Annotated in this window: 216 protein-coding genes and 4 tRNA genes (2 of these 220 cut by a window edge); 80 read left to right on the top strand and 140 right to left on the bottom strand. The window is 69.5% G+C overall.

Annotated elements, in window-relative coordinates; genetic code table 11:
• Window positions 1-180 carry the 5' end (the start) of a sulfite exporter TauE/SafE family protein gene (locus BN1193_RS10570; RefSeq protein WP_040166279.1) on the bottom strand. Its footprint begins 621 nt before the window's first position, so the window shows 180 of its 801 coding nt (coding positions 1-180); it begins with the start codon at window positions 178-180; its stop codon lies beyond the left edge, outside the window.
• 54 nt (window positions 181-234) lie between these two features.
• On the opposite strand from BN1193_RS10570, the gene BN1193_RS10575 reads away from it, so the two are divergent.
• The 6 genes from BN1193_RS10575 (at window position 235) to BN1193_RS10600 (ending at window position 7,450) form a co-directional block, all read left to right on the top strand.
• The gene (locus BN1193_RS10575) at window positions 235-1,134 is read left to right on the top strand and encodes a GNAT family N-acetyltransferase (protein ID WP_052460647.1); all 900 of its coding nucleotides are present in this window, start codon (window positions 235-237) and stop codon (window positions 1,132-1,134) included.
• A gap of 126 nt (window positions 1,135-1,260) precedes the next feature.
• On the top strand, window positions 1,261-2,334 hold the full coding sequence (locus tag BN1193_RS10580; RefSeq protein WP_195907846.1) for a LacI family DNA-binding transcriptional regulator: 1,074 nt from the start codon (window positions 1,261-1,263) through the stop codon (window positions 2,332-2,334).
• 126 nt (window positions 2,335-2,460) lie between these two features.
• Window positions 2,461-3,732, top strand: a complete 1,272-nt coding sequence (locus BN1193_RS10585; protein ID WP_052460649.1) for an extracellular solute-binding protein — start codon at window positions 2,461-2,463, stop codon at window positions 3,730-3,732.
• Entirely contained in the window at window positions 3,733-4,668 is a 936-nt protein-coding gene (locus tag BN1193_RS10590; RefSeq protein ID WP_040166282.1) for a carbohydrate ABC transporter permease, read from the top strand.
• Window positions 4,665-5,558, top strand: coding sequence for a carbohydrate ABC transporter permease (locus BN1193_RS10595; RefSeq protein WP_052460650.1), 894 nt, complete (start codon window positions 4,665-4,667; stop codon window positions 5,556-5,558). Before BN1193_RS10590 ends, BN1193_RS10595 begins: the two co-directional genes overlap by 4 nt.
• A 5-nt stretch (window positions 5,559-5,563) precedes the next feature.
• Window positions 5,564-7,450, top strand: a complete 1,887-nt coding sequence (locus BN1193_RS10600; RefSeq protein WP_052460727.1) for a glycoside hydrolase family 3 protein — start codon at window positions 5,564-5,566, stop codon at window positions 7,448-7,450.
• Here BN1193_RS10600 and BN1193_RS10605 read toward each other — a convergent pair.
• Together BN1193_RS10605 and BN1193_RS10610 are read right to left on the bottom strand one after the other, a co-directional pair.
• The gene (locus BN1193_RS10605; RefSeq protein WP_230206485.1) at window positions 7,447-8,826 is read right to left on the bottom strand and encodes a glycoside-pentoside-hexuronide (GPH):cation symporter; all 1,380 of its coding nucleotides are present in this window, start codon (window positions 8,824-8,826) and stop codon (window positions 7,447-7,449) included. The two genes, BN1193_RS10600 and BN1193_RS10605, sit on opposite strands and share 4 nt — an antisense overlap.
• Window positions 8,823-11,240 (bottom strand): glycoside hydrolase family 2 protein, encoded by a 2,418-nt coding sequence (locus tag BN1193_RS10610; RefSeq protein ID WP_052460651.1) that lies wholly within the window; start codon window positions 11,238-11,240, stop codon window positions 8,823-8,825. The genes BN1193_RS10605 and BN1193_RS10610 overlap by 4 nt, the downstream gene beginning before the upstream one ends.
• Window positions 11,241-11,418: 178 nt before the next feature.
• Between BN1193_RS10610 and BN1193_RS10615 the strand changes: the two genes are divergently transcribed.
• Window positions 11,419-13,044, top strand: coding sequence for a serine hydrolase domain-containing protein (locus tag BN1193_RS10615; protein ID WP_052460652.1), 1,626 nt, complete (start codon window positions 11,419-11,421; stop codon window positions 13,042-13,044).
• Between the two features lie 133 nt (window positions 13,045-13,177).
• On the opposite strand, the gene BN1193_RS10620 is transcribed toward BN1193_RS10615, so the two are convergent.
• From BN1193_RS10620 to BN1193_RS10660, 9 genes are all read right to left on the bottom strand, one after another.
• Window positions 13,178-13,251, bottom strand: a tRNA-Met gene (locus BN1193_RS10620).
• Window positions 13,252-13,274: 23 nt separating this feature from the next.
• Window positions 13,275-13,346 (bottom strand) — tRNA-Thr (locus tag BN1193_RS10625).
• A 59-nt stretch (window positions 13,347-13,405) separates the two neighbouring features.
• Complete coding sequence (locus BN1193_RS10630) at window positions 13,406-14,257, bottom strand: M23 family metallopeptidase (protein ID WP_230206486.1); 852 nt, start codon at window positions 14,255-14,257, stop codon at window positions 13,406-13,408.
• 449 nt (window positions 14,258-14,706) lie between these two features.
• Window positions 14,707-15,498 carry an inositol monophosphatase family protein gene (locus BN1193_RS10635; RefSeq protein ID WP_040166289.1) on the bottom strand — a complete coding sequence of 264 codons (792 nt, stop codon included), beginning with the start codon at window positions 15,496-15,498 and terminating at the stop codon, window positions 14,707-14,709.
• Between the two features lie 50 nt (window positions 15,499-15,548).
• A complete protein-coding gene (locus BN1193_RS18150) occupies window positions 15,549-16,934 on the bottom strand; it encodes a hypothetical protein (RefSeq protein ID WP_052460653.1) in 1,386 nt (461 codons plus the stop codon).
• A gap of 221 nt (window positions 16,935-17,155) precedes the next feature.
• Window positions 17,156-17,240: transfer RNA gene (locus BN1193_RS10645), tRNA-Tyr, on the bottom strand.
• Between the two features lie 99 nt (window positions 17,241-17,339).
• Window positions 17,340-18,248, bottom strand: coding sequence for a PfkB family carbohydrate kinase (locus tag BN1193_RS10650; protein ID WP_040166291.1), 909 nt, complete (start codon window positions 18,246-18,248; stop codon window positions 17,340-17,342).
• Window positions 18,245-18,733 carry an FBP domain-containing protein gene (locus tag BN1193_RS10655; RefSeq protein WP_040166293.1) on the bottom strand — a complete coding sequence of 163 codons (489 nt, stop codon included), beginning with the start codon at window positions 18,731-18,733 and terminating at the stop codon, window positions 18,245-18,247. Before BN1193_RS10655 ends, BN1193_RS10650 begins: the two co-directional genes overlap by 4 nt.
• 51 nt (window positions 18,734-18,784) lie before the next feature.
• On the bottom strand, window positions 18,785-20,668 hold the full coding sequence (locus BN1193_RS10660) for a glycoside hydrolase family 13 protein (protein WP_040166294.1): 1,884 nt from the start codon (window positions 20,666-20,668) through the stop codon (window positions 18,785-18,787).
• A 127-nt stretch (window positions 20,669-20,795) separates the two neighbouring features.
• On the opposite strand from BN1193_RS10660, the gene BN1193_RS10665 reads away from it, so the two are divergent.
• Window positions 20,796-21,284, top strand: a complete 489-nt coding sequence (locus BN1193_RS10665) for a YajQ family cyclic di-GMP-binding protein (RefSeq protein ID WP_040166296.1) — start codon at window positions 20,796-20,798, stop codon at window positions 21,282-21,284.
• 108 nt (window positions 21,285-21,392) lie between these two features.
• Here BN1193_RS10665 and BN1193_RS10670 read toward each other — a convergent pair whose 3' ends face one another.
• Entirely contained in the window at window positions 21,393-21,812 is a 420-nt protein-coding gene (locus BN1193_RS10670) for an META domain-containing protein (protein ID WP_040166298.1), read from the bottom strand.
• Between the two features lie 169 nt (window positions 21,813-21,981).
• Between BN1193_RS10670 and BN1193_RS18155 the strand changes: the two genes are divergently transcribed.
• From BN1193_RS18155 to BN1193_RS10690, 4 genes are all read left to right on the top strand, one after another.
• Window positions 21,982-23,556, top strand: a complete 1,575-nt coding sequence (locus tag BN1193_RS18155; RefSeq protein WP_040166300.1) for a S1 family peptidase — start codon at window positions 21,982-21,984, stop codon at window positions 23,554-23,556.
• A gap of 265 nt (window positions 23,557-23,821) precedes the next feature.
• Window positions 23,822-25,708 carry a S1 family peptidase gene (locus BN1193_RS18160; protein ID WP_040166301.1) on the top strand — a complete coding sequence of 629 codons (1,887 nt, stop codon included), beginning with the start codon at window positions 23,822-23,824 and terminating at the stop codon, window positions 25,706-25,708.
• Window positions 25,709-26,026: 318 nt separating this feature from the next.
• Window positions 26,027-30,319: a DUF7507 domain-containing protein gene (locus BN1193_RS18435; RefSeq protein WP_040166303.1), complete on the top strand. Its 4,293-nt coding sequence runs from the start codon at window positions 26,027-26,029 to the stop codon at window positions 30,317-30,319.
• Window positions 30,316-30,984, top strand: a complete 669-nt coding sequence (locus tag BN1193_RS10690; RefSeq protein WP_052460654.1) for a class F sortase — start codon at window positions 30,316-30,318, stop codon at window positions 30,982-30,984. The genes BN1193_RS18435 and BN1193_RS10690 overlap by 4 nt, the downstream gene beginning before the upstream one ends.
• Before the next feature lie 9 nt (window positions 30,985-30,993).
• Here the strand turns inward: BN1193_RS10690 and BN1193_RS10695 are convergent, their stop codons facing one another.
• From BN1193_RS10695 to ubiE, 5 genes are all read right to left on the bottom strand, one after another.
• On the bottom strand, window positions 30,994-31,443 hold the full coding sequence (locus tag BN1193_RS10695; RefSeq protein WP_040166304.1) for a hypothetical protein: 450 nt from the start codon (window positions 31,441-31,443) through the stop codon (window positions 30,994-30,996).
• An 83-nt stretch (window positions 31,444-31,526) separates the two neighbouring features.
• Entirely contained in the window at window positions 31,527-32,549 is a 1,023-nt protein-coding gene (locus BN1193_RS10700) for an alpha/beta hydrolase (RefSeq protein ID WP_094770441.1), read from the bottom strand.
• 22 nt (window positions 32,550-32,571) lie between these two features.
• Entirely contained in the window at window positions 32,572-33,957 is a 1,386-nt protein-coding gene (locus BN1193_RS10705; RefSeq protein WP_040166306.1) for an FAD-dependent oxidoreductase, read from the bottom strand.
• 29 nt (window positions 33,958-33,986) lie between these two features.
• Window positions 33,987-35,048, bottom strand: coding sequence for a polyprenyl synthetase family protein (locus BN1193_RS10710; RefSeq protein WP_040166308.1), 1,062 nt, complete (start codon window positions 35,046-35,048; stop codon window positions 33,987-33,989).
• Window positions 35,049-35,057: 9 nt separating this feature from the next.
• Window positions 35,058-35,789, bottom strand: coding sequence for a bifunctional demethylmenaquinone methyltransferase/2-methoxy-6-polyprenyl-1,4-benzoquinol methylase UbiE (ubiE, locus tag BN1193_RS10715; RefSeq protein ID WP_040166310.1), 732 nt, complete (start codon window positions 35,787-35,789; stop codon window positions 35,058-35,060).
• Window positions 35,790-35,864: 75 nt separating this feature from the next.
• Here ubiE and BN1193_RS10720 point away from each other — a divergent pair, with 75 nt between their 5' ends.
• The gene (locus tag BN1193_RS10720) at window positions 35,865-36,719 is read left to right on the top strand and encodes a helix-turn-helix domain-containing protein (protein WP_040166311.1); all 855 of its coding nucleotides are present in this window, start codon (window positions 35,865-35,867) and stop codon (window positions 36,717-36,719) included.
• Between the two features lie 13 nt (window positions 36,720-36,732).
• Here the strand turns inward: BN1193_RS10720 and BN1193_RS10725 are convergent, their stop codons facing one another.
• From BN1193_RS10725 to BN1193_RS10740, 4 genes are all read right to left on the bottom strand, one after another.
• A complete protein-coding gene (locus tag BN1193_RS10725; RefSeq protein WP_040166313.1) occupies window positions 36,733-37,944 on the bottom strand; it encodes an MFS transporter in 1,212 nt (403 codons plus the stop codon).
• 86 nt (window positions 37,945-38,030) lie between these two features.
• Window positions 38,031-39,011 (bottom strand): UDP-glucose 4-epimerase GalE, encoded by a 981-nt coding sequence (galE, locus tag BN1193_RS10730; protein WP_040166314.1) that lies wholly within the window; start codon window positions 39,009-39,011, stop codon window positions 38,031-38,033.
• A gap of 34 nt (window positions 39,012-39,045) precedes the next feature.
• Window positions 39,046-39,570 carry a DUF402 domain-containing protein gene (locus BN1193_RS10735; protein ID WP_052460655.1) on the bottom strand — a complete coding sequence of 175 codons (525 nt, stop codon included), beginning with the start codon at window positions 39,568-39,570 and terminating at the stop codon, window positions 39,046-39,048.
• Window positions 39,570-40,112, bottom strand: coding sequence for a YgaC family protein (locus BN1193_RS10740; RefSeq protein ID WP_040166315.1), 543 nt, complete (start codon window positions 40,110-40,112; stop codon window positions 39,570-39,572). The genes BN1193_RS10735 and BN1193_RS10740 overlap by 1 nt, the downstream gene beginning before the upstream one ends.
• A 22-nt stretch (window positions 40,113-40,134) precedes the next feature.
• Between BN1193_RS10740 and BN1193_RS10745 the strand changes: the two genes are divergently transcribed.
• Both BN1193_RS10745 and BN1193_RS10750 read left to right on the top strand, forming a co-directional pair.
• Complete coding sequence (locus tag BN1193_RS10745; protein ID WP_040166317.1) at window positions 40,135-41,388, top strand: isochorismate synthase; 1,254 nt, start codon at window positions 40,135-40,137, stop codon at window positions 41,386-41,388.
• A gap of 555 nt (window positions 41,389-41,943) precedes the next feature.
• Window positions 41,944-43,335 carry an HNH endonuclease signature motif containing protein gene (locus BN1193_RS10750; RefSeq protein WP_195907847.1) on the top strand — a complete coding sequence of 464 codons (1,392 nt, stop codon included), beginning with the start codon at window positions 41,944-41,946 and terminating at the stop codon, window positions 43,333-43,335.
• 482 nt (window positions 43,336-43,817) lie between these two features.
• On the opposite strand, the gene BN1193_RS10755 is transcribed toward BN1193_RS10750, so the two are convergent.
• The 3 genes from BN1193_RS10755 to BN1193_RS10765 are packed head-to-tail and all read right to left on the bottom strand — an operon-like array spanning window position 43,818 to window position 46,724.
• Window positions 43,818-44,681, bottom strand: coding sequence for a polyphosphate kinase 2 family protein (locus tag BN1193_RS10755; RefSeq protein WP_040166320.1), 864 nt, complete (start codon window positions 44,679-44,681; stop codon window positions 43,818-43,820).
• A 36-nt stretch (window positions 44,682-44,717) separates the two neighbouring features.
• Window positions 44,718-46,310, bottom strand: a complete 1,593-nt coding sequence (menD, locus tag BN1193_RS10760) for a 2-succinyl-5-enolpyruvyl-6-hydroxy-3-cyclohexene-1-carboxylic-acid synthase (protein ID WP_040166321.1) — start codon at window positions 46,308-46,310, stop codon at window positions 44,718-44,720.
• Window positions 46,311-46,313: 3 nt separating this feature from the next.
• Window positions 46,314-46,724: a PLD nuclease N-terminal domain-containing protein gene (locus BN1193_RS10765; protein ID WP_040166322.1), complete on the bottom strand. Its 411-nt coding sequence runs from the start codon at window positions 46,722-46,724 to the stop codon at window positions 46,314-46,316.
• Window positions 46,725-46,801: 77 nt separating this feature from the next.
• On the opposite strand from BN1193_RS10765, the gene BN1193_RS10770 reads away from it, so the two are divergent.
• A complete protein-coding gene (locus tag BN1193_RS10770) occupies window positions 46,802-47,086 on the top strand; it encodes a DUF4229 domain-containing protein (protein ID WP_040166323.1) in 285 nt (94 codons plus the stop codon).
• Between the two features lie 4 nt (window positions 47,087-47,090).
• On the opposite strand, the gene BN1193_RS10775 is transcribed toward BN1193_RS10770, so the two are convergent.
• The 7 genes from BN1193_RS10775 to BN1193_RS10800 all read right to left on the bottom strand — a co-directional run bounded on the left by BN1193_RS10775 (window position 47,091) and on the right by BN1193_RS10800 (window position 52,608).
• Complete coding sequence (locus tag BN1193_RS10775; protein ID WP_094770443.1) at window positions 47,091-48,071, bottom strand: 1,4-dihydroxy-2-naphthoate polyprenyltransferase; 981 nt, start codon at window positions 48,069-48,071, stop codon at window positions 47,091-47,093.
• Window positions 48,072-48,120: 49 nt separating this feature from the next.
• Window positions 48,121-48,264 carry a hypothetical protein gene (locus BN1193_RS18045; protein WP_154670788.1) on the bottom strand — a complete coding sequence of 48 codons (144 nt, stop codon included), beginning with the start codon at window positions 48,262-48,264 and terminating at the stop codon, window positions 48,121-48,123.
• A gap of 77 nt (window positions 48,265-48,341) precedes the next feature.
• Window positions 48,342-49,472 carry an AMP-binding protein gene (locus BN1193_RS10780; RefSeq protein ID WP_040166326.1) on the bottom strand — a complete coding sequence of 377 codons (1,131 nt, stop codon included), beginning with the start codon at window positions 49,470-49,472 and terminating at the stop codon, window positions 48,342-48,344.
• On the bottom strand, window positions 49,472-50,386 hold the full coding sequence (locus BN1193_RS10785; protein WP_195907848.1) for a 1,4-dihydroxy-2-naphthoyl-CoA synthase: 915 nt from the start codon (window positions 50,384-50,386) through the stop codon (window positions 49,472-49,474). Before BN1193_RS10785 ends, BN1193_RS10780 begins: the two co-directional genes overlap by 1 nt.
• The gene (locus BN1193_RS10790; RefSeq protein ID WP_040166327.1) at window positions 50,383-51,189 is read right to left on the bottom strand and encodes an LLM class F420-dependent oxidoreductase; all 807 of its coding nucleotides are present in this window, start codon (window positions 51,187-51,189) and stop codon (window positions 50,383-50,385) included. The genes BN1193_RS10785 and BN1193_RS10790 overlap by 4 nt, the downstream gene beginning before the upstream one ends.
• Window positions 51,190-51,250: 61 nt before the next feature.
• A complete protein-coding gene (locus tag BN1193_RS10795; protein ID WP_052460657.1) occupies window positions 51,251-52,258 on the bottom strand; it encodes a permease prefix domain 1-containing protein in 1,008 nt (335 codons plus the stop codon).
• The gene (locus BN1193_RS10800; RefSeq protein ID WP_040166329.1) at window positions 52,258-52,608 is read right to left on the bottom strand and encodes a PadR family transcriptional regulator; all 351 of its coding nucleotides are present in this window, start codon (window positions 52,606-52,608) and stop codon (window positions 52,258-52,260) included. Before BN1193_RS10800 ends, BN1193_RS10795 begins: the two co-directional genes overlap by 1 nt.
• A gap of 90 nt (window positions 52,609-52,698) precedes the next feature.
• On the opposite strand from BN1193_RS10800, the gene BN1193_RS10805 reads away from it, so the two are divergent.
• Together BN1193_RS10805 and BN1193_RS10810 are read left to right on the top strand one after the other, a co-directional pair.
• Window positions 52,699-53,682, top strand: a complete 984-nt coding sequence (locus BN1193_RS10805) for an o-succinylbenzoate synthase (RefSeq protein ID WP_040166331.1) — start codon at window positions 52,699-52,701, stop codon at window positions 53,680-53,682.
• Between the two features lie 151 nt (window positions 53,683-53,833).
• The gene (locus BN1193_RS10810; RefSeq protein WP_040166332.1) at window positions 53,834-54,214 is read left to right on the top strand and encodes a hypothetical protein; all 381 of its coding nucleotides are present in this window, start codon (window positions 53,834-53,836) and stop codon (window positions 54,212-54,214) included.
• Between the two features lie 3 nt (window positions 54,215-54,217).
• Here BN1193_RS10810 and BN1193_RS10815 read toward each other — a convergent pair whose 3' ends face one another.
• On the bottom strand, window positions 54,218-54,853 hold the full coding sequence (locus BN1193_RS10815; RefSeq protein ID WP_040166334.1) for a TetR/AcrR family transcriptional regulator: 636 nt from the start codon (window positions 54,851-54,853) through the stop codon (window positions 54,218-54,220).
• A 119-nt stretch (window positions 54,854-54,972) separates the two neighbouring features.
• Between BN1193_RS10815 and BN1193_RS10820 the strand changes: the two genes are divergently transcribed.
• Together BN1193_RS10820 and BN1193_RS18440 are read left to right on the top strand one after the other, a co-directional pair.
• Window positions 54,973-57,693: an MMPL family transporter gene (locus tag BN1193_RS10820; protein WP_040166335.1), complete on the top strand. Its 2,721-nt coding sequence runs from the start codon at window positions 54,973-54,975 to the stop codon at window positions 57,691-57,693.
• Complete coding sequence (locus BN1193_RS18440) at window positions 57,690-59,918, top strand: YhgE/Pip domain-containing protein (protein ID WP_040166337.1); 2,229 nt, start codon at window positions 57,690-57,692, stop codon at window positions 59,916-59,918. Before BN1193_RS10820 ends, BN1193_RS18440 begins: the two co-directional genes overlap by 4 nt.
• Before the next feature lie 169 nt (window positions 59,919-60,087).
• Here the strand turns inward: BN1193_RS18440 and ccsB are convergent, their stop codons facing one another.
• From ccsB to BN1193_RS10855, 6 genes are all read right to left on the bottom strand, one after another.
• On the bottom strand, window positions 60,088-61,092 hold the full coding sequence (gene ccsB, locus BN1193_RS10830) for a c-type cytochrome biogenesis protein CcsB (RefSeq protein WP_040166338.1): 1,005 nt from the start codon (window positions 61,090-61,092) through the stop codon (window positions 60,088-60,090).
• A gap of 4 nt (window positions 61,093-61,096) precedes the next feature.
• Complete coding sequence (resB, locus tag BN1193_RS10835) at window positions 61,097-62,833, bottom strand: cytochrome c biogenesis protein ResB (protein ID WP_052460658.1); 1,737 nt, start codon at window positions 62,831-62,833, stop codon at window positions 61,097-61,099.
• Window positions 62,814-63,563 (bottom strand): cytochrome c biogenesis CcdA family protein, encoded by a 750-nt coding sequence (locus BN1193_RS10840; protein WP_040166340.1) that lies wholly within the window; start codon window positions 63,561-63,563, stop codon window positions 62,814-62,816. Before BN1193_RS10840 ends, resB begins: the two co-directional genes overlap by 20 nt.
• On the bottom strand, window positions 63,560-64,162 hold the full coding sequence (locus tag BN1193_RS10845; RefSeq protein WP_052460659.1) for a TlpA family protein disulfide reductase: 603 nt from the start codon (window positions 64,160-64,162) through the stop codon (window positions 63,560-63,562). Before BN1193_RS10845 ends, BN1193_RS10840 begins: the two co-directional genes overlap by 4 nt.
• Window positions 64,159-64,788 (bottom strand): histidine phosphatase family protein, encoded by a 630-nt coding sequence (locus BN1193_RS10850; protein ID WP_040166341.1) that lies wholly within the window; start codon window positions 64,786-64,788, stop codon window positions 64,159-64,161. Before BN1193_RS10850 ends, BN1193_RS10845 begins: the two co-directional genes overlap by 4 nt.
• Before the next feature lie 88 nt (window positions 64,789-64,876).
• Entirely contained in the window at window positions 64,877-65,536 is a 660-nt protein-coding gene (locus tag BN1193_RS10855) for a DedA family protein (protein WP_040166343.1), read from the bottom strand.
• Window positions 65,537-65,716: 180 nt separating this feature from the next.
• Between BN1193_RS10855 and BN1193_RS10860 the strand changes: the two genes are divergently transcribed.
• Window positions 65,717-65,902 carry a YegP family protein gene (locus tag BN1193_RS10860; protein WP_040166344.1) on the top strand — a complete coding sequence of 62 codons (186 nt, stop codon included), beginning with the start codon at window positions 65,717-65,719 and terminating at the stop codon, window positions 65,900-65,902.
• A gap of 51 nt (window positions 65,903-65,953) precedes the next feature.
• Here BN1193_RS10860 and BN1193_RS10865 read toward each other — a convergent pair whose 3' ends face one another.
• The 7 genes from BN1193_RS10865 to BN1193_RS10895 all read right to left on the bottom strand — a co-directional run bounded on the left by BN1193_RS10865 (window position 65,954) and on the right by BN1193_RS10895 (window position 69,921).
• Window positions 65,954-66,256, bottom strand: coding sequence for a Dabb family protein (locus tag BN1193_RS10865; protein WP_040166346.1), 303 nt, complete (start codon window positions 66,254-66,256; stop codon window positions 65,954-65,956).
• Entirely contained in the window at window positions 66,253-66,528 is a 276-nt protein-coding gene (locus tag BN1193_RS10870) for a glutaredoxin family protein (RefSeq protein ID WP_040166347.1), read from the bottom strand. The genes BN1193_RS10865 and BN1193_RS10870 overlap by 4 nt, the downstream gene beginning before the upstream one ends.
• A gap of 46 nt (window positions 66,529-66,574) precedes the next feature.
• Window positions 66,575-66,865, bottom strand: a complete 291-nt coding sequence (locus BN1193_RS10875; protein ID WP_040166348.1) for a rhodanese-like domain-containing protein — start codon at window positions 66,863-66,865, stop codon at window positions 66,575-66,577.
• Window positions 66,852-68,579, bottom strand: coding sequence for an FAD-dependent oxidoreductase (locus BN1193_RS10880; protein WP_268259558.1), 1,728 nt, complete (start codon window positions 68,577-68,579; stop codon window positions 66,852-66,854). Before BN1193_RS10880 ends, BN1193_RS10875 begins: the two co-directional genes overlap by 14 nt.
• Window positions 68,580-68,733: 154 nt before the next feature.
• A complete protein-coding gene (locus tag BN1193_RS10885; protein ID WP_003792170.1) occupies window positions 68,734-68,832 on the bottom strand; it encodes a 30S ribosomal protein bS22 in 99 nt (32 codons plus the stop codon).
• A gap of 132 nt (window positions 68,833-68,964) precedes the next feature.
• Window positions 68,965-69,156 carry a helix-turn-helix domain-containing protein gene (locus BN1193_RS10890; RefSeq protein WP_040166352.1) on the bottom strand — a complete coding sequence of 64 codons (192 nt, stop codon included), beginning with the start codon at window positions 69,154-69,156 and terminating at the stop codon, window positions 68,965-68,967.
• Window positions 69,157-69,516: 360 nt separating this feature from the next.
• A complete protein-coding gene (locus BN1193_RS10895) occupies window positions 69,517-69,921 on the bottom strand; it encodes an ArsR/SmtB family transcription factor (RefSeq protein ID WP_040166354.1) in 405 nt (134 codons plus the stop codon).
• Between the two features lie 92 nt (window positions 69,922-70,013).
• Here BN1193_RS10895 and BN1193_RS10900 point away from each other — a divergent pair, with 92 nt between their 5' ends.
• Together BN1193_RS10900 and BN1193_RS10905 are read left to right on the top strand one after the other, a co-directional pair.
• A complete protein-coding gene (locus tag BN1193_RS10900; RefSeq protein ID WP_052460661.1) occupies window positions 70,014-71,441 on the top strand; it encodes a TrkH family potassium uptake protein in 1,428 nt (475 codons plus the stop codon).
• Window positions 71,434-72,105 (top strand): potassium channel family protein, encoded by a 672-nt coding sequence (locus tag BN1193_RS10905; protein ID WP_040166356.1) that lies wholly within the window; start codon window positions 71,434-71,436, stop codon window positions 72,103-72,105. Before BN1193_RS10900 ends, BN1193_RS10905 begins: the two co-directional genes overlap by 8 nt.
• On the opposite strand, the gene BN1193_RS10910 is transcribed toward BN1193_RS10905, so the two are convergent.
• From BN1193_RS10910 to proC, 3 genes are read right to left on the bottom strand one after another with little or no spacing between them, the layout of a single operon-like run.
• Complete coding sequence (locus BN1193_RS10910) at window positions 72,106-72,621, bottom strand: GNAT family N-acetyltransferase (protein WP_040166357.1); 516 nt, start codon at window positions 72,619-72,621, stop codon at window positions 72,106-72,108.
• A 20-nt stretch (window positions 72,622-72,641) separates the two neighbouring features.
• Window positions 72,642-73,823 carry a dipeptidase gene (locus BN1193_RS10915; protein ID WP_040166359.1) on the bottom strand — a complete coding sequence of 394 codons (1,182 nt, stop codon included), beginning with the start codon at window positions 73,821-73,823 and terminating at the stop codon, window positions 72,642-72,644.
• Window positions 73,824-73,827: 4 nt separating this feature from the next.
• Window positions 73,828-74,664, bottom strand: a complete 837-nt coding sequence (gene proC / locus BN1193_RS10920; RefSeq protein WP_040166360.1) for a pyrroline-5-carboxylate reductase — start codon at window positions 74,662-74,664, stop codon at window positions 73,828-73,830.
• 134 nt (window positions 74,665-74,798) lie between these two features.
• Here proC and BN1193_RS10925 point away from each other — a divergent pair, with 134 nt between their 5' ends.
• Together BN1193_RS10925 and BN1193_RS10930 are read left to right on the top strand one after the other, a co-directional pair.
• Window positions 74,799-75,902, top strand: coding sequence for an alpha/beta fold hydrolase (locus BN1193_RS10925; protein ID WP_040166363.1), 1,104 nt, complete (start codon window positions 74,799-74,801; stop codon window positions 75,900-75,902).
• A 79-nt stretch (window positions 75,903-75,981) separates the two neighbouring features.
• Window positions 75,982-76,908, top strand: a complete 927-nt coding sequence (locus BN1193_RS10930) for a DUF808 family protein (RefSeq protein ID WP_040166366.1) — start codon at window positions 75,982-75,984, stop codon at window positions 76,906-76,908.
• Window positions 76,909-76,929: 21 nt separating this feature from the next.
• Here BN1193_RS10930 and BN1193_RS10935 read toward each other — a convergent pair whose 3' ends face one another.
• Entirely contained in the window at window positions 76,930-77,361 is a 432-nt protein-coding gene (locus BN1193_RS10935) for a nucleoside deaminase (RefSeq protein WP_040166880.1), read from the bottom strand.
• Window positions 77,362-77,417: 56 nt separating this feature from the next.
• Here BN1193_RS10935 and upp point away from each other — a divergent pair, with 56 nt between their 5' ends.
• Window positions 77,418-78,050 (top strand): uracil phosphoribosyltransferase, encoded by a 633-nt coding sequence (gene upp / locus BN1193_RS10940; protein WP_040166368.1) that lies wholly within the window; start codon window positions 77,418-77,420, stop codon window positions 78,048-78,050.
• Between the two features lie 22 nt (window positions 78,051-78,072).
• On the opposite strand, the gene BN1193_RS10945 is transcribed toward upp, so the two are convergent.
• The 8 genes from BN1193_RS10945 to BN1193_RS10980 form a co-directional block, all read right to left on the bottom strand.
• Complete coding sequence (locus BN1193_RS10945; RefSeq protein ID WP_052460662.1) at window positions 78,073-79,509, bottom strand: MFS transporter; 1,437 nt, start codon at window positions 79,507-79,509, stop codon at window positions 78,073-78,075.
• A gap of 142 nt (window positions 79,510-79,651) precedes the next feature.
• Complete coding sequence (locus BN1193_RS10950) at window positions 79,652-83,170, bottom strand: TM0106 family RecB-like putative nuclease (RefSeq protein ID WP_040166370.1); 3,519 nt, start codon at window positions 83,168-83,170, stop codon at window positions 79,652-79,654.
• A gap of 106 nt (window positions 83,171-83,276) precedes the next feature.
• Window positions 83,277-86,336: an AAA family ATPase gene (locus BN1193_RS10955; protein ID WP_040166373.1), complete on the bottom strand. Its 3,060-nt coding sequence runs from the start codon at window positions 86,334-86,336 to the stop codon at window positions 83,277-83,279.
• A complete protein-coding gene (locus BN1193_RS10960; RefSeq protein WP_040166375.1) occupies window positions 86,333-87,487 on the bottom strand; it encodes an exonuclease SbcCD subunit D in 1,155 nt (384 codons plus the stop codon). Before BN1193_RS10960 ends, BN1193_RS10955 begins: the two co-directional genes overlap by 4 nt.
• 113 nt (window positions 87,488-87,600) lie before the next feature.
• Window positions 87,601-88,023, bottom strand: a complete 423-nt coding sequence (locus BN1193_RS10965) for a VOC family protein (RefSeq protein ID WP_040166377.1) — start codon at window positions 88,021-88,023, stop codon at window positions 87,601-87,603.
• Window positions 88,024-88,099: 76 nt separating this feature from the next.
• Complete coding sequence (locus BN1193_RS10970) at window positions 88,100-88,312, bottom strand: hypothetical protein (protein ID WP_040166379.1); 213 nt, start codon at window positions 88,310-88,312, stop codon at window positions 88,100-88,102.
• A gap of 18 nt (window positions 88,313-88,330) precedes the next feature.
• Window positions 88,331-89,299, bottom strand: a complete 969-nt coding sequence (locus BN1193_RS10975) for a DNA-3-methyladenine glycosylase family protein (RefSeq protein WP_040166380.1) — start codon at window positions 89,297-89,299, stop codon at window positions 88,331-88,333.
• 79 nt (window positions 89,300-89,378) lie between these two features.
• A complete protein-coding gene (locus tag BN1193_RS10980; protein WP_040166383.1) occupies window positions 89,379-90,080 on the bottom strand; it encodes a winged helix-turn-helix domain-containing protein in 702 nt (233 codons plus the stop codon).
• A gap of 369 nt (window positions 90,081-90,449) precedes the next feature.
• On the opposite strand from BN1193_RS10980, the gene BN1193_RS10985 reads away from it, so the two are divergent.
• The gene (locus BN1193_RS10985; RefSeq protein ID WP_040166386.1) at window positions 90,450-90,908 is read left to right on the top strand and encodes a DIP1984 family protein; all 459 of its coding nucleotides are present in this window, start codon (window positions 90,450-90,452) and stop codon (window positions 90,906-90,908) included.
• A gap of 231 nt (window positions 90,909-91,139) precedes the next feature.
• On the top strand, window positions 91,140-91,457 hold the full coding sequence (locus tag BN1193_RS10990) for a GNAT family N-acetyltransferase (protein WP_040166387.1): 318 nt from the start codon (window positions 91,140-91,142) through the stop codon (window positions 91,455-91,457).
• Window positions 91,458-91,775: 318 nt separating this feature from the next.
• Here BN1193_RS10990 and BN1193_RS10995 read toward each other — a convergent pair whose 3' ends face one another.
• The 6 genes from BN1193_RS10995 to BN1193_RS11020 all read right to left on the bottom strand — a co-directional run bounded on the left by BN1193_RS10995 (window position 91,776) and on the right by BN1193_RS11020 (window position 97,647).
• A complete protein-coding gene (locus BN1193_RS10995; protein ID WP_052460663.1) occupies window positions 91,776-92,468 on the bottom strand; it encodes a phosphatase PAP2 family protein in 693 nt (230 codons plus the stop codon).
• Window positions 92,469-92,518: 50 nt separating this feature from the next.
• On the bottom strand, window positions 92,519-93,415 hold the full coding sequence (locus BN1193_RS11000; RefSeq protein WP_040166388.1) for an ATP-binding cassette domain-containing protein: 897 nt from the start codon (window positions 93,413-93,415) through the stop codon (window positions 92,519-92,521).
• Window positions 93,412-94,209, bottom strand: coding sequence for an ABC transporter ATP-binding protein (locus BN1193_RS11005; RefSeq protein ID WP_040166390.1), 798 nt, complete (start codon window positions 94,207-94,209; stop codon window positions 93,412-93,414). The genes BN1193_RS11000 and BN1193_RS11005 overlap by 4 nt, the downstream gene beginning before the upstream one ends.
• Window positions 94,206-95,054: an ABC transporter permease gene (locus BN1193_RS11010; RefSeq protein ID WP_040166392.1), complete on the bottom strand. Its 849-nt coding sequence runs from the start codon at window positions 95,052-95,054 to the stop codon at window positions 94,206-94,208. The genes BN1193_RS11005 and BN1193_RS11010 overlap by 4 nt, the downstream gene beginning before the upstream one ends.
• Window positions 95,051-96,013, bottom strand: coding sequence for an ABC transporter permease (locus BN1193_RS11015; protein WP_040166394.1), 963 nt, complete (start codon window positions 96,011-96,013; stop codon window positions 95,051-95,053). Before BN1193_RS11015 ends, BN1193_RS11010 begins: the two co-directional genes overlap by 4 nt.
• A 74-nt stretch (window positions 96,014-96,087) precedes the next feature.
• Window positions 96,088-97,647 carry an ABC transporter substrate-binding protein gene (locus tag BN1193_RS11020; RefSeq protein WP_040166395.1) on the bottom strand — a complete coding sequence of 520 codons (1,560 nt, stop codon included), beginning with the start codon at window positions 97,645-97,647 and terminating at the stop codon, window positions 96,088-96,090.
• A 277-nt stretch (window positions 97,648-97,924) separates the two neighbouring features.
• On the opposite strand from BN1193_RS11020, the gene BN1193_RS11025 reads away from it, so the two are divergent.
• Complete coding sequence (locus tag BN1193_RS11025; RefSeq protein ID WP_040166885.1) at window positions 97,925-98,293, top strand: PLD nuclease N-terminal domain-containing protein; 369 nt, start codon at window positions 97,925-97,927, stop codon at window positions 98,291-98,293.
• A 17-nt stretch (window positions 98,294-98,310) separates the two neighbouring features.
• Here BN1193_RS11025 and BN1193_RS11030 read toward each other — a convergent pair whose 3' ends face one another.
• Window positions 98,311-98,628, bottom strand: coding sequence for a protealysin inhibitor emfourin (locus BN1193_RS11030; RefSeq protein WP_040166886.1), 318 nt, complete (start codon window positions 98,626-98,628; stop codon window positions 98,311-98,313).
• Window positions 98,621-99,682 carry a M4 family metallopeptidase gene (locus BN1193_RS11035; protein ID WP_040166397.1) on the bottom strand — a complete coding sequence of 354 codons (1,062 nt, stop codon included), beginning with the start codon at window positions 99,680-99,682 and terminating at the stop codon, window positions 98,621-98,623. Before BN1193_RS11035 ends, BN1193_RS11030 begins: the two co-directional genes overlap by 8 nt.
• Before the next feature lie 106 nt (window positions 99,683-99,788).
• Between BN1193_RS11035 and BN1193_RS11040 the strand changes: the two genes are divergently transcribed.
• Window positions 99,789-100,187 carry a VOC family protein gene (locus BN1193_RS11040; RefSeq protein ID WP_040166399.1) on the top strand — a complete coding sequence of 133 codons (399 nt, stop codon included), beginning with the start codon at window positions 99,789-99,791 and terminating at the stop codon, window positions 100,185-100,187.
• Between the two features lie 7 nt (window positions 100,188-100,194).
• Here the strand turns inward: BN1193_RS11040 and BN1193_RS11045 are convergent, their stop codons facing one another.
• The 10 genes from BN1193_RS11045 to BN1193_RS11085 form a co-directional block, all read right to left on the bottom strand.
• Window positions 100,195-101,181, bottom strand: a complete 987-nt coding sequence (locus tag BN1193_RS11045) for a hypothetical protein (RefSeq protein ID WP_040166401.1) — start codon at window positions 101,179-101,181, stop codon at window positions 100,195-100,197.
• A gap of 9 nt (window positions 101,182-101,190) precedes the next feature.
• A complete protein-coding gene (locus BN1193_RS11050) occupies window positions 101,191-101,970 on the bottom strand; it encodes an alpha/beta fold hydrolase (protein WP_052460665.1) in 780 nt (259 codons plus the stop codon).
• Window positions 101,967-102,602 carry a signal peptidase I gene (locus BN1193_RS11055; RefSeq protein WP_052460666.1) on the bottom strand — a complete coding sequence of 212 codons (636 nt, stop codon included), beginning with the start codon at window positions 102,600-102,602 and terminating at the stop codon, window positions 101,967-101,969. Before BN1193_RS11055 ends, BN1193_RS11050 begins: the two co-directional genes overlap by 4 nt.
• A gap of 11 nt (window positions 102,603-102,613) precedes the next feature.
• Complete coding sequence (locus BN1193_RS11060; protein ID WP_040166402.1) at window positions 102,614-103,297, bottom strand: hypothetical protein; 684 nt, start codon at window positions 103,295-103,297, stop codon at window positions 102,614-102,616.
• A 1-nt stretch (window position 103,298) separates the two neighbouring features.
• Window positions 103,299-104,639 carry an RICIN domain-containing protein gene (locus BN1193_RS11065; RefSeq protein ID WP_040166405.1) on the bottom strand — a complete coding sequence of 447 codons (1,341 nt, stop codon included), beginning with the start codon at window positions 104,637-104,639 and terminating at the stop codon, window positions 103,299-103,301.
• Between the two features lies 1 nt (window position 104,640).
• Complete coding sequence (locus tag BN1193_RS17915) at window positions 104,641-105,225, bottom strand: SipW-dependent-type signal peptide-containing protein (protein ID WP_052460667.1); 585 nt, start codon at window positions 105,223-105,225, stop codon at window positions 104,641-104,643.
• Between the two features lie 65 nt (window positions 105,226-105,290).
• Window positions 105,291-105,887, bottom strand: a complete 597-nt coding sequence (locus BN1193_RS11070) for an alternate-type signal peptide domain-containing protein (protein ID WP_040166408.1) — start codon at window positions 105,885-105,887, stop codon at window positions 105,291-105,293.
• A 233-nt stretch (window positions 105,888-106,120) separates the two neighbouring features.
• Entirely contained in the window at window positions 106,121-106,804 is a 684-nt protein-coding gene (locus tag BN1193_RS11075) for an NAD(P)-binding domain-containing protein (protein ID WP_040166410.1), read from the bottom strand.
• An 11-nt stretch (window positions 106,805-106,815) separates the two neighbouring features.
• Window positions 106,816-107,742 carry an NADP-dependent oxidoreductase gene (locus BN1193_RS11080; RefSeq protein WP_052460668.1) on the bottom strand — a complete coding sequence of 309 codons (927 nt, stop codon included), beginning with the start codon at window positions 107,740-107,742 and terminating at the stop codon, window positions 106,816-106,818.
• Window positions 107,743-107,804: 62 nt separating this feature from the next.
• Window positions 107,805-108,284 carry a MarR family winged helix-turn-helix transcriptional regulator gene (locus BN1193_RS11085; protein ID WP_195907849.1) on the bottom strand — a complete coding sequence of 160 codons (480 nt, stop codon included), beginning with the start codon at window positions 108,282-108,284 and terminating at the stop codon, window positions 107,805-107,807.
• An 80-nt stretch (window positions 108,285-108,364) separates the two neighbouring features.
• Here BN1193_RS11085 and BN1193_RS11090 point away from each other — a divergent pair, with 80 nt between their 5' ends.
• Complete coding sequence (locus BN1193_RS11090) at window positions 108,365-109,120, top strand: SDR family oxidoreductase (RefSeq protein ID WP_040166412.1); 756 nt, start codon at window positions 108,365-108,367, stop codon at window positions 109,118-109,120.
• On the top strand, window positions 109,117-110,460 hold the full coding sequence (locus BN1193_RS11095; protein WP_052460670.1) for an FAD-binding oxidoreductase: 1,344 nt from the start codon (window positions 109,117-109,119) through the stop codon (window positions 110,458-110,460). The genes BN1193_RS11090 and BN1193_RS11095 overlap by 4 nt, the downstream gene beginning before the upstream one ends.
• A gap of 248 nt (window positions 110,461-110,708) precedes the next feature.
• Here the strand turns inward: BN1193_RS11095 and BN1193_RS11100 are convergent, their stop codons facing one another.
• Window positions 110,709-111,962 carry an MFS transporter gene (locus tag BN1193_RS11100; protein WP_052460671.1) on the bottom strand — a complete coding sequence of 418 codons (1,254 nt, stop codon included), beginning with the start codon at window positions 111,960-111,962 and terminating at the stop codon, window positions 110,709-110,711.
• A gap of 78 nt (window positions 111,963-112,040) precedes the next feature.
• Here BN1193_RS11100 and BN1193_RS11105 point away from each other — a divergent pair, with 78 nt between their 5' ends.
• From BN1193_RS11105 to BN1193_RS11115, 3 genes are read left to right on the top strand one after another with little or no spacing between them, the layout of a single operon-like run.
• Window positions 112,041-112,556 carry a MarR family winged helix-turn-helix transcriptional regulator gene (locus BN1193_RS11105; protein ID WP_040166414.1) on the top strand — a complete coding sequence of 172 codons (516 nt, stop codon included), beginning with the start codon at window positions 112,041-112,043 and terminating at the stop codon, window positions 112,554-112,556.
• Between the two features lie 49 nt (window positions 112,557-112,605).
• Complete coding sequence (locus tag BN1193_RS11110) at window positions 112,606-113,109, top strand: DUF2127 domain-containing protein (protein WP_040166417.1); 504 nt, start codon at window positions 112,606-112,608, stop codon at window positions 113,107-113,109.
• A gap of 39 nt (window positions 113,110-113,148) precedes the next feature.
• Window positions 113,149-114,153 carry a tocopherol cyclase family protein gene (locus BN1193_RS11115; RefSeq protein WP_040166420.1) on the top strand — a complete coding sequence of 335 codons (1,005 nt, stop codon included), beginning with the start codon at window positions 113,149-113,151 and terminating at the stop codon, window positions 114,151-114,153.
• A gap of 1 nt (window position 114,154) precedes the next feature.
• On the opposite strand, the gene BN1193_RS11120 is transcribed toward BN1193_RS11115, so the two are convergent.
• Entirely contained in the window at window positions 114,155-114,424 is a 270-nt protein-coding gene (locus tag BN1193_RS11120; protein WP_040166422.1) for a hypothetical protein, read from the bottom strand.
• Between the two features lie 136 nt (window positions 114,425-114,560).
• Between BN1193_RS11120 and BN1193_RS11125 the strand changes: the two genes are divergently transcribed.
• A complete protein-coding gene (locus tag BN1193_RS11125) occupies window positions 114,561-115,322 on the top strand; it encodes a hypothetical protein (protein ID WP_040166425.1) in 762 nt (253 codons plus the stop codon).
• A gap of 38 nt (window positions 115,323-115,360) precedes the next feature.
• Window positions 115,361-116,059, top strand: a complete 699-nt coding sequence (locus BN1193_RS11130; RefSeq protein WP_040166427.1) for a VOC family protein — start codon at window positions 115,361-115,363, stop codon at window positions 116,057-116,059.
• A 78-nt stretch (window positions 116,060-116,137) separates the two neighbouring features.
• On the opposite strand, the gene BN1193_RS11135 is transcribed toward BN1193_RS11130, so the two are convergent.
• From BN1193_RS11135 to BN1193_RS11160, 6 genes are all read right to left on the bottom strand, one after another.
• A complete protein-coding gene (locus BN1193_RS11135; protein WP_040166430.1) occupies window positions 116,138-116,710 on the bottom strand; it encodes a carboxymuconolactone decarboxylase family protein in 573 nt (190 codons plus the stop codon).
• A 105-nt stretch (window positions 116,711-116,815) separates the two neighbouring features.
• Window positions 116,816-117,415 (bottom strand): dihydrofolate reductase family protein, encoded by a 600-nt coding sequence (locus tag BN1193_RS11140; protein ID WP_040166432.1) that lies wholly within the window; start codon window positions 117,413-117,415, stop codon window positions 116,816-116,818.
• A 69-nt stretch (window positions 117,416-117,484) separates the two neighbouring features.
• Window positions 117,485-118,033 (bottom strand): putative immunity protein, encoded by a 549-nt coding sequence (locus BN1193_RS11145; RefSeq protein ID WP_040166434.1) that lies wholly within the window; start codon window positions 118,031-118,033, stop codon window positions 117,485-117,487.
• 4 nt (window positions 118,034-118,037) lie between these two features.
• Entirely contained in the window at window positions 118,038-118,766 is a 729-nt protein-coding gene (locus BN1193_RS11150; RefSeq protein WP_040166436.1) for a hypothetical protein, read from the bottom strand.
• Window positions 118,767-118,828: 62 nt separating this feature from the next.
• Window positions 118,829-119,638, bottom strand: a complete 810-nt coding sequence (locus BN1193_RS11155) for an ABC transporter permease (protein WP_040166438.1) — start codon at window positions 119,636-119,638, stop codon at window positions 118,829-118,831.
• Window positions 119,635-120,519 (bottom strand): ABC transporter ATP-binding protein, encoded by an 885-nt coding sequence (locus BN1193_RS11160; RefSeq protein ID WP_040166439.1) that lies wholly within the window; start codon window positions 120,517-120,519, stop codon window positions 119,635-119,637. Before BN1193_RS11160 ends, BN1193_RS11155 begins: the two co-directional genes overlap by 4 nt.
• Window positions 120,520-120,635: 116 nt before the next feature.
• Between BN1193_RS11160 and BN1193_RS11165 the strand changes: the two genes are divergently transcribed.
• A complete protein-coding gene (locus BN1193_RS11165; RefSeq protein ID WP_040166441.1) occupies window positions 120,636-121,652 on the top strand; it encodes a TetR/AcrR family transcriptional regulator in 1,017 nt (338 codons plus the stop codon).
• Between the two features lie 13 nt (window positions 121,653-121,665).
• Here BN1193_RS11165 and BN1193_RS11170 read toward each other — a convergent pair whose 3' ends face one another.
• The 5 genes from BN1193_RS11170 to BN1193_RS11190 form a co-directional block, all read right to left on the bottom strand.
• On the bottom strand, window positions 121,666-122,430 hold the full coding sequence (locus BN1193_RS11170; protein ID WP_040166443.1) for a hypothetical protein: 765 nt from the start codon (window positions 122,428-122,430) through the stop codon (window positions 121,666-121,668).
• Between the two features lie 83 nt (window positions 122,431-122,513).
• Entirely contained in the window at window positions 122,514-123,317 is an 804-nt protein-coding gene (locus tag BN1193_RS11175; protein ID WP_040166445.1) for an ABC transporter ATP-binding protein, read from the bottom strand.
• Window positions 123,307-124,143, bottom strand: a complete 837-nt coding sequence (locus BN1193_RS11180) for an ABC transporter permease (RefSeq protein ID WP_040166447.1) — start codon at window positions 124,141-124,143, stop codon at window positions 123,307-123,309. The genes BN1193_RS11175 and BN1193_RS11180 overlap by 11 nt, the downstream gene beginning before the upstream one ends.
• Complete coding sequence (locus tag BN1193_RS11185; protein ID WP_195907850.1) at window positions 124,140-124,979, bottom strand: ABC transporter permease; 840 nt, start codon at window positions 124,977-124,979, stop codon at window positions 124,140-124,142. The genes BN1193_RS11180 and BN1193_RS11185 overlap by 4 nt, the downstream gene beginning before the upstream one ends.
• Window positions 124,976-125,953: an ABC transporter substrate-binding protein gene (locus tag BN1193_RS11190; protein ID WP_040166450.1), complete on the bottom strand. Its 978-nt coding sequence runs from the start codon at window positions 125,951-125,953 to the stop codon at window positions 124,976-124,978. Before BN1193_RS11190 ends, BN1193_RS11185 begins: the two co-directional genes overlap by 4 nt.
• Before the next feature lie 272 nt (window positions 125,954-126,225).
• Here BN1193_RS11190 and BN1193_RS11195 point away from each other — a divergent pair, with 272 nt between their 5' ends.
• From BN1193_RS11195 to BN1193_RS11240, 10 genes are all read left to right on the top strand, one after another.
• On the top strand, window positions 126,226-127,176 hold the full coding sequence (locus tag BN1193_RS11195) for a LysR family transcriptional regulator (protein WP_052460672.1): 951 nt from the start codon (window positions 126,226-126,228) through the stop codon (window positions 127,174-127,176).
• Window positions 127,177-127,367: 191 nt separating this feature from the next.
• Entirely contained in the window at window positions 127,368-128,591 is a 1,224-nt protein-coding gene (locus BN1193_RS11200) for a sensor histidine kinase (RefSeq protein ID WP_052460673.1), read from the top strand.
• A gap of 31 nt (window positions 128,592-128,622) precedes the next feature.
• On the top strand, window positions 128,623-129,288 hold the full coding sequence (locus tag BN1193_RS11205) for a response regulator (protein WP_040166452.1): 666 nt from the start codon (window positions 128,623-128,625) through the stop codon (window positions 129,286-129,288).
• A gap of 75 nt (window positions 129,289-129,363) precedes the next feature.
• Window positions 129,364-130,746 carry an acyltransferase family protein gene (locus BN1193_RS11210; protein ID WP_052460674.1) on the top strand — a complete coding sequence of 461 codons (1,383 nt, stop codon included), beginning with the start codon at window positions 129,364-129,366 and terminating at the stop codon, window positions 130,744-130,746.
• A gap of 95 nt (window positions 130,747-130,841) precedes the next feature.
• Window positions 130,842-132,704, top strand: coding sequence for an ABC transporter substrate-binding protein (locus BN1193_RS11215; protein WP_094770448.1), 1,863 nt, complete (start codon window positions 130,842-130,844; stop codon window positions 132,702-132,704).
• A 50-nt stretch (window positions 132,705-132,754) separates the two neighbouring features.
• Window positions 132,755-133,699 (top strand): ABC transporter permease, encoded by a 945-nt coding sequence (locus BN1193_RS11220; RefSeq protein WP_040166454.1) that lies wholly within the window; start codon window positions 132,755-132,757, stop codon window positions 133,697-133,699.
• Window positions 133,696-134,640: an ABC transporter permease gene (locus BN1193_RS11225; RefSeq protein ID WP_094770449.1), complete on the top strand. Its 945-nt coding sequence runs from the start codon at window positions 133,696-133,698 to the stop codon at window positions 134,638-134,640. The genes BN1193_RS11220 and BN1193_RS11225 overlap by 4 nt, the downstream gene beginning before the upstream one ends.
• A 10-nt stretch (window positions 134,641-134,650) precedes the next feature.
• Window positions 134,651-136,846: an ABC transporter ATP-binding protein gene (locus BN1193_RS11230; protein WP_094770450.1), complete on the top strand. Its 2,196-nt coding sequence runs from the start codon at window positions 134,651-134,653 to the stop codon at window positions 136,844-136,846.
• 75 nt (window positions 136,847-136,921) lie between these two features.
• The gene (locus tag BN1193_RS11235; RefSeq protein ID WP_040166456.1) at window positions 136,922-137,341 is read left to right on the top strand and encodes a cupin domain-containing protein; all 420 of its coding nucleotides are present in this window, start codon (window positions 136,922-136,924) and stop codon (window positions 137,339-137,341) included.
• A gap of 147 nt (window positions 137,342-137,488) precedes the next feature.
• Window positions 137,489-137,983, top strand: a complete 495-nt coding sequence (locus BN1193_RS11240; protein ID WP_040166458.1) for a GNAT family N-acetyltransferase — start codon at window positions 137,489-137,491, stop codon at window positions 137,981-137,983.
• A gap of 15 nt (window positions 137,984-137,998) precedes the next feature.
• Here BN1193_RS11240 and BN1193_RS11245 read toward each other — a convergent pair whose 3' ends face one another.
• The 10 genes from BN1193_RS11245 to BN1193_RS11290 all read right to left on the bottom strand — a co-directional run bounded on the left by BN1193_RS11245 (window position 137,999) and on the right by BN1193_RS11290 (window position 146,311).
• On the bottom strand, window positions 137,999-138,514 hold the full coding sequence (locus BN1193_RS11245) for an NUDIX hydrolase (protein WP_052460675.1): 516 nt from the start codon (window positions 138,512-138,514) through the stop codon (window positions 137,999-138,001).
• A gap of 48 nt (window positions 138,515-138,562) precedes the next feature.
• Window positions 138,563-138,919, bottom strand: a complete 357-nt coding sequence (locus tag BN1193_RS11250; RefSeq protein ID WP_141396678.1) for a hypothetical protein — start codon at window positions 138,917-138,919, stop codon at window positions 138,563-138,565.
• A 69-nt stretch (window positions 138,920-138,988) separates the two neighbouring features.
• The gene (locus BN1193_RS11255; RefSeq protein WP_040166462.1) at window positions 138,989-139,465 is read right to left on the bottom strand and encodes a hypothetical protein; all 477 of its coding nucleotides are present in this window, start codon (window positions 139,463-139,465) and stop codon (window positions 138,989-138,991) included.
• Window positions 139,466-139,632: 167 nt separating this feature from the next.
• Complete coding sequence (locus BN1193_RS11260) at window positions 139,633-140,310, bottom strand: YczE/YyaS/YitT family protein (RefSeq protein WP_040166464.1); 678 nt, start codon at window positions 140,308-140,310, stop codon at window positions 139,633-139,635.
• Window positions 140,311-140,460: 150 nt separating this feature from the next.
• A complete protein-coding gene (locus BN1193_RS11265; protein ID WP_052460676.1) occupies window positions 140,461-141,630 on the bottom strand; it encodes an epoxide hydrolase family protein in 1,170 nt (389 codons plus the stop codon).
• 115 nt (window positions 141,631-141,745) lie between these two features.
• Window positions 141,746-142,681, bottom strand: coding sequence for a methyltransferase family protein (locus BN1193_RS11270; protein ID WP_052460677.1), 936 nt, complete (start codon window positions 142,679-142,681; stop codon window positions 141,746-141,748).
• Between the two features lie 65 nt (window positions 142,682-142,746).
• The gene (locus tag BN1193_RS11275) at window positions 142,747-143,760 is read right to left on the bottom strand and encodes a LacI family DNA-binding transcriptional regulator (RefSeq protein ID WP_040166465.1); all 1,014 of its coding nucleotides are present in this window, start codon (window positions 143,758-143,760) and stop codon (window positions 142,747-142,749) included.
• Entirely contained in the window at window positions 143,757-144,959 is a 1,203-nt protein-coding gene (locus BN1193_RS11280) for a Gfo/Idh/MocA family protein (RefSeq protein WP_040166466.1), read from the bottom strand. Before BN1193_RS11280 ends, BN1193_RS11275 begins: the two co-directional genes overlap by 4 nt.
• A 106-nt stretch (window positions 144,960-145,065) precedes the next feature.
• On the bottom strand, window positions 145,066-145,704 hold the full coding sequence (locus BN1193_RS11285; RefSeq protein ID WP_040166468.1) for an alpha/beta hydrolase family protein: 639 nt from the start codon (window positions 145,702-145,704) through the stop codon (window positions 145,066-145,068).
• On the bottom strand, window positions 145,694-146,311 hold the full coding sequence (locus BN1193_RS11290) for an alpha/beta hydrolase family protein (RefSeq protein ID WP_195907851.1): 618 nt from the start codon (window positions 146,309-146,311) through the stop codon (window positions 145,694-145,696). Before BN1193_RS11290 ends, BN1193_RS11285 begins: the two co-directional genes overlap by 11 nt.
• A gap of 240 nt (window positions 146,312-146,551) precedes the next feature.
• Between BN1193_RS11290 and BN1193_RS11295 the strand changes: the two genes are divergently transcribed.
• The 4 genes from BN1193_RS11295 (at window position 146,552) to BN1193_RS11310 (ending at window position 150,564) form a co-directional block, all read left to right on the top strand.
• Complete coding sequence (locus BN1193_RS11295; protein ID WP_040166470.1) at window positions 146,552-146,893, top strand: DUF5713 family protein; 342 nt, start codon at window positions 146,552-146,554, stop codon at window positions 146,891-146,893.
• Window positions 146,894-146,930: 37 nt separating this feature from the next.
• Window positions 146,931-147,563 (top strand): RNA polymerase sigma factor, encoded by a 633-nt coding sequence (locus BN1193_RS11300; protein WP_195907852.1) that lies wholly within the window; start codon window positions 146,931-146,933, stop codon window positions 147,561-147,563.
• Window positions 147,550-148,989, top strand: coding sequence for a hypothetical protein (locus BN1193_RS11305; RefSeq protein WP_040166471.1), 1,440 nt, complete (start codon window positions 147,550-147,552; stop codon window positions 148,987-148,989). The genes BN1193_RS11300 and BN1193_RS11305 overlap by 14 nt, the downstream gene beginning before the upstream one ends.
• Window positions 148,990-149,184: 195 nt before the next feature.
• Window positions 149,185-150,564: an MFS transporter gene (locus BN1193_RS11310; RefSeq protein WP_052460679.1), complete on the top strand. Its 1,380-nt coding sequence runs from the start codon at window positions 149,185-149,187 to the stop codon at window positions 150,562-150,564.
• Window positions 150,565-150,606: 42 nt separating this feature from the next.
• Here BN1193_RS11310 and BN1193_RS11315 read toward each other — a convergent pair whose 3' ends face one another.
• The 10 genes from BN1193_RS11315 to BN1193_RS11360 form a co-directional block, all read right to left on the bottom strand.
• Complete coding sequence (locus tag BN1193_RS11315; RefSeq protein ID WP_040166473.1) at window positions 150,607-151,341, bottom strand: ABC transporter permease; 735 nt, start codon at window positions 151,339-151,341, stop codon at window positions 150,607-150,609.
• Window positions 151,338-152,090 carry an ABC transporter ATP-binding protein gene (locus BN1193_RS11320; protein WP_052460731.1) on the bottom strand — a complete coding sequence of 251 codons (753 nt, stop codon included), beginning with the start codon at window positions 152,088-152,090 and terminating at the stop codon, window positions 151,338-151,340. Before BN1193_RS11320 ends, BN1193_RS11315 begins: the two co-directional genes overlap by 4 nt.
• Before the next feature lie 196 nt (window positions 152,091-152,286).
• Window positions 152,287-153,507, bottom strand: coding sequence for a Fic family protein (locus BN1193_RS11325; protein WP_040166474.1), 1,221 nt, complete (start codon window positions 153,505-153,507; stop codon window positions 152,287-152,289).
• A gap of 212 nt (window positions 153,508-153,719) precedes the next feature.
• On the bottom strand, window positions 153,720-154,697 hold the full coding sequence (locus tag BN1193_RS11330) for an alpha/beta hydrolase family protein (protein WP_040166475.1): 978 nt from the start codon (window positions 154,695-154,697) through the stop codon (window positions 153,720-153,722).
• A gap of 94 nt (window positions 154,698-154,791) precedes the next feature.
• On the bottom strand, window positions 154,792-155,319 hold the full coding sequence (locus BN1193_RS11335) for a hypothetical protein (protein WP_052460680.1): 528 nt from the start codon (window positions 155,317-155,319) through the stop codon (window positions 154,792-154,794).
• Between the two features lie 86 nt (window positions 155,320-155,405).
• On the bottom strand, window positions 155,406-156,356 hold the full coding sequence (locus BN1193_RS11340; protein ID WP_195907853.1) for a DMT family transporter: 951 nt from the start codon (window positions 156,354-156,356) through the stop codon (window positions 155,406-155,408).
• Between the two features lie 145 nt (window positions 156,357-156,501).
• Complete coding sequence (locus BN1193_RS11345) at window positions 156,502-157,107, bottom strand: response regulator transcription factor (RefSeq protein ID WP_040166476.1); 606 nt, start codon at window positions 157,105-157,107, stop codon at window positions 156,502-156,504.
• Entirely contained in the window at window positions 157,104-159,014 is a 1,911-nt protein-coding gene (locus tag BN1193_RS11350) for a sensor histidine kinase (RefSeq protein WP_195907854.1), read from the bottom strand. Before BN1193_RS11350 ends, BN1193_RS11345 begins: the two co-directional genes overlap by 4 nt.
• A 102-nt stretch (window positions 159,015-159,116) precedes the next feature.
• Window positions 159,117-160,340 carry an epoxide hydrolase family protein gene (locus BN1193_RS11355; protein WP_052460683.1) on the bottom strand — a complete coding sequence of 408 codons (1,224 nt, stop codon included), beginning with the start codon at window positions 160,338-160,340 and terminating at the stop codon, window positions 159,117-159,119.
• Between the two features lie 156 nt (window positions 160,341-160,496).
• Window positions 160,497-161,105, bottom strand: coding sequence for a DUF998 domain-containing protein (locus BN1193_RS11360; protein ID WP_040166478.1), 609 nt, complete (start codon window positions 161,103-161,105; stop codon window positions 160,497-160,499).
• A gap of 149 nt (window positions 161,106-161,254) precedes the next feature.
• On the opposite strand from BN1193_RS11360, the gene BN1193_RS11365 reads away from it, so the two are divergent.
• Window positions 161,255-161,917: a MerR family transcriptional regulator gene (locus tag BN1193_RS11365; protein ID WP_040166481.1), complete on the top strand. Its 663-nt coding sequence runs from the start codon at window positions 161,255-161,257 to the stop codon at window positions 161,915-161,917.
• A gap of 377 nt (window positions 161,918-162,294) precedes the next feature.
• Here BN1193_RS11365 and BN1193_RS11370 read toward each other — a convergent pair whose 3' ends face one another.
• A complete protein-coding gene (locus tag BN1193_RS11370) occupies window positions 162,295-162,789 on the bottom strand; it encodes an NUDIX domain-containing protein (RefSeq protein ID WP_052460684.1) in 495 nt (164 codons plus the stop codon).
• A 222-nt stretch (window positions 162,790-163,011) separates the two neighbouring features.
• Here BN1193_RS11370 and BN1193_RS18445 point away from each other — a divergent pair, with 222 nt between their 5' ends.
• From BN1193_RS18445 to BN1193_RS11385, 3 genes are all read left to right on the top strand, one after another.
• Window positions 163,012-163,419, top strand: a complete 408-nt coding sequence (locus BN1193_RS18445) for a transposase (RefSeq protein ID WP_096788223.1) — start codon at window positions 163,012-163,014, stop codon at window positions 163,417-163,419.
• 72 nt (window positions 163,420-163,491) lie between these two features.
• Window positions 163,492-164,151, top strand: coding sequence for a LysE family translocator (locus tag BN1193_RS11380; RefSeq protein ID WP_230206488.1), 660 nt, complete (start codon window positions 163,492-163,494; stop codon window positions 164,149-164,151).
• A 327-nt stretch (window positions 164,152-164,478) separates the two neighbouring features.
• Window positions 164,479-164,916, top strand: a complete 438-nt coding sequence (locus BN1193_RS11385; RefSeq protein WP_040166486.1) for a MarR family winged helix-turn-helix transcriptional regulator — start codon at window positions 164,479-164,481, stop codon at window positions 164,914-164,916.
• A gap of 4 nt (window positions 164,917-164,920) precedes the next feature.
• Here BN1193_RS11385 and BN1193_RS18050 read toward each other — a convergent pair whose 3' ends face one another.
• On the bottom strand, window positions 164,921-166,798 hold the full coding sequence (locus BN1193_RS18050; RefSeq protein WP_052460685.1) for a DUF2207 domain-containing protein: 1,878 nt from the start codon (window positions 166,796-166,798) through the stop codon (window positions 164,921-164,923).
• Window positions 166,799-166,808: 10 nt separating this feature from the next.
• Complete coding sequence (locus tag BN1193_RS11395) at window positions 166,809-168,794, bottom strand: DUF2207 family protein (protein WP_094770454.1); 1,986 nt, start codon at window positions 168,792-168,794, stop codon at window positions 166,809-166,811.
• Between the two features lie 96 nt (window positions 168,795-168,890).
• On the opposite strand from BN1193_RS11395, the gene BN1193_RS11400 reads away from it, so the two are divergent.
• Complete coding sequence (locus tag BN1193_RS11400; RefSeq protein WP_040166488.1) at window positions 168,891-170,267, top strand: CotH kinase family protein; 1,377 nt, start codon at window positions 168,891-168,893, stop codon at window positions 170,265-170,267.
• Window positions 170,268-170,412: 145 nt separating this feature from the next.
• Here BN1193_RS11400 and BN1193_RS11405 read toward each other — a convergent pair whose 3' ends face one another.
• Window positions 170,413-171,462: a LacI family DNA-binding transcriptional regulator gene (locus BN1193_RS11405; RefSeq protein ID WP_052460686.1), complete on the bottom strand. Its 1,050-nt coding sequence runs from the start codon at window positions 171,460-171,462 to the stop codon at window positions 170,413-170,415.
• Window positions 171,463-171,633: 171 nt separating this feature from the next.
• On the opposite strand from BN1193_RS11405, the gene BN1193_RS11410 reads away from it, so the two are divergent.
• From BN1193_RS11410 to BN1193_RS11425, 4 genes are read left to right on the top strand one after another with little or no spacing between them, the layout of a single operon-like run.
• Window positions 171,634-173,736 (top strand): beta-galactosidase, encoded by a 2,103-nt coding sequence (locus BN1193_RS11410; RefSeq protein WP_040166490.1) that lies wholly within the window; start codon window positions 171,634-171,636, stop codon window positions 173,734-173,736.
• 35 nt (window positions 173,737-173,771) lie between these two features.
• On the top strand, window positions 173,772-175,127 hold the full coding sequence (locus BN1193_RS11415; RefSeq protein ID WP_052460687.1) for an ABC transporter substrate-binding protein: 1,356 nt from the start codon (window positions 173,772-173,774) through the stop codon (window positions 175,125-175,127).
• 49 nt (window positions 175,128-175,176) lie between these two features.
• Window positions 175,177-176,094, top strand: a complete 918-nt coding sequence (locus tag BN1193_RS11420) for a carbohydrate ABC transporter permease (protein ID WP_040166491.1) — start codon at window positions 175,177-175,179, stop codon at window positions 176,092-176,094.
• Window positions 176,091-177,020 carry a carbohydrate ABC transporter permease gene (locus tag BN1193_RS11425; RefSeq protein WP_040166493.1) on the top strand — a complete coding sequence of 310 codons (930 nt, stop codon included), beginning with the start codon at window positions 176,091-176,093 and terminating at the stop codon, window positions 177,018-177,020. The genes BN1193_RS11420 and BN1193_RS11425 overlap by 4 nt, the downstream gene beginning before the upstream one ends.
• Before the next feature lie 55 nt (window positions 177,021-177,075).
• Here BN1193_RS11425 and BN1193_RS18330 read toward each other — a convergent pair whose 3' ends face one another.
• Window positions 177,076-179,871: a DUF2804 family protein gene (locus tag BN1193_RS18330; protein ID WP_230206489.1), complete on the bottom strand. Its 2,796-nt coding sequence runs from the start codon at window positions 179,869-179,871 to the stop codon at window positions 177,076-177,078.
• Between the two features lie 201 nt (window positions 179,872-180,072).
• On the opposite strand from BN1193_RS18330, the gene BN1193_RS11435 reads away from it, so the two are divergent.
• Together BN1193_RS11435 and BN1193_RS11440 are read left to right on the top strand one after the other, a co-directional pair.
• A complete protein-coding gene (locus BN1193_RS11435; RefSeq protein ID WP_040166935.1) occupies window positions 180,073-181,689 on the top strand; it encodes an SPFH domain-containing protein in 1,617 nt (538 codons plus the stop codon).
• Window positions 181,690-182,174: 485 nt separating this feature from the next.
• Window positions 182,175-183,563 carry an HNH endonuclease signature motif containing protein gene (locus BN1193_RS11440; RefSeq protein WP_052460688.1) on the top strand — a complete coding sequence of 463 codons (1,389 nt, stop codon included), beginning with the start codon at window positions 182,175-182,177 and terminating at the stop codon, window positions 183,561-183,563.
• A gap of 103 nt (window positions 183,564-183,666) precedes the next feature.
• On the opposite strand, the gene BN1193_RS11445 is transcribed toward BN1193_RS11440, so the two are convergent.
• Both BN1193_RS11445 and BN1193_RS11450 read right to left on the bottom strand, forming a co-directional pair.
• The gene (locus tag BN1193_RS11445) at window positions 183,667-184,836 is read right to left on the bottom strand and encodes a Cmx/CmrA family chloramphenicol efflux MFS transporter (protein WP_040166495.1); all 1,170 of its coding nucleotides are present in this window, start codon (window positions 184,834-184,836) and stop codon (window positions 183,667-183,669) included.
• A 205-nt stretch (window positions 184,837-185,041) separates the two neighbouring features.
• Entirely contained in the window at window positions 185,042-186,529 is a 1,488-nt protein-coding gene (locus tag BN1193_RS11450; RefSeq protein ID WP_040166497.1) for an L-serine ammonia-lyase, iron-sulfur-dependent, subunit alpha, read from the bottom strand.
• 93 nt (window positions 186,530-186,622) lie between these two features.
• Between BN1193_RS11450 and pgi the strand changes: the two genes are divergently transcribed.
• From pgi to BN1193_RS11465, 3 genes are read left to right on the top strand one after another with little or no spacing between them, the layout of a single operon-like run.
• Window positions 186,623-188,305 carry a glucose-6-phosphate isomerase gene (gene pgi / locus BN1193_RS11455; RefSeq protein ID WP_040166498.1) on the top strand — a complete coding sequence of 561 codons (1,683 nt, stop codon included), beginning with the start codon at window positions 186,623-186,625 and terminating at the stop codon, window positions 188,303-188,305.
• 56 nt (window positions 188,306-188,361) lie between these two features.
• On the top strand, window positions 188,362-188,769 hold the full coding sequence (locus BN1193_RS11460) for a DUF6234 family protein (protein WP_040166499.1): 408 nt from the start codon (window positions 188,362-188,364) through the stop codon (window positions 188,767-188,769).
• Between the two features lie 44 nt (window positions 188,770-188,813).
• Complete coding sequence (locus BN1193_RS11465; RefSeq protein WP_040166500.1) at window positions 188,814-189,446, top strand: LysE family transporter; 633 nt, start codon at window positions 188,814-188,816, stop codon at window positions 189,444-189,446.
• 95 nt (window positions 189,447-189,541) lie between these two features.
• On the opposite strand, the gene BN1193_RS11470 is transcribed toward BN1193_RS11465, so the two are convergent.
• A tRNA-Arg gene (locus BN1193_RS11470) sits at window positions 189,542-189,614 on the bottom strand.
• Window positions 189,615-189,759: 145 nt separating this feature from the next.
• The gene (locus BN1193_RS11475; protein WP_052460689.1) at window positions 189,760-190,317 is read right to left on the bottom strand and encodes a hypothetical protein; all 558 of its coding nucleotides are present in this window, start codon (window positions 190,315-190,317) and stop codon (window positions 189,760-189,762) included.
• Between the two features lie 95 nt (window positions 190,318-190,412).
• Here BN1193_RS11475 and BN1193_RS11480 point away from each other — a divergent pair, with 95 nt between their 5' ends.
• Window positions 190,413-191,252 (top strand): SDR family NAD(P)-dependent oxidoreductase, encoded by an 840-nt coding sequence (locus BN1193_RS11480; protein ID WP_040166502.1) that lies wholly within the window; start codon window positions 190,413-190,415, stop codon window positions 191,250-191,252.
• Window positions 191,253-191,390: 138 nt separating this feature from the next.
• Here BN1193_RS11480 and BN1193_RS11485 read toward each other — a convergent pair whose 3' ends face one another.
• The gene (locus BN1193_RS11485) at window positions 191,391-191,837 is read right to left on the bottom strand and encodes a YdeI/OmpD-associated family protein (protein WP_040166504.1); all 447 of its coding nucleotides are present in this window, start codon (window positions 191,835-191,837) and stop codon (window positions 191,391-191,393) included.
• Window positions 191,838-191,890: 53 nt separating this feature from the next.
• Here BN1193_RS11485 and BN1193_RS11490 point away from each other — a divergent pair, with 53 nt between their 5' ends.
• Window positions 191,891-192,958, top strand: a complete 1,068-nt coding sequence (locus BN1193_RS11490; protein ID WP_040166505.1) for a threonine aldolase family protein — start codon at window positions 191,891-191,893, stop codon at window positions 192,956-192,958.
• Window positions 192,959-192,965: 7 nt separating this feature from the next.
• On the opposite strand, the gene BN1193_RS11495 is transcribed toward BN1193_RS11490, so the two are convergent.
• Window positions 192,966-194,891, bottom strand: coding sequence for a M3 family metallopeptidase (locus BN1193_RS11495; protein WP_040166507.1), 1,926 nt, complete (start codon window positions 194,889-194,891; stop codon window positions 192,966-192,968).
• A 200-nt stretch (window positions 194,892-195,091) separates the two neighbouring features.
• Window positions 195,092-195,703, bottom strand: a complete 612-nt coding sequence (locus BN1193_RS11500; protein ID WP_040166508.1) for an NUDIX hydrolase family protein — start codon at window positions 195,701-195,703, stop codon at window positions 195,092-195,094.
• Between the two features lie 78 nt (window positions 195,704-195,781).
• On the opposite strand from BN1193_RS11500, the gene BN1193_RS11505 reads away from it, so the two are divergent.
• Window positions 195,782-196,417 carry an alpha/beta hydrolase gene (locus BN1193_RS11505; RefSeq protein ID WP_040166511.1) on the top strand — a complete coding sequence of 212 codons (636 nt, stop codon included), beginning with the start codon at window positions 195,782-195,784 and terminating at the stop codon, window positions 196,415-196,417.
• A gap of 293 nt (window positions 196,418-196,710) precedes the next feature.
• A complete protein-coding gene (locus tag BN1193_RS11510; protein ID WP_040166939.1) occupies window positions 196,711-198,324 on the top strand; it encodes an ABC-F family ATP-binding cassette domain-containing protein in 1,614 nt (537 codons plus the stop codon).
• A 151-nt stretch (window positions 198,325-198,475) separates the two neighbouring features.
• On the opposite strand, the gene BN1193_RS11515 is transcribed toward BN1193_RS11510, so the two are convergent.
• Window positions 198,476-198,697, bottom strand: coding sequence for a hypothetical protein (locus BN1193_RS11515; RefSeq protein WP_141396680.1), 222 nt, complete (start codon window positions 198,695-198,697; stop codon window positions 198,476-198,478).
• 128 nt (window positions 198,698-198,825) lie between these two features.
• On the opposite strand from BN1193_RS11515, the gene BN1193_RS11520 reads away from it, so the two are divergent.
• Entirely contained in the window at window positions 198,826-199,500 is a 675-nt protein-coding gene (locus tag BN1193_RS11520) for an SDR family oxidoreductase (protein WP_040166514.1), read from the top strand.
• Here the strand turns inward: BN1193_RS11520 and BN1193_RS11525 are convergent.
• From BN1193_RS11525 to BN1193_RS11540, 4 genes are all read right to left on the bottom strand, one after another.
• Window positions 199,486-200,187 carry a Pr6Pr family membrane protein gene (locus tag BN1193_RS11525; RefSeq protein ID WP_040166940.1) on the bottom strand — a complete coding sequence of 234 codons (702 nt, stop codon included), beginning with the start codon at window positions 200,185-200,187 and terminating at the stop codon, window positions 199,486-199,488. The genes BN1193_RS11520 and BN1193_RS11525 overlap by 15 nt on opposite strands.
• A gap of 92 nt (window positions 200,188-200,279) precedes the next feature.
• Window positions 200,280-202,187 carry a carbohydrate-binding domain-containing protein gene (locus BN1193_RS18450; protein ID WP_040166515.1) on the bottom strand — a complete coding sequence of 636 codons (1,908 nt, stop codon included), beginning with the start codon at window positions 202,185-202,187 and terminating at the stop codon, window positions 200,280-200,282.
• Between the two features lie 38 nt (window positions 202,188-202,225).
• Window positions 202,226-203,014 carry a polyphosphate polymerase domain-containing protein gene (locus BN1193_RS11535; protein ID WP_040166517.1) on the bottom strand — a complete coding sequence of 263 codons (789 nt, stop codon included), beginning with the start codon at window positions 203,012-203,014 and terminating at the stop codon, window positions 202,226-202,228.
• A 3-nt stretch (window positions 203,015-203,017) separates the two neighbouring features.
• Window positions 203,018-203,599 (bottom strand): DUF4956 domain-containing protein, encoded by a 582-nt coding sequence (locus tag BN1193_RS11540; protein ID WP_052460690.1) that lies wholly within the window; start codon window positions 203,597-203,599, stop codon window positions 203,018-203,020.
• Window positions 203,600-203,776: 177 nt separating this feature from the next.
• On the opposite strand from BN1193_RS11540, the gene BN1193_RS11545 reads away from it, so the two are divergent.
• The gene (locus BN1193_RS11545) at window positions 203,777-204,181 is read left to right on the top strand and encodes a YbjQ family protein (protein WP_040166519.1); all 405 of its coding nucleotides are present in this window, start codon (window positions 203,777-203,779) and stop codon (window positions 204,179-204,181) included.
• Between the two features lie 43 nt (window positions 204,182-204,224).
• Here the strand turns inward: BN1193_RS11545 and BN1193_RS11550 are convergent, their stop codons facing one another.
• Entirely contained in the window at window positions 204,225-204,527 is a 303-nt protein-coding gene (locus BN1193_RS11550; RefSeq protein WP_040166520.1) for a hypothetical protein, read from the bottom strand.
• A 233-nt stretch (window positions 204,528-204,760) separates the two neighbouring features.
• On the opposite strand from BN1193_RS11550, the gene BN1193_RS11555 reads away from it, so the two are divergent.
• From BN1193_RS11555 to BN1193_RS11575, 4 genes are all read left to right on the top strand, one after another.
• Window positions 204,761-209,278, top strand: coding sequence for an ATP-dependent helicase (locus tag BN1193_RS11555; RefSeq protein WP_040166523.1), 4,518 nt, complete (start codon window positions 204,761-204,763; stop codon window positions 209,276-209,278).
• A 188-nt stretch (window positions 209,279-209,466) separates the two neighbouring features.
• Entirely contained in the window at window positions 209,467-210,243 is a 777-nt protein-coding gene (locus tag BN1193_RS11565; protein WP_040166526.1) for a DNA-formamidopyrimidine glycosylase family protein, read from the top strand.
• Between the two features lie 295 nt (window positions 210,244-210,538).
• Window positions 210,539-210,946 carry a transferase gene (locus BN1193_RS11570; RefSeq protein ID WP_040166527.1) on the top strand — a complete coding sequence of 136 codons (408 nt, stop codon included), beginning with the start codon at window positions 210,539-210,541 and terminating at the stop codon, window positions 210,944-210,946.
• Between the two features lie 254 nt (window positions 210,947-211,200).
• Window positions 211,201-211,746 (top strand): LysR family substrate-binding domain-containing protein, encoded by a 546-nt coding sequence (locus BN1193_RS11575; RefSeq protein ID WP_230206555.1) that lies wholly within the window; start codon window positions 211,201-211,203, stop codon window positions 211,744-211,746.
• 60 nt (window positions 211,747-211,806) lie between these two features.
• Here BN1193_RS11575 and BN1193_RS11580 read toward each other — a convergent pair whose 3' ends face one another.
• On the bottom strand, window positions 211,807-212,286 hold the full coding sequence (locus tag BN1193_RS11580) for a hypothetical protein (protein ID WP_052460732.1): 480 nt from the start codon (window positions 212,284-212,286) through the stop codon (window positions 211,807-211,809).
• A 74-nt stretch (window positions 212,287-212,360) separates the two neighbouring features.
• On the opposite strand from BN1193_RS11580, the gene purU reads away from it, so the two are divergent.
• The gene (gene purU / locus BN1193_RS11585) at window positions 212,361-213,224 is read left to right on the top strand and encodes a formyltetrahydrofolate deformylase (protein WP_040166533.1); all 864 of its coding nucleotides are present in this window, start codon (window positions 212,361-212,363) and stop codon (window positions 213,222-213,224) included.
• A 57-nt stretch (window positions 213,225-213,281) separates the two neighbouring features.
• On the opposite strand, the gene BN1193_RS11590 is transcribed toward purU, so the two are convergent.
• Together BN1193_RS11590 and BN1193_RS11595 are read right to left on the bottom strand one after the other, a co-directional pair.
• Window positions 213,282-214,790, bottom strand: coding sequence for a S8 family peptidase (locus BN1193_RS11590; RefSeq protein WP_326845050.1), 1,509 nt, complete (start codon window positions 214,788-214,790; stop codon window positions 213,282-213,284).
• Between the two features lie 191 nt (window positions 214,791-214,981).
• Window positions 214,982-215,698, bottom strand: coding sequence for a dioxygenase family protein (locus tag BN1193_RS11595; RefSeq protein WP_326845051.1), 717 nt, complete (start codon window positions 215,696-215,698; stop codon window positions 214,982-214,984).
• 59 nt (window positions 215,699-215,757) lie between these two features.
• On the opposite strand from BN1193_RS11595, the gene BN1193_RS18055 reads away from it, so the two are divergent.
• Complete coding sequence (locus BN1193_RS18055; RefSeq protein ID WP_154670789.1) at window positions 215,758-216,111, top strand: hypothetical protein; 354 nt, start codon at window positions 215,758-215,760, stop codon at window positions 216,109-216,111.
• 197 nt (window positions 216,112-216,308) lie between these two features.
• Here BN1193_RS18055 and BN1193_RS11605 read toward each other — a convergent pair whose 3' ends face one another.
• The 4 genes from BN1193_RS11605 to BN1193_RS11620 form a co-directional block, all read right to left on the bottom strand.
• The gene (locus BN1193_RS11605; protein WP_052460691.1) at window positions 216,309-216,632 is read right to left on the bottom strand and encodes a hypothetical protein; all 324 of its coding nucleotides are present in this window, start codon (window positions 216,630-216,632) and stop codon (window positions 216,309-216,311) included.
• A gap of 59 nt (window positions 216,633-216,691) precedes the next feature.
• Window positions 216,692-217,519, bottom strand: coding sequence for an aldo/keto reductase (locus tag BN1193_RS11610; protein ID WP_040166537.1), 828 nt, complete (start codon window positions 217,517-217,519; stop codon window positions 216,692-216,694).
• 81 nt (window positions 217,520-217,600) lie between these two features.
• Entirely contained in the window at window positions 217,601-218,947 is a 1,347-nt protein-coding gene (gdhA, locus tag BN1193_RS11615; RefSeq protein ID WP_040166539.1) for an NADP-specific glutamate dehydrogenase, read from the bottom strand.
• Between the two features lie 313 nt (window positions 218,948-219,260).
• Complete coding sequence (locus BN1193_RS11620) at window positions 219,261-220,169, bottom strand: AraC family transcriptional regulator (protein WP_040166541.1); 909 nt, start codon at window positions 220,167-220,169, stop codon at window positions 219,261-219,263.
• Between the two features lie 188 nt (window positions 220,170-220,357).
• On the opposite strand from BN1193_RS11620, the gene BN1193_RS11625 reads away from it, so the two are divergent.
• The gene (locus BN1193_RS11625) at window positions 220,358-220,750 is read left to right on the top strand and encodes a DUF3054 domain-containing protein (RefSeq protein ID WP_195907856.1); all 393 of its coding nucleotides are present in this window, start codon (window positions 220,358-220,360) and stop codon (window positions 220,748-220,750) included.
• Window positions 220,751-220,814: 64 nt separating this feature from the next.
• The gene (locus tag BN1193_RS11630; RefSeq protein WP_407662112.1) at window positions 220,815-221,591 is read left to right on the top strand and encodes a GTP pyrophosphokinase; all 777 of its coding nucleotides are present in this window, start codon (window positions 220,815-220,817) and stop codon (window positions 221,589-221,591) included.
• Window positions 221,592-221,655: 64 nt separating this feature from the next.
• On the opposite strand, the gene BN1193_RS11635 is transcribed toward BN1193_RS11630, so the two are convergent.
• The 6 genes in view from BN1193_RS11635 to BN1193_RS11660 are tightly spaced (at most 55 nt apart) and all read right to left on the bottom strand, a layout consistent with a single transcriptional unit that may run on beyond the window.
• Window positions 221,656-222,270 carry an alkylhydroperoxidase domain protein gene (locus BN1193_RS11635; protein WP_052460692.1) on the bottom strand — a complete coding sequence of 205 codons (615 nt, stop codon included), beginning with the start codon at window positions 222,268-222,270 and terminating at the stop codon, window positions 221,656-221,658.
• Between the two features lie 55 nt (window positions 222,271-222,325).
• Window positions 222,326-222,979 (bottom strand): CMD domain protein, encoded by a 654-nt coding sequence (locus BN1193_RS11640; protein WP_094770460.1) that lies wholly within the window; start codon window positions 222,977-222,979, stop codon window positions 222,326-222,328.
• On the bottom strand, window positions 222,979-224,004 hold the full coding sequence (locus BN1193_RS11645) for a putative FMN-dependent luciferase-like monooxygenase (protein ID WP_040166542.1): 1,026 nt from the start codon (window positions 224,002-224,004) through the stop codon (window positions 222,979-222,981). Before BN1193_RS11645 ends, BN1193_RS11640 begins: the two co-directional genes overlap by 1 nt.
• A 43-nt stretch (window positions 224,005-224,047) precedes the next feature.
• Entirely contained in the window at window positions 224,048-225,694 is a 1,647-nt protein-coding gene (locus BN1193_RS11650) for a dipeptide ABC transporter ATP-binding protein (protein ID WP_040166544.1), read from the bottom strand.
• Entirely contained in the window at window positions 225,691-226,581 is an 891-nt protein-coding gene (locus tag BN1193_RS11655) for an ABC transporter permease (RefSeq protein ID WP_040166546.1), read from the bottom strand. Before BN1193_RS11655 ends, BN1193_RS11650 begins: the two co-directional genes overlap by 4 nt.
• On the bottom strand, window positions 226,578-227,101 hold the 3' portion of the coding sequence (locus BN1193_RS11660) for an ABC transporter permease (RefSeq protein WP_040166547.1). 451 nt of this gene lie beyond the right edge of the window; 524 of the gene's 975 nt are visible here — the last part of the coding sequence; its start codon lies beyond the right edge, outside the window — the gene reads right to left on this strand; it ends in the stop codon at window positions 226,578-226,580. Before BN1193_RS11660 ends, BN1193_RS11655 begins: the two co-directional genes overlap by 4 nt.

Raw genomic sequence — 227,101 nt, forward strand, 5'->3', positions numbered from 1 at the left:
GGCGAGCGAGGTCCCGGCGGCATAACGCTGGTTGAACGCGAGCAGCATCACCAGCAGCGGGACGATCACGGTGCCCCCGCCGACACCGAACAGCCCGGACAGCACGCCCGCGCCGAGGCCGATACCGATGTACGCGAGGATCGTCTTCGGCGATCGCGCCGGCAGCTGTTCGGGAGTCATCCCCCTGATCGTATCGACAGCGCCGGGCTCCCCCGACCTCGGTAGGTTGGGCCGATGAGCACACTGCAGCGTTCGAGCTTGCCGGACGACACCGCACGCGACGCCATCGCCGATCGACTCGTGGCGCTGAAGGCGAGGGCCGACCTCGGTCCGGATGATGAGGCGACGCGCGAGCGCTTCCGAACCCAGCTCGACCACCTCACCGCTGACCCGGGGGCCAGGTATCTCACCGCTCCCGGGCTCGGCGCCGTGCTGGCGAGAGTGGACACCGCACGCGGGGTGCTGAGCGTGATCGCACTCATCCCGGACGCGGCCGCCGACGCCACCGCCTGGCGCACGGCGCTGCGAGACGCCGGTGCCGCGGAGGGCTGCCGAGCGGTTGACCTGGAGGTCGTCGCCGGCGACGACCTCGCTCTCGCTCTGCAACGGCCGGAGGATGAGGTGCGCGCGACGAACATGCTGCGGACGCTGCCGGCACCGGCGACGGACGTCCGAGCGGTGACCCTCACGCCGATGGACGACGACGCTTACGAGCGCTGGCGTGCGGCGGATATCGATGCATACGCCGCGGAACTCGTCGCGGCCGGCGCGGTCTCCGCCGAGGAGGCCGTCGCCGAGGCGGAGAAGTCCCTGCAGACGTATCTCCCGGACGGGCGCGACACCCCGGGTGCGCACCTCTGGTCCGCGATCGAGCCCGAATCCGGCACCGTCGTCGGAATGGTCTGGGTCGACATCGACGCCGCCGCGGCGTTCGTCTACGCCGTGGAGGTGGACGAGTCCGAGCGGCGCCGCGGATACGGGCGCGCGATCATGGTGGCCGCTGCGGATGAGTCCCACCACCGCGGCGCGATGCAGATCGGGTTGAACGTCTTCGGCCCGAACGTCGGGGCCCGCGCGCTCTACGACTCCCTGGGCTACCGCGTCACCCGCCAGCTCATCGCGATCGCCTGCTGAGCCGCGCCCATCGCGGCGCCGACTGCCGGTACGCGAACGCAGCAGTAGACTCGCACCACCTCGCACAAGCGCAGGAACTGCGACGGAAGGGCGGCGATGCCAGGCAAACGCCCTACGGTGTACGACGTGGCGGACCGAGCCGGCGTGTCCATCGCCACGGTTTCGCATTCGTTCCGACGTCCAGATCGCATCCGCCCGGAGACTCGTGAGTCCGTGCTCCGCGCGGCTCGTGAACTCGGCTACGTGCCCAGCGGATCGGCGCGCTCCCTCGCCGGCGGGAGTACCGGCGCCCTCGGCTTGCACCTGTTCCACCTGCTGCTCCCCACCCTGGACGGCGTCGGCAAGACCTCGGATGCGGCGTTCCTCCAGTCGATCGTGGATGACGCCGACGCACCCCCGCAGTGGTTCCCGGAAGCCAATCTCGCTGACCACGACCCGCAGGTGTATCCGCTGTACGTGGATGAGATCCAGAGAGGGTTCGTCATCGAGTGCCGCGATCGCGACCGGCCCGTCGTCCTCAGCCACAGCAGCACGGATCAGTCCGAGGTGGCGAGCACCGCGGGGCGTGTGGACGGACTGGCTGTCTTTCCGGGACGGGCGAGCACGGATGACATCCTGCAGAGCATGGGTGGACGTCCCGTCGTCCTCTTCAGCAGCGCGCCCGATCCTCGCTGCGCGCAGGTGAACTCCGACAATCGCGGCGGGATGCGCGCCCTCGTCGAACACCTCGTGACCATCCATGGCGCCCGCTCGCTGGGGTGGGCCGGGGAGACCGGCGGGCAGCATGACTTCGCGGAGAGATTCGCGTCGTTCAGCGAGGCCGTGGCCTCCCTCCCGGACGTCGACATGCGAGTCCTCGACGACCACAGTCTCGACGTCGACGCGACACTCCCCGGCGTCCGCGAAGCAGTGCAAGCCGGCACCGTGCCGGACGCGATCGTCTGCGGAAGCGATCAGACGGCACTCGTGGTGATCCGAATCCTCCAGTCCCAGGGCCTGCGTGTGCCGGAGGACGTCAGGGTGACGGGGTTCGATGACGTGCTGGCAGCGCAGTTGTCCTCTCCCCCACTGACGACCGTCCGTCAGCAGTTCGAACTGATGGGGCGCGTCGCGGCACATCTGCTCACCATGGACGAACCCGCTTCCCTCACCGTGACCCTGGGCGTCTCGCTCGTCACGCGCGCCAGCTGCGGCTGCTGAACCCGATTCACTGAACGGGTCTTGCGCCGCGGGAGTGTCATCGCTACGTTATGCGCATAGAGTTATGCGCATAACACGTCTCGTCCCCCGAGGCCCGCGCGTAACAGTCGATCTCGAGGAGGAGTCGTGAGGCACAAAGCGCGCACACTCGCTGCCGGCGCAGCGATCATCGCAGCGGCGATCATGGTGACAGGATGCGGCCGCGCCGCGGACGGAGAAGAGCACGCCAGTTCTCCGGCCGCCACAGTCGGAGACGGGCCGGCCACGGGCACGGTCACGATGTGGACGATGGGATCTGAGGCGGATGCGCTGAAGCCGTTCATCGCGGAGTTCGAGAAGCTCAACCCCGATGTCACCGTGAAGGTGACGGCTGTCCCGTGGACGGCCGGGCACTCCAAGATCCAAACCGCGATCGCGGGCGGAGCGACGCCGGACATCTCGATGATCGGCTCGAGCTGGATGTCGGAGTTCGCACCGGCCCTGGCGACCGTTCCGGACATCTTCGATCCGGACGCCTTCTACCGGGGAAGCATCGACAGCACCACGGTCGATGACCGGTGGGCCGCGGTCCCCTGGTACGCGGATGTCCCGATGCTGTACTACCGCACCGATCTCGCCAAGATCGCCGGTTGGGACGCCCCGCCGAAGACGTGGGACGAGGCCCAAGAGCTCGCGAAGGCCTACCAGGACAAGGCGGGCGCCACGTGGGGCATGCGCCTGTACACCGGCCCCAGCTCCTTCCTCGGAAACCTCTGGATCCCTTTCACCGGCGGAGCGGAGTTGGAAGACGGCCACAACTGGACCTTCGAGGGCGACGCATGGCGCAGCTCCATGGAGTTCTACAAGAGCTGGTTCGACAAGGGGCTCGTCGACCCGGACTCCGACCCCGCTCCCGCGCAGATGCCGGCCGACTTCGTCTCGGGAAACACACCGATGTTCGTCGCAACGCCGGCGGGTCAGGGCGCGATCACTCAGATCGCGGGCAAGGAGTTCGACAGCAAGTACGCCCTCGCCCCGCTCCCCTACGGCAAGACGCAGGTCTCCGTCGTCGGCGGTTCCCACCTCGGTGTCTTCAAGAAGGCGGAGAACCCGACGGCGGCGTGGAAGCTGATCCAGTGGCTGGGGGAACCGGAGATCCAGGCGCGCTTCTTCGAGGCCACCGGCGACCTTCCCCCGGGTCCGGCAGCCTGGAAGCTTCCTGCCCTGGCTGACAACGACCGCATCACGGTCGTCGGTGAGGCGCTCAAGACGGCTGTCGCCGTACCCACGCCGCCGACGCTTGAGCAGGTGTTCGCAATCGGCGACAGCACGCTGGAGCAGATCCGCAAGGGCACGGCGACGATTCCAGATGCGCTGCGCCGCCTGCAGCAGCAGGCTGCGCAGATCGGGCTCGGCTAGATGACGATGGCTCGTCCCGGGCGCCGTGCCCTGTGGGGCACGGCGCCCGGAAGGGCACGTGGTGCACGGCGCCATCAGGCGCTCACCGCGTGGGTCTTCTGTCTCCCGTTCGCGCTCATCTTCGCCGCCTTCATGCTGTTCCCGATCGGCGGCTCGTTCGCGATGTCGTTCACCGACATCACCTCCCGTGATCTCCAAACCCCGTGGGCCGTCGGTTTCGTCGGGCTCGATCAGTACGCGTCCCTGTTGACGGACCCGCAGTTCCTGACGGCTCTGACGGTCACCGGGCTGTTCGTCGTGATCGGAATCCCCGTCACGATCGCCCTCGCCCTGGCACTGGCCGTCGGATTGAACACGGGCGGGGGGAAGATCGTCACGGTCCTGCGCGTGGGCTACTACGCGCCCGCGGTGACGAGCATCGTGGCCGTGTCCGTCGCATGGAATTACATCCTCCAGCCGGACGGGCTGCTGAACTCGGCGCTCGAACTTGTGGGTCTGCCCGCGGTGAACTGGCTCAACGACCCGGTCTGGGCCCTGCCCTCACTGATCATGCTGGCTGTCTGGCGCAACGTCGGCACGCTCATGGTGATCTTCCTCGCCGGCCTGCAGTGCATCCCGAAAGATCTGCTCGAAGCTGCCACCGTCGACGGTGCGGGCGCGTGGCGCCGGTTCCTGTCGATCACGCTCCCGATGCTGCGCCCGACCATCCTCCTGGGCGCCGTGCTCATCTCGGTCGGTTACCTGCAGTTCTTCGAGGAGGCGTTCGTGATGACCGGCGGCGGCCCTCTGGACCGGACCCTGTCGGTCGCGTTCTTCACCTACCAGCAGTTCGGCGTCGGGCAGTACGGACGAGCATCAGCCGCCAGCTACATCCTCTTCCTGCTCGTCGCTCTCCTCAGCCTGGTGCAGTTCCGGCTGCTGCGCACGAAGGAATGACATCGATGACCTCCTCCACGACGTTCGACCCCTCGCCCGCGCCCGAGTCCGAACCGGCCCGGCGACGCCGACGCGCGCGCCGCGGCCCTCGCCTCGTGATGCTCGTCCTCACGGTCGGACTTGCGGTGTGGCTGGTTCCGTTCGCCCAGATGGCGTTCGGGTCACTGAAGTCACAGCAGGAGATCCTGCAGCGACCGCCGACCTTCCTCCCGCACGACCCCACGACGGCGAACTACGTCACGTGGTTCGCCGACCTCGATTTCGGCCGCTTCTTCTGGAACAGCCTCATCGTGGCGGTCCTCACCGTCGTCGGCAACCTCGTGTTCTGTTCGATGGTGGGCTATGCGCTGGCGAAGATGTCGTTTCCCGGCAAGCGGCTGCTGTTCGCGTTGGTGATGTTGACGCTGATGGTGCCGGGCGTCGTGACCTTCGTTCCGCTGTTCGTTCAGACGGCAAAGCTGGGTCTGCTGGACACCTACGCCGCCCTCATCCTGCCGTTCCTCACCGGCCCGGTGGGCGTGTTCCTCATGCGTCAGTTCATCTCGGGCATCCCGGACGAGTTGCTGGAGGCCGCCCGCATCGACGGCGCCGGAGAGTTCCGACTGTTCGCGCGCGTGATTCTTCCGCTGTGCGGACCGGCACTCGCAACGCTCGCGATCCTGACGTTCCTGGCCTCCTGGAACAACTTCCTGTGGCCGCTGGTCGTCTCGCAGTCGGCCGACCTCTACACGCTGCCGATCGCGCTCTCGCTCTACTCGACGGGACAGCACTCCACCAACTACGGCCTCCTGCTCGCGGGCGCCGTCCTGGTGATCGCTCCGATCCTGCTGCTGTTCGCACTTCTCCAGCGCTGGTTCATCCAGGGCATCGCCACGACAGGACTGAAATGACGCGCATGCATGACCCCGCCGGGGCGCCGGACGCCGCTTCCGGGCCCCGATTCCAGGTCGCCGCCGACGGCACCTGGTTCCGGGACCTCAACGGCAACGGCGTCCTCGACCCCTACGAGGACCCCCGACTCGACGCCGAAGCGCGCACGGAAGATCTGTTGGCGCGGCTGTCGCTGACGGAGAAGGTCGGGCTGATGTTCCAGACGGTCATCGAGATGGGGCCGGACGGCGAGCTCCTGGAGGACTCCGGAGTGTTCGCGAAGTCCTCCACCCGACGCGTCGTGATCGACAAGCAGATCTCGGCGTTCAACATCCACGGGATCCCCAGCGCCCGAGCCGGCGCCCGGTGGAACAACAACCTCCAGTCGCTCGCGGAGCGGACGCCGCACGGGATTCCCGTCACGATCAGCACCGATCCGCGGCATTCGTTCACGGAGAACACCGGGGTCGCCTTCACGAGCGGTCCGTTCTCGCAGTGGCCGGACATGCTGGGCCTGGCTGCTCTGAATGACACCGAGCGGGTGCGCCGGTTCAGCGAGATCGTCCGTGCGGAGTACCGTGCCGTCGGCATCAGACTCGCCCTCCACCCACAGGTCGATCTGCCCACGGAACCGCGCTGGGGGCGGCAACTCCAGACGTTCGGCTTCGATACGACTCAGGTGGCCGCGTTCACCCGCGCCTATGTGCAGGGGCTGCAGGGCGATCAGCTGTCGACAACGAGCGTCGCCGCGACCACCAAGCACTTCCCCGGCGGAGGCCCCCAGCTCGACGGCGAGGACCCGCACTTCCCCTACGGCCGGGAGCAGGTCTACCCGGGCGGCCGCTTCGACGAGCACCTGCGGCCCTTCATCGATGCCATCGACGCAGGGACCGCCGCGATCATGCCCTACTACGGCATGCCCGTCGGCCTCATCCGCCACGGCGAGGAGGTCGAGGAGGTCGGGTTCGCCTACAACCGCCAGATCCTCACCGGACTCCTCCGCGAAGAACTGGGCTACGACGGCGTCATCCTGAGCGACTGGGAGCTCATCACCGACAACCACGTCGGTGACCGCGTCCTGCCCGCCCGCGCCTGGGGCGTCGAGCATCTCACGCCCGTCCAACGCATCGCGAAGCTCATCGATGCCGGCGTGGATCAGTTCGGCGGCGAGGAGTGCGTGGAGGTGCTTCACGAGGCCCTCGAGACGGGACTCGTGACCGAGGCCCGTCTCGACGCCTCCGTCCGACGCATCCTCCTGATGAAGTTCCAGCTCGGCCTTTTCGACGATCCGTTCGTGGATGAGGACGCCGCCGAGCGGACCCTCGGCAGTGGTGAGCATCGCGCCGCAGGCCGCCGCGCTCAAGCCCAGTCCGTGACGGTCCTGACCAACTCGGGCCAGACGCTGCCGCTGCGAGAAGGCACCCGGCTCTTCCTTGACGGTGTCGATCCTGCCGAGTTCGGCCCGGCGTGGACGATGGCCTCCCACCCCGCGGACGCCGACCTCGCGATCGTCCGCGTGCCGGCCCCCTGGGAGCCGCGCGACGATCTGCTGCTCGAACGCGGTTTCCACCAGGGATCGCTGGAATTCCGGCCGGGATTGGTCGTCCGCCTGGAACGGATCGCGCAGCACTGCCCGATGATCATCGTCGTCGACCTGGACCGACCAGGGATCCTCACCCCGTTCGTCGGAATGGCCGCGGCGATCGTCGTGTGCTTCGGGGTCTCCGACAATGCGCTCGTCGCCGCGCTGACCGGTGCGGAGGTCCCTCGCGGTCGGCTCCCGATCGACATCCCGCGCGACATGGAGTCGGTCCGCCGCTCCGCCCCCGACGCACCCGGCGTCGCACACCCGCTGTTCCACGCAGGCGAGGGCCTGCAGAACTTCGGGCGCGACGGAGATCGCGCTCGCTAACGGGGCGCGTTCGCAGAATCCCCCGTGGATGCCGCTGCACGCGCACGCAGCTCCTCACCGATCCGCACCAGACGCGCCTGATCGAGTCGGTAGCGGCGCAAGAACACGACCGCCGTGGCGACGAGGAAAGCGATCGGCACGAGGAACATCAGGACTCGCAGCCCGACGAGTGTGCCCGCGCTCTGCGCGCTCGCCTCGGCGTCGAGCCCGATCACATCCAGCCCGATCCCGGCGATCAACACCGCGATGGCCGAGCCGAGCTTGGCGACGAACGTCTGCAACGAGAAGATCACCGACTCGTCACGCCGCCCGGTCTTCCACTCTCCATAGTCGACCGTGTCCGCAAGGAAGACCGTGGTGAGAATGGACAGCAGCCCCGACCCCACGTACAGCACCGCGGCGCCGAGGGCCAGCAGCGCGGACTCGTGCAGCCCGGCTGATGCCAGTACGAAAAGGGTGACGTATCCTCCGGCCATCGCGCCGAGCCCGCTGATGAGGATGGAGCGCGTGGACATCCTGCGCCGAAGCGCGGGGTACGCAAGCATCGCGGCGACCTGTGCCGTCAGTCCGACGACGGCGAAGATCGTGAGCACGTCGGAATCGCCGATGTCGAACTGGAAGAAGTACACCGCGAGCTGGCCCGTCAGATACATCGCGATGCTGGAGATCACGATGGCGACGACGACGACGAGCGCCTGATCGTTGCGCCACAGTGCCGAAAGCATCTCCCGCATGGTCGGCGATTTCTCCGGGACGGAGTCGGTCCGCTCCGAGGCATCGCGAACCAGCCCCACCGTCACGAGCTGTGCCAGGACGAAGATCACAGCGGCTCCGATGGCGACCGCCATGAAGCCCTCCCTCGATCCATTGCCGATTCTGCTGACCAGCAGCATCGTCAGCGCAGCGGGAAGGAAACCACCGAGAGCGGCACCCACGCGCCCGACGACGACGAGCTTCTCGCGCGCCGATCCCGCCTGGGTGATCGCAGGAATCAGCGACCAGAAGGGGATGTCCATCATCGTGTAGGTCGCACCCCACAGCATGTAGAACACCGACACCCAGACCAGCAGCCCCACCCCCTCCACGGACGGGGGCACGGCGAACAGTGCGACGATCATCGCGGCGTTGGCCACGGTACCGACCAGGATCCAGGGGCGGAACCGCCCCCACCGGGTGCGCGTCTTCGCGACGAGCACCCCCATCACGGGGTCATCGACGGCGTCGAACACTCGGGCGACCATCATGATGATGCCCAGGAAGGTTCCGGAGACACCGAGGACGCTGTTGTAGTAGTAGAGGATGAACCCCGTCACCAGGGCGTACACCAGGTCCTTGCCGACCGCGCCGATTCCGAAGCCGACGCGGTTCGCCGTCACCGCCATGAGGGGGCGGGTTCCCGCGTGATGCTGAACTCGATCGTGACCGGTGCCGCGCCATCCGCCGAGACCGTGAGCGCAGCCTCGCCGGCTCGGCCGATCGTGCGAACGTAGGCGCCGGCGGCACCGCCGGCGAGCGCGAGGTGGGACGGGCCGACGAGGGAGGCGGCGCCCGCCACCTGGAACTGCACACTGCGCCGCGCATACCGCTGCAGGTTGCCGTGCTCGTCGACGAGTTGGACGCGGATGGTGGCGATGTCCCAGGTGTCCCCGTCCCGGAGCGTGGTGGTGTCGGTGCTGACACGGAGACTGACCCGTTCCGCAGGCGCTCGAACCACGCGTGCGACGACGGTCCCGTCGATGAGGCCGTCGAACCTCCACCGCGATGCACGACCACCCCACGATCCCAGATAGCGATCGAACAGCGCCATCCCCTGCTGGATCGTGAATTCGCCGGAGGCCAGAAGGCGCTCGAGTGCGACGGCGGACGGCTCGGGGAGGCTCTCGACTCCGAAACGGGCGACGTCCAGAAGCACCCGCTTCACCGTCTCCGCCACCGCCGGAGAGAGATCCTCGTGCCGGGCGATCCTGTCGCCGATCAGATCGTCGATGACGACGGGAGGGTGAGCGAGACCCGGGTAGTCCAGGGACGGGGTGAACACCTTCACGAGATCGTCGTCGCGGTACAGATGCACCTCGTCCGCATTGGTGAACACCGTCACATCGCGCGCCGATCCCGCCGGCCGGTCGCCGAACTCCATCGCTGAGGCCGGTTCGAGAACCACTCCGACCTGCTCAGGCGAGCCCTGGGACCGGTACAGCGCCGCGGCGATCTTCGGATTGCGGAACATGTCGAGCACCCCGTGGTGGCAGACCCGGTCCCCCGAGCCGAAATCACGCTGCGTGTTGTAGTCGAACATCGCCCATCCCAGCACACCGGCGATCCCGCGAGTGGCGACGGCATCGGAGACAACGCGCGCATGGCGCATCGCATGATCGATGCGGTGGCCCTCCGAGTCGAACGTCTTCGTCGGGAACACGTGACCGGTGTGCTCGGAGATCAGATAGGGACGGGTGGTGTCGGGGGTCACCGCTGCCGGCGGCTCACAGCCCGGATTCGTCCCGGTGTGGACGAAGTCGTTGTAGGCGTAGACGTCCTCCAGGAAGGAGGATTGCCTGGAGTTGCGCACGCCCGTCGTCGGACGCGTCGGGTCCAGCCGGCGAGCGGCGGCGTTCGTGGCGGCGTACAGCTCGTCGTCATCGGGGCTCTCATTGACCCGGACGCCCCACGCGATGATGCTCGGGTGATTGCGCCATTGCCGCACCATGTCTTCGGTGTTCTGGACGGCCTGTCTCTTCCAAGCCTCGCCCCCGAGGTACTGCCACCCGGGGATCTCGGTGATCACGAGGAGACCAAGCTCATCGCACCGGCTGATGAAGTCATGCGACTGCGGGTAGTGGCTGGTCCGAACGACCGTGCACCCGAGTTCGTTGCGCAGGATATCGGCGTCAAGCCGCTGCGCCCGCGCGGGCACGGCGTAGCCCAGGTACGGCCACGACTGATGCCGATTGAGCCCGACCAGCTCGACCCGTTCGCCGTTGATGCGCAGGCCGTCGGCACCGAACTCGATCGTGCGGAAGCCGACTCGCTCGCGGGCCTCATCGATGACCTCCTCGCTGCGAACGAGCGAGACCACCAGGTCGTAGAGGGCTGGGCTCGCCGGATGCCATCGCGTGACCTCCGGTGCGGTGAGGGCGAGGTCGGTCACCGCTCCGGCGACGGGCAGACGGACCTGTGCGAGGACGTCGCCTTCCGCATCGCGAAGGGTGGCGATCAGCTCGAGCTCCTCTCCGCCCGCTCCGGCGACCTCGACACGGGCCGCGAGGCGGCCGTCGCCATCTGCCGCGATCGCCACCTCCGACAGATGCTGCACCTCGGTGACCGCGACGTGCACACCGCGGTAGATCCCTCCGAACGTCATGTAGTCCACCGCCCCGCCGAACGGAGGCTGGTCAAGCGTCGAGCGCGAGTCCAGGCGCACCGCGATCGTGTTCTGGCTGCCGAAGGCGAGGTGAGCAGTGAGATCGATCGTGACGGCGGTGTAGCCGCACTTGTGCTGTCCGACCTCTGCACCGTTGACGAAGAAGGTGGCGTGGTGGGCCAACCCCTCGAACGTGATCCGTACCGATTTCCCCTGCCATTGCGCCGGGACGGAGAGCACCCGGACGTACCCCGTCAGGCACTCGTACGCGCGCTCGGAGAAGCTGTCCACCGGGAGCTCGCGGACCGTGTGCGGCAAGCGCACGTCCTCCAGGCCGGGGGTGCCGGCGCCCAGCACCGCCCGAGGATCAGAAAGGTCGGCGCTCCACTCCTCGGCGAACCGCCATCCATCGTTGAGCGGGTAGTGCATCATCGACCGCCTCGGCGAGTTCCGGGGCCTGCGTGGAGCTCGATCATCGTCCGGACCTTCATCGGCCTCTCCCTCATCGTGTGCGCCCAGTGTATGCGCATAAACCATCGCGCACGGCAACATCGCAGTGCGCGGAAATGGAGGGTTGTATGCGCATACATTGCGTCGCTACTATCCAGGCATGAGCCAGCTGCCTCGACCACATGACGGGAACCACGGGGTCGACCTCGCGGGTGTCGACCTTTTCCTCTCCACGATCGCGGACGCCGGAATCGAGCTCCACAGCTTCATGCTCGTGAAGGACGGAATCGTGGCCTCGGAAGGGTGGTGGTCACCGTACGACGCCGAGACACCGCATCTGCTGTACTCGCTCAGCAAGAGCTTCACCTCCGTCGCCGCCGGCATCGCGGAAGGCGAAGGGCTCCTGCAGATGACCGACCTCCTGAGCGAGCACCTGCCGGAGGCTGCCGATTACGGCGCGGCGACCATCGCTGACGCATTGCGCATGTCCGTGGGCCACCTGACCGACCCCGTCCTGGATCCCAGCGCCCCCGCACTCCCCCCGACCACCGAGACCTTCTCCGCGCTCCTGTCGTCATACGCACCGGAGCGCGCTCCCGGCGAGTACTTCACCTACGACCAGCTGGCGACGTTCGCGGTCGCCAAGATCGTCGAGAAGGTCAGCGGGGTGAGCCTGCTGGAGTACCTGAGGCCACGCCTGCTGGATCCTCTCGGGATCACGGAAGCGAAGTGGGCCGGCGAGGCCGGCAACCTCGGGTTCACCGGGCTCTACCTCACCACCGAGTCGATCGCCGCTTTCGGCCAGCTCCTCCTGCAAGGCGGCGCATGGGAGGGCGTGCAGCTCATCCCGGCCGGTTGGCTCAGGCATGCGACGACGGTGCGGATGCCGAACGACAGCGCCCACCGCTTCCCACCAGGGCAACCCGTCGAGCAGGACAGCGGGCTCGGCTACGGCTACCAATTCTGGATCGGCGACCACGGGTATCACGCCGGCGGTGCCTACAGCCAGCTCTGCATCGTGCTTCCCCACCACAATGCCGTGCTCGCGGTGACCGCATCGACGGTCTTCGGCCAGCCCGTGCTGGACGCCGTGTGGGACGTTCTGCTGCCGACGCTGGACGCAGGATCTCCCTCAGCCACGGAGCCTTCGGTCGCCCACCACTCGCCGCTCCAGCTCGCCATTCCCGCACCCGTCGCGGGGCTCACGTCCGTCGCTCGGATGGCCTCCCGCGCCGCCGCCGCAACCGTTGCCGCCGCCGTCGTCGCCGTGCACGGCGACGACGCCCCCGCGGGCTGGGCTGAACTGGTCCCGCAGGCGGAGCGACTCACAGAGACGGCGCTCGCCGCGTACGCTGCCGCCCGCACGAAGGCAGAGCCGCTCTCCCCCGCATCCACTCGCGACGTCTCGGAGGTGCTGTTCCATCGCGCACGCCCTGATGGCCCGCACCCCGCTGTGCGGTTCGGCGGCCTGGGCGGAACGGACCTCCCCGAGCTGGAGGCCGTGCGCCTGCAGGGAGACACGTTGGTGTGGGTTCTCGACGAGAACGAGGTCCTGGTACCCGCCGGCTCCGAACGATGGATCCGGACCGACCTCCCGGGCGAGCCCGCGCTTCCGATCGTCGTCCGCGGCGGCTGGGCCTCCGCCGGAACCGCGGAGTTCGAGGTACGCATGATCGAGGGACCGCATGTCGGGTACCTCGAACTCGACCCTGCTGCGGCGACGTTCACGTTCGTCTGGCGCGAACCGACCCTGGTCGGCCGGGGGCTCGAAGGCTACCGCGTCTAGCGTCGCGGACAACCGACCGCCCAGGGCGAACCGCCGATCGTGCGCTCGAGTTCCACGCCGTGCAGCACCTCGAGCACCGGCCGACCCACCGCCGCGAATGACAAAACCCCCGGGTGGAGCCGGGGGTTTTGAGTAGCAGGAGCGGGGCTTGAACCCGCGACCTCACGATTATGAGTCGTGCGCTCTCACCAACTGAGCTACCCTGCCACGAGACATCTCGCGATGTTTCGAGCCCCGAGTCAGGATTGAACTGACGACCCCTTCCTTACCATGGAAGTGCTCTGCCACTGAGCTATCGGGGCGCTGTCTCCGCGGAGGCAACTAGACGAGAATAGCATGCATTTCTCGCGCTTCTTGACCACTAACCGGCATGCTCCTTGAGCCACGGCATGGGGTCGATCGTCTGGCCGTTGACGATCAATTCGAAGTGCAGATGGGCACCGAAAGAGTGCCCTGTGTTGCCGGTCAGACCGATGGGATCACCCACTTTGACGGTGTCCCCCGTCTTCACCTTCAGGGAGCCGTACTGCATGTGCGCGTAGTGGCTCGTGATGAGCTGACCGTCGATCATGTGGTCGATGTAAACACCCACGCCGTAGCCGGAATCGCTCTCGGTCGCGAGCCGAACGACGCCGTCCGCGATCGCCTGGTTCGGAGCACCGTCGCCGGGGGTGAAGTCGATCCCCTCGTGCATCACACCGTCGCGCACGCCGTAGCCGTAGGACATCCCGGTTCCCACCGCGAAGGGCCACTGGATCGCAGCCGTCGGATCGTTGATGAAGACGGCGGTCGAGTATGCGATTCCGGTCTCCGCAGCCACCTGCGCGCCGGTCAGAACCTGGTAGTCCCCGGACCGCTCCACGTCCGTGTTCAGCGCTTGATCGGAGACGACGAACGCCGGGATCCCGGCATCCGTTGCCTCGGCAGGGACCGCTGAGGTCTCCCGGGACCCCTCCGCGACGACGAGCGGTGACCCGGGCAGCGCCATGCCCACCACGAGAGCGCAGGCGACGCCGATCACCCCGACCGAGAGCGAGGTGGTCGTGACGCGGCGGAAGTTGGACCGCGCGCGTCGGGGCTCGGTGCCGAGGTAGTCCGGCGCGGGCTCGTCCGCGAGCGCGACCTCCGGCTCGGCCGGTGGTACGGCGGCGACCCCGAACATCGCCGACGCGGCGGCGAACTCATCCGCCGCCGGGACGCTGACGTCTTCCACTGCGGGAGCTTGGGGCGCCCCCTCCGGGCCGGACGGAGCCTCCGCGCGCGACACTGCGGTGTCGATCGGGCGCGTCGCGAGGAGGGATGAGTCCGGCTCATTCGCGGGCGCGAGCGCGCCGTCGCCCACGGCGGCCGACGGCGCCCGGAGAGCACCCCGGGCGGCGCGGCGAGTGAGAGCGACCGGTGTCTCAGCCGGTGCCGTGACGGTCTCGGAACCACGTTCACGGAGGGAGCGACGGGTCACGGCCGGAGTGGCACCGGACGTCTCGGGCACGCGGGAAGCACCGTGGTGGGGGTGTTCAGACGACAATGCGGGGCCTCGGGTCATGCGCCGGGGGCAGATGGCGCATCGGATGGGGTGGGTCGCGTCCGTCGGTGGGGAGACGACGCAACGGGTAGAACACTACCGGCTCACGCCCGAGAGAATCGGGTGAGCACGACTTCTGTTCAAACCTGGTCGAGACGAGCCCGCAGGTCCTCCGTCACCCACGCGGCACTGGCCACGATGAGGGGCCGCTCGGCATCGGGTTCGAGGATCGCGACGTCCCCCCCGGCCTCGGTCACCAGCAGTGCCCCGGCGGCGTGGTCCCACGGCTTCAGACCGCGCTCGAAGTAGGCGTCCATCCGGCCTGCGGCCACATAGGCGAGGTCGATCGATGCGGCACCCATGCGGCGGATGCCGCGAGCCAGGGGCATCGCCGAGGCCAGCAGCGCGAGATCAGCGGTGTACGTGGCGCGGTCGTAACCGAACCCGGTGGCCAGGAGAGCCCCCGCCGGTTCCCGATCCGCGGTGACGTGAAGCCGCCGGTCTCCGAGCCACGCGCCACCCCCGGCGACGGCGTGGAACCGCTCGCGGGTCGCCGGCACGTCCACCACGCCGACCTGCGCCGTCCACTCCCCCGGACGCGGTTCCCCCGTGACCGCGGCGATGCTGACTCCGTACAGGGGAATACCCGCCGCGTAGTTGACGGTGCCGTCGATGGGGTCGACGATCCAGGTGATGCCGCTCGTTCCGGCGGTGTGACCGGTCTCCTCACCGAGGAAGCCGTCGTCCGGGCGGTGCCGCTCGATGCGCTCACGGATGAGCCCTTCGACCTCGCGGTCCGCCGCCGTCACGATGTCGGCGAGTGTCGACTTCGTCGCGGCGATGTCGACGCCCTCCGCGCGCCGCAATGCTGCGAGGCTCCCCGCATCGGCGGCCAGGTCAAGGGCGAACGCGTGCAGCGCGGCGAGATCCATGAAGCCACCCTATGGTGCCGGGTCGGCCGGACCCGGACATGGAGGCCGCGTCACTCCGGAGTGTCCTCATCACCGCCGACGTGCGGCTCGCCGGCAGCGGCCCCAGCAGGCGGCGGAGGGGTCGCGCCGGGCACGACCGGCGGCGGCACAGGTGCGGACGCGGGGGCGTTCGCCGGACGCTGAGGTTCTGCCGGCCGTGGGCCGACGGATGCGGGATTCTGCGGCGGGACCGGGAACTGCTGCGACCTCGGGCCACTCGGCGGCGAGGGTTGACCGTACGCCGGGTTCACCGGCGCGGCGGGGTATCCCGGCGCGCCGCCCGCCGGGTAGGCATACCCGGGCTGGGACGGAGCCTGACCCGCGTACCCAGGCTGCACGGCCGGCTGCGTCGGATAGCCGTACCCGGGTCCAGCGGGAGACTGACCCGCGTACCCCGGCTGGACCGGAGCCTGCGCCGGATAGACGTATCCGGGCTGAGCCGGAGGCTGACCGGGATATCCGGGCTGGGACGGAGCCTGACTCGGATATCCGGGCTGGGCGGGAGCCTGCGCCGGGTAGGAGTATCCCGGCTGACCTGGCGCCTGCCCCGCATAACCCGGAGCGCCCGGCGACGTGAATGCCGCGACGTCCGGGCGCACCGGCGCGGCCGCGACCTGCGCGTGCTGAGCCTGCTGTGGACGCGCCGCGACACCGGCCACGGTGGCACGTCCGGTGAAGTACGCCTGCGTGTCCGGCGTACCGTCCGGGAGAGCGGGCAGGGGCGTCCGGCCGTCAGCGTACGTCGGCCACGCCGAGGCGACCGCCGGTCGCGGCCGCTTCGGCGCGAAGAGCGCGTTGACCAAGGGCATCAGCGCCGAGCCGACGAAGCCGAGGATCGCGAGCGAGATGACGATGCGCCAGTAGATCTCGGGGTAGGTGAAGTTGCGCGGGAACAGCAGGTTGAAGACCAGGAGCGCACCGAGCACCACCACGAGCGCGGACGTCGCCCACGTCACGGCACGATTGAACGTGCTCGGCACGCGCTGTGCGGCCTTCCACATGATCCGCTGGTGCAGCAGGACGAGCTGGACCACCAGGACGATGCCGACGAACTCGAAGAACCGTGCGGCACCGGTGCCCCACTCGGCGTCGCCGGGGTCCGGAACCCAGATCTTGATGGCACCGGCGAGCAGGCACAGGACCCAGGCCGCCATGCTCGCGACGACCAACCACTGCGGCCGGTTCTCCGCGAGGCTCACCTCGAGCAGGCTGACACCGGCGAACGCCGTCAGCAGGAGGATGGTCAGGAACGCGCGCCCGATGATGTCGTTCTGATCACCGATCATCACCCAGATCACGCACACGATGGCGGACAGGACGATGGCCCCGATGGCGATCCAGATCGCGCCCCGCACCAGCCGGGTCTGATTGGAAGAGGTGGACTGCTTGTCGCTCATGACGCGCCTTCCTTCCGGAGCAGCCGGACACCGCCCCCCTGCGTCCATCGTGCCACTGACGGCCATCGCGACGCGGATTTCCTCCCCGGCAGCCAGAAAAACGACCCGGGGAGGAGCGGCTGTCCGGTGTCGACCGCCGGCACGTCACCGCTCGCGGGTCCACCGGAAACGGTAGCGGCCCGGATGCTGATGCTCAGCGGTCCGGGCCGTTCTCGATCTGTTGGTGGCGAGTGAGGGATTCGAACCCCCGAATGCAGTGCAGGCTGATTTACAGTCAGCTCCCTTTGGCCACTTGGGTAACTCGCCAGGTGCGCATCCGCCCGACTTGTACAGACAAGCAGAGGCGCGAGTAACGATATTACCGGTAACCGGGCCCGGCGTGAAATCGCCAGGTCGGTCGGTAATTCATGTTCCGATGTGATCGAGCTCGGGACCGTCCTTCGGCACGCGCAGGAGAGCTCCCGCGTGCCGACAGGTGGCGGCCGCGACGAGCATGGCGCGCTGCAGCGCATGAGACCACTCAACCTGGTCCGGATTCGGCGCGGCCAGGAGGGAGGCGGCGACGGACGCCAGGGTCGCGTCACCGGCGCCCATGGTGTCGATGATCGGCCCGGGCAGCACGGCGACCGGCTCGCGAACGTCGACACCGCCAGCGACGACCGTGGCGCCACCCGCTCCGGCCGTGGCGAGCACCGCGGGCACGCCGTCGGCGCGCAACCGCGCGGTCAGGTCCGCAAGTGGTATGCCGAACAGCAACGCGGCGTCATCGTCGCCGACCTTCACGAGAGCGGACCGGGAAGAGACCGCGGCGAACCCTCGAACGAACTCCGCGCGGTCGTTCATCATCCCGGCGCGCGGATTCGGGTCGAGCAGGACCGGCGGAGCGTCGGCGAGCGCCGCGAGAAGGTCGGCGGTCTGCTCCCGATCGTCGAGAGCGACGCAGCTGATCACGACCAACGGCGCCGCGGCGATGGCGGCGCGCTCGGAAGCGCCGTAGCGAATCCGCCGACCCTGCGCGGACGGGTTGAAGGTATAGCGCGGCTCCCCGCTCGGACCGCGTTCGCTGATCGCGCGTGCGGAGCCGAGCGATGCCGGAGTGGCGATCAACTCGACACCGGCGTCGGTCAAGACCGTGCGGATCCGGTCCCCCGCCTCGTCGTCACCCACCATGGCGATGAGCGTCGCCGGGACGCCGAGCACACGGAGTCCGACCGCGACGTTCAGCGCCGCTCCCCCGACGAACTCGCGCACGCCGTGCTCGTCTCGCATCTCGTCAATGAGCGCATCACCGATGACGACCACGCGTCCGGTCATGAGTCCGCCACCACGCGCCGGACGAACGCCTCGGCACGGGCGCGGGTGCCGTCGATGCGATGGTCGACGCTGCCGCGCACCTCCCCCGGTGCCAGCGGGTGCGCCAACCGCACGTTGTCGTGGCACGACAGATCCCGGCACATGTAGGCGCCGACGCTGTCACCGCGCGCACCGGCGGCCCCCGCGCGGCGGGCCGTCATCATGGTGACCTGATCACCCGGCTGCATGAGGTGACAGATGTCGCACAGTCCGGCGCGGGCCCGCGAGTTGCCGGACGCGGGACGCAGCACCACGCCGTACACACGGTCGTCGAACTCCACGAAGAGGAAGGGCCGATGGGCGTCATGCGGATGCTGGAAACCGGTGAAGTCGGTGTGGTCCCAGTCGTGCACGAGGAAGGCGGTCGGCACCTCGAAAAGCCGACGGTCGGTGTCGGTGGCGTTGACGAGCGACGCGCGAGCGTCGTCGGCGGTCAGGGGACGCATGGAACCTCCGGGACGGGATCGTCAGTCTATGACGACGCCCGTGCACACGCGTCACACGACATGAACGCCGGGGAGGCGCCAGGCGGCGAAGGTCGGCCCGTCGCACTCGAGGAGAACCCCGCCGTCGTGGCCGAAGGCGAGCAGCGCTTCGCCGGTCAGCGGCTCCGCATCCTCGACCCCGGACAGCGCGAGCGGGTCGAGCTCGATCGCCGCCGCGCCGCGCGCGGCGAGGACGAGCACCGTCTCGTCGGCGGACTCCCGGACGAACACGATCGCCTCCGCGCCGGCGTGCACGAACCGCAGGCCACCGGTCGCGAGCACGGCGTGGTCCCGACGCAGCGCGATGAGCTCGCGGTACAGGGCCATCCGCTCGGTGATCGCGGGGTCGGTGCGGCTGTCCCACGGGATCGGCGTTCGGCTGGACTCGCCGTCGGCACCGGTGAGACCGAACTCGTCGCCGGCGAACACGACCGGAAGACCCGGCAGCGTCATCGCGAGGCCCACGGCGACCGGGATCGTGCCGGGAGCGGCGTTCGTCGCGAACCGTGCGGTGTCGTGCGTGTCCAGCGGTTGCATGTTGCCAAGACGCACACGCCACGGGATCCCGGCGGTGAAGCGGGTGATGGCCGCGACGACCTCAGCGCCGTCATACCGCGGAATCCCTCCGATCGGCTGCGTGAAGAACCATGGTTCGGTCGACGTGGAACCGTCCGCTTCGAGGTAGGGGGTGCCGGTGGGCTCGCTCAGCCAGCCCCACACCGGACGGGTGAACGAGGGGTAGGTCATCGCACCATGCCAGGCGTCGCCCTGCAGATCGCTCTGCGCGTCGTTCGTCGACTCGCCGAGCAGGATCGTGTCGGGGTTGACCGCCGTCATCGTCTCCCGCAGGGTCTGCCGAACGTCCGCGTTCAGGTCGATCGCGCCGAGCCGCCCGGTCATGTTGGCGACGTCGATGCGCCATCCGTCGATGCCGAACGGGGCCTTCAGCCAGTGCGCGACCACCGAGTCCGCGCCCTCGATGAAGCGGCGGCGGAGCTCCGCGGAGGACCAGTCGAACTTCGGCAGGCTGCTGTAGCCGAGCCACGACTCATAGGCCGTGTTGTCCGCGTTCGTGAAGTAATAGAAGGAACTCTCCGGCGCATCCGGATGTCCGTACGCGGCTCGGAACCATTCGTGCCGGTCACCGGAGTGGTTGCTGGTGAGGTCGCCGATGATGCGCATCCCGCGCTCGTGGACCGCCGCGATCAGGCGCTGGTACGCCTCGTCCCCGCCGAGCAACGGGTCGACTGTGGCGAAGGATGACGCGTCGTAGCGGTGGTTCGACGCGGCCGGGAAGACGGGCGTGAGGTAGACCAGGTCGACACCGAGCCCCTGCAGGTGGTCGAGGTGCTCGATGATGCCGTCCAGATCGCCGCCGTAGAACTGCGCGACCCGTCCCGGCATGACCGGGTCGACCGGATCCGTCCATGCCGCCGGAATCGCCCAGTCCGGCGTCGGACGATCATCCGCACCGGTGGATCGCGCGAAGCGGTCCGGGAAGATCTGGTACATCACTGACGTGTGCAGCCAGGCGGGCGGAGCCGGGTGGGCGACGAGGGCGAAGTCCTCGGCGTCCAGGGTCTCCCCCGTGTGCAGGCCGGACTGATTCAGCCAGTGCACGGCGCCGTCCTCGTGCACGAAGACGAACCGGTACCCGTGCCGCGGGTTCGCGACACGGACCTCGGCCTCCCACCACTCCCAGCCGGGCGTCGAGCCGACGCGGGTCGCGTCCGTCCAGGCCGGCTCGTGGTCGGGGTTCGACCGGGTGCGGACAGCACGCAACGGCCCATAGGTCTCCGGCACGCGTACGCGGACCCGCACCTGGTCGCCGAGGGCCGGAGCGGAATCCGAGACGTACAGCGGGGAGCCGTCATGGTGGGGCAGGGGGTGCGTCACGGGTACCTCTCCCGGCGACGGCGCTGTGCCGAACGCCGTCGCCGCGCCACAGTCTAGGTGCAGCTCACAACACACGCGCCGCGCGCTTGCGCCCCTCACGCGGACACCTGCTGGATACACTGGGCGCATGGCTGACAGTTCGTTCGACATCGTTTCCAAGGTGGACCACCAGGAGGCCGATAACGCCCTCAACCAGGCACGCAAGGAAGTCGAGCAGCGCTACGACTTCAAGGGCACCGATGCGTCCATCGAGTGGTCCGGCGAGTCGATCCTGATCAAGGCGAACTCCGAGGAGCGTGCCAAGGCCGTCCTCGACGTGTTCCAGTCGAAGCTCATCAAGCGCGGCATCTCGCTGAAGAGCCTGGAGACCGGTGACCCGACGCCCTCCGGCAAGGAGGTGCGCATCGTGTCCACGCTCAAGGACGGCATCTCGCAGGAGAACGCCAAGAAGATCGGCAAGATCATCCGCGATGAGGGACCGAAGGGCGTCAAGAGTCAGATCCAGGGCGACGAGCTGCGCGTGCAGTCCAAGAGCCGCGACGATCTGCAGGAGGTCATTCGTCTGCTGAAGGCCGCCGACCTCGACGTCGACCTGCAGTTCGTCAACTACCGATAAGACGGCGAGCGGACAGCCGGCGTCGGCTCGTCGCTCCCGCTGAGGACGGGCCGGTCGGCGATGCTGCACCGCCGACCGGCCCGGTCACGTTCGCGCCCTCCGGATGAGTCAGCTGCGCGGCAGCTGACCGATCTTGCCACCGTCCTTGTCCAGCACGGTCAGCGTGTCGCCGTCGACCTGCACGGCGCGGGCCTTACGGAGCCAATCGTCCACGCCTTTGCACGCCTTCTGCGTGGAGGTGACCTGGGAGAGCTTCACACCGTCGCGATCGGTGTCGGCGGCGTACTTGCCGAGAAGGCTGTTGCACCCGTCACTGCCGCTGAACGAGCCGTCCGACGCGAACTCGAGGAACGGCTTGCCACCGTCTGCCGACCACTTCGTCGAGTCGAGGGCAGCGACCTGCGCGTCCGAGCTGCCGAGTCCGCCCGTCGGAGAGGATTCACCTCCGCCGGCCGTCGGCGTACCGCATGCGGTCAAGGCCAGTCCGGTCAGCAGGAGCGCTGCACCGGCGATCAGAATCTTCTTCATTGGAACTTCCTCATCAAACTATTTCGGCCTGATCCGGCCAAAGTTCACTGGTCATCTCGATCTTCTCCTATTTTGGGACAAGTGCCATATGTACGGGGCACCGCGAGGTGGGTTTGATCGCGGTTCTGAACCGGCGTCTGGTGTCCTCCAACGATGCAGAGAAGAGACGATGAACCGCAGCACAATTCGCGTCGGCGCGATCGGCGCCACCGCAGGAATCACCCTTGCCCTCGCCGGTGGCTTCGCCGCTCAGGCGAGCCAGACCGATGCCGCCCCCACTGATGGCGCGGCATACGACCAGGCCGCCCAGGCCGCTCTGACCAGCGACCCGAACCTCCGTGGTGTGGGTGTCGGCGCCGACGACACCGTCGTTCTCTACACCACGGTGCCCGCGTCTGAACTGACCGGTGCGGCAGCGGATCTCGCCGCGAAGGACAACGCCGTGGTCACGCAGCTGACGGCTGCGCCCGAGCTGTACTCGAAGAACGACGTCGTCGGCGGTGCCGGCTACATCATGAACGGCCCCTCGGGGACGTACGCGTGCTCCATCGGCTTCTCGGCATGGACGCCGACCGGCGACCCCGGCTTCCTCTCCGCCGGCCACTGCACCAGCGACGGGGCGAACACGACCAGCATTCTGTCCGACCCCGCGAAGGATCCGGCGAACGGCGGACCCGGCTGGGTGGAGACGGAATCCCTCGGTCAGCTGGAGTTCTCGCAGTTCGGTGGCCCCGGCAACACGCTCGGCGCCGACGGCGACAACAACTCGGTCGACATCTCCGCATGGAAGATCACCAACGCCGCCCTGACGGCCCGTCCGGCAGTGACCGACTGGACGACGGCGAGCACCGGCGATCTGTACGCCGGCTCGACCACGATCACCTCGGTCGGCAAGGCGAAGCTCGGCGACACCGCCGAGCGGTCCGGTCGTACCACCGGACACACGTCCGGAAAGGTCGTCGCCGTCGACCTGTGGCTGTCCTACGACAATGACGAGAACAACCCCGGCTCCGACAAGCGTTTCGTCAAGGGCTTCGCCACCACAGCGGTCAGCGACCACGGCGACTCCGGCGGCGCGTTCTGGGTCGGCCACACCGCCGTCGGCACCCTGACGGGTGGCGCAAGCGACGGAGTCAATGAGTACTCCTTCGCCGCCGACCTCGAGACGAGTCTGGCGACCACCGGCGGTTTCACGGTGATGCTGTTCATCGATGCTCCGGTCGTGACGACCGCGAAGGGTGCGGAGGTCGCTCCGGGCGGCGCCGTGAAGGGTCCCGGCCCCGCCGGTAAGACCCTCGTCGTGACCCCGGCTTCGGGCGACCAGATCACCACGAAGATCGACGACTCCGGCAACTGGAGCTTCAACGTTCCGGCCGACGCCGACCCCGACGCCGACGCCGACCGCGACGGCCACGCCGACGCCGACGCCGACCGCGACGGCCACGCCGACGCCGACGCCGACGCCGACGCCGACCGCCACGGCCACGCCGACGCCGACGCCGACCGCGACGGCCACGCCGACGCCCACCGCGACCGCGACGGCCACGCCGATCCCGACGACGCCGCCGACGACCGCGCCGACCGCAACGCCGACCAAGACCGCCGGCCCGGGCCTGCCCGTCACCGGTCAGGACGCCCCCATCGGCGTCGGTGTCGGTGCGCTGGCCGCGCTCGTCGGTGGAGCCGTCCTGCTCGCCGCCCGCCGCATCCGTGCGGCCAAGCGCTGAGCAACACACAGCACTGATCTGAACTGATCAGAACGGAGGGCCCGTGGCATACGCCACGGGCCCTCTCGGCGTCTCCACCAGGCCGCGACCCACGACGTCTTCGAAGTGCGTGAAAGGTTCCTCATCGAACGACCACCGAATTCGGAGCCCTCGATTTTCATGTGATGCATACATACGTCTATGGTTTCTCGAAGTGCCAAGCGCCCTGGGGGACGGCGATCGGTTCACACTGCGCAGTCTCTCGGTCGGTTGGTGTCCTCCCATCGATTCAGAGAAGAGACCATGAAACGCAGCACCATTCGCGTCGGCGCCATCGGCGCGACCGCAGGACTGACGCTCGCGCTCGCTGGTAGCCTCGTCCCGCTCGCGGCTCAGGCCGACGCGGCGGACCTTGCTCCCACTGAGGGTGAGGCGTACAACGCCACGGCCAAGGCCGTCATGACCGAGCAGGAAGACGTCACGGCAGTCGGTAAGGATGCCGACAACAACGTCGTTCTGTTCACGACGGTCGCCAAGAGCAAGCTCGAGGGCAAGGCCAAGGCGCTCGCCGCCAAGGACAACGTCGTCATCGTGCAGCTGAAGGCGGCTCCGGAGCTGTACTCCGCTGATGACGTGGTCGGCGGCGCCGGCTACATCATGCACGGCAGCGCCGGCACGTTCGCGTGCTCCATCGGTTTCTCGGCCTGGACGCCCTCCGGCGCCCCGGGCTTCCTCTCGGCGGGTCACTGCACCTCGGACGGCGCCAACACCACGAGCGTCCTCTCCAACCCCGCTGATGACCCCGCCGCCGGTGGTCCGGGCTGGGTCGATGGTGCTTCGCTCGGCAGCCTCGACTTCGCTCAGTTCGGTGGAGCGAACAACAGCGGTGGCGCGAACCAGGACAAGAACTCCATCGACATCTCGGCCTGGAAGCTGACGAACTCGGCTCTGACCGCGCGTCCGGCAGTGACCAACTGGACGACGGCCAGCACTGGCGACCTCTACGCGGGCTCGAGCAAGATCACGGCCGTGGGCAAGGCCAAGATCGGCGACACCCTGGAGCGCGCCGGCCGTACGACCGGTTACGACAAGGGCACCGTGCGGTTCGTCGACGTGTGGAACCGTTACATCGGTGACGACAACGCTCCCGACAAGGACCCCCGCTGGGTCTACGGCTTCGCGTCCACCAACCACAGCGACCACGGTGACTCCGGTGGCGCGATGTGGGTCGGCGAGACCGCCGTCGGCACCCTGACCGGTGGCGCGGAGGACACTGCGGGCAACGAGCTCACCTTCGGCGCCGACCTGCAGGCGGGCCTCTCCCACACGGGTGGTTACACGGTGATGCTGTTCATCGATGCTCCGGTCGTGACGACCGCGAAGGGTGCGGAGGTCGCTCCGGGCGGCGCCGTGAAGGGTACCGGCCCCGCCGGTAAGACCCTCGTCGTGACCCCGGCTTCGGGCGACCAGATCACCACGAAGATCGACGACTCCGGCAACTGGAGCTTCAACGTTCCGGCCGACGCCGCAGCAGCGGGCAAGACGTACGCCGGAACCACCTGGAGCTTCTCGGCTCTGGCCAAGGACGACGGCTACAACAAGTCCGCGTCCGTCGAGTCCAACGTCGTGATCACCGCGGCCACCCCGACGCCGACGCCGACCCCGACGCCGACCGCCACGCCGACCCCGACCCCGACGCCGACGCCGACCGCGACGGCCACGCCGACGCCGACGCCGACCGCGACGGCCACGCCGACGCCGACGCCGACGCCGCCGCCGACCCCCACGCCCACGCCGCCCCCGCCGCCGCCCGCGCCGCCCACCCCCGACCCCGACGCCGACGCCGACCGCGACGGCCACGCCGACGCCGACGCCGACCGCGACGGCCACGCCGACGCCGACGCCGACGCCGACGCCGACCGCCACGGCCACGCCGACCCCGACGCCGACCGCGACGGCCACGCCGACGCCCACCGCGACCGCGACGGCCACGCCGATCCCGACGACGCCGCCGACGACCGCGCCGACCGCAACGCCGACCAAGACCGCCGGCCCGGGCCTGCCCGTCACCGGTCAGGACGCCCCCATCGGCGTCGGTGTCGGTGCACTGGCCGCGCTCCTCGGTGGAGCCGTCCTGCTCGCCGCCCGCCGCATCCGTGCGGCCAAGCGCTGAGCAACACACAGCACTGATCTGAACTGATCAGAACGGAGGGCCCGTGGCATACGCCACGGGCCCTCTCGGCGTCCCTGCCGGCGATCACGGTCCGTAATGTGCCTCGGAGTCTCACGCATCTGATTCCGAGCCGGCACGCGCTGTGACCCACCCACTTACGGAGGGTCACAGCGGCAGAGTCGGAAAGCGTCGCGTCGAGCCCCACGCCCTCGGCCCAGAGAGCATCGTCGAAGAAACAAGCGCTTTGAAAAACGCCGCCGCGCGAGCGCGGCGTCCGCCCCCCTGACACCGACAGCACCCCACGGTTTTCCCCACACCCGAGGAGTTCGATCGACATGTCCTCCCGTCCCTCCCCCCGGTCGAGACTCGCCGCGGCCCTCCTGGGTCTGACCACCGTCTTCCTGGCGATCGCCGTCACGCCGGCGCCCACGGCTCACGCGGCGACCGGATCGACGCTGTCCACCGAGACGTTCCAGGGGCCCACCGCCCAGGACCCGAATTGGCTCGCCCTCGGCGACGCATGTCTGACCGCAGCAGTGCCGGGATCGGCGGCACCGAGCGGAGTGTCTGACCTCGGCGGATGCACGCACGTGGTGGATTCGCCCACCAACATGGGCTCCGGGAGCGACGGCTTCCTGCAGCTGACCGACAACTCCACTTACCGGTCGGGGGCAGCCGTCCTCAATCGCGCCTTCCCGAACACCGCGGGGTTGAGGGTGTCGTTCTACGCCTATCAGTACGCGGACCCGCCGACCGACACGGGTTCCAGCGCAGCCGACGGCATCAGCGTGTTCCTCACCGACGGGTCGTATTCACTCACCGAGCCGGGTGCATACGGTGGCGCCCTCGGTTACGCCAGCCTCGTCACCCCGGTCGCCCCGGGTGGGGTGTCGCCGGGTGTCGACAACGGCTACCTCGGGGTCGGTCTGGACGTCTTCGGCAACTATTCCGCCCAACCCAACGTCGGAGCCTCATGTCCGACGGCCAACGGCAACGTCAAACAGCCCAACAACGTCGCACTTCGCGGTCCCGGCAACGGCGTCGAAGGATACTGCCTCGTGAAGAACACGCCCTACGCCGCCCTCGTGAACGCCCCGGCGGTGGCGCCGGGCGGCGCCCAGGGCACACCGCAGCTCGTGACGGTCACGGTCTCGCCCACGACGCCGGACGATCCCTACCCCACGATCACGCTCGACATCAACGGCACCGTCCTGATCCAGGAGCAGCTGAGCACGGCTGCACCGGCAACACTCAAGATGGGTTTCGGGGCGGCCACCGGTGCAGGGCGACAGGTGCATCTGGTCCGCCTCGAGTCCGTGGAATCCGTCAATCCTCTGGGCGCGGTGAACCTGGTGAAGACCGTGAACCACCTCGACGTCGGCGGGACGGACCAGACCGTCTTCACGGAGGGCGACAGCGTCCCGTACAGCTTCCTGGTGACCAACAGCGGCGTCGAAGCCTTGCATGATCTGGTCGTCACAGACCCGAAGGTCCCCGACATCACCTGCCCGAAGACGACCCTGGAACCCGCCTCGTCGATGACGTGCTTCGGCACGTACGCGCAGGTCACAGCGGCGGACACCGCGGCCGGCGCGATCACCAACACCGCTGCGGTGAGCGGCACCTCCAGCGCGGGGGTCGCCGTGTCCGACGACTCCACGGCGGTCACACCGACGTACCAATCCGCCCTGCTGTCGGTCACGAAGGCCGTCACCGGCGATGACCCGGCCGCCGTACCACCGGATACGACCTTCACCGTCAACTACTCGTACCCGGCCGGCGAGTACGTCCCGGCGAGCGTGGACGCCGCCGGTACCCCCAACGGCTATCCGGCAGGCGAGGGGCAACTCACCGTCGCACCGAACGGCACCGCCACGACGACGGATCGTATCCCGACCGGTGCCGTCGTCACGCTGGCGGAAGCCGATCGCACGAACGTCGACGGGCACACGTGGGGAGACCCGGAGTTCTCCGAGAACCCGGTGACGGTCGGCGAGACCGGCTCGACCGATGTCACGCTCTCCAACCCGCTGAACGTGATCCCGGATCCGTCCATCGGCATCGAGAAGTCCGCCGACCCGTCCGGACCGGAGGACTTCGTCGCCGGTCAGACGATCACGTACTCATTCCGGGTGACGAACACCGGCAACGTGCCCCTGAGCGGAGTGCGCGTGGACGAGACCGCCTTCACGGGCTCCGGCACGATGTCCGCGATCGTCTGTCCGGAGGACGTCATTCCTCGCGGTGGGGAAACCGTCTGCACGGCGACGTACACGCTGACGCAGACGGACATCGATACCGGGGTGGTGCGCAACACCGCGACCGCGACCGGATCAGACCCCGGCGGCACGGATGTGACCTCACCGGAGTCCAGTGTTGAGATCCCCGCTGCCCCGGCCCCCGCCCTCACCCTCGCAAAGACCGCCGACCCCACCACCGTCACTACCGCCGGTGAAACCGTGACGTACTCGTTCCTGCTCACCAACACCGGCAACGTCACCCTCACCGACGTCGGCGTCACCGAAACCGACTTCACCGGAACCGGGGACCTGTCCGCCATCGACTGCCCGACCACCACTCTCGCCCCCACGGCCACCACGACCTGCACCGCCACCTACGTCCTCACCCAGGCGGACATCGACGCCGGTGACGTCCGCAACACCGCCACCGGTCACGGCACCCCACCCGGCGACGACCAAGAACCCATCGAATCCGCACCCGACGACTCCACCGTCAACACTCCCGCCGACCCCGCCCTCACCCTGGTCAAGAGCGCCGACCCCACCACCGTCACCACCGCCGGTGAGACCGTGACGTACTCGTTCCTGCTCACCAACACCGGCAACGTCACCCTCACCGACGTCGGCGTCACGGAAACCGGCTTCACCGGAACCGGGGACCTGTCCGCCATCGACTGCCCGGCCACCACCCTCGCCCCCACGGCCACCACGACCTGCACCGCCACCTACGCCCTCACCCAAGCCGACATCGACAACGGAACCCTCACCAACACCGCCACCGGACACGGCACCCCACCCGGCGACGACCAAGAACCCATCGAATCCGCACCCGACGACTCCACCGTCAACACCCCGGCCAACCCCGGCCTCACCATCGTCAAGACCGCCGACCCCACCACCGTCAGCACCGCCGGTGAGACCGTGACGTACTCGTTCCTGCTCACCAACACCGGCAACGTCACCCTCACCGACGTCGGCGTCACCGAAACCGACTTCACCGGAACCGGGGACCTCTCCGCCATCGACTGCCCCGACACCACCCTCGCCCCCGCAGCCACCACGACCTGCACCGCCACCTACGTCCTCACCCAAGCCGACATCGACACAGGCTCGCTGACGAACACCGCCACCGGTCACGGGACCCCGCCGGGCGACGACCAAGAACCCATCGAGTCCGCACCCGACGACTCCACCGTCAACACCCCGGCCAACCCCGGCCTCACCATCGTCAAGAGCGCCGACGTCGAAGCGGCGGACTTCGCAGCCGGACACATCGTCAGATACTCCTTCGTCGTCACCAACACCGGCAACACCACGCTCGATGACATCGCCGTCACTGAGACCGACTTCACCGGCACCGGTGACGTCTCCGCCATCGACTGCCCGACCACCACCCTCGCCCCCGCAGCCACCACCACCTGCACCGCCACCTACGTCCTCACCCAGGCGGACATCGATGCCGGTATCGTCCGCAACACCGCGATCGCGACCGGCACCGCGCCCGACGGCGAGGATGTCCCCTCGAGCGAATCAACCGCCGAAGTGCCGACGGACCCCGCTCCCGCACTCACGCTCACGAAGACCGCCGATCCTGCCACGGTCACCGCAGCGGGCGACGAGGTCACCTACACCTTCGTCGTCACGAACACCGGCAATGTCTCTCTCCACGGCGTGACCATCGACGACACGGACTTCACCGGAACGGGCATCCTCCCGCCCCCAGACTGCCCGGACGCGAGCATCCTGCCCGGCCAGACGCTCACCTGCACCACCGTCTACACGGTCACCCAGGCGGATATCGACGCAGGCGGCGTCACGAACACCGCGGTCGGATCGGGAACGGCACCGGGGGCGGAAGAACCGACGGAGTCCGCCCCCGATGACGCCGCCGTCACGGCGGACCCGGACCGGTCCGTCACCATCACGAAGACCGCGGACACGGCGGAGGTGTCCGCCGTGGGCCAGATCGTCACGTACATCTTCCGCGTGGAGAACACCGGTTCGGTCACCATCACCGATCTCGAGGTGAGCGATACGGACTTCACCGGGACCGGAGAGCTGTCCGCCATCGTCTGCCCGACCGCCACGCTCGCGCCCGGTGAACGGATCGAGTGCCACGCGACCTACACGGTCACGGCGGCGGATCTGGAATCGGGAGAACTGAGCAACACCGCGGTGGTCGGTGCGACGCCCGTCGATGACGAGACGCCGATCACCTCCCCGCCGTCGACGCTGGAGATTCTCGCTGCCGGAGACACCGCCGGGCCGCATGTGGACACCGGTGGCTCCGCCGTCCCCACGACACCGTGGTGGGCCGGACCCGCTGCCGCGCTGATGATCCTCTCCGCGCTGACGACCGTGCTTGTGATCCGGAGGGATCGATCGTGAGCGCAGCCACGGCGTCGACGCGCCGATGGAAGGCGCCCGCCCTCGTCGCCGCCGCTGTGCTCGCGGGTGCTGTGGTCGTGATCGTCGGCATGCTGCTGTCTCCCCGCACGGACGATCTCGTCCACGGCGTCGATCTGACCGGACGGACCGTGACTCTGGACGCGGGCAGCGACCTCACCCCCGCGATCGCGCGCGAGATGAACCCCACGGCGGACACCGGCGAGCGGTTCGTCGTGCCCTCCGTCGGGCTGGATGTCGCACTCGGCGAGCTCACGCTCGTGCACAACACGATCACGCCCCCGGGATTCACGTCCGCCTACGCGGTGCGCAATCTCGGCGTCTCCCCCGCCCACGCCGCCGAGGGGACCGTCTACATCGCGATGCACTCGCTGCGCGATGGTGCGATCGGCCCGGGAAACGCACTGATCAACGTCGACGAGCAACGCTCGAGCGTGGGCGCAGGAGCCGAGATCGACGTCGCCGGCGTCGTGTACACCGTGACCGAGGCCCGCACGATTCGAAAGTCCGACCTCGCCCACGACACCCGCGTCTGGGCGAACACCCCGGACCGACTCGTGGTGATCACCTGCTTGCAGCGCCCCGAGGGCGGGCCATCGACGCAGAATCTCGTCATCACGGCCGAGCGCCCCGCGAGCGGGCATTGACCGGCGCGGTCACGTGGCGTGCGTGAGAGTCTGCACGAGCGCGATCAGTCCGATCAGGAACGCCAGCCCGGCGGCCGCGAGGATCACCAGCCGCATCAGGGTGCCCCGCTCGCCACCGGAGCGGGGGTCGTACGCGAGCGCCAGGCAGAAGGCGGACACCGCGGCCAACCACGGCACCACCACCGCGGCCCAGGACGTGGCGACCCCGGGGTCGCGCTCCGGGAACAGCGTCACGAGCGCGGCCAGCACCCCCAGCACGACGGTCAGGATGCCGAGACGACGCATCCACGTGGCACGACCGTCTCCGTCCGCCGGCTGATCGATGCCGTGCGCTCCGGTGCCGTCCAGGACAGCGAGAGGGTCCAGCCGATCAGCCGCGCGCACCGCCGCCGTGGACCCGATGAGGACGACCACGATGAGCACCGCGGCCAGGATGAGAGCGACGGACCAGAAGAACATGTCCCTGTCATACGCCCTTCACGCCCTCGGCGGTAGGGGCGCGGCGCAACAGCCTCCGACGATCGACGCCCGGACGGCTCGGATCAGCGCGAGCGTGCCAGCGTGTCCGCGAACCGCCCCAGACGTGCGTAGGCGTCGTTGCGAGCCTCGTGGCGCGACAGGAAGACGTCGTGCAGAGCGCCGTCAATGCGGTCAAGTGTGACCGTCGGACCCAGGTGCAGGGCGGCCTTGGCGATGTCGTCCACGACCAGCACACTGTCCGCCCGCGTCAGTTCCTCGCTCCAGCGCGTCGGGATCACCGAGCGTTGGGAGAGGAGGACCTGGATCGGGACGGGGATGCCGAGTCCGGACTGGACGGTGGTCTGCCCCGCCGCCACCGCCTGCAGCCACCCGGCGCGGACCGGCATGGTCTGCTGGGGGCGCCATGCCAGATTGATCTCCGGCATCGGGTCCTCGGGATCGGCGACCTCGGCCTGCGCGCGCGTGTAATAGCCGAGATCGAGCTGCGGGCCGGGGTCCAGCGGGGCCAGCCGCGCCGACAGGTGCAGGATCGGGGCCACGGCCGCGCGGCCGATGGCGTGCAGCTGAAGCGTGAGCCAGGGGCTGTTCAGAACCACCGCGGAGGCGATACCCGGGTGCCGTGCAGCCCACAGGCTGAGCGTCAGTCCACCTGTGGAATGGCCGAACAGCACCAGTCGACGGTTCGGATGTCCGTCCGTCGCGCTCCACCCCATCGCGGACAACGCGTGCTTGATGTCCTCGTCGTAGATTGCGAGGTCCGAGACGTATCCCGGGCTCTGCCCATCGCGCAGACTGCGACCGTACTTGCGCAGATCGAGCGCGTGGAAACGTGCGCCGCGAGCTGTCCAGAACCGGGCGAGCCGCGTCTGGAAGAAGTAGTCGGACCAGCCGTGGACATACAGGACGTCCACGTCGTCCAGGGCCGCGTGATCCCGACCGAGCGCGGTACGCCACCACGAGCGCCCCTCGGGGAGCAACCGCACCAGCGTCGCGACGACCTCACCCTCCTCGTCGGGAGCCAACGGCAGCGTCAGCTGCTGGAACGGCGAGCCGAGGACGTCCTCGGTCCATTCGATCTCGGCCACCCTGTCCCCCGTCCGCGATGTTTCAGGCGGTGCGTTCGTCGCGGGAGATGTCGACCATGTCCTCGCGCGGAACGACCTTGACCCGTACGCGCCCCTCGGCCTCACCGAGTTCGAGCTCGTGCGCGTCCAGGCGGTGCCAGCCATCGAGGTCCGTCCAACGTACACCGCGCTCGGCCAGCAGCGCCGGGATGGATTCCTCGGCGGAGGCGGTCGGCTCCCACCAGGAGTCGCGGTCCGCGATGAGGTTCGTGATCGTCTCCATCGCGTCCGACTTCGTGTGGCCGATCAGCCCCACCGGACCGCGCTTGATCCACCCTGTCGCGTAGACGCCCGCCAGCTGCTCGTCGGATTCGGCGGACACGAGGGCCCGACCCCCGGCGTTCGGGATCACACCACGGCGCTCGTCGAAGGGGACGCCCTCCAGCGGCGAGCCGAAGTACCCGATCGCCCGGTACACCTGCTGCACCGGAATCTCGCGGCGCTCACCGGTCCCGACGACGCCACCGGCACCGTCGGACGCGGTGCGCTCGTAGACGAAGCCGGCCACGCGTCCCTGGTCATCCGTGCGGATCTCGACCGGGTTGGCGAAGAAGTGCAGGTGCAGCCGTCGCGGCGCCTCGCCGGGGGCGTTGTTCACGGTGGGGCGCTGACGCCACGACTGCAGGATGCGGTCCATCACCATGACCTGCTTGTTGCCCTTGACCGCGGCCTGCGCGGCCTCGTCGTAGTCGAAGTCCTCGTCGTAGACGACCATGTCCACGTTCGGCACCTCGCCGAGCTCGCGGAGTTCGAGCGGGGTGAACTTCACGGCGGTGGGACCGCGCCGGCCGAACACGTGCACGTCGGTCACGCTGCTGTCCCGCAGCGCGTCGTGGACGTTGTCCGGAATCTCGGTGACGTGCATGTCGACGGCGTGCTTGGCCAGAACGCGGGCGACATCGAGGGCCACGTTCCCGTTGCCGACGACGGCGACGGAGGACGCGTCCAGCGGCCACGACCGCGGAACGTCCGGGTGTCCGTCGTACCAGCTGACGAAGTCCGCGGCCCCGTACGAGCCCTCGGCGTCGATGCCGGGGATGTTCAGGTGCGCATCGCGCTGTCCGCCGGTGGCGAAGATGACGGCGTTGTAGTGCTCCTTCAGATCGTCCAGGGTGATGTCCACCCCGAAGTTGACGTTGCCGAAGATGCGGATGTCGCCTCGGTCCAGCACATCGCGCAGCGCGTTGATGATGCCCTTGATCCTGGGGTGGTCGGGGGCGACGCCGTATCGGACGAGCCCGTAGGGCGCCGGCAGGCTCTCGAACAGGTCGATCGAGACGTCGAAGTCGCGCTCCGCCTTGAGCAGGATGTCCGCCGCGTAGATGCCCGCGGGTCCGGCGCCGACGATGGCCAGGCGCAACTTGCTCATGATGAATCTCCTTGTATTCGAATTCGACGTCAGGCGGCGCGGTCGACGACGGCGTCCGCGAAGCGCAGCAGCGCCTCGTGCACGGCGCCGCGCGGCAGCACGTCCAGAGCCGCGACCGCTTCGGCGGACCATTGCCGCGCGAGGTCGCGCGTGCGGTCCGTGACCGCGTTCTCCCGGAGCTGGTCGATTTCGGCGTCGAGCGTGATCGGGTCCTCCCCGGCGGCGACGCGCTCCTGACCGGCACGGATGCGGGCGGCCAGGTCGCGGTCGGCGGGCTCGCTGGAACGCGCCAGCAGCAGGAAGGGCATGGTGGGCACTCCGGCGCGCAGGTCGGTCCCGGGGACCTTCCCGGTCTCCTGCGCGGACGGGGACAGATCGATGACGTCATCGAGCAGCTGGAACGCGACGCCGACCTTCTCGCCGTACTCGCGCACGGCCGCCTCGTACTCGTCGGGCGCTCCGGAGAAGATGATCCCGCAGGCCGCGGCCGCCGCGATCAGGGACCCGGTCTTGTCCGCGAGCACCTGGATGTAGAAGTCGATGGGATCGTCGCCCTCGCCGGGGCCGACGGTCTCGTTCATCTGACCGAGGACGAGGCGCTCGAAGGTGTCCGCCTGCAGCCTGATGGCACGCTCACCGGCGCCCGCCATCAGCTGGCTGGCACGGGCGAACAGCAGGTCCCCGGTGAGGATGGCGACGTTGTTGCCCCACACCGCGTGAGCGCTCGGCACACCGCGGCGGCGGTCCGCGCCGTCCATGACGTCATCGTGGTAGAGCGAGCCGAGGTGGGTCATCTCCAGCGCCTTGGCGGCGTCGATGACGTGCTCGTTGTCGCTGTCACCCAACTGCGCCACCAGGAGCGTGAGCATGGGGCGCATGCGCTTGCCACCGGCCTCGAGGAGGTAACGGCTGGCGGAATCGGCGACCGGCGAGGTGACCCGAAGGTCTTCGGCCAGGCCCGCCTCCACGCGCTCGAGGCCCGCTTCGACGGCCTTCAGGAGCTTCCGAGAACGCGGGCCCGCGAAAATGCGGTCGCTGGTACCGAGGCGGCTCGCAATGCGAGAGCCGGGCGCGGATGGGCTCGGAGTCACCGGTCCAGCCTACCGGTCCCCGACGAGCGGCTTGGTGGCCCGGTGCACCGCCACGATCCCGAATGACAGGTTGCGGTAGGCCACGTTCGTCCAACCCGCGTCGCGGATCCATCCGGACAGCGTCTTCTGATCCGGCCAGTCGGCGATGGACTCATTGAGGTACTCGTAGGCGTCCGCGTTCGAGGAGATGATCCGCGCCACGCGCGGGAGCACCTGGGCGTTGTAAAACCGGTAGAAACCGGCGAAGAACGGCGACGGCGGCTTCGAGAACTCGGTGATGACCAGGCGTCCACCCGGCTTGGTGACCCGCAGCATCTCGGCGATCGCACGCTTCGGGTCGTTCACGTTGCGCAGTCCGTAGGAGATCGTCACGGTGTCGAACTCGTCATCATCGAACGGCAGGTCGGTCGCGTCCGCGTGGACGAATTCGACATTGCGTTCTCCGGCGTGGCGGCGCCGCCCCTCGGCGATCATGCCCGGGGAGAAATCCCCCGCGACCACGTGTGCACCGCTGCGGGCGAGGCTCACCGAACTCGCCCCGGTCCCGGCGGCGAGGTCGAGGATGCGCTGACCCGGCTTCGGATCGATGGCGCGGTGCGTGGCCACGCGCCAGAGCTTCTCATTGCCCACCGTCATCAGAAGATTGGTGCGGTCGTACGCGGGTGCGACCTGATCGAACATGCCGCTCACGCGGGCGGGGTCCTTGTGCAGGTCGGCACGGTTGTGCTGGTCGGGGCTCACCAGGCGAGTCTACGCGGCCGCTTTCCGACGAGCGCCGTCGGGAATGGTGCACGTGGCCGGGGTGTTGGCGGTGGCATGAGTGAGACCGTCGTGGTGCCCGCCCTCCTGGATCAGTTCCTGGCCGAGTCGGAATGGCGAGTCACCGGTGCCGCCGACCGCGAGATCCCGTCGTCGGGACTGCGTCTCGGGCAGGAGGGCCACGGCACGTTCCTCTTCCTCCTTTCCGGATCGGCCCACGTGGCCGGAACACAGGACGGTCCGGACCGACTCGAGGCCGGCGATCTGCTGCTGGCCACCCCGCTGAGCACGGCGACGGTCGTGCCGCGTGGCGGACGCGCCCTGGCCGTCATCGGCGCGGTCGAGCCGGTTCGGACACCGACGGCTGCGGCCCCGTTGCCGGATACGCTCGTGCTGAGTCGGTTCGCGGCGCGGGAGCCGGCGATCGCTCAGCTCGCCGGTTCGCTGGGCAGCGGTCGCCGTCGTGGTCAGGGCCCCGCGGACAGCGTCGTGTGCGCGCGCATCGCGACGACGATCCTGTCCGTCGCGGTACGCCTGTGGGCGGTGGCCGGCTGTGCGCCGGCAGGCTGGCCGACGCGCACGTCCGATCCCTTCCTGCAGCGAGCGGTCGCCGCGATCCACCAGGACCTGTCGCATCCGTGGACGGTCTCCGAACTCGCCACCCTCAGCGCCATGAGTCGCACGGCCTTCGCCGAACGCTTCCGCCGGTGCTTCGGCACGACGCCCGCGGAATACGCCACCCGCGCACGGATGACGCAGGCCGAGCGCCTGCTCGCGGCCGGCCGAAGCGTCTCGGCCGTGGCCCGCAGCCTCGGCTATGACTCGGACGAAGGCTTCCGCCGCGCTTTCCGCCGCCACGCCGGGGTCGCTCCCTCCGCGTGGCGGTCGGACGCGCTCGTCGCCCTCGCCTGACCGAGACGGCGGATCAGGCGAGATCGGGGGTGCGCTGCCGGGCGCCGGCGAAGATCACACCGCCGATGATCGTCACGGCGCCGGCGGCCACCAGCAGCGATCCGGCGCCGAGGGAGTCCACGATCACACCCCCGACGGCCGCGCCGACGGTGATGGCCAGCTGAAAGCCCACCACGACCAGTCCCCCACCGGCCTCAAGCCGGTCCGGGAGACGATGCGCGGTCCAGGTGTTCACCACGACGAGCCAACCGCCGAAGGACGCACCCCAGGCGGTGACCGCGATCGCCGCGACCGGCAGCGCCGGCAGGATCCCGAGCACGATCAGTGCCGCACCGAGTCCCAGTGGGACGGCCAGCCGGAGCACGGGGAGGAACCGCTCGGCGATGGCGCCGATCACGAGGTTGCCGACGAACCCGCCGACTCCGAACGCCGTGAGCATGAGCGCCGTGCCGGGTCCCTCGATTCCCGGCACCCGTTCCAGTGCGACGCGGATGAAGGCGTAGGCGGCCATGTGTCCGAGGACGACGAGGACGTGCCCGGACAGCGCCAGGGCGACACCCGAGCGACGCAGCACGACGACCAAGCCGCGCAGTCCCTCCGAACGCTGCGGCCGCACACGCGGGAGGGCGATGGCGAGAAGGACGGCGACCGCTGCGGTGATCACCGCGGCGGCGACGAAGACCTCCCGCCAGGGCAGCAGACCGCTGGCCCAGATCCCCAGCGGAACACCGATCACGGTCGCCAGCGTGTTGCCGATGTTGACGATCATCATGCCGCGTGCGACGTCGCGGCCGGAGGTGATCCGGGCGACCACGGTCAGCGACAGGGCCCAGAACCCTCCGATCGCCGCTCCGATCAGCAAGCGCGACAGCAGCAGCACGGTGATCGAGGGCGCGAACGCCACGGCCAGATCGGACGCGGCCGCGAGCACGGCGAGCAGCACCATCACGCGGGCACGATCGGCGCGCGGCAGCAGTGTCCCGATCGTGGGGGCGACGAGCAGGCCCGCGAACGCCGTGACCGTCACCGTCTGCCCGGCTTGCCCCGGAGTGACCCCGAGTTCCGCGGCGATCGGGATCAGCAGTCCACCGGGGAGGAACTCGGCCGTGATCAGGATGAAGCTCGTGAACGCCATGGCGACGAGGGCGGCCAGTCCGCGAGCGCGGCTGAGGGTCTGCGTCGTATCCGACGCCGGGATGGTCTGGGGGGCGGTATCTGTGGTCACGATTCCAGGTTCGTCGACGGGCGAGGACCGCACCCCACCGGACGTCCGCCGCACCGGACCGATCGTCCGGCGCGGCGGGGCGGGCGTCAGGCGGCGGCGGCGCGGCGGGCGTCCCAGCCGGAGCGAACCATCTCGTCCACGGTGTACCGGTTGTCCCAGTCCAGGTCCTGTGCGGCGAGCTCACCCGTGGCGACGATCCGGTCCGGGTCGCCGGCGCGGCGCGGACCGATCGCCGGCGTGAAGTCGACGCCGGTGACGCGCGCCATGGCGTCCATGATCTCGCGGACGGAGAGTCCGTTGTTCGAGCCGAGGTTGTACGCGGGAGCGAGAGTCTCGCCGGCGGCGAGGCGGCGGGCGGCGACGACGTGCGCGGCGGCCAGGTCGGCGACGTGGACGTAGTCGCGGACGTTCGTGCCGTCCGGGGTGTCGTAGTCGTCCCCGTTGATCGTCGGGGTCTCGCCGGCGATCAGCTTCTCGAAGACGATCGGGAAGAGGTTGTGCGGGCTGACGTCGTACACGGACTCGTCACCGGAGCCGACCACGTTGAAGTACCGCAGCGACGTGTGGCGCAGCGGGTTCTCACTCGCGGCCGTCGCGACGCCCTGGTCGCGGATCAGCCATTCGCCGATGAGCTTGGACTCCCCATAGGGGGACGCCGGGGCTTTCGGGGTGTCCTCGGTGACGAGCGCCACGTCCGGCGTTCCGAACACGGCCGCCGACGAGGAGAAGACGATCTTGTCAACGCCGGCGTCCGCCATCGCCGCCAGCACGACGCGGGTGCCCTCGACGTTCTGCTCGTAGGTGTGCAGCGGGCGCTGCACCGAAACCCCCGCGTACTTGAAGCCGGCGACGTGGATCACGCCGTCCACGTCATGCTCGACGATCGTCCGCGCGACGAGGTCGCGATCGAGGATCGTCCCGTCCACGAACGGCACGCCGTCGGGAATGAACTCCCGTCGACCGCTGGAGAGGTCATCCAGCACGACCGGGGGCAGACCTGCCTCCTGGAGCGCGCGGACGACATGAGCACCGATGTATCCGGCCCCGCCGGTCACAAGCCACGTCATGGTCCCATCCTCTCCCATCGGGACGGGAAGGCCATCACTCGGCAGCGAGGACCTCAGTGAGGCGAGCGATCCAGTGCTCGCGCGTGGCCTCGTCGAAGGGCGGGTCGGCCGCGGCGACGGCGGCGAGGAGTTGGGCGGCTCGGTCCTCGATCGCGCGCATCAGTGCGGCGGGGTACGCCCAGCGGGCGGCGTGTTCGATCCATTCGTCCTCGTCATCGAGGAAGGTGCGGCCGCCGAACTCGCGGATCACGTCGAGGTCCATGTCCACCGCGGTGAGCTCCCCGTCGACGAAGCGGACGTCATGGGCGAGGTCGACGTACACCCGGACGTCGGCGCCGTCCGCGAACAGCGACACGATGTGATCCGCCGCGGTCGGGACCAGGATCGCGGTGTGTGCCCGGTTCCGAAACTCGGCACCGACTCTGCGGGCGAGGTTTCCCTCGGGTTGACCGAACCAGAGTCCGTGCTCATCGGATCCGAGGTAGCGCAGGTCGTGCTCCCAGTGCGGCGAGCCGTCCCATTTCCGCCAGCGCTGCCGGACCGGACTGCCCGACCTCATCACGGGGTACCGGGCAGGTCGCGCAGACGCCGCAGCCAGCGCTCGGCGGTGGGGCCGTCGAACGGCGCGGTGCGGGAGCGCACGGCTTCGAGAACCTCGACGACGTGCGCTTCAAGCGATTCCTGCACTGCGGCCGGATACCCGTACGACTCACGGTGCTCGTCCCACTCATCGCGGTCGTCGACCCAGACACCGCGGTCGTCGCGCGCGCGGATGATGTCGAGGTCCATGTCGATGCCGGTGATCTCATCGTCCGTGTCCCAGCCGATGTCCCAACCGATGTCGACGTAGATCTCGTAGGACGCCGATTCCCCGTTGAACATGGGGAGATGACGGCCATCGGACGGGATGAGGCGGACCACGTCGTCGGAGGGATAGGAGTCGTGCCCCGGCCACGTGCTGCGAGTGCCGGAGAACTGCCCGACCCAGTCGCCGTGCTCATCGGAACCGAGGTACACCGTGTCATGCTGCCAGTGCGGTGCGCCGTCCCACTTCCGCCAGGCGACGCGGACGGGTGTTCCGATGCCGGGGCGAGTCTGCATGCGGCGAGTCTAGGCTGGACGGGTGGCGAACGACCCCCTGCATCCGCGTCTCACGGTGACGACGACCCGCGTTCCGATTCCCGAGGACCTCTTGCACGTCACCCCGCCGGACGCGCCGGTGGCCTGGTTGCGGCGCGGCGACGGACTGGTCGGACTCGGTGCCCCGGTGCTGCGCCTGTCCGCGACGGGAGACGGACGCGCGGCGGAACTCGCCCGCGCTTGGCGTGATGTGGCGGCGCATGCCCGTGTCCGGGACGACGTGGGGTTGCCCGGTACCGGGCTGATCGCCTTCGGCGCGCTGGCGTTCGATGATCGGTCCGCTGCCGAGTCGGCCCTGGTCGTGCCGAGCGCTGTGCTCGGTCGCCGCGGTGCGGAAGCCTGGCTCACGGTCTTCGCGGTCGAGGGCGCCGAGCCGGTGGTTCCGGATCCGGTGGCGTACGGGCCGTACTGGTCCGCTTCCCTGGGCCCGGGTGACCTGGATCCGGCCGGGTATCAGGCCGCGGTCGCGGCCGGGTTGTCCACGATCGCCGCCGGCGAGGTCGGCAAGGTCGTGCTCGCGCGTGACCTCGTCGGCACGGCACCGGCGGACGCCGACCTGCGGCGTCTGGTCCGCGAGCTGAACACCGCATACCCGGACTGCTGGACCTACGCCGTCGACGGCATGATCGGCGCGAGCCCGGAGACCCTGGTGACGGTGTCCGGAGGAACCGTGACGGCGCGCGTGCTCGCCGGGACGATCGGCCGCGGTCCGGACGCGGACGCCGACAACGCCGCCGCCGCCGAGCTCGCCACGAGTGCGAAGGACCGCGATGAACACGGGTACGCCGTCCGGAGCCTGGTTTCGTCGCTGACCCCATTCGTGTCCGCCCTGGCCTACAGCGACGAGCCGTTCACCCTGAAACTGCCCAATGTCTGGCATCTCGCGACAGACGTCGAGGGTGTTCTGTCCATAGCGTCGTCGGCTCTCGATCTCGTCGGTGCGCTTCATCCCACGGCCGCCGTCGCCGGCACGCCCACCCGCACCGCGATGGACGTGATCGCCCGGATCGAACCGTTCGACCGGGGCCGGTACGCCGGACCGGTCGGCTGGATCGACTCGTCCGGGAACGGTGAGTGGGCGATCGGCCTGCGCTGCGTCCAGGTCGCACCCGCTGCCGACGGTGCCCATGCACTGACCGCCCACGCCGGCGCGGGGATCGTCGCCGGTTCCGACCCGGAGCGCGAGATGCTCGAGACCCGCGTGAAGTTCCGCCCCATCGTGGAAGCCCTCGCCTGACACTCGCCTTCCAGGGCCCCGTCCGCGTGTGCGGCTTGCTCCGACCCGGGGTTCACGGTTCCTCTGTCAGCGATTGACGACGACATGGGGGATGTGGTCACCTCGCGTTCCAGCATGCTCGGGTTTCTTGGCTTAAGACGACACGAGTCCTCCAGGTGGTGGCGTTCTTCTGTCGGCGCGCGGATCCGGGGGTGGTTGGGTCGGGTGCGCTCGTCCCTGCGGGTTCGCGTGTTGCCGCGCTTCGAGGGCTGGGGTGGCTGGGTTTCGGCTTAAGACTGCCCGGCGGATGGTTGCGTTCCGGACGCCGTCTCGCGATCCGCGTTCGGTGCCCCATCTGCCGTCGTGAGTTCCGTGTGGGCAGCCGTCGCCGAGTCAGGTGAGGCCGGTGTCGGGCGCCCTCCGCCTCGGTTGTCGGGCGAGCGTCAGCGAGACGAAAGACGGGGAGATGGGTGGCGGGGTCGGGGTGAGAGAAGCCTCATCTCCACAGGCCCAAATCCATCCACAGCCTGGGATATTCAACGTCCAATGTCGGTGCCCCGGCGTAAAATATGGGTTATGAACACCACGATGGAACGGACCAGGGAAACGATGGCTCACGCCGTCGCCGACCTCCGCTCCATCCTCACCTCCGGCACCCTCGGTGAGGCGTCTCGGGAGGACGTTCTCGGGTTCGCGATCAGCGTCGGAGACATGCTCCGGCAAGCCGAAGCCGCCGCGATCGAACTGACCAGTGTTATTGAGAAGCGCTCCGCCACGGCGGAGCGTTTCGACGTTTCCTCCGACTGCCGCTCCGCGAACGAAGTGATGCAACGCACCACCGGTGTCGCCCCCACCACCGTCAAGCGATGGAGCCGGTTGGTCGCGACCATCAAGCCCGCCCGGGTGTTGTCCTCGGGTGAGGAGAAGCCGGCCGAGTTCCCCGCCCTCCGTGAGGCACTGACCACTGGTGCCATCGGCGCGGACGGCCTGGAAGCCGCGACCCGTCCTCTGCGGGAGATCAAGGATCGCGTCGACGCGGCGGATCTCGCGGAGGTTGACGAGGTTCTCGCCGCGATGACCACGACCACCGGCGCGCCGGTCATGTGCGACACCCTCCGGGACGCTTCCCTCCGCCTCGCCACCGACCTGGACATCACCGGTGCCGAGGATGAAGAGGAGAAGGCTTTCCGGGGTCGGGCGCTCCGGCTCGGGGTCAAGCGCAACGGGCTCGTGCCGATCACCGGCCAACTCGTCCCGGATGTGGCGGGTGCGCTGTCGGTGTTGCTGGATTCGATCAACAACCCCCACGGCCAGCCCGCGGGCGTGAAGTTCCGGCCCTCGGACGAATCCGACGAGAACGCGGATGTGCGGACGATGGTGCAACGCAACCACGACGCTCTTGGCACGATCCTTGCCGCGGTGCCGAACGCACCGGACATGCCGCTCAACGGTGGCGGCGCACCGGTCCTCGTGATCCACGCGACCGAAGACACCCTCCGTGCCGGTGAAGGGTGGGCCACGATCCCCGGAGCCGATGGCACCGGGACGGATGTGCCGGTCCCGTTCGCCGCGGCGAAGCACGTCGGATGCTGTGGCACCATCCAGCACCTCACGTCCGCGACGAACGGGCGGATCGTGAAGCTCACCATCGACAAGCGGGTGTTCAACACCGACCAGCGGCGAGCGATCAGCGCCCGCGACCGGTCCTGCGTCATCCCGGGATGCCACACCCCCGCCCGGTGGTGCGAGATCCACCACGTGAAGGAATGGTCCAGGGGCGGTGAGACCGATGTCGATAACGGGGTGCTGATCTGCTGGCACCACCACCGATTCATCGACCGCATGGGCTGGGACATCCGGATGAACGACGGCGTCCCCGAAGTCCGACCACCCGACTGGATCGACCCCACACAATCCTGGCAACCCACCGGCCCCCGCGCCGCGGGCCGACCGAAGCGGGGTGCGTGATGCGGTGGGAGAACTCCGCCCACACCACACCCACCCCGCGCCTCCCGACGTTCCGCCTCGCCGGCGCTCACCCAACAACCGAGAGTCGGGCGGCGACCGACGGGGCGACGGTCATCTCGGGGACGCGGGCCGGCGACGCGAGCCGATCCATGACGGACGGTCTTAAGCCGAAAACCCAACCCCGCCGGAACCCGCAGCGCCGAACGCAAAGTACCCACGCCGCCCCGGGCGCACCTGTCGCAACCACCCCGAAATCCGCGCGCCGACGCGTGAACCCGGCCACCCCGACAACCCGTGTCGTCTTAAGCGAAAAGAACGCAACCACGCTGGAACGCGACACGAGAGCCTCCGCTACCCGCGGAATCACGTGTCGTCGAGAGGGCGCGCGCTCAAGAACCCAGACGGCGACAACACGGGAACGCGAGGCGACCCGCACCGCCCACTGCGAGAGGCACGGGCGCGAGCGATCGAACGAAACGGACTCAGCTCGCGGCGAGGCGGGCCATCTCCGCGTCGACGTCGTAGTCGGCTTTCGGCCAGCGCGGATTGATGTCCAGCAACGTCTGGAGCAGGATCTCCTGCACGGCGAGACGGGCGAACCACTTGCGATCGGCGGGAATCACGAACCACGGCGCGACTTCCGTCGAGGTCCGCTCGAACACGGTCTGGTACGCGTCCATGTACTGCGGCCAGAGCTTGCGCTCGTCGACGTCGCCGGGGTTGTACTTCCAGTGCTTGTCCGGACGCTCGAGCCGCTCCATGAGCCGCGACTTCTGCTCCTTCGGCGAGATGTGCAGCATCACCTTCACGATGCGCGTCCCCGACTCCGCCACCCGCGCCTCGAAGTCATTGATCGCGCCGTACCGCCGCTCGATCTCCTCCGCGGACGCCAACTCCCGGACCCGCCCGATCAGCACATCCTCATAGTGCGACCGATCGAACACCCCGATGAACCCCGGCGAGGGCAACCGCTGCTCAATGCGCCACAGGAAGTCGTGCCGCAGCTCCGCCGGCGTCGGCTTCTTGAACGCGGCCAGCGCCACGCCCTGCGGGTCGACGCCGCCGACGACGTGCCGCACGATGCCGCCCTTACCGGCCCCGTCCATCGCCTGCAGCACGAGCAGGACCGAGTCATTCGCGCCGCCGACGTGGCTCGATGCGAACAGCCGCTCCTGCAGATCGCTCAGCCGATCGAGACCCGCCGCGAGCTCTGCCTGCCCGCTCTCCTTGTCGCCCTCGTATCCGGGCGTCGAGCGCGGGTCGAGGTCCGCGAGGCGGAAGCCCTTCGAAACCTTCAGCGCTGCTGTCGCCGGTTGCGTCCACGTTCCGTCGAGCTTCTTGGCCATGTCCTCATCATGGCATCCGGCACAGCTCCGCTGGGGTCAGCGCGGCAACGGGACCTCGACGATCTGCCGCCCCGACGGCGGGTCCGCGACGGCCTCCCGCAATTCTTCGACCGTGGTCACGACCCGGTGTGCCCACCCGTACGCACGAGCGAGGTCCGCAAGCCGCACCCGGTGCGGCGTGTACTGGACGCGAGCGAAATCCACCGGATCCGCGACCTGAGCCACCTCGAGCGTGTCGAAGATCGTGCCGCCACCGTCGTTTCCGACGATCACCTGCAGCCGCGGCTCCGCCTCGTCCGCGGGCATGAGCAGCGACCCCACATCGTGCAGGAAGGACAGGTCTCCGAGCACCAGTCGCGTCACGCCCCGCCCCGCTCCGAGCGCGATGCCGGACGCCGTCGCGATGAGCCCGTCGATCCCGGCGAGACCCCGATTCGCGTGCACCGCGACAGCCTTCGGCGCCAGCACGTCGTCCGCTACACGCACGAGCCGGGACGATCCGAACACCACCCGATCATCCGCCGCCGTGGCGTCCCACACGGCCGACACCAGCGCTTCCCGATCCAACGCGGTCGGTGCCGGACGGGGATCGACCGGCGCGAGCCACCGCGCCAACCAGTCGCCGTCGGCGACGAACGCCCCATCGAGCACCGTGCGCGCGGAAACCGCCGTGCTGCGGTGATTGAGATCGATCGACTCACCGGGCCCGCGGACGGCGATCACGTCCACGTCCTCCCGTTGGAGCAGCCGCGTCCCCTCGCGCGTCAACGTCGGGTGGCCGTACACGACCACGCGCCGGACCGCTCCCCCGAGTTCCGGCGCTCGGAGCCGCGCCCGGTAGTCCGGGACCGCGTTGCGACCCCGCCGCGCCCCGCTGACGATCTCGGCCAGGAGGGGCCACCCGAACCGCTCCGCCGCCATGACCGCGTCCGGCCCGGCGTCGGCCCCGGCCAGGACGATCGTCGGAGCTCCATCCGCCCACGCCACGGGCTCCTCGGCGTCATCGACCTCGACGGGCAGACCGTGGCCGCCCGGATGGCCGTTGCCCCACCACCCGGGAAGAGCTCCGGCGAGCGGTTCTCGCAGCGGCAGGTTGACGTGCACCGGACCCGCCGGCACCGCCGACGCCGCCGAGAAGGCGCGCCGCGCGAGCGCCCGGAAACCAGAGGCGTCGGTGTCCGCATCATCGACCGCCACCGGGACCTGCGCGTCGACCTCGTCCCGCACGAACGCGGCGAACATCCCCGGCTGGGTGGTGGCCTGATTCGCCCCGACCCCGCGCAGTTCAGGGGGCCGATCGGCGGTCAGCAGCAGGAGGGGAATCCCGGAATGATGCGCTTCCAGGACGGCCGGTGCGAGGTTGGCGACGGCCGTGCCGCTGGTGACGATGACGGCCGCCGGACGACCGGTCGCACGACCGAGGCCCAGCGCCAGGAAGCCGGCCGAACGCTCATCGAGCCGGACGTGCACGCGGACCCGGGCATCACGTTCCAGAGCGACCGCGGTGAGCGCGAGCGCCTGGGAACGGGAACCGGGGCACACCACGAGATGCTCGACACCGAGCACCACCAGTTCATCCAGCAGCGCCGCGACGGCGTGCGTGGCGGGAGACGGAGCGGTCGCAGGCACGGGTCAGCCGACGATGCCGCGGCTGCCGTGCGTGTCGTCCTCGCCGTCCTGACCGTCTGTCTTGGGCGGCGTCGGAGGATCCGTCTCCTCGTCGAGTCGCGCCAGCTCCTCTTCCAGACGACGGATACGCGCGTCCTGATCCGCCTTCTGCGCGGCGGACATTCCCCCCACGGAGCCGAGGAAGTCAGGGTCATCGTCCGGAGCCCGGCGCACGGCGGTCGCGGCGACGGGCTTGGCCCGACCCAGCAGGAACCACAGCAGACCCCCGACAATCGGCAGAACCACGGTGATCGCGACCCACGCGCCCTTCGAGACCCCGCGGTGACGCGTGTCCGGCTGAACAGCACAGTCGACGATGCTGACGATCCAGAAGACGACCGCCAGCACGACGAGGATCAGGAGGAGGCGTGCCACGGCCCCAGTCTAGGCGCTCCCGCCTGAGCATGACCCGGTCGTCGACTCTTCTCAGGGGCCGCGCCTACACTGAAGCCGTGAAGAAGTTGCCCCCACTCCTCGTGTACACCGTGCTGCGGCTTCTGGCGTTCGTCGTCCCGTTCGCGATCATGATGATGTTCCCGATTCTGCGCGAGTTCTACTGGCTCGCGGCCATCTTCGCCGCCCTGATCGGTGTCAGTCTGTCGGTTCTGTTCCTGCGCCGTCCGCTCACCGAGGTGTCCGCCGGCATCGAGTCGCGCCGCACCCCGAATGCATCCACGCACACCGCGGACGAGGACATCGAGGACGCCGCGATCGACGCGGACGGCACCGTCCGCTGACCCGTCAACCCCAGAACGCCCAGAACAGGGCGCCCGCGTAGATCAACGACGCGACCGAGGTCAGGCTGAGCGCGATGATCAGCTCGCTCGGCTTGCGGTAGGTCCAGACGATCGCGATGGCCGGGCCCGCCGCGAGCAGCGAGAACATCGCCAGCCACGCGATCGGATAGAACAGCGCGAGGAACGCCGCGATCGCGAGGGCCAGAACGATCAGCACCGTGAACAGCACCTGTGTCGCTCGGCGCCCGATCACCACCGTCAGCGTGCGCTTGCCCGCGACGCGGTCCTGATCGATGTCGCGCAGGTTGTTGGCCAGCAGCACCGCGCAGGCGAAGAACCCGGCCGCGACAGCGCCCGCCCAGGCCTCCTGCGGCAGGTAGAGCGCCTGGACCCAGGTGGTGCCGAGAGTCGCGACCAGGCCGAAGAAGACGAAGACGAAGACCTCGCCGAGGCCCATGTAGCCGTACGGACGCTTGCCACCGGTGTAGAACCACGCCGCGACGATGCACACCAGGCCCACCAGCAGGAGCCACCACTGCTGGGTGCGGATGACGATCGCGAGGCCCACGAGCGCGGCCAGCAGGAAGAAGGTCAGGGAGACGATCAGCACGGTGCGCGGCTTCGCTCGTCCGGCACCCGTGAGACGGGCGGGTCCGACACGGAAGTCGTCCGTGCCGCGCACGCCGTCGCTGTAGTCGTTGGCGTAGTTGACGCCGATCTGGAGAAGAACGGCGACAGCGAGGCACGCCAGCGCGATGACCCAGTGGAAGAACCCGCTGCCGATCTTGTCCGGCCCGGCGCCGAGGACCGAGGCACCGGTCCCGATCACGACGGGCGCGATGGCGAGCGGCAGGGTGCGCAGTCGCGCCGCCGAGACCCAATCACCGAACCCGGCGGGCTGGACGGTGGAGGTGGGCTGGCGAGCCGGATTGCCGGAGATGCCCCGGCTGTCGTACCGGCTCTTGCGCTGCGTCTTGGTCACGATCCTCGATTCTACCGAGCGCGGCGATGCGCTCTTGATGAATCGGGAATCATCACTCCGCGGCGGCGCGGGCGGCGAGCTTCGCGGTGCGACGCTCCCGATAGCGGGCGTTCATCTTCGGCGCCTGGATCGACATCACAGTCGCGGTGATCAGGCCGGGGGTGAGCAGTGCGAGAAACAGCGGCAGGTTTTCCATGTCTCCACCCTGCCGTCGGGCTCCGTCGCCCGGATCACCCGCGCGGCGGAATCCGCTCCTCCCCCGCACGGGGGAACTCAGCTCACCGCCGCGGTGATCGCGCGACGGTCCGGCTTGCCGGAGGACAGGTAGGGGAAGTCGGCGAGCGGAACGATCCGCGCCGGACGCCCGGCCACGCCGACCGCGCTCTCCACCGCGCCTCGCGCCTCGGTCAGCAGCGCGGCGGCGGATGCCTCCCCCGCGGGAAGGACGACGACAGGCACCTGACCCCACCGGTCGTCCGGAACTCCGACGACGACCGCGCGCTCCAGCCCCGGGACGGACCGGACGACCCGCTCCACCCGGTCCAGCGAGACGTTCACCCCGCCGGAGATGATCACGTTGTCCAGCCGTCCGTCGATCCGCAGTTCGCCGGACGCGTCGATCGACCCGCCGTCGCCCGTGCGGTACCAGCGCACCCCGTCCGAATCCGTCGGGAAGACCTCCGCGGTGCGATTGGGGTCGCCGAGGTAGCCGTCCGCGAGCGTGGGACCGGCGATGCGGACCTCGCCGTCCACGATCTCCAGCCGCGTGCCGTCCAGCGGGCGACCGTCGTAAACGCAACCGCCCGAGGTCTCCGTCGATCCGTACGTGCGGATCAGGTTCCAGCCGAGGTCCGCGGCGCGCTCGCGCATCGGCATCGGCAGTGCCTGTCCCCCGACGAGAACGCCGGCGAACGAACGGACTGCGCCGACCACCGCCGGGTCATCGGCGGCGTCGAGCAGTGTCTGCACCTGCGCGGGAACGAGGGCCGTGTATCGCGGCACGGCCACTCCCCCGACGGAGGAGTTCATCAGTCCGGCCGCGGTGAGGAAGGTCATCGGCGTGAACTTCCCGGACAGGTAGGACGGTTCGTGGCCCTGCACGAGCGAGCGCACGAGGACCTGCAGACCCGCGACGTACGACGCCGGCAGGGCCAGCAGCCACGCGCCGCTGCCGATGCGGTCCGCCGTCGCCATCGCCGAGCAGGTCAGCGCCGACCGGGACAGCACGACGCTCTTCGGAACGCCGGTGGACCCGGACGTCGTCATCACGGCCACCGTGCCGGCGGGCAGCTCGGCGTCCTCCGCGATGGGCGCCCCCAGCGCCAGAACGGGACCGGACCCGTTGTACGCGGCCCGCAGCGCGGCGTGGATCGCGCGCGGATCGTCCTCGGCGGTGAAATGCATCAGAAGTGGTACGGGAACGGGGACCAGTCCGGATCCCGCTTCTCGAGGAAGCTGTCGCGACCTTCCACGGCCTCGTCCGTGCCGTAGGCCAGACGCGTCGCCTCCCCGGCGAACACCTGCTGCCCGACCATGCCGTCATCGACCGCGTTGAAGGCGAACTTCAGCATCCGGATCGCGGTCGGCGACTTGCCGAGGATCGTGCGCGCCATCGCGATGGCCTCGGTCTCGAGGTCCTCGTGCGCCACGACACGGTTCACCGCGCCCATCTCGTACGCCCGTTCGGCCGAGTACTCCTCGGCGAGGAAGAACACCTCGCGGGCGACCTTCTGCCCCACCTGGCGGGCCATGTACGCCGAGCCGTACCCGGCGTCGAACGAGCCCACATCGGCGTCCGTCTGCTTGAACCTGCCGTGCTCGCGGGACGCGATGGACAGGTCGCAGACGATGTGCAGCGAGTGACCGCCCCCGGCCGCCCACCCCGGGATGACCGCGATGACGACCTTCGGCATGAACCGGATGAGCCGCTGCACCTCGAGGATGTGCAGGCGTCCGGCCCGCGCCGAGTCGTGCACCTCGGTCTCATCCTCGGAGTACTTGTAGCCGTCCCGACCGCGGATGCGCTGGTCACCACCGGAGCAGAACGCCCAACCGCCGTCCTTCGCGCTCGGCCCGTTGCCGGTCAGCAGCACGACGCCGATCTTCGGATCCTGTCGCGCGATGTCCAGCGCCCGGTAGAGCTCGTCCACCGTGTGCGGACGGAAGGCGTTGCGCACCTGCGGACGATCGAAGGCGATGCGCGCGATCCCGCCGTCGTGCGAGACGTGCGCGGTGATGTCGGTGTAGTCCGCCGCCCCCGGGGCGAGAGTCCACTCGGCCGGATCGAAGACGTCCGAGACGTTCTCCAGGGCGCTCACGAAGCGGTACCTCCATTGCGGGAGTCGCGCCACGCCAGCCAGCGAACGACGGAGTCCCAATCGAATTCCGGACCGGAAAGGCCCAGGGTGAACAGCCTTACACCGGCGGCGTAGAGGGCATCGGCGTCGGCTTGGGTGCGCCGGGCGAGCTCGTTGGAGACGATCAGACCGGACACATCGGTACCGTCGGTCTCCGCCCAGCGCTCGATCACGCCGAGCTTGTGCGGGATCTCTTCGGCGCCGACGAAGCTGTGCCAGATGTCGGCGTGACGCGCGACGGTGCGCAGCGTCTTCTGCTCGCCCTTGCCTCCGATGAGCACCGGGATCTCGCGCGTCGGCGGCGGGTTCAGCTTCCCCCACCGGGCACGGATGCGGTCCAGGTCCGCGGCAAGACCGTTCAGGCGGCTGCCGGGTGTGCCGAACTCGTAGCCGTACTCGTCGTAGTCGCGCTCGAACCACCCCGCACCGGTGCCGAAGATGAAGCGGCCGACACCGTCGCGGGCGGAGATGTGATCGATCGTGCGGGCCATGTCCGCCTGCAGGTCCGCATTCCGGTAGGAGCTGCAGTTGACCAGCGCGCCGAGCTCGAGCCGCTCGGTCTGCTCCGCCCATGCCGCCAACAGTGTCCAGGACTCGTAGTGCGCACCGTCCGGATCGCCGTGCAACGGGAAGAAGTGGTCCCAGTTGAACAGGATGTCCGCCCCCAGGTCCTCGATGCGAGCCGCTGCACTGCGCAGCTCCGCATAGGACACCTGCTGCGGCTGCAGTTGTACGCCGATGCGCACGGGAGTCTCGGTCAGCATGGCACCAGCCTATTCCCGCACCGCGCGGACCTCACGACGTTTCGCCTCGCCGGCGCCGAGCTCACAGGCCGGGCGCGGTCGGGCGGGAGCGGCGGGTACCGCGGAGGTTGTGCAGGATGTCCAGGATCGTGATCGCGATGACGAGGAAGACGGCGACGGTCGAGAGGATCGGACCGACCTCGGGGCCGACGTCACCGTTTCGAGTGATGTACGCCCACAGCGCCGGATTCAGCAGGTGGCCGGTCACCAGCGCTGTGATCGTCCAGGCCGCGCCGAGAAGCGTCAGCACCGTGAGCACCACCGCGAGCGCGGGGGATGTTCCGCGCCGCCAGCGCACGAGGAGAACGATGGCCTGGGCGAGAAGGATCGCCAGCAGGGCGCCGATCCACCACGGCCACAGCACCGGGTCGACCACGGCGTAGCCGGTGCCGTCGAGCCAGACGAGGCCGATCACCTGGTCGACGATCAGGAAGTCCGACAGCACCGCGAGCCACACCAGTCCGGCCGTCAGTTCGCCCAGGCTCTCCTTGTGCGGGATGCCGGTCACCGGCAACTGGTCCGGCGTCCACCGCGGCGGCGCGACCGCGCCGCCGGAGCGCTCGACTGCGGCGAAGACGAATGTGCTCCAGAAGACCAGGTGCACGGCGATCGTGACCCCGATACCGACGGTCTGCCCGATCACGGGGCCGATCCGCGCACCGAGGTCGGGGTGCCCACCGCTCGCGGCGGTCTCGTTGACCGCGGCCAGACTCAGGCCCAGGGCGACCGCCAGGACGGCGATCGGCAGCACCACCGTCAGCAGCATGATGACCAGTCGCCGCCACGGCTGATAGAACCGCGGCCCGATGAGGTAGGAGGGCCGGTCGGCGTAGTCGGCGGCCAGCACGTCCGGATCGCCGAGCTCGGTCACCACGGCGAGCTCGGCGGCGTCCGCGGGCTCGCCCGCTGCCGCACGGGACCGGACGGCATCCTCGATCGAGCCACGCAGCTCGGTGGCGACGTCCTGACGTGCGCGTTCCGGAACGGAAGTCGTGACCGCGGCGATGTAGCGGTCGGTGAGGGTGTCCATCACTCCTCCTGGGGGTCGGCCGCGGGGGCGGCGAGATCTGTGAGGGCGCGATCGAGGTCGCGCCAGTCCTGCAGCAGGAGAGCGAGCAGGCGCTCTCCGTCCGTCGAGGTCCGATAGAACTTCCGGGGGCGGCTCTCGGCGGTGTCCCACTCGCTGCGCAGGAACCCCTGTTTCTCCAGGCGGCGCAGCAGCGGATACAGCGTGTTGGCGTCGGCGACGACACCGCGGTCGGCGAGCTGCTCGAGCAGCCCATAGCCGTAGCCGGGACGGCGCAGCACGATCAGACACGCGACCACCAGGGTCCCGCGTCGCAGTTCTTGACGGTGCAGCGCCACGATGTCATCGTCCACGCATCACACTATACTGTGTGACTAACACTATAGGAAGACGCGCGATATGAATCGCGCCGGACACCGGCCCACGCACGGCAGGATGGCGGTATGCACCTGCCTGAGCTGCCCGATGTCCTCGACACCCTGCGCGTGGTCGCCCTTCCGATGGCCGTCCGCTTCCGTGGCGTGGACACCCGCGAGGCCGCCCTGTTCGAGGGCCCGGAGGGGTGGACCGAATTCTCGCCGTTCGTCGAGTACGACGACGCCGAAGCATCGGCGTGGCTGGCCGGCGCCCTCGACTACGGCTGGCGCGCCACTCCGCCGACCGTGCGCGACCGGATCCACGTGAACGCCACCGTGCCGGCCGTCCCTGCGACGGACGTGCCCGGCGTGCTCGCCCGTTTCGACGGCTGCCGGACCGTGAAGGTCAAGGTCGCCGAACGCGGTCAGCGCCCGCAGGACGACATCGACCGCGTCCGCGCGGTGCGCGCCGAACTCGGCCCTGAGGCACGCATCCGAATCGATGCCAACGGCGGCTGGAACCTGGACGAGGCCGAGCGCGCCATCCACGCCATGAACGAGTTCGACCTCGAATACGCTGAGCAGCCCTGCGCGACGATCGACGAGCTCGCGGAGCTGCGCTACCGGATCAAGTACTCCGGGGTCCTCATCGCCGCCGACGAGAGCGTGCGCAAGGCGGAGGACCCGCTCGCCGTCGCCCGAGCCCGCGCAGCGGATGTCGTCATCGTCAAGGCACAGCCCCTCGGCGGCCTGCATCGCGCGCTCGCCGTGGTCGCCGAAGCGGGACTGCCCGCCGTCATCTCCAGCGCTCTGGACACCGCGGTCGGCATTGCGATGGGCACGATGCTCGCCGGCGCCCTGCCGAACCTGGACTTCGACTGCGGGCTCGGCACCGCTTCCCTGATCCGGGACGACGTCGCCGATGCGCATGTCCGCGGCGGGGTCCTCCCGGTCGGACGCATCTCCCCCGACCCGGCGGCACTGGATCGCCTGGCCGCGGACGCCGAGCGCACTCAGTGGTGGCGCGAGCGGATCACCCGCTGCCACACCCTGCTCTCCGAGCGCGTCTGACGCTGTCCGCCAGCCGCGTCGCGACGCGAGATCGGGTCGCATCACCGGGAGCCACGAGACACCGCGTCCGCCCATCGGGGCACGACGCGACCCGCGTGCCGGACTGCCGCCCCTGATGACGGGCGGTCCGGCCAGACGCTAGTTTGGCCCCATGAAGCGGCTGGGCTGGTCGATCGTGACCATGATGTGCGGGGTGGCCGCAGCGCTCATCGCGCTGCTCGTCGAGGCCCATCTCCTGCCGGAGTGGTTCTCGATTCTGCCGGTGCTGGCGATCCCGCTGGCCGTACTCCTGAGCGCCTTCATCGGGTTGATGACCGCGAGCGCCGTGATCATGAGCCCCCTGGTCGGAATCGTCGCCATCGTCGCGCCCGTCATCGACTGGTCGACGGCCCCGGACATCGACGAGCCCCACTTGATCGGCTTCGGCCCCGGCGTCGCCTTCGCCCTGCTCGGCCTCGTGGCGCTGATCGCCGAGCTCCGCAAGCGCCCGCAACCCGCGCCGCGCCCCGTCGTACCCCTGTTCGAGGACTGAACCTCAGGCGGTGTTGGCGGCGACCAGAGCGGACACCACCGCGACGGTGCGCTTCAGGATCAGAGCGGTCAGCGGCTCCTGGTCCAACCCCTCGATGACGCCCTCAACGGCGGTCCCCTCCCAGATGATCATGACGATGTCCGCGAGTTCCGCCGACGGAAGCGTGAGCTCCAACCCCGTCCCGCGGGCGACGTCCGCGACCAACCCCTCGACGCGCTCACCGAGGTCGCGCTGCCACTTGCGGTAGGCCGCCGCGGTCCGCTCATCGCGCATCGCTCGAGAGCGGAACTCACTCATCACGCGCACGCCGACCGCGTCTCCGACGACCGCTTCCAGGATGCGGTGGAGGACGACGTCGACCGGCATTCCGGCCAGGCCCTCGGCCTCCAACTCCCGGACGCGGTCACTGACCTCACCGAGCTTGTTCTCGCTGACCCACTGCACGAGCTGGAAGAACAGGTCGTCCTGCGAGTCGAAGTTCGAGTAGAAGGCGCCGCGCGTGAAGCCGGCGCGCTCGGTGATCATCTCGACGGACGCCGCCCCCACGCCGATCTCCGCGAACACGGCGGCCGCGGCCTCGAGCAGGCGCTGCCGCGTATTCGAGCGGTTGCGCGTCGTGCGCGCGATCTCATCCGACATCTGTCCTCCGCCGCCATTCTCACACTGGCCGTTCAGCCAACGCGCTCGGCCCGCCGTTACGATACACAAGTGTATTCGATACGAAACTGTATCGAACGTCGATTCTCGGGAGGCGACTCATGTCGACCCTGCTCTCCTCGCTGGGCCGCTGGGCATACCGGCATCCGTGGCGTGTCCTCATCGCGTGGCTGCTGGTGCTCGGCATCGCCGGGGGCGGGGCGATGTTCAACAAGGGCACCGACAACTCCTTCGCCATCCCCGGCACCGAATCGCAGGCCGGGCTCGAGCAGCTGCAGCGCACATTCCCACAGGTGAGCGGCACCAACGCGCAGTTCATCGTGATCGCTCCGGACGGGCAGAAGATCGCGACCCTGAAACCGGAGATCGAGCGCACCATCGCCGAGATGGCAGAACTCGACGGCGTCCTGGCGGTCACGGATCCGTTCTCCCAGACCGTCTCCGGGCTCGTCTCCGACGACGGCAGTGCGGCGATCGTGCAGCTGCAGTTCGACGGGCAGGCCACCGACGTCCCGGACGCCACGAAGAACGACCTCCGCGCCGCCACCGCCGCTCTGCAGACCGAGCTCCCCAAGGGCTCGACGGTCTCGCTCGGTGGGGACCTCTTCGCCGTTTCGCTGCCCGCGGTCACCCCGACCGAGTTGGTCGGCCTGATCATCGCTCTGCTCGTCCTGGTCGTCACCTTCCGGTCCTTCGTGGTCGCGGGACTTCCCCTGCTGACCGCCGTGATCGGCGTCGGCATCTCACTCGCGGCGATCTTCATCGCGACGCTGTTCGCGCCCATCTCCGCCACCACTCCCCTGCTCGCACTGATGCTGGGCCTCGCCGTCGGCATCGACTACTCGCTGTTCATCGTCAGCCGACATCAGGACCAGGTGCGATCCGGCACCGCTCCGGAGGAATCCGCCGCGCGCGCGACCGGCACCGCCGGGTCCGCCGTCGTCTTCGCCGGCGTCACCGTGCTGATCGCGCTGATCGGCCTGAGTTTCGCCGGCATCCCATTCCTCACCACGATGGGCGTCGCCGCATCTGCGGCCGTCGCGATCGCGGTGGCCGTCGCGGTCACGCTCACCCCGGCGATGCTCGGTTTCGTCAAGGGCCGCGTGCGCGGACGCCTGCCCCGCACCCACAAGCCGCGTCGGCACACGTTCTCCGCCCGCTGGGTGCGCCTGGTCACGCGCCATCCGATCGTGACCTCCGTCGCCGTGGTCGCCGTGCTCGGCGTCGCCGCGATCCCATCGGCGAGCCTCGCGCTGGCCCTGCCGAACGCGGGGGTGCTGCCGAAGCAGGACGAGGCCCGCCAGAGCTACGACCTCGTCGCCGACCACTTCGGACCGGGCTTCAACGGTCCGCTGATCGTCACCGGCACGATCGTGACCTCGACCGACCCGCTGACGCTGATGGACGACCTCGGCCACGAGATCGCCGGCCTCCCCGGTGTGGCGGCCGTCCCCCTGGCCACGCCGAATCAGACCGCCGACACCGGCATCGTGCAGGTGATCCCGACCACCGCACCGGATGACCCCCGCACCGCCGATCTCGTCCGCGAACTGCGCTCGCACCATGACCAGTGGCTGAAGAAGTACGGCATCGACGTGTCCGTCACCGGCTTCACCGCCGTCGCGATCGACATCTCCGACCGACTCGGTTCGGCGCTGCTGCCCTTCGGGATCTTCGTGGTCGGCCTGTCGTTCCTGCTGCTGATGATCGTCTTCCGCTCGATCTGGGTGCCGTTGAAGGCGACCCTGGGTTACCTCCTGTCCGTCCTCGCCGCCTTCGGAGCCGTCGCGGCGGTGTTCGAATGGGGGTGGTTGGCCGATCTCCTGCATGTCAGCCGCGTCGGTCCGGTGATCAGCTTCATGCCGATCGTGCTGATGGGTGTGCTGTTCGGCCTGGCCATGGATTATGAGGTGTTCCTCGTCTCGCGCATCCGCGAGACCTTCGTGCACGCCACCCGCCTGCGCACGCCGGACCGCGCCACCGCCCTCGCCGCCGTCCGCAGCGGTTTCTCCGGATCCGCCCGCGTCGTGACGGCCGCGGCACTGATCATGGTCGCCGTCTTCGTGGCCTTCGTTCCGGAGGGCGACTCCTCGATCAAGCCGATCGCCCTCGGTCTCGCCGTGGGTATCGCGGTGGACGCGTTCCTCGTCCGCATGACGCTGACCCCCGCGATCCTCGCCCTGCTCGGCGAGAAGGCCTGGTGGTTCCCGCGCTGGCTGGATCGCCTTCTCCCGCACTTCGACATCGAGGGTGAGGCCGTCATCCGGGAGAAGGAGCTCGAGCACTGGCCCGCCCCGGGATCCACGGCCGCCGTCGCCGCCGTCGGCCTGAGCGCGGGCGGGGACGCGGACGTCCTGTTCCGGGGCGTCGACCTTGAGCTGGCACCGGATGAGACGCTGCTGGTCACGGGCGAGCACGCCGACGCCCTGCTGCTGACACTCGCCGGACGCCTGGTTCCCCAGCAGGGCACCATCAAGGTGCTCGGCCGACTTCTCCCCGAGCGCGCGGGCTGGGTCCGCTCGAACGTCGGCGCGGCTCTGCTCTCCCCCGGCGGCGATCTCCGGCACGATCTGCGGTCGGCGTTCGGCGGACACGCTCGGCTCGTCGTCGTGACCGGGCTGGACCTGATCCCCGAGCACGAGCGGGAACAGGCCACCGCCGCCATCCGGGAGGCGACACGTCGCGCTGCGCGCGCCAGTCGCCCGCTGACCGTCGCGGTGTCCGCGACGCATCGTCCCGACCTCGTCCATGACGTCCTGCGCGAGTCCGCTCGCGACCGCGTCGTCACCGTCGATCTGACTCCCCGTGAGGTGAACGCATGACCACCCCGATCGAGCGCGCCGGAACCCGCAAGCGCGTCACCTGGCTCACCCTGGTGGGTGTGATCCTGCTGCCCGTGCTGATCGGCGGCATCCTCGTCGCCGCGCTCTGGAATCCGACGGACAACCTCGACGGCATCCGCGCCGCCGTGGTCAACGAGGACGTTCCGGTCACGGTGAACGGTCAGCTCGCCCCGCTCGGTCGTCAGCTGACCGCCGGACTCGTCGAAGGCTCGAAGGAGGTCGACAGCAACATCGACTGGGTGATCTCCAACGCGGACGATGCGGCCACCGGACTCGCCGACGGGACCTATCAGGCGACGATCACGATCCCGAAGAACTTCTCCGCCGCGGCCACCTCCACGGCCGGCACGGACCCGGAGAAGGCGCACATCTCCGTGACGACCGCGCCCGAGGCGCGCGTGTTCGACGCCGCGATCACGAACCAGATCGCGGCGATCGCCACCACGACCATGGGCCAGAAGCTCTCCTCGGTCTACCTGGAGAACGTGCTCCTCGGCTTCACGTCCCTGAACGAGAAGCTGGGTACGGCAGCCACCGGGGCGCATGAACTCGCCTCCGGCTCGGACACGTCGGCGGCCGGAGCGAAGGCTCTCGCCGACGGCGTCGGCCAGACGAACGAGGGCGCGCAGAATCTCGCCGCCGGCGCGGACAAGCTCGCCGCCGGTCTCGCGCAGCTCGCGCCCGGAGCGCAGGGGGTCGCGACCGGTGTCTCCTCGCTCGCCGACAGCACCACCGATCTCGCCGGGGGCGCACATCAGCTCGCCGACGGCCTCGGCCGGATGAACAGCCAGGTCGGTCAGGCCGGCGCCGGACTGCAACAGCTGATCGACGCGATCGACAGCGCCCTCGCGGAGTTCCAGCGCTCCGGCGCACTGCCGGAGGAGCTGCTGAACGCCGCGGCTGCCGCCGCGAGCGGGTCCGCTGACGTCGCCGGCGCGATCGGCGACGCCGCCGGGCGTGCGGGAACGGTGGCACAGTCCGCCGGAACCCTCGCCGCGGACTGCGCCTCCTCCGGCGCCAGCGCGGAGTACTGCCAGCGGGTCGCCGCCGTCGGCGGTGAGGTCGGTGGGATCGCGTCCGATCTCGGCGGCGTCGCATCCCATGCCGGCTCGGTCGCCACCGATGCTGGCACCGCCAAGGCGTACCTGGACCGCGTCGGACCGGAGCTCAGTGCGAAGATCGCCGCGGTCCTGACCCAGATCCGCGACGGGCTCACGCAGGCGAAGACGGGCATCGACCAGTTCACGACCGGTGTTGATCAGCTCAGCGGTGCGTCCACCCAACTCGCCGGCGGCCTCGACCGGCTCGCCGCCGGGACCTCCGATCTCGCCGGTGGCGCCACCCAGGTCAGCGACGGACTCGCGGCCTCCAGCGCCGGCGCGGGCGAGCTCTCGTCCGGAACCAGTCGACTCGCGGACGGCACGAGTGCCCTCACCGACGGTGCCGGCCGGCTCTCCGGCGGACTCAGCTCCCTCGCGAAGGGCACGACGTCGCTCGCGGACGGACTGACCCAGGCGGTGGCGCAGATTCCGACGTACACCGATGCCGAGGCCAAGAGCCTCGCCTCCGTCGTCTCCGATCCGGTCACGACGAAGGGCTCGGCGCTCACGGAGGCTTTCGGCGGGACGGCGATCCCCCTCCTGGCGATCGTCGCGCTGTGGTTCGGCGGACTCGCCACCTTCGTCGCGATCCGCGCCCGGACCCGGCGCACGCTCGCGTCGCGGGCACCGTCCGCGCTGCTCGCTCTGCGCACGCTCCTGCCCGGGGCGGTGATCGGGGTGATCCAGGGCGTTCTGGTCGCGATCGTGGTTCAGATCGCCGCGCGCTACGACCTCGGCACCTTCGTGTCGTTCACCGCGCTCGCCGCCCTCGTCGGGGTGACCTTCGCGGCCGTGCACCAGGCTCTGATCGCCGTCTTCGGCGGCACCGGACGCTGGATCGCCGCCGTCGTCGGCGTGCTGTTCTTCGCCACCGGCGTGATCTCCACCACTCCGACATTCCTCACCGCGGTCGCGGGCGTGCTGCCCACCGCCGGTCCGTTCCACGCGCTCAGTGCCGCGGTGACCTCGGCCGGAGGCCTCGGCGGAGCGATCGCGGTGATGCTGGTCTGGCTGATCCTGGCCCTGGGCGCAACGACGCTCGCGGTCGCGCGACGTCGCTCCACCTCCGCCCGGGCGCTGCGCCTGCGCACCTCCCCCGCCTGACCCTCGCTCCCACGTTCGGCACTTCCATCGCCGTGGACATGTCGAACGTGGGAGCGACAACGGGGTTGCTCCCGCGAATGACACTTCCCGCCCCACACAAGTGCCGGAAGTGAGAGCGAGTCCCCGAGCGCCGTGGCGCTCGGGGACTCGCTCGTCGCGGGGGCGTGACTCAGCTCAGGCCGGAGTAGGCGTGCAGGCCCTTGAAGAACATGTTGACGATGGTGAAGTTGAACAGCACCGCCACGAAGCCGATGATCGACAGCCAGGCCGAACGGGCTCCGCGCCAGCCGCGCGTGGCGCGTGCGTGGATGTACCCGGCGTAGAGGACCCAGATGACGAACGTCCAGACCTCCTTGGTGTCAAAGCCCCAGTAGCGGCCCCACGCGTCGTTGGCCCAGATGGACCCGGCGATGAGGGTGAAGGTCCACAGGATGAAGCCGATGATCGTGAATCGGTATGCCAGGCCCTCGAGCTTGTCCGCGCCCGGAATGGTGTCCAGGAACGAGTGCTTCACCTCGAGACCCGACGCGCGCTTGGAGTCCCGACGCATCTGCGCGAGCTGCAGCACGGACAGGCCGCAGGCGAGCGCGAAGAACGCGGTCGCGGTGGTGGCGACGAAGACGTGGATCACGAGCCACGGCGACTTCAGCGGGTCCGACAGCGGGGTGATCGCGACGTAGAAGCCGACCGCGGAGCCACCGAGGAGCAGCACGAGCATGCCGGAGATGAACGTGCCGAGGTAGCGCAGGTCGTGGCGGAACAGCACACCGAGGTAGACCGCGGCGATGAGCAGGGTCCCGGTCATCGCGAACTCGTACATGTTCGACCACGGCACGCGGCCGGCGGCGAAGCCGCGCATCACCGTGCCGCCGAGGTGGAACAGGAACGCCAACCACATCAGCGACGTGGCGATGCGCGCGTAGACGTTGCGCGGTGCCGGCGCGACATCCGCCGCGCGGGCGACGGGTGCCGAGGCGGCCGGTACGGTGATGTCGCCGGACGCGACGCCGGCGCCGACGAGCACGCGCTCGCGTACGACGGCGTCCTTGCGCTCCACGGCAAGCTGGGCGCGCTTGGAGATGTCCAGGGCGTAGACGATGAACGCGAGGGCGTAGATCGCGATCGCGGTCCAGATCGTCAGCCGGGACAGCTGTTCAAGATCGGCAATGGACATGGCGTCAGTCTACTTTCGAGTCAGCGGCGGAGAGAGTGCTCTGGTGCTTGTCGGCGAAGGCGGTCACGGCGGCGCCGAGCTGCGGGTCTTCCCCGCGCGCGAGACCGGCGTATTCGAGCACCACGCGACCGTCCTTCGGCGTCGCGCGAACCCACAGTCGCCGCCGTGGGATGAACAGCGCCAGCAGCAGGCCGCCGAGAGCGAGGATCGCGAAGCTCAGCACGAAGATCGCGGTCGGGTCGTGGCGCATCTGGATGGACACGTAGCGCGGGACGGACTTGCTGAAGTCCGTGCTCTGGTTCGCCAGGGGTGATGGCGTCTTGTTCGGATCCGCATTCTCGAACGTCACCGAACCGAGCCCGTTCGGCAGCTGTGCGGTCCCGCCCGGGGTCAGTTCGATCGCCTTCACCCCGGTGTCGCCGCCGTTGAGCTGCTTCATCGAGGAGGTGTCGAGGGTGTAGACGTTCTTCGGGGAACCGTCGTTGATGCCGAGGTCTCCCTCGTACACGTTGAACGTCAGGGTCGGCGCGATGAGGGCGGGATACACGGAGGTCAGCGCGCCGGTTTCCAGCTTCGCGGCGGTCGGGTAGAAGAAGCCGAGGAGTCCGAGCTGCTCGGGCATCCCGTCGGTGACCTTGACCACGCCCAGCGAGGTCATGGTCGCGTTGTTCTGGGGCAGGAAGGGCACCTTGCCGCTGAACACGACCTCGCCGGCGGCGTTTCGTACCGTGATCTGCGGCGCGTAGCCGTTGCCGAGGAGGTAGACGCGGTCTCCGCCGAGGCTCAACGGATGGTTCACGCGGATGGACTGCTCGGATTTCTGCCCGTCCGACGCGCGGATCGTCATGTTCGCGGCGAAGTCGCCGGCCTGGCCGGACGCCGGGCCGGTCGGATCGTACGGCTGGTACTTCACGTCGAACGAGTCCAGCGTCATCGCGTACGGCGAGAGCGCGGACTCGTTCACGAACTGCCCCTTGGTCATCTGCGTGTAGTCCACGAGCTGGTTGACGAACGTGGAGCCCTCGACGATGACGGTCTGGCCGGTGTAGGACAGTCCCCCACCGAGACCCACGGAGACGAGAACGCCGACGAGGGAGATGTGGAACAGCAGGTTGCCGGTCTCGCGGGCGTAGCCGCGCTCGGCCGACACGGAGAAGCTCCCGCGGCCGTCGTAGCGCTCGACGCGGTAACCGGCGCCGCGCAACTGCCCGGCCGCGACGTCCACCGCGTGCTCGGCCTGCGTGGCGGCGTCCCCGGGCACCTCGAACTCGTCGATCCGATGGTCCTCGAGGCGCGCGAGGCGCGCCGGGGTTCGCGGCGGCCGCGAGCGCAGGGCCTTCGCGTGGTGCTTGATCCGCGGGATGATGCATCCCACCAGCGAGATGAACAGCAGCAGGTAGATCGCCGAGAACCACACCGACGTGTAGACGTCGAACAGCTGGATGCCGTCCAGGACCGGGAACAGGTCCGGATTGTCCGTCTGCCACTGCACGACGCCGTTCGGATCGGCGGAGCGCTGCGGGAAGATCGAGCCCGGGATGGCGGCGATCGCGAGCACCAGCAGCAGCACGAGCGCGGTGCGCATGCTCGTCAGCAGCCGCCACGCCCAGCGCAACCAGCCGACGACGCCGAGGGCCGGGGAGGTGACGGCGTTCGGGTCCGCGTCGATGTGGTCGGCCGGCCGCAGCGGGTCGTTCGTCTCCCCGCGCGGCGGCCGAGGCTTAGAGGGGGAGGTTGACACTGGTCATCACCGATCCGAGTTTGGCCATGATCGCGCTCCAGATGCCGAGCACCATCAGCAGCCCGACCACGATGAGCAGGACGCCGCCGATGATGTTGACCGCGCGGATGTGCTTGCGGATGAAGGCGACGGACTTCGTCGCCCAGCCGAGCCCGAGCGCGAGCAGGAGGAAGGGCACGCCGAGGCCGAGGGAGTAGGCGAGCCCGAGGAGGGCACCGCGGACCGGGTCCCCGAGGTTCCAGGAGACCGCCGTGATGGCGGCGAGCGTCGGTCCGTTGCACGGCGCCCAGCCGATGCCGAGCGCGATGCCCAACAGCGGGGCGCCGATCAGACCGAGATTGCTGGAGACCGACACCCGAGCGGTGCGCTGCAGGAAGGAGAGTCGGCCGATGAAGACCAGGCCCATGATGATCACGACGACGCCGAGGATCCGCGTCATCACCCCGGAGTACTGCGCGAAGAATCCGCCGAAGAACGCACCCAGCACCGTGATCATGACGAACACCACGGTGAAGCCGAGGATGAACAGCGCCACCCCGAGCAGCATGCGGGAGCGCCGGGCCTTCGTGACATCCGCACCGGCGGGGCTGACCGCGCCACCGATGAAGCCGAGGTAGCCCGGCACGAGCGGCAGGACGCAGGGCGAGAGGAACGAGATCAGTCCGGCGGCCAGCGCGATCGGCAGCGCGACCCAGAGCGCTCCGCCCGCGACCAGATCGCCGGGGGTCACGACGCTTCGGCCAGCTCGCGCACGAGCGTGTTGAGGACCGACGTGCCGTCGATCGGGCCGAGGATGCGGGCGGCCACCCGACCCTCCTTGTCCAGCACCAGGGTCGTCGGCGTGGACTGCAACGGCGTCGCCTGGGCGAACGCGATCTTCGCGGCACCGTCCCCGGCGTCGATGAGCGACGGATACGTCACGTCGTACTGCTTCATGAACGACTTGGCGGTGTCCGCGGTATCGGAGGTGTTCACTCCGACGAACGTGACGCCGGCGCCCTTGTTCTCGGTGTAGACCTTCTCCAGGTCCTTCGCCTCGACCCGGCACGGGCCGCAGCCGGCGTACCAGAAGTTCACCACGACGACCTGCCCGCGCAGGTCCGCGCCCGAGACGGTGCGACCCTCTTCGTCGGTTCCGGCGAAGTCCACGGGTGCGCCGCGTTCTGCCGCCGGGAACTCCTTGACGGTCCCGTCGCCGGCGACGTAGCCGGAGTTCTGCCCGTTCCGGAACGCCTCTGACGCCTCGTCCGTGGAGGTGCATGCGGCGAGGCCGACGGCCAGGGCGGCGGCGGTCACCGCGACGAGCGCGCGGCGAGTCAGGCGGTTCATACGGCTCCTACATCCACGGCGGCCGAGGCGACGGCGGGCTCCGCGTAGCCCACCTCGGTCCAGACACCGTTCGATCGTTCGAACGACGTGACGGACGAGAGCGCGCACCGTCGCGTGCTCGGGTTGTGCGCAAGCGGTTCGCCCGCGACGGCGAGGTGGGCGATCCAGATGGGTGCCTGGTGCGAGACGATCACGACGTCGCCGGACTCGGTCTCGTCCCACGCCTCATCCATCGCCGCGCGCATCCGCGCCGCGATGGAGGCGAACGGCTCTCCCCAGCTCGGCACCGACGGTCGGACCAGATAACGCCAGTTCAGCGGATTGAGCACGGCGGTGCGCATCCGCTTGCCCTCGAAAGCGTTCGTCGGTTCGATCACGCGCTCATCGATCACGGGCGTGATCCCGAACAGCGCCGTGAACGGCTCGGACGACTCGCGCGTGCGCTGCAGGGGCGAGCACACCAGAGCGCCCAGGGGCCGGTTCATCGCCTGCACGTACGCGGCCGCCTCCTGCGCCATCCGCCGGCCGGCTTCGCTCAGTCCGAACCCCGGAAGCCGCCCGTACAGCACGTGACGGGGGTTGAAGACCTCGCCGTGACGGACGAGGTGGAGACGGGCTGCGGGCACTCCCCGATTCTACTGAGCAGGGGCTGGTGAGGGGCTGGGCGAACCCTGTATGCCGACGAGCTGTCGGAGGTGACCGCGACCTGCGATCTCAGTCGACGGCCGGGTCCGGAACCCCGCCGCGGTCGCGCAGTGCGGTCCGGATCCGGACGAAGACGAAGACGACCACCGCGAGCGCGGTCCCGCCGATCACGACGTACTGCAGGACGCCCGCGTACTCCTCGACGATCGGCCACGCTTCCCCCAACAGGAATCCGGCGCCGACGAAGAGCGAGTTCCAGATCAGCGACCCGGCCGCGGTGAGCAGGCCGAAGCGCCACAGCGGCATGCGCGCGAGCCCGGCCGGGATCGAGATGAGGCTGCGGAAGATCGGCAGCATCCGCCCGAAGAAGACGGCCTTGCCGCCGTGGCGATCGAACCAGGCCACGGTGCGGTCCACGTCAGCGGGCTTGAGCAGGGGCACGATCTCGAAGATCCGGCGCAACCGCCGCCGGCCGAGCAGCGCTCCGAGGCCGTACAGCAGGAACGCACCGACGACCGACCCCGCGGTCGTCCAGAACAGAGCCTCGACGAGCGTGAAGGAACCACGGCTGGCGGCGAGGCCGGCCATCGGGAGGATGACCTCACTCGGCAGGGGCGGGAAGAGGTTCTCCAGAGCGATCGCCACACCGGCGCCCCATGCGCCCACGGTGTCCATCAGATGGACCACCGCGTCGGCGAGCGAACTGAGCCAGGATCCGTCACTCGTCATGGTGCCGAGCGTAGGTGTCGGTCCTGGCAAAGTCCCGATCAGGGGGCTGTCGAGGCCGCTGGTCCGACCGCCGGCCGAGCAGTCCAGAACGGCGAGAATGCGGCCTTCCCCTCCGGCGCCGATGGGGCTAGCGTCACCTCAGCGCGGTTTCGCGCGTCCGAACCGACTCGGGAGATCGTGATGGCAGGAAAGTTCGAGCTGTACCAGGACAAGTCGAAGGATTGGCGGTTCCGCCTCAAAGCCGGAAACGGCGAAATCATCGCCACCGGGCAGGGGTACGCGTCCAAATCGGGCGCGCGGAGCGGCATCGACTCCGTCAAGCGCAATGCGGCGGACGCGGAGGTCGTCGAACTCGGCGAGGACTGAACGGCGTGTGGCCCCGGCGGAATCCGCCGGGGCCACACGTGATCGTTCGGGTCAGAGGGTGAAGTCGACCGCCACGCGCTCCGCGGTGACGCTGCCGATGAAGGCGCCCGCCGCGATGTGCGCGGGGTGGCTCTTGTAGCGCGCCAGGGCCTCGGCATCCGCGACGTCCGCCACCACGGCGACATCGAAGTTCTCACCGGGGAACACGCACTCGGCGCCGGCCGTGATCGAGATCAGCTCCGGGACCACTCCCTGCAGCGCGTTCAGTTCCCGCGCGATGCGCGCGGCGTCCGCGGCCCGCTCGGTGTCGTCGGCGGCGGTCAGCTTCCAGGCGACCACATGGCGAATCGTCATCGGGTGTTCTCCTCGTCGGCGGCGCGAAGTGCGCTCTGCAGGCGGTCTGCTGCGACGCGCCAGTGCGCGTGCATGGTCCCGTCGATCAGCACGACGGGGATCTTCTCCCACCAGGTCTCGTACATCGCCGGGTCCTCGAGGATGTTCTCCTCGACGATCTCGACGCGGTCGGCCACGTCCTCCGGCAGTTCGGCGAGCACGCGCTCGACGACGCCGCGGGCCACGTCGCAGAGGTGGCACTCCGGCTTGCCGATGATCGTGAGAGTCGTCACATCTCCATCCTAGGCATGCCCCACATGCCCGCGCTCCGCCTCGGCGTCAGTGTTCGACGGGTTTTCCCATCGCGATCCAAGCGCCCGTGCCGCCGTCGACGTTCGTGGCGTCATGGCCCTGCGCCTCGAGGTACTCCGCCACCCGGGCGGATCGTCCACCGGCCTGGCAGATCACGTCGAACGGCTCGGCGGGCAGTTCATCCATGCGCCCGGTGATCTCGCTCATCGGGATGTTGACCGCGCCGGGGACGTGCCCGGCGGCGAACTCGTCCACCTCGCGCACGTCGATCAGCGGCAGTCCGCGGCCTTCGAGTTCGGTGATGTCAATGCTCTTCATGCGTCAGGATGTCCTTTCCATGGGTGGCGAGCAGCGTCTGCATCCCGCCGGAGAGTGTTGCGGAGTCGAGCCCCGCGGCCGTCAGGATGCGGTGCGCCAGGTACGAGCGCAGCCCGGCCGCGCAGTGCGCCCGCACCGGACGCCCGTCCGCCGCCGCGATCACTTCATCGATCCGCTCGCGAAGCTCGGTGTGCGGCACGTGCAGCGCACCGGGCAGGTGCCCGGCGTCCCATTCGTCGCGACGCCGGACGTCGAGGATGAGCGCGTTCTCCTGCACGTCGGCGAGATCGCGCGCGTACCAGTGCTTCGTGACGCCGGTCAGCACGTTGTCCGCCACCATGCCGGCCATGTTCACCGGGTCCTTCGCGGACCCGTACGGCGGTGCGTAGGCGAGGTCCAGGTCGATCAGGTCGTCGGCGCGCAGTCCGCCGCGGATCGCGGTGGCGATCACGTCGATGCGCTTGTCCACGCCGGCGCGGCCGACCGCCTGCGCACCGTAGATCCGTCCGTCACCGGGCGAGAAGTGCAGCACCAGGTGGATCGGTTGCGCGCCCGGGAAGTAACCCGCATGGGAGTTCGCGTGCAGGTTGACGGTCTCGAACGGGATCCCGGCCGCCACGAGTTCTGCCTCATTCGCCCCCACGGCGGCGACGGTGAGATCGAAGACGCGGATCACCGAGCTCCCGAGCGCGGTCGGACGCGGCCGCGGGTTCGTCCCGAGCATCGCGTCGGCCAGAAGTCGGCCGTCCCGGTTCGCCGGACCCGCGAGTTCGACCGCACGATTCGCGCCCGTGATCGGATCCACGTGGGTGACGGCGTCCCCGACGGCCCAGACGTGCGGCAGGTTCGTGCGTCCGTGGTCGTCGACGACGATCCGTCCGTCGGCTTCCACCTCGAGGCCGGGCAGGCTCATCAGGAGGGTCGCCGGACGTCCGCCCACGGCGCTCACCACGAGTTCGGCGCGAACGTTCTCCCCCGTCGAGAGCAGGACGTCGACGCCGTCGTCATCGACGCGGTACTCCGACACCGTGGCGCCGGCGTGGATCCGCACGCCGTGCCCGGTGAGTTCCGCCGCGACGAGCGCGGCGTGTTCCGGGTCCAGTCGGGAGAGCACGTGCGCCCCGCGCTGGACGATGTGGACGTCGAGACCGCGCATCCGCAGCGCCTCGGCCGCCTCGACACCGATGTAACCGCCGCCGACCACGACCGCGGTCTTGCCGTTCGGGACCGCCGCCGCCAGGCGCGCGGCGTCACCGACGGTTCGCAGTGTGGTCACTCGATGCGCGTCCATGAGTGCGCGCGTGCCCTTGTCATCCCCCGCGACGGCACCGGCGGGCTCTTCGATCCCGGTGATGGTGCCGGGAGCGAGGACGAGCTCGTCGTACGCGAACTCGGTCGGCTCGGTGTCATCCGGGTCCACCCAGACGTGGATCACCTGACGCTCGGGGTCGATGCCCTGCACCAGGTGGTGCACGCGCACATCGAGGTTCAGCGCGGCCTTCAGCGACGCCGGGGTCTGCACCAGCAGCGACCGCTCCTGCACGATCTCGCCGGAGACGAAGTACGGCAGACCGCAGTTCGCGAAGGACGGATGCTCGCCCCGCTCGAACACGATGATCTCGGCGTTCTCGTCGAGGCGTCGCGCGCGTGCGGCGAAGCTCATGCCGCCGGCGACACCTCCGACGACGAGGATGCGGCGTGGGGTATCTGTCACCAGACGAGCCTATTGCCCGCGCGGGCTGAGACGGACCGGGGCCGAGACGAAACGCGGCGACGCACCCGCGGCACGCGCGCGACCTCCCGCCGGAAAACACGAAGCGCCCGTCCGGAGACAGGCGCTCGGTGTCAGGCCCGGAAGGCCCAGCCGCTCACTTCTTGTTGCGGCGCTGGTGGCGAGTCTTGCGAAGCAGCTTGCGGTGCTTCTTCTTCGCCATGCGCTTGCGGCGCTTCTTGATGACAGAACCCACGGGAACCTCACTAGATCGGGGCTGGACGTCCAGGACGGACATCCGGGAACGGGCAGATGAAAATGCCTCGCGACAGTCTACAGGACGCCGCGGACCGCGACGCTCACCCGTCGCTCAGACCGGGTGTGGAGTTCAGCCCACGTCAGAGATCGGACGCTGCAGCAGCTGCGTCACGGCCGATTCCGGCACCCGGTACGACCGACCGAAGCGGATGGCCGGCAGCTCACCGGCGTGCACCATCCGGTACACCGTCATCTTCGAGACCCGAGCGAGCTCGGCGACCTCGGCGACGGTGAGGAAACGCACATCCGCGTAATCCGACATGGACTGACCCCCTTTCATTGAACGACAGCCTATGGCCTTCCTGAGACAGGTGTAAATCCCTGGTGCGCCTGGGCGACGTGGGACCGGTGAGAAGGTTGTCATGTTCGGGACATGCGACGGAGGTCGTGACGTCCAGTTGATGCATAACCAGCGCACCGGGGGAATCCAGGCCGAGGGGTTCTCATTGGACACATCGACGGATTCCCCGGAGGAATCCCCTCGGGCGACACGGATCACTCTCCCCCTCGATCCGCACGAGCCCACCGGGATGGGGACCGTCAGGTGGTCGGGAAAACCACGGGTGCGGTGGTGGAGGCGAGGCGGTGTTCCGCCCCTCCGCCTCCGCACCGTCCCGATCGGTCAGCGAGCGCCGGGGCGCTTGCGGAAGGCTGCGGTCACGGCGTGCGTGACACTGGCCGCCGCGCGGCCGACGAAGTCCGCGGCGTGCACCGCCCCGTCCGGCAGCGCCGGCTGGTCTTCGTCCGGGGCGATGTCGACGAACGGCATCAGCCAGTCCTCGATGTCCTCCAGCGGTTGCACGTGCAGGCTGTAGAACCGGTGCTGCCCGTCCTCGCGGACCGACACGAGGTTCGCCTCGCGAAGGACCTTCAGGTGCTTGGACACCGTCGGCTGGCTCACGCCGAGGTCGGCCACGATGTGCGAGACGCTCGTTCCGCTGTAGCCGGGCATGGCGGAGCGATCCAGCAGGAGACGGAGGATCTCGCGTCTCGTGCCGTCCGCGATCACGTCGAAGATGTCGGCCATGGGTTTAGGTTAGTCGGGCGGATGGCGGAGTACCATGACGGACGGCCGAGATCGGGACGAGAGGGAGGGCCATGGCGCGCGCACGAGGGCGCATGACCATCCCGGTGCCCGTGAGCGGCGAGGGAAGCATCCGTCGTGCCTTCGCTCGTCTTCGAGACATCACGACGAAGTCGCCGGCTCGCTTCGCGATCGCGATCTTCACGACGCTCATCACGATCTTCACGATCCTGTTCCGGCTCCCCGCGGCCACCGCGTCGGGTCAGATGACCTCTCTCGCTGATGCGCTGTTCACCGCCGTGAGCACGATCTGCGTGACCGGACTGTCCACCGTGGACATGGACACGCACTGGTCCCCGCTGGGAACCGCGTTCATCTTCATCGGCGTTCAGATCGGCGCGCTCGGCGTGCTGACCCTCGCCTCGATCCTCGGCCTGGTGATCTCCAAGCGGCTGGGCCTGCGCGCCAAGCTCATCGCGGCGGGCGACTCCAACCCGCTGCGCGTGCACGGTGGCCCGGTCAATGAGAGCCAGACCGTGCGCCTGGGTGAAGTCGGCCAGCTCCTCGGTACCGTCGCGATCTCGACCGTGACGATCGAACTCTCCCTGGCGGTGGTGCTGTACCCGCTGCTGGTCATGGCCGGTGTCGACCCGCTCGCGGCCCTCTGGGAGGCGCCGTACTACGGCGCGATGGCGTTCACCAACACCGGCTTCACACCCAATGCCGGGGGCTTGTCGCCGTTCGCGGACGACTACGCCATCATGACCGTGCTGATGGCGGGCGTGTTCCTCGGATCCATCGGCTTCCCGGTGATCTTCACCCTCGCCCGGCACCGTTTCCACGCGCACCGCTGGTCGCTGCACACCAAGCTCACCCTGATCACGACCGTGGCCCTGTTCGTCGTGGGCGCGGGGGCGTTCCTGCTGCTGGAGTACGACAATCCGGCCACCCTCGGGTCGATGGACATCGGCGACAGCACGTTCCAGGCGTTCTTCATGTCCGCCATGACCCGCTCCGGCGGGTTCTCCGTCATCGACCCCGCGCAGATGCACGGCTCGTCACTGCTCGTGGCGTGCATGCTGATGTTCGTCGGCGGCGGCTCGGCGTCCACCGCCGGCGGCATCAAGGTGACGACGCTGGCCGTCCTGGCCCTCGCGGTGTGGTCCGAGGCCCGCGGGCGCTCCACGGTGGAGGCGTTCGGCCGCCGGATCCCGAGCGACGTGCAGCGCGTGGCCATGTCGGTCGTGGCGTGGGGGGCGACGATCGTGGCACTGTCCACGATCATCCTGCTGCAGATGACCAAGGCACCCCTGGAGGATGTGCTCTTCGACGTGATCTCCGGATTCGCCACCGTGGGCCTGTCCACCGGCGTCGCGCAGAGCCTTCCGGACGCCGGCGTGTACGTCCTCGCCGTGACGATGTTCATGGGGCGCGTTGGTACAGTGACTCTCGCGGCGGCGGTGGCCGCCTCGGCGAGCAAGCAGCTCTACTCTCTTCCCGTGGAAAGGCCCATCGTTGGTTGAACGGATCCGCAACGACGCTCCCGTCCTGGTGATCGGTCTCGGCCGGTTCGGTGCGGCGTGCGCCGGCGAACTCGACCGCCTCGACCGCGAGGTGCTGGCGATCGATGAGAACCTCGAGCTCGTGCAGAAGTGGTCCGAGCGCGTCACCCACACCGTGCAGACCGACGCGCGCAACCTCGACGCTCTCAAGCAGGTGGGTGCGCAGGACTTCCAGGTCGCCGTGGTCGCCGTCGGCTCGTCCATCGAGGCGTCCGTGCTCATCACCGCGAACCTCGTCGACCTCAAGGTTCCGCAGATCTGGGCGAAAGCGGTGTCGCAGTCGCACGGCAAGATCCTCGCCCGCGTCGGCGCGAACCACGTGATCTACCCGGAGGCGGAGGCCGGCGAGCGCGTCGCGCACCTCGTCTCCGGACGCATGCTCGATTTCATCCGCTTCGACGACGACTTCGTGCTGGCCAAGATGTACCCGCCCCGGTTCATCCGCGGCGTGCCCCTGACCGATTCCGGTGTCCGAACGAAGTACAAGGTCACCGTGGTGGGTGTGAAGAGCCCGGGCAAACCGTTCCGCTACGCGGAAGCGACCACCGTCGTGACCAACCACGACCTCATCATCGTCTCCGGAACCAACTCCGACATCGAGCGCTTCGCTGGACTCGACCGCTGATCAGAGCGTGATCCAGAAGCGCTCGATCGTGCCCGGTCCGTTCTCCGGCACACCCCCGGCGCGGCGGATCGTCGCCCGCGACCCCGCGTTGTCGGCGTCGCAGATCAGCAGCACGCGGTCCAGGCCCATGCCCCGCGCCTCGTCCAGGCACGCGGCGAGCGCCGCGGTCGCCACGCCCCGGCCGCGGGCGGACGGCCGCACGGCGTAACCGATGTGCCCGCCCTCGGCGAGCAGGAAGTCGTTCAGCTCGTGCCGCAGGTGCATGGACCCGAGCACGATGTCCGGCTCCGTGTCATCGACGATCCACCAGACGGTCGCCGGAACGAACCCGTCCTGGCCGACGGTGCGCTGCGCCTCCTCGCGCGCACGCCACCGCTCGAACGCGGCGTCGTCGGAGAGGTCGGCGTCCTCGTGGCCGAACAGCGAGAAGCCGTGCAGGGTGTCGCCGCCGAACTCGGCGATCGCGTCCAGCCAGGAGTCGCGGCGGGAACGGTCGGGCAGGACGAGACGGATCATCCATCGAGCCTAAGCGCGGGTCAGGGCCAGAGCGGCTCGGTGGCAGCGTCCTCCACGTCCCGCATCACGCGCAGGACGTTGCGTCCGGTGAGCTGCTCCAGGTCGGCTCCGGACCAGCCGCGCTCGGCCAGCGCGGCGAGCAGCCGCGGGTAACCGGACACGTCCTCAAGGCCCTCGGGCAGGACGGAGGTGCCGTCGTAGTCGCCACCGAGGCCCACGTGATCGATACCGGCGACCGCGCGGGCGTGCTCGACGTGGGCGACGACGTCGGCGACGGTCACGGCGGGTGCGGGATGAGCGCGGACCCAGCGGTCCAGCTCAGCCGATGCCACCGGCGTGACGACCGTATCCGCCGGGTTCTCCCCCGGACGCGGCGCGCGCGGCCAGGTCCATGACGGCAGGTCCAGGCGAGCGCGCTCGTCCGCCTCCGCACGCTCCCACGCGGCGCGGTCGGCGCTGAGGAAGGCCGGAACGAATGTCACCTGCAGCACACCGCCGTTCTCGGCCAGAAGGCGCAGAACTGCGTCGTCCACGTTGCGCGGATGATCGTTGACGGCACGCGCGGACGAGTGGCTGAAGATCACCGGCGCGGTGGTGGATTTCAGCGCGGCACGCTGCGTGGCCGCCGCGGTGTGCGAGAGATCCACGATCATGCCGATGCGGTTCATCTCCGCGACGACGGCGCGGCCCTCGTCGGTCAGCCCATCGGCCGTGCCGACGCCCGTCGCGGAATCCGCCCATGCGGTGTCGTCGTTGTGCGTCAGCGTCATGTAGCGCACGCCGAGGCGCGCGAAGGAACGGAGCACCCCGAGCGAGCGAGCGATGCTCTGTCCGCCCTCGATGCCGAGGAGTGAGGCGATGCGCCCCTGCGACCAGGCTCGCTCGATGTCCGCCGCGGTGCTCGCGCGCACGAGCACGTCCGGATACGCCTCGATCAGCCGCAACGCGGTGTCGATCTGCTCCGCCGTGGCGACCACGGCGGCATCCTCCGGGATCGAGGACGGCACGAACACGGACCAGAACTGCGCCCCCGCTCCACCCGTGCGAAGGCGCACCAGGTCGGTGTGGAACTCGCCCCGGACACGGTCGAGTCCCAACACGTCTCCCCCGGTGCGCTCGCGCAACGCCATGGGCAGGTCGTTGTGCCCGTCGATCACGGGCGTGCCCGCCAGCACGTCCCGGACGGTCGCGGACGCGGACATCGGGTCAGTTCCCGGCGGCGATCTCGTGCGCCCGGGCCAGGGCCGCGTCCGTGGCGCGGATGAAGAGCTCGTCCAGGTGCGCGTCCTGCAGGACGGCGACGGCGCGCTCGGTCGTGCCCTTGGGGCTCGTCACGCCGCGGCGCAGGTCGGCCGGGTCCTCCCCCGTGTGATCGAGCAGGGCCGTGGCGCCGATGAAGGTCTGTTCGGCCATGGCGCGCGCATCGGCCTCATCGAAGCCCTTCTGCCGGGCCGCAGCGGTGAGCGCTTCGATCAGCAGGAAGACGTACGCCGGTCCGGAACCGGAGATCGTGGACAGCGCGTCGATGCCGGGCTCGTCCGTCTCGATCACGGTTCCGACGCACTCGAACAGGCGACGGACCTCGGCCAGGTCATCGGCCGTGGTGTGATCGTTCCCGGCGATTCCGGTCACGCCCTTGCCGATCAGAGACGGGGTGTTCGGCATGGCGCGGACGATGCGGCGCTGTCCGCCGAGGGCGTCGGCCATCGTCGCGAGGGTGGTGCCCGCGGCGAGGCTCACGATGACGGCATCCGGATGCAGGACGTCCGCGATCTCACGGAGCAGGTCGGCGACCATCGCGGGCTTGACGCCGACGATCACGACATGGGCGTCGTGCGCGACCGTGCGGTTGCCGTCCGCGGACTCCGAGAGCGCGAGCGACCGGACGCCCTCCAACTCGCGCAGCGCCGCGGCCTTCTCGACGCTGCGGGTGGTGACGCCGATGCCGCGAACCCCGGCGGCGACGAGACCGTGCAGGATCGCACCTCCCATCGAACCGGCTCCGAGAATGGCAACGGACGGGAACGGCGATGTGGCGGTCATGTGGCCATCCTACGAGCGCTCCGGCACGTCGGAACCGCGCAGTCCCGGCCAGGTCCGGGCCGATCCGGGCAGAGATGCCTAGACTCGAAATCGGGACGCGCCGCAGCGTCTCCACGCGAGCGAGAAGGACAGGCATGACCCTCTTCGACGGAATCACGGCACGCCGGATCACCACGTCGCGCCTCACGGCCGGCGTGCTGGAGCGGGACGGCGACGATCGCGGCGTGGGCGATGACCGCACCATCGTGTTCGTCCACGGCAGCGTCGCGTCCGCCGAGTTCTGGCAGAAGACGATGCTCGCGCTCCCGAAGGATCTTCGCCTGATCGCCGTCGACCTCCGCGGTTTCGGTCGCTCGGACGCCCTTCCCGTCGATGCGACGCGGGGTGTCGCGGACTTCGCCGACGACCTGCACGCGGTCCTGGCGGCGCTCGAGATCTCGTCCGCGCACCTGGTCGGGTGGGCCCTCGGTGGCGGGGTCGTCATGCAGTACGCGCTGCAGCACCCCGTCCGCAGCCTCACGCTGGAATCCCCCGTGTCCCCGTACGGCTTCGGCGGGACCCGGCGCGACGGTTCCCTGCTGACGGCGGACGCCGCCCTCGCCGGCGCGGGTGCCGTCGATGCGGACTTCCTCGCCCGGCTGCGGGACGAGGACGAGTCCACGGACGCCGAGACCTCGCCGCGCTCGGTGTTCCGCACCGCCTACATCGCCCCCGGCTACATCTCGCGCAACGAGGACGTGTGGGTGGACGCCATGCTCACCACCGTCGTCGGAGACGACAACTACCCCGGAACCTCCGTGCCGAGCGAGAACTGGCCGGGGTTCGCCCCCGGCGCCACCGGCGTTCTCAACGCGATCGCCCCGACGAACTTCGATGTGTCCGGCCTCACCCAGCTCGCCGAGAAGCCGCCGATCCTCTGGGTGCACGGTGACCGCGACGTCATCATCTCGGACTCGTCGCTGTTCGAGACGAACCATCGCGGCGCGACGGGCGCGATCGCGAACTGGCCGGGTGCGGATCTCGCCCCCGCCCAACCGATGGTCACGCAGACCCGAGATGTGCTGGACGCGTATGCCGCCGGCGGCGGACACGTCGTCGAGCTGGCGTTGCCGGGCGTCGGCCACGCTCCGCATCTGGAGGAGCCGGAGGACTTCCGCGCCGCCCTGTTGCGGCGCATCGACTACGTTCCGCCGATGGGCCCGCCGACGGAGGTCATCGTGCTGAAGTCGGCGGACTGAGCGGCCGCCGTCGCCCGCATCCGCTCATCACGGATAGACTCCACGTCCGGACGCTTCGTCCGCGTCGGTGAGGAGAGCGATGTCCGTTGGTCTGCTGGCCGTCGTCGATGACATCCTCAGCGCAGCACTGAAGGCGGCCGCGAAGTCGGCCGGTGTCGTGATCGACGACGCGGCCGTGACCCCGCAGTACGTCCAGGGCATCACCCCGGCGCGGGAACTGCCCGTGGTCGGCAAGATCGCCCTCGGGTCGATCGTGAACAAGTTCGTGATCATCATCCCGATCGCGCTGCTGCTGACGGCGTTCGCCCCTCAGGTCCTGCCGTTCCTGCTCATCATCGGAGGCACCTACCTGTGCTTCGAGGGCGCGGAGAAGGTGCTGGAGTGGTTCGGCCTCGGCCACGGCGAACACCGCGATGAGAGCGATCGCAACGAGAACAAGCTCGTCTGGGGCGCGATCCGCACCGACCTCATCCTGTCCACGGAGATCATGCTGATCTCGCTGTCCAACCTGACCGAGGGCCTGGACATCTGGATGACACTGGCCGCACTCGCCGTGATCGCGCTCGTGATGACCGGGGTGGTCTACGGCGCGGTCGCGCTGCTGGTGAAGCTCGATGACATCGGGCTGCGCCTGGTGCGCAGCGAGGACAAGCGGGTCCGGCACGCCGGGGTGCGCGTCGTGCGCTCCATGCCGGCGGTGTTCCGCGTGATCTCCATCGTCGGCACGGTGGCCATGCTGTGGGTCGGTGGGCACCTGGTGCTGGCCAACCTCGGCGAGGTCGGTCTGCACGTCACCACTGATCTCCTGCACGGCGTGGAGCACCTGCTCGCTCCTCTCGGTGGCATCGTCGTGTGGATCGGCGACACGATCATCTCCGCCCTCGCCGGGCTCGTCGTCGGTCTCATCGTGGTCATCGTGGTCACCGGCATCGGGACGGTGTTCGGCAAGCGCCCCTCGTTCACCGAGGGCGGCGAGTCACCCGTCGGCGCACGGGACTCGCACTGAACCTCGCCGCGGTTCGCCGAATCAGCGGCGGTCGCGGAAGAAGTCCTGCAGCAGGGCGGTGGCCTCCGCCTCGCGCACGCCCCCGATGACCTCGGCGCGGTACGGCAGCCGACGGTCCCGCAGCACGTCGTAGAGGGAGCCGGCGGCCCCGGCCTTGCCGTCCCACGCGCCGAAGACGACCCGGGACACCCGGGACTGCAGGACCGCGCCCGCGCACATGACGCACGGCTCCATGGTGACCACGAGCGTGGTGCCCTCCAGGTTCCACTCGCCGGTGCGGGCCGCCGCCGCGCGGATCGCCATCACCTCGGCGTGCCCGGTCGGGTCCCCATCCCTCTCCCGGACGTTGCGCCCCTCCCCGAGCAGCGTGCCGTCCGGTGCCAGCAGCACCGCGCCGACGGGAACGTCGCCGTCCGCCGCCGCCTCGCCCGCGAGGTCCAGCGCCTGAGACATGGCGTCCGTGAAGTCCACGCCTCGAGCCTACGGCTCGACCGGATATTCTTGTTCTCATGCGCCTGCACGTTGCCGATCACCCGCTCATCACTCACAAGCTCACGGTGCTCCGCGACAAGCGCACCCCATCGCCGGTCTTCCGCCAGCTCACGAACGAGCTGATGACGCTGCTGGCGTATGAGGCCACCCGCAACGTCCGAGTCGAGAAGGTCCAGATCGAGACCCCCGTGACGACCACGATCGGGGTGCACATCGCCGAACCGCGGCCACTCATCGTGCCGATCCTGCGCGCGGGGCTGGGCATGCTGGAGGGGATGACCACGATGATCCCGACCGCGGAGGTGGGTTTTTTGGGCATGGCTCGCAACGAGGAGACCCTCGAGCCGCAGACCTACGCCGAGCGCCTGCCGGATGATCTCAGCAACCGGCAGTGCTTCGTCCTGGACCCGATGCTGGCCACCGGCGGTTCGCTCGGAGCGGCGATCGAGTTCCTCTTCGAACGCGGCGCGCAGGACGTCACCGCGGTGTGCATCCTCGGCGCCCCGGAGGGCGTCGCGGCGATCCAGAAGCAGGTCGAGGGTCGCGATGTCACCCTCGTGCTGGGCGCGCTGGATGAGCGCCTGAACGAGAAGAGCTACATCGTCCCCGGACTCGGCGACGCCGGCGACCGCCTCTACGGCACCGTCTGACCCCCGCGCGAGAGCACTGCGCTCAGATCACCGGGCGGGGACGGGCGCGCACCATATCCAGGATCGCGACCACGAGGGACAGCACCAGCAGTCCGGCCACGGCGAACATCCCGAGTCGGAATCCGTCGAAGGCGATCTGCTCGCCCGGGACGGTACCGGCCTCACGCACCGCGGTGGAGTAGAAGATCGACAGCGCCACAGCCGACCCGATCGCGCTGCCGATGCGCTGACCGAGCTGACCGACGGAGCCCGCGAGGCCGCCCTCGGTGACGGGGATGTCCGAGAGCATCAGCGTCTGGTTCGAGGACAGCACGAACCCACCACCGGCGCCACCGATGATCATCACCGCAGACATCGCCCAGGGCATCGCCTCGTGCGGCACCCAGACCGATGCGCCGATCATCAGCAGCACCGACACGAGCACGAGCGTGACACCGAGAACGATCAGGCGCCGACCCGCTCGTGCGACCAGCAGGCCACCCCACCAGGAGGTCCACGCGCTGACCAGCGCGAACGTGATCGTGGTCATGCCCGCCACCATCGCGGACAGCCCGAGGCCATCCTGGATCAGCAGCGTACCGAGCAGGAACATCGGGGGCGTCGCGGCGAAGTACAGCGTGGAGATCAGGACCCCGTTGCGGAAGGACAGCGTGCGCAGCAGACCGAGCGCGATCAGGGGGTGTCGTCCGGAGTGCGCGTACCGGGTCTCCCACCACACGAACACGAGGACACCGATCGCGAAGATCGCCAGCGTCCACCACCGGTTCGGATCGTCCGAGGGCGATCCGGTGGTGAACAGGAACGGCCACATCAGGGCGACCACCATGATCGCGAAGATCACGATCCCCACCGGATCCATGCTCAGTGGTCTGCGTGGCGCGTCCCGTTTCATGTTCGGCATGACGATGAGCGTCGCGATGATCGCTGCCACCCCGAGTGGCAGATTCACCAGGAACATCAGTCGCCAGCCCCACTCGTCGCCGCCGAGGCCGATGAGGGCCCCGCCCGCGGTCGGACCGAATGCCGTCGCGATGCCGATCGTGGCACCGAAGAGCCCGAACGCGCGGCCGCGCTCGGCACCCTGGAACAGCTCCTGGATGAGACCCGTGACCTGCGGCATCTGGATGCCGGCGCCGATGCCCTGGACGAGTCGCGCTGCGATCAGCACTCCGGGATCGCTCGCGAATCCGGCGATGAGGCTGGTCAGAGTGAAGATCGACAGGCCCACGATGAACAGCACCTTGCGCGAGCGCTGGTCGCCGAGGCGTCCGGCCGGCACCAGGGCGAGTCCGAAGGTCAGGATGTAACCGGAGATGACCAGTTGCAGCTGCGTGGAGTTCGCTCCCAGCGCGTGCTCGATCGACGGGAGCGCGACATTGACCTTCGTCATGTCCAGGATCGTGAGCGCGGCGATCGCGACACTGATCCAGTACGCCGGCCAACGATGCGCGCTCGTCATGGATCTCCGTTCCGGCAGGGCATGACCGTGCTCGTTGAGTTGTGGTGGGAATCGAGGACCCGCGCGGCGATGGCGCGGGTCACCTCCACCGTAACGCGACGCGCGGCCGGAACATTCCGACGTCGTCATGCGACGAGATCGCTCAGGCGGGAACGGCGCCCACCAGACGCGCGAAGGCACTCAAGCGGGCGACCCCCGGCGGCGTGTACGGCAGATCGTCCAGCAGACCCGGGCTGTGGATCACGTAGGCGGCCACCTGGGCCCGCGAGATCGCCACGTTCAGCCGGTTCGGCAGCAACAGGAACTCCAACCCGCGGGGGGCGTCGCGCCCCGATGATGCGGCGAGGGACATGATCGCCACCGCCGCCTCCTGGCCCTGGAACTTGTCCACCGTGCCGACGCGGACACCCTCCAGACCGGCCGCGGTCAGAGCGTCGGAGACGACCTGCTGCTGGGCGTTGTACGGCGTCACCACGATCACGTCCGCGACCGTGAGGGCGCGCGGCGGAGCTGACTCGTTCGGAACCCAGTCCCGACCGAGCAGGTCCGTGACCAGTCGAACGACCGCAACGGCCTCCGCCTCGCTGTGCGACGAGTCGCCGCGATGGTCGATCGCGATGGCGTGCACGCCGGGCTCGACACCCTCGATCCAGCGGTGCAGGGCCGGCTCGGCGGACGCGAGCCTGCCCTCGTAGGACAGCTCGCTGACCACCGCCGCCACCTCCGGCCGCATACGCCAGGAGCGCTCCAGGAAATAGCCGTTCTCGGCCGGGATCACATCGTGCTCACCCATCACCCAGCCGAGCGCGGACGTGTCCACCGGCTCGGGATGCGTGCCCTGGCTCACCTGCGGCAGCTGCTGCGGGTCGCCGAGCAGCAGCAGGTCACGCGCGGCGACGGCCGTCGCGATCGTGTTCGCCAGCGAGTACTGACCGGCCTCGTCGATGACGAGCAGATCCAGGGACGCCGGCGGGACGCGACGCGGGTTGCAGAAGTCCCAGGCCGTCCCGCCGAGCACGAAGCCCGATCCGGCGCCCTCGTGCTCCGCGCGGAAATCGGCGATCCGGTCGCGCGGCACCGGAGTGAAACGGTCATCCTCGGCGTCTCGATCGGCCGTGGCCTTGCCGACGCGGTCGATCTCCAGTCCCGCCTCCACCACACGTGTGAGCAGGTTCTCCACGACGGCGTGCGACTGCGCGACGACGCCGACGCGATAGCCGTGGTCACGGACCAACCGGGCGATGACGTGCGAACCGACGAACGTCTTGCCGGTTCCGGGCGGCCCCTGCACGGCCAGGTAGCTGCCGTCGAGGTCGCGCAGCGCGGCCACGATCGCGCCGACGTCGTCGCCGTCCACGACCGGAGGCAACGCGCCGGAACGCGTCCGGGGCGCACGACGCAGGAGGATGTCCGCGGCCGGTCCGGGCGGCAGAGCCGGCGCCGTGCGCAGCACGTCGTCCGCCCACAGGTCGATGCGTTCCTGGATGGCGCGCGTGGACGGCGGCGGACCGGGGACGACGGCGATCGGCGCCCGCTCCCACGGCACACCCTCCACGCCGCTCTCCATGACGAGCAGTCCGTCGTCCCGGACCTCGACGATGCGCGCCCGGTTGGGCACGTTGATCCACCGTGAGGACTTCAGCGCCGGGAAGGGCACGGGTCGCTCGTAGATGGTGAAGACCTCCGAGCCGGGACGCAGCGAACTGCCCGGAGCGAGCTCACCGCGCAGCATGAGCTCGCGATAGGGCGAGTGCGCGCGCTCGGGCACATGCCACGGTTCCGAGACGAACGAACGGGCGACGTCCACGGACAGCACGTCCCGGGCCTGTGACCAGGTGGACAGCGGCTCACGCAGGCGCAGATAGTGACCGGCCCAGAACGCTCGGTTCTCGCGTGGGTGATAGTCGATCGCGGCCGCCGCGAGTCGCAGGGCGGTCTCCTCGGGTGAGCGCTCGTCGGCGGCATCGCGCGGAAGGGCGGCCGCGTGACCGAGCAGCGCCGTGGCGCGCTCGGACGGTTCGTAGTTGTTCGTCTCCGCCTCGATCTGCGGCGCGGCTTCGATTCCGGCCTCGGCGGCCCGGGCGCGCAACCAGTCCCGCAGGCGCCGCGTGGACACGCAGTCGTAGCGGTTGTAATCGGCGAGGTCGTCCAGGATCGGCTGGGCCTGGTCGGCGTGCCCCAGCGAGAGCAGATCGCGGGCGGCGACGTACCGTTCGATGGACTCGTCGCCGCGCTGCACCTCGGCGGTGCGCACCTCGTCGCCCATGTACAGCGGTTCGAGCTTCTTGATCGAGTACGAGCGCGAGCCCACTCGGACGGCACGCTTGACGACCGGGTAGAGGTCCACGAACACGCCCTCGGCCAGCAGCCGATCGACGTCCGACTCCCCCACCCCGTGCCGCGCCGCCATCGCGGCCAGGTGGGTCGGCTCGTACGGCGCGTAGTGGTAGATGTGCATGTCCGGATGCTGGGATCGCAGCAGCTTCACCGTGGCCAGGAAGGTCTCGAGAGCCTGCTTCTCCGCCGCGAACGAGTGCGCCCACAGAGCCGTGTACGTCTCGGTCTCATCGACCCAGCCGAAGAGGTAGTCCAAACCCCAGTGCGCCCCGTCGGCCTCCGTGTAGAGCGGATCGCCCTCGAAGTCGAAGAACATGTCGCCGGCGTCCGGCGGCGGCAGGATCGCCAGCGCGGACGGCAGCACCACCTCGTACGACGGAACCGGATGCGCCTCGGCGTCGGCGTCCTCGGTCGGGCTCGGCACGCCCGCCGGGCTGATCAGCTGCAGCCGAGCCTGCACCCGCAGCGATGCGAACACGTCGGCGGCGATGTCGTCGGGACCGGTCGTCGATGCCGCGAGCGCGTCCACGGTGTCGATGCCGACCGCGCGCAGGCGCCGACGCTGCTGCGGTCGCATCCCGGCGACCAGCAGCAGGTCGCGGTGACGGACCACCTCGATCTCACAGGTCGCGCAGCGGCCGCACGCGATGACATCCAGCGCTCCGCGTTCGTCCGCCCACGCCAGCGGCGGCTCGTCGATGCCGGCCGCCACATCGCGATCGGCGATGAGCGCCCGGATCCGCTCGCGCCGCAGGCGGAACACGGGCATCACGTCCGCCACGGCGTGCCGGGAGACCTCCCCGGTACCGAGGATGAGCTCGACGAACGGTGCGACCGGGAACCCTTCGGCCTGCAGCCGGTCGACGTATGCCGCCAACTGCATGAGGGCCGTGACCCGCGCGGATCGGGCGAGCTTGGTGTCCTGCACCAGCCAGCCCTCGGGAGTCCGGACGATGAAGTCGGCGAACCCGAGGAACTCGTCCGAGCGGAACGCGCCCTGGTAGACGACCTGGGCGTCCGGCGAGCGCAGCGCCTCCCGGGTGAGTTCGAAGGCCCGCTCACGGTCCTCCGGAGAGCCATGGCTGACGTCCGGAATCTCGATGACCCCGCCCGGGTACCGCCGGTGGTAGTCCGCGAGCACGCGGTGCTCATGCTCGAGGCCGAGCACGATGGCCCGCCGCAGCATGGCGTCTTCGGGTTCGTCGACCTTCTCGGTCCGCCCGAGACGCGCGTCGATGTCACGCATCCACGCGAACTCGCATTCGGCGGCCTTCTTCAGGTCGGTGGCACTCCAGATGACCCGGCCGTCATCGCTGATCCGCATCGTTCCTCCTGTCTACGACGCTATCGGTCGGCACCGACATCCCCGCGCACCGGAGCGGGCCGCCCGCACGCGCAGGAGATTCGGCGACGGCGACGACCGCGCGTCGTCAGAGGGCGGGCGAACCCGCGCGCTGAGCGATCACGCTGGAACCGTCGCGGGCGACCTCGACCTCGAGCCGGGACAGGATGCGCTCCTGCATCGCGGCGACGTGACTGATCACACCGATCGTCCGCCCGCCCTGGCGCAGCTGCTCGAGCGTGGCCATCGCGATCTCCAGTGTCTGCGCGTCCAGCGTTCCGAATCCCTCGTCGATGAACAGCGTGTCCAGTTGCACGCCTCCGGCGCGGGCCGTCACGACTTCCGCCAGGCCGAGCGCGAGGGAGAGCGAGGCCAGGAACGTCTCCCCGCCGGACAGCGACGATGCTGGTCGCGTACGGCCGGTGTGGGCATCGAACACGTCGATCCCGAGGCCGGAGGCGGCCCCGTGCGCGGCCCGCTCGTCCGTGTGCTCAAGGCGGTAGCGCCGCTCGGACATCTCCTGCAACCGAACGTTGGCGGCGGCGACGATGTCCTCCAGCTCGGCGGCCAGGACGAACGTCTCCAACGACATCTTCATGGTGTTCGGCTCGCGCCCGGACACCGTGTCGGCCAGGCGCTCGAGCACGGCGTGCTCGGCGGCGGCGTCCCCGATCCCGGACAGGGCCGTCGCGGCGGAACGGACGAGGCGCTCCAACTCGGTGGCCGTCTGCTCCGCCTCGGCGACGGCGCGCTGAGCCGCCGCCCATCGGACGCGCGCGGCCTGCACCGCTTCTTCCAATGGCACCAGATCGACCGGGTCCTCCGGCAGCAGGTCCAGCTCGTACTGCAGCAGACGGGCCCGCAACCCGTGTCGGGCCTGATCGAACGCCGCCACGGCCTCGGACAGTCGCGCGCGCTCGGCGGTCGGAAGCAACGCGGCCCGCGCCGTCGTGGCGTCGGGGAACCGGGCCTGGACGAGCTGCGCGGCGAGCGCCTCCGTGGCTTCCGCGGACGATCGCCTCCGCGTCGCCAGCTCATCCCAGGCGAGCACCACGCTCTCCGCAGCGGCACGACGCCCGTTCGCGTCCGCCCGCCGCGCCGCGACCGTGGGCCAGGCCCCGCGGGCGGTCGCGATGGTCCGCTCCGCCTGTTCTGCCCGCTCGCGCAACGCGGCCGCCTCCTCACGAGCGGCGAGGGTCGTCGACTCGGCCGCACGACGCTCCTCGTCCCCGCGGGCCTGGGCGGCGAGCAGATCGATGCGCCGCGCGATGACGGACTCGTGCGCGGCCGCGGCGGACTCCGCTGCGGTCGCGGCCGTGCGAGCCGCGGCGACGCTCTCCTCCGCGTCGGCGACCGACAGCCCGTTCGCGGCGGCGAGGGCGACGGTCAGGGCTTCCTGAGCTTCCAGCGCCGTCGCGGTGGCCGCCCGGTCCGCCGCGATGGCGGCGTCCTTGCCCCGCTCGGCGGATTCGATGTCCTCCGCGGACACGGCGTGCTCCGCCGCCCGCGCCGAGTGCGGGTGCTCGCGCGACCCGCAGACGGTGCACGGCTCACCCTCGCGCAGCCGCTCGGCGAGTTCGCCCGCGAACCCGTCCAGCCGACCGATCACCAGCTCCGTGACCGTGCGGGATGCCGCTTCCAATGCTGCTGACGCCGCAGCCCGGGCCACCTGCGCGGACGCGGACGCGGTGCGCGCGGTCTCGGCCGCACGAGCGGCGACGAGGGTCGCCTGCGCGCGCTCGACCGCGGCGCGGCGCTCCGCGACACCCGCCGCCGGACCTGCGAGGCGCGCGAGTTCCTCATCGAGTGCGGCGAGGGCGTCCGGGATCCGTGCGAGCCGCGCGGTGATCTCCGCCACCGCCGTCTCGGTTGCCGCAACGCGCTCCGCCGCCCGGTCCCGGTCGAGGACCCACCCGGTCACGTCCTGCTCCAGCCGCGCGGCGGAATCGAGCGCGCCCACCTGCTCGGCGAGGTCGGGGACCAGGCCGCGCAACATGGACACCGGGGTATCCGCATCATCGTCCGTGGGCGCCGCCGGATCCTCGTCGGCGCGGACCTTCACCCACGCCGCGCTCGCCGTCGCCGCGCGCGGCGCGGCCTCGGCGACCCGCTCGGTGGCGGTCGTCGCCGCCTCCAGCCACGCGCGCAGCACCTCCGCCTGCTCGGCGGCGGAAAGCTTTGCACGATCGGCGTCGACGTCCGCCGCGCGCAGGTCGAGCGCCGCGAGTTCGGCGCGCGCCTGGTCACGACGGCGCTGGGCCGCGCTGCGTTCCCGCGCGGCCGCGAGCTCGTCCCCGGCGGCCCGATGGGCGTCCTCGGCCTGCGTGCTCTCCGCCTGGGCGGCCTCAACGCGGTACCGGCCGCGCGGCAGCGCACTCTCGAGCACCTCGAGTCGCGCGGCGGGTGTGACGGGCACCGCCATGGCCTCCGCATCCTCGACCTGCGTGCTCTCGGCGTGCGAAGAGCCGAGTTCGGCCCGCGTCACCAGGTCTTCGGCATCGCCGAGACGCTGATCCAGGAGCGCGGTGTCCGCCGCGAGGGCGTTCGCGGACGCCTTGCGACGTGTCTCCAGCTCCACCACGTAGTCATCGAAGCGTCGGGTCCCGAACAGCGTGCGCAGCAGGGCGAGGCGTTCGTCGTTGCGCGCCAGCAGGAACCGGGCGAAACGGTTCTGGGCGAGCAGGATCACCTGCAGGAACTGATCCTTGGTCAGTTGCAGGATCTCCGGCAGCAACTCGCCGTCGACGTCCTTCGCGCGTGCGCCGAGGCCCTCCCACGCCGAGCCGTCCCAGCGCAGCAGGGTGACCTCGTGCGCCTGCTTGGTCAGGCCGGTGCCGCTCTTCTTCGCCCGCAGGTACTCCGGCGCGCGCTCGACCCGGTACCGGCGCTCGCCCACCTCGAACTCCAGGGCGACGCGGCTCGGCTCATCAGGCTCGCTGTGATCGCTGCGCAGCCGCTTCTCGCCACCGGTGTAGCGCGGGATGGAACCGTACAGGGCGAAGCAGACCGCGTCCAGGATGCTGGATTTGCCGGCACCGGTGCGTCCGGCGATCAAGAACAGTCCGTCCGCGGCGAACGCATCGAAATCGATCGTCTGCGGTGCGCGGAACGGACCGAACCCCTCGATCTCGAGGCGGCGGAGCCTCACGCCAACGCCTCGACGCGGGCGCGCTCACCGAGCACGTCGCGCAGGACGAGCCGCTCCGCCTCACTCGCTCCCTCGCCCGCACGGACATGCTGCAGGAACGCCTCGATGCGTTCTTCGTCGGTCACGGCCGCGCGCAGCTTCTCGCCGTAGGTGCGCGCCGGAGACGGCGCCACCCCGACCGGCGTGTGCGAGACGGTGGCGCAGAACGGGAAGCGCTGCTGCAGTCGACGCATCACATCCCGCTGGGGCGTGCGGTCCGTGTACTCGACCGCGACCCAGGCGTCCGTCTCGCCTGCGTAGACGTCATCGGTGAGGATGGCATCCAGCTCGTCATGCAGGAGGACGAGTCGGCGCGGGACCGGCAGGTCCAGCCACCGCACCTCGGCCAGGCCGTCGGCGGACAGCTCGACCAGCCACGACCCGCGGGGCTTCGCGCGCTCGCCGAAGCTGTAGTGCAGGGGGGCGCCGGAGTACCGGATCGCGTCGGTGAGGCGCTGCCTGCCGTGGATGTGCCCGAGCGCGACGTAGTCGAGCCCGGCGAAGACGGACAGCGGAACGACGTCGAGCGTGCCCTGACGGACCTCGCGCTCGACCCCCGGCGTGGCCTCCACCCCGGCCGCGAAGCAGTGCGCGATCGCGACGGAGCGCACCCCGCGGCGCTGCACCGACGCGTTCACGAGCGAGAGCGCGTGCGTCATCGTCTGCGCTTGCGAGCGCATCTCGACGCCCTCCCACACCGTGCGCACGACCGACGGCTCCAGGTACGGGATGCCGTAGAAGTCGACGTCACCGTACTCATCCGCAACCGTGATCGGCGCGTCCAGAGCGAGAGGGTCGGTGATGACGTGGATGCCGGCGCGCAGCAGACCGGACTGGAACCCCAGGCGCGCCGCGGAATCGTGGTTTCCGCTCGTGACGATGACGGTGGCGCCGGTGTCCGCGAGAGAGCGCAGCGTGTCGGTGAGCACCGCGTAGGCACCGGCCGCCGGCGTGGACGAGTCGAAGACGTCGCCCGCGACGATGACCACGTCGACCTCCTGCTCGCGCACCTGAGCGACCAGGGCGTCGAGCACCTCGCGCAGCGCATCGAGCGTGGCGTGACCGTGGAAGGTCCGCCCGATGTGCCAGTCAGAGGTGTGCAGGATTCGCATGGTCCCACGCTACGAGGGGCCGCCGACATCGCCGGTGAGGCGAGCCGCGGAGCTCCGTCTTCCTGCACAACCGGGCTGGCGAACGTCGGGTGGCGGCGCGGTGATGCTCGGGGTCAGGCGGCCGGGGGCTCGGCGTTGACGCTGACCATCCAGTCGATGCCGTAGCGGTCGGTCAGCATGCCGAACTTGCCACCCCAGGGCGGAGTGTCCAGCGCCATCGTGATCTGGGCACCCTCAGCGAGCCCCTGCCACCAGCGCGTCAACCGGTCCTCGTCGTCACCGGAGAGCGAGACGGCGAATCCGCCGTGGTCGGCGTACTCCATGTGCGAGGGCGTATCCGAGGCCATGAGCGTGAACCCGTCCGGCGTCGTCAGCTGCGAGTGCATCACCTTCGCGCCGTCCTCCGGCGCGGTGCCCATGTCCGGGAACTGGTCGAAGGTCATCACGTCGAGCTGACCGCCGAAGACCGAGGAGTAGAACTCCATCGCCTCCCGAGCCTCGCTGCGGAAGTTCAGATAGGGGTTGAGAACGGACATGGCGGCTCCTCGATCCACGCGCCCCGATGACGCGACGATCACAGTGTCAGATCGACCGCGCTCCGCCGCAATACCCTCACAGCTCGATGCCGTGATCGTCATCGTGGATGCCCCGATTGCCGCCACGAGCGGACTCCACCGCGATGATCCAGCCGATCGAGACGATCACGGCGAGCGTCACGCCGAGCCAGACGTTCTCCAGGATCAGGCCGATGATCACGCCGAGGCCCAGCAGCACGATGCTGCCGAGCACCCACGTGAGCCGCCGCCGGCGACGAATCGGATCCATGACCACACGCTACCGGTGTCAGCGGGAACGATGGTCCTCCGGGTGCAGCCGCGCGGCGCGGCGTGGTTCGCGTGGTCCGGACGCGCGGATCAACCGAATCACTCGCTGACGCTGGCCGGCCCACGGACGCAGCAGGGCGAGCATCCCGGCGTCGTCGGTGCGACGTCCGGTGAGGGCGTAACCGACGGCATGGCTGAGGTGGTAGTCGCCCACGCTCACGGCGTCCGGGTCACCGAAGGTGCGCAGCCGCACTTCGGCGGAGGTCCAGGGCCCGATGCCGCGCTGCGCGAGAAGAAGGCGGTCCTGCTCCGCTCCGGTCGGTGCGGCGGCGATCGCGCGCAGGAGACGGTCGCCGCGCTGACTCACCTCGGCGATCACACGCGACTGCGCAGGCTCCACCCCGGCCCGGTGCCAGGCCCAGCTCGGGACGCTCCGCCAGAGGTCCATCGTGGGTGCCGCGCTCATCCGACGCGGGGTCGGACCGGGCGCGACGGTGCCGAAGCGCTGCACGAGGTAGCGCCATGCGCCGAACGCCTGCAGACCCGTGACCTTCTGCTCCAGGACGCAGCCGACGAGTTCGGCGGAGAGCTGGTCGCTCGCCCCGAGCCGCAGGCCGGGGTTGCGCCGGTGCCAGTCCCGGACGCGAGCGTCGGGTCCCGGGTCGAACGCCGACGGGTCATCATCGGCGCCGCAGAGCCGTGGCACGGCGGCGATGGCCCGTTGCGCTCCCGGACCCCACGCAGCGGCGACGATCTCGTCACCGCGGCGGCGCAGCGCGAGCGTCACGACTCCGTCCTCCGTCTGGAACGCGGACCAGATGACGCCTCCGACGCTGGCCAGCGTCGGGTCGGCCGGCCCGCGCCGACGGATCATCACGGTGCCCTCCAGGTCGAGCGGATGGCTCGGGCGGTACCGCGTCTCGAGGTCGGGGGCAGACCGGGAGCCACCGACGGACGCGCGACCGCGCGACGGCGAGGTGAGGGTCATGCCCCGAGCGTAAGTCGCACGGCGGACACGGACGAATCCGTCCGCGCGCGTCGGCCCATCGGTCGGCCGACGGTCAGGCTCAGAAGCGGTCCGGCGACGGCGTGCCCGTGCCGTACCGGATCACGACGTCGGCGTGCCGGTCGAAGCGGTAGCCGACACCGCGCACGGTGCGCACGATGTCCTCGTAGCGGCCGAGCTTGGCGCGCAGGCGACGGACGTGGACGTCGATGGTCCGCTCCCCCGGTGCCTCCTCGTCGGACTGCGCGCTCCACAGCGAGGACACGAGCTCGCCGCGGTCGATCGTGCGGCCCTCGCGCAGCACGAGGTACTGCAGCAGCTCGAACTCCTTGTAGGTGAAGTTCGCCGACTCCCCGTCGATCACGACGCGCTTGCGGGAGATGTCGACGATGACCCGCGTGACCACGTCCTCGTCCACCGGCTCGGGACGGGTGCGGGCGACGGCGCTCGGCTCGTGCAGCGCGAGGCGGACGACGTCGACATCGCGGCCGCCGGCGCCCTGCGGGGCCAGTGCGACGGTGGCGTAGGTCTCCGCCGTGGGGGCGAGCTCGGCGATGGTGCGGCGCAGCGCGTCCACGAGCGTGCCGAGGTTGACGCCGTCAGCGGCAGCCTTCGCCTCGTCGATTCCGACGTACAGGGCGAAACCGCGGGCGCTGGGTCCGGCGTTCGGCGTCGCGACCGGCGCGTGCTGCTCCGGTCGGGGCACGGCCTGGAGGTGCGTCGGGCGGGTGGTGGGAGCGGGAGCGAGAGCGAGGTTCGACATGATGATGTCCTTGAAAAGGGTGTCGCCGCGGAGGCGAAGATGATGTTGCGAAAGGAGCGGCCGGTCAGGCCCAGAGCGTCGGGGTCACAGCATCCGGGTGAGGACTGCGACCGCGAGACGCGGTTCCACGGCTATCGCGAGAGAATCGTCGCGACGCGCGAAAATGCGAATACGGCTGGATCAGCTGCACATTCGGCAACACGCACCAACGCGGCCGGCCATCATCATGCCGGCACTCCCGTTCGCCTCCCAGGCGGACAGAGAAAATGCGTTGGTGGTCATGCGCCGATTATGACGGCATGCGTCCGCGCGTGTCAAACCGAACGCGCGGCGTCCATGGCAGGCTGGCGGGGACGGACGGAGACCGGAATGAAGCTTGCCGAGGCACTGGCCCTGCGCGCCGACCTGCAGCGCCGCCTGGAGCAGTTGCGCGCTCGTATCGGAACCAACGCGCGGTACCAGGAGGGCGAGGAGCCCACCGAGAACGCCGAGGCCCTGCTCGGGGAGGCGGACGAGGTCCTGACCCGACTGGAAGGACTCATCGCGGCGATCAACCGGACGAACCTGTCGATCACGCTCGGCGAGCGGACGATGACCGACGCGCTCGCCCGCCGTGACGTGCTGCGCTGGCGGCACGCGCTGCTGACCTCCGCCGCCGACGCCGCAGCCGGACAGGGCGAGTTCCGACAGATGCGCTCCGAGCTGCGGCGCATCAGCGCCCTGCCGGTGCCGCGCCTGCGCGCGCAGGCCGACGAGGTCGCCCGCGAGCTGCGGGAGCTTGACGCTCGAATCCAGGAGGCCAACTGGACCAACGAACTGCGGGAGTGAAGCGGAGTCGGTACTCGAACACGGCGGGCGCACCCCGTGACCGGCGGGCAATCCGGTCTCCTGTCGGAGGAAGGGCACTCCACGATTCACATCGCAGCCCCGCATCCCGACATGTGACAGCGCACCGCGCATCGTCATCACCACGCGCCGAGTGTTCGAGGAGGGTGGGTCAGGGGAATCCGCGCGGGTCGGAAACGACCCCACCCCATTTCGTCGGCGTAGGCTGAGCCGATGGCAGATCTGGAGTTCGCTCGCGACGTTCCCGCGTCCCGTTGGACACTGCGCCGGGACGGGGAGCTGTTGAGCGTCCTGGACTACCGCGACGATGGCCGGACGGTCGCGATGACACGGGCCTACACGGTTCCGACGCATCGCGGACACGGCTTCGCCGCGCTCATCGTTGACCACGCCGTCAGCGAGCTCGAGCGCAGTGGCGACCGCACGGTCCAGCCGGTGTGCTGGTTCGTCGCGGACTGGTTCACCGCGCACCCGGACCGCGCCGTCCTCCTCGCGCAGGAGCGCCCACGGCCGAGCGCCGCCGCCGGCTGAATCGCGATGTCGCTCCGAGACGGGGCGACCAGGAGAAGAGGTGGCCGCCGAGCCCCCCGGCAGTGGCGACCACCTCACCATGCGCCGACGGAGCGGCCCCATGGGTGCAGCGTTTCCGCTGCGTGACTGCGGTCGCCCCCACGGCAACGGCAGTACGTCTTGTTCAGGTTGTCCGTCTCACGACGTCCCGCGCGCCCAAGGACCCGGAATACGGGCCTCAGCGGGGAGCGGTCAATCCATTATGCCTTGTCGGCCGCGACTGCGCACACTGCAAAGACCACGGACGTCATGAGTTCACTTTCGCCCGCTGACCGCGCATCAGGCGGGGCGATGAGCGTGGGCCGGCAGCGACGACTCGGACCGCGGCCACACCGCTCGGACCGCGAAGGCGAGCACCGGTATCAGAACCAGGGAGGCCGTCACGTCCGTGGGCTGATGCACGCCGAGGTACATGCGCGACCAGGCCGTCAGCAGCGCCAGGAACACCGCGACGGCGAGGGCGGTCACCACCGTGGCTCGCCGCGCGTGATGGTCCAGCAGCACGATGACGACGGCGAGGCCGAGGGCGGTTGCGAACGCCGTGTGCCCACTGGGATAGGAATAGGACTCCGGGTCGGGGACCAGACGATCCAGCAGCTGCGTGCTGTCCGGCCGCGGGCGCTGGACGATGTGCTTGACGATCTCGACCACCCCCCAGGGCACCCCGATCAGCACGATCGTGCGTACGCCATCCCACCAGGAACGCGCGACGAAGCTCATCACGGCGGCCGCGACCAGGGTCACGACGATCGCGCCATAGGGCCCGAATCCGAGATTGATCGTCAGGGCGATCGCATCACCGAGCGGCGTGTGACCGGCATCGAACGCCTGCAGCACGGTCAGCTCCGCGCCGCGAATGGCGTCAGAGCCGCGAATCCACAGCCCGAACAGGATGACCACGACGGAGGTCAGAATGGCCACGACGACCCAGATCACGGCGTGACGCAGCCGCCCGGACATCGGAATCGCCATTCCCGCAGACTGCCACGACGGGCACGGATGCCGCTACGGCGCGCCGCGCCTCAGACCAGGACGAGATGCCCCGGCGCGACCTCCACCATCGCCGATGCGTCCGTCGGCGGCAGATCCACCGGTGCGGCCACGCGCGTGCTCAGCTGCTCCAGGCGTCGGCGGGCGATCGCGGGATCCGGGACCAGCACGGCGTCCAGCAGCCGTCGAGTGTACGCGTGCTGCGGATCGCGGAAGAGGCTGTCCGTCGGTCCGATCTCGACCAGACGGCCGCGGTACAGAACGGCCGTGCGGGTCGCGATCTCGCGCACCACGGACAGGTCGTGCGAGATGAACAGGTAGGTCAGACCGCGCTCGTCCTGCAGCTCTCGGAGAAGGTCGACCACCTGCGCCTGGATCGACATGTCCAGCGCCGAAACCGGTTCATCGCAGACGATGAACTCCGGACGAACGGCGATGGCACGCGCGATGGCGATGCGCTGACGTTGGCCGCCGCTGAACGCGCGCGGCAGGTCATGCACCCGGTCGCCGGCGATGCCGACCCGCGCCAGCGCGTCCCGCGCAACGGCGTCCGGATCGGTGGCGTCCCTGAGGACGGTGACGGGCTCGGCCACCTGCTGCAACGCCGTGCGCACCGGGTTGAGCGAGGAGAACGGGTCCTGGTAGATCACCTGCATCCGGCGCTGGAACGGGCGCCGCTCTCGGGGACGGAGACCCGTGAGTTCCGTTCCGGCGTAGGTCACGCTCCCCGCACTCGGCGTTTCCAGCTGCAGGATGGCGCGGCCCAGGGTGGATTTGCCGGAGCCGGACTCCCCCACGACGCCGAGAGTCTCACCGGGCCGAACGTCGACGGTGACCTCGTCCAGGGCGCGCACGACGCGCTTGCCCCCGCGCTCGCGCACGGTGAACTCCTTCGTCAGCGCGTCCACGCGCACGAGCGGATCGGTCATGCGCGTCCTCCCTCGATCTCGGCCGCCGGAATCGCGGCGAGCAGCGTGCGCGTGTACTCCTGCTGCGGGTCGGCGAAGACGTCCGCCACCGCACCGGTCTCCACGACGCGCCCGTCCTTCATCACCGTGACGCGGTCACACAGGGCGGCGACGACGCCGAGGTCGTGCGTGACGATCACGACGGTGAGTCCGCGCTGGACCTGCAGGCGGTGCAGCAGGGCGAGGATCTGAGCCTGGATCGTGGCATCCAGAGCGGTGGTCGGCTCGTCCGCGACGAGGACCTCCGGCTCGGCCAGCAGAGCCATCGCGATCATGGCGCGCTGGCGCATGCCGCCGGAGAGCTGGTGCGGGTACTGCCGCATCACGCGTTCCGGATCCGGGATACCGACGTCCGTCAGAGCCGCGACTGCACGTGCCTGCGCCTCGCCACCCCGGACGTGCTGGAACCGGGCGATCACCTCGGTGAGGTGTCCGCCGATCCGGCGGAGCGGGTTGAACGAGGTGAGCGGGTCCTGGAACACCATCGCCAGCGGCAGGCGCTCCCGATCGAATCGCTCCGTGACGTCCGCGCCGTCGAAGATCACCTGGTGCCAGTCGCGCTTCGCACGGTCCGGCAGGATGCGCATCAGCGCGCGCAGCAGCATCGTCTTGCCGGAGCCGGACTCGCCGACGACGCCCATGACGGTGCCGCGCTCGACGGCGAGGTCCACGTCCCGCAGGATCGGGATCGGCTCACCCTTCGGCGGCACGATGTCGACATCGAGGCCCCGGACGGCCAGCATCGGCTCGCTCATCGCTCCCCCTCCCGCGTCACGACGGCGCGCAGGCCGTTGCCGACGACGTTCACGCAGAACACGGTCACCGCGATCAGCAGACCCGGCACGATCGCCAGCAGCGGCGCCTTCGCCAGCGAGCCCTGCGCGGTGTTCAGGAGCGATCCCCACGACGCCAGCGGCGCCTGGATGCCGAGGCCGAGGAAGCTCAGCGCGGACTCCGTCATCATCGCGCCGCTGACCGTCGCGGTCGCGACCACGATGATGGTCGGCACCACGGCCGGCAGCACGTGCCGCACGATGATCCGCACGCTGTTCTCACCGATGTACCCGGCGTAGCCGACGTAGGTCCGCTCGCGCGCGGACAGCGCCTCGGCGCGGACCAGCCGCGCGGTGGGCATCCAGCTCAGCACGCCGATGATCAGGATGATCGTGCCGAGACCGGGCTGCAGGAAGACACTCGCGACGATCACCAGGAGCATCCACGGCACCGCGGAGAGCAGGTCCACGAGGCGCATCAGCAGCTCGTCCACCCACCCGCCGAAGTAGCCCGCCGCAAGGCCCACCACGATACCGATGACGGTGGACGCGACCGCCGCGGTCAGGCCCACGAACAGCGAGATCCGGCCGCCGGCGAGGACGCGCGCGAGGTAGTCGCGGCCGAGGTCGTCGGTGCCGAGCGGGTGAGCCGCGGACGGCCCGGCCCAGCGCTGATCCATGTGCGAGGTGGAGCCGTCCAGCGGCAGCCAGAGCGCGAGCACGCACGCCAGCGCCACGACCGCCAGGACGACGAGCGCGACGACGGTGCCGCGGCGGTGCAGCAGGCGGGACAGCACCCCGTCACGGGCGCGAACGGTGGTGCTCATCGCGCCTCCCGGGTCAGTCGGATCCGCGGGTCCACCGCGACGTAGAGCAGGTCGGCGACGAGGTTGCCGAGCACGGTCAGGGTGGCCGCGATCAGCACCATCGCCAGTACGACGGGGTAGTCCAGCGCGGCGGAGGCCTGCAGGATGTACTGCCCGACCCCCGGCCAGCCGAAGATGCTCTCGGTGACGATCGCACCGGTCACCAGGGACGGGACCGCCAGGCCCAGCTGCGTGATCACCGGCAGCAGGATGTTCCGGCTGACGTGACGGGCGAGGATCTCGCCGCGCGAGGCGCCGAAGGCCCGCTGCACAAGGACGTAGTCGTCATCGAACTCACTGATGGTGGACGCGCGGACGTAGCGAGTGAGGTCCGGGAACAGCGCGACGACGAGGACCAGGAACGGCATCGCGAGGTGCGCGAGCAGATCGCCGACGTCCCCGTCCTTGCCGACCGAGTGCATGCCGAGGATCGGGAACAGCCGCGCCTGGTAGCCGAGCACGTAGATCACCAGCAGCGCGAACCAGAACGTCGGCGTGGCGATCGCGATCGAGCAGATGCCGTCCACGATCTTGTCCACGAGACCTCCGCGACGCGAACCCGCCCACAGCCCGAGCACGATCGCGAGGATGAAGGCGGTGAGGTACGCCGGCCCCATCAGGACCAGCGTGTTCGGAATGCGGGTGGCGAGGTCATCGGCGATGGAGTGCCGGCTGACCAGCGAGTAGCCGAAATCTCCCCGGACCGCGTTAGCCAACCACAGGCCGTACTGCACCCACGCCGGCTGATCCAGACCGAACCGCTGCCGCATCAGGTCCTTGGTCTCCTGCGACATCGACGGCGTGGTGACCGAGTCGACGACGTCGAAGGGGGCGAGGTGGATGAGCGCGAACACGATGATCGTGAGCACCAGCAGCATCGGCACCAGTTGCAGCAGTCGCCGCGTGACGAACGTCCCCACGGCCACCTCCTCTCGAGAAGTCTACGGATGCCCGAAGGGGGCGCCGATTCCTCGGCGCCCCCTTCGGTGCGGCCTCACTCGGCGGTGAGCTTCGCCCAGTTCTCGAACGTGTAGATCGGGACCAGGACGGCGTCCTTGATCCCGCCGATGCGGTTGTTGACCGCGACGATCTTCAGGTTGTCCGCGATCGGGTAGAAGACGGCGTCGTCGGCGATGGCGGCCTGGAGCTTGTCGTAGGTCGCCTTGCGTGCGGTCTCGTCCAGCTCCGCCACGCCCTCGTCGAACAGCTTGTCGACGGCGGGGTTGGAGTAGTCGAAGTAGTTCGCCGAGGCGCCCGTGCGGAACAGCGCGCTGTACGCGTCCGGGTCGTTGCCCATGATGTAGCCGCCGAGGAAGGCGTCGAACGGAGCGTCCTTGCCCTTCTCGATCTCGGTGTACAGCGCGTTCGGGTCGACGGCCTGCAGCTTGAGCGTGATCCCGGCCTTCGCGGCCTCCTCCTGCATCAGCGTCGCCTCGGTGGACTGCGCGGTGTCGTTGGACGCGTAGCCGACGGTGATGGTGGGCTTGGCGCCGGCGAGCAGTTCCTTGGCCTTGTCCACGTCGGTGTCGTACTTGTTGACGTCCTCGGTCGCGAACGGGTTGCTCGGCGGCAGGATCGTGTACGCCGGGGCGTAGTACTCGCTGCTCAGGAACGCACCGTCGGAGATCTGGGTGCGATCGAGAGCGTAGAACAGGGCCTGGCGGACCTTCACGTCGGTCAGCTTGGAGGCGATGAGGCCGAGGTAGGCGACGCGTCCCTCGGCGTACGGGTAGGTCGTGACGTCGGTGCCGTCGAACTCGGCGACCTGGGCGGAGGTGATGAAGCTCGCGTCGACCTCACCGGTCTGCAGCGCGGTCTTCACGGTGTCCGGATTGGCCACGATGCGCAGCGTGAGGTGAGGGATCTTCGGGGCGTCGCCGGCGTAGTTCGGGTTCGGTGAGAACGTCAGGTACTCGCCGCGCTTGTACTCGTCCAGCACGTACGGACCGGACCCGACCGCGGCCGGGTCCAGGGAGGTCTGCGAGAAATCGGTGACCTCACCGTAGACGTGCTTCGGGATGATGTAGGTCTCGGTGGCGATGTTGCTCAGGGCTGCCGCGCTGATCGAGGGCAGCGTGAACACGACGGTGGTCTCATCGGTCGCCGCGGCCGTGATCGGCTTGTCACCGACCCAGAGCAGGTCCGCGTTGCCGTTCTCCTTCTTCGCCTTCTCCGTGTACGTGAACACGACGTCATCCGCCGTCAGCGGCTTGCCATCGGACCACTTGAGGCCGGGCTTCAGCTTGACCGTCACAGACAGACCGTCCGCGGCGGGGGTGATGGATTCGGCGAGGTCGTTCACGACGGTGCCGTCGGCCTCGACTCGGGCCAGCGGCGAGTACAGGATGTTGGCGACCGTCAGCCCCCACCGATCGCTCACGTTGATGGGGTTCATCGACGTCGGGTCGGACGAGATCACGTAGGTGAACGCGCTGTCCCCGCCCTGGGCGGACGAGGTACCGGCATCGGTGCTCGCGCTGCCACTGCACGCACTGAGCGCGAGACCGGCGGCGGCGACCAGAGCGATGACGGGGGCGATACGGCGGGAACGCATGGGGGCTCCCTGGGGGGGTAGGGATGAATCGACCCTAGACCGGCCTCCGCGAGCGACGAAGTCGCGCGTCGTCATATGTCATCACCTGCGCGATCGCGCGCGGGGGCGGGTACCCTAGACCGGCCTCCGCGAGCGACGAATTCGCGAGTCGTCATATGTCATCACGTGCGCGATCGCGCGCGGGGGCGGGTCGTTCCGCGCTGGTTCGCGCCGGGCGAGGTCCGTCCGCTGACGCTCGGCGTCGTGCGCGGCGACCCCTCCGACTATGGTGAGCGGCATGCCGATGCTGCTGACCCTTCTGACCCTGGCGTTCCTCGCGGTGACACTGATCGACATCATCCGTCGCGACGACGCCGAGGTGAAGTACCTCCCGAAGCTCGTCTGGATCATCCTCGTGATCCTGATCCCGCTCGTCGGCGGCATCGTGTGGTGGGCGATCGGACGCGAGTACTCCCGGACGATGACGGTGCGCCTGCCGTACGCCGCACCGGCGTCGGCCCCGGCGGAGATTCCCGCCCGAGCCGCGGACGGCCGCAGCACGGAGGAGCAGATCGCGGACCTGGACCGCGAGATCGAGGAGTGGCGGCTGCGCGAGGAGATCGCCAAGCGCAAGCGCGAGCGCGGCGAGGCCTCGGACGCCGGCTGACGCGCGCGGCCGCCCCGTCACCGGCCGCGGGCGCCGTCCTCCTGCACGCGCTCGATGACGGTGCGGGCCGCGTCGCTCAGCTCGTCCTCGGCTGTGCGGACGGACCGCTCCCGATCGCCCTCGATGAGCACCAGGAGCCAGGTGAACCGGTCGACGCCGGCGGGCGCGGACGCCCTGTGAGCGGAATCGTCCGGCGCGGACGCGAAGCACGCGCTCAGCACCGGAGCCCACTGCGGCGCCTCCGCAGCGGGAACGGTGAGGCGCCAGCTGCGCGTCAGCCCCGCGATGCCGCCCGAGCGCGTCACGGTCAGAGTGAAGCGCTCCGCCTCAGACATCGAGGCCCACCCCGACCGCCCGCCACGCGGCACTGACCGCCACGGCTTCCTCCGAACCCGTCCCGTGCGCGGCGACCGCCGCGGTCACGGTCGCCGCGGCGAAGGCGGCGAAGTCCGCCGAGGCAGAGAGCCCGCCGGTGAGCGCGTCGTACCAGATCGATCCCGCGCGCTCCCAGGCCGGACCGCCCAGCGCCGTGGCGACCAGATAGAACGCGTGGTTCGGTATCCCGGAGTTCAGGTGCACGCCGCCGTTGTCCTCCGTCGTCGTGACGTAGTCGCGCATGCTCGCGGGCTGCGGGTCACGGCCGAGCTCCGGATCGTCGTACGCCGTTCCGGGCGCCTTCATCGACCGCAGGGCCACACCGTGGACCGCCGTCGTGAACAGTCCTGCGCCGATCAGCCAGGACGCCTGCGCGGCCGTCTGGCCGAGCGCGTGCTGCTCGGTGAGCGCGCCGAAGACGTCCGCGATCGACTCGTTCAGGGCGCCGGACTGACCCTGGTACACCAGCGCGGCGGTCCGTTCGATCACTCCGTGACTCATCTCGTGCCCGATCACGCTGAGCGAACCGGTGAACCCCTGGAAGACCTCACCGTCACCGTCGCCGAACACCACGCGCTCGCCGTTCCAGAACGCGTTGTCGTACGCGTGACCGTAGTGCACCGTCGCGTCCAGGGGCATCCCGGTGCCGTCGATGGAGTCCCGTCGGAACGCGTCCCAGTACAGGGCGTACGTCGCACCCAGTCCGTCGAAGGCCTGATTGACGGCGATGTCGGAAACGGGCGGGTCGTCCTCCCGCCGCACCGTCGTTCCCGGGAGCGTCTCGGTGCCGCGAGCGTCGGCCACCGTGCGCTCGGGTGCGGGAGTCGCCTCAGCCACCAGCCTGCCGCCGTCCACCGTGAACCGCAGCTCCGCCCGATGCGTGCGCGCCCGTGAATCCATCAGCAGCGTGCGGCGGGCGACCTCGGCCGCGGTCGGGAAACGCGGCTCGGCGGCGGCGATCCGCGTCAGAAGGTACGGCGGCACGATGGCGTGGCGAGCGGCGAGCGATTGCATGGGCCGAGCGTACGCCCGCGCGCGGACAGCCCGAAGGGGTCCGACCCGACTCGCGCCTCGATGTCCGTTCCCCGGCGTAGGTTCCGGCGAAAGCGAAGGAGACGACATGTCGATGAGACTCGAAGCCATCAACATCACCTGCCGGGATCACGTGCGCAGCGGTGCGCTGTGGGCCTCGATCCTCGGATTGGAGCCGGTGGACGTGGATCCGGACGACCCGGACGAATACCTGCTGTACCGCATTCCCGGTACCGACGTCGCTCTGGGGTTCCAGCCCCCGGATGACGGCGAGGTGGGTACCGATTTCGTCCCGCGCATCCACCTCGACGCCGCGGCCACGGTGGACAGCTCCCGCGACGACGAGGTGGCTGCGCTGCTGGCGAAGGGGCTGCGCGTGGTGGCGGATCGCCGCGAGCCGGACGGAACCGGGTGGGTCACCATGGCCGACGATGACGGCACCGAGGTATGCGTCTGCCGGCCGATCGAGGTGCGCACCGCGACCTGATCGGGACTCAGCGGCGGGGACGGGTGAACCGCACGAGACCACCGCGGTCGACGGATTCGACGAGCCCCGCTGCCGTGAGGTCGGCGCGAACGTGGTCGGGCAGAGCCGGCAGCGCCGCCGTGGCTCGTGCGCCGGCGAAGCCGAGAAACAGGGAGAGCTCCGGCCCGCCCGCATCGCGCACGACCACCCGCGCGTACTCACCACCGGCCTGCCAACGCAGCTCGTCCAGATCCCGGAACCGCGTGAAGCGGTCGATGCCGAGCCCACTCACGCGTATGGCGGCGGGCTCCAGTGTGAGGGTGACCGGCCCGGACCGGCGCCGCACCGTGAGGTGCAGCATCCCCAGAAGCGGTGCGGCGAGAACGATCGCGACCAGGACCACGGCGAATCGCGGTCCGGCCGCCGTCACGAGGCGGTCGAACGCGATCAGCACAGCCACGGCGACCAGCCCGAGGCCGACAGCGGATGCCACGATCACGATCACCAGCGTCCGCATGCGCAGCACGAGCGCGATGACCGTCACGCGTACGGTGGCTCGCGTGCGCTCCCAGGCCGGCGGCGTCGGGAGCGCCGCCTCGGCGGCCGCACGCGTGCCCACGCTCACGCGTCCGAGGGCGGCGAGCGCGATCCACGCTCCGGCGGGCATCATGGCGAGCAGCACCATCACCACCAGGGCTCCGAGGGGCGCGGGCAGGCTCGCGGCCGAATCCCAGCCACCGAACCGCGTGCCCAGCACTCCCCCCGCGACGAGGGTGACGGCGAGGACCACGTGCACCACGGTCCCGCGCCGCACCGGCCGGATGCGACCGAGAGCGGCGAGGGCCGACCGGCCGATCAGCAGCCCGCCGATGAGGACGAGGACGAACGGGAGGAAGTCCATCCCGCGCCCGCTCAGGAAGAACGGCGTCGCGATCAGCAGGCAGGCGGTGCCCCAGATCCACGGGCGCCCCCATCGCAGTGCCGTGGACGAGGGGCGCGTGCTGGTCCCTGTCATACCTTGACCCTAGGGGGCCATCCGCTTCAGCCAGTCCGCGAGGAGCATCGCGGTCTCCTCCGGCCGATCGAGGTGCACGTTGTGGCCCGCGCCGTCCAGCACGACCGAGGTGGCGCGCGGATAGTGCTCCAGCAGGCGGGCGAGGTCGCGGTAGCCGACGACGTCGTCCTGACGGCCGGTCAGGAACAGTGACGGCGCGGTGAACGGTTCAGACGACGCCTCCTCCGGCACGGCGTGCAGCACGTAGGACGCGGCGATACGGTCCATCGTCGCGGTGTCGGCGGCGCGGAGCCCCGGGAGCACGTGCTCCCGGAACTGCGCCAGATTGTCCGCCGTCTGCTCCACCGCGACGGCGGCGTAGGCGTCCGCGAGATCGGCGTTCGCGGCGAGCAGGTCCGCATCCTGGACCAGCACCGTCTTGGCCGGGACGTCCCGGCGAGCGTGCACCGGCTCGATGACCGGGGCGATCAGCCCCAGTCCGAGAACGCGGTCGCGCGCGTCGTGCGCGATCCGCCGGGCGATCATGCCGCCGAAGGAGTTGCCGAGCACGGCGAACGGGGCGTCGCCGAGGCGCGACGCGATCTCCGCGGTGACCGCCGCCACGACGTCCTCGGCGCTGTCGGCGTCCGCACCCGGGGTGGCGCCGTGACCGGGCAGGTCGAGGTAGATCCGCCGCCAGCCGCCGACCGCGTCGATCACCGGGTCCAGCGGGAGCAGCAGCCGGTGGTCGACGCCGAACCCGTGGAGCAGGACGATCGGGGTGCCGGAGCCGCGTTCGATGACGTTCATTTCTCCATCGTGCCGGATACCTCGGACCTCGCGGCTCGATTCCGCCGACGGTCCCGGGCCGCGGTGGCGAACATCCACACGGCATAGATGAGCAGTGCCCCGACCACCACCGGAACGACGACCGCTCGGACGTCCCCGGTGACGAGGCTCGAGACCCATCCGACGTAGGGGATCGCGTACCAGAGCACGCCGCGCACCTGCACGCCGCGCACGGGTTCCGGGTCCGCGGTCGGGTTCGCGTCACCCTGCGTGATGAACAGAGGCTCTCCGGCCGAGGACTGCAGCCGTTGCGTGACGCGGTGCGTGACGACGGCGGCCTCACCGCTGTGCAGCTGGTAGGTGATCACGTCACCGGGGACGATCTCCGCGACCGGGGTGGGGCGGATCACGACGAGGGTGCCCGCCGGATAGTGCGGTTCCATCGATGAGGTCATCACCGTCAGCGCGACGGACCCGGTCACCGCCGGGACGACGATCGCCGCCGCGCCGACGCCGAGGATCGCCAGCAGCACCGCCCACACGACGCCCGTCAGGATGGCGCGCACCGCGCCGCGGACGGAGCCGGCTTCACCGCCCGCCGCGCCCGCGCGATCGCCCCCCGGGTCCCGACCGCGCAGTTCCCGGCGAGTCATCGGCGCCTCCGTCACCGTCGGCTTTCCCGTCGGCGCGAGAGCAGGGCGGTGACGCCGCTGACGATCGCGACCCCGCCGGCCAATGCCCAACCGAGCGGGACCGTGCCGCCGGTGACCGGCAGCGGACCGGGCGTGCTGGGCCCCGCGTCACAACCCGACCCCGGATCGAGATCCCCGTCGAACGCGAACGCGCTCGTGCGGAAGCCCATCGAGCCGAGTTCTCCGTCCTTCCCGGACTTCCGCCCCAGGTCGGCGGACACGACGAGCGTCGCATCCACCCGCGCCGTCTCGCCCGGTGACAGCGTGATCGTCGGGGTCAGCACGGCGCAACCGTTCTCGGCCAACTGCGCGATCGACACCGGCGTACCCGCCATGCCGTCGACCGTGACGGACAGGGTGGTGGCGGTCGCCAGCGCGCGGTCGTCCGACCATCCGTCAGCGGCCTGGATCTGCACGGTGATCGGCATCCCGGTGTCCGCCCGCAACCACACGGTGTCCGTCGCCCGATCTCCGGGCTCGACGCGGCCGAGGTCGTCGAAGAGTGATCCGACGACGGACGACGCGAAGTGCACGCCGTCCGTGGACACGAGGAGACGATCGACCGCCTCGGCCGGGGCGGCGGCGGGCAGCATCGCGAGTCCGGCGAGGATCACCAGGGCGATGCCCGGCCGGCGCCACGACAGGGAAGCGGCCATGTCAGCCCAGCCCCGTGACGGTCACCGGCGATAGGAAGGTGTCCCGGTGGAACTCGAAGGAGTACGCCACCGACCCGCCGAAGAGGATGCGCCCGGAGGTCGTGCCGTCATCCAGCCCCAGTAGCGCGCCGAACGGCACCGGGACCGTGGTCGCGTTCGGGCCCGCGGTCGCGAGGACTTCCCAGTCGGCACCGGCCCTCAGCACCTGCGCCGTCACCCCGTCCGGCGAGGTCGGCGACGCGAACGTGAAGGAGCTGTCGCCATCCAGGGAGTAGGTCCAGAACACCTGCTGGCGGCGCAACTCGAGGGCGACCGCTCCTGTGGTGGTGCAGTCGGTCGCCACCTGAGCGGCGGTTCCCGTGGTCGTGTTCAACCGCAGGCAGAGACCGTTCAGGGCGGAGACCAGTTGGTACCGGTCCGGGCTCGCCGAGATCCGCTGGACGTACCACTGCTGCGCCTTGTCCGTGGAACTGGCGCTCGCCAGGACCTCGGTGTTCGATGCGTTCAGCGCGAGCCGCGCGGTCGGGGCGTGCTGCGGGGAGACGGTGACAAGAGTCTGGTCGCCGCCGGAGACAGGGACGAGCTGCCAGCGCTGGTTGGACGCACTCCCGCAGGCGTACGAGATGACGTTCGCGCCGACCCCGCCGGACTGGGTGACGTCCAGGCACGATGTGGGCGCGCCGCCGGAGCGCACCGTGAACCAGGCGGTCGTGGGCGTGTCGACGTATCCGGAGGCGAGGGGATAGATCGCGGCCGTGGCCTGGGTGTTGACGGCCTCGGCGGCGCTCACGCTCCATCCGCCCGCGCTGAGGGTCGCGGACAGCTTCGGCGTCGCGGACTGCGTGCCGGTTGCGGTCGCGATGGCCGGGCGATCCACGACGGCGGTGCGCACGCAGTAGACCACGCTGGCGCCCGCTGCGAGCGTGGCGCCGGAGGCGACCGTCGTCGACCCCCAGGAACCGGACACGGCCGAGGAGGGCACGGCCGTGGCCGCGGTGCACGCGGCCGTGGAGGCGACCGGCCAGACGCGGATCGGCAGTTTCGTCGCCCAGGCCTCCGGTGCCGCGATGGACACGTTCACGGTCCCGTCAACGGCGCCGGTGTTGTTGACCGTGAAGGACCCGGTGCTGGTCAACCGCGTGAGCGTGTTGATGTACGTCGTGGACAGCCCCGCGAAGCCGGACTGGGTGATCGTCACGGGCGATGTCGTGACGGTGCCGGTGGCGGTCGCCGTGGCGGTCCACACCGCCCAGGCGGCGCCGCCACCGAGCAGGACGGAGCCGATGAGCGCGCCGATCGTCATGGCGATCAGGGCGCGGCGGGACAGGGAGCGGATCGTCATCTCAACCGCCCACCTGGGTGCCGTCCAGGGTGAGAGTGAACGAGACCCCCTGACCGCTCTGCCCGACCGGCGTGGACGGCAGCAGCACCAGCTCCAGGCAATAGGTGCGCGTCGCTCCGGCCGCGATCGTCTCCAGCGGAGCGACGGCATAACCGGACAGCGCGCCCAGCGCGCCGCTCAGACCCGTCGTGCAGGCGCTGCCGGACGGGACCGGCGTGAGGCGCGCCCGCGTGTTCGCCGCGATCGCGGTCGCGGAGGTCACGATCGCGCGCGCGGAGACCTGCAGCGGCACATCGTCGGTGTTGGACACCGTGAAGGACTTCGCACGCGGGGTCGCCGGCGTGAGGTCCCAGGTACCGAGGCCCGCACTGGCGGCGCCGTTCACCTGCAGGTCCGCGCGTCCGGCGGTGATGGTGGCGCCGGGCACGGTCGCCCGATCGCTCAGGAGCGCGTAGGTGCCCCCGGCGGCGGAGAGCCCGAGGACCGTGCCACCGCCGAGCACCAGGGTCGTCAGCACCAGCGCGGACAGTCGCGAGCGCACGCGGGCGCGACGGCGCGGCCGACACCCCGTCGTGGATGCGTTCATCCGCACGGCTCCTTCTCGATGGTGACGCGCCGCCGCGGGCCGGGGCAGCCCGCGGCGGACGGGGCTCAGGGAGTGGTGCCGTCGACCTGGGTGACGGAGACGGCGAACTGGGAGAGGTTCACGGCGCCCAGCTTGGCGGCGTTGTCCGCGGGAGCGGAGGCGACATCGCCGAGCGGCCAGGTCAGGGTCACCGAGATCGTGACCGGGTAGGTCCCGGACGTGTTGCTCTTGTGCTGGATCGTCGCCGTGTCACCGGTCACACCGTCGATCGTGTAGGTCGCACCCTGGACCAGAAGCTCGGCCAGCTTGGCGTCGGCGGGGTTCGCGGCGGTGGCCGCGGTGACCGCGCCCGGCGTCACCTGAGCGCGGAACGCGAGGTTCTGCCCCTGGGCGGTCACCGTGTACGCGCCGGTGTAGATCAGCTGATCTCCGGGAACGATCCGCACCGCGTTGATGTCGGCGACGGCCGTCGCCGAACCGGAGGTGTGCTTGATCTGCCAGGCGGGCGCGGTCGTCTGCGACAGCGCGAGGTTTCCGGCGGTGATGACGCTGGCGGAGCCGACGTTCACCGTGTCATTCCAGAGGGCGAACGTGCCACCCGTTCCGAGCAGCAGCGCCACGGCGGCGCCGGCGGCGATGGCACCCTTGGTGACCTTCTTCATGAATTGTTCCTGTCTGTGCGAAGGCAGGCGGAAGGGCGCGACGACGCTCGTCGTCGAGTGGCCCCCCAGCCGGTTGCGGATCAGCCTCAGCACAATGAAAGAATTCTCATGAGGAGGCTCCGTGGAGCTTACACAGACTTCGCGTGCAACATGCAGGACCCGTGTCGGTAACAGACAGGTGTCGCCGAACAGGCGCTCCCGGCGAGCAGTTCCTCACCGGGAGCGCCGCGGACTCAGCTCAGCGAGCGCTCCGGACCGGCGTACCGGAGCATCTCGTCGGCGGTCAGACGGGAGCGACCGTGGGCGCCGTGCACGGTGTTGAATCGGCCGCCGATCTCCACATCCCCGGACGCCGAGATGTCGCCGACCAGCCACGGGGTCCATCCGGCCTGGTCGATGATCGGCGCGACCCGGTCGTAGGAGGCCTGCGAGTCGGCCACCATCGGCAGCACGGCGCGCGGTTCGGCGTCCGCGCTCTCGTTGATGAACGCGGTCGCGAGGCTCGAGAACGCCTTCACGTGGCCCGCTCCGGCCGGCAGCAGCGTGTGCACGAACTGTCCGGCCGAGCCCTCGGCGGGACGACGCATGACGATGCCGGTCGGCGTGACATCGAGCGGGTTGGAGATGTCGACGAGCACCTTGCCGACGAGCGCGTCGCCGAGCTCGCCGATGACCGCGCGCTGCGGCTGGTCCCACAGGGTCGCGAGCACGATGATATCGGACGCCGCGGCGGCCTCGGCCAGCGTCGCCGCGACGGCGACGGTGGCGTCCGCGGCCACGGTCGACACCGCGCGGGCGGCGGCCTCAGCCTTGGCGGCCTTGTGGTGGTAGAGCACGACGTCGATGCCGTGCGAGGCGAAGAGCTGGGCGATCGCGGTGCCCTGGCGTCCGGGTCCGATGATGGTGACAGTGGTCATGAGCGGCTCCTTCAGAGCGAGGTGAGGTACGGGTTGTCGGCGTTCTCGAGCACGAGCTTGCCGCGGCTGTGGCCGGCGTCCATGCGACGGTGCGCCTCGACGATCTCGGTGAAGGGCAGCACCTCCACCGGCAGCACGAGGGCGCCGGCATCAGCGGCGGCGACCAGCGCCGCCGCTCGCTCGGGCGACTGCCGCGACGAGATCAGGCGCAGTCCGTGGCTGGACATCGTCTCCGGGACGAGCGTGACGGCGATGCCTCCAGCGCGGGCGACCGCGGCGGCGATGTCACCGGCCTCGGTCGTGCCGGCGAGGTCCACGGAGGCGTCCACCGGGGCTCCACCGGTGGCCTCCTCGATGCGTTCGGCCAGGCCGGGTCCGTATGCGACGGGGCGCGCACCGAGCCGGCGCAGGTGATCGTGGTTCGCGGGCGATGCGGTGCCGATCACGGTGAGGCCGCGATCGACGGCGAGTTGGATGAGCGCGGTTCCGACACCTCCGGACGCACCGTGGATCAGCAGGATCGAACCGACCGGGAGATTCAGGTCGTCGAGCACCGTGAGCGCGGTCTGCCCCACACTGAGCAGTCCCCCCGCGGTGGCCCAATCGAGCGATTCCGGCTTGTGCACGAGGCGCTCGGCATCCACGACGATCAGATCAGCGCTGGCGCCCTGCACACCGGCGCCCATCACGGCGTCGCCGACGGCGAAGCGCGGGTCGCGAGAACGGATGACCGTGCCGGAGAACTCGCGGCCGAACACCAGCGGCGGACGACCGCCGAACCGGCCGGCGCGGATGCGCGCATCGACGGGGTTGGTTCCGGAGAAGCGGACGGCGACCTGCACCTGCCCGGGGGCCGGATCCGGAACCGGATGCTCTTCGATCTTGATCACCTCGGGGGGTCCGAACGAGCGCGCCACGGCGATACGAGCAGAGGTCATGTCAGTCCTTTCGACCGGTATCTGTAACTGCAGATATTTTGTTCAACGCGGCAGAAGAAACGCTATTCCCGATCCGCGGGAAGTTCCTGGCCCGGCTGCGACGTGACACCCTCGGCCGCAGCGAGTCGGCGCGCGAACGCCAGCACGACGGCCACCTCGTCCTCGCGCACGAGGGGCGCGAAGGACGCCTCGAGCTCCGCCAGGTGATGCGCCGTGGCGGCCGCGATCAGCTCCTCCCCCGCGGGCGTCAGGTAGACGTCCATCCGCCGCCCGTCACCGTCGACGGCTGTCCGTTCGATCAGCCCGCGCTCGGCCAACCGCGAGACCAGGTGCGTCGTGGAGCCGCTGGAGTACAGCAGACGCCGGGACAACTCGCCCGCCGGCATCCGCCCCTCACCCTCCGCAAGCGACAGGAGCGCCTCATACTGCGCGGTGGTGAGGTCGAACCGGCGCTTCAGCTCCGCGGTCAGGCGCAGCATCATGGCGCGCTGGCCGCGCAGCAGCCCGCGCCAGATCTCCATCCGGTCGTTCAGTTTTTCCATCTCACACCTCGGAATAGGAACCGTGTACCTGTAGTTACAGTAATTGATCCGCGATCGTCGCGGAAGAGAGAGAGCTTCACATGGAGCAGAGCACCGCATCCGAGGCCGCCGACCGCGCGAGCACTCGGCGCGTGGTGGTCATCGGCGGAACCGGACGCGTCGGCGAAGGCATCGTACGCGAGTGGCTGGCCGCCGGTGCCGAAGTGATCGTCCCGACCCGTTCGGCAGCCCGCGAAGCGGAGTTCCGCGACCTGCTCTCCGACGTCACCGGCCTCGACCGCCTGCACACCGTCGTCACCGACTATGCGGACTTCGCGTCCGCCGCGGCCACCGCCGCGCGCATCACGACCGACTTCGGAGACGTCACGGATGTCGTCGCCTCCGTGGGCGGCTGGTGGCAGGGTGCGCCACTGTGGGACACCGATCCCGAGGTCTGGCAGCGCTACTTCGTCGACCTCACCACCACCCACATCGCCAACGTGCGCGCCTGGCTCCCCCGCCTGCCCGAGTCCGGCAGCTACCAGCTGATCCTCGGCGGCAGCGCGAACACCGTCGTGCCCGGCGCCGGCGTGATCAACATGGAACAGGCCGCGCTCCTGATGATGAGTCGCACGCTCTCCGCCGAGGCCGGCGCGCAGCGTCGCCTGTTCACGCTCATCCTCGGTCCGGTGGCCACGCGCGGACGTCCGTGGGTCGACCCGACGTGGGTGTCCGGCAGCGACGTCGGCCGCGTCACCGTCGGCCACGCACTCAGCGACGCGCCTTCCGGTGAGGTCTCGGTGCGTTCGCACCAGGACGCCGATGACCGCCTCGCCCAGATCGGAGGAACCCGATGACCGGGCTCCCGGACAACCTGGCCGCGATCGCGGTCACCCCGGACCACCCCGACTACGCGCTGCGGCGCTCCAGCTACATGGCCGTCGGTTCGCCGACCGCCGTGCTGATGGCGCGTGATGACGCAGACGTCGCCGCGGCGCTCAGCCACGCCTCCCGCCTCCGGGCGGACGGGTCGACGGCACCGTTCTCGGTGCGCTCCGGCGGCCACGGCATCGCCGGCACGTCGACCAACTCCGGCGGCATCGTCCTGGACCTGTCCCGGATGAACCGGATCTCCCCCGCCGGATCGAATGTGCGCGTGCAGGCCGGCGCGACGTGGGGCGACGTCGCCGCGCACCTCGGTCCGCAGGACCAGACGATCACCAGCGGCAACTTCGGCGACACCGGCGTCGGCGGCCTCGCCACCGCGGGCGGCGTCGGCTACTTCGCCCGCTCGCAGGGCCTCACGCTGGACCGCGTCCGGGCCGCCACCCTGATCACCGCCGACGGCGTGATCCATCACGTGGATGCCGAGCACGAGCCCGACCTGTTCTGGGCACTCCGCGGCGGCGCGACGCAGGTCGGCGTCGTCACCGAAGTCGACCTGGAGCCGATGGACATGCACACGTCGGCGGGGGACGCGTCCATCATCTTCCAGCAGGTGCAGTTCCTCGTCCCGGACCTGTCGACCTTCACGCCCGCGTGGGCGGAGTGGATCGATTCCGCGCCCCGAGAGGCGGAGAGCTTCCTGATGCTCAATGCGGTGGGTGGCGGACGCTACGTCGTCCAGGCACGCAACGTCTGGGCCGGTGACGACGTGGAGGCGGCGACCCCCACGCTCGAGTCGGCATTGGAGCTCGCGCACGTGCTCGACACCAGCGCGCAGATCCAGCCCTACGCCTCCGTCGTGCCGTCGCCGAAGTGGCCGCACCAGGGGCAGCAGAGCGTGCACATGCGCGATGTGCTCGTCGAGCACGCGGATGCCGCGGTCGGCGCGGCGATGGCGGACGCCCTCGCCCACGACGCGACGCTCGTCGGCGAACTGCGCGCCCTGGGCGGTGCCGTCTCCGACGTCGCCCCCGATGCCACCGCGTGGGCCGGCCGGTCCCAGCGCGCGCTGGCCGGAATCTGGGCCCGCCCCGCCGGATACGAGGCCGAGGATGAGGCCTTCGCCGCGCTCCAGGAGCTCGGCACAGGAACCTACGCGGCATACTCCTCCGACACCCGCCCGTCGGCCGCCGCACTCGCCTGGCCGGGAGCCACCGGCGAGCGCCTGCGCGCCCTCGCCGCAGAGGTGGACCCGCACGGTCTCTTCGCCAGCGGCCACTCGCTGCGGGTCGCGGAACTCGCCGCCGTCTGATTCCCACACCGGAATGCCCCGGGGCCATCGTGCCCCGGGGCATTCCGCGTTCCCGGCCACGCCCCGTTCGGGGCTCGACTCCCGCCCCCTCACCACCCGGGTTCCTCAGGACCACCCCGGTTCCGCAGGCCCACCCGGAGGGCCTCGCCTCACTGTGACTCGGACCCCACCAACGAGACAGAGCCCGCGACCGGATCGGTCGCGGGCTCTGTGGGCGCCGCGCGCGTGGGGAGCGCGGCACGGACTGATCACTCGCCGAGAGTGATGGCCTCCGCCTCGAACTCCACGGACTCATGCACCGGGTGGTCGGCACGACGCAGAACACTGTGGAACACCATGATGATGATAGCGCCGACGACGGCCGTCCCGGCGGCGAAGAGGAACGGGACCCCGACACCGAACGCGGCCAGTGCGGTCCCGACGGGGGCGCCGATCGCGCCGCCGATGAACCGGACGCCCGAGTAGGCCGACGAGGCGACGGCGCGCGGCAGCGTGGAAGCCTCCATGACGGCCTCGGTGAGGACCGTGTTGATCGCGCCGATCTCGAAGCCGAGGAGCACGACGCAGACGATCAGCGCGGGCAGCGTGTCGGCGAACAGGCTCGCGGCGACGTGGGTGGCAGCGAAGATGAGCAGCGCGACGACGAGCGTCTGACGCGGCGAGAAGTGGCGAGCCAGGGCGGGAGCGATGACGACGCTCGTCAGCGCCAGGCCGAGACCGAAGCCGGTCATCACCAGGCCGATGCCGACCGCCGGCAGACCGAGCGGATACGGCACGTAGGCCAGCGTCACGAAGAAGGACGCGTTGTAGAAGAAGGCGACGATGCTGAGGATCAGGATCGACGGAATCGCCAGGGCACGGAAGGGCGCGGAGGCCGGGGACTTCTCGGCGGGCTTGCCCGCACCGCGGACGATCGTGATGATGGCGATGAATCCGACCGCCATCAGCGACGCGGTGCCCCAGAACGGCGCGGTCCAATCGACCTCGCCCAGCAGACCGCCGACCAGCGGTCCGACGGCGAGTCCGAGGCCGAGCGCGGTCTCGTACAGGATGACCGCGCCGGCGGCCGGTCCACCGCTGGCGGCGATGATCGACGCCAGCGCCGTGGACAGGAACAGGGCGTTGCCCAGTCCCCAGAAGGCGCGAGCCGTGATCAGCGCGGTGATGTCACCGGCGAACGCGCAGGCGACGGCGGAGAGCAGGATGACCGCGAGACCGATCAGCATCGTGGCGCGCGTTCCGATGCGCGAGGACAACCAACTCGTGAACAGCATCACGATCGCGGTGACGGCGAGGTAGCTGGTGAACAGCAGCGCGGTCTGCGACGGCGAAGCGTGCATGGCCTCGGAGATGCTCGGCAGGATCGGGCCGACGAGGCCGATGCCCATGAACGCGACCATCGACGCGAACGCCACGGCCCAGACCGCCGGCGGCTGGTCCCACAGGCGACGCTTGGCTGCCGGAGCAGCGATGGCGGTGGGAGCAGGTGGCGCAACGGTCATGGAGGTCCTTTCGGCGGGTAGTACACGGATACTCTACTCGTGAACTACTCGTAAATCAAATCCGCGTATACTCGACGCATGACCCTCACCGAGAGCCCGGACGATGACACCGTCGATCGCGTCCGCGCCCGCTGGGCGCAGACGCTGCCGGAGGTGGACACCTCCCCTCTCGAGGTCCTCGGCCGCATCGCCCGCATCGGTGCGCAGACCTCGCAGCTGATGGACCGGAGCCTGGCGACCAGCGGCGTCTCCCGCTCCGAGTTCGACGTGCTGTGCGCGCTGGCGCGCAGTGATCGTCCGCTGCGCGCCAGCGAGGTCACGGCTCAGACGATGCTCAGCGGAGCAGCGACCACGAAACTGACCGTGCGGCTCGAGAGCGCCGGGCTCCTCACGCGGGAGCGGCTGGAACGAGACGGACGGGTCGTGCTCCTGCAGCTGACCGAGGCGGGCCGGGAACTGGTCGCACGCGAGTTCCCGCGTGCCCTCGACGGCGACCGCCTGCTGCTGCGCGGCCTGACCCAGGATGAGCGGGACCAGCTCGCATCCCTGTTGAAGGTCATCTCCGGAAACGCCGACCGTGCTGACGTGAGCTGACCACGCGCACCCCGGCCGGCAGCCGCCGGTTTGCGCGTACGCTCTGCTCATGCGGGTGAATCGGGACCATCGGATCCTGGATCGGACGTTCTTCGTCAGTCTGATCCTGAAGGGGCTGAACGGTCTCGTGGAGCTCATCGCCGGGGGCGCCCTGCTGATCCTCAGTCCGTCGGACATCGACCGGCTCGCGCACCGACTCACCCAGCACCGGCTCGCCGTGGACCCGGACGATTTCATCGCCAACTGGCTGGTGCACTACACCGCCCATCTCGATGTCGGCACCACCGTCTTCGGAGCCGTGTACCTGCTCGTCCACGGGATCGTGAAGGTGTTCCTGGTGATCGCGGTGCTGCGCGACAAGCTCTGGGCCTACCCCTGGTTGATCGGCTTCCTGACGGTGTTCATCGGCTACCAGACCGTCGAGCTCTTCCTGCACTTCAGCTGGTTCCTGCTCGGACTCACCGCCTTCGACATCTTCATCGTCGTCCTCACGGTTCGGGAATACCGCCTGCACCGACGCCGCCGGGCGGAGCGCATCACAACCGCCACCTGACCCCTGTCGGCATCCCGCGGACGGGGTTAGCGTGGCGGAATGAGGACCCCGGTCTCGTACGTCAGCAGCGTGCACCACCCCGAGGCATTTCACGGAACGCGCGTCCGCGGTGGATTCTTCGAGGGGTGGTACGTCAAGCTCGTGTCCGCCGATCGCACCCGGCGATGGGCCGTGATCCCCGGCGTCTTCCGGTCCACCGGCACCCACGATCACGTCAACGAAGCGTTCGTGCAAGTGCTGGACGGGCTGACCGGCCGTTCCTGGTACCACGCCTTCCCCCGAGGCGACTTCCACGCCTCCACGCATCAGTTCGCCGTCCGCGTGGGCGAGAACACCTTCGACGGTGGTGGGATCACCCTCGACCTGCCGGAACTGTCCGGCCGGGTGGACTTCACCACGCCGATGGACCCTTATCCGGTCTCCCCGCTCCGCCCGGGGATCATGGGCTGGTACGGCTACGTGCCGATCATGGAGTGCTTCCACGGCGTGGTCTCGTTCGGACACGAGCTCGCCGGTGACTTGAGGACCGAGCAGGAGTCGGCGTCATTCGACGGCGGCCGCGGCTACATCGAGAAGGACTGGGGGCGGTCGTTCCCCGCCGCATACGTGTGGGGTGCGAGCAACCATCTCATCGACCGTGACGGCTCGGAGGAGGACGGTTCCCTGATGGCCTCGTGCGCCATCATCCCCGGGCTCGGTCGCACGTTCCGGGGATTCATCGTCGCCCTGCGCCGGGGGCGGACGCTCAGCACGTGGGCGACCTGGAACGGCTCCCGCGACATGGAGCTCACCATCACCGACACGCATGTGACGTGGCGGATGCGTGGTCCGCAGGGCACGCTGTCGCTGCGTGCTGAACGCGTCCGCGGCGGACTGCTGCACGCTCCGCTGCGGACCGCGATGCACAAACGGGTCGAGGAGACGCTGGACGCCGTGATCGAGATCCACCACGTCTCGCCCGTCGGAGTCACGCTGTTCGAGGGCGTCGGGGTCTGCGCCGGCCTGGAGGTCTTCGGCGACACCGACCGCCTGATGAGGTTGTGAGTCAGGTCTCCGAGACGACGGCCGCCACCGTGAGCCGCGTCTGCTTGGCTCCGGCGAGTCCGGTCCCGATGTTGAGGTACTGATCCTCGCTCACCCGCACGATCATGCCCTTGCGGTAGAGCTTGTGGATCTCCGGGAGCTCACCGCGCAGAGCCGCCTGCAGCGTTGCACGCGCCGTCGACAGGTCGGTCGGACCGTGAGTGCTGATCGTGGCGCCATACGCGTTGCCACTCAAGCCCGCTTCCACGACGATGACGTACAGCTCGGTCATGTTCCCCCCTGATGTTCGTCCCCGTCGAGCGTACACAGCAGATGTCGGGAATATTCCCGTGCGCGTCGCCTTCCCCGACGGGCTCGGTGGCCCCACTATTGCTCCAGGCCGATTCGGCCGACGACAAGGGGGAAACATGACGTACGCGACAGCGAGCGAGACCACACTCGGCCGGGCTCGGCGGATCCTGGTGTGGGCGGTGATCGTCAGCTTCACTCTCGCCGCCATCATGGGGATCCTGGTGCTGCTCGGGGTGGGAGCCGGAAGCAACTTCGGTTCGGAGCTCACCGCGAAGGTCCTCAGCACGACCGCCTTGGTCGGCCTCACCTCCCTGCTGGTGCTGTGCGCGGCACTCATCCTGGACGGGACCGCGAGGTGGTTCGCCCTGGTGACGATCATCATCGCGGTGGGCGCCACGGTGACACTCCTCCTCCAGATCTGGGCTTCGCTCGACATCGACTGGAAGTGGACGATCACGCTGCTCTTCACGCCGACCGCGCTCGCCGTCCTGTGCCTCGTGCTCCGCCTCGGCCGCGGAGCGGGTCCGGCGTTGCGGATCACGGTCCGCCTCACCCTCGTGGCCATCGCCCTCGCCACGCTCGGGACCCTGTACATGATCTGGTTCGTCGGCGCGGAGGAGTGGACGGCGCGCCTCGTCGGCATCCTCGGCATCCTCGCCGCGCTCGGCGTCATCGTCTCGATCGTGCTGACGCTCGTCGGCCGCGCGGCACGTCCTGCCGTGGTCGCACCGGCACCGAACGCGCCGGACTGGGCGCAGCGCCTGATCGAGGAGGCGAACGCCCGCGGCATCACCGTGGAGGAGCTCGTCGCGCCCCTGCTCGCCGACCCGGCCCCGACCGCTCGAGTCGCGGCCGACGGTACGCGATCCGACCGCTGACCCTTGTCCGGCCGCACTCCGCGACCTAGCGTCGAGGGATGGGCGTGAGCATCGACGCGGTACGTTTCCGGTCGCCGGAACCGGGAATGGCGGCGGCGTTCTGGGCCGTGATCCTCGGCCGGACCGCGGTCCCGCTCGGTGAGGATCTGGTGCTGCCGGGGTCTCCACGCCAGCTCGGGCTGCGCTTCGCGGTGGGTGACGGACACCCCGCCACCGAGAACCGGCTGCACCTGCACCTCACGTATGCCGGTCGCGCGCAGGCCGACACCATCGCCGCCGCGGTCTCCCTCGGCGGCCGGGTGGCCGGCAGCGGGAACATCCCGCCCGGGTCGTTCGCGGTGATGGCCGATGCCGTCGGCGACGAATTCTGCGTGATCGAGGATGACAACGCCTACCTCGCGGGATGCGGACCACTCGGCGAGGTCACGATCGAGGGCACGGTCGCCGTCGCCGAGTTCTGGGCCGCGGTGCTGGACTGGCCGGTCGTCTGGTCCGAGGGCGACGAACGAGCGATCCAATCCCCCGGCGGCGGCACCAAGCTCGCGTGGAGCGGCGATGCCGTCGAACCGGACCGAACGAACGAGCGTCAGGAGTTCGTGCTCACCGTCCCGGCCGCCGAGTACGACGTCGAGGTGGCACGCCTCCAGGCACGGGGAGCCACGGGGCCCGAGGCCAACGCCGACCGGGTCGAGATGCGGGACCCGGACGGCGTCGCGTTCGAGCTGCGCGCGATCTGACCCGCTCGGCCACCGACGCCGACACCGACACCGACACCGGTTCAGGATCGCGTTCGAGCTGCGCGCGATCTGACCCGCTCAGCCGAGCCCACGCAGAACCGACGCCAGCTCGGCGTCGAGCCCGGGGACGTCCTCCACGGGTACCGCGAGCGCGCGGAGTGTCCGACTGAACAGATTGCGCACGCCGGCGGCCAGGGTGATGTCGAGGATCTGGCGGTCGGAGAATCCGACTTCCCGCAGCCGGAGGCTGTCGGCGTCCGTCATCGCGGTCGGATCCTCGGTCATCCGGCTCGCGAACGCGACCACGGCGGCGTCCGCCGGTGGCAGGGCGTCGTCCTCTTCGTGCCGGGCGATGGCACCGACCTCCTCCTCGGTCAGTGCCCCCGAAGTGATGGACTTGTTCGCGTGCGCCAGCAGGCAGTGCGGTGACGGCACCGCCCGCGCCGCGCCGAGCGTGGCGAGTTCGTACACGCGCAGCCCGATCGATGGGACCACGGACCGGACGAGATCGACGAAGCGCTCGTGCGCCTCCGGGTTGATCGCCATCACGGCGGTGTGGCGGTAGACGAATCCGGCCTCGTCGAGGTCTTCCCGATACATCTCAGCGACGTGTCCGGTGGCCGTCTCGACGGCGGGGGTCTGCAGAATCATGGCGCGCTCCCTTGCGTGCGAAGGGGCGTCCGGCCGGGCGTCCGCTGGGGTGATGGTACGCCTATCCCTCCGGCGGCGGCATGGCTGCTGCATCCCGCAGGCGGGTCAGGCGGACGTGTGGATGACGCGGTAGCGGACGTGCACCACGGAGGAGGCGACCCGGCCGCCGAGCTGCTCGAGTCGGAAGCCCTCGACGCCGACCGACAACCGCTCGCCGGCACCCAGGACGACGGGACAGATGTGCAGGCGCAACTCGTCCACGTGTCCGGCGGCGAGGTACTGGTTCACCGTGCACGCTCCCCCGGCGATGTCGATTCGGCCGTCCGGCCCAGCGACCTCCCGCGCGAGTTCCAGCGCGCGCTCGATCCCCTCGGTGACGAAGGTGAACGTCGTCCCCTGGAGCACGAGCGGCTCGCGTTCGTGGTGGCTGAGCACGAACACCGGCGCGTGGTACGGCGGTTCCGGACCCCACCAGCCCTGCCAGTCGAGGTCGAACTCTCCGCGGTCCGGCCCGAACATGTTCCGGCCCATGATGTACGCCTGCGCCCCCACGACGGCCGCGACTTCGGGAGCGTTCTCGTCCTCCTGCATCCACGAGGTGAGCGGTTCCAGCGCCCCCTCGCCGAAGGGCGTCTCGAGGGTCTGGCCGAGTCCGGCGGTGTAGCCGTCGAGGGACACGGCCATGTCCGCGGTCACGTACGACATGCGAGGCTCCGATCTGTCCGCCCCCCACGGACGACGTTAGCCGCGTTCCGGTGGGATCGCGAGGGTTGATCAGTCGCTGCCGCGGTCCACGATGGCCGCCTGCAGCGCGCGGATGCTCTCTGCCGGCGCGCCGCGCGTCAGCAGCCCGGGACCGAGCGGACCGGCGGCGTCCGAACCGAGTGCGGGGAGCTTCGCCAGCGCAGCTCGGACCGCCGGACTCATCCGTCCGAGCTGCCAGGCCAGCTCTGCCACCCGGGCGACACCCGCGTCGGGTGCCGCCAGTCCCGCCGCCTTCGCCGCGTACGCCGCCGCTCCGAGCGCGTGTGCGCCCATATGCGACACCGCCGCGGCCTGGGCCGCGGACCGTGCCGCCGCAACGGCCGCAGGAGCGCTCACCGCATGCGCGGGGCGACCGGAGCGGAACCTGTTCCGGATCTCGGTGGCGGTGTCGAGCTCGCCGCGCGCATAGGCGCGCGCTCTCTCGATACCGGACCGCGTACCGTCATCGTCCGGCGCTTCCGCCTCGAACAGCGGCAGCACGCGCTCCGCGCAGTCCGCCGCCCACGCCGCCACGACACGGCGCTCGGCCTCGGTCAACGTCTGGGGTGAGAGTGCCACGGGCTCAATCCTTCGCCGAGGAGACGTCGACCGCGGAGTCCTGGAGCACGAATCGCAGCGACGTGCCGTCTCCGAACCTGTCCCGCAGCGCGGTCGGACAGTTCTCGTCAATCAGCAGCGTGGCGACGGCGGGCATCGCCTTCGTCCCGCAGGCGGAGGCGTTCACGCCCCGGAAACTGGACGACTCCCGGTTGATCTTGGCGTCCTCAGCGACGAACAGACAACTCTGCTGACCGGATACCTCGAAGACCATGGGGCGCATCCCGAAGAACGTCGCGAAGCCACGGTCTGAGCCCCACCCCTCCCAGGCGAACCCCGGGTCGACCGGCAGCGACGCTTCGTGCGTGGCGCCCGTGATCAGGGGAACCGGCGGGATCAGCGCTGTCGCGACGAGCCCGCTCACCACGATCGCCGCAGCGACCGATCCCGCCCAGATCAGGCCGACCCGTCCGCTCACGCGCCACGGGCTCGCGGGCGTGGCGATCGGGGCCGGCACCGTGACCTCGGCGTCCGGGACAGTCGGCGGGACGGGCGAGGTGGCTGCCGGGGGGACGTCCGCCACCCCGACTCGAGGCGCACGGCGCTGCGCGGCGGACGTGTCCGCGCCGGGGCGCCGGTCCTGCTCCAGCTCGGCGAGCCGACTCCGGGCGGCCTCATCGGCACCGATGTCCGCGGCGGGACCGTAGGCCCGGGCGCGCAGGGCACGCAGTTCGCGATCCGACTCGTCGTTCATCTCCCCCATCGTGGCACGTCACCGGCCGCGCCGCCCGATACGGACGGCACGGCCGCCGCGGGTCACCGACGGCCGGATTTGCGCGCGAACATCGCGATGCTCCAGGACGCGCCGGCGGCGATGATCAGCAGGCACCACCCGAGGGCCCACCATCCCGTCGCACCCACCGGGGTCCCCATCAGGAACCCGCGAATGCTCTCGATGATCGGGGTCACCGGCTGGTGCTCGGCAGGCCAGCGCAACCAGGCCGGCATCGTGTCCACCGGCACGAAGGCGCTGGACAGGTACGGCAGGAACAGCAGGGCGAACCCATAGCCGCTCGCGGCTTCCGGACCGGACGCGGCCAACCCGACGCCGGCGAACAACCAGGTGATCGCCAGGATCCACAGCGCCACGATCGCCACTGCTGCGAGCCAGGCCGCGGGGCCCGCCACCGGCCGGAACCCGACCAGCAGGGCGACGCCGACGACGATGCCGGTGGCCAGCAGGTTGCGCACCATGCTCGCCAGGACGTGCCCGGCGATCACCGCGAACGCGGGCACGGGCATCGTGCGGACGCGATCGAGGAAGCCGGCCTTCAGGTCGCCCGCGATCTCGACGGCGACGCCGGAGGCGCCGAACCCCGAGCACAGCAGGATGATTCCCGGGACGACGTAATCGACGTAGTCGCCGCGGCCGCCGTCGATCGCGCCGCCGAACACGAAGGTGAACAGCAGCATCAGCAGGACCGGCAGTGCCACCGCCGTCACCAGCGCGTCGACGTTCCGGAGGGTGTGCAGCAGGCTGCGCCGCGTGAGTGCGGCGGTGGCGGACAGGAGGGACGGTCGCGCGCGCAACGGGCGCACCGCGGGGGTGAGGGCGATGGCGGTCATGCTGCGATCCTCTCCGCCGTCCGAGTGGCGTGGCCGAGGAGCGCCTCGTACACGTCATCCAGGGTGGGTTCGTGCAGGTCGATCGTGCCGCCCGCACGGGCGTCGAGCTGGTCGATCGCAGCGCGGATGCCCGCCACCGACCCGTCGGTCGGAACGGTCCGGACGATCGTGCCGTCGGCGTCCCGCAGCCGCACGCCGGCGCCGACGCGTGCTTTCAGCTCGCTCGGGGTGCCGATCGCCACGGCTCGTCCCGCATCGAGCACCCCGACGCGGTCCGCGAGGCGGTCCGCCTCCTCGAGGTACTGGGTCGTGAGCAGGACCGTCGTACCCTCGTCCGCCATCACCCGGATGGCCTCCCACAGCTCGCGGCGGCTGACCGGATCCAGTCCGGTTGTGGGCTCGTCCAGGAAGAGCACGCGCGGGGGGACGATGAGGCTGAGCGCCAGGTCGAGCCGCCGGCGCATGCCGCCCGAGTACGAGGCGACGGACTTCTCCGCCGCCGAAGCCAACCCGAATCGGTCGAGCAGCTCGCGGACACGGCGTTCGGTCTCCCGTCGGCCCAGAGCCGACAGCCGTGCGAGCAGCCGCACGTTCTCGGCGCCGGTGAGCGTCGTGTCCACGGCGGCCGACTGACCGCTGACGGCGATGCGGCGCCGGACCTGCTCCGGCTCGCGGCGGACGTCGATGCCGTCCACGCACGCCGTGCCGGTGTCCGCGCGCAGCAGGGTGGTCAGGATGTTGATCGTGGTCGTCTTGCCGGCTCCGTTCGGGCCGAGCAGCCCGAAGATCTCGCCGGGGGCGACCGAGAAGTCGAGGCCGTCCAGGACGACGGCGGATCCGAAGCGCTTGCCGAGCGCGCGGACCTCGATGGCGGATTCCATGAGTGGCTCCTTTCGTGTGCATCACAAACTGTTTATGTCGTAGACCATCTGTGTATGTCATACACGGTGCTAACGTCATCTGCAAGCGTTCGCACACGATTGCCGAGGAGATCGAGATGACCGACGACGCCGCAGAGCCCGAGCTTCCCCGCGCGATCGCGCTCGCCTGGGGAGTCGCGGTCAACCCGCAGCGGGGCCCGAAGCGCGAGTTGTCCATCGAGCGGATCGTGGACGCGGCCATCGAGATCGCGGACGCGGACGGCCTCGGCGCGGTGTCGATGAGCCGCGTCGCAACGACCCTCGGGTTCACGACGATGTCGCTCTACCGGTACGTCACCAGCAAGGACGACCTGCTGCTGCTGATGCAGGAGGTGGCCACCGAGATCGCGATACCGGAGGCGGACACCTCCCCCACCTGGCGAGCGGGGTTGGAGCGCTGGGTGCGATCACTCCGCGCGGCGTACCACGAGCACCCGTGGCTGTCCGACATCCCGATCTCGGGCCCACCGATCACGCCGAACAGTCTGGCCCTCGTGGACTGGTTCCTGCGCGAGACGCGGGAGCTGCCTCTCAGTGATGCCGAGCGGATGGGTGCCCTGCTGCTGCTGTCCAACTACTCCACGAGCGTCGTGCGCCAGGAGCGGGACGTCGCCGCGCTCGATCCGGGCGATGCCTCCGGGCAGAACTTCCTGGCCGGGATCGCCCCGATGATCACGCCGGAGCGGTTTCCGGACTTCGCGCCGTTCTTCGCCCGCGGCGGGTATCTCGGCGACCCGACGGTCAGTGACAGCGAGAGCGACTTCACGTTCGGATTGGGCCGCATCCTCGACGGACTCGAGCGCCGAATCGAAACCACCGATGACCACTGCAGCGCGGACCCGTCGGAATCGGCGCCACCCGACGTCGCCGCGGATGACGCCGAACCGCTCCCGCGCGACCCCGCCGTTCGGGCCGCGAACCGCGAGCGCCGAGACGCCGAGCGTCGCGTTCGCGAGGTCGAGAAGGAGCTCAAGGAGGCCCGCAAACGCGAGCGGGATGCCATCCGAAAGGCGCGCGACGCCGCGGCCGAGCGCGCCCGCAAGGACGCCGAGCGGGCGGCCAAGGACGCCGAACGCGCAGCGAAGCGGTCCTGACCCGAGCCACCGGTCACCCCTTCGCCGAGTAGACCTCGACCGTGTCATCGTGCACGACGAACTGCAGCGACGTGCCGTCGGCGAACCGCGCGCGCAGCGCGGCCGGGTAGGTCTCGTCCACGAGCATCGTCGCCACCGGCGGGAAGGCCGACGTCCCGCAGTTGGACTCGAGCGGACCGCTGTACTGCGACGGCTCGACATCGTCGAGCCCGGAGACGAAGACGTTCAGGCACATCACCGGCGGCCCCTCCCTCTGGTCGAACGACTCCACGCTGCTCCGCAGCCCGGCGAACGGTGTGAAGCCGGTCCCGCCGCCCAAGCTGCTCGGCTCGAATGACGGATCGGCCGCGAGCGTGGCCTCGTGCGCGGCACCCGCGACGAGGGGCCCGGGCGGGGCCAGCGCCACCGAGGAGAGTGCGCTCGCCACGATGGCGACAAGCACCGAACCGGCCCACACCGCGCCGACGCGGCGGCTCACCCGCCACGGGTTCGGATCCGGGACCGGCTCCCCCGGGGCGAGCGATTCCGTCGGGACGCCCGGCCCCGCGTCACCCTCGGACGCAGTCACGTCGACCGCAGCGGCGCCGTTCGCGCCCGGTCCGGCCTCCGGGCGCGCGTCGACACCCGCCACCTCTCCGGGGGAGGACGCGTCGCCGCGTCGCAGCCGTTCCAACTCCGCCAGGCGCCGGACGGCCCGCTCGTCCGCGCCGATGTCCGGCCGGGGCCCGTAGGCGCGAGCCCGCAGGTCCCGAAGTTCGTGATCGTCCCCCGTGTCCATCGTCCCCATCGTGGCATGAGTTCGGCCGTGTCGCCCCCGGGGGAGGACGGCACGGCCGAAGCGTGTGCGCGGGCGCGCCGCGGTCAGGGCCGCGAGCCCTGTTTCGCTCGCTGGATCTGCTCGTAAACGTGGGCTCGCAACTCGGCGAAGCGGGCGCTGGAGCGGGTGCCGAGCTGATCGCGCTCAGCGGGCAGGTCGATCGTCAGGTCCTCCTGCACCACCGTCGGAGAGTTCGACAGGATGATCACCCGCTCCCCCAGGTAGACCGACTCGTCGATGTCGTGCGTGACGAACAGGACGGTGATCCCGAGGTCCTTCCAGATCGTGCGGATCAGATCCTCGAGGTCCGCCCGGGTCTGGGCGTCGACCGCCGCGAAGGGCTCGTCCATCAACAGGACCTTCGGCTGGTAGGCGACGGCGCGCGCGATCGCCACGCGCTGCTGCATGCCGCCGGAGAGCTGCCACGGGAAGCTCTGCGGCACGTGGTCGAGTCCCACGGCGGCCAGGGCGTCATCGACGCGGCGCTGCCGCTCGGCCTTCGGCACGCCGTTGACCTTCAGAGGCAGCTCCACGTTGTCCCGCACGCTCTTCCACGGGAACAGGCTCCGGCCGTACTCCTGGAACACGACCGCCATGGCCTTCGGCGGACCGGTGACCGGAGCCCCACCCAACTCGACGGTGCCGGACGTGGGTGGCATGAGACCGGCGATGCACTTCAGCAGCGTCGTCTTTCCGGCCCCGGACGGACCCACGATGCACACCAGCTGACCGGCCGCGACGTCGAAGGTGAGGTCCCGGACCGCCTCGACGTCGCCCGCGGGCGTCGGATAGACCTTGCGCAGTCCGCGCACCGACAGAGCGGCGGCATTGGTGTCATCACTGGGCACGGTTGGCCTTTCGTTGACCGAGGTACCAGCCGAGCACACGACGCTCGGCCAGTTCGAACAGGAGCGACAGCGCGATGCCGATGAAGCCGAGCAGGAAGATGCCGCTCCACATCTGGGCGATCGCGAACGAGCGCTGGAAGAGGACGATGGTGAAACCGAGTCCGGACGAGGCTCCGAACATCTCCGAGATCACCATCAGAATCAGGGCGATCGACAGGCACTGCCGGATCCCGGCCATGATCTGCGGAGAGGCGGCCGGCAGCACCAGGTGGACGTAGCGGGCGAATCCGGTGATCCGATACGTCCGGGCCGTCTCCCGCAGCACCGGGTCCACCGCGCGGACGCCCTCCACCGTGTTCAGCAGCACCGGCCAGATCGCGCCGGAGATGATCACCACGATCCGCATTCCGTCATTGATGCCGATCAGCAGCATCAGCACGGGCACGAGCACCGGCGGCGGAACCGCGCGGAAGAACTCGAACAGAGGCTCGGTGAGGGCGCGCAGCCACCGCACCGAGCCGATGATCACTCCCAGCACCACGCCGAGGATGATCGTGAGGACCAGCCCGAGCAGCAGTCGGCCGACACTCGGGAGGAAGTCCACGAAGAACCGCTCGCCGAACCAGGTCTCCACGAACGTCGTGCCGATCTGGATCGGTCCGGGGAAGTAGAAGCTCGGCGAGACCGCACTGACGACCGACCAGATCACCAGGATGATGATCGGCAGACCGATGAAGTAGCCGGTGTCGGTCAGGACGCGGCGCCAGCCGCCGCCCCGGGTGGCGCGCAGTTCGCGCACCGTCGTGGTGGGAGAATCCGCACTCATACTGCCGCCTCCCCTCGCACGGACGGGTGCCAGGCCAGCGCCCGGCGTTCCACGGCACGCACGGCGATGTTGATGATCACTCCGATCAGGCCGGTGGCGAGGATCAGCGCGTACATCTCGTCCAGTTGCCCGCCCTGCTGGTTCAGGGCGATCTCGTACCCGAGGCCAGGGGCGCCGATGATGAGCTCGCCGGTGATGGCGAGGATCAGACCGACGGCGGACGCGAGCCGGATCCCGGTGAGGAGGTACGGCAGCATCGTCGGCCACACGACGTGCCGGACGCGCTGCAACCAACTGAATCGATAGCTGCGGGCGGTGTCCTCGGCGACCGGGTCGACGTCCGCGACGCCGTACAGGACCTGCAGCAGCACCTGCCAGAACGAGGCGTACACGATCAGCAGCAGCGTCGACTCGATCCGCGCGCCGAACAGCAGCACAGCAACCGGGATGAGGGCCACCGACGGGATCGGGCGCAGGAATTCGATCGTGGTGCGCGTGGCACGCCGCAGAAAGGGCGACAGGCCGATGACCAGCCCGAGGACGATCGCGGCGACGACCGAGATCAGCAGGCCCAGCGCCCACGCCGTCATCGTCTCGCCGACGCTCGTCCAGAACCGCGGCGTGACCAGCAGTGTGAAGAACTTGCCCAGCACCTGGCTGACCGGGGGCAGGAACCGCGCATCGACCAGGCCGATGCGCGGGACCAGCTCCCAGACGAGCAGGAACAGAACGACGCCGAGGACACCGAGACCGGCGTCGAGGGCACGACCGGTCGCCGCACTCCGCGGTTTCGCCGCGGAGCGGCCCCGGCGTCGCCCCTGTTCCTGCGCGTTCACCACAGGAACGTCGACCAGTCCGGAACCTTCTTGATGGTGCCGTACTTCACCGCGGCATCGGCCAGCGTCTTCAGCGAATCCTTGTTGACCTCGGTCCGGAACACCGGCAGGTCCAGCTCATCCACGGTCTCCTTCGTCAATTTGGTGTACGTCAGGATGATGGCGCGGACCTTGTCCGGGTTCGCCTGCGCGAACTCGAGCGACTTGTTCATCGCGGTCTGGAACTTCTTCACCAGGTCGGGGTTTTCCGAGACCGTCTTGGTGTTCGTGAAGAAGCCGGCGATGTCGAGGTCCGGCGTGAAGTCGGTGAAGTTGTACGTGATGACGCGGAAGTCGGACTCCATGGACTTCACCCACGGGTTCACCGTGCCGGCATCCACCTGCTTGTTCAGGATCGCGGCCTGCGCGTCCGGGAACGCGACCTCGACGAACTCGATCTTGGAGGAGTCGCCGCCATCGGCGTCCACCACACCACGGATCGTGGTGTCGTTGATGTTGGACAGGTTGTTCACCGAGACGCGCTTGCCGGTGAGATCCTTCGGGCTCTTGATGTCGGAGTCCTTCGGGACCACGACGGCCTGGAAACCGTCCGTCTTCGTCGCCGCTGTGGCGTTGGTCACGTACTGGAGGGGCAGACCCTGGTCGACGGCGACCATGCCGCTGAGGTAGTTGCCGAACGCGAAGTCGTACTCGCCGGAGACGACACCCGGCACGGCCGCAGCGCCACCCGTGGTCGGCTGCAGGGTGACGTTGAGGCCCTCGTCCTTGAAGAACCCCTGGTCAACGCCGAGGTACATGGCGGCGGTGTCGGGCACGGGGAGCACGCCGACGGTGATGTCCGTGGTGCCCCCACCCGCGCCACCCGTGGCTCCGGCAGTACCGGTGCTCCCACCTGAGTCCGCGGCACCGGAGCACCCCGTGAGCAGGAGTGCGGCGGCGGCCACGATGGCCGCGCCGAGCGTGATCTTCTTCATTGCTGTGTCCTCTCTGACATGGCGTGACTGCGTCTTCCTCGCGGGACGGCGTTCTTCCGTCGTGCGAACCGAACCGTCGGTGCATCCGGACCGGAATCCGTCACCGCCGCGCGCCCCCGCGCCGCAGGGGGATCCTGCGTCGTGTCGAGAGCGGTTGCCATCGGGAGCACTCCATCGTGTCGGGCGGGGTTCTTTGACGGTACGGTCCGGAACGCTCCCCCCGCCAATGAATGATCTTTCCCCAATCTATAGATACTGCTTATATCGGGGGTATGGCCTCGTTCGATCTCGACCTCATGGACGTCTTCATGACGATCGCTCGCGCCGGAAGCCTGACGCGTGCGGCCGAACGACTCCACGTGACCCAGCCGAGCGTGAGCCACGCCCTGGCTCGGCTGCGCGTGCACTTCGGGGATCCGCTGTTCGTCCGCACCCGCGGTGGCGTGCGGCCGACCGCGTTCGCCCAGGACCTCATCGACGAGATCGAACAGCCTCTCGAGGTGCTGCGCAGCGTCATGGGATCGGCCGCCGACTTCGATCCGGCGACCTCGCAGCGGCGCTACCGCCTGGCGCTGACCGACATCGGCGAGGCCGCGCTCCTCCCGTGGATCATGGCGGAGCTGCTCGCTCAAGCTCCGGGCATCAGCGTCGAAGTGGTGCAGATCGACATCCACCAGGTCGGGACGTGGATCACCGAGGGGTCGGTGGACGCGGCGATCGTGTCCACTCCCCTCGAGGGCCCGTTCGAGAGCTCCCTGGTCATGGTCGACAAGTACGGCTGCGTCGTCGGTGAGGACGTGGAACTCGTGGACGGGCGGATCGGCCTGGACGATTTCCGCTCCCGACCGCGCGCGGTCGTCACGGAGACCACGGGACACGAGGTCGCGCGCGCCATGGCACGCGCGGGTGGACCGGACTCCCCCACCGTGCTCGTGCCCCATTTCGCCGCGATGCCGCAGCTCGTGCTGCGGGCGGGACTCGTCGGGGTCGTCCCGCGCGGTGCGGTCACCGAGGTTCTCGGCGGCTGGCCGCTGCGTATCGCCGCATTGCCGTTCGAGGTGGACACGTTCGAAGTGCGTCTCTACTGGCAAGGGCGCCATCGCCTCGGCCCGGCGCAGCGCTGGCTCATCTCGACCATCCAGCACGCCCTGGCGGACGTTCAACCGGACCTCGACGCGCGAACCACGAACCCGTCGACCGCGCGCCGCGCGGACCGCACCTGAGCGGGGCTCACTCCACGAGCGTGCCGACCACCGACTCGGACGGGGCCTGGTCCGCGAGCGCGCGGAAGGATTCCTGCACCGCCGGCGACGTGCGCGCTCCCGCGGCGGATTCCGGCGGAACCGCGGAGTGAGCGCGGGTGATACCGAGGGGTGACGCACGCGGAGGCGTCTGCGCCTAGCGTGGGTCGGACATGAACGAGACGATGGCTTCCTCCGCCGCCCAGTGGCGTACGACGACCGAGCGGGTCGCCCCCGGCCGCTGGGCGTTCGTGGTGTGGGCGCTGGCCGGCACGGCGGCGATCTCCGTGCTCGCCGTCACCGCCACGCTCGGCGCCACCGAGTACCGCATCCCGGTCCTCGCGCTGATCGGCTTCGCCACGCTGCAGGCCGCCGCCATCCCCGGGTCCCTTCTCGCCCCGACGTGGGCGACCGCGAGCGCGGTGGCCGGTGCCGCGGGATTGACGCTGTTCGCGGACCCGACCACCACGGCCGCCTGGCCGGTCGCGGTCACGACGATGATCGCGTGCGCCCTGACCTGGGTCGGTGTCGCCTTCCGCGCGCCATGGTCGGTCGCCGGGACCGGGTGGCTGCTCACGATGAGCGCCGCGGTGATTCCGGTGTCGATCGCCGGCCGCACGGTCGCGGCGGGCGCGCTGACGGCGGACCTCGTGGTCTTCGGGGCCGTGACGGCGATCGGAGCTGTCACCGGCGTCCTGCTGCGCCATCTGTCCGGTGCGCGTACCGAGCTGACCCGCCAGCGGGCGCTCACAGCCGAGGAACTGGCTCGGCGGGAGGCCGTCGAGGATCGCGCCCGGATCGCACGCGAACTGCACGACGTCGTCGCGCACGGCATGTCCGCGATCCAGGTGCGCGCCGCCTCCGCCCGCTACCGATTCACGGACCTGCCGCCGGACGCGGCCGCGGAATTCGACGAGCTCGCCGCCACGGCGCGGGCGTCGATGACCGAGATGCGCGCCATCCTCGGCGTTCTGCGTGACGAGGACACCTCGGCCGCTCGGGCGCCGCAGCCGGGATGGGGCGAGATCGGCGCGCTCGTCACCCGCGCTCGGGAGCTCGGCCCCGTCCAGGAGAGCGGACGGTGGGACCTCACGGCCACGGAGCGCGCGGACCCGGTGTTCGGGCTCGCGGTCTACCGTGCCGTGCAGGAGGCGCTGAGCAACATCGCCCGCCACGCGCCGGGTGCTCCCGCCCGCATCACCTGGCTCGACACCGCTCGCACGTGGCGCGTGACGATCGCGAACGACGCCCCCGCGCGGCCCGCCCCACCACGATCGGACGGCGGTCACGGCCTCCGCGGCATGACCGAGCGGATCTCGGCCCTCGGCGGAACGGTGACAGCGCTGCCCACCGAAACGGGGTTCGCCGTCCAGGTGGACCTCCCTCGATCCGTGTGACCGGCGGCCACGTGCACCAGAATGGAACCCCATGGTGAGAGTTCTGATCGTCGATGACCAGGCGATGGTCCGCGCCGGATTCGCCGCCATCCTCCGCGCGCAGGACGACATCGACGTCGTCGGCGAGGCCGGGGACGGCGTCGAGGGCGTGGCGCAGGCGCGCCGGCTGCGGCCGGACATCGTGCTGATGGATGTCCGGATGCCGCAGATGGACGGCATCGAGGCGACGCGGCGCATCCTCACTGCGGGCACGGACGTCCCGGCCCCCGCGGTCCTCATCCTCACGACCTTCGATGCGGACGAGTACGTCCACGATGCCCTGGGCGCCGGCGCCAGCGGGTTCTTGCTGAAGGATGCCCTACCCGAAGAGCTCGTCAATGCGGTGCGGGTGGTCGCCGCCGGCGATGCTCTCCTGGCACCACGGGTGACCAAACGCCTGCTGGAGCGCTTCGCCGCCACACGCCCGGCGACCAATCGTCACCTCGTCCGGTTGAACGATCTGACCGAGCGCGAACGGGAGGTTCTCGTGCTCGTGGGGCAGGGGCTGTCCAACGGCGAGATCGCCGGGCAGTTGTTCCTGGCCGAGCAGACCGTGAAGACGCACGTCAGTCGAGTGTTCAGCAAGCTCCATCTGCGCGACCGCGTGCAGGCCGTCATCCTGGCCTACGACACCGGGCTGGTCTCCCCCGCTGACTGAGCGCTACGCCGGTAGGGGGGCGATCAGGACCGGGGTCGGATGCGTCGGGACGGACCTGGTCGAGACGCTGTCGGCATGGCACTTCCGACACCGCTGAGCACCCCCGCCGACACATCCCCTCCCGCTCGCCCGGGACCGTCCACCCGCGATTCGTCGGTCGATGCCGCGCGAGCCGTGCTGCTGATCGTGGTCGTGCTGCTGCACGCGATCATGGTCGGCGTGGGGCGGGACGCCGCCGGCGCACCCGTCCTGGAGAACGCGATGGAGCACTGGGCCGGGTTTCCGGTGCTGACCTGGTTCGCACAGGTCATGCCGTTGTTCTTCATCTTCGGCGGGTTCGCCGGCTTCACGCAGTGGACACGGGATCGCGCGCGCGGCACCTCGGCCGGGGACTACGTGGCCGCACGCGTGCGGCGACTGCTGGTTCCAGCCGGCGGCGCGCTGACGGCGGTCGCCGTCTTCCTTTCCATCCTCGTGGTCACCGGCGTCCCCGCCGAGGTGGTCGCCGTCGCCGGATACCGCATCGGCCAACCGTTGTGGTTCCTCGCCGTCTACCTGGGTGCGAGCGCCCTGGTCCCCGTGTTGGTGCGTGCGCACGAGCGAGCGCCGTGGACCACGATCGGACTGCTCGCACTCGCGGCCGTCACGGTCGACGTCGTCCGTTCCGCCACCGGGGTCACGGCCATCGGCGCACTGAACCTCGCCTTCGTGTGGCTGCTGCTGCAGCAGCTCGGCTTCGCTCTTGCCGAGGGACGATTCGATCGCCTGCGCGCGCGGTACCTGCTCGGCGCTCTCGGAGCCGCTCTGGCCGCGCTCGCCGTATCGATGCTCACCGGGTTCTCTCCCGTGAACCTCCTCGCCGCGCTGAACCCGCCGATGAGCTCTCTGGTGCTGCTCGGGATCGCCCAGCTCGCGCTGTTCCAACTGCTGCGCCCGGCCCTGCGCCGCCACGCGAACGGGCGAGCGCAACCGGCGATCGGTTGGATCAACGCCCGGGCGATGACGATCTACTCCTGGCACATGCTCGTCGTCGTCGCGCTCGCCGGGGCCCTGCTGCTCGTTCCGGGCGAGCTGGCCGAACCGCTGTCCGCAGCCTGGTGGGAAAGCCGGCCGCTGTGGCTGGCCCTCGTCGTCCTCACGGTCGGCACCGTGGTCGGTGTGGTGGGCGGGGCGGAGGCGCGGCGCGTGCGTTCCCGAGCCGCACAACGGTTCGTCCCGGTGCCGGTCGCGGTGCTCGTCGCGCTGACGGCGGTGCTCCTGGCGCTGCTCGCCGGTTCGCACCCGGCCGCGTGGGTGGTCGCCGCCGCGCTGATCCCGGTCGCGCTCGCCAGCGCAGGCCACTCGTCGAAGCGGTCGACGGCCGACGAGGCTCCCCACCTGTCACGATACGCAGAGCCCGGTCACAACATACGTACAGAGATTTCGCGGCCCGTTCTCTCATTCCGAAGCGCCTACTGAGAACATCCCGCGCGACGGCACAGAAGACCGGCTGCGAACAGCAGAGGCCATCGCGGGTGCCGACCCTCGTGCGAGCTCGAAACAGGAGACTCAGCATGCGATTCCAATCACCCCGAGCAGGGCGACGAGCCCTGCTCACAGCGGCGACACTCGTCGCCGCCTCGCTCGCTCTCTTCGGGTGCAGCGCCGGATCGACGGCATCGTCGTCGTCCTCCACCACGAGCGGTGCCGCACCGGGCAAGTCCACCAACACCATCTCCTGGGCCCTACCGCCCGCGACCGTGCCGAACTGGATCTGGCCCTTCTCGCCCATCGCCGATTTCAGCGTGACCAACTCCGAGATGCAGCTGATGATGTACCGCACCCTGTACTGGTACGGCGACAACGGCAAGACGGGCGTCGATGACGCGCTGAGCCTCGCTCAGGAGCCGTCCTTCAGCTCCGACGGCAAGACCATCACCATCAAGCTCAAGGACTACTCGTGGTCCAACGGCGAGAAGGTCACCTCGCACGACGTGCTGTTCTGGATCAACATGGCCAAGGCGGAGAAGGCGAACTACGCCGGATACACGCCAGGCCAGTTCCCGGACAACGTCGTCTCCGCGACCGCACCCGATGACAGCACCGTGGTGCTCACGACGGACAAGGCGTACAGCCAGCAGTGGTTCCTGATGAACCAGCTCAGCCAGATCACGCCCATGCCGGAAGCGTGGGACATGACCAGCGCCACGGCCAAGGGCACGTGCTCCACGGCTGAGTCCGGGTGCGCGGCGGTGTACGCCTATCTGAACGCGCAGTCCAAGGACCTGCCCACCTACGCCACCAGCAAGCTGTGGTCCGTGGTCGACGGGCCGTGGATGTTGAAGAGCTTCAACTCCGACGGCCACGTCAGCTTCGTGCCGAACACGAAGTACTCCGGCCCGACGAAGGCGCAGGTCAAGGAGTTCAACATGGTGCCGTTCACGACGGACTCGGCAGAGTTCAACGTGGTCCGCGCCGGCAGCACGCTCGACGTCGGCTACATCCCGACGCAGGACATCGCGCAGGCGAAGTCCGCGACGACCGCGCCGGACCAGGCCGGACCCAACCCGCTGAGCGCGAACTACCGCCTGATGCCGTGGTTCCTGTACGGGTTCAACTACTTCCCGATCAACTTCAACAACCCCACGGTGGGTCCGATCTTCAAGCAGTTGTACTTCCGCCAGGCTCTCCAGTCGATCGTGGACCAGCAGAGCGTGATCACCTCGGCCGCGAAGAACTACGGCGTCCAGACGACGGGCCCTGTCCCGCTGTTCCCGGACAGCTCCCTGATCTCCGCGACGGAGAAGAACAACCCGTATCCGTTCAGCATCGACAACGCCACGAAGTACCTGACCGACAACGGCTGGACGGTCGTGAAGAACGGGACCACGACGTGCACGAAGCCGGGCACCGGCTCGGGTGAGTGCGGCGCCGGGATCGCATCCGGGGCGGCGCTGACGTTCTCGCTGCCCTACGCCAGCGGCAGCGCGACGATCGACACCGCCATGGCGTCGATGAAGTCGAACGCCGCGCAGGTCGGCATCACGCTGAACCTGAAGCCGGAGCCGTTCAACAGCGTCACCTCCACCGCGGTCCCGTGCTCCGGGTCCACGTGCACGTGGGAGATGGGCAACTGGGGCGGTGGCTGGACGTACGCGCCGGACTACTACCCCACCGGCGAACTGCTGTTCGCGACCGGCGCCGGTTCCAACTCCGGCAGCTACTCCGACCCCGCGCTGGACAAGCTGATCGCCGACACCACCACGCAGAGCGGTGACGCCGTGCTGCAGGCGTACGAGGACTACATGGCCAAGAACGTTCCGGTCATCTACCAGCCCAACTACACCTACTCCCTGACCGAGGTCGCCAACGGCTTGCAGGGATACGACACCAACAACCCCTACGGCGCCATCACCCCGGAGGAATGGCACTACTGAACGATCGATGATCGCGAACGCGACGAGCACGGACGAGCGGGAGGGATGACATGGTCGGATACATCCTCAGACGCCTGCTGCAGGCCGTGCTCGTCGTGCTCGTCGTCACGATCATCGTCTTCATCCTGCTGCACTCGCTGCCGGGCGGACCGGCCCGAGCGATCCTCGGACCCCGCGCGACGCCGGGGCAGATCACGCAGTTCAACCATCTGAACGGCCTCGACCGACCGCTGGTGGTGCAGTACTTCTCCAGCGTGTGGGGATGGGCCACCGGGAACTTCGGGTTCTCCTACGTGCTGAACCAGTCGGTGGGATCGCTCCTGGCCGAGCGGCTGCCGAAGACGATCATCCTGGCGTTGTTCTCGCTGATCCTCACCGTCATCGTCGCGATCCCGATCGGCGTGTATCAGGCGGTCCGCCGCAACCGCACGTTCGACTACATCATGACCGCGCTGTCGTTCATCTTCTACGCGGCCCCGACGTTCTTCCTCGGCCTCATCCTGATCGAGGTCTTCTCGTCCGTCCTCGGCTGGTTCCCCCCGGAGGCGCCGCAATCGAACGGTGTCGTGCCGATCTTCCAGCAGTTCCCGGCCATGGTTCTGCCCATCGTGACCCTGGCGCTGCTGAGCATCGCCGGGTTCTCCCGCTACATGCGCTCCTCGGTGCTCGATAACGTCGGCCAGGACTACGTGCGCACTGCGCGGGCCAAGGGTGCCTCCCCGAGCCGCGTGCTCTGGCGGCACGTGCTGCGCAACGCGCTCATTCCGATCGTCACGCTGCTCGGGCTGTCCCTGCCGGCGCTGTTCGCCGGCGCGCTGATCACCGAATCGATCTTCAACTTCCCGGGCATGGGCCTGCTGTTCTGGCAGGCCGCCCAGCAATCCGATTATCCGGTCGAGATCGGCGTGGTCATCGTGACCGCGTTCGCGACCGTGATCGGCAACCTCCTCGCTGACCTGTCCCTGGTCGCGATCGACCCACGGGTGGCGCTATGAGCAGCACGCTACGGACCGGTACGTCCACGGACATCACGACACCTGCTCTCGGTCGTGGTTCCCGTCCGGTCTCGGGCGACGCCGAGAGCAGGCCCAAGCATCCGTTCCAATTGGGCCTGGAGGTCTTCGTCCAGAACCGGCTGGCGGTGGTCGGCGTCGTGGTCGTCGTGCTCGCCGTCCTGTTCTGCTTCGTCGGACCGCTGGTCTACCACACCGACCAGGTGACGGTGAACCTCGCCGACGCGAACCTGGCGCCCGGGGGCGCGCATCCGCTCGGCACCGACGGGTCCGGCTACGACGTGCTGGGGCGGCTCATGGTGGGCGGTCAGACCTCGCTCATCGTGGGGTTGGCGGCCGCCGCCATCGCCACCGTGGTCGGCACGATCTGGGGCGCCGTGGCAGGCTTCTTCGGAGGCGTCGTGGACGGCGTCATGATGCGCATCGTGGACGCCGTCCTCGCCATCCCGATCCTGTTCCTCCTGCTGTTCCTCGTGACGATCGTGCGGCCGTCGCTGACGGTGATGATCCTCGTGATCGGGCTGACCGCGTGGCTGGTGCCGGCCCGTCTGGTCCGCGGCGAAGCGCTGACGTTGCGCGTGCGCGAGTATGTGCAGGCGGTGCGCGTGATGGGCGGTTCGTCCTGGCGTTCGGTCAGCCGGCACATCATGCCGAACGTCCTCGGCACCGTGATCGTGAACACCACGTTCCAGGTCGCCGACGCGATCCTGCTGGTGGCCTACCTGGGTTACCTCGGCCTCGGCATCTCGCCGCCGGCCACGGACTGGGGCGCCATGCTCAGCAACGGCACCCAGTACGTGTTCCTGAACTACTGGTGGCTGATCTACCCCGCGGGGGCCGCGATCATCATCGTCGTCGTGGCCGTCAACCTCATCGGTGACGGTCTGCGCGACGCGGTGGAGGTCCGGCTGCAGCGCCGGTGAGGAGCGTGCGATGAGCCTGTTGGAGGTGCGCGATCTGCGGGTGGACATCCGCCTGCGCAAGACCGTGGTGCACGCCCTGGACGGTGTCTCGTTCACGGTGGAGGCCGGGGAGACGGTCGGCGTCGTCGGCGAGTCCGGCTGCGGCAAGACGATGACGGCGATGTCCATCGAGCGCCTGTTGCCGCCCGGTGGCGAGATCGTCGACGGCGAGGTGATCTTCGACGGCCGCGACCTCACCGGGTTGACCGAGCACGGCATGCAGGAGGTGCGCGGCGGAGACATCGGCATGATCTTCCAGGACCCGATGACGAGTCTGAACCCGGTTCAGACGATCGGCGAGCAGGTCGCCGAACCGTTGCTGCTGCATCGCGGTATGACCGCCACGCAGGCACGCGCGGACGTCATCGAGATGCTCCGGATGGTCGGTATCCCGCACCCGGAGCAGCGGCTGAGCGCGTACCCGCACCAGCTGTCCGGCGGCCAGCGGCAGCGGGTGATGATCGCGATGGCACTGATCTGCCGGCCCAAACTGCTGATCGCGGACGAGCCCACGACCGCTCTGGACGTGACGGTGCAGAAGCAGATCCTCGACCTCATCGACCGCTTGCGCGCCGAACTGGGGATGGCCGTCGTCCTGATCACCCACGACCTCGGCGTCATCGCAGGTCGCGCTGACCGCGTCGTGGTGATGTACGCCGGCCGCGTCGCCGAGACGGGCGAGACCGACATGATCTTCGCCCGCCCCCGCCACCGCTACACCGAGGCCCTGTTCGAGGCTCTGCCGGAGCGTGCCGCCGGTACCGGCGAACGGCTGTATTCCATTCCCGGCATGCCACCGGATCTGCTCGTCCGGCCGCACGCCTGCCCGTTCGCTCCCCGCTGTCGGTTCGCCACCGATCAATGCCGCACCGAAGACCCTGCACTGCGACCGGCCCGCGACGGCGACCCGAGCCACACGTACGCCTGCTTCGTCCCGCGGACCGAGCCCTTCCCGGCCCTGGAGGATGCCGCCCGCGATCGTCCCGCAGCCACGGAGGAGCGCCCGAGCGATGACCGCGAATGGGTCGCACCGACGCGCTTCATCCCCGCCGACGGCGTGCCGCTGCTGTCCGTCGAAGGACTGGTGAAGGACTTCCCGGTGACGCGCGGTGGCCTGCTCCGGCGCCGCGTCGGAGCGGTCAGCGCCGTCGCCGATGTCAGTCTCGACCTGCAGCGCGGCGAGACGCTCGGCCTGGTGGGCGAATCCGGCTGCGGCAAGACGTCCCTGGGCCGTCTCGTCGTCGGCCTGGACACCCCCACCGGCGGGCGCATCCTGTTCCGCGGGACCCCGATGCGGGCCCACCGCCGGGACGCCCGCGAGGAGCGGCGGAACGTGCAGTTCATGTTCCAGGACGCGTACGCCTCCCTCGACCCACGGATGCGCGTCCGCTCGATCCTGCGCGAGCCGTTGGAGATCCAGCACGTCGGCACGAGCCGCGACCGCGACCGCCGCGTCGACGAACTGCTCGCCGACGTCGGACTGCCCGCCGGCGCGGCCGAGCGGTATCCGTTCGAGTTCTCCGGTGGGCAGCGCCAACGGATCGGCCTGGCTCGCGCGCTGGCGCTGCAGCCGGCGCTGATCGTCGCGGACGAGCCTGTTTCCGCCCTCGACGTTTCGGTGCAGGCGCAAGTGCTGAACCTGATGAAGCAGCTGCAGCGCGAGCGGGAGCTGACCTACCTGTTCATCAGCCACGACCTGTCCGTCGTGCGCTACCTGTCCGACGTCATCGCCGTGATGTACCTCGGCAAGCTCGTGGAGATCGGTCCGGCGGCCGAGGTCTACGGCTCTCCGCAGCACCACTACACCCGGGGACTCATCGACGCGATCCCGATCGCGGACCCCCTCGCGGAACGTGGCAAGGCGGCCGCCGGGGTCGCCGGCGAACTGCCGAGCCCGATGGACCCGCCCAGCGGCTGCCGGTTCCGCACGCGGTGCCCCGTGGCGCAGGACATCTGCGCGCGCGTGGAGCCGCCGTTGCAGGTCGGCGGGGGTTCGGAGCCGACCGGCCTCGAGGCCGTCCCCGGTGCGCACCGGGTCGCCTGCCACTTCCCCCTTGAGCTCACCGCGGCATCGGCCGCTTCCTCGCTCGGCCCCATTCGAGCGACGCGCTCGGCGGCACGACGGCGTGCTGATTCAGCGCACGACGACACCGGTCACGGTGAGTGACCGTCCCGGGTGCGGGGGCCCCGGGACGGTCGGCCAGAACTGCCGCGCGCGTCGCGACGCGCCTATGCTGACCGCATGAGCGACTACGACGTGTTGGAGATCGGCGGGCTGGACCAGTGGAAGGACTACGCGGGCGGGCGCGCACCGGGCAAACGGTTCATCGACGCGGAGCTGCCCGAGCAGTACATCGGGATGTCCGCGAATGCCCTGGCCCCCGGCGGTGAGTCCCCGTTCTGGCACTCGCATTCCCAGCTCGAGGAGCTGTACGTGTTCCTCGCCGGACAGGGGCAGATGGCAATCGGCAATGACGTCGTCGACGTGCACGCCGGTACCGTCGTTCGTGTCGGGCAGAACGTGATGCGCGCCTGGCGCGCGCTGCCGGACAGCACCGAGGACCTGCGCTGGCTGTGCATCCGCGCGGGGGGCGGCCCGTTGGCCGAGGTCGGCAAGGACGGCGAACGCGACGGCGACCGCCCCTTCCCCTGGGCGAGCTGACTCCCCCTCGCTCCCACTCCCGACAGTTTCAGGCGCCTGATCCTGCCGAGCTCGAGAGCGACCGCGGGCATGCTCCCACCCGCGGCAGGTTCACGCGCGTGATCCTGCCGTGAGTGGGAGCGACCGGGGTTCTGGCACGATGGCAGGATGACCGTCACGTATCGGACGCCCGGGCCGGCGGATGCCGCCGCCCTCGCTGACCTCCACGTCGGCACCTGGCGGGAGGCCTACAGCCACCTGCTGCCGGAGGAGTTCTTCTCCGACGCGTGGCTCGCCGGCCGCCGCAAGATGTGGGACCACGTGCTGTCGCACCCGCAGGACGACGTGACGGTTCTGGTCGCGGAGCAGGACGGCGAACTGGTCGGCTTCGCCTGGGCCGGACCGGCCGTGGACGTGGGCGAAACCGCGTCGCCGCGCGACCGTCACCTGTACGCGATCTACGTCCGAGCCGCGCACTACGGCACCGGGATCGGACAGACGCTGCTGGACGACACACTCGGCTCCGGACCCGCCCAGCTCTGGGTGGCGAAGGAGAATCCGCGCGCGATCAGGTTCTACACCCGCAACGGTTTCACCCTCGACGGCACCGAGATGACGGACCCGTCCGCTCCGCTGATCACCGACAGGCGGATGGTGCGCTGACGCGTCCGGTGTCGCTCACCGCGCGGCCGCGAGCGCGAGCAGCAGCGGCATACCGAGCGCGTCGAGCCGCGCGGTCCACGGGTGCGCCATGAGCCCATCGTCCAAGCGGCGCTGCAGTTCGACCGGTGACACCCAGGCATGGTCAACGACTTCGGCGGGGTCCGGCACGACGTCCACGCCCGCCGGCGCGCCGACCAGGTAGAGGTCGAGCAGCGCGGTGGCCTCCGCGAAGCGGCCGACCAGCTGCAGATCGTCGGGCGCGACGACCAACGACGTCTCCTCGCGCAGCTCCCGGACCGCGGCATCCACGCTCCGCTCGCCCGCCAGGGCGCTGCCGCCCGGGAACTCCCAATCCAGGCCGAACTCCTTCGCCGCGGCACGCTGCGTCAGCAGCACGGTGCCATCCGGACGCTGGACGCACGTGGCCACGACCACGTGGAAGCGTCCGGCCGGCCAGTCCGAATCCCCGCGCCGATGGGTCTCCCCCGTCGGCACGCCGGAAGAGTCCGTCACATCCCAGAACTCACTCATCCCGCCAACGCTACCGACGTCGTCGGTCGGGCGCGACGAACCGGCGAACTACCCCAGCATCAGCGCGTGCGGATCGTCCGGAGCGACGCGAAACGGCAGCACGGCACCGGGTTGCCAGTTGTGCAGTGCTCCCGCCGCGATCACCGTCTCGTAGCGGGATCGATACGGTTCACGACCGTCGATCGCCACCGAGAGCTCGACGGCGTAGACCGGAACGTCCGCGATCGTCGCACCGGTCGGGGCGAGGGAGATGACGGTCCCGGAGGCCGGTGTGCCGCGTCCGTAGGCCGCCATGTTGGCGAACGGGTTCCCCTCGGCCGCGCCGTGCGACGCGGCCGTCATGTCGTCCCGGACCTTCAGCCAGTACTCCGCAGCATCAGCCGACTGACGGATGCTTTCGCTCATCGACGGCCGTGGATCGTTGGCCGCGAGCTTCATCAGACGGCCGAGGTCCCGGAAGACACCCATCGCCGGTCAGCTCGTGAAGGCGATCTTCTGCGGATCGGTCGGGTCGACGGCGACACCGTGCGTGGTTCCGACGGCGAACATCGACGCCGTCTGCGGCGAGATCATCTCCCGCTTGGCCACGACGTACGGCTCCGAGCCCTCGAGCGTCACCTGGACGTCCAGCTGGAACCAGGGGTACCCGGACGTCCGCTCCCCCGTGTCGACCGCACCGGTGATGATTCCCGATCCAGGCCGGCCGACCGCGATGATGCGATTGAGCTCCTGCCCGTACGCGTTCAGCAGGTCGTGGTCGGCCTGTGCGGCCGCGTTCACCTGGGCCGCGTTGTGCACCGTCACGGGCGATCCGTCGGTGTAACCCGCCGCAGCGAGGTGATCGTTCGCCAACTGCTGCGCGGCGGCGGCCTGCGCCGCCCAGTCCTGCTGTGCGGTCGCCGCTTTCGCCGCGGACGAATACGCGTCTTTGGCCTTCCCGAAAAGTCCCACGTCAGTCCCCGTTCTGAGCGCCCCGCGCCCGCTCCCTGCGGACGCTCCTGCACCGTCCGTGGCCTCAGCATGACGCTCCGGCCGGGTGGCGGCAAGTGAATTCTTCCTCCTGAACGAGGGCCGGGTCGGCGCGCCAACTCGGCGACTCCCGCGCATTCGGTCCGAGCTCAGGACGCCTTCGCTTGGGTGGAGTGCGCGTCGGAGGGGTCATCCCCCGCCAAGCGCGTCGCCAGCGGGATGTTGATCTTCTCCGAGAACAGCTGGATGAGCGGGCCGTTGAAGAACGCCGTGACCACCGTCCCGAAGCCGACCGGTCCGTGCACGAGCACGGCGAGGATGACGACGATGATGTCCTGCGGGACCCGTACTCGGCCGTACTTCCAGCCGGTCTTGCCCACGATCATCGGCGCGATGGCGTCGTACGGCGCCGTCCCCACCCGAGCGCTCATGTACGCGCTGGCGCCGAACGCGAAGATGAGGATGCCGACGAGGAAGAACACGGTCTTGCTCAGCAGCGTGGCCGATGCCGGCGCGAGCGGGGCGAGGAGTCCCGCGAAGATGTCGATGAAGAACCCGGTGAGAACCATGTTGATGATCGTGCCGGGACCGATGTACTTCCGTCCCCAGATCAGGACCGGAATGAACAGAACGAGGTTGCTCAGCAATTGGTACGACCCCAGCGACCAACCGAGCTTGGCCGCGATGCCGACGTTCAGTGCCGTGTACGGGTCGAGTCCGACGTCGCCCGTCTTCAGCACGGCGGCGCCGAGCCCGATCAGGATGACACCGACGAACGCGTAGACGGAACGGATGACCGTGGACTTCAGCGAACGATGCGCACTCATGCGTGTTCTCCCCAGCGTCAAGGCGTCCGGTGAGCGGTCGCTCGCGACGCCGTCCCCGGGAGTATTTTCCCGCCAGTTCGCCGCGCGCGGTAGTCCGGTCTTCGCATCGCGTCGGGTGCGCCCCGCGGTCGTGGCGCGGTGTTCCGGCACTCACGAGACCGCGCGGACGGCGGCCAGACCCGCGCGGAGGTCGGCGATGAAATCGTGGGTGACCTCCAACGCCGGGAAATGCCCGCCGGCGGGCGGTGTCGACCAGCGCACGATCCACCGGTAGCGCTGCTCCGCCCACGGCCGGGGACACTTCTCCGGGTCCCCCGGGTACATCGTGATCGCGGCGGGCACGTCGACCCGGAGGTCCGGATCGAGCGCGGCATGGCTCTCTGCGTAGATCCGTGCCGCGGACGCCCCGGTCCGAGTCAGCCAGTAAAGCGTGACGTCATCCAGGAGTCGGTCCCGGGATATGCGCTGGAACGGGGAGTCATCGGTGTCCGACCAGTCGGCGAACTTGTCCAGCAGCCAGGCCAGGAGCCCGACCGGCGAGTCCACGAGCGCGTAGCCGATGGTCTGCGGACGCGCGGCCTGCTGCTTGGCGTACGCGGCACGGTGTTGCCAGAACTGCGTCGTCCCCTCCGCCCATGCCCGATCCTGCGGCGTCAGCCCGGCGAGCGACAGCCCCGGAGGCCCCTGCGCGAACGTGGAGTGGATGCCGATGACGTGCTCCGGGAAGCGGCCGGCGAGGACGGTCGTCACCGTTCCACCCCAGTCGCCGCCGTGCGCGAGAAATCGGTCGTAGCCGAGCCGTCTCATGAGTTCCACCCACGCTGACGCGATCCGCTCGATCCCCCACCCGGATTCGTCGGGCCGATCACTGAATCCGAATCCGGGGAGCGCAGGCGCGACGACGTGGAACGCCGGCTCGTCCGCGGAGGACGGCTCGGTGAGCTCCTCGATGACATCGACGAACTCCACCACGCTGCCCGGCCATCCATGGGTCATGACCAGCGGAACGGCGTCTGCACGTGACGAGCGGCGATGCAGCGCATGGATCCCGAGGCCCTCGATCGTGGTCCTGACCGAGCCGATGCGGTTCAGTTCGGCCTCAAACCGGAACCAGTCATAGTCGCTGCGCCAGTACGCGATGAGGTCGGTCAGATCCGCCAGCGGCACGCCCTGCGCCCAACGGTCCCGGCCCGCGGCTCCCGGCGGCACGGTCTCCCGCTCCGGAAGCCGCGCTGCGGCCAACCGCTGCTGCAGCTCATCCAGCTCCGCCGGGTCGACCGCCACCGAGAACGGATGAACCGCGGGCGTCGTCTCGCTCATGTGCGCTCCTGTCCGTGACCGCTGTACCCGAGGTCTACCCGCGGCCACCGACACGCGGTACGCCGGCGGCACGGGCAGGCGTCATCGGCGGGGGCTCGTGTTCGTCGGTCCCGGTTCAGCGGCGGACCGGGACCGGACGCAGGCGCGGGATCCAGCACGGCACGGCATCACGGTAGGCGGCGAATTCCGCGCCGAAGCGGCGTCCCAGGTCGGCCTCCTCATGCGGTCGGACCGCCCAGTTCCAGATCAGTGCGCCCGCCAGCGCGTATGCGACGACGAGCCAGGACTCGAGCATGATCCCGACGCACACGCCCTGTCCGATCCCGGCGACGGCCATCGGATTGCGCACCCACCGATACGGACCGGCGACGACGAGACGATGGGCCATGGCCGCCGGCAGCGGTGTGCCCGCGCCGCGGGTCGCCATGATGACGGCTGAGCACAGTCCGAGGGCGGCGAACAGGACGAAGGCCAGGCCCGCTGCGATCCGGATCCCCGGAGGCGGCTCGAGCCGCAGCCCCCAGCGGTCCTCAACCCACGTGATCACGGCCGGGATGACGAACAGCAGCAAGCTCCAGAAGATGGCGATCTGCAGGCTGGTCTGGCCGAGGAGCGTGCGGGTGCGCTCAGCCCGCGCTGCGCGGAACCCGAACGGCCCGGCCACGATCCACTCCGTCGGCAGGCGCCCCACGATGATCACGAGACCCGCGACGATGCTTCCGCCGGCGGCGGCGATCATCAACAGCGCACCACAACCCGTGTCCGTGGTGATCGTCGCGTGCACCGTCATTCCGGCCGCGACCAGCACCGTCCATGGCACCACGATCCACACGGCCCACCGCACACCCGCGGCGATCAGCGCGGAGCCGACGACGAACAGTGGGATGTCCGGGAGCGCGATGAGCAACGGATCGAGCTCGCCCAGGGTCGGCAACCGGACCGTGGAGAAGGTGAAGACGCAGATCCACCACGCGGCACCGGTGAGTGCCTGGACGCCGAAGTACGCGCGTGCCACCGCAGGCGTGACACGCAGCAGCCCCCTCGTCGCCATGCATCGAGTCTACGAAACCGACCCCTCCGTCGATTCGGGCGCCGTCTCCGCCAACACCGGCGCGCTCAGCAGCCGCAGGACGCGCGGCGCACCAGGACGGGTGCGAACACCGACCCACCCCTCGGCCCGTCCGGATCGAGGACCGCCGCGACCCCGGCCCGCGCCATCTCCGCAATCGGTTGGGCGAGCGTGGTCAGCGGCGGCCAGGCGTACGCGCTTTCCGGCGTGCCGTCGAAGGACACGATCGCAACGTCTTCCGGAACCCGCAGCCCCGCCTCGTGCAGGGCCAGCAGGAGTCCCATCGCCAGCTGGTCGGAACTGACGAACAGCGCCGAGGGCACCGTGCCCTCCGCGATCAGTCGACGACCGGCGGCGTGCCCGCCGGACATCGTGAATCCCTCGCGAATGACGGGGCCGGCGGCCACCGAGTACCGGTCGATCGCCGCACGCCAGCCGATCTCGCGAGGACCGGGAACACCGTCCGGCGCGGTTCCGGCGATCAGTCCGACGGTGCGATGTCCGTGCTCGGCAAGATGCTCCACGGCGATCCGCGCGCCCTCGAACAGGTCGATCCCCACGGTGCGGAACCCCGGAACCGCGTCGTACCTGTTGATCAGGACGACCGGCAGGTCCGGCGGAACAAGCGTGCGCAGGTGCGGGATCGCGCCCGTGCTCGCCAGCAGGATGCCGTCCACGCGCCGGTCGACGAAGCCCTCGATGAGTCGCCGCTCGCGCCCCGCGGACTCATCGGCGTTGGCGGCGAGGAGCGTCATCCCGCGCTTGTCCGCCGCAAGGTCGACCTCGTGCGTGAAATGGGCGAAGAACGGATTGGTGGCGTTCGGCACCACGATGCCCAGCAGATCGCTGGCGCCGCGGCTCAACGCGCGAGCCGCCGCGTTCGGGCGGTAGCCGAGCTTCGCGACCGCCGCGCGCACGCGCTCTTCGGTCTCCGGCCGGACGCTCTTGGAGCCGTTCAGGACGTAGCTGACCACGGCCGTGCTGACACCGGCGAGCCGGGCGACATCGCCCCGCGTCGCCGCCGGCCTCCGGGCGGCGGGGTCGGACGGCACGGCGCTCATCCTCGCTGAGGCGCGTCGCCGAGGTCCGGAACGGGGAGGCGCACGCCGCCCTGCAGTGCGGACTGGTGGGCGATCACGCCCGGCAGCGTGTAGCGGGCGGCCTCCCAGGCATTGACCGGGGGCAGCGTGCCGTACGCGACCGCCCGCACGAAATCGTCGGCGAGGAATTGGTGGCTGCCTTCGTGTCCGTTCGGCAGACCGTGGAACTCCGCAGGCAATCGCGACGGATCGTGGACCGGCGCCAGGCCGGACACGAACGCCGCCCGCAGCGCAGGGTCGATGTCGGCGAGCGACGGGTCATCCGGGGACACGCTCGGGGCGGCGTCCATCAGCGCGGAGACATCCGTGGCGCCCGTCTTGTCCTGCCAGAGCGCGGCGTTGACCGTCTCTTCGAAGCTGCCCTCGGTGCCGAAGTAGCGGAAGCGGCTCTCGCGCAGGTGCGACGGATAGCCCACCCGGCGGAACTCGTTGATCCGCATGGACCCGCCACCGGCCAGCTCGAACAGCGCGCTGGCGTTGGAGAAGTCGTTGCCGAACATGCTGATCTCGCGGTCGAACACGCCGTCGCCGCGATCGTCAGGAACGCCGATCGCGCTGACACTGACCGCGTGTCCGCCGATCGCTCCGAGCACGCCACCGATCGAGTGGGTCGGGTAGAGCATCGGCGGGTAGCTCGCCGTGCGCTTCCACTCCGCACCACCGCTGTACTCGTATGCGGCGTAGAACCCGAGGTCCATGTCGTGCACATAGTCACCCTCGGCGTAGAAGATCCGACCGAACGCGCCTTCGCGCATGCGGTCGCGCGCGTAGACGGTGGCGGGGTTGTAGTAACTGGTCTCCCCCATCATGTAGGTCAACCCGGTCTCCCGTACCGCGTCGACGATGGCCCGGATCTCCTCCTCGGAGATCGCCATCGGCACGGCCGAGTACACGTGTTTGCCCGCTCGCAGCGCCTGGACGGCGAGCGGACCGTGCGTCCACCTCTGCGTGAAGATCGCGACGGCGTCGACGTCGCTGTCCAGCATCGCTTCGAAACTCGGATACGTCCCGGCCAAGCTCTGCCGTTCCACGAGTGCGGAGGCCCGCTCCGGGATCACATCGGTCACGAAGACGCCATCGACGAGCGGGTGCGCGTGGAACAGCCGGGAGAACTGGCCGGAGAACTGGCCCGCTCCGACGATGCCGATCGAAAAGGTCATGCGCAGGAGTGTTCCAGGAACGGTTACCCGTGTCAACAGACTGTCGCTGCCGCCCATCGAAATGGGCTGCACCTTGTGCTTACACGCGTAACTCCGGTGCGTCCGTTCAGGCGCCCTGCGGAGTCCGCAGGAGCCGATTGCTCCACGCCTGCGCGGCGTCGGTGATCATGCTGAGGTTGCGATGGGTGACCGCGACCGTCGCCCCACGGAAGAGGTGGTCGGCGTCCGGAATCTTGATGGCGGTGATGTTCGCGTGCAGCGCCGGCAGCTCATCGAATGTTCCGAAGGGATCGTGGCCGCCCTGGATGACGAGAGTGGGGAGCGAGACCGCGGACAGCTCGGCCCGGCTGCCGGGGCCGCGCAGCGGATAGGCCAGGAGGAGAAGCGCGTCAGGTCGGACCGTGTCGGCGGTGCGACAGGCGGCCACCGACCCCGCACTGCGCCCTCCGGAGACGAGCGGACCGTCGCCGGCGATGTCGCGGACGTGGCCGCACACATCGATCCAGGCGGCATCGAGCGCGGCCGGCCGAGCGAGGGCGGGATCCCCCGCCACCCGGTACGGCTGGGTGACGAGGACGACGGTCAAGCCGCGCGGGGGAAGCGTACGTGCCAGCTCCTGGAGGTCGGCCGCCTCCACCCCGGTCGCGGTGCCGTGGCCGAGCACCACCGTCGCGCGCGGCGTGAGCGCCCGGAACCACTCCACCTGCGCCGGACCGACCGCCGTGCGGACCACTTCATCGGACATGGAACTCCTCCTCCTTCATCGGGCGCGCCCCCTCCCCTCGGCGGGACACGAATGACACGATCTCCGCGAGCGCGGCGTGGTCGGTCGGGATCACATGACCTCCCCCGTGGCAGACGATGCGGGGCGCAGTGAAGCACGCGGCCAGACGCTCCGAAGCCCGGACCGGGACGACGGTATCCACAGCGCTCATGACGTGCAATGAGGGCGTGCGCAGCGGCCGGCGGAGCAGTGCGGAGGCTTCGTCCGCGGGCTCGATGAAGCCGCTGATGATGACCGCGAAGCCGAATTCGAGCCCGGCCGGAGCGGCGGCGCCGGGTGTGGTCGATTCCTGCGCCGCCACGAGCATTCCGGCGAGGGCGGCGCCCTGACTGAAACCGATGACGCCGTCGAAATGATGCTCGGCCGTGACCGTGCGCGCCCAATCGAGCGTGCGCTCCCATCCGCGCATGTCGCCGTCACGCCACCAGCCGATATCGCCGAGCGCGAGGGACGGGGCATCGACGAAGGTCAGCTCGACCGTGGGAGGCAGCACGGCGGCGAGCGGCCGCATCTGCCGACGCAGAATCTCTGCGGTGCCGTGCTGACCGTGCAGCGCAAGAACGCTCACCGTGCCCATCTCCGACCCCCGATCTGACGCCCCCGACGGACCTGCACCCACCACCGGTAGGCGCGAGTCTGCACCCGGAACCTCAGGGCGGGCTCAATGTGTCCGATCCACGAGCAGAGTGGCGGAGCACGCTCCCGACACGCGGACGCCCCGGTGCCGCAGATAGGCTCGTCCCGGGTGCGCAGCTCCGAACCGGAGCACGCTGCGGATGACCGGCACCCGCGAAAACGGGGAGATGGCGTGCGCTTCACCAACAAGGCTCTGAACGGGTACGACTTCCTCGCGGACATGACGGCGGACCCGTACTTCCCGCAACCGCTGGTGGACAAGGGCAAGCTCATCCTCGTCCGCCTGTGCGAGCAGATCGAGCAGCAGCGGCCGGCGGATCTCGCGGAACTGTACGTCCTCACGCACGCGGCGACGGAGGAGTTCAATACCCTGGGCGAGGAGTTCGACGCCGCCGACAGCGAACTCGAGACCGTCGCCCGCGACACGATCGGGTCCGATGTCGCCAAGATCGCCGAGGCATACGGATTCTCCGACGCCGACATCGAGGAGCTCATCTCCCCGCGGGAGTGGTGAGCCGCCCCCACGGGGAGATCCGCGTTCCGCGCGCGCCGTGAACCAGAATCGGGATTGGGGCCAATACCTGATGATGTGCACGGACAGCGAGATCTTCCGACGGTCGATGACCGACCCGTCGGCGTTCTCAGAGCTGTTCGAGCGGCACGCTCGGGTTGTCGCCGGCTATGCGGCGAGCCGTGTCGGGATCGACGCGGCGGACGACATCGTCAGTGATACCTTCCTCGTCGCTTACCGTCGGCGCGGGTCCTTCCGCACCGAGTCGGAGTCGGCGAAACCCTGGCTCCTGGGGATCGCGACCCGCGTGATCCAGAACCACCGCAAGACCGAGGCGCGGCACCTGAAGTCCGTCGTCGCCGCGGCCGCGGTGGAGCACACCACCCGTCCGGACGACGCCGATGATGCGGCGCGACGTCTGGACGCGGACGCCGAGGTCCTCTTCCTCGCCCCGCGGGTGGCAGCCCTGAACAAACGCGACCGGGACACCCTTTTCCTCCACGCCGGCGGCCTCAGCCATGAAGAGATCGCGGCCGCACTCTCCGTGCCCCTCGGAACCGTCAAGTCGCGGCTGAACCGCGTGCGTCGGCGTCTCGCCGACCCCGCGTCTGATTCTCGATCGCCCGCACCGATCGTCTGGAACCCCACAAAGGACCTCCATGGACATGCTTGACCGGGTCGCGCTGCTGACCCCCGCCGACGCTGCGGAGCGCGTCGACCTGAACCCTGCGCGCAATGCGCTCCATCGCGAGATCGCGCGCGGTCACCGCCGAAACCGCCGCGGACTCGGCATCACGATCGGCGCGTCCGCGGGCGGCCTCGTCACCGCCGGCGTGGTCGTCGCTGCCGTCGTCGCCGGAAGCGTCGTCGCGCCGAGCACGATCGCGCCCGTCCAGCACGCGTCCGCCGCCGAGCTGCTCAACGCCGCGGCGCTGGAGATCGAGGAGAACCCGGTCGTCATCCCCGCCGGCTCCTACCTCAAGGCCGAGGCGCACTGGATCACCCTCAACACCGTCGTTCCCGGGCAGATCTCCTGGGAGGGCGGCTTCAGCCGGACCCGCGCCGGCGCCCCCGGGGCCGTCCTGATCGACCTCGAGCACACCCTCTATGAACCCGGGTCCGAGGCCGATCCGATGGTGATCTCCGTCGTCCCGAAGCACCCGATCCAGGTCTTCGGCGACGAGGCGGCGGTCGCGCAGACCTGGAACGGCGGCGTGCTCAACGAATTCGGCGATCTGGCGACGTCGCTCACTTCCGCTCCGGCGGCCGAGGTGTACGAGACGCTCGTCACGGCGGACGCCCCCATGCCCAGCCCGCTGGGCATCTCCCTCACCCCCGAGCAGAGCGCGTCACTGTCCCCCGTCGACGACCTCGGGGAGTTCCCGACCGACCCGCAGAAGTTCCTGGACGCGACCGTCGATGAGTTCGCCACGGACGGGCTCGCCGCGCAGATCGCGTCGACGCGGTTTCAGGAGGATGCCCTGCAGGGGTGGATCGACTCGGGGCGTCTGCCATCGGACCACTTCCTGGCCGGTGTCATGGACCCGACGCCGGGGACCACCGTCCCCCTGACAGAGGACACACTCGCGTACCTGCAGTCTTCCCTCGACGAATTGCGCAAGGAGACGGCCGGGGACGCCGCGGCTCTCGAGGAGAAGAAGTCCGAGATGGCAGCGTGGACGCCCGCCGAACGAGCGTCACACATCGCAGCGGCGACCGCCGAGCTCGTCCGCTCGACACAGCTGCCGGAATTCGCGACCGCCTCCGCGACGTTCCGCGCGACCGTGCTCCGGGCGATCGCCCTGGCACCTGACCTGACGATCGAGTCGACCGACGGTGACATCGCGAACATCATCGTCGCTGACGCGGACGCGACCCTGAAGGTCAAACTCGACACCGCGACGGCCCAGGTGGTTCAGGTCGACAGCTACCTGAAGCGCTACACCGCGTGGGCGGCCACGCCCACCGACGAGGACCCGACGCCCGTGCAGACGGTGGTCGAGGTCGGGTCCAGCCCGCTGATTCCTGCCGACGTTCCGGACGAGCGCTACACGCTCACGACCGAGATCGTCCCTCAAGCCCCCTCACCGACACAGTGATCGACACCGCGCTGGGGGCCCGGTCGATCCAGCGGTGAGGGGAAGGCGGCGTCCCTCTGGGGAGAGGGCGCCGCCACCATCTTTTCGCCGAGGTTTTCACTGCAGCCCGCAGCTCTGACCCGGCGCACCGGACGACGGAGCCGACGCCGGCGTGCAGTACGTCTGCGTGTCCCCGTCCGGTGCGACGATGGAGGGATGGCCTCCCGTCCCCCCGTCACACACGGCGCCCGTGCGTGGGCTCCGCTCGTGCCGATGCTGCTCGGCATCCTCGCCGGCGCACTCTCGGTGAGCATGGTGAACACCGCGGTTCCGCGAATCGTCGATGACCTCGGCGTCGACGACGCCGCTCGCCCCTGGATCGTGGGGGCGTATCCGCTGGCGCTGGCCGGCTGCATCGTGATCGGCGCGCGGCTCGGCGACTGGATCGGACGCCGCACGGTGGTCGCGATCGGCCTGGGCGGCTACGCCGTCCTGAACCTGCTGGCAGCCGTGCAGGTCTCCGGACTCGCGCTGATCGGGGTACGCGCCGCCCTCGGCGTGATGTCGGCGCTGGTCATCGCGAGCGTCGTTTCGTCCATCGGTGTGCTGTACCGCGGGCGCGACCTCGTCATCGCGAACGGCCTGTGGGTCGGGGTGTTCGGGGCGGGGAGCGCCATCGGGCCGACCCTCGGCGGGTTCATCACGGAGCATCTCGGCTGGCCTGCGGTGTTCGCCGCGTGCGCACCGGTCGCGATGATCGGTCTCGCACTCGTCTGGCTCGTGCCGAACACGCGCGCTGAGCATCCCGCACCCTGGGATCCGCTCAGCATCGGCACCAGCACCGTCGGCCTCGCCGTGACGCTGCTGGGGCTCCAGCGGCTGGCGTTCGACGCGCTCACCGGTGCTGTGCTCCTCGCCATCGGCGCGGCGTGCCTGGCGGTCTTCTGGATTCGCCAACGCCGTCTCGCTCGACCGTTCCTGGACGTCCGGCTGTTCTCGAACGGATCGTTCACCCTGGCCGTGCTGCAGATCCTCGCTGCGGCGGGCACGGCGTCCGCGGCCACCTACCTGCTGAGCGTTCACCTCCAGGCTGCCGCGGGGCTGACACCCACCGCGACGGGCATCGCACTGATCCCACAGGCGCTCGCCACCGTCGCAGGCGGCGTCCTGGCGGGGATCGTCGTGCGCCTCGTGAGCGATCGTGGCGCTCTGGTGCTGGCCCTGGTGATCCAGGCGGCCGGACTCGCCGGGCTGGCGATCTGGCCGACGAGCGCCGCTGCACCGCTCATCGGCATCGGCGTCGGGATGGGACTGGTCGGAACACTCGCCACCAGCCGGCTGTTCGAGGTCGCGCCGCGGTCGCGGGCGGCCGATGTCGGTGCGATCCAGGAGATCGGGTTCGCGCTCGGTGGCGCGGCGTGGATCGCGATGCTCGACGCGGTGACCGTCGTCGGCGGTTCCGTCGGCTTCGCGCTCGCGCTCGGCATCGCCTCCGGTGCCGTCGCGCTGATCGCCGTCTGGTCGACGGTCGACCTGGTGCGGCATGGCCGGAGCTCCGGACCGAGCTCTGCCGAGAGATCGACCCCCGGCATCTAGGGCCGTCCGGGTCACGCGTCCCCGTCGCGCCACGGCCGAACGTCAGGGTGTCCGGCGTCGCAGGGTGAGGGAGGCGAGCACGATGGATCCGACGGCGAACGCCGCGACGATCCCGAGCGGCCGCAGCACGTCGCCGAGGTCCTTGCCGTCGGTCACGGCGTTGACGGCGTCGATCGCGTGGCTGAGCGGCATCCAGTCCGAGAACGCCTGCAACGAGTCGGGCATCTGATCGCGCGGCATCAGGACCCCGCCGACGAGGATCTGCGGGAAGACGAGGATCGGCAAGAACTGCACCGCCTGGAACTCGGTCCGGGCGAAGGCACTGGCGAGCAGGCCGAGAGCCGTGCCGAGCAGAGCGTCCAGGACGGCGACGAGGACCAGTTGCCACAACGGTCCCTTCACGTCGAGTCCGCACACCCCCACCGCGAAGGCGACCGTGACCGCGGCCTGCACGATCGCGACGGTGCCGAACGCGATCGCGTAGCCGGCTATGACGTCACCCTTACCGATCGGGGTCGTCATCAGCCGTTCGAGCGTGCCGGACCGCCGCTCGCGGAGGGTCGTGATCGACGTGATGAGGAACATGATGATGAACGGGAACAGCGCGAGGATCGCCGGGCCCACCGCTTGGAAGAGGGTGTTGTCGTCGACGAGGAGCCACGCGAACAGCCCGACGAGCAGGCTCGGCGCGACGAGCAGCAGCATCAGCGATCGCGGGTCGTGGGACAGCTGACGCAGCACCCGGGCCGCCGTGGCGAACGTGCGACGGACGCTCATGACCGGTTCCGCTCGTCGCGGCGAGTGTGCGGCCGTTGCCGTCGGACGAGCGTCAGGAATGCTTCGTCCGGATCGCGAGCGCCCGTTTCCGCGAGCATCGCCTCGGGGGTGGTCTGCGCGATGATCTCCCCGTCCCTCAGCAGGATGACCTCATCGCACCGGAGCGCCTCGTCCATGACGTGGCTGCTGATCAGCATCGTCGCCCCGGCCCCGCTGATCTCGCGGAAGACGGCCCACAGACTCTCCCGCAGCAGGGGGTCCAGGCCCACCGTCGGTTCGTCGAGCACGAGGACCTCCGGAGCTCCCAGCATCGCGATCGCGAGGGACACGCGACTGCGCTGACCACCGCTCAGCGTGCCGACTCGCTGGGTGGCCTGCGGCCGGAGCCCGACGGCTTCCGTCACGCGCTCCGCGTCCGATCCGGGGGCTCGGAGCAGGCGCTGGAAGTAACGGAGGTTCTGCGCGACCGTGAGGTCGTCGTAGACCGACGCCGCCTGCGTCGCGTAGGCCACGCGGTCCCGGAGCCCGGCCGATCCGGCGGGTTCCCCGAGGACGCTCACCTCCCCCGACACCACGCGCTGCACACCGACGACGGCGCGCATGAGCGTGCTCTTGCCGCCCCCGCTGGGACCGAGCAGCCCGGTGATGCGCCCGGCCGGGATCTCGAGCGAGACGCCGTCGAGCACGCGGTGCTTCCCGCGCCGCACGACGAGGTCACGCACGCTGACTGCGGACGCACTGTTCATCATGTGGCGAATGATGCGGCCGTCCTGCAGCCATGTCAACGGTCTTCGTGCTCCGGCAGCGTTCGCGGGCGCGGCCGGCGCGTGCGATGACACCCACCGCCCCGCGCGAGCTGCGGGCTATTGACCGCCACACATCACGGCCCTCGGCACCGTCGGCGATCCGCGATCAGTCGTCTCGTGTCCCCGGGTGCGCCCCGGATCAGCGCGACCGGTCCACCGTCATGGCGGTCTGAATACGCCGATCAAGATCATCGAGTTCGGCGATCACTTCGGACGCAGCCCAGACGCGGTCCTTCTTGCGTCCCGTGATCTCTTCCAGAAACCCCGCCTGGACGAGCTGGTCGACGACGCGGTAGGCCTGGCTGGCGCTGGAGGTTCCCGTGGCTGCATCGATGTCCTGCACCGACATCACGGGGTGGTCGTAGAAGGCCGAAAGCACCACGTCGGCAACAGATCCGGCACGCGGCGTCACCTCTGCGCGCCACCCGCCGGGCATGCCCTTCAGCCGCTCGATCGTCTCGCGTGACGCAGTGGCCGCGATGCGCGCCGCTGCGGCGAACAGAAGGATCAGCGGAGAAGGATCACCCCGTCGGTAGTCACCGAGCGCCGCGAAGTAGTCATCACGACGGGCGAGCAGTCCGCTGGCGAGAGGGACGACGGCATTCCCGGTGATGCCGCGCCGTCGGAGCACGGCGGAAACGAGTGCGCGTCCGATTCGACCGTTGCCGTCGGTGAAAGCATGGATGGACTCGAACTGAGCGTGGCCGATCGCGGCCTGAACGAGAGCAGGCACGTCATCGCGATTGAGGTAGGCGATGAGGTCGTCCATGAGCGCCCCGACTCGCTCGGGTGCGGGCGGAACGTGCAGCGCACCGCGCGGAGAGTGATCACTGCCGCCGATCCAGTTCTGCATCGTGCGGAGACGGCCGGCGAAATCGGCCTCTGTGGGGTCGTCAATCATCAGGGCTCGGTGCGCGCCGGTGAAGTGCTCCAGTTCGAACCTGCCGGCGTCGCCGACCATCGTGATGAGTGCATGGAGAGCATGGGAGGCGGCGACCATGCTGGTGGCGGACGTATTGCTCCTGTTTCCCGCCAGCGCCTTCGCGTAATCACGGGCGGAAGCATTGATCCGTTCGATTTTCGATGACGCAGCCGATTCGCTGCGCACCATGAATCTACTGAGCGCAGCCGAGTGCCCTTCGGCATCGGTGTCGGCCTGCGCGACGGCGAGCAGCGCCCGTTCGGAGGCGATCATCTCCTCCAGCGAGGGTGTGTAGTCGCGCTCCGCGATGAAGGGCGGGATGGTGGCATTGACACTGGTCAACATCCGATCTTCGCGAACACCTCCGCGAGCCTGCTGGCGCCACGGCAGGGTCTCGACCTCATGGGCGGGCCACCCGGCGCGGTGTTCACCTGACATAGGTGCGATTCTAGCGGTCCAAATTCGCATCTACTAACCCTAGATGCGAATTTCATAAGGCAAACTCGCGTACTCACGCGACGGCTGCGAGTTGCAGGCGACGTCTTCGCAGCACTCCGAATCACCGTTGCCGCGTTGCTGACGGTGGTGAGCTTGCACACTCTCATCGTGCGTACGCCGACCGGAGTCGGCGGATGAACTCAGGTGAGAAGTCAGCCGACGGTCGCCCGCAACCAGTCGATGATCGTACGGACGGCCTCCGGGTCGAGGTGCGTGCCGTCCTGGTTGTAGCCGGAGCCCGGGGATGCGGCGATCTCGGCGAGCGGGCGGAGGTCCTGCTTCAGCACGTGATTCGCGTCGGGCGGGAACGCGAACGTGACGGAGGGGCGCCCCGCGGCGGCCGCCTGCAGCGGATCGCCGTCGGCGTGGGCGTCGATCTGGAGGTCCTTGCCCCCGATGAGAACGAGCACCGGCACGGTCACCGCGGCGAGCGCGTCAACCGCAGACTCGGTCCACAGCTCCCGCGCGAACGGTAGATTCGCCGGTGCCTCAAAGCTCGACAGGACGGCGCGGATCGGCTCCGGCACGCTCGGATCGGGATTCATCGGTTCCCCCGCCGCGTATCGATCCGTTGCCTCGCGCACGCGGGTCATGATCGACGCACCATCGGGCAGCGCGGCCGTCTGTGCCGTCAGTTGCGCGAGGAGGACGTCGCGCACGGGACGTCCGGGAGGGGCCGCGAGAATGACGCCCGCGAACGGCACGGTCTGCGCCGAGTCCGCATAGTGCAGCACGTGGATCGTGCCTTCGCTGTTGCCCAGTCCGACGATCCGCGAGCGGTCGATGCGCTGGTCGTCGACGAGCGCGGTCACGGCCCCGACCAGTTCGTCGAGGTGCGACGCCATGCTCAGGTGCCCCATCAGCTTCGGCAGGTTCTCCCTCGCGTGCGGTCCGGATGCACGCTTGTCGTACCGGAGTGACGCGAGGCCCGCGTACGCGAACGCGTCGGCGAGGAGGCGCGCACTTCCGTTCGTGCCCGCGAGGAGGGGCGAGCACCAGTCGCGGTCCGTCGGTCCGCTGCCGGCCACCATCACGACAGCGGGGAACGGTCCGTCGCCCTCCGGTACGACGAGCGTGCCGAACATGGCGATGCCGCCGACGTCCCAAGTGATCTCAGTGCTCCGCGTCATGAGCTCAGTGTGGCACCGCGACCCGCGGCACGGCAGGCCGACTCTGCTCGCTTTTCGTCCCGGCCCTCGCTCCCCCGGCCCCGTTGGGGCTGCGTCAGAGATGCGCTCCCCGCGACCGACGTGTGGCGACCATCCGCTCCTCGAGTCGCCACGTGCGACCTTCGTCGTCCGAGTACTCGCCGAGCCAGACGAACCGATCGTCCGCGACCTCAGTGAAGCGCCAGCGCAGGAACGGGAGCCCGTCGGTACTGATGAGATGCATCTCCTCCCCCACCGCGCGGCCGATGAATGTGCGGACACGGCCCTGCAGGGGCTCGATCCACGTCGAGCGCCATGCGCCGAGGCGGTCGTCGAAGAACCGAATCGTGCTGCCGTGGAAGGCGTACGGGCGCACGTCGTCCGGGAGGTCATCGACGCTCGGCACCTTCCAGACGTCCTGCATGGCACGCCCGCCCAGGACCGCAGCGAAGTGGAGTTCCCCGGCGAGACGACTCGGCGCCCGGTCATCATCGGGACGCGACCATTCCAGATCCCAGCTGCCCTCGAATCGGGTGAAGGAGTTCGGAGCCCCGGCCAGCTGGTCGAGAGGCGCGGGGGCGAGGAGTTCGTCGATGAATGCCATAGCGCGACGCTAGGCCCCACCACCGACAGGGTGGCACGCAATCCGCGCGTTCGGGGCGGAATCAGCGCTGCCCGTCGGCCCGTCCGTTACGACGGACGCGCGTCGCGCTCCGGATCGCTCACCGTCGGGGCGCGACTGCTGCGCGCGCGCCGTCGAACGGATGGGTCGCCGACGACAAGCCCGGTGATGACCAGCGCGGAGCCCACGAGTGTCAGAGGGGTGAGAAGGCTCGGGTCGCTGAGGGCGGCGATGCCGAGCGCAACTACGGGCACCAGGTAGTCGACCGCAGCGGCCCGCGTCGCTCCGATGTCGCGCACGAGGCGGAAATACAGGACTGTCGCCCAGCCCGTGCCGAGCATTCCGAGCGCAACGGTTGCGACCAGAGCGGACGGGGTGGGCGTTCCCATCTCCCAGCACAGAACCGGGGTGAAGCAGAGCTGGATCGCAGCGGCGGCGATCAGTTGCGAGGCGGCGACGCCGAGAGGGCTTGTGCCGGGACCGGACTGGAATGCTCGCGCCCAGACGTATCCGGCGGCGTAGCTTCCGGCGGCGAGAAGACACAGCGCACCGCCCAGCAGCGTCCCGACCCCGTCGAAGGGGCGGACGACGAGGACCAGACCGAGGAGCGCGGGGACGAGTCCGACGAGCGTCCGCGGTGAACGTTCCTCGGGTCGCACAATGGCGGCCAGACAAGCGGTGAGCAGCGGCGTCGCTCCGATCAGGACACCGGCGATGCCCGGTGAGATCAGAGCTTCGCCGTAGCAGAGGAGAAGGTAGGGCAGGACGTTGCTGAGGACCGCCCCGACCGCCGTGAACACCCAAGCGCGCAGGCCCCGCACGAGCCGTTCCCGGCGCATGAGCGCGACGAGGGTGAGGACCACGGCACCGAGGATGAGACGGGTCAGCACGACGAATCCAGGTGAGAAGCTTTGGCCCGCGATACCGATCAGGGTGAAACTGCCACCCCAGATCACCGCCTGAGTGACGAATCTGAGGGAGGTCATCGTCCGCGCCGCGGGTGCCGGTGAGAATGCCATGACGCCAGGCTCGCCCGCGCCGACGACGACGGTCAGGGACGTCGGCACTGGTCCGGCAGGACATTCGTCCCGGCTGCGGGCCGACGAGGAGGCAAACCCCGGGTGAGCTGGTGCCGGCGTCGACCGACATCCCCGACCAGGACGGTTAGAGCCAGCCCCGCTCCCGCGCGATCCGGACGGCATCCGTGCGGTTGCGAGCGCCCAGCTTGTCGAACGCCGTGGACAGGTAGTTGCGCACGGTGGACGGCGCGAGGTGGAGTGCATGCGCGATCTCGCTCGTCGACCCACCGTCAGCCGCTGCGCGGACGACATCTCGTTCACGGTCGGTCAAGGGAGTGTCCGCCTGATGGAAGGCGAGTTCGACCAGTGCCGGGTCCAGGAACCGCTGTCCGCCGTGGACGCGTCGAATAGCGTCGGCGAGTTCCGACGATGGGGCGTTCTTGCGAAGAAAACCCGCGACGTGGGCATCGAGCGCTCGGCGGACGTGTCCGGGAGCGCCGAAGCCGGTGAGGATCAACACGCGGGTCGCCGGCGCCTCCTCGGCCAGACGAGCCGCGACATCCAGCCCGTCGATCCCGGGCATATCGATGTCGAGCACGGCGACCTCCGCGGCGGTGCGGAGCACGGCCGGGACGACCAGGTCGCCTCGGGCGACGTCGGCGACGACGTCGATATCCGGCTCCAGTCCGAGCAGCGCCAGAAGCGCGCCACGCACCATGTCCTGATCATCAGCGACGAGGACGGTGATCATGATCGATCACTCTTCCACAGGTCTGATCGCATCGGTATCCGGGCCACGACGGTGAACGCGCCGCGCTCCGTTCCGGTGCGGAGGGTTCCTCCGGCGGCCGTCACCCGTCGCCCAAGACCGAGCAGGCCACTGCCGTCGCCAGAAGGCGTGACCTCAGCAGGAGCGCCGTCGTTGCGGATCGTCAAGGACCAGTGGTCGGCGTCCTGCGTCGTGCGTATGCTCGCGCTCGTCGCACAGGAGTGGCGGAGGATGTTCGTGACGGACTCTCGCACGACCCACGCCCCGACGGTGTCGATCGCCACGTTTTCGGTGGCACGAACGTCAATCGTGCTGCGGATGTCCGCCGCCTCGAGCAGGTGGCCTGCCCGCGCCGCCTCATCGCCCAGACGGAGAGTCAGCTCGCCACGCAGGACGCGCTCCAGCTCGGCGTGCTGGGACATCGCGAGCTCGGCAACCTCCGCCAGTTCAGCTCGAGCGCGCTGAGCGTCCCGGGTCAGCAACCGTCGCGCGAGGTCCCCCTTCAGCGAAATCGCCGTCAGCGTCTGGCCGAGCAGGTCGTGGAGCCGACTGGAGACCTCCAGGCGTTCCTCGTCGCCGGAAACACTCGCGATCTCGTTCTGGACGGTGCGGAACTCATCGAGTGCACGGACGAGCCACGGCGCGCCGGTGAGCGCGAGGACCGCCTCCAGCGTCAGCACGAGACCGTAGAAGACCAGGAACGCACCAAGGGCCGGATCGCCGCCGAACCAGGACAGCAGGTAGTCCACCGTGATCCACGCCACGATCGAACCAGCCAGGACGACGCGCAGGGCACGGTGCCGGATCGACAGCAGACAGGTGGCCGCCGCCACCCACCCGAGCGACATCCAATCGGGACCGAACAGGACCAGACCCGCGACGAATGCGGTCACCGGCACGAGGGGGACGAGGAACCCGAGCCGCAGGGTGCGGGATCGGGCGATGTGGAGCGCGGCCCATCCCGCCGGTACCACGGCGGTGATCCACAGCAACGCGGCGGCACAGCCCTCGGCGGGTGTCAGCCCGTTGCCGAGTACCGTGATGAGCGGACAGAGCGCCACGACGAACCAGCCCGCCGCGATCGCCAGCGGGAGTCGGCTCGGTGCGGCGAGGGCGCTGAGCTCGTCGGCCCGCGGCGGGGGCGTTCGGTGATGGCTGTGGGATACGGCACGCCGCATCGCGTGGAGCGCGGAGTCCGCGACGTCGACAACCGTGCTGACTCGGTCCTCGTCGGGGTGGACCACGGCGCTGCGCGTGGCCTCCACGAGGTCATCCAGCGGGCCGACGAGTGCCGTATCGATGCGGGCGGTGACGATGGCGCGCTCGCGACGTGCTCGAGCGTCGAGAAGGGTCGGCGCCGTACGGTGCATGCGGTCGGCGGCAGCGACGAGCCCGACGGCCATCGCGATGATGACCCCCTGGAACACGAAGGAATACAGGACGTACCACGCCGGCGAGAGATCCGTGCCCGCGACGGCGACACCACCGGGGAGGAAACTCGCGGCCACCGCGCCGATGCCCAGCGCACCGACCACCCCGACGCTCCAGCGCGCGCGAAGCACGATGACTGCCGAGACGGCGACCGGGGCGTAGAGGAACACCCACATCGACCCGATCCAGACGGTGGCGCCGATCGTCGCGGCGATCATGATCGCCAGCCCGATGTGTCCGTGTCGCGGTCTGCTGCCGCGCATGGCCGCTTCGATGTGCGCCAGGTGCGGAGTGAGCACCACAGTGGCGGCGAGGATCGCCGCGAGAGCGTACGACAGGGTGCCGAACTCCCACACGCGTGCGACTTCGACCGCACCGAGGATGATCTGGAGGGCGAGCACGGCACCCCGCCACAGCCGGAGCGCGGCAGGAGAGATCCCCCGTGTCGACCCCGTCATCCCCGCCGCCATCCCCTGCCGTGGACGCGTTCCGCCCATCTCGTTGGCTCCATCATCACGTGGGGATCGATCACCGGTCGTGTCCACGCCGGATCGCCCGCGTCATCCGCCCCAGGGGAACGAGTCGAGCGCGCGTTCTCGACGCTCGCCGCAGAAGAAGTCGCGCAGATCCGCCACCAGCAGGTCGGGCGCCTCGTGGGCTGACCAGTGTCCGCCACGGTCATGCTCGCGCCACTGCACGATGTTCGCGTGGTCGCGCTGCGCGAACCGACGGATCGGACGGAAGTCCCACGCGAAGGACGACAGTGCGGTAGGTGTGCTGGTCGGCGCCGTCGGCGCTTCGACGGCGTGACGATCCTCGTAGTAGAAGCGCCCGGCCGAGGCCGCCGTGTTCGTGAGCCAGTAGGCGGCGGCATTGAGGATCGTGACATCAACATCGGTTCCCGCCAGAAGCTGGGCCGTCCATGCCAGCTGGCCGGCCGGCGAGTCCGCCAACGCGTGCGCGATGTTCTGCGGTGCCGTCGCCTGAAGTGCGGCGAACGCGGACATCTCGTCGTTGAAGGCCTGCAGGAAGGACACCTGTTCGCGTTCCGCAGTCGTCAGGCCGTCGAGCTCCCCCGGCGTTCCGTTCGGGAAGCTGAACAGCTGCGTGACGTGGACGCCGAGGACATGGTCCGCGTCGAAGCGGCCCACCTCGGGCGCGACCTGAGCGCCCAGGTCGTTTCCATGCACTCCGTAGCGGGAGTAGCCGAGGCCGGCCATCAACGTCGCCCAGGCACGTGCGACGCGATATCGATCCCACCCTGGCTCGGTCGTGGGCCCGGAGAACGTGAATCCGGGGACGGAAGGAATCACGACATGGAACGCATCTTCCGGTCGACCCCCGTGCAGCTGAGGCTCGGTCAGCGGCTCGACGAGATCCAGGAATTCGAACACCGAGGACGGCCAGCCGTGGGTGAGGATCAGCGGCGTGGCGTCGGGGTGCGACGAGCGCACGTGCAGGAAGTGGATCCGCTGCCCGTCGATCTCAGTGAGGTACTGGGGGTGGACGTTCAGACGTGCCTCGGCAGCGCGCCAGTCGAAGTCGGCGAGCCAGCGGTCGGTCGCGTATCGGACGAACGACGTCGGGACGCCGTACTGCCATCCCGGTCGTACCGGGCCGAAGGCGGGCAGCTCCTCGAGAATGTCGTCGGGGAGGCTGTCCGCCCACCGCGTGGCCGCGAGTCGATGGTGCAGATCGTCGAGCGTGGATTGGGCGATCTCGACGCGGTACGGCTCGAGTCGAAGCGAGGTCGGGGTCAGGGCGGGTGTGGTTGAGGTGTTCATGGGTTCAGCCTCGGCGGTGGTGGCGACCCTCAGTAGGGACGGACATCGCCACCCGAGAAGGACATTCGTCCCTGCCAGATGCCACTCAAGCAGGGCGTCTCCCCCACCGGGACTTCTCGCCACGGCGACGAGCGAATGCCGGGGGTCGCCGGTCGATCATCGTACGAGGACTGCCACGCCAAGAGCCGCGACGACGTAGAACACGATCACCGCGAGCATGAAGACGCGTTCGGCGAGCCCGAAGACGCGAGCACGCAGGGGTTTGACGATGAGCGCGACGACCAGGACGACCAGGCTCACCAGCACCACCCACTGCACGATGTCAGCGGTCGTGTACGCCCAAACCGGCCCGGACGCCTGGAACAGGCGGACGAAGTTGCCGCACAGCGCGTAGGCGATGGCGAACCACGCGATCGCCGCCACGTAGTGCACCCGTCCGATGGTGGTGAGCTTCTCCCCCTCGATGTCGGTCGGAAAGGCCGGCAGCACGACGAAGATGACCGTCTGCACGAGCAGGAGCACACCGACGAACACCCGGTCGTGCCACTGCGGCAGCCCCAGAAGCACGGCCAATCCCAGCGTGAGCCAGCTCGCTGCGCCCAGCCACGAGGCGATCGTCGACAGTCGCCGGCCACGCCCGACGGCGTAGTCGCTGACCGCGTGCTCGATGACGTTGTACCCGGTGTTCATCACGTGCAACGCGACGAACACACCGAACCTCGCCACGATGAACACCGCAGAGGCAAGTGCAAGAGCCATGGACATGTCAGTCCTCCTTCTCCGAGCCGCTCCATGCGCACTCGACATGCATGGTGCAGAACGTCCACACCACTTGCGTGGGACCGCGTGCCGTTCAAGACCGAAAACGCGTTCCACTACTTGATACTTACACTATCGATACGTAAACTATCAATATGCGAATCTCTGAATTGAGTGATCAGAGCGGCGTCTCCGTCGCATCGATCAAGTTCTACGTTCGTGAAGGGCTCCTCGCCGGGGGCGACCGAACGACGCCGACCAGGACGGAGTACGACGAGGCGCACCTCGCCCGCCTCCGCCTGATCCGGGCGCTCATCGAGGTGGGGGGCCTTGATATCGCGACCACCCGCGATGTCCTCCGCACCATCGACAACCCGGACGTCGACCCGATCGAACTGCGCCGGGTCGCGCACCGCGCAGTGCCGCACAGTGACGTGCGATCGTCCCCCGAGTCGATTGCCGCTGTGATGGCCGTCGTCGAAGAGCGCGGCTGGCTCGTCGGTCCGGACAACCCCGGAGTCCACCGCGTGGCCCGAGCCCTCGATGCGTACGAAGCGTCGGGGCAGACCGTCCCCCTCGACCGGCTCCTCGCCGCGTATGCCGACGCTGCCCTCATCGTCGGGGAAGCCGACATCGAACACATCGGGCGCACGCCGAGCCCCGCGGACACGGCGAAAGCCGTGATCCTCGGCACGGTGGTCGGGGAGCAGATTCTCGCCGGCCTCCGCCTCATGACCCAAGAACACGTCGGACGCTCCCTCGCCGCACGTGCCGCCGAAGGCGGCCATGCCGCGGACATCGCGCAGACCGAACAATGACGAACCACGCCCCAACGAGCACCGAAGGAACTCCCAGTGTCCGATCTCACGAGAGTTGTCATCGGATGAGACGCAGACCCCCGGAAAGACGGGTGAGTGATGCACTGCTGAGGCCGCCGTCTGTCTCACGAAACCTGTCGGCAATCGTTCGCCCGTTGAAGCAGTCATCAACCCTCTCGGAATCGTCCGACCTGTGGTTTCGTCGCGAAAGGTTCCGACTGGGGTTTCGGCACGTTTTCGATGGGCGTGTCTGACTGAATCCGGACGCTCATCGCGGCTCCACCGAAAACGATCGTTTGCGGCGGGAGGCCCGCTAAACCGCCGCGCGAGCGCCGGTAACGTGCGCTTTCGGACGCCCCGGTAGCGCCGCGACGTTGCTATTCGGCAGCTTCGCCAAAGTGAGTCACCCACTCCGCGATCGCGTCGTCGAGTGCCGAGATCTCAAGATCCGACTCACTCAGAGGCTTCCGCCACACGAACTGCTGCATCTCGTCGCTGGCCGTGGCTTCCGTGTTGAGGACCTTCGCGAAGTACACCGCGCCGAGTTCGTCGCGGTCCGGGTCCGTCAACGCGAAGCGTGCATAGCCGAAGAGATCCAGCGCCTCGATGCGGATGCCCGTTTCCTCCTCCAGCTCCCGTCGCGCCGCTTCGACGAACGACTCACCACTCTCGACGATCCCACCCGGAAGCTCATATTCGTGTCGCCAGGTGTTCAGACCGAACAGCACGTCTCCTGTCGCGCTGTCAACGAGCACGATGAGCGCGAGCGGGCAGGCGGTGTGCTCCGCAGCCGCATCGAGTTCTTCGGTGCTCGCCGTCTCGAGCGAAACGAGGTGATTGCCACGGCGGTCGGTCGCGATCGTTGAGCTCATCCCGAAAGGCTACTCACCTGAAGGTGCGGCATCCGGTGGCCCATGACGAGATAGTCAATCTTCTTCGGTCGGAAGACATCGTCGATCACTCGCGCCGCACGTTGCACGTCCGCCCAAAAGCACAACGGGACTGGTGCAGGTTTCGGTGACAGGTTGACCTGGGCAACCGTTGGGGTCCGGTTTCGGTGGCTAAGTGGTTGCCTGTTTCTGGCGGCTGATCTCATGCCGCGTCCGTATCCGCCAGAGTTCCGTGCCCGTGCAGTTGCTCTCGTTCGTGCCGGGAGGCAGGCGAAGCAGACCGCATTCGAGCTCGGGATTCATCCGGTCACGTTGTCGAACTGGATCCGTCAGGACGACATCGATCAGGGCCGCCGCCCTGGGAGATCCGAACTTGTCCCTTCTCACGCGAGTTGGCAGTGGCTGAGACGAACGTGCCATGGAAACACGGGTGGGGCGCGGCAGCAACCACACACGGCCTGTCTCACGGAACCTGTCAGCAAGTTCACTCTGTTCGGAAACGACGCATCACTTTCCCGACCGGAGCCGCCGCGCCGCGAGCTGTCAGTACCATCGGGTCGGCTTGAGCAGGAGAGCCCATGGCCCGATCTTCACCCATGGGCGTGGCAGTAGTCGACCCGCTGCCACGGTCGTCCCATGCGCCCTCGGAACGGTACTTAGGGGCATAGACCTATCATGGCTGGCGTGACCCCATCGATCACCGTCATCGGATCGTTCGCGTTAGTGGTGGGCCTGCTCACGATCACGCCCGGCCTCGACACGGCGCTCGTCTTGCGCACGGCTGCCGTCGCGGGAAAGCGCCGTGCCTTCGGCGTTATCGTCGGCATCCAGACCGGAACACTCGCCTGGGGGCTCCTTGCCGCGATAGGCGTGAGCGCGATCCTCTTCGCGTCAGCGCAGCTGTATGACGCGATCCGCCTCCTGGGCGCGGCATATCTCTTCTGGATCGGCGGTCGAATGTTGTGGTCGGCGCTTCGCGGATCACACGTGGCCGTCACCGACGACGGACTCTCGATGCGTCGCGACAACTCGTTCTTCCGTGGGTTCATTCAGGGTGCGCTCACGAACCTGCTCAACCCGAAGGTAGGCGCGTTCTACGTCGCGATCCTCCCTCAGTTCATACCCGAGAGCGCCTCCCATCTACTCTGGGGCCTCACACTCGCAGGAGTGCACGTCATCCTGGGTACCACCTGGTCGCTTCTCCTCACTCTCGTGGCGCAACGGTTTCGCCAATGGCTCCGCCGAGAGAAGGTTTCGCGCACCATTGACGCCGTCACGGGCACAGTGCTCGTTGGTTTTGGCGCCGGGATCGCACTCGAACGCGTCGCGCGTGCAGTACCGTGACAGGCACCCGCCCCGGGAGTTCCGCGAACCGCTACTTGGAACGATGCGATGCGTCGAACCCTGACAGGTCCGGTGAGAGGTTCTGACAGGTCCGTGAGAATCTGACAGGTTCGATGAGACGGGACAACTCCCAGCAAAAGAATCACAAAAAGATAACGGAAACCCTTGTTCGTCGTTACCTCGCCGTTATAGAGTGCAAGCACGGTAGTTGTTTTGCTGTGGCAGCTACCCGCATGTGATTGCAGGACACTCTTGGTGCAAGGGACAAGGGCCGGTCGAGAGCCTCTTCGACCGGCCCTCATCTGTGCCTGCCACTAGTCTGGGGCGATGAGCAATCGGCGCCTGGCGACGGACGCGTGGGAGAGCCTCTTCCGCGCGCAGCACGAGGTGTTCGCGGAGATCAGCGCGGACTTCCTCGACGCCGACCTCACCCGGCCGGAGTACGACGTGCTGCTCACGGTCACGCGTGCGCCGCAGATGACCACCCGGCTGCGCGACATCACGGCACGCTCGCTCGTGTCGCAGCCCAGCGTCTCCCGACTGCTCGATCGCATGGTCTCCCGCGGCCTCGTGACGAAGCACGTCGACCCGGCCGACGGCCGGGGAGCGCTCATCACCGCGACGGATACCGGGGCCCATGCCTTCCGGGCGCTCGCCACCAAGCACGCGCGCACGATCGCCGAGCGAATGTCCGTGCTCTCCCCCGCGGAACTCGAGTCCCTGCTCGAACTCACCTCGCGCCTGCGCGGCGTGGAGGAGATCTGACGGCTCAGACGCCGCCGCCGCCACCACCTCCACCGCCACCTCCACTGAAGCCTCCGCCGCCGGAGCCGCCGGAGAACGACGATCCGCCGGAGCCGGACCAGGATCCGCCCGATGACGCCGGTGCGGTGGTCGCGGCGAACGAGGCCATGCTGGTGTTCATGCTCGTCGAATCGAAGGCGTACGGGCTCACGTACCAGGTCGGCCGGACCGCGGCCCGCTCGTAGTAGGTCTGCAGCAGCCCCGCCCATTGCGCTTCCTGGTTGAACACCACGGCATAGGGCAGCAGCGGTTCGTACAGCTTCAGCATCTGCGCCGGATCCTGCGGGTTGATCGCGATCCGCTCGGCGCCGGTGTACGACTGCAGCATCGCGATGCGGTCCTGTTCGGCCCAGGCGATGAACTGCCGCAGACCCTCCAGGTGATCCCGCAACTGCGCCCCGCGCTCGGAGAGTGGACGCCGCACGACCAGCAGGATCGTCGGGATCAGCAGCACGAGGGCGACCCCCAGCACGGCCCACGCGACACCGTTCCGCGGCGCACCCGGCACGGACATCACAGCGAATCCGGCGAGCAGTGCCGCGAGAGCGCCGATCGCGCCCACCACGATGGGGAGAGCTCGCACCCACCCGGGCACCGGGCGCCACAGACCGATGCCCTTCTGGTACTCGGCGATACCGGAGGTGAGCGCGCTCACGCTGCCGGCCATCACGGAATCCTGCACGCCGAGTCGGGCACGCGCACCCGGGTGAACATCGTCGCCGAACAGCGCCGGCAGAAGAGCGGCGTCCGATCCTCCCCCGGCGCGTGCCGGATCGAGCAACTGCACGGTCTGGTTGCCGGACGAATTCGGTCCGCGTCCGTCGATGAGAGCGACGGCACCACGGACGGCGAGTTCGAGGGTGCCGGAGGGCAGGACGCGTGAACGGTTTGACCGGAAGACCGCCGCGTCCGGGGCGTCCATGCCCTGCGGCGGCTCGTACTGCGGGATGACGGTGGGGTACCCGGGCGAATCCCGCAGGAATCGGCGGCGGAACCAGACCGCGAGCGCAGCACCGACGACACCCAGGCCGAGGCCGCCGAGCTGCAGCGGGGCGGCCGGATCACCGAGGTACGACATGTCCGGGACGGTGAAGGTGCCGGGCCGGAAGGGCACCGCGATGGTCATGTTCCCGCCGGGACCGAGATCGGTCGTGGACGCGGTGACCCCTCCCGCGTCGCCGTCGATGGGGCAGGAATCGGACGAGCCGTATTCGCCCCGGTAGCAGGACAGACCGGAGGTGAGTGCGCCGCCGACTCCGTCCGCGAAGGTCACGGAGGCCGAAACGCTGTCGAACGGCTGCGCCCAGCCGGTCCCGTTCACGTCCCAGTAGAACTCCTCATCCCCGGTGTCACCGAAGGCTCGGACGACGTCGTGCATCGTGTAGTGGAAGACGAAGGTCTGCTCACCGTGCAGGAACTCCGGCGAGCGCGACGTGACGACGACGAAGCCGTCCTCGTCCGTCACCTCCATCGGACGCGCGTTGCCCGCTTCGTCGGTGACGGACTGCACCGTCACCTGCGTGGGGATCCCCTGGTAGTCCGCCGGGATCGCACGGCGCATTCCGTGGTTCTGGTCGATGTCGGGGAATGCGGCGACGAACGTCTCCTCGACCTCCAGCGTGGCTCGCCCGTCGGCGTCGCGCCCCAGGGTGTACTGCGCGTCCAACGAGGTGAACCGGAAGTCATCGACGCCGGTGGCGTCGCCCGGCACGGCCGCCGCCCCGGCTTCCGGCACCGCGGCCGGCGGCGAGTCCACCGCGGAGGCCGGCAGCGCCCCGAACATCAGCAACGCCAGTACGGCCGTGATCACGGCGCCGAGGCGCCACTTCCGATTCCCCCGCATGGCCGCAACGTTACCCGGACCACGACGATCTGGGCAGGCGCGTTCGCGGCGGTGCAGCCCGATGTCCCTGGCCAGATGCGAGGCCGTCGTCCGGGCGAAGGACCCGGGCCGGGGCGCTCAGATGCCGTCCCCCCCCCCCCCCCCACCGCCCGTCGCCGGATGAGCCGCCCGCCGAACTGCCGTCCGCCGACGAACCGTCGAAGCGCGATGCGCGAGAACCGCGGTCGTCCGCGCTCCACCCTCCGAAGGCACTGGAGAGACGGCTCGAGGCACCCGTCACGGTGCCGATCCTGGTCGCGACGCCGATGGTGGAGATATCGCGGCTGTACCGTCCGAGGTCGAGTTCCGCCATCGCGGGGGCGAACTCGCGCAGTGCGGACGTCCAGCTCCGCTCCTGCCCGAACACGACGGCGTACGGCAGCAGCCGGGCGTAGAGCCGCGCGACCTCGCGAGGATCATCCGGGTCGGGGCGTGCCCACTGTGCTGTCTGCGCTCCCTGCAGGAACGTCAGCCGATCGTCCTCCGCCCAGTGCATGAACACCTCCAGCCCGGCGAGGTGCTCGGCGGCGAGCGTTCCCGCCCGCGTGCGCACGGTCCGTCTGATCAGGCGGCGGTTGACGAGGAGCGCGATGATCGGCACCACCCAGACGACATACGGCAGCAATCCGAACGGGTACCACACGGTCACACTGGTGGCGAGCATGCACCATCCTGAGACGAGCACACCCAGGATCAGAAGGCATCCCACGATCGTGACCGTCCGCGGCAGGATCCGGCGCTCGCGCATCAGTTCGCCGTCCGCGAGCTGCGTGCGCACGGCCCTTCCCACCACCTTTCCGGCGTTCGCGAGACGGCCCGAGAACCGGTTGACCGTGTAGACGTCGGCGCGCGGTTTCGCGGCGAAGACGGCTCGAGTGAAGCTGCGTTCGGGGCTGTCCGCTTTCGGTGCGCGGAGAAGCCGCAACGCCAGCGCGGAGCCCGGCTCCCGTTCGAATCTGATCAGCGAGCGCACCGCCAGATCGGTCAGCACCGCCGGGGTCAGTCGCCGATTCCGACGCAGCAGCACCGCGGATTCGGCGACCGACAGGTGCGCGGGCGGGTCGTACTGGGGCACGATCAGCCCGCTCCCGGTGGCGTCGCGCAGCACGACGGCCCGCACCACCGCACACGCCAGGACGCTGATCAGCGCGAGCCCGAGAAGCACACCCTCCACGATCGCCCACATCCTGCTGGCCGCGTTCGGGTCCGGCTGCGCGAACGTCCCCGCCCGGAATCCGACGGCGATCGTCATGGTCTCCGCCGCTTCGAGAGACGTCACCGTGGCCTGGTACGCGGAGTCGTCATCGCGGTCCGCTGCGATCTCGCACTTTGCGGTTGCTCCGACGCGACCGACGTAGCAGGACATCGCCCCGGTGAGCGCTGTGGCCAGCGGCGGATCGAGCTCCAGACGCGCGGTCACCCGGCCGAACGCCTGGGCCCAGCCGTCCCCGTTCACGTTCCAGTAGAACTCCTGGCCGCCGTCGTCGGCGTCGAGGATGACGTCGCGCTGCACGTAGGTGATGACGAACTCCTGCGGGCCGTGCAGGTAGTCCGGATCCCGCATCACCACGTCGATCTTGTCCGTGGACCTGTCCACCGTGTAGGGGCGCTCGTTCCCGTCTCCGTCGGTGATGGACAGGACCTTCAGCCCGGTGGAATGCCCCCGGTACGTCGTCAACAGCGAGCGGATGAAGCCGTGGTTCTGGTCGGCGTCCGGGAAGTCGGCGACGAAGCGTTCGGTCGTCCGCAGTTCGCTGCGTCCGTTCTCGTCTCGGCTGAGTTCGTAGGTGACGTCCAAGCTGCTGAAGGAGAAGTCGTTCGGGTCGACCTCCGCTGCCGCGACCTCGCGCTGGTCGCTCGTCGTTGCGGCGGCGGCGACCGGAGCCCCGGCCAGCCCGAACAGCACGCACAGCAGCACAGCGAAGGCGCGCAGGCCACGACGATTCCCCCTTCGCATGCTCTCCACCCTATTCAGACCCGCTCACGGACCTTCAACGGGCGTCGCTGGAGTGGATCATAGGGTTCGCATAACAAGACGCGGTGTCCTGTATTCATGCCCCGACACCGGACCGCCGTTCTCCTGTCCTCTGCCCTTCTGCTCACGCTGCCGCTCGCCGGGTGCAGTGCGATCGAAAGCTCCTCGGACGAGGCCGACGCCGCGTCGGCGGATGCACTGTGGGATAGGTCCAAGCTGCACACCGTGGCTCTGGACGTGGACCCGACGACCCTGTCCAAGGCGCTGCAGGACTACGCGGACTCGCAGGAGAAGACGTGGATCTCGGCGAACGTCACGATCGACGGGGTGACGTTCGAGAACGTCGGGATGAAGCTGAAGGGCAACTCCAGCCTCCGCGGCGTGACGGCCGACTCGGATCCGGCGACGCTGCCGTGGATCATCCGGCTCGACAAGTTCGTTGACGACCAGTCCTGGGACGGACAGACCGAGCTCGTCGTGCGCGGGAACTCGTCGGAGACATCGCTGAACGAAGCCGTCGCCCTGACGATGCTGGACGAGGCCGGGTTGGCGTCGGAGTCCGCGATCGCCACCTCGTTCTCGGTGAACGACAGTGACGCGGTCCTGCGCCTGACCATCCAGAACCCGGACGACGAGTGGACCGCGAACAACTTCGCTGACGGCACGCTCCTGTACAAGTCGGAGGCCGAGGGCTCGTGGGACTACGTCGGCGATGATCCGGCCGACTACGCCGACGCATTCGACCAGGAGGCGGGCGAGGAGGATGACACCCCGTTGATCGACTTCCTGCAGTTCGTCAACGAATCGGACGACACCACCTTCCACGACGAGCTGGCCGACCACCTCGATGTGGACGCGTTCGCCACGTACCTCGCCTTCCAGGATCTCGTGTCGAACATGGACGACATCGACGGCCCCGGCAACAACTCCTACCTCGCGTACGACCCGGGCGACAAGCGCATGACCGTCGTGAACTGGGACCTCAATCTGGCGTTCGGCATGAGTCCGGGCGGCGGCGGCATGGGCAGCGGCGCTCGGACGCCGGAGGGCGCGCCGACGGACCTGCCGACCGGTGGGCCCGGTGGCGGACAGATGCCAGCGGGCACCGCGCCGACCGACCTCCCGGACGGATTCGATCCGGAGAACCCCCCGGACGGGTTCGACCCGGAGAGGCTCCCGGACGGTGCGGACGCCGGAGGTTTCGGCGGCGGCATGGGTGGGATCTCGTCGGGCAACATCCTTTCCAAAAGATTCGAAGCCGACGATGAGTTCGCCGCGCTCGTGGACGCGGCATCTCAGCGGCTGCAGACCGAACTCGTCGACAGCGGTGACGCCCAGACGATCATCGACGAATGGAAGTCCGTGCTCACCACGCAGGCCGGCGACCTCGTCGACGCGGACACCGTCACCTCCGACGCATCATCGATCGAGAAGTCCCTCGGCTTGACCAGCTGAGGATCATCGCTATATCCCGCCGCGTCCGCCGACGTCCTGGGCCACGCGACGCCCGCCTCGGCGCTGATCCTCTCCAGGTCGTTACCGATAACGATTGGGCAGATCATCTCGTGCGAGCGATCAGCGCGATACCCCGCGCCGCAGTTCAGTGCCCGGAGGTCTCCCGCTGCGCCGACGCCGTGGACTCGCGGACCAGGAGTTCGACGGCGATGCGTTCTGGCTGCTCCGGCTCGCCATCGATCACGGCGAGGAGTTCGCGGAACGCGCCGCGCCCCTGTGCGGCCAGATCCAATCGCACCGTGGTCAACGGCGGGCGCAAGAAGGACGATTCCGGCACGTCGTCGAAGCCCGTCACCGACAGGTCATCGGGAATCGAGATGCCCGCCTCCGACAGTGCCAGGATCGCCCCCATCGCCATGTGATCATTCGCGCAGACAAGCGCCGTCACCCCGTGGGTCCGCATCGCCTGACGCGCGCCGGCGTATCCGGATGCGGCAGTCCAGTCCCCCGCCACCGTGCCGTGCGAGTGAACGCCGTGCCGCTTGATCGCCGCGTCGTAGGCGGACTGACGGTGTCGCGCCACCCACCAGCCGCGCGGCCCGGAGATGAAGAAGAAGTCGCGATGCCCCTGGCCGACGAGGTGGTCGATGATCATGTCGATGCCGCGAACGTTCTGCACCGCGGCGCGCGCACCGACGTCGTAACCGACCGCCGTGTCGATGAACACGGGGACGCGGAAGTGCGCCGCCGCGAAGGCCGCGCCCATCTCGTCCGTCAGCGCCAGCGCGAGAATGCCCGCGATGTCCTGGCCGTTCACGTCGGCGATCGCGTCCTCGATGGCGCCGCGATCCGTGACGTCGAGGGTCACGACATCCAGGATGTAACCCGCCCGGCGCGCCTCCGTCGTCGCCCCTTGGAGCACCGCGCCGGGGCCGAACAGCGACATGTCCTGAACGAACGCGACGATCCGGCGTGAGCGGCTCGTCGCCAGCGATCGGGCCGCCATGTTCGGCCGGTACCCCAGCTCGTCCAGGGCTTGCACGATCCGCTCGCGGTTCGCGGGTCGGATGCCTTCTCCCTTGAGGAGTCGGCTCACCGTCTGGTGGGAGACACCGGCGGCGTTCGCCACGTCGTAGATCGTCGGCGCCCGGCGCGTGCCCCCAGCCGGCGCCGAGGGCGCGTCCTGATCGGCCATGCGGTACTCCTTGCCTGCTCGATCGCGATCTTATCGGGCGGCGGAAACCGTCCAATCTGACGCAACTTTGGTGAAAGTGTTTCGTTACCGGTAACGATAGCGCTATGGTGCCTCCAACGCGATCGTCGACCTCCGGGTCCAACGCTCGCGAACTTCGACAGCGGAGGTGCCATGGAGCACGAGCGATCACCCCGAACACGCGGAGTGCGTTTCGGTGCGGCCTACTACGCCGAGTACCACCGCGGGCCGGACAGGCTGACCACAGACCTCGACCTGATGCAGGCGGCGAGCTTCTCCGTGATCCGTGTCGGCGAATCGGTGTGGTCGACCTGGGAGCCGGACGACGGTCAATTCGATCTGGACTGGCTCACGCCCGTCCTCGACGGGGCGCTCGAGCGCGGAATCGACGTCATTCTCGGCACGCCGACCTACGCCGTCCCGCCCTGGCTCGCTGAGCAGTATCCCGAGATCGCCGGCGAAGTCTCGACCGGCACTCGCCTGCCCTGGGGCGGGCGACAGGAGGTCGATTTCACCCACGCGGCGTTCCGCTTTCACGCCGAGCGCGTCATCCGGCGGATTCTGGCTCGTCACGCCGACCATCCGGCCGTCATCGGGATCCAGGTGGACAACGAACCCGGTCTGCACCTGCTCCACAACCACGCCGTCATGGTCAGGTTTCGGCGCTGGCTGCACCGGCGCTACGGCGACGTTCAGAACCTCAACGACCAGTGGGGATTGACCTACTGGTCGCATCTGCTGTCCGACTGGTCGCAGCTGTGGACGCCCGATGGCAACACCCTTCCGCAGTACGACCTCGCGTGGCGACGGTTCCAGGCCGAGCAGACCACGGACTTCCTCCGTTGGCAGGCGGACATCGCCCGGGAGTACACCACGCCGGGCCAGTTCGTCACCACCTGCGTCAGCTATCCCCGCAACGCCGTCGATGACCGCGCCGTCGGCGAGGTCATGGACGTCGCCGCCGGAAACGTGTACTTCACCACCCAGGACCACCTCATCCGAGACGAACGACTCACCGCCCCCTCGGCCTGGGCGACGACGGGGGTGAGCGGACTGTTTCGCCAGGCGGATCGGCTGTACTCCTCGAAGGCGGCGCGCTTCCTTGTCACCGAGACGAACGCCACGAGCATCGACGACAGCACGAACAATCTGCCTCCCTACCCGGGCCAACTGCGCCAGGCGGCCCTGGCGTTGATCAGCCGCGGCGCCGAGATGATCGAGTACTGGCACTGGCACACGATCCCGTACGGCACCGAGACGTACTGGGGTGGGGTGCTGCCGCACTCCCTGCAGCCCGGCCGGATCTACGACGAGGTCGCCGCGCTGGGTGCGAGCCTACGCCGAATCGGTCCCGGGCTGGACACGATGACGCCCGATGCCGACGTCGCGATCATCTGGTCGAACGACTCCCGATGGGCACTGCAGTACTCCCCACCGTTTCGCACCGATGCCGGCCCGGATGCCGCGTCGTATGAACGCATCTTCGACGCGTTCCACCGTGGCGTCATCGACGCCGGCGCGCAGGCGCGCATCCTGCACGTCGAACAGGCCACCGCCCTCGGAGCCGACGAGCTCGTCGCCCGTCACCCGGTGCTGGTCGCACCCGCGCTGTACGTCGCCGACGACGACACTCTCGCCCTGCTTCGGGCGTACGCGGAGCGCGGCGGCCACCTCGTGCTCGGAATCCGCTCCGGGTACACCGACGACGAGACGCGAGCGCGGGTCGAGACAGCACCTGCCGGTCTGGCTGGCGCGGCCGGAGTGCACTATGACGAGTTCAGCAATCTCGCCCACGAGGTCCCCGTCCACGCCGACGGAGTTCTGCAGCTTCCCCCGGACGCCGCCGGATCCGCCTGGCTTGACGGGCTCGTCCTCGATGACGCCGACACGCTGGCCACCTACGATCACCCGGTCTTCTCGGTCTTCCCCGCCATCACCACACGCCGACACGGACGAGGACGGATCACGGTGATCGGCACGCTCCCGAACCCGGCCCTGGCCGCTGCGGTGACGGCCTGGGCCGTCCCCACCCCCATCGCCGCTGATCTGATCGCCGCGATCGACCCCGCAGTGACGATCAGCAGCGTCACCGGCCCGGACGGAGCACGCACCTGGTTCGTCTTCAACTGGAGCCATGACGCGATCTCCGTCACGCTCCGGCGCGCGGTGACCGATCTCGACGGCGGCGCTGCGCACCGTTGCGACGACCGGCTCGTCCTCGCACCCCGTTCCGCCGTGGTTCTGGCGGACACCTGAATCGTTGCCCACCGCACCCACACGAAGGAAAACTCATGCGAAGCAAATCACGGCCCGCGACGCTGCTCGCGGGATTGGTCACCCTGTCGGTCGTCGCTCTGGCGGGATGTTCCTCGAGTACGACCCCGGACGCATCCTCCAGCTCTGCCGCACCGGACAAGGCGAGCATCGACGAAGCGATGAACACCCCCACGACCCTCACCTACTGGTCGTGGGTCTCCGACCTCGATAAGGAGGTCGCCCTCTTCGAGAAGAAGTACCCCAAGATCAAGATCGACGTCCAGAACGTCGGCCAGGGTGCCGCGGCCTACCAGAAGCTGCGCACCGCGCTGAAGTCAGGAGAGGGAGCCCCGGACCTGGCCCAGATCGAGTTCCAGTACCTGTCCTCGTTCACCCTCACCAAGTCGCTGGCCGACCTCGCCCCACTCGGGGCGGACGAGATGAAGGGCGACTTCCCGGAGTGGATCTGGAAGCAGGTCTCGATCAACAACGGCGTGTACGCCGTCCCACAGGACTCCGGGCCGATGGGCAACCTCTACCGTTCGGACATCCTGGCCAAGGCCGGCATCACGGACGCGCCCACGACGTGGGATCAGTACGCCGCCGATGCGGCGACGGTGAAGGAGAAGACCGGCTCCTACATCAGCAATCTCGCCGCCAACGAGCCCGGCGCGTTCGTGGGCCTGCTGTGGCAGGCCGGCGTGAAGCCCTTCGGTTACGACGGCGAGAAGACGGTGTCCATCAGCGTCAACGGCTCTGACTCCCAGAAGGTCTATGCCTACTGGCAGGGACTCATCCAGAAGGACCTCATCTCCACCGATGCCGACTTCGCCGACTCCTGGTATCAGGGGCTGGCCAAGGGTAAGTACGCCGGCTGGCTCGGCGCCGCGTGGGGACCGATGTTCCTGCAGGGCACCGTCGCCGACACCTCCGGCAAGTGGTCGGCGGCCCCGCTGCCGCAGTGGAGCGCCGGCGAGAACGCGTCCGGCAACTGGGGAGGGTCGACCACGGCGGTCATGGCGACGTCCCAGCACGCGATCGCGGCCTACGAATTCGCCAAGTTCCTGAACACGGATCCGACCTCGGCGATGATGTTGAACACGCAGCAGTCGCTGTTCCCCGTGACCAACGCGGTGCTCAAGGACAGCGCCTTCACCGGAGCGAAGTCCGCGTTCTTCAACAACCAGGAAGTCAACAAGACGTTCTCGGACATCTCCCCCACCATCAACACGGACTTCGAGTGGCTGCCCTTCATGGACTACGTCTACAGCTCGTTCAATGAGACCGTCGGCAAGGCGATGACGGCGAAGGGGGACTTGAGCGCGGCCGCCGACACCTGGCAGAAGGACCTCGAGACCTACGCCAAGCAACAGGGTTTCACCGTGAAGTGACCACGGGGCCCGGCTTCGGCCGGGCCCTCCCCTCCCGGAAGGAGCCCGAATGACCACGCTGACCGGACGAAGCCGTCGCAGCACGCCGGCCATCCGTCGCCAACGACGAGCCGCCTACGCACTCGTGCTCCCGTTCATGATCGTCTTCGCGGCGATGCTGCTGGCGCCTCTGGCCTACGCGGCCTATCTCAGCCTGTTCCAGACGCAGCTCGTCGGGGGAAGTCAGTTCGCGTGGCTCGGCAATTACGTGCGCGCGCTCACGGACCCCGCATTCCTCGGCGGGGTCGGGCGCGTGGCCCTCCTCCTGGTGATCCAGGTGCCGGTCATGCTCGCGCTGTCGTTGTTCTTCGCGCTCGCCTTGGACAGCGGCCGGGCGCGGGGGGCGAAGACCCTGCGGCTGATGATCTTCGTCCCCTATGCGGTGCCCGGAGTCATCGCCACCCTGATGTGGGGTTACATCTACGGCCCCGAGTACGGCCCCATCGCGCAGACGTTCACGGCTCTGGGGCTCTCCGCTCCGAACCTGCTCGCTCCGGGCACGATCCTCGGCTCGATCATGAACATCGTCACGTGGGAGTTCATCGGCTACAACATGATCATCATGTACGCGGCCCTGCGCGTGATTCCCCAGGAGCTCTACGAGGCGGCCGAGATCGACGGCGCAAGCCAGTGGCGCATCGCGTGGAGCATCAAGATCCCCGCCATCCGGTCGGCGATCATGCTGACGGTCATCTTCTCCATCATCGGCAGCTTCCAACTCTTCAACGAGCCGGCGCTGCTCTCCAGCGTCGCCCCGAATTCGATCGGTCCGGACTTCTCCCCGAACTACTACGCCTACAACGTCGCGTTCGTCAACCAGGACATCAACTACGCGGCGGCCATCGCCTTCCTGCTCGGCATCATCATCGCCATCGTCTCGTACGTGGTGCAGTCAGCCCAGGCCCGATCCGAGCGAGGTTTCCGATGAGCGCCGCGACCACCACCCCCGTCTTCGACCACACCGCGACGCTTGTCATGGATCGGCCCGGGCCCCGCAGGCACCGTCACGGCGCACGACGCAGCACGCCCCTCACGGTCCTCCTGTGGCTGTGCGCGCTGTACTTCGTGCTCCCCATCGCCTGGCTGGCCATCGCCAGCACGAAGACCAACACCGATCTGTTCTCCACGTTCGGATTCGCCTTCGGGAGCCATTTCGCCCTGTGGGACAACATCGTCTCCGTCTTCACGGTGCGCGACGGCCAGTTCGCTCGGTGGGCGTTGAACACCGTGATCTACTCGGTCGTCAGCGCTTTGGGCGCGGCCCTGCTGGCGACGATGGCGGGTTACGGGTTCGCGAAGTACCGGTTTCCGGGTGACCGTGTGTTCTTCAGCGTCATCCTCGGCGCCATCATGATCCCGTTGACGGCCCTGGCCATCCCCACGTATCTGATCTTCAACGCCGCGCACCTGACGAACACGATGTGGGCGGTCATCCTGCCATCGCTGGTGAGCCCGTTCGGGGTGTACCTCATGCGGGTCTACGCCGCGGACTCGGTGCCGGATTCGCTCATCGAGGCCGCGCGCATCGATGGCGCCGGCGAGCTGCGCATCTTCTGGCAGGTGGGGGTGCGGTTGCTGGGCCCCGGGATCGTCACCGTCGTCCTGTTCGCCCTGGTCGCGACCTGGAACAACTACTTCCTGCCGTTGATCATGCTCAACAGCTCCCAGCTGTACCCATTGACCGTGGGCCTGGCCCAGGAGCAGTCGGCGACGGCAGCCGGGGGCGGAGCGCAGGCGATGTTCTCGACGGTGATCACGGGGTCCTTCATCTCCATCGTCCCGCTCGTCGTGGCATTCCTGTTCCTGCAGAAGTACTGGCAGAGCGGGCTGGCCGGCGGCAGCGTGAAGGAGTAGTCCGCCGAAATCCCGGACTGGTTCTGCCTTGTGCGTCACGAGGTGGTCGCGGCGCTCACCAGCGGTTGTGCACGTCCTCCGCCCAGCCCTCGATGTCGGTGAAGGAGATGTCGACCTCGTCCGTGCGGAACGTGCCGGAGTAACGGCCGAAGCACTGGTCCGTTCGGGCGGAGATCACGCCGAGGTTCGTGCTCGAGGTCTTGTCGAAGAACGGCGTGAACGTGACATCCAGACCCCCTCCGGTGATCCGCCACTGCTCCATCGGCCGGCTGATGTCGTACTCCCAGTTGAGGGTCTCGCTGATCTTGTGCAGGCGCGTACCGACGAGCACCGCGTTCTCCGTCGACCCGGTGCCGTCCGTCCACTGCCCGCCGACCTGGATGCCGAGGGCGCGACCGTCGGCGAGCCGACCGGAGCCGGCCCCCCAGTTCCAGGTGATGTCGTGCGGCCAGCGACCGCGCCCGTGGTCGAGGACGGCCCACGATTCCCCCGCCGGAACCGGGGAAGTGAGGCCGTGCACGGTGACCGTGCCGGAGGCCGGGCGAGCGAGATCCTTGACCGTGTACTGGAAGCGCGTGCGACTCCACGGCACGACGACGGCGAGGCGTTCGTGGCCTTCCGGTCGCTCGGCGACGACGTCGAAGGACGCTCCCGGGATCGACGCCCGCAGGCGCGTTCCGCCGGGCACCTCTTCGATGTCGATCGACAGGTCGCCGTGCCGCGCGCGCGCCGGACCGCCCTCAGCGTTCGCCGGCAGCGTCGCCGACCAGGGACCGATACCGGTCGCCCCGCGGCCGACCGAGGTCCCCGACGCCCGGTCGTGCACCCAGACCTCGTGCACTGCGGCGAAATCGATCGAGGACACCGTGCAGGCGAGGATGTGCGTCGGGGTCATGACGCACCAGTACTCCCAGCGCTTGTTCCTGCCCCAGGTCTTCCGCCCGTCGATGCCGGCGGTGTCGACGATCGGCTGCCGCGCCCAGCCGTGCGCGTCGGGGTTGAAGGTGCCCTCCGGGCCGGTCAGGGAAACGGGAGAGGTGAGCTCCCGCTCCGGGACGCCCGTCGTGACCGACGACGCGGCGGAGGACGCCGTGCTGGGCGCGTTGAACGCGGCCCGCAGCGCATCGGTCACGGCCCGCACGCGCGGCACCGGGAGCTTCACCACCCGACGGTCGTACGTCACCATGCCGTTGACCTCGTCCTCGACGTCGGACAGCTGCGTGTAGACGACCGCGGCGAGCCCGTCGCGGATCGCCGGCACGATCTCGTCGGTGTGCAGGCGCTCGAACGCGGTGACCAGGTCGTCCGCGCTCTCGAACATCCGATACGGCTTGAACGTCTTCGGAAACGTGTGCCCGGACACGACGTTCCCATACCCGCCATACTCGGTCAGGGCGATCACGCGCCCGTCCTCCCGCCACGCGGGGGTGACGCGGACCTTCTGGAAGTAGACGTGCTTGCTGAACAGGTCACCGGCCCCCTGATCGTGCCACCCGCTCGCGTGGTCGACCTGCCGGGTGGAGTCCAGGGCCGCGACATCCGCCGCGATGCGCGCGGCGTCGAACTGGCCCCAGGCCTCGTTGAACGGCACCCACAGCGCCAGGCTGGGCACGCTGCGAAGGTGTTCGATCATCTCGCTGAGCTCAGTCTCGCTCTGTGCTCGGCCGGCCGCGTCCGCTCGGCCGAACAGGGCGTGCCGAGAGTCGTTGACCCGCGGAGACCAGATCGCCGGAGCCGTCACGATCACGTCCTTGTAGGCGGTGCCGCCGGAGACATGGTCCTGCCAGACGAGCATGCCGAGGCGATCGCAGTGGTGGTACCAGCGGAGGGGTTCGACCTTGATGTGCTTGCGCAGCATGGTGAAGCCCATGCTCTTCGCGAGTTCGATGTCGTACCGCAGCGCCTCGTCGCTCGGTGCCGTGTACCCGCCGTCCGGCCAATAGCCCTGATCGAGGAGGCCGACGGGGAGATACGGTTCGCCGTTCAGGAGCAGACACGGGCGTCCCGCGCTGTCCTCACCGACGCCGAAGGAGCGCATGCCGACGTAGCTCGTCACCTCGTCGGTGTCGAGGGTGATCACGAGGTCGTACAGTTGGGGGTCCTCCGGTGACCACGGGCGCACCGGCCCCGGCACGCGGATCCGCGTCGGTTCGCCGACCGGCACGGCGGCCTCGAGCAGTGACGATCCGTCCGCGACGAGTTCCACACCGGCACGCGCGTCGGGGGCGGCGCCGTCACTCAACACCGTGATCTCGATCTCCCCGGTCGCCAAGAGGGGCGTGATCACGAGGTCGTCGACGGCTACGGCCGGCACGACCTCGCACCAGACGGTCTGCCAGATCCCGGACTGCGGGGTGTACCAAATACCGCCTCGGTCGGTCTTCTGCTTTCCGCGGGAGTGCCAGGACGTGTCCGACACGTCGCGCACGGCGACCACGATCTCGTGGTCGCCGCCGTCCGTCAGGGCGGCGGTGATATCCAGGGTGAAAGGCAGGTATCCCCCGACGTGGCCGCCGACCTCGGTGCCGTCCACCGCGACGCGGCAGCACTGGTCCACAGCGCCGAAGTGCAGCAGCACGCGGTCCCCGTCCCGGCGAGTCGGGACGACGAATCGGCGCCGATACCAGAGCGTCTCGTCCGGTTGCAGCGCACGTCCGACTCCGGACAACGCCGTCTCCGGCGAGAACGGCACGAGGATCGTGCCGCCGAAGGAGGCCGGCGGCGAGGTCGGGTCCGCCACGGTGACGGCGTCAGCGCCGTGCAACGGCGTGAAGGCGATGTCCCACAAGCCATTGAGGATGATGCCCCCGGCACGCACCCGTTGGGGGCGCGGGTACTCGGCGAGGGGCACTCCGGTCCGGTCGAGAGTTTCGCCCCAGGGAGTCGTGAGGGATGCGCTGTCGGGGATGATGTGCTCCTCGCGTACCAGCCGACTCGGGGCCGGGTCAGACCATCGTAGGACCGATGCCCACCGTCGTTTTCGTTGCGCGGCAGAACCTGGCAGGATTCCATGTACGTCGCACTCGCGCGACGACCGGAGGGGGAATCGTTCATGGAAGTCGCCGCAATCGTCGGAACGCTCATCATCGTCGGCGTCGCGCTCGTCGTGCTCGTGATTGTCGGCCTGATCATCCTGCTGTTCGCACGCAGCTGGATCAAGGTCGCTCGCGCCGACGAGGCACTGGTGATCTCGGGCCGCAAGCAGAAGGTCCAGCGCACGGTCGCCGTCCGCAACGCTGACGGCACGATGGGTTCGCAGAACGAGACTGAGGAGTCGCCGGTCACCGTCATCGTGAACGGCAAGTCGCTCGTGAACCCGATCACCCAGCGATTCGAGATCATCTCGCTCCGCTCCCGCCAGGTGCTCCTGAACGCGGAGGCGCAGTCGCTGGACAACGTCACGCTGAACGTCGACGGCGTCGCCATTGTGAAGATCGGCTCCGACCCGGTCTTCGTTCGCCGGGCCGCCGAGCGCTTCGCTTCGCAGGACAAGGCCATCGAGCAGTTCACCACCGAGCAGCTGGAGGGCGCGCTCCGCGGAATCGTCGCCACGCTCTCCGTCGTGGAGCTCATGCGTGAGCGCAAGAAGTTCTCCGACCAGATCGCGCTCGAGGTCTCGCAGGAGCTCGCCGAGCAGGGTCTGATCCTTGACTCGTTCCAGATCAAGGGCATCACCGACAAGGTCGGCTACATCCAGTCCCTCGGTGCGCCGGAGATCCAGGCGAAGCGCCAGGCCGCGATGATCGCCCAGACCAACGCGGACCGCGCGATCAACCAGAAGAACATCGCCAACAACGAGGCGAACCTGGTCGAGCAGACCGCGCTGGACACGAACACCGCCAACGCGTCCGCCGAGATCGGCCGCGCCCGTGCCCAGGCCGAGCAGGCGGAGCAGCTCGCTCGCGCCCAGGCCGAGCAGGCCGTTCTCCAGCAGCAGGCCGAGAACAAGCAGGCCCAGCTGGACGCCGACGTCAAGCGCGTCGCAGACGCCCAGAAGTACGAGGCGCAGACGCGCGCCGACGCAGATCTCTACACCCGCGAGCAGTCCGCATCGGCTGCCGCGATCGAGCAGGTCAAGCAGGCCGAGGCGCGCACCCGCATCGCCGAGCAGCAGGCCGAGGCTGACAAGGCTCGGGCCGGTGGTGAGGCCGCGGCCGCCGAGGCCAAGGCACAGGGTGACGCCAACGCGCTGCGCGCACAGGCCAACGCCGACTCCGAGGCACGCCGACTGCGTGCGACGGCCGAGGCCGACGCCATCCGCGCCGAGGGTGAAGCTCGCGCCGCAGCCGTCGAGGCCGAAGCGAAGGCCATCGCCTCCAACCAGGAGGCGTTCCTGTCGCAGCGCGTGCTGGAGACGCTTCCGTCGATCATGGCCGAGTTCGCCAAGGGCTACGCCGCCATCGGCAATGTGTCGATCATCGGCGGCAGCGCCGAAGACGGCGCATCTCAGGTCGTCGGCGGCGATTCCGCCAAGGCCCTGCGCAGCGTCTTCGACTCCGTCAACGCCGCGACCGGACTGGACATCGCCGCGATCATCCAGGGCCAGGCCGTGGGCCGGGGCTTCGGCGCCGGCGTCGCGCAGGCATCCGGCTCGTCCGCTGCCGCGGCGAAGCTTTCGCCGGCAGCGCAGGCGGGACTGGACGCGGCGCACGCCGCGTCGAACGACTGACAGCAGGCTTTCGCGGCGGAGGGCTCGGGGTGGCCCCGGGCCCTCCGTCGTCTCTGCTGGAGGGGATGTCATAGTCGTAGTTTTGTTCGCTTTCGGTTTGCTCGTGGGGATTGTCCACAGGGCCCGGGGGGAACGGGCGTGCCGTCTTGCGAGTTGCGGCCCGGAGATGGCCGGGTTCACTTCGCTGGGGAGGAAGAGAGCCGACACTGGTTGCGATCCGGAGATCCCCTCCCGTCATCGGAAGGGCATGCTGACGACGATGTAACGCTGATCCCGGGCAGCGCGGAGGGTGCGGGATCGCAGTCTCGACGAGCGGGCGAGCGGGAATGAGAGACGCTGGCGTGGTGCGCGATGTGGAGCTACCGCGGGCGCGCTCTGGAAACACCGGTCGTGCGCGAGGGCGACCAAGCAGGGCCGGCGATGGGCGTTGCGGTCTCCGTACTGAGTTTCGTAGTTATGTTCCCATTTCGTGGGAGAATGTGGGTATGGCATTCGATGGCGAAGCACCCGAGGAACCCGACCGGCCGGACCGGCCGGTGCCGGTGGGGTTTGATGCGCGGCGGCGGGCTCTGGTTGACGCGGCGGTCGCGCTGGCGGTTCAGCTGGCGGGGGTTCAGGCGCGGCAGGCGAGTGTGCTGTCGGCGGTGTTCGAGCTCGCGGAGGAGATGACCGCCGATTCCCCGACCCGGGTGCGGGATCGTGATCTGGCGATCCGTGACCTGTCGGCGGAGGTGGGGGCGGCCCTGCGGGTCAGTGACCGGACGGTGCAGGCTCGGATCTCGGATGCTTGGGAGCTGGTGAACCGGTTCCCGGCCGCTCATGCCGCGCTCGCGGGTGGGCGGATCAGTTGGGCGCATGTGCGGACCATCATGGACGCCGGGTGCCCGATCAGCGACGACACCGCCCGAGGACAGTTCGAAGCCTCCTCGGTGACGATCGCGGAACACGAGTCGGCGGGACGGTTGCGGCATCGCATCGTGATGGAGGCCGAAGCGGCCCGCACCGACAGCATCGATGAACGCCACCAGGCCGCCCGCGCCGCCCGGTGCGTGGAGGTCCGGGACGGGGAGGACGGGATGAGCGACCTGTACGCCCACCTGCCCACCGTGCAGGCCCACGGCATCGCCGACCGCCTGCACGCCACCGCCCGTACCATCAAAAACCGACCCAAGACATCCACCCCCACCAGCGGACCAGCCACCACCCCGGACACGGATGAGGACGCGTGTCGTGAGGTCCCGCGGGATGAGCGGACGTTGGCGCAGATCCAAGCCGACGTGTTCGCCGATCTGCTGTTGACGGCCGACCCGACCGCCGCCGGCGACGGGCTCACGGGGATCCGCGCGCACGTGCAGGTGAACATCCCCGTCAGCATCCTCACCACCACCACCACGGAGGGTGAGGGCCCTCCCGCGGGTGGCCTTCCTGGTGTGGCGGAGTTGGTCGGGCATGGCCCGATCGACACCGAAACAGCCCGTGCCCTGGCGGGCAACGCTCCCGGATGGGACCGCCTGTTCGTGAACCCGACGACGGGGCATGTGTTGGAAATCGACCGGTATCAGCCCTCCGCCGACCAACGCCGGATCCTGCGGGTTCGGGACGAGCACTGCCGGTTCCCCGGATGCCGATACCCCGCCACCCGCTCCGACGCGGATCACACCATCGACGCCGCCCACGGCGGCCCGACCGCGATCAGCAACCTCGGCCACTTCTGCCGCCGACACCACACCCTCAAACACCACACCAGATGGAAAGCCGACAACCTCCCCGGCGGACTCATCCGCTGGACCAGCCCCCTCGGGGTCACCTACACCGACACACCACCCCGCACCGTCGTCTTCACCACACCCGACGACACCCCACCACCCTTCTGAACCACCGCGAACGCCACGCCCCTCCCAGGGTGATGCAGGAACCGCCGGCACCGCGCCCTGAAGTTCAGCGCCCACGGTCGCGCAGCGCTCGCCATCCGGAGCGTTACGACGACGGTGCGCCTGGCACGCCGAGGAGGGTTCTCCGCCACGTGACCATCATCGCCAGCGCCACTGCGGTGAGGACGACCGCGACCCCGACGGGCGCCAGCGCCCCACCCCCGGCGGACATCGCAGCCGCGCCGAGCGCGGGCCCGACCACCGCTCCGAGATTGAGCGCCGCTGTGGCGTAGGAGCCGTTCATCCTCGGCGCGTCCGCCGCCGCGTACAGCACCTGCGCGATGAGCGTACTGCCGACGCCGAACGCCAACAGCCCCTGCAGCAGCACCATCGCAAGCAGCAGCGGGGGATGAGAAGCCGACGCGACGAGCCCGAACCAGCCCACCAGGAGAAGCGGGCCCCCGACAGCGAGAACCGGACCCGGACGCTTGTCGGCCAGCCGCCCGGACGCCGCGACTCCGAGAAACGACCCGACTCCGAACATCACCAACGCACCCGCGATCCACTCACCGCGAAGCCCCGCGACGTCCGTGACGACCGGCGCGAGGAAGGTCAGCACAGCGAAGGTGCCGCCGTTGACGAGCGCGCCGAGGCTCATTGCGAGCAGCAGCCGCCCCGAGCGAAGCAGCGACACCTCGGCGCGCAGGGACGGCGCCTGCGATATCGCTCCCCGCTGGGCCGGAACACCTGCCCAGACCCCCACGCCGGCCGGGAGGCACAGCGCGGCGACGGCCCAGAAGGTCACTCGCCACCCGGCCACGTCGCCGAGGAGCGCGCCGGCCGGAACACCCGCGACCATCGCGATCGTGGTGCCGGACAGCAGGGTCGCCAGTGCGCGACCCTTCCGATCCGGCCCCACCACACTCGTCGCCGTGGAAAGCGCGACCGCGAGAAAACCCGCGTTGCTCAGGGCACTTCCCACCCGTGTGAGGGTCAGGACGAAGAAATCCGACGTGAGCGCACCGAGCGCGTGGCACGCGGCGAAGGCGAGCAGACAGATCAACAGCGTCGTCCGCGGCGGCCAGCGTCGCGCGAACGCCGCCATCAGCGGCGCACCGATGACCATCCCGACGGCGAAGCCGGAGGTCAGCAGTCCTGCGGTGCCGACGGTGACGTCGAGATCTGCGGCGAGCGCGGGCACGAGGCCCGCAAGCATGAACTCCGACGTGCCCATGACGAGGACAGCGAGAGCGAGGGAATAGACGGCGAGAGGCATCGTGTGCTCCGTGGTGAGTGATCAGAAGAAGGGATCTTCCGGTCGCCACGGCCGCCGCGAGGGTCGGCTGACATGCCCGCGGATCACGGGCGAAGGACTCAGCGCGATGCGGGGTTGGCGGTGCGACCGGCAACCCCTGCCCTGTCTGACTCGGGACTCGACATGCCTGCGATCCTAGCGGGCCCGCCCAGGGAGCCGCCGGGATTCAGCACTCGATGACGTTGACCGCAAGGCCGCCCTCGCTGGTCTCCTTGTACTTCGTGGACATGTCGATGCCCGTCTGTCGCATCGTCTCGACCACCATGTCAAGCGATACGAAGTGCTGGCCGTCACCACGCAACGCCAGGCGGGCTGCCGTCACCGCGGTGGACGCGGCGATCGCGTTCCGCTCGATGCACGGGATCTGGACCAGGCCGCCGACCGGGTCGCACGTCAGTCCGAGGTGATGCTCCATCGCGATCTCGGCGGCGTTCTCGATCTGCCGTGTCGTCCCGCCCATCACGGCGGTGAGCCCTCCGGCGGCCATCGCGCACGCAGAACCGACCTCCGCCTGGCAACCGCCCTCCGCCCCGGAGATCGACGCGTTCGCCTTGAACAGCGAGCCGAGCGCCGTCGCCGTGAGCAGGAAGCGCCGGATGCCTCGTCGGCGGTTCGCATCCGCGACCGCTTCCTCGTCCCCGTCCGGGACCTCCGTCGGCTCGCCGCCGAAGCCCAGGAGCGCGCTGCCGACCAACTCGCCGTACGGCGTGACCGCGTTGCCGCGACCGAGCCCGGAGTCCGCCAGGAACCGCCACCAGTACATCGCCACGGCCGGCAGGATCCCCGCCGCACCGTTCGTCGGAGCCGTCACCACACGACCGCCGGACGCGTTCTCCTCGTTCACCGCGAGCGCGAACGCACCGAGCCACTCCCCCGGCAGTTCACGATGCCCGTCGTTCTCGACCGCCTCGAGCTGCTCGCGGATCACGGACGCCCGCCGCCTCACGCGCAGCCCGCCGGGCAGCAGGCCACCTTCGTGCAGACCCGCTTCAACGCACCCCGACATCGCGTTCCAGATCGCGTCCAGCCCGGCCGCCACCTCAGCCTCTGAGGCCCGCGACTCCTCGTTCGCCCGAGCCAGCTCCGCGATCGTGAGTCCGGTCTCGTCGCACAAGCGCATCAGCGACGCGGCGTCGTCGTAGCGGTACGGGTACTCCGCCGCCCCGACCGCGCGGTCCTCACCGTCGCGACGGATGAATCCACCGCCGACGGAGTAGTAGGTCTCCTGCGTCACGATGCCACCGGCCTCGTCGAATGCCCGCAGCGTCATCGCGTTCGGATGACCGGGCAGGCGCGTCCGCGGTTCGAACGTGATGTCGTCCTTCGCGAAGGCCACCGGCCGCGCACCTGCCAGCAGCAGCGGTTCGCCCGCCGGGTACCGGACCCACGCCTCTCGTACGGCCCCCGGGTCGACCGTCTCCGGCTCCTGTCCGCGCAGCCCGGCGACGACCGCGTCCGGCGTGCCGTGGCCGATTCCGGTGGCCCCGAGGGACCCGTAGAGCGAACAAGTCACCCGCTCGACGCGACTCAGCAGGTCACCGTGCACGAGGCGTCGAGCGAAGTCGACGGCGGCGCGCATCGGCCCGACAGTGTGGGAACTGGACGGCCCGATGCCGATGGAGAACAGGTCGAATGCCGACACGTACGCTGACACCGTTCCACCCTAGATCCGCACGACACCCGCGCGGGCCATGCCGCGTCGGAGATCTCGGCCCCATTGTCCGCCGGTTGGCAATACCGTGGGGGTGTGAGCACTCCGATCGATGCAACCGCAACCCCTGCCTGGTCCGAACTGTCGGCGCGTGCCGACGGCTTCTCCCCCGATCTGCGAGCCTGGTTCGACGCCGACCCGCAGCGCGCGGAACGGCTGACGTTCGACGTCGCCGACCTCCACGTCGACCTGTCCAAGAACCTCGTCGATGACGAGCTCCTGGCAACGCTCGTCCGGCTCGCCGAGCAGACCGGCGTCGCCGAGCGCTTCGCGGCGATGCTGCGCGGCGATCACCTCAACACTTCGGAGGACCGCGCGGTCCTCCATACCGCGCTGCGCCGTCCGAAGGGCGCATCACCGGCTCTCGTCGTGGACGGTCAGCAGGTCGACCACGATGTGCAGGAGGTGCTGACCAACCTGTCCGCCTTCGCTGACCGCGTCCGCTCCGGCGAATGGACCGGCGTCACCGGCAAGAAGGTCACGCACGTCGTCAACATCGGCATCGGCGGATCGGACCTCGGCCCGGTGATGGTGTTCGAGGCCTTGCGCCCGTACGCCGACGCCGGCATCGAGGCGCGGTTCGTGTCGAACATCGACCCCACCGACATCGCGCAGAAGACCGCGGACCTCGACCCCGAGACGACGCTGTTCATCGTCGCGTCCAAGACCTTCACCACGCTGGAGACCCTCACGAACGCGCGGCTGGCGCGCGACTGGTTGTGGGCGAAGCTCGGCGAGGCGGGCGCGATCGAGGACACCGACGAGTCCCGCACCGACGCGGTCGCGCACCACTTCGTCGCGGTCTCCACCGCGCTGGACAAGGTCGCCGCATTCGGCATCGACCCCGCCAACGCCTTCGGGTTCTGGGACTGGGTCGGCGGACGCTATTCCGTGGACTCCGCCATCGGACTGTCACTGGCGATCTCGCTCGGACCGGACGTCTTCCGCGAGTTCCTCGCCGGATTCCACGCCGTGGACGTGCACGTCGCGACCACGCCGTTGGAGCGCAACGTCCCGGTCCTGATGGGCCTGCTGAACATCTGGTACACGAACTTCCTCGACGCGCAGACGCACGCCGTGCTCCCCTACGCTCAGCTGCTGCACCGCTTCCCCGCGTACCTGCAGCAGCTGACGATGGAATCGAACGGCAAGCGCGTGCGCTGGGACGGTTCACCCGTCACGACCGCCACCGGCGAAGTCTTCTGGGGCGAGCCGGGGACGAACGGCCAGCACGCGTTCTACCAGCTCATCCACCAGGGCACGCGCCTGATCCCCGCGGATTTCATCGGATTCGTGAACCCGGCCTATCCGCTCCGGGACGGCGACCGGGACGTGCACGGGCTGTTCCTGGCGAACTTCCTCGCCCAGACCAAGGCGCTCGCGTTCGGCAAGACGGCCGCTGAGGTCGAGGCGGAGGGCACCACCGGCGCGCTCGTCGCGGCACGGACGTTCCCGGGCAACCGCCCGACGACGTCGATCTTCGCCGCGGCTCTGACCCCGTCCGTGCTCGGTCAGCTGATCGCGCTCTACGAGCACGTCACATTCACCGAGGGCACCGTATGGGGCATCAACTCGTTCGATCAGTGGGGTGTGGAGCTCGGCAAGCAGCTCGCGCTGCAGATCGCCCCGGCGATCGAGGGTGATCAGGACGCCGTGGACGCGCAGGACGCCTCCACCCGCGGACTCCTGGACTACTACCGCCAGCACCGGACTGCCTGACGCACGCGACGCCCGGCATGCCCGCGACGGCATGCCGGGCCGATTACCGTGATGCCATGGAGACGGTCGACACGAACCACGGAGCCCCGAGGCGATGGCGAATCGTGTGCCGGGTCGCCGCGGCGGGACTGATCATCGCCGTGGCCGTGCTCATCTGGCAGCAGTTCACGGTCTCCTTCACCCTGTTCGGCGAACCGTCGCGCGTCACGCCGGCGCAGTCCGTGGGCTGGTTCTGGGGCTACCTCGTACTCGGCGTGGCCGCGGGAGTCATGGCGATCGTCGGTCTGCTCTCCCGCGCCTGGGTCTCGCTGGTCATCCTCGTCGTCCTGGGCGTCGTCTGCGTGGTCGGAGTCGTCGATACGGCATCGGCCGCGCGCGCAGCGATGTCACCCGCGCCCGCGACAACGATTGATGGCCACTGCGCATGCCGTTCCGGAAGCGAGTGCACCTGCCCAGGCGGGTGAATGCGCGGTCCGAGGAGGGGCTCGCGTGCCCCTAGGCTGGCGCTGTGCCGCTCTCACTCTGGTTGACGCTGCTCGGCGCCACCATCGTGATCAGCTTCACGCCGGGCGCCGGCGCGGTGTTCACCATGGGCAATGCACTGAACCACGGTTTCCGCCGAGCGATCTGGGGCATTCTCGGCCAGCAGACCGCCCTGATCATCCACATCATCATCGTCGCGCTCGGTGTGGGCGTCCTGGTCGCATCATCGGAGATCGCGTTCAACGTGATCCGATACGCCGGCGCGGCCTACCTGGTGTTCCTCGGCATCCGGCAGATCGTGCAGAAGCCGCACCTGGTCGAGGCCAGTGGCGAGCCGGACCGGCCGAAGACCCCGGAATCACGCTGGACGATGTTCCGCCGCGGGGTGTGGGTGAACCTGCTGAACCCGAAGGCGATCGTCTTCTTCCTGGCGTTCCTGCCGCAGTTCATCCGCCCCGATCAGCCGCTGCTGCCGCAGTACCTCATCGTCGCCGCGACCTGCGTGGTCGTGGACATCGCCGTGATGTGGGGATTCTTCGCCGTCGCCGCGCACGGGTTCCGCCGCTTCACCCGGACCGTGCGCGGACAGCGCACGCTGAACACGATCTTCGGAGTGCTCTTCATCGCGGTCGCCGGCCTGCTGCTCTTCCTGCACTGACGTTCGGTCAGCCTCAGCCGGCGGAGCTCCGCTCCGCACCGGAAAAGACGAAGGCCCTGGTTTTCACCAGGGCCTTCTACTGTCTCAACACAGTGTGCGGTCGAAGGGACTCGAACCCCCAACCTTCTGATCCGTAGTCAGATGCTCTATCCATTGAGCTACGACCGCATTTTCGGCTTGCGCACTCCCGTGCGGGCCGAGGAAAAGACTATCGCACTCCTCGCATGAGCGCGAATCCGCAGGCTCCCCCCGGGCGCGTCGCGTCGCGGTGCCGCGCGCCCGCTGTTCCCGCGAGGAGAAAATTCGGATGATGTCAGCTGTTCACGCGGGCACGCGCGGCGACCTGGGCCTTCAGGTTCTGCAGGTCCACCATCATCAGGGCCTGCATGCGCGCGTCGCGCATCTTCTCGTAGTCCGGATCGCTGTCCGGACGCATGCCCTCGACACGCAGTCGGCGGTCGATGTTGGCGCGCACGTCATCCCACGCCGCCTCGCGCGCCTGCTCGACGAGGTCGTTGACCTCCGCCTTGTCCCCCGCCACCGCACGGAGGGCGGCGGCGACACCGGCGGACTGCTTCCGCCGACGTCGCAGGTTCCGAACGTCGCGGTCGCGGTAATCGTGGGTCCCGTCGGACTGCGAGTACTTCGCCCAGGCCTTCCGGCCGAGGCGCTTCAGACGTGACGCGTCGCGCTCGGCCTCTTTCGCGAGGCCGGACAGCACCTTGCGGGCATTGGGCACGAAGCGCTCGGTCTCGAAGGACGCGTCCCCGGCGATGGTCTCCACGAGGATCTCGTTCTTGAGTGCCAGACGCGCCGCGGCGAGTGCGATCGCGGTCCCCTCATCGATCGCTGCCTTCAGCTTGCCGACCACGTCATCGTCCCCTTCCAGCCACCTAGCGTAGTGGCACAGCCCGCGGCGACCCACCAGAATCGGAACAACTCTCGCCCCCACCGAAGGAGTCCCCCATGTCCCGACTCGACCCCACCGGCCGCACCACCGTCATCACGGGCGCCGCGAGCGGTATGGGCGCCCGCGTGGCACGTGCTCTCGCCGTCCGCGAGGCGCGCCTGGCTCTGGTCGACCGAGACGGTGACGGGCTCGCCGCGCTGGCCGCGAGCCTGCCCGGCAGCGGACACACCGTGCACGTGGTCGACGTCCGAGACGACGCCGCCGTGGCGCAGGCCGGAGCGGCGATCGAGTCCGCGCACGGTTCGGTGCAGGCCCTGATCACGTGCGCCGGATCGTCCATGCTGGGCAACCTCGACCAACTGACGATGGAGGAGATGCGGTGGCTCATGGACGTGAACCTCTGGGGCACGGTGTCCATCACGAAGGCCCTCCTGCCGGCGCTGCGCCGCTCTCCCGCCGCCCACATCACGCATCTCGCCTCGATCTACGCGCTCGGCGCCCCGGCCGGACGCATCCCCTACGCGATGAGCAAGTACGCGGTGCGCGCGTTCAGCGAGGCGCTTCGTCACGAGCTCGAGGGCTCCACCATCTCCGTCGGCACGATCTACCCCGCCGGCGTCAAGACCGGAATCGTGCTGCACGGGCGCTACGCCGAAGCCCTCGACCCGGCCATCGCGGCCCGCGCCGCGGCGGCGCAGGCACACATGTACGAAACCGAGCCGGAGGACGCCGCACAGACCATCATCGATGCCACCCTCGGCCGGCGGGCCCGCACCATGATCGGACGCAAGGCCTTCCTCGTCGACGTCATCACCCGGCTGCTGCCGGTGCGGTACTGGAACTTCATGCGTGGTCCGCTGCGCGAAGCCACGGACTTCACCACACCCCCGACGTGATGCTGAGCACGGCCCCGGTCAGATGAGCCGCGTCCGGACGAAAGCTCCACCACACCCGCGACGTGATGCTGAGCACGACCCCGGTCAGATGAGCCGCGTCCGGACGAAAGCTCCACCACACCCGCGACGTGATGCGGGTCAGGACGAGAGCTTCGCGACGACCGCGGCGATGCGCCGCTCGCGGGTCTCCGGCTTCTTCGCATCCGTGATGGACCGCGCCTGCTCCTTGCGGTTCGTGAAGGACTGGGCGTCGAACGCCGACCGCACTCCGGCGACGTCCATCGCCGCGGCGAGATCATCCGGAACCTCCACGGTCCGCTCGCCCGGATCGTGCGTCAGAGTGACGGTGATCTCATCCCCGCCCGCGAGGCCGGTGGATTTCCGCTTGTCCGCGCTGAACGGGAGGAGGAATCGCCCGCCCATCGGCGCGACCGTGGACCGGTACTCGAAACCGTTCACGTTCACGATCACCGGCGGACGCTTGCCGACGCCCCACTCCTCGATGAGGGCGTCGGGCACCACGATGCCCGTGTTCTGTCCGCTGATGAGCGCGAGCGTCGTCGTGAATGTCGTCGTCGGGGTCATGTGCAGAGGCTACGCCGAGGCGGACCGGAACACGCGATGACTAGGCTTGTCAGGTGACCACGATCCACGACACAGGCCTGCGCGGCTTCGCCTCCGACAACTACTCCGGCATCCACCCCGAGGTGCTCGCGGCCATCGCCGCCGCCAACGACGGACACCAGATCGCGTACGGCGAGGACGCCTACAGCGCCCGCCTGCAGGAGGTCTTCGCCGAGCACCTGGGCGAGGGCATCGAGGCGTTCCCGGTGTTCAACGGCACCGGCGCGAACGTCGTCGGCCTGCAGTCCATGCTCCCCCGCTGGGGCGCGGTCGTGTGCGCGGACACGGCTCACATCAACGTCGACGAGGGCGGTGCGCCGGAGAAGGTCGGCGGCATCAAGCTGTGGACGGTTCCGACGCCGGACGGCAAGCTCACCACCGACCTCATCGACCGCGAAGCCCGCGGCTGGGGCGATGAGCACCGCGCGCAGCCGCTCGTCGTCTCGATCACCCAGTCCACCGAGCTCGGCACGGTGTACACGCCCGAGGAGGTGCGCGCCATCGCTGACCACGTGCACGGGCTCGGCATGCGCCTGCACATGGACGGTTCCCGTCTCGCCAACGCCGCCGCATCGCTGGACCAGCCGATCCGCGCGTTCACCCGCGACGCGGGAGTCGACGTGATGAGCGTCGGCGGCACCAAGAACGGCGCCATGCTCGCCGAAGCGATCGTCGTGCTCAATCCGGACGCCTCCGAAGGCCTCACCTACCTCCGCAAGACGAACATGCAACTCGCCTCGAAGATGCGCTTCGTGTCGGCGCAGCTCATCGCCCTCTATGAAGGCGACCTGTGGCTGCGCAACGCCCGTCACTCCAACGCGATGGCCGCGCGCCTGCGGTCCGCGCTGGACGCCCGCATCGCGGACGGCACGGTGTCCGGCGTGACGTTCTCCCAGGACACCCAGGCCAACGGTCTGTTCCTCACGCTGCCGGAGGGCGTCGCCGATCGCCTGCGGGAGACGTTCCGGTTCTACGACTGGGACGAGGCCCGCCGCGAGGTCCGCTGGGTGTGCAGCTTCGACACCGCGGAGAGCGACGTCGACCGCCTCGTCGAGCTCGTCGTCGCCGAGACCGGGAACTGATCCCGGATCAGCCCTCGCTGAGCCAGCCGCGGTAGGCGTCGAAGCCCGACGGTCGGCCGAGGAAGTCCTCGATCAGGTCAGCCGCGTCCCGCGTGCCGCCGGGCGCGAGGACGCGGTCGCGGTACCGCGCCGCCGGTTCCGGCGCCATCAGGTCCGCGTCGAACCCGGTGAGCAGGTCGCGCGCGATCACGAGGCTCCACTGGTACGTGTAGTAGCAGGCGCCGTAGCCGGTGAGGTGCCCGAAACCGCACGCGAAGTGGTTGTTCGGCAGCGAGCGCACCCGACTGGAAGCCTGCAGGAGCTCCGTGGTCGCCGCCGTGATGTCCGCGGGAACGTCCGCGTGCAACCGGTACGACACCTGCGCGAGACCGAGCTGACGGCGTACGAGCGTCGCACGCCCGAACCCGTCCGCGACCCGCATCCGCTGCACCAGCGCGGCCGGAATCGGCTCACCGACGGCATTGCGCGCGAATGTGGCGAGCACGTCCGCGTCCCAGGCCCACTCCTCGAGCATCTGGCTGGGCGCCTCGACGAAGTCCCACTCCGTGGCGATCCCGCTCTGCGCGATGAAGCGCTGGTGCCCGCCGACGATGGCGTGCACCAGGTGGCCGAACTCGTGCAGGAACGTCGTGACCTGGTCATGTTCCATCGTGCCGCGCGAGAAGTTGCACAGCAGGGCTCCCTGCGGCAGCTCCCGCCCGGCCATTCCCGTGGCCAGATCGAAGCACGCCGCGTGGTTGTACTTGCCCTCACGCGGGTGCAGGTCCAGGTGGATGCGTCCGATCCGCTCGCCGCCGAAGTGGACGTCGTAGGAACGCACGTCCTCGTGCCAGGCCGGCACGTCAACCGGTTCGTACGCCACCCCGAGCAGTCGCGCGGTGACATCGAGCACGCCGCCCAGCACGTTCGGGAAGAGGAAGTAGGAGCGCACTTCTTGCGAGTCCACCTCGTAGCGCTCGCGCTTGAGCGCTCCCAGGAGGTACGCCAGGTCGGCGGTGGTGACCGCCTCCGCGTCCGGAACGTCCTCGCGCAGTCGCGCCAGCAGCTGGTCGTACTCCGGCTCCGCGGCCGCGGCGGACGCCTCGTCCACCTGGTTCAGGAACGCGGCGACCCCGGCGGAGGAGCGCGCCATCCGCGTCGCGGTCTCGACGTCCGCCCAGTCGCCGAAGCCCAGCAGCAGCGCACGCTCGCGCCGGACGGACAGCAGCTCCTCCAGGACGGCGTCGTTGGCCGGCCACGCGATGTCGCCCTGCAGCTCGCTCATCGCGATCCGCGTGTCGCGGTTCGTGGCGTACTCCCGAATCGGCATCAGGTCGGGGTACTCGGTCGTCACGGTCATGAGGCCGTCGTCGTCCAGCGGGTGCTCGTCGAGGAAGTCCTGGGGAAGCCCGGCGAGCTGCTCCGGGGTGACCCGCATCTCACGACGGCCCTCACGGATGTTGCGCGAGAACTCCATGCTGAGCTCGGTGTCGCGGCGCGCCAGATCCTTCGCGCGGGCGCGTCCGTCCTCGTCGAGGTCCACACCGCCGAGCTTCAGATCCCGCAGGGAGTGCTCCAGCAATCGGGTCTGGTTCGCGTTCAGCCCAGCGGGGTCGAGCGCGCTCAGGACATCCCACAGGTCGCGGTCGATCGTCAGTTCCGCGGCCATCCCGCTCCCGGCGACGTAGTGCTCCTCGGCGGCGTCGCGCACCGCGGCGTCCGGGTGGCATTCGCTCAGCAGCGACCCCTCGCTCTGCACCGAAGCCAGAGCGGCGGACAGGTCGTTCCAGACCTCCAGGGTCTCGGCTGCCGACCGCGCGGAGCCGTCCTTCAGCGCCGCGAGCAGGCGGCGCGCCTCGGCCAGGCGAGCGTCCGGACGCTCGGTGACGAAGCGTGTCCAGCCGTCGGAGTCGGCGGGAAGGGAGATCGGTTCGGGCGTCTGCACGTCGGTCATCCCCCGAGCCTATGACGGGACGCGAAGCAGAACACCCATGGCTCGCACGTGCCGCATGTCAGCGCAGGCCCGCGGGAACCAGCGCATACCGAGAGGCTGCGTGTCAGCGCGGGCCCGCGGGAACCGAACCCGCGCAGACACCGACAGGCACCGTGTCAGCGCAGGCCCACGGGAACCAGCGCATACCGAGAGGCTGCGTGTCAGCGCAGGGCGCCGACCGACGCGAGCGCCAGGCGGATGAGCGTTCCGCGGCCGCCCTCCATCTCGGCGGAGAGCGACTCGCTCTGGGCCTCCTCCGGCGTCATCCAGGTGACCTCGAGCGCGTCCTGACGCGGCTCGCACGTGCCGGTCACGGGCACCACGAACGCGAGGGAGACCGCGTGCTGTCGATCGTCGTGGAACGCACTGACCCCCGGCATCGGGAAGTACTCGGCGACCGTGAACGGCACCGGCTGCGGCGGCAGCAGCGGGAACGCCATCGGACCGAGATCGTTTTCCAGGTGACGGAACAGGGCGTCCCGCACGGTCTCGCCGTAGCGGACGCGTCCGGAGACGATCGTGCGGGTGATCTCTCCGATCGGCGTGGCGCGCAGCAGAATGCCGATCTCCGTCACCGTGCCGGTGCCGTCCGTGCGAACCGGAATCGCCTCGACGTAGAGGATCGGCAGATGACGCCGAGCCTCCATCAGCTCGACCTCGCTCAGCCAACCCGGGTTCGACCCCGGCGCGCGGAACTCGTCCAGGCCCGCGAGCGGATCGTTCGACTCGTCGTCGCGGTCGTTCGGTTCGGGGTCAGGCGTGCGGACAGGCATGACTCCTGTATACCCGCTCGTCCGCACGATCGCGGCGGTGGCGCGAGTCGTGTCCGCCCCGCCTGGCATGATGGCGGGATGATCCCCGCCCTCGACCCCGACGTCGTGCAGTGGTCCGTCGCCCCGGACGAGCGCGGCGACCGACCCGTCGTCCTCCTCCTGCACGGCTACGGTTCTGACGAACTGGACCTGACCGGACTGATCCCGCACCTGCCCGACGCGTTCGTGTACGCCGCGGTGCGCGCGCCGCTCAGCCCGCCGTGGCCGGCGCCGGGCTATTCCTGGTACCCGATCGAGGGGCTGGACGACCGCTCCGCCGAGCCGATCACCGCCGCCGCGCGCCGCGTTCTGGAGTGGGCGGACGCCGTGGGTCTCGGCGAGTTCGGCATGCTCGGCTTCTCGCAGGGTGGCGCGGTGTCGCTGCAGACCCTGCGCGTCGCCCCGGAGCGCGTCTCCTTCGTGGTGAACCTCGCCGGCTACGCCACTCCGGGTGAGGTCCCCGGAGACGCCACGCTCCGGACGGCGAAGCCCCCGGTGTTCTGGGGCCGGGGCGCGCTCGATCAGGTCATCCCGGAACCGCTCGTCGCGCACACCGTGGAGTGGTTGCCCGGCTACAGCGACCTCTCCGGTCGCGTGTACGCCGGACTCGCCCACGCCGTCAATGGGGACGAACTCGCCGACGTCGCGACGTTCCTCGCCAAGCGTCTGAGCTGACCTGACGTGAGCTGACCAGACGTGAGCTGACCCCACGTGAGGTGGACGAATCGGGACACGCCGGGTACAGTGGCGGAGTCCTGTCCCCGACGAACGGAAAGAACCGTTGAAGGTTTTCGCCGCTTCCGTGCTCCTCTCGCGCTGACCCGTCGACCCTTCGCCTGACAGGCCTTCCGCCGTTTCGGCGTCGACGCTCCAGCGCATCCATCCGCGCTGACCCGTCGAAACGCCACCGGTTTCCCGTGGCTGCAGCCCCGCTGCCGGTGTCGCGCACCAGCTTCTGGGAGGCCCTCATGGCATTCACCCCCGCCGTCGTCTTCGACGACGTCACCTTCACCTGGCCGGACGGATCCGTGGCGCTCAGTCACGTCTCCGGCGCGTTCTCCACCGGCCGAACCGGCCTGGTCGGACGCAACGGCTCCGGCAAGTCCACCCTGTTGAAACTCGCCGCCGGCGAGCTCCGGCCCACCACCGGGCATGTCACCGCGTCCGGAACCGTCGCGACCCTCCGGCAGTCCCTCACCCTCGACACCGACCGTCCCGTCGCCGACCTGCTCGGCATCGCCGACGTGCTCGCCGCCGTCCGCGCGGTCGAATCCGGAGACGTCGCGGAGCAGCACTTCGACACGATCGGCGACGATTGGGACGTCGAGGCGCGCGCGCACGCGGCACTCGCCGATGCCGGCCTCCCACCCGACGCGCTCGAGCGCAGGGTGGCGCATCTGTCCGGAGGTGAAGCGATGCTCGTCGCGATCGCGGGCCTCCGCCTGCGCGGCGCCGACATCACCCTGCTGGACGAGCCCACGAACAACCTCGATCGAGACGCCCGGTCCCGCCTCGGCGGGATGGTGCGGTCCTGGCCGGGCTCTCTCATCGTCGTCAGCCACGACGTCGAGCTCCTCGAACTGATGGACTCCACCGCCGAGCTCTACGAGAACACGCTGTCGGTGTTCGGCGGCCCGTATTCGCAGTGGCGCGCGTGGCTGGACACCGAGCAGGAAGCGGCGAAGGCCGCCGAGCGCACGGCGGCGAACGCGGTCCGCGTCCAGAAACGCGAGCGGATCGAGGCGGACGAGAAGCTCGCCACACGCGCGCAGATGGGGAAGAAGGCGCAGCGCGAGAAGCGTGTGCCGCTCATCGTCGCGCACGGTCGAAAGATGAAGGCCGAGGTCTCCGCGGGCAAGCATCGCGGTGAAATGCGCGCCCGCGAGGACGACGCCCGCGCAGCGCTCGACGCGGCCGAACGCCGAGTCCGCGAGGACGACGCGATCCGGATCGACCTGCCGGACCCGTCCGTCGCGGCGGGGCGCCGCATCGCGACGCTCGGCGACGGAGAGCGGGAGTGGATCCTGCAGGGCCCGGAGCGGACCGCCCTCGTCGGCCCGAACGGTGCCGGCAAGTCCACCCTGCTGAACCAGCTGCTGACGGGCGAAGGGGCGCCGTGGCGACCGGCGTTCACCGCCGAGGCGCACACCGACCGCATCGGTCATCTCGCTCAGCGGTTGGACGGACTGGACGAGAACGCCTCCGCCGAGGAGAACGTGCGCGCGGCGGCGCCGCATGTTCCGGACCGCGAGCTGCGCAACCGCCTCGCCCGGTTCCTCATTCGCGGAGACGCGATGCGCCGTCCGGTGCGGTCCCTGTCCGGCGGCGAACGCTTCCGTGTCGCCCTGGCCCGGATGCTGTTGAGTGAGCCGCCGGCGCAGCTGCTGGTGCTCGACGAGCCGACGAACAACCTGGACCTCGACACCGTGGATCAGCTGGTGGACGCCCTGTCGCAGTATCGCGGCGCGATCCTCGTGACCAGCCACGACGCGACGTTCCTGGACCGTCTCGGGATCGACCTCACGCTCGCGCTGGACGCGGACGGAACCCTCACGGAGGTGCCGCGTGAGATGACGAGCTGAGGTTCGCCCGCACCGATCCGTCAGTCATGCGTGAGGTGGGCACGCCGTACCCGCCGACCTCGCTGACGATCAGAGGTTCAGTCGCGCGCGAGATGGGCACGCCGTACCCGCCGGCCTCGCTGACGATCTGAGGTTCGCCCGCACCGATCCGTCAGTCGTGCGCGAGATATGCACGACGGACGCGGCGGACCACCAGGTCCAGGCCCAGCGCGACGGCCACACCCGCAGCGATGCCGGTGACGAGCCCGAACGGTTCGGCCGGCATCGCGGTCACCGTGACTGTTCCGACGATCGCCCCGACCAGAACGGACATGGTGATCTCTGTCGCGCGGATGCCCGGCTCGGAAACCATGGTCTGCGTGTTCTCGCTCATGTCCTTCACGCTACGGAGGGCCTGCACGACCCACATCCCGCCAGCGGATGATCCTTCCCGTACATCGAGAGATGTACAGCAACCCCGACCCGAGTACGGGTCACCCCGAGATCTGAAAAGTCAGACCCATGACGCACTCCCCCCTCGCCCTGGTCACCGGCGCCGCGCGCGCGAACTCCATCGCCGCGGGCATCGTCCCCCGACTCCGGGAGGACGGCTGGACCGTCGTGACCAGCGACCTCGCCGACGCGGACGTTCCGTGCGATCTGTCCACCGCCGACGGACCCGAGACGCTGATCAACGCGGTCACGGATGAACACGGACCGATCTCCGGGCTGGTCCTGAGCCACGCGCACGACATCGAGAGCGGCATCCTGGACACCACCGCGGAGAGCTTCGACCGCCACGTCGCCGTGAACGCGCGCGACTCCCTGCTGCTGATCGCGGCATTCGCGCGGCAGGTGCCCTCCGGCGGCGGCGCGATCGTCGCGCTGACGAGTGACCACGTCACCGGCAACCTGCCGTACGGGGCCTCCAAGGGTGCGCTCGATCGCATCGTGATCTCGGCGGGACGTGAGCTCGGTCCGCTCGGCATCGCGGCGAACGTGCTCAACCCCGGTCCGATCGACACGGGATGGATGACCGACGACGTGCGACGGGAGCTCACGGCCGCGTATCCGCAGGGGCGCATGGGAGTGCCCGGCGACATCGCCGGCGTCGTGGCGTTCCTGCTCTCCCCCGCGGGCCGGTGGATCTCCGGCCAACTGCTGCACGCAGACGGCGCGTTCTCAGCGCGCTTCTGAGCGGGCACTCGCGCGGTGGCGGGCCCAGAGCCCGAGGAGGCGGTCCAGGACGACGTAGACGTAGCCGACCGCGATCAGTGCGACGGCCAGTCCGCCGACCCACAGCGCGACCCCACCCCAGCCGTAGGTGGCCGGATTCATGAACGGGTACGGGACGGGTTCGCCGTTGCCGAAGTCGCCACCGACCGCACCGTAGAGATAGGAGATCACGAGGTAACCGATCGGGATGAGGATCCAGCGCGGCGGGTCGGACCAGCGGAAGAACCCCTTCGGCGTGAACACCAGCCAGTCGGCGATCGCAAGGCTCGGCGCGATGATGTGGATGAGGTTGTCCGTCAGCGTGAACGGCACGTAGTCGCTGTTCGGGTTCGACAGGGTGATCGGCAACAGCACGAACAGATAGATCAGCATCGTGACGGTGAGCGCCATCATCACCGCTCCCCCGAACCGGGCGGACACCGTGGACGTGCCGCGTGGGCCCTCTCGCCGGAGATCAACGGCGGTCCGCCGGGCCTGCAGGATGAACCAGACCAGGCCGAGGAGATTGCTCAGCACGGTGAAGAAGAGGAACGTGTAGCCGTCGAATTTCCCCTCGAACACGTCGGCGTTGCGCAGCACCCCCCACAGGATCACGAGCGGCGCCAGGACGCGAAACGCCAGCGCGATTCGTCGATCAGATACAACCATGTGCCGATGAAACCACCGAAACACCCAGGCACGTCCGAGACCTCCCGCAGTGCGGGGTGTGTCGGACGTGCCTGGGTGTTTCGCGGAGGGGATCAGGGACGACCGCCGCCGCCCATACCACCGGCGATCGCGGTTCCGGCGGTGACCTCGGTGCCGTCGGCACCGTTCACGGAGATCGTGTAGGTGCCCTTTGCGGTGACCGCGTCGGAGGAGTACACGATCGAGGCGAAGGTCTTCGTCGCGGTGTAGCTCGTCAGCTCGGTGCCGTCGGCGTCCGTGATCGTGATCACATCTCCCGCCTTGCCCGAGGCCAGTCCGGCGACCCACGCCTGCTTCGAGTCCGTCTCGGGCGCCTCAGCCATGCCGGACGATCCCACCGCAGTGAGCGTGCCACCGCTGATGGTGATCCCGCCGTTGGAGTCCAGCGCACCGTTGCCGTTGTCGGTGGGACCCGCGACGGTGATGGTGCCGCCGGTGATCTCCACCGTGCCGTTGGAGTCCAGACCGTCGCCACCGGCGTCGATCGAGACCGTGCCGCCGGAGATGATCATCGTCTCGCCGGTGTCGGACATGCCGCCACCGCCCATGCCGCCACCATCGCCGCCGGGCGCTTGTCCACCGCCGCCGGGGCCACCGGTCGGCATGTCCGTCGGACGCTCACCCTGCGGCATCTGGCCGCCGCCACCGGGACCACCGGTCGGCATGTCGGTCGGCATGTCGCCGCCCTGAGGCATGTCCGTCGGCATGTCCGTCGGCATGTCGCCGCCCTGAGGCATCTGACCACCACCGGCGTCACCGGAGCTCGACAGCCCCGCGGCGTTGATGCCGTCGTCGGCGGAGACGAGCTTCGACGTGCCGCCGGAGATGCGGATGTCCACCGCCTCGAGCGCCTCCTCGGACTTGGTGACGTTGACGGTGCCGTCCTTGACCTGCAGGGCGGAATCGGCATGCACGCCGTCATCGCCGGCCGCGATCGTCAGGTCCGCACCGCCGAGGCCGATGGACCCGTTCGAGTGCACCCCGTCGTCGGCGGAGTCGATTGAGATCGTGCCGCCGTCCAGGGCGATGATCGCGTCGGAGACGATGCCGCGTGGCGACTCGTCCTCACCCACATCTGCGCCGGCACCGCCGCCCGCGTTCGCGGTCAGCGTGCCCCCGGTGACGACGACGTCCGTGGTCGCCGAGACGGCGTCATCCCCCGCGGTGATCGTGAGCGACCCACCCGCGATGTGGACGAAGCCGCGGGTGTCGTCATCGTCCTCGTCGCTCTTCAGGCCGTCGCCGGCCGCGTCGACGGTGATCGTGCCGCCCTCGATCACCAGCGCGTCCTTGCCGCGCAGACCGTCGTCGACCGAATCGACGGTCAGATTCCCGGCGAGGACGGTGAGGTCGTTCTTCGAGGTGATCGCGTCGTTGCCGTTGCCGTGCACGGTGAGGGAACCGGTGCCGTCGATCGTGAGGTCTTCGGCGGAGTAGATGGCGGCGTTCGTCTTCGCATCGTCCGCGTACGTGTCGGTGTCCGACACGGTGTTCTTCGTCCCGTCGGCGAGCACGAGAGCGACGCCGTCAGCAGAGGTGACCGTGATGGCCGAGCCCGACGTGTTGTCGATGGTCGCACCGTCGAGGAGGAGGACGACATCCGCGTCCTCCGGTGCCGAGACGTCGACGGAACCGGTGAGGTCGCCGGAGAGCCGGTAGACCCCGGCCGCGGTGATCGTGACGGTCGAGCCGTCAATGGAGACGCCCTCGCCGGCCGCCGTCGCCGATGACCCGGACAGCGTCACGGCCACGGCGTCGTCCAGAGAATAGTCATCGGACCGGAGCACGGAGACATCGTGGTCGGCGGCGAGCACCGTCTGGGCGCTGAGGTCCGCGTCCGCATCCCGTTTCACGTCGGCGGCGGTCTCGGATGAGGCTTCGGATGCCGCCACGGCGCAGCCGGCGAGGGTGAAGCCGACGGCCGCGATGGCGAGGGTGGGCAGAATCAGACGGCGACGCATATTTCCTCCTCGTTGGTGTCGCGTACTGGTGGGGAAGGTCAGGCGGCGCACGACGCCACCTCCGCCGGAGCAGAACTCCGGGGTGAGCAGAAGGGACCGGAGAGCAGTCGCGCCCACCGGTTGCGGGGCAGCTCCGGACGCAGCGCGGCCAGGCCCGTGGCGTACTTGCTGACCGAGACCGGTCGGACGCCGAAGCTCCACAGCAGCCGGTCGACGACCCCGGCGCGGGCACCGGACTTCGTCTCGATGATGGCCATGTCCGGCAGCGCGAGCGTCGTCCCGGTGGCGTCGTCCCAGTGCAGGTCGACGTCGATGGTGGCGCGCGCGCCGTCCGTGCTCAGCAGGGTCGCGCGGCGATAGCGGGAGGCCAGCGTGGCGTCCAGGTCGTGTGCCACCAGCGGCTCGACACCGACGCCGGCCAGGGCATCGGCGATGTCGACCAAGGCGTCCCTGGTGAGCGTGGACGGGTCACCGTCGTACTCGCCGCGGTCCTTCTGCGTCGTACCGCGGGCGCCCTTGGTCTTGATCTCCAGGAAGTTCCCGCCGGTGTCGAGGTAGCTCCGGGTGCGCACCTTGAACCGCCGGCGGCGACCCAGCGCCGCCATCCGGAAGCTCAGCAGGTCCGGGGTGTCGAAGTACATCGACGCGTATCCGAAGGCCCGGGAACCGTCGATCTCCAGCACCCGCGTGTCCTCCGGCACCGCGGCCAGCAGCGTGGGCAGGGCCGAGCGCGGCACGACGTACTTGCGGTCGACGCGGGTGAGCAGGGCGGCCTCGAGGATCAGCTCGTCCAGGGTGATCGGCTCCAGGTGAGCGAGGCTGTTCATTCGTCACGCCTCCTGCAGGGACCGCGACTTCACGGCGTCATCGGTGCGGTAGCGCACGTCCACGAGGGTGGTGTCGTTGACGAGGTCGAGGCGCTGGACCGTGTAGGACTGCACGCGCCCACCGAGTCGCTCGCCGAGTTCGGCGACGAGCTCGGCCTCGTCGACGATGGCGCGGTCGAGGTGGACCAGCTGCTGCCGAGCACGCGCGAACAGCCCCGGGTGGTCCGCGATGGCGATCACCAGCAGGATGAGCACGTTCAGCGCGAGCGGGACCCAGAGGTCGCTCTGCGGCAGACCGTTGATGAGGCCGATCGCGAGGGCGGCGAAGTAGTAGGCGACCTCGCGCTGGCTGATCTCGCTGGAGCGCAGGCGGATGATCGACAGCACGCCGAACAGTCCGAGTCCGAGTCCCATCGCGACCTCCGCGTTCGCGAGGACCGAGGTGACCGCGAGCACGCCGACGTTGACCACCAGGAACGCGACCACGAGGTCGCGCCGGTGGTGCCGTCGGTAGTACAGCCCGAGACTGAGAATGAGGGCGGCGGCGATGTCCGTTCCGATGAGGAGCAGGGCTGTGCCGGTCATGGAGGAACTCCTGTCTGTGGGGGTGGGGAGTTCCATCTGACCGCGGCGGTCTATGCGGACCCTATGGAATGCGTCAGGCGCGCCGACGAATACAGGACCCTGCGTCTCGTATTGCTCCCACGGCTGACGCCAGGATTCATCGCTCGGATCGGCCTCCGGCCGTGTCAGAATCTCGGCATGATCGTGGTGACGACGAATGACATCCCGGGGTATCGGATCGACGCGGTGTTCGGCGAGGTGATGGGACTCACCGTGCGCTCGGCCAACATGGGCCAGAACTTCGTGGCGAGCTTCCGCTCCATCGGCGGCGGCGAGATGACCGAGTACACGAACCTCATGTACGAGTCGCGTCAGGAGGTCATGGCGCGGATGGTGGCCGAGGCTCAGAAACGCGGAGGGAACGCCATCGTGGCCATGCGCTTCGACACCGGGGAGATCGCGCAGAACTTCTCCGAGGTGTGCGCCTACGGCACCGCCGTGTTCGCCATTCCGCTCGCCGCCGGCGACGCGGGCGCCACCGGCCAGTCCGCACAGGTCGCCGGGAGCGGAGTGCCATCGCAGCAGTTCCCCACGGCCCCCTGATCGGCGACCCGACGCTCACGCGGTACCGCTACGGCGGCTGACCTCAGTCGCCGCCGCCCATGGTGGACGCATCTCCGGAATCCGCGGGACCGTCGTGGTCGTCCGGCCCGGACGCCGTCCCGTCCCCGGACCCGTTACCCGAGCCGCGTTCCTTGCCGCGGGCCACCCCCCAGGACACGCCGATGGCGACCCCGAGCGCCAGTCCGATTCCCAACCACATCCCCAGGTTGTGCTGCGCGACCCCCAAGGCTGTGCCGAGCCCGACGCCGAGAGCGATCCCGACCCCCAGTCCCGTCCCGATCGACCGCTGCTTCCCACCGTCGTGGTGTCCCTCGTCCGTGGCCATCGTGCTCACCGTCCCCCTGCGTCCGAGTTCTTCACGCTACCGAAGCGCTCCGCCGCCGGCCTCCCCCGCACGACGGAGATCGTGCACATGGAGAACCGGGCCCGGATGACTCAAGACTCACAACACCGATGCGCCCACGGCGAACCCGGCCCGAATGACTCAGCCAGCCCCAACACCGATGCGCCCACGGCGAACCCGGCCCGAATGTCCGTACGACCCGGCAGAATGAGCGCGTGGATGTGCTCGACCAGTTCGGTCCCGCGACCAGCGACTGGTTCCGGGGCGCGTTCGCGAACCCCACACCGGCCCAGCAGGGTGCCTGGACGGCGATCTCCGGCGGACGCCACGCCCTCGTCGTCGCGCCGACCGGTTCGGGCAAGACGCTCTCCGCATTCCTGTGGTCCATCGACCGCCTCTTCCACGACGGCACCGGCGGCAACGAGCGCACCAAGATCCTCTACATCTCGCCGCTGAAGGCCCTCGGCGTCGACGTGGAACGCAACCTCCGCTCCCCCCTCGTCGGCATCACGCAGGCCGCCCGCCGGCTCGGGATCACCCCGCCGGACGTCTCCGTCGGCGTCCGCTCCGGCGACACCCCACCGAAGGATCGCCGCACCCTCATCGCGCACCCGCCGGACATTCTCATCACCACGCCCGAGTCGCTGTACCTGATGCTCACCTCGCGGGCCCGGGAGACGCTCACGGACGTCCACACCGTCATCATCGACGAGGTCCACGCCGTCGCCGCGACCAAGCGCGGCGCGCACCTGGCGGTGAGTCTGGAGCGTCTGGACGCCCTGCTGGACAAGCCCGCCCAGCGCATCGGACTGTCCGCCACCGTCCGCCCGATCGATGAGGTGGCACGCTTCCTCGGCGGCGCTGCACCGGTCGAGATCGTGGCTCCGCCGGCGACCAAGACGTTCGATCTGCAGGTCGAAGTCCCCCTCGATGACATGTCGCACCCGCCGATTCCGGAGGCCGAGGCCGCCGACTGGTTCGACGCGGACGCGGGGCCGCAGCAGACCGAGATCACCGGCTCGGTCTGGCCGTTCGTCGAGGAGGCGATCGTCGATCGCGTGCTCGAAGCACGGTCCACGATCGTGTTCGCCAATTCGCGCCGACTCGCCGAGCGCCTCACGGAGCGTCTGAACGAGATCTATGCCGAGCGGTTGGGCGTGGCGGAGCCGGCCGCGGACGGGGACACCGCCCCCCTCCTCGCGAAAGCGCACCACGGCTCGGTGTCCAAGGAACAGCGCGCGATCGTCGAGGAGGAGCTCAAATCCGGCCTGCTGCGGTGCGTGGTCGCGACGAGCTCCCTCGAACTCGGCATCGACATGGGCGCCGTGGACCTCGTCATCCAGGTGGAGGCACCGCCGTCCGCCGCCAGCGGCCTCCAGCGCGTCGGGCGCGCCGGGCACCAGGTGGGCGAGATCTCGGTCGCGAAGATGTTCCCGAAGCATCGGGCGGACGTGCTGCACACCGCGATCGTCACGGAGCGGATGCTGTCCGGCCAGATCGAGGCGATCGCGATCCCGCAGAACCCCCTGGACATCCTCGCCCAGCAGACCGTCGCGGCGACCGCGCTGGAACCGCTGAACGTCGAGGAGTGGTACGACCAGGTCCGCCGGTCAGCCCCGTTCCGGTCCCTGCCCCGCTCGGCGTACGAGGCGACCCTGGACCTCCTCGCCGGACGGTACCCGTCGGACGAGTTCGCCGAGCTCCGTCCCCGGGTGATCTGGGACCGCGACGCCGGGACGATCACCGGACGTCCGGGCGCGCAGCGCCTCGCCGTCATCAGCGGCGGCACGATCCCCGACCGTGGCCTGTTCGGAGTCTTCGTCGCCGGTGAGAGTCGGGGCGCCCGCGTCGGCGAGCTCGATGAGGAGATGGTCTACGAGTCGCGCGTCAACGACGTCTTCACGCTCGGCACCACGAGCTGGAAGATCGTGGAGATCACCCACGACCGCGTCAACGTCGTTCCCGCGTTCGGCCAGCCCGGCAAGCTCCCGTTCTGGCACGGCGACGGCCTCGGCCGCCCCGCCGAACTCGGCGAGGCGCTCGGCCGGATGACGCGCGAGATCGCGTCGGCGGCCCCGGAGAAGACCGCCGCGCGCCTGACCGAGGCGGGGTTGGACGAGAAGGCGCAGGACAACCTCCTGGCCTACCTGCGCGAGCAGAAGGCCGCCACCGGCACCCTGCCGACCGATCGCACCCTCACCGTCGAACGCGGCAAGGATGAGGTCGGCGATTGGCGGATCATCCTGCATTCCCCCTACGGCATGTCCGTCCATTCGCCGTGGGCGCTGGCCGTGAACGCCCGCATCCGCGAGCGCCTGGGAGTGGAGGGCTCGGCGGTGGCCAGCGATGACGGCATCATCGCGCGCGTTCCGGACGCCACCAGCGAGACGCCCGGAGCCGAGCTGTTCGTGTTCGACCCGGACGAGATCGAAGCGCTCGTGACCGCCGAGGTGGGCGGCTCCGCGCTGTTCGCCTCCCGCTTCCGCGAGTGCGCCGCCCGCGCCCTGCTGCTGCCCCGGCAGAATCCGAACAAGCGGTCCCCGCTGTGGCAGCAGCGCCAGCGCTCGGCGCAGTTGCTGGAAGTGGCCAAGCGCCACCCCACGTTCCCGATCATCCTGGAGACCCTGCGCGAGGTGCTGCAGGACGTCTATGACCTCCCGGCCCTGCTCGGCATCGCACGCCAGATCGAGCAGCGCAAGATCCGCCTGGTCGAGACGGATCCCTCGGTGCCCTCGCCGTTCGCCCGCGACCTGCTGTTCGGCTACGTCGGGGAGTTCATGTACGAGGGCGACTCGCCTCTCGCCGAGCGCCGTGCCGCGGCGCTGTCGGTCGATCCCGCGCTGCTGGGCGAACTGCTCGGCAAGGTCGAGATGCGTCAGCTGCTGGACCCGGAGGTCATCGCGCAGTTCGAGGCGGAGGCGCAGCGGCTCGCTCCGGACCGCCGCGTCCGCGACGTCGAGGGCGTCGCCGACCTGCTGCGCGTGCTCGGCCCGCTGACGCCGACCGAGGTCGCCGCTCGGCTGGAGTCCCAGGACCGAGGCGAGGCGACGGCCGCTCTCGCCCGCCTTGTGGACGCCCGCCGCGCCATCGAGGTCGTGATCGCCGGAGACACCCGGACCGCCGCGATCGAGGATGCCGGACGTCTGCGCGACGCGCTCGGGGTCGCCCTGCCGGTCGGTGTGCCGTTGGCCTTCCTGGAACCGCTGCCGGACCCGCTCGGTGACCTCGTCGCCCGCCACGCCCGCACGCACGGTCCGTTCACCACCGACGCGGTCGCAACCCGCCTCGGCATCGGCGCGGCCGTCGCTCGGCACACGCTGCAGCGGCTGGAGCAGTCGGGCCGATTGTCGTCCGGGTTCTTCCTCCCCGACGGCACCGGAGACGAGCCGGAGTGGTGCGACGCGGAGGTGCTCCGACGCCTGCGGATGCGCTCCCTGGCCGCCCTGCGCGGCAGTGTCGAGCCGGTCTCCGGCACCGCCTACGCCCGCTTCCTGCCGGACTGGCAGCACCTGGAACGTCCGCTGGACGGCATCGATGGGGTCGTCGCCGTGATCGAACAGCTCGCCGGAGTGCCGATTCCGGCGAGCGCCTGGGAGTCCCTGATCCTCCCGGGCCGCGTGCGCGATTACGCCCCGGCGATGCTCGATGAGCTGACCAGCACCGGTGAGGTGCTCTGGTCCGGCCACGGTGCGCTCCCCGGGCGCGACGGGTGGATCGCGCTGCACACGGCGGACGCCGCCGCGGTCACTCTCCCGGAACCGGACGGCGAGATCGCCCCGGGTTCGCTGTCCGATCAGCTGCTGAGCGTGCTCGCCGGCGGGGGCGCCTACTTCGCCGGCCAGCTGCAGCAGCTCACCGGGGCCCTGAACGAGCAGTCCGTGATCGAGGCGCTGTGGGAGCTGGCGTGGTCCGGACGCGTCAGCAACGACACCTTCGCCCCGATCCGTTCTCTCCTACGTGGCGGGAGCCAGGCGCACCGCGTCGCGCGATCCGCACCCCGCACCCGGATGTACCGCGGCACCAAACTGCCGCGCGTGGCGACGCCCCCGCCCCGGCCGACCGCGGTCGGCGGGCGCTGGTCGCTGCTACCCGCGGCCGAGGTCGACCCGTCCCTGCGGGCGGCCGCGAGCGCCTCGATCCTGCTGGACCGATACGGGGTGGTCACCCGTGGTCCCGTGCAGACCGAGGAGGTCCCCGGCGGCTTCGCGCAGGTGTACCGGACCCTCGCCGGCTTCGAGAACGCCGGACACTGCCGTCGCGGGTACTTCATCGAGAAGCTCGGTGCGGCCCAGTTCGCCACGTCCGCCACCGTGGACCGGCTCCGGCAGTTCGCCGCGACCGACGATCCGCCGCCGCTGCGGTCGCGGACGCTGGCGGCCACCGATCCGGCGAACCCGTACGGTGCCGCACTCCCCTGGCCTGCCCTGGACGCGGTCAAGCACCGGCCGGGACGCAAGGCCGGCGGGCTTGTGGTGCTCGTGGACGGAGAGCTGGTCCTCTACCTCGAGCGCGGCGGGCGGACGGTGCTGAGCTTCACGGCCGACGAGGACGTGAACCGGGCCGCGGCCCGGAGCCTCGTGCAGACCGCTCGCGAGCGGCGCCTGGAAACGCTCACGATCGAGCAGGTCAACGGGGAATTCGTCTACACCACCGAGCTCGGTCGTGCGTTGCGGGACGCCGGCTTCGTGGAGTCCACGAAGGGTCTGACGTTCCGGAAGAATCCGCGTGCCTGAGGGAGACACGCTGTTCGAAGGAGACACGGTGTTCGAACGAGACACGCTGTTCGAAGGAGACACGGTGTTCGAACGAGACACGGTGTCCGAAGGAGACACGGTGTTCGAAGGAGACACGGTGTTCGAAGGAGACACGGTGGTCGAGGGATATCCGCGAACTGCCGCGAGCGGACGGAGAGGAGCATCCCGTGCCTGAGGGAGACACGGTGTATCGCGCGGCGCACGCGCTCAACCTCGTCCTCGCCGGGCGCGAGCTCACCGAGTTCGACCTGCGCGTCCCGCAGGCGGCGACCGTGGACCTGCGCGGTGAGGTCGTGCACGAGGTGGTGCCGCGCGGCAAGCACTTCCTGCACCGCATCGGCGAGCACACGCTGCACAGCCATCTGAAGATGGAGGGGTACTGGCACATCTACGATCGCGGTGCGCGCTGGCGACGCCCGGCATTCCAAGCCCGCGCGGTCGTCGGCACACTTCAGAAGCAGACCGTGGGCTTCGACCTGGCCGACATCGCCGTCGTCCGCACCCGAGATGAGGATAGCCTGGTCGGGCATCTCGGCCCGGACCCGCTCGCGGACGACTGGGACCCGGTGGAGGCGGCACGACGGCTCGGCGCCGATACCCGCGACATCCACGTCGCGCTGCTGGACCAGCGCAACATCGCGGGCTTCGGCAACGAGTACGCGTGCGAGATGCTCTTCGTCCGGGGTGTCGCCCCGCGCACGCCCGCTCCCGAGGTCGACGTCGCCGCGCTGATCGAGGTCGGGGTCCGGATGATCCGGATGAACGTGCAGCGCCCGGGACCCCGGGTCTTCACCGGCGACGCACGCCCGGGCAGGACCGATTGGGTGCACGGGCGTGACGGGAAGGCGTGCCGCCGCTGCGGCACCCTGATCCGGCTGGACCATCTCGGTGCGGATCCCACGAAGCTCCGTCAGGTCTGGTGGTGCCCGAACTGCCAGCGCTGAGCGGATGAGCCCGGGCCGGTCCGAATGATCCGGGCCCGCTCGATCGCTTCGGATGAACGCGATGGCGGTTTGGATGATCCGAGCCCGCTCGATCGCTTCGAATGAACGCGATGGCGGTTTCCGGCACGGACCGTCGCGGTTCTGGCGGATCGCTTCGAGCGACGCCGATCCTCCGTGTGCACAACACCTGCTCTCAGTACTTGGTCAGGTGCAGAGACCATTGTCGGAAATACCGACGCGCCCCCACGCGTTCCAGTTGACACGATCGAAAATCTTCAGATCGCAGGAGGATTCTGTGGGAAAGAACTACGTCGACATCGAAGACAACGGCGGGGAGACCCTCCGCTACCGCAAGCACGTGAACGGACGCGGCCTGGTCGCGCACGGTGCCCGGGTCGATGCCGGTGCCCTCATTGAAGCCGGTGCGTACGTGGAACCCCACGCGCGCATCGCCGCCGGGGCGCGCATCGCCCGCGGCGCCTGGATCGAGCGGGACGCCCTCGTCGGGCCCGGAGCCCGCATCGACGCCGACGCGCACATCGAGGCGAACGCCGTCATCGGCGCGAACGCGCACATCGGTGTCCGCACGCGCGTCGGCAGCGGCGCGCACGTCGCCGGCGACGCCCTGATCGGCGATGACGAGGTGATCGCACCGGGGCTGACCATCGCCACCGACAAGCGCGGACTCTGGCTCGCGGCCTGACCTCGCGTAGCCTGGTCCGGTGAGCAGGAACAACGGACGCGGCGCCTCCCGATCGGGACGCGTCGCGTCGTCGCGTTCGGGGGGACGCACGAACGCGACGAAGCACCCGGCGCCGCGGAAGCCGACCAAGCCCGCCCGCCCCGCTCCCGAGCCGCCGGCGCCGCGGAACGCCGCCCAGGGCCGCCCGCCCCGCTCCCGAGCCGCCGCGCACGTTCCGGCTGGGGGCCGTACCGGGTGCGACCCCGGGCAAGTGGATCTCCACCTGGCGCGAACGATTCCCCCGCGTCGCGCTGGTCCTGGTGCCGTTGGATGCGGCTGACGCGCGTGTGGCCATCCTCGCCGATGACGTGGACGCCGCGATCGTCCGTCTGCCGCTGGATCGCACTGACCTCGGCGTGATCGCCCTCTATGACGAGGTCCCGGTGGTCGTCGTCTCCGCCGACTCCGCCCTCACCGCGGCCGACGAACTGACACGTGCCGACCTGATCGGTGAGGTCGTGATCGTGCCCGCCGACGATGTGCTCGCCCTGGGCGAGATCCCCGGTACCGATGCCCCCCGATTCGCGCCACCCGCGACGACCGAGGACGCGATCGCGACGGTCGCATCCGGCGTCGGCGTCGTGATCGTGCCGATGTCCCTGGCTCGACTGCACCACCGCAAGGACGTCGAGTACCGGCCCCTGGTCGACGCCGACCCGGCCCCGGTGGCCCTCGCCTGGCACGCCGACCGCCAGACCCCGGACGTGGACGCGTTCATCGGCATCGTCCGCGGGCGCACCGCCAACTCGTCCCGGTCCTAGCAGGACGCTCGGAGCGCGAAGACTCAGATCGTTCGGCCCCGGTGAGCCCGCTGCGCCGGCTCAGTCCGCGCCGTGCAGCAGGGCGATGCGCTCCTCCAGGTAGGGCTCGAGGGCCGTCGGCGACCCCGTCCTGCTCCACTGGATCATCGGCACGCCGTCGCTGAGGGACAGCGGACCGGAGGAGCCTCCCGCGGCGAGCGCGGACAGGTCGAGAACCTGCCACCCCAGATGCACCACGGTGCCGGGCTCGATCCGGCCTCGGACGGCGGCGGCCCGCACGTCGGCGCGCTCACGGGCGGACTCGGCGGTGTACCCGCGGCGCACCGCCTCCGCCGCACGGGTGATCTCCCCGACGGAGAAGACCTGGTCATCGCCGATCAGCAGCGCACCGACGTGCCAGGCGGTCCCCACCGAGACGATCCGCGGTGCGGCCGAGAAGCCGAGCACGCGCCGGGGCGTGCGCCACTCGCCCAGCGTCTCGCGCGCGACGTCCCGCAGGCGGGAGCGGGCGTCGGTCAGCAGAGACGGCAGATCGGACACGATGTTCACGTTACCGGCGTCGATTCGTGCCGCGACACCGGGTGCGCGAGAATCGAGCGGGACGAAGGAGAACGATGACTCAGCAGGACACCGCGCGATTGCTCATCACGTGTGACGATCAGCCCGGCATCGTGGCGGCCGTCGCGGCGCTGCTGGCCGAGCACGGCGCGAACATCATCTCGCTGGACCAGCACTCCACCGACTCCGAGGGTGGGTTGTTCTTCCAGCGCCTGGTGCTGCACCTGGATGACTTCACCGAGAGGCGAGAGACCTTCGAGGCGGGCGTGCGCGAGCTGGCGGAGCGCTTCGGGATGACCTGGTCGCTGCACGACGGGGCGGTCCGCAAGCGCGTCGCGATCTTCGTGTCCAAGTACGACCACTGCATGCTCGACCTGCTCTGGCGCCAGCAGCGCGGTGACCTCGACATGGAGATCACCTGCGTCGTGTCCAACCACCCCGACCTGGAAGCCGCCGTGCGCGGCTTCGGCGTGCCCTTCGTCTACATCCCGCGCGGCGACACCCCCGAGAGCAAGGCCGAGATGGAGGACAAGCAGATCGAGCTGCTCGCCGGAGAGGTCGACTTCGTGGTGCTCGCGCGCTACATGCAGATCCTCACCGACGGTTTCCTCGCGCGGCTCGGCGTGCCCGTGATCAACATCCACCACTCGTTCCTGCCGGCCTTCATCGGCGCGAACCCCTACGCCAAGGCCAAGGCGCGCGGCGTGAAGCTCATCGGCGCGACGGCCCACTACGCCACCGCGGACCTCGATGAGGGACCGATCATCGAGCAGGACGTCACCCGCGTGACGCACGCCGAGTCCGCCGCCGAACTGCAGCGCCGCGGTCAGGACGTCGAGCGCTTGGTCCTCGCCCGCGCCGTGCGCTGGCACACCGAGGACCGTGTGATCGTGGACGGCCGCTCCACCGTCATCCTCTGACGCGAGAAAGACGACGCCCTCGGTCCGAGCGGACCGAGGGCGTCGTCGCTTTGCGGGTTACTGCACCGCCGCCAGGGCGTTCACGATGCCGTGCCCGTAGTAGCTGTTGTACTCGGTGTCCCCGACGCAGGCCGGGCCGTAGTTCGCCTGCGGGGCGGAGCACGGGGTGGCCGTCGCGTCATCGAACAGCTTCTGCGTGAGCTTGGCGTTCGACCAGTCCGGGTGCACCGACTTCATCAGCGCCAGCACACCGGTGACGTGCGGCGACGCCATCGACGTTCCGGACTTCGTGCCCCAGCCGTTGTTGTTCACGATCGTGGAGAGGATGGACGAGCCCGGTGCGGCGACGTCCGCCTCACCGAGACCGCGGTTGGAGAAGTACGACAGTGCCTTCGTGCTCGTCACCGAGGTGACCGTGACCACACCGTCCACATCCGCGGGAGCCTTGTGGCACGTCTTCGGGTCGACCGTCCGAGCGATCGGGTCGGTGTCGTTCGGGCTGGAGTCATCCGTGTTGACCTGGGAGACGTCCAGGCCCGCGTTGCCGAGGGCGGCGACGTTGAGCACACCGCGTGACTGCGACCACGCCACCGCGCGTCGCACGGCTTCGTAGGAGGCGGCCTGGTCGGCGTCATCGTCGCAGAGGAACATCCACGGGTCGACGTAATAGCTGTTGTTCGTGATGTCCATGCCGCGCTCGGCTGCCCACATGAAGCCGCACACCGCGTACTCCGGGTAGATGAACCCGCCGTCGTTGACGACCTTCACCGATGCCAGGCGCACGTTCGGCGCGACACCGGTGATGCCGACGCCGTTGCGCGCCGCGGCGATCGTGCCGGCGACGTGGGTGCCGTGATCGCTCGTGGTGGGGTACCAGCCCGTCGCCGAGGAGTCCGGGCGTCCGGCGTCACCGCAGTTGACCGAGTCCGCGATCGAGATGTTCGCCTGCAGATCCGGGTGGTCCGGGTCGATGCCACTGTCCAGGACGCCGACGAGGAGGTTGCGGGAACCATCGGTGACCGCGTGCGCCTTGTCGGCGCCGATCATCGTCATGTCCCACTGGTCCTTCTCACGCGGGTCGGTCGTGGTCGCCGGCGTGGTCGGCGCGTCGATGTCACCGTTGCTCGGCTTGACCTGTCCCTTCCAGGACGAGGCCCCCGGGCCCCACGGCGCCTGCACGCCCGCGGGTGTTCCCTCCGTCACCGGCGTGGTGCGGGTTGCTCCGACGGACTCGATGGAGTTCTTGCCGGCTTTCACCACGTCCTGACGGAATGTCGCGGACGTGGAGTGGGCGACGATCACGCCGATCTCCGGCCAGGTCTGGACGACGACGCCGCCCGCGGCGACGACCGCGTTCTCCACCTTGCGAACCTGGCCGGGGTTGGCCTTGTTCGCATTGACGACGTAGCTGTTCAGCTCGCCTTCGACGGAGGTGGCGGTCGGAGTCGTCGCCGGTGCGGCTGCGGGCGCGGCGTTGGCTGCCGTGCCGGCTCCGAAGGTGCACAGGGCGGTCAGAGCGGTGGCGGCGACCAGGGCGGCGAACCGCCCGCGGGAAGCGGACATCATGTGCTGGGCCTTTCGTGGGGATTCGCGACCGGAGGAAGGTCGCGGAAGCGGAGAACCGCTCAGCACATTTCTATCGATCGAACACCGGTGAAGGGTCCGTCGATGAGAGCGACCTCACATGAGGGTGCTCTCATGTGAGGTCGCTCGGCGGGACGACGCGGATCCCCGCCCCGCCGTCCCGCTGACTCGGATCACACCCCGATCGTGAGCGAGGCGGTGTAACCCGAGCCGGCATCACCCGACATCGTCGCGAGCTGATGCACGGCCTGGTCGTCGCTGAAGACGTTGTCCGTCGCGAGCGAGATCTGGGACAGATTGCGCACGGACTGCTCGTACCCGGTCGTGGCGTAGACGGCGGTGCACGCGGCTTCCGGCAGCGCGATCTGGGACGTCTTGACGATCGGCCCGTTGGAGACCGCGGAGTTCGTGTCCTGGTAGACCTCGAAGTGGATGTGCGGCCAACGGCCGGAGTAGCAGGCCGGGAAGATGGAGGTGAACGTCACCGTGCCGTCCGAGCCCGTCGCCTGCACGCCGCGCAGGTAGTTCTCGTTCTGGATGCCCTGGCTGTACAGCGAGTACTCGCCATCCCGATTGCAATGCCAGACGTAGACGCCGGCACCGGCCATCGCCGCACCCGTCGCCGCGTCGCGGACCGTGATCGAGAATGTCAGGGGCACGCCCTCCGCCGTGGTCGTGGACGAGCCGAAGCTGGAGCGGATGTCGCTGCGGACGATGCCGGACTCCGTCAGCACGTCGACCCCGTTGGAGCCGTCGCCCGGATACGGACCCTCGGTTTCGCTCGGCACCTCGTCGATCGGTTCGTTCGTCGGCGTCGGTGTGGGCGTGGGCGTCGGCGTGGGGGTCGGCGTGGGCGTGGGGGTCGACGTGGCGGTGGCTGCGGCCGTCACGGGCGGGTGGGGGCGCCGCGNCACCGGCCATCGCCGCACCCGTCGCCGCGTCGCGGACCGTGATCGAGAATGTCAGGGGCACGCCCTCCGCCGTGGTCGTGGACGAGCCGAAGCTGGAGCGGATGTCGCTGCGGACGATGCCGGACTCCGTCAGCACGTCGACCCCGTTGGAGCCGTCGCCCGGATACGGACCCTCGGTTTCGCTCGGCACCTCGTCGATCGGTTCGTTCGTCGGCGTCGGTGTGGGCGTGGGCGTCGGCGTGGGGGTCGGTGTGGGCGTGGGGGTCGACGTGGCGGTGGCTGCGGCCGTCACGGTCGCGGTCGGGGCGCACGCGGCCAGCAGGGCACCGAGCCCGACCGTGCCGAAGATCCCGAGCACCCGCCGGCGATCGATCAGCGTGCGGATGTCGTAGACGAGACCCCGGTGGTCTTCGTCCATGACCGTGCCATCAGGATTGATCCAGCGCGGGTCGGTCTCGGTCGTGGGGCTCTCGTCAGCGGTCATCGCGTCTCCTCGGGCGTCGGTCGAAGCCAGCGAACCGCCTGCGGCTATGCAATCACTATGACAAGGGCAAGGAAGACAGATGGATCCGGGCGGGATGGCCGACGATCACCGCTTGTGCACGACACGAACCGCGCCCGTGACCGGGGTCTGCTCGTTCGGGTTCGACCCCGCCAGTCGGACCAGCGGCGCCGTGCGCCGCTCGGACGGCGACACGCTGTGCGCCTCGGCGAACAGCTCGAACCGCCGACCCCGGGCGCGCGCGTGCACCCACGCCAGGGCCTCCAGCACCGAGTCCACGCCGCTGAGGTACCAGCCCTCCCGCTGCCACGGGCCGTCCGGCGCCGCGAAGGCGTAGAAGTTCACCCGATAGATCGGGTAGGCGAGCTCGTAGTCGTGCTCCGCGTCCTCGGTCCGGTGCGCCTCCAGCATGCCCACATCCTGCCCCGCCCGATCGCCGACGGCAATCCCCTTCGCCCCACCGGGTGGACTCAGAACTCCTCGTAGACGGCGGGGTCCTGGTTCTTCATCCGGCCGTCGGGACGACCGAGGGCGGTGATGCGGTCGACCTCGTCGGCGGTGAGGACGACGTCCGCGGCGGCGAGGTTCTCGCGCTGGCGCCCCGGATCGGCGGACTTCGGCAGCGGCAGCACGCCACGCGCGACGTGCCACGCCAGGATGGTCTGGATCGGGCTGATCCCGTGGGCCGCGGCGATCTCCGCGACGACGGGTTCCCCGACGACGTCATTGCCGCGCGCGATCGGGCTCCACGCCTCCGTGATGATGCCCCTCTCGCGGTGGTACGCCACCTGATCGACCTGCGGGAAGTACGGGTGCAGCTCGATCTGGTTCAGCACGGGGCGGACACCGGTCTCCGCCTCGATCCGCTCCAGGTGCTCGGGCAGGAAGTTCGACACGCCGATGTGCCGCACCAGCCCCGCCTCCCGCGCCGCGACGAGCGCGCGCCAGGCCTCGACGTACCGTCCGGTGACCGGGTTCGGCCAGTGCACGAGGTAGAGATCGATGGCGTCGAGCCCGGTGCGGTAGACGCTCTCCTCGATCGTGCGCAGCGCCGCGTCGTACGCATGATGCCGACCGGGCAGCTTGCTGGTGACCAGGACCGTGGCACGGTCGACGTCCGCCTCGCGAACCGCCCGACCGACGGTGCCCTCGTTCTCGTAGTTGAACGCCGAGTCCAGCAGCGTGTAGCCACTCGCCAGAGCGTCACGGACGGCTCGTACGCCATCCGCTCCGTTCAGTCGATACGTGCCGAGCCCGATGCCGGGCAGCGTGGTTCCGTCGTGCGCGGTGACAGTCATGCGACCACGCTAGACCGGAAACGGACGACGCCCGTCCGGCGCCGAAGCGCAGGACGGGCGTCGTGGCGTCCGAGCGTGGACTCAGATGACGCCCATGGCCTGCATCGCGTTGGCGACGCGGATGAAGCCGGCGATGTTCGCCCCCGAGGTGTAGCTGCCCGGCGCGCCGTACTCGTCGGCCGTCTTGAGGCAGCTGTCGTGGATGTCGCGCATGATGACCGCGAGGCGCCGGTCGGTGTACTCGAACGACCAGGAGTCGCGCGAGGCGTTCTGCTGCATCTCCAGTGCGCTGGTGGCCACGCCGCCGGCGTTGACCGCCTTGCCCGGCGCGAACCGCAGCACCGGGTGCTCGGTGAAGACGCGGATCGCCTCGGGCGTCGAGGGCATGTTCGCGCCCTCGGCGACGATGATGCAGCCGTTGCTGACCAGGGTGCGCGCGGCCGTCTCGTCCAGCTCGTTCTGCGTGGCGCAGGGCAGGGCGATGTCGCACGCGACGTCCCAGATCGAGCCGCCCTCGACGTAGGCCACACCGCGCTCGGCGGCGTAGTCGGAGATGCGCGCACGGCGCACTTCCTTGATGTCCTTGATGAGGTCGAGGTCGATGCCGTTCTCGTCGACGATGTAGCCGGCCGAGTCGCTCATCGCGACGACCTTTCCGCCGAGCTGGTGCACCTTCTCCACGGCGTAGATCGCGACGTTGCCGGAACCGGACACCACGACGCGCTTGCCCTCGAACGAGTCGTCGGACGCCTTCAGCATCTCCTCGACGAAGTAGACGGTGCCGTAGCCGGTCGCCTCGGTGCGCACCAGCGAACCACCCCAACCGATGCCCTTGCCGGTGAGGACCCCGGACTCATAGCGGTTGGTGATCCGCTTGTACTGGCCGAACATGAAGCCGATCTCGCGGCCACCCACACCGATGTCGCCGGCGGGGACGTCGGTGTACTCACCGATGTGGCGGTACAGCTCGGTCATGAAGGACTGGCAGAAGCGCATGACCTCGGCGTCGCTGCGACCCTTGGGGTCGAAGTCCGACCCGCCCTTGCCGCCGCCGATCGGCAGGCCGGTGAGGGCGTTCTTGAAGATCTGCTCGAAGCCGAGGAACTTGACGATCCCGAGGTAGACAGACGGGTGGAAGCGCAGGCCGCCCTTGTACGGTCCCAGGGCGGAGTTGAATTCGACGCGGAAGCCGCGGTTCAGCTGGACCTGGCCGGCGTCATCGGTCCACGGCACGCGGAAGATGATCTGCCGCTCCGGCTCGCACAGCCGCTGGATGATCGCGGAGTCCAGGTACTCGGGGCGCTTGGCGACGACGGGAGCCAGAGACTCGAAGACCTCGCGGACGGCCTGGTGGAACTCCACTTCGCCGGGGTTGCGAGCGACGACGTCGTCATACACGGAGACGAGACGGTCATCCAGTACGGTCATGAAACATCCGATCAGTTTGCGGGGCCACCGGTGAGGACGGTGGCCGGCGGGGCTCAGCGGCGGTCGGACCGCCGCATCGCCATGCGGCTGCGCGGCGTTCGACGCACTGGCGAAGGGTCGCTCCCCCAGCGCTCGGCGGTGACGACGATACGGGATGTGCTTCCCCCGCGCGGTCGGCACCGAGAGGCGTCATCGGTGAAGCCGCGGCCCCCTGAGCATACAACCCGGGGGCCGCCGAGCCGAATGCCGCGACATCCGGCGACGTCTCGACCCGAAATCGTGACGGGGAGTCCCGGCCCTGCATGTGGCGGAGTCAACCCACAGCGGAGTCCCGACTCTGCATCCGCGCTCGCGTCTCCGCGGCGGCCTGGTTCCGGAACACTGACGGGGACATTCCGAGCACGGTCTTGAAGGTGCGCAGCAGACGGTCCTCGGAACCGAGACCGGAAAGCCGCGCGACACGGCGCAACGGTATCCGCGGATCATCGCTGAGCAGCAGCTGCGCGTGCGCCACACGCCGGTTGCGCACCAGTGCCGCGATGGAGAGGCCACGCCCCTCGAACAGGGCGTAGAGGTAACGACGACTGACCCCGAGCCGGCGCGCCAGCGCGGCGGCGTCCAGTCCCGGGTCGGTGTACCCCTCCTCGATCAGGGCGAGCACGCGTGCCCGCGCCTGCGCGGCGATGTCCTCGTGCTCGGTGACATCATGCGCGCTGAGCAGCGCGAGCAGGGTCTCGAACATCCCGGCCTCCACCGCGAGCGCGTCGGCGGCGTCCAATCCGGCGATGGTGTCCCCGAGTTCGACGAGCACGCGCTCCACCGGGCCCATTCCCCAGGTCGTGCTCGCCAGGCGACGCGGCTCGATCCCCCGCGCCTCCAGGACGGTCGCCGGAACATACAGCACCGCGAGGTCGGAGCCTGGTTCGAGGATGGCCTCATGCGGATCATCCGCCATCAGCGGCATCACGGTGCCGGCCCCGACGACGGCGGCCCGATGGTCGTAGGTGACGCGAGCACGACCGGCGAGCAGCATCGCGAACTGCAGATCCGCACTCTGCCGGGCGCGCACCTCCGCTCCGTTGCGGGTGAAGGCGACGCCCCCGCCGGTGTAGTGGACGTAACCGAGACGCCTCCCCTCCCACGCGGCGAACGTGTCCGATCGCGGACCGGAGAGCACGGGCGCGACCCGGCGGCCGGGAGCGACGGCGGAGAGCTCACCCACCGTCGTCAATCGTCGAATGGGCTGTCGATGAAAACCGCCGTCGCTGCCGACGGGGCGTCGCGTGTCATCCGTCACGTCACACCTCCTGCCGCCCAGTGTCGGAGAACGTCGCCGCGAGCGCGCGTGAACGGGCCGGGAAAATCCTGGTGACGTCCTCCGCCCGGTCCCGGCGGTGCGACGATGGAAGCGTGAGCACCCCCGCACCCCCTCCCTCCGCCCCCCTGCGTTCCACCCTGCTCAGCCTCGGTCTGGACGCGGTGCTGATCATCGTGTTCGCGGCGATCGGACGTGCCAGCCACCACGAGGATCCGATCGCCGGACTGTTCACGACGGCCTGGCCGTTCCTCGTCGGCCTGGCCCTGGGCTGGCTCATCTCGCTCGCATGGCGCCGCCCGATGGCGATCGGGCGCACCGGGGTGCCGGTCTGGCTCATCACCGTCGCGGCCGGGATGGCGCTGCGCGTGCTGGCAGACCAGGGCACGCAGCCGGCGTTCATCATCGTCGCGACGATCGTGATCGGTGTGTTCCTGCTCGGCTGGCGTGCCGTCGCGGCGCTCGTCACGCGAGCGCGCCGCCACTGACCCGACGCTCGGCGTCCGCGTCCCACACAGCCGTTTCGTATGACCGGTGACTAGCGTTGCGGTCATGTCCTCGATCTCGGCCGACCCGATGTTCACGACCGGACGGACCGCCGACGCGGCACCGTCTCCGCTGTTCTCCAACGACCGGGGATTCCTCGCTCCCGACGGTGACGTCCTCCTCACGCCGGAGCAGCTGCGCGAGTTCCGGGACACGTTCAGCCGCTTCATGACCCAGTACGAATTCGGGTTGCGCGAGATCGAGACCAAGCTCACGATCCTGCGCGACGAGTTCCAGCTGATGCACGACTACAACCCGATCGAGCACGTCTCCAGCCGGGTGAAGTCGTTGGAGAGCCTGGGCGACAAGGTCCGCCGCCGCGGGCTGAGCCTGGACCTGGAAGAGGTCCGGGCGAACATCACCGACATCGCCGGTGTGCGCGTCGTCTGCGCCTTCACCCGCGATGCGTACCGGATGTTCGACCTGCTCACCGCCCAGGCGGACGTGGAGGTCAAACTCGTCAAGGACTACATCGCCGCACCGAAGGCGAACGGCTACAAGAGCCTGCACGTCATCGTCGAGGTCCCGGTGTTCCTGTCCACGGGCCCGGTCTCGGTCCCGGTCGAGGTCCAGTTCCGCACCGTCGCGATGGACTTCTGGGCGAGCCTCGAGCACAAGATCTACTACAAGTACGACGGCCGTGTTCCGGACGGTCTGATCGCCGAACTCACCGAAGCCGCCGGCTCCGCCGCCGAACTGGATGACCGGATGGCGCGCCTGCACGCCGAACTGCACCCGTCCCCGGCTGCGGCGAAGCCTGCGACGGGTCCACAGGACGTGTGAACCCGGCGCCGAGAATCTCGCGTCACCCGCGGGTCCACAGAATGCGTGGGCCGGCCGTGGGGAATCAGACCTCGTCCGAGGGTGCCACCGGACGCCCGAGGGAGAGCATCAGCCGGTTCGCCCAGTTGAAGAACGCGGCACCGTGGATGACGTCCGCGATCTCATGGTCGTCCAGGCCCGCCGCGCGCAGACGCTCGACGTGATCCGGACCGAACGCGAGCGGGGTGACGGTGAGCGCCTCGGCGGCCTCGACCACCGCGTTCCAGCGGTCCCCGAGCTCCGCACGGGTGCCTTCCGCGAGGAGGCGGTCGACGTCCTCCGGACGCTTGCCGTGGTGCGCCGCGAACCGCGCGTGCACGGAGGCGCAGAAGACGCACCCGTTCACCCGGGACGCCGCCGTCGCGGCGAGCTCCCGCTCCGCCCGCGGCAGGCCGTCCCTGGTGTTGTAGAAGATGTCCTTGTCCACCAGGGTGCGGGCCCGCAGCGCTTCCGGATCCCGCGCGAGCAGCCGGAAGTAGTCGCTGGACGCGCGGCCGCGGTCGACCAGACCGGCATAGTGGCGTTCCGTGAGCTCGTCCTGGGGCACCGGCTCCAGCCACGGCAGCCAGCCCACCTCGCCGCGCGTGAACGCGTGCGGGTGCACGGCGTCGTGGGTCAGGACGGGGGTGGATTCGGTCATTCGGACACCTCCGAGCGAGCGTGGAACAGAGCGAACGTGGGCGCAGCGGATTTCGTCATGAAGAAACCTCCGAGGTGCGGATGAGAACGCGCAGGCCGTGTGCCACGCGCTGTTGGAAGGCGAGGAAGGACACGAGCTGCGACAGCGAGACGATGCCGTCCGCGTCCCATCCCGCCGCGACGAGGGCCGCGATCGCCGCGTCGTCCGCCTCCCGCGGGCGGTGGACGAGCAGGTGCGTGTGCGCGAGCGCCGCGGCCAGACGCGCGCCGAGCGCCACCGTCACGGTCGCGTTCGGGTCGTAGCGACCTCCGTCCGTGCTCTCCCCGGCCAACCCCGCCTCGCGATAGACGCCGAACGGACCGGTTCCGGCGTGCGCGTCGGCCTCGGCCAGCACCACCTCCGCACGGTCCGGATCGATCGCCCGTGCGCGCGCGCCGTAGAACGCGGCGGTGGTGTCCACGGCCGCGAGCCGTGTCGTGAACGCCGCCACCAGCTCCCGCTCGGTCTGCGAGAAGGCGGCGTCCGAGACCGGCTCGAACAGCGCCTGGAAGGACGCCTGCAGCTGGTCCCGGGTCACCGGGCGCCGATCACGGAGCGCGGAGGTCCGCTCCCGCGTGGCCAGGTCCGCGCCATCCAGACCGAGGAGGGCGTCGACGACGTCGGTCGTCGCGGTGCCGGCTGCCGTCGCCGTGGCGGTTGCGGATGTCATCAGTGGGTCTCCTTCACAGACGTCGGCTCACGGGTGGACCACCCGAGGGCCGGCGCGACGTCGGTCGCGAACAGTTCGATGGAACGCAGCACGTGCTCGTGCGGCGCGTCGACGGAGTGGACCTGGAACGCCACCTCGGTGGCCCGCTGCAGGGTGGTGTCCGCCGCGAGCGAGGCGGCCACCTCCTCCGGTGTGCCCAGGTGGGTGTCGGTGGCGCGAATCAGTGCGTCGAGGTCGCCGTCCGGGATCACCTGACCGCTGCGGCGCAGACCCTCGGCGCCGCGGCGCAGTCCGGTCTCCGCGAAGCGGAGAGCTTCAGCGCGCGTGTCGGCCACGAAGACCGTCCGCGACGCGGTGATCCTCGGGGCGATTCCGTCCGGAAGCGCGTTCAGGTACGCGTCGATGATCGGCTCCTGCACCGCGGACAGCGACGCCGTGGGGCTCTCCGTCGGACGCGGCTGCGTGCGCGAGAGCAGCAGCCCGTCGCCGGGGGTGCCGGCTCGAGTCCCGCCGAACGCGGAGAAGGTCGCCTGCCAGATCCGCTCGCCGAGTGTCCCGGCGGGCGGGTACAGCGTATTTCCGGCGCCGATGTCGCCCCCGGTGAGCGCTGCACGCAGCACCGCCAGCTTGTCCTCGAAGTCCGCGGCCTTGTTCTTCACGTCGGCGCCGAACGGAATGAACGAGCTCGGCGTCCCGCCACTGCCCACGCCGAGATCGATGCGCGCGTGGCTGAGAAGGTCGGCCACGACGGCGTCCTCCGCCACGTGCACCGGCTGCTCCAACGGCAGCGTGATGACGCCGGTGGCGAGGCGGATCTCGCTGGTGTGTGCGGCGACGTGGGCCAGGAACACGAACGGCGAGGGCAGTCCGCCCTCCGCGGCCCGGAAGTGGTGCTGGGCCACCCACGCGCGCTGGATGCCGAAGCGCTCCGCGTGCTGGATCTGCTCGGTGGCGAGACGGAAGCGCTCCGCCGGGGGCGCGTCATCCAGCAGGCGGGTGAAGAAGGCCAGAGTGGGCGCGGTCATGACGGAGCCTCCGTTTCGGCGAATGCGGTCGGTGTCGAGAGCGTCATGCGATCGCCTCGGACCGGTTCGGCACGGCGGCGAGCAGCTCGCGCGTGTAATCGTCCTGCGGGGCGGTGAAGATCTCCCGGGTGTCACCGCTCTCCACGATCCGGCCGCGACGCATCACCGAGACGGTGTGGCTGAGCCGGCGCACCACGGCGAGGTCGTGCGAGATGAACAGGTAGGTCAGCCCCAGCTCGCGCTGCAGTTCGTCGAGGAGGTCGAGGATTCGGGCCTGCACGGTGACATCGAGCGCGGACACGGCTTCATCGAGCACGACCACGGACGGATCCGCGGCGAGGGCTCGGGCGATCGCGACGCGCTGACGCTGACCGCCGCTGAGCTCACGCGGTGAGCGCGTGGCCACGTCGGCGGGCAGGGCCACGCGGTCCAGGAGCTCCGCGACCCGCTCGCGGCGCGAGGTCCGATCGCCGATGCGGAAGTTCACCAGCGGTTCACCGATGATCGCCGCGATGCTCTGGCGCGGGTCCAGCGAGGAGAACGGGTTCTGGTAGACCAGCTGCACGGTCCGGCGCAGATCCTGGACGGCCCGGCCGCGCAGCGCGGTGACGTTCGTGCCGTCGATGCGGACCGTTCCGGCATCCGCGTCCACGAACCGCGTCACGATCCGAGCGGTCGTGGTCTTGCCGGACCCGGACTCCCCCACGATCGCGTGCGTCGTGCCGCGGCGGATCCGGAACGAGACGTCATCGACGGCCAGGAACGGGTTCCGTCCGGCGGCGGCGAAGCGCTTGGTCAGCCCCTCGGCCTCGACGGCGTACGGGTTCTCGGCGGCGACGGCGGCCGCGTCGCGGAGGTACAGCGGGGCCGGTGGCGTCCGCGGCTCCACGGTCGCGAACGCCGGAGCATCCGCGAGCAGGCGACGCGTGTACGGCTCGGTGGGTGCGGCCAGCAGCTCGCCGGTCGGCGCGTTCTCCACGACGGCCCCGTCCTGCAGCACCACGATCCGGTCGGACCGATCCGCCGCGACGCCGAGGTCGTGCGTGACCAGCAGCAGGGCGGTGCCCTCCTGCCGGCGGAGGTCATCCAGCAGGTCCAGGATGCGCCGCTGCACGGTCGCATCAAGCGCGCTCGTCGGCTCGTCGGCGATGATCAGACGGGGCCGCAACGCGATCGCGATCGCGATCAGCACGCGCTGGCGCATGCCACCGGAGAGCTCGTGCGGGTACTGGGATGCGCGCAGCTCGGGGTCATCCAACCCGACGCGCTCGAGCAGCTCGAGGACGCGAGCGCGCCGAGTGGATCGGTCGCGCTCGCCGTGGAGCTTCAGGATCTCCTCGACCTGCACGCCGACGCGGCGCACCGGATCCAGCGAGGACACCGGGTCCTGCGGCACCAGGCCGACCGCGACCCCGCGCACCGTGCGCAGACGAGCGTCGGACCAGTCGGCGATGTCCACGCCGCCCAAACGGATCGCGCCGCCCTCGATCCGTCCGCCGGTCGGCAGCAGCCCGAGCACGGCGTGCGCGGTGGTGGACTTGCCGGAGCCGGACTCGCCCACGAGGGCCACCGACTCGCCCGGCGCGATGGTCAGATCCACGCCGTGGACGACCTCACGCTGACCGTCCCGCGTGCGGTACGAAACCCGGAGCCCGGAGATGTCCAGGACAGGAGTCTGTTGATCGCTCATCGTTCACTCCGTCCGATGGCCTGACTGATGCGGTTGGCGGCGAGCACCACGACCAGGACCACGAGTCCCGGGAAGGCGGTCAGCCACCAGGCGGTCGCCACGTAGTTGCGGCCCTCTGCGATGAGCAGGCCCCATTCCGGCGTGGGCGGCGGGGCGCCGTACCCGAGGAAGCCGAGCGTCGAGATCGCCAGGATCGCGGTGCCGAACTGCAGGGCCGCGAGGCCCAGGACCGCGGTCAGCGAGTTCGGCAGCACGTGCCGACGCAGCACCGTGAGGAATGACCCGCCGGAGCCGAACGCGGCCTCGACGTAGTCCGTCCGGCGCACCCGGACGACCTCGCTGCGCGAGAGACGGGCGAAGGAGGCGATGGACCCGATTCCCACGGCGATGGCCGCGTTCACGGTGCCGAAACCGAGCAGGATGATGATCGACAGCGACAGCAGCAGCCCCGGGATCGCGAGCAGCACGTCCACGATCCGCATGAACACGTCGTCCACGATGCCGCCGATGGACCCGGCGAGCACGCCGATCAGCGTGCCGACCACGAGGCCCACGGTGACGGCGATCAGGGCACCGGAGAGCGAGTGGACGGCGCCGTGCACGACGCGGGCGTACAGGTCCCGGCCGATCGCGTCGGTTCCGAACCAGTGCGCGGCACTCGGCGGCAGCAGCTTGTCCGCGGGAACACCGTCGACGGGGTCATAACCGGTGAACAGGCTCGGCACGATGACCCAGGTCAAGGCGACCACCAGCACGATGATCGCGACGACGAGACCCGGTACGGGAACCCGGCGACGGCGACGGCGCGTCTCCGGCACCGGCGTGGTCGTCGGTGTCGCAGTGGCGCGGGCGGTTTCGACCTCGCGCTCGATCACGGGCGCACTCACGCCGTCACCCCCACCGCACGCGGAGCGGACCGGCGCACGCGGGCGACACCGGTGCGCAACCGCGGATCCAGGACGGCGGCGAGCACGTCGACCAGCAGGCTGACGATCACGAAGGTCAGCGCGGCCAGCACCACGACGCCCTGGAGCACCGGGATGTCCTGGTTGGCGACGGCCTGCTCGGTGATGCGACCGATGCCGGCGCGGCCGAAGACCGTCTCGGTCACGACGGCGCCACCGATCAGCTCACCGACGAGGACACCGGCGATCGTCAGCGTCGGCAGCAGTGCGTTGCGGGCCACCGAGCGGACCAGCACCCACCGCGGCGAGGCGCCCTTGGCACGCACCACCGTCACGAACGGCTGCAGTGAGACCGCGTCGATGCTGCGCAGCAGCGTCTGCGCCAGCGGTGCCGCGATCGGAACGGCCAGGGTGATCACCGGCAGGATCAGGGATGTCACCGGGTCGGCGCCGACGACGGGTACCCAGCCGAGCCCGAAGGAGAACACCTGGATCAGGAGGA

This window comes from Microbacterium gorillae, assembly GCF_000826185.2.
In the GTDB taxonomy this organism is placed as follows: domain Bacteria; phylum Actinomycetota; class Actinomycetes; order Actinomycetales; family Microbacteriaceae; genus Microbacterium; species Microbacterium gorillae.

Bases quoted from the DNA above. Each gene is read 5' to 3' on its own strand.
- BN1193_RS11135 (WP_040166430.1), bottom strand. From the start codon at position 116,710: ATGATTCTGCAGACCCCCGCCGTCGAGACGGCCACCGGACACGTCGCT.
- BN1193_RS11020 (WP_040166395.1), bottom strand. From the start codon at position 97,647: ATGCGTTCCCGCCGTATCGCCCCCGTCATCGCTCTGGTCGCCGCCGCC.
- BN1193_RS11000 (WP_040166388.1), bottom strand. From the start codon at position 93,415: ATGACCGATCCGCTCGTGCGCGTGGACGCGCTGACGAAGGAGTTCACC.
- BN1193_RS10915 (WP_040166359.1), bottom strand. From the start codon at position 73,823: ATGTCCGCGTCCGCGACCGTCCGGGACGTGCTGGCGGGCACGCCCGTG.
- BN1193_RS11245 (WP_052460675.1), bottom strand. From the start codon at position 138,514: ATGAGTGAGTTCTGGGATGTGACGGACTCTTCCGGCGTGCCGACGGGG.
- BN1193_RS18050 (WP_052460685.1), bottom strand. From the start codon at position 166,798: ATGCGGGGGAATCGGAAGTGGCGCCTCGGCGCCGTGATCACGGCCGTA.
- BN1193_RS11100 (WP_052460671.1), bottom strand. From the start codon at position 111,962: ATGACCGTTGCGCCACCTGCTCCCACCGCCATCGCTGCTCCGGCAGCC.
- BN1193_RS10615 (WP_052460652.1), top strand. From the start codon at position 11,419: ATGAGCCAGCTGCCTCGACCACATGACGGGAACCACGGGGTCGACCTC.
- BN1193_RS11400 (WP_040166488.1), top strand. From the start codon at position 168,891: ATGCCCCGACACCGGACCGCCGTTCTCCTGTCCTCTGCCCTTCTGCTC.
- BN1193_RS11140 (WP_040166432.1), bottom strand. From the start codon at position 117,415: ATGTCGTACGTGACCGCGGACATGGCCGTGTCCCTCGACGGCTACACC.
- BN1193_RS11445 (WP_040166495.1), bottom strand. From the start codon at position 184,836: ATGCCTCTCGCCGTCTATTCCCTCGCTCTCGCTGTCCTCGTCATGGGC.
- BN1193_RS11330 (WP_040166475.1), bottom strand. From the start codon at position 154,697: ATGACGCGGAGCACTGAGATCACTTGGGACGTCGGCGGCATCGCCATG.
- BN1193_RS11605 (WP_052460691.1), bottom strand. From the start codon at position 216,632: ATGCTGGAGGCGCACCGGACCGAGGACGCGGAGCACGACTACGAGCTC.
- BN1193_RS11345 (WP_040166476.1), bottom strand. From the start codon at position 157,107: ATGATCACCGTCCTCGTCGCTGATGATCAGGACATGGTGCGTGGCGCG.
- BN1193_RS11645 (WP_040166542.1), bottom strand. From the start codon at position 224,004: ATGACCGCGCCCACTCTGGCCTTCTTCACCCGCCTGCTGGATGACGCG.
- BN1193_RS11085 (WP_195907849.1), bottom strand. From the start codon at position 108,284: ATGGAAAAACTGAACGACCGGATGGAGATCTGGCGCGGGCTGCTGCGC.
- BN1193_RS11630 (WP_407662112.1), top strand. From the start codon at position 220,815: ATGTCCTCGATCTCGGCCGACCCGATGTTCACGACCGGACGGACCGCC.
- BN1193_RS11075 (WP_040166410.1), bottom strand. From the start codon at position 106,804: ATGACCACTGTCACCATCATCGGACCCGGACGCCAGGGCACCGCGATC.
- BN1193_RS11520 (WP_040166514.1), top strand. From the start codon at position 198,826: ATGACGCACTCCCCCCTCGCCCTGGTCACCGGCGCCGCGCGCGCGAAC.
- BN1193_RS10780 (WP_040166326.1), bottom strand. From the start codon at position 49,472: ATGCATTTCACCGCCGAGGACGATCCGCGCGCGATCCACGCCGCGCTG.
- BN1193_RS11285 (WP_040166468.1), bottom strand. From the start codon at position 145,704: ATGTCCGATGAAGTGGTCCGCACGGCGGTCGGTCCGGCGCAGGTGGAG.
- BN1193_RS10900 (WP_052460661.1), top strand. From the start codon at position 70,014: ATGACCATCCCGGTGCCCGTGAGCGGCGAGGGAAGCATCCGTCGTGCC.
- purU (WP_040166533.1), top strand. From the start codon at position 212,361: ATGACTCAGCAGGACACCGCGCGATTGCTCATCACGTGTGACGATCAG.
- BN1193_RS10845 (WP_052460659.1), bottom strand. From the start codon at position 64,162: ATGAACCGCCTGACTCGCCGCGCGCTCGTCGCGGTGACCGCCGCCGCC.
- BN1193_RS11210 (WP_052460674.1), top strand. From the start codon at position 129,364: ATGGCACTTCCGACACCGCTGAGCACCCCCGCCGACACATCCCCTCCC.
- BN1193_RS11250 (WP_141396678.1), bottom strand. From the start codon at position 138,919: ATGAGCGAAAGCATCCGTCAGTCGGCTGATGCTGCGGAGTACTGGCTG.
- BN1193_RS18160 (WP_040166301.1), top strand. From the start codon at position 23,822: ATGAAACGCAGCACCATTCGCGTCGGCGCCATCGGCGCGACCGCAGGA.
- BN1193_RS10925 (WP_040166363.1), top strand. From the start codon at position 74,799: ATGACCCTCTTCGACGGAATCACGGCACGCCGGATCACCACGTCGCGC.
- BN1193_RS11280 (WP_040166466.1), bottom strand. From the start codon at position 144,959: ATGACCTTTTCGATCGGCATCGTCGGAGCGGGCCAGTTCTCCGGCCAG.
- BN1193_RS18155 (WP_040166300.1), top strand. From the start codon at position 21,982: ATGAACCGCAGCACAATTCGCGTCGGCGCGATCGGCGCCACCGCAGGA.
- BN1193_RS10960 (WP_040166375.1), bottom strand. From the start codon at position 87,487: ATGCGAATCCTGCACACCTCTGACTGGCACATCGGGCGGACCTTCCAC.
- BN1193_RS10795 (WP_052460657.1), bottom strand. From the start codon at position 52,258: ATGGACACCCTCACCGACCGCTACATCGCCGCGGTCACGACTTCCGTT.
- BN1193_RS11110 (WP_040166417.1), top strand. From the start codon at position 112,606: ATGCGGGTGAATCGGGACCATCGGATCCTGGATCGGACGTTCTTCGTC.
- BN1193_RS11535 (WP_040166517.1), bottom strand. From the start codon at position 203,014: ATGAACAGCCTCGCTCACCTGGAGCCGATCACCCTGGACGAGCTGATC.
- BN1193_RS10935 (WP_040166880.1), bottom strand. From the start codon at position 77,361: ATGTCTCAGGCGCTGGACCTCGCGGGCGAGGCGGCGGCGGACGGCGAC.
- BN1193_RS11550 (WP_040166520.1), bottom strand. From the start codon at position 204,527: ATGGCCACGGACGAGGGACACCACGACGGTGGGAAGCAGCGGTCGATC.
- BN1193_RS11405 (WP_052460686.1), bottom strand. From the start codon at position 171,462: ATGGCCGATCAGGACGCGCCCTCGGCGCCGGCTGGGGGCACGCGCCGG.
- BN1193_RS11415 (WP_052460687.1), top strand. From the start codon at position 173,772: ATGCGAAGCAAATCACGGCCCGCGACGCTGCTCGCGGGATTGGTCACC.
- BN1193_RS11360 (WP_040166478.1), bottom strand. From the start codon at position 161,105: ATGTCCATGGCTCTTGCACTTGCCTCTGCGGTGTTCATCGTGGCGAGG.
- BN1193_RS11325 (WP_040166474.1), bottom strand. From the start codon at position 153,507: ATGTCAGGTGAACACCGCGCCGGGTGGCCCGCCCATGAGGTCGAGACC.
- BN1193_RS11435 (WP_040166935.1), top strand. From the start codon at position 180,073: ATGGAAGTCGCCGCAATCGTCGGAACGCTCATCATCGTCGGCGTCGCG.
- BN1193_RS11315 (WP_040166473.1), bottom strand. From the start codon at position 151,341: ATGAGCGTCCGTCGCACGTTCGCCACGGCGGCCCGGGTGCTGCGTCAG.
- BN1193_RS11220 (WP_040166454.1), top strand. From the start codon at position 132,755: ATGGTCGGATACATCCTCAGACGCCTGCTGCAGGCCGTGCTCGTCGTG.
- BN1193_RS11270 (WP_052460677.1), bottom strand. From the start codon at position 142,681: ATGGCGACGAGGGGGCTGCTGCGTGTCACGCCTGCGGTGGCACGCGCG.
- BN1193_RS11385 (WP_040166486.1), top strand. From the start codon at position 164,479: ATGAGCAATCGGCGCCTGGCGACGGACGCGTGGGAGAGCCTCTTCCGC.
- BN1193_RS11150 (WP_040166436.1), bottom strand. From the start codon at position 118,766: ATGAACGACGAGTCGGATCGCGAACTGCGTGCCCTGCGCGCCCGGGCC.
- BN1193_RS10665 (WP_040166296.1), top strand. From the start codon at position 20,796: ATGGCTGACAGTTCGTTCGACATCGTTTCCAAGGTGGACCACCAGGAG.
- BN1193_RS11130 (WP_040166427.1), top strand. From the start codon at position 115,361: ATGGGCGTGAGCATCGACGCGGTACGTTTCCGGTCGCCGGAACCGGGA.
- BN1193_RS11500 (WP_040166508.1), bottom strand. From the start codon at position 195,703: ATGCCTGTCCGCACGCCTGACCCCGAACCGAACGACCGCGACGACGAG.
- BN1193_RS11010 (WP_040166392.1), bottom strand. From the start codon at position 95,054: ATGAGCACCACCGTTCGCGCCCGTGACGGGGTGCTGTCCCGCCTGCTG.
- BN1193_RS11410 (WP_040166490.1), top strand. From the start codon at position 171,634: ATGGAGCACGAGCGATCACCCCGAACACGCGGAGTGCGTTTCGGTGCG.
- BN1193_RS10610 (WP_052460651.1), bottom strand. From the start codon at position 11,240: ATGATGCACTACCCGCTCAACGATGGATGGCGGTTCGCCGAGGAGTGG.
- BN1193_RS10990 (WP_040166387.1), top strand. From the start codon at position 91,140: ATGGCAGATCTGGAGTTCGCTCGCGACGTTCCCGCGTCCCGTTGGACA.
- BN1193_RS11460 (WP_040166499.1), top strand. From the start codon at position 188,362: ATGGAGACGGTCGACACGAACCACGGAGCCCCGAGGCGATGGCGAATC.
- proC (WP_040166360.1), bottom strand. From the start codon at position 74,664: ATGACCGCCACATCGCCGTTCCCGTCCGTTGCCATTCTCGGAGCCGGT.
- BN1193_RS10910 (WP_040166357.1), bottom strand. From the start codon at position 72,621: ATGATCCGTCTCGTCCTGCCCGACCGTTCCCGCCGCGACTCCTGGCTG.
- BN1193_RS18435 (WP_040166303.1), top strand. From the start codon at position 26,027: ATGTCCTCCCGTCCCTCCCCCCGGTCGAGACTCGCCGCGGCCCTCCTG.
- BN1193_RS11050 (WP_052460665.1), bottom strand. From the start codon at position 101,970: ATGAACGTCATCGAACGCGGCTCCGGCACCCCGATCGTCCTGCTCCAC.
- BN1193_RS10650 (WP_040166291.1), bottom strand. From the start codon at position 18,248: ATGACCGGACGCGTGGTCGTCATCGGTGATGCGCTCATTGACGAGATG.
- BN1193_RS11480 (WP_040166502.1), top strand. From the start codon at position 190,413: ATGTCCCGACTCGACCCCACCGGCCGCACCACCGTCATCACGGGCGCC.
- BN1193_RS18445 (WP_096788223.1), top strand. From the start codon at position 163,012: ATGCCGCGTCCGTATCCGCCAGAGTTCCGTGCCCGTGCAGTTGCTCTC.
- BN1193_RS11495 (WP_040166507.1), bottom strand. From the start codon at position 194,891: ATGACCGACGTGCAGACGCCCGAACCGATCTCCCTTCCCGCCGACTCC.
- BN1193_RS11080 (WP_052460668.1), bottom strand. From the start codon at position 107,742: ATGACCTCTGCTCGTATCGCCGTGGCGCGCTCGTTCGGACCCCCCGAG.
- BN1193_RS11200 (WP_052460673.1), top strand. From the start codon at position 127,368: ATGAACGAGACGATGGCTTCCTCCGCCGCCCAGTGGCGTACGACGACC.
- BN1193_RS11055 (WP_052460666.1), bottom strand. From the start codon at position 102,602: ATGACTCGCCGGGAACTGCGCGGTCGGGACCCGGGGGGCGATCGCGCG.
- BN1193_RS11640 (WP_094770460.1), bottom strand. From the start codon at position 222,979: ATGACATCCGCAACCGCCACGGCGACGGCAGCCGGCACCGCGACGACC.
- BN1193_RS11165 (WP_040166441.1), top strand. From the start codon at position 120,636: ATGACCGACGACGCCGCAGAGCCCGAGCTTCCCCGCGCGATCGCGCTC.
- BN1193_RS10575 (WP_052460647.1), top strand. From the start codon at position 235: ATGAGCACACTGCAGCGTTCGAGCTTGCCGGACGACACCGCACGCGAC.
- BN1193_RS10805 (WP_040166331.1), top strand. From the start codon at position 52,699: ATGCACCTGCCTGAGCTGCCCGATGTCCTCGACACCCTGCGCGTGGTC.
- BN1193_RS11420 (WP_040166491.1), top strand. From the start codon at position 175,177: ATGACCACGCTGACCGGACGAAGCCGTCGCAGCACGCCGGCCATCCGT.
- BN1193_RS11340 (WP_195907853.1), bottom strand. From the start codon at position 156,356: ATGGCATTCTCACCGGCACCCGCGGCGCGGACGATGACCTCCCTCAGA.
- BN1193_RS11505 (WP_040166511.1), top strand. From the start codon at position 195,782: ATGATCCCCGCCCTCGACCCCGACGTCGTGCAGTGGTCCGTCGCCCCG.
- BN1193_RS11275 (WP_040166465.1), bottom strand. From the start codon at position 143,760: ATGAGCGCCGTGCCGTCCGACCCCGCCGCCCGGAGGCCGGCGGCGACG.
- BN1193_RS10790 (WP_040166327.1), bottom strand. From the start codon at position 51,189: ATGCTGACCGAGACTCCCGTGCGCATCGGCGTACAACTGCAGCCGCAG.
- BN1193_RS11160 (WP_040166439.1), bottom strand. From the start codon at position 120,519: ATGGAATCCGCCATCGAGGTCCGCGCGCTCGGCAAGCGCTTCGGATCC.
- BN1193_RS11540 (WP_052460690.1), bottom strand. From the start codon at position 203,599: ATGACCGGCACAGCCCTGCTCCTCATCGGAACGGACATCGCCGCCGCC.
- BN1193_RS10980 (WP_040166383.1), bottom strand. From the start codon at position 90,080: ATGTCGAACCTCGCTCTCGCTCCCGCTCCCACCACCCGCCCGACGCAC.
- BN1193_RS10875 (WP_040166348.1), bottom strand. From the start codon at position 66,865: ATGAAGAGCATTGACATCACCGAACTCGAAGGCCGCGGACTGCCGCTG.
- BN1193_RS11395 (WP_094770454.1), bottom strand. From the start codon at position 168,794: ATGCGAAGGGGGAATCGTCGTGGCCTGCGCGCCTTCGCTGTGCTGCTG.
- BN1193_RS10965 (WP_040166377.1), bottom strand. From the start codon at position 88,023: ATGTCCGTTCTCAACCCCTATCTGAACTTCCGCAGCGAGGCTCGGGAG.
- BN1193_RS11195 (WP_052460672.1), top strand. From the start codon at position 126,226: ATGGCCTCGTTCGATCTCGACCTCATGGACGTCTTCATGACGATCGCT.
- BN1193_RS10735 (WP_052460655.1), bottom strand. From the start codon at position 39,570: ATGAGGTCGGGCAGTCCGGTCCGGCAGCGCTGGCGGAAATGGGACGGC.
- BN1193_RS10945 (WP_052460662.1), bottom strand. From the start codon at position 79,509: ATGACGAGCGCGCATCGTTGGCCGGCGTACTGGATCAGTGTCGCGATC.
- BN1193_RS11105 (WP_040166414.1), top strand. From the start codon at position 112,041: ATGACCCTCACCGAGAGCCCGGACGATGACACCGTCGATCGCGTCCGC.
- BN1193_RS10815 (WP_040166334.1), bottom strand. From the start codon at position 54,853: ATGTCGGATGAGATCGCGCGCACGACGCGCAACCGCTCGAATACGCGG.
- BN1193_RS10950 (WP_040166370.1), bottom strand. From the start codon at position 83,170: ATGCGGATCAGCGATGACGGCCGGGTCATCTGGAGTGCCACCGACCTG.
- BN1193_RS11320 (WP_052460731.1), bottom strand. From the start codon at position 152,090: ATGATGAACAGTGCGTCCGCAGTCAGCGTGCGTGACCTCGTCGTGCGG.
- BN1193_RS10930 (WP_040166366.1), top strand. From the start codon at position 75,982: ATGTCCGTTGGTCTGCTGGCCGTCGTCGATGACATCCTCAGCGCAGCA.
- BN1193_RS11120 (WP_040166422.1), bottom strand. From the start codon at position 114,424: ATGACCGAGCTGTACGTCATCGTCGTGGAAGCGGGCTTGAGTGGCAAC.
- upp (WP_040166368.1), top strand. From the start codon at position 77,418: ATGCGCCTGCACGTTGCCGATCACCCGCTCATCACTCACAAGCTCACG.
- BN1193_RS18150 (WP_052460653.1), bottom strand. From the start codon at position 16,934: ATGAGCGACAAGCAGTCCACCTCTTCCAATCAGACCCGGCTGGTGCGG.
- BN1193_RS10595 (WP_052460650.1), top strand. From the start codon at position 4,665: ATGACATCGATGACCTCCTCCACGACGTTCGACCCCTCGCCCGCGCCC.
- BN1193_RS10970 (WP_040166379.1), bottom strand. From the start codon at position 88,312: ATGGATCCGATTCGTCGCCGGCGGCGGCTCACGTGGGTGCTCGGCAGC.
- BN1193_RS11650 (WP_040166544.1), bottom strand. From the start codon at position 225,694: ATGAGCGATCAACAGACTCCTGTCCTGGACATCTCCGGGCTCCGGGTT.
- BN1193_RS11115 (WP_040166420.1), top strand. From the start codon at position 113,149: ATGAGGACCCCGGTCTCGTACGTCAGCAGCGTGCACCACCCCGAGGCA.
- BN1193_RS11265 (WP_052460676.1), bottom strand. From the start codon at position 141,630: ATGAGCGAGACGACGCCCGCGGTTCATCCGTTCTCGGTGGCGGTCGAC.
- BN1193_RS11590 (WP_326845050.1), bottom strand. From the start codon at position 214,790: ATGATGTCCGCTTCCCGCGGGCGGTTCGCCGCCCTGGTCGCCGCCACC.
- BN1193_RS11370 (WP_052460684.1), bottom strand. From the start codon at position 162,789: ATGAGCTCAACGATCGCGACCGACCGCCGTGGCAATCACCTCGTTTCG.
- BN1193_RS10670 (WP_040166298.1), bottom strand. From the start codon at position 21,812: ATGAAGAAGATTCTGATCGCCGGTGCAGCGCTCCTGCTGACCGGACTG.
- BN1193_RS10655 (WP_040166293.1), bottom strand. From the start codon at position 18,733: ATGCGTCCCCTGACCGCCGACGACGCTCGCGCGTCGCTCGTCAACGCC.
- BN1193_RS11230 (WP_094770450.1), top strand. From the start codon at position 134,651: ATGAGCCTGTTGGAGGTGCGCGATCTGCGGGTGGACATCCGCCTGCGC.
- BN1193_RS11035 (WP_040166397.1), bottom strand. From the start codon at position 99,682: ATGCAATCGCTCGCCGCTCGCCACGCCATCGTGCCGCCGTACCTTCTG.
- BN1193_RS11190 (WP_040166450.1), bottom strand. From the start codon at position 125,953: ATGAAGAAGATCACGCTCGGCGCGGCCATCGTGGCCGCCGCCGCACTC.
- BN1193_RS10985 (WP_040166386.1), top strand. From the start codon at position 90,450: ATGAAGCTTGCCGAGGCACTGGCCCTGCGCGCCGACCTGCAGCGCCGC.
- BN1193_RS10695 (WP_040166304.1), bottom strand. From the start codon at position 31,443: ATGTTCTTCTGGTCCGTCGCTCTCATCCTGGCCGCGGTGCTCATCGTG.
- BN1193_RS10810 (WP_040166332.1), top strand. From the start codon at position 53,834: ATGAAGCGGCTGGGCTGGTCGATCGTGACCATGATGTGCGGGGTGGCC.
- BN1193_RS10860 (WP_040166344.1), top strand. From the start codon at position 65,717: ATGGCAGGAAAGTTCGAGCTGTACCAGGACAAGTCGAAGGATTGGCGG.
- BN1193_RS10705 (WP_040166306.1), bottom strand. From the start codon at position 33,957: ATGAGCAAGTTGCGCCTGGCCATCGTCGGCGCCGGACCCGCGGGCATC.
- BN1193_RS10600 (WP_052460727.1), top strand. From the start codon at position 5,564: ATGCATGACCCCGCCGGGGCGCCGGACGCCGCTTCCGGGCCCCGATTC.
- BN1193_RS11215 (WP_094770448.1), top strand. From the start codon at position 130,842: ATGCGATTCCAATCACCCCGAGCAGGGCGACGAGCCCTGCTCACAGCG.
- BN1193_RS11240 (WP_040166458.1), top strand. From the start codon at position 137,489: ATGACCGTCACGTATCGGACGCCCGGGCCGGCGGATGCCGCCGCCCTC.
- BN1193_RS18045 (WP_154670788.1), bottom strand. From the start codon at position 48,264: ATGGAAAACCTGCCGCTGTTTCTCGCACTGCTCACCCCCGGCCTGATC.
- BN1193_RS10855 (WP_040166343.1), bottom strand. From the start codon at position 65,536: ATGACGAGTGACGGATCCTGGCTCAGTTCGCTCGCCGACGCGGTGGTC.
- BN1193_RS10865 (WP_040166346.1), bottom strand. From the start codon at position 66,256: ATGACGATTCGCCATGTGGTCGCCTGGAAGCTGACCGCCGCCGACGAC.
- BN1193_RS11170 (WP_040166443.1), bottom strand. From the start codon at position 122,430: ATGGACACGGGGGACGATCACGAACTTCGGGACCTGCGGGCTCGCGCC.
- BN1193_RS11045 (WP_040166401.1), bottom strand. From the start codon at position 101,181: ATGACAGGGACCAGCACGCGCCCCTCGTCCACGGCACTGCGATGGGGG.
- BN1193_RS18440 (WP_040166337.1), top strand. From the start codon at position 57,690: ATGACCACCCCGATCGAGCGCGCCGGAACCCGCAAGCGCGTCACCTGG.
- BN1193_RS10740 (WP_040166315.1), bottom strand. From the start codon at position 40,112: ATGCAGACTCGCCCCGGCATCGGAACACCCGTCCGCGTCGCCTGGCGG.
- BN1193_RS11355 (WP_052460683.1), bottom strand. From the start codon at position 160,340: ATGAACACCTCAACCACACCCGCCCTGACCCCGACCTCGCTTCGACTC.
- BN1193_RS11155 (WP_040166438.1), bottom strand. From the start codon at position 119,638: ATGACCGCCATCGCCCTCACCCCCGCGGTGCGCCCGTTGCGCGCGCGA.
- BN1193_RS10895 (WP_040166354.1), bottom strand. From the start codon at position 69,921: ATGGCCGACATCTTCGACGTGATCGCGGACGGCACGAGACGCGAGATC.
- BN1193_RS11030 (WP_040166886.1), bottom strand. From the start codon at position 98,628: ATGTCTGAGGCGGAGCGCTTCACTCTGACCGTGACGCGCTCGGGCGGC.
- BN1193_RS10590 (WP_040166282.1), top strand. From the start codon at position 3,733: ATGACGATGGCTCGTCCCGGGCGCCGTGCCCTGTGGGGCACGGCGCCC.
- BN1193_RS11205 (WP_040166452.1), top strand. From the start codon at position 128,623: ATGGTGAGAGTTCTGATCGTCGATGACCAGGCGATGGTCCGCGCCGGA.
- BN1193_RS11635 (WP_052460692.1), bottom strand. From the start codon at position 222,270: ATGACCGAATCCACCCCCGTCCTGACCCACGACGCCGTGCACCCGCAC.
- BN1193_RS17915 (WP_052460667.1), bottom strand. From the start codon at position 105,225: ATGAACGCATCCACGACGGGGTGTCGGCCGCGCCGTCGCGCCCGCGTG.
- BN1193_RS11350 (WP_195907854.1), bottom strand. From the start codon at position 159,014: ATGACGGGGTCGACACGGGGGATCTCTCCTGCCGCGCTCCGGCTGTGG.
- BN1193_RS11090 (WP_040166412.1), top strand. From the start codon at position 108,365: ATGGAGCAGAGCACCGCATCCGAGGCCGCCGACCGCGCGAGCACTCGG.
- BN1193_RS11510 (WP_040166939.1), top strand. From the start codon at position 196,711: ATGGCATTCACCCCCGCCGTCGTCTTCGACGACGTCACCTTCACCTGG.
- BN1193_RS11040 (WP_040166399.1), top strand. From the start codon at position 99,789: ATGTCGATGAGACTCGAAGCCATCAACATCACCTGCCGGGATCACGTG.
- BN1193_RS11515 (WP_141396680.1), bottom strand. From the start codon at position 198,697: ATGAGCGAGAACACGCAGACCATGGTTTCCGAGCCGGGCATCCGCGCG.
- BN1193_RS11525 (WP_040166940.1), bottom strand. From the start codon at position 200,187: ATGGTTGTATCTGATCGACGAATCGCGCTGGCGTTTCGCGTCCTGGCG.
- BN1193_RS11180 (WP_040166447.1), bottom strand. From the start codon at position 124,143: ATGAGTGCGGATTCTCCCACCACGACGGTGCGCGAACTGCGCGCCACC.
- gdhA (WP_040166539.1), bottom strand. From the start codon at position 218,947: ATGACCGTACTGGATGACCGTCTCGTCTCCGTGTATGACGACGTCGTC.
- BN1193_RS11225 (WP_094770449.1), top strand. From the start codon at position 133,696: ATGAGCAGCACGCTACGGACCGGTACGTCCACGGACATCACGACACCT.
- BN1193_RS11005 (WP_040166390.1), bottom strand. From the start codon at position 94,209: ATGAGCGAGCCGATGCTGGCCGTCCGGGGCCTCGATGTCGACATCGTG.
- BN1193_RS11545 (WP_040166519.1), top strand. From the start codon at position 203,777: ATGATCGTGGTGACGACGAATGACATCCCGGGGTATCGGATCGACGCG.
- BN1193_RS11365 (WP_040166481.1), top strand. From the start codon at position 161,255: ATGCGAATCTCTGAATTGAGTGATCAGAGCGGCGTCTCCGTCGCATCG.
- BN1193_RS11070 (WP_040166408.1), bottom strand. From the start codon at position 105,887: ATGAAGAAGGTCACCAAGGGTGCCATCGCCGCCGGCGCCGCCGTGGCG.
- BN1193_RS11125 (WP_040166425.1), top strand. From the start codon at position 114,561: ATGACGTACGCGACAGCGAGCGAGACCACACTCGGCCGGGCTCGGCGG.
- BN1193_RS10995 (WP_052460663.1), bottom strand. From the start codon at position 92,468: ATGGCGATTCCGATGTCCGGGCGGCTGCGTCACGCCGTGATCTGGGTC.
- ccsB (WP_040166338.1), bottom strand. From the start codon at position 61,092: ATGTCCATTGCCGATCTTGAACAGCTGTCCCGGCTGACGATCTGGACC.
- BN1193_RS10720 (WP_040166311.1), top strand. From the start codon at position 35,865: ATGAGTGAGACCGTCGTGGTGCCCGCCCTCCTGGATCAGTTCCTGGCC.
- BN1193_RS11610 (WP_040166537.1), bottom strand. From the start codon at position 217,519: ATGACTGTCACCGCGCACGACGGAACCACGCTGCCCGGCATCGGGCTC.
- BN1193_RS11305 (WP_040166471.1), top strand. From the start codon at position 147,550: ATGGACATGCTTGACCGGGTCGCGCTGCTGACCCCCGCCGACGCTGCG.
- BN1193_RS10890 (WP_040166352.1), bottom strand. From the start codon at position 69,156: ATGTCGGATTACGCGGATGTGCGTTTCCTCACCGTCGCCGAGGTCGCC.
- BN1193_RS11065 (WP_040166405.1), bottom strand. From the start codon at position 104,639: ATGACGATCCGCTCCCTGTCCCGCCGCGCCCTGATCGCCATGACGATC.
- BN1193_RS11335 (WP_052460680.1), bottom strand. From the start codon at position 155,319: ATGGCATTCATCGACGAACTCCTCGCCCCCGCGCCTCTCGACCAGCTG.
- BN1193_RS11025 (WP_040166885.1), top strand. From the start codon at position 97,925: ATGCCGATGCTGCTGACCCTTCTGACCCTGGCGTTCCTCGCGGTGACA.
- BN1193_RS11235 (WP_040166456.1), top strand. From the start codon at position 136,922: ATGAGCGACTACGACGTGTTGGAGATCGGCGGGCTGGACCAGTGGAAG.
- galE (WP_040166314.1), bottom strand. From the start codon at position 39,011: ATGACGTGGCTTGTGACCGGCGGGGCCGGATACATCGGTGCTCATGTC.
- BN1193_RS11440 (WP_052460688.1), top strand. From the start codon at position 182,175: ATGGCATTCGATGGCGAAGCACCCGAGGAACCCGACCGGCCGGACCGG.
- BN1193_RS10755 (WP_040166320.1), bottom strand. From the start codon at position 44,681: ATGGCCAAGAAGCTCGACGGAACGTGGACGCAACCGGCGACAGCAGCG.
- BN1193_RS11060 (WP_040166402.1), bottom strand. From the start codon at position 103,297: ATGGCCGCTTCCCTGTCGTGGCGCCGGCCGGGCATCGCCCTGGTGATC.
- BN1193_RS18450 (WP_040166515.1), bottom strand. From the start codon at position 202,187: ATGCGTCGCCGTCTGATTCTGCCCACCCTCGCCATCGCGGCCGTCGGC.
- BN1193_RS11485 (WP_040166504.1), bottom strand. From the start codon at position 191,837: ATGACCCCGACGACGACATTCACGACGACGCTCGCGCTCATCAGCGGA.
- BN1193_RS11310 (WP_052460679.1), top strand. From the start codon at position 149,185: ATGGCCTCCCGTCCCCCCGTCACACACGGCGCCCGTGCGTGGGCTCCG.
- BN1193_RS10635 (WP_040166289.1), bottom strand. From the start codon at position 15,498: ATGGATCTCGCCGCGCTGCACGCGTTCGCCCTTGACCTGGCCGCCGAT.
- BN1193_RS11095 (WP_052460670.1), top strand. From the start codon at position 109,117: ATGACCGGGCTCCCGGACAACCTGGCCGCGATCGCGGTCACCCCGGAC.
- BN1193_RS10820 (WP_040166335.1), top strand. From the start codon at position 54,973: ATGTCGACCCTGCTCTCCTCGCTGGGCCGCTGGGCATACCGGCATCCG.
- BN1193_RS10750 (WP_195907847.1), top strand. From the start codon at position 41,944: ATGAACACCACGATGGAACGGACCAGGGAAACGATGGCTCACGCCGTC.
- BN1193_RS11425 (WP_040166493.1), top strand. From the start codon at position 176,091: ATGAGCGCCGCGACCACCACCCCCGTCTTCGACCACACCGCGACGCTT.
- BN1193_RS11260 (WP_040166464.1), bottom strand. From the start codon at position 140,310: ATGAGTGCGCATCGTTCGCTGAAGTCCACGGTCATCCGTTCCGTCTAC.
- BN1193_RS10975 (WP_040166380.1), bottom strand. From the start codon at position 89,299: ATGACCCTCACCTCGCCGTCGCGCGGTCGCGCGTCCGTCGGTGGCTCC.